This window comes from Rhizobium sp. Leaf321 (assembly GCF_001423215.1).
GTDB classification, from domain to species: domain Bacteria; phylum Pseudomonadota; class Alphaproteobacteria; order Rhizobiales; family Rhizobiaceae; genus Neorhizobium; species Neorhizobium soli.
The window spans coordinates 1-216,735 of sequence record NZ_LMOF01000003.1; the positions used below are offsets into that span (position 1 = coordinate 1).

Consider the following 216,735-nt stretch of genomic DNA (forward strand, 5'->3'; position numbering starts at 1 on the left):
AGTCCGTCGCTAGCAGCGCCGCCGCCCTCGTTCAGTGAGCGGGTTATAGATCCGAGGCCCAGAACAAGTCAACAGGCCTAGTCGCAAAAACTTCAAGAAAAATGCAAGCCGTTGAATTAACGCAATAATTCGCCTTTTAAAGCGTAAGGAGGCTTTCAGGGCCCGGTTTCCCGAACTCCAATCCGTCTGTCGCTCCCCTTGCGGACCACGGATCGCTGGTTCCGGCTTCCTCACCTCCTGCGACTCATCTCCATCCCGGCAATCGCCTTGTGCCGACGCGGAAAAACATGGCATAGCCACAGCTCGGATTGATATCATCGAGGCCTTGCAAGCCGCCTCTATATAGAGAGAGCCATGACCGTGCGCGTATTAGACGAAGCCTTCATTGCGGAACTGCCAAACTACTATCGCGGCAAGGTGCGCGATAATTACGATCTGCCTGACGGTTCGCGCATCATCATCTCGACCGACCGGATCAGTGCTTTCGATCGGATCCTGACGGCAATCCCGGATAAGGGGCACGTGCTGACGCAGACTGCCCGCTACTGGTTCGATGCAACGGCCGATATCTGCCCCAACCACGTCATCTCCTATCCGGACCCGAATGTCGTCATCGGCAAGCGGCTGGATATCCTGCCCGTCGAGATCGTCGTGCGCGGCTACCTCGCCGGCACGACCGGCACATCGCTTCTGACACTCTATAAGAAGGGTCAGCGCCGCATGTATGGTCTCGAGCTGCCCGACGGGCTGAGGGACAACCAGGTCCTGCCGTATCCGGTGATCACCCCCACCAGCAAGGCATTCGACGGCGGTCATGACGAACCGCTGACGCCGGATGATATCATTGCGCAGGGACTGCTGACGGCCCAACAGTGGGAAACGCTGTCGCGCTATGCGCTGGCATTGTTTGCCCGCGGCCAGGAGCTTGCGGCAAAACGCGGCCTCATACTGGTTGATACGAAATACGAGTTCGGCACCGACACGGATGGTACAATCATTCTCGCCGACGAAATCCACACGCCCGACAGCAGTCGTTACTGGATTGCCGACAGCTATGACGACGCCTTTTCAACCGGCGGCCGTCCAAAAAGCTTCGACAAGGATTTCATCCGCTCTTGGGTGGTCGAACGCTGCGATCCCTACAAGGACGATATTCCGGAAATCCCGGCCGATCTGATCGAGGAAACGGCCAAGGTTTACCGAACCGCGTATGAAACGATCACGGGCGCGCGTTTCGTGCCCGATGAGAGCGGCGAGACGGTGCTGGCGCGCATTCGCAAGAACCTCGAGCCGTATTTCGGTACTTGATCAGCAGCAGTCTCCGGGCGGTATCGGCGGCACACACTTGAGGACATCGTGCGAAGACCAAGGCGCAAGGCGGAAGAGACAAAAGCGGATATCCTGACGGCCGCCGAAGCGCTGCTCAGGAAGAAGGGTTTTGCCGGCTTTTCGATCGCCGACCTTGCCGCCGAATTGCAGATGTCGCCCGCCAATGTCTTCAAGCACTTTCAATCTAAGACGGTGCTTGCGGATGCAATCTGCGACCGGCACACCACCCGGATGATCGGTCGCTTCGACGCGAAGGACGATTCCGTCCCGGCGCCGGCGCGGCTGGGACTTGTTGCGCGCCGCCTGATGGACGCGCATCTTGCCGATATCAGGGATAATCCGCTGTTTTTCGAAATGCTGGCCATGATGGCAAGTACCGACCTGCCCAGCGGCCGGCATTATCGAAAGCTCATCGAGGATCTCTTCGAAAGCGTCGTTCGCCACGGCTTCGAAACCGGGGTCTACAAGTCCGCACCGGAAAGTACCATCGGGCGGAGCGTTGCCCCTTGCTTTGCAGGGGTCCTCCACCATGTCTTTCTTATACATGCCGACGAGGCGGAGCTGCATGCCCGCTGCGACGGACTTGTCGAACTCGTGAATGCTGCACTGCAAAGCCCGCTTGCAAAGTGACGATAAGTGAATTACGTCACTTCGAGGCTGGGCTGTGGCGGTTCCGCTCCTTGCCATGCTTCCTCCCGCTTCTTGTGGGTTAACCTGTCCCTCCCGAGGAAATCCGGTTCTTCGGAATGCGCAACGACCGGCCCTGGATCCAACGATGACCCGTCGCAAACTGCTTCTCCCCCTCCTTTTCACGGTCTTGCTCGCCTCCTGCAGCGATTCCGATCAGCAGACCGCAAACGCTCCAGCCGGCGGCGCACCTCAGAAGCCGCCGCAGGCCGTCAGTGTCGTCGTCATGCAAAAGGCCGAGCGGCCGATTACCTCGATTTTGCCGGGCCGCGCCGTTGCATTCCAGACGACCCAGATCAGGCCGCGTGTGACCGGCGCCATTCGTGAGATCAGCTTCAAGGAAGGAAGCGAAGTCAAGGCGGGCGACATCCTCTATCAGATCGAGGACAATCTTTACGAGGCGACCGTCGCGCAGGCGAGAGCGAGCCTTTCCAAGGCCGAGGTCAGCATCCCGGCCGCGCAGGCAAACCTCACCCGCTACGAGCGGCTGGTCAACAGCGGCGCGACGCAGATCGAATATGAAAATGCGAAGGTCACCCTGCTGCAGGCCCAGGCCGATGTGGCGCAGGCGCAGGCCGCTCTGCAATCGGCCGAGATCGATCTCGACCTGACCAAGATCAGGGCGCCCTTCGATGGCGTCACGACCATCTCCAATGTCAGCCTCGGCAATATCGTCACCGCCAACCAGACCGACGCGCTGTCGACACTGCGCAAGCTCGATCCGATCTATATCGATCTCATCGATTCCAGCACCAATCTCCTGGAGCTTCGTGCAGCCTTTGCGTCCGGCCGGGTCACCGGCGATCCGCGCAACGCCGAGATCCGATTGCGGTTGGAGGACGGCAAGGCTTACGAACCTGCCGGCAAGCTCGACATGTCGGAAATGGCTGTCAGCGAAACCACCGGCACGTTTCAGATCCGTGCCGTGTTCCCCAACCCGGACAATATCGTTCTGCCCGGCATGTATGTGCGTGCGACGGTGACGCTTGGCAACGAAAACGGCTATCTGATCCCGCAGCGTGCCGCGACCCGCAATGCCCGTGGTGAACTGACGGCGAAATTCGTTGGCGCGGACAACAAGGTGGAAACGCGGACCTTCACGGTCAGCACCACATCCGGCAACAACTGGCTGGTCACCGACGGCATCGCGGACGGCGATCGCCTGATCGTCGACGGGTTCCAGTGGATTGCCGACGCCGCCGCCGTCCAGCCTGTCGAAGTCACGGTCAACGAGCAGGGATTTACAGTCGAGAAGCCGAAGGTTGATGCGCCGAAGCCGTAGAGGTTGAGGTCCGCATCCCGCAACAACGCGAAGAACGCCGCCCCGAATACGGCAAGGAACAAGTGAATGGCCCATTACTTCATCCGGCGGCCCGTCTTCGCCTGGGTTATTGCGATCGTGATCATGCTCGGTGGTGCGCTTGCCATCACCACGCTGTCGATCTCGCAATATCCGGATATCGCCCCGACCACGGTGCGCATTTCTGCCAGCTATAACGGCGCCAGCGCCGAAACCGTCGAGAAATCGGTCACAACGATCATCGAAGACGGCATGACCGGACTCGACGATCTCACCTACATGAACTCGTCGTCGTCAACGGGACGCGCGACCGTCACGCTGACATTCGGCAACTCGATCATGCCTGATATCGCCCAGGTTCAGGTGCAGAACAAGTTGCAGCTGGTACAGTCGCAGCTGCCTGACGTCGTGCAGCAGTCCGGCATCGAAGTCTCCCGCTCCACCTCCAGTATCCTGATGGTCGGCGCGCTTGTGTCATCGGACGGCAAGCGCAGTTCGGTCGATCTTGGCGACGTGTTCTCGACCCAGATCGAAGATCAGGTGAAGCGCCTGGAAGGCGTCGGCAGCATCAATATCTTCGGCTCAGGCTATGCAATGCGCGTCTGGCTCGATCCCTTCAAGCTGCAGAAATACCAGTTGACGTCGGCCGATGTCACATCCGCGATCGAAGCGCAAAATACCCAGGTGTCCGTTGGTTCGCTCGGGGCGCAGCCCGTGTCGGAAGGCCAGCAGCTGACCGTCACCATGACCGCCCAGAGCCAGCTGACCACCGTCGACGACTTCGAGCGGATCATCCTCAAAGTCGGCCAGGACGGCGCCACGGTCAGGATATCGGATATTGGCCGGGTCGAGATCGGCCAGGAAAGCTATGGTGGCAGCTCCCGCTTTAACGGCAAGCCGGCGGCGGGCTTTGCGGTCAACCTCGCGACGGGCGCCAATGCGCTTGATACCGCCGAAAGGGTAAAAACTGCCCTCAACCGGGTCGAGCCGACGCTTCCCGAAAATGTCAGCATCACCTACCCCTACGACACGACGCCGTTCGTCGAGCTGTCGATCGAAAAGGTCATTCACACGCTGATCGAAGCGATCGTTCTGGTGTTCGTGGTGCTTCTGGTCTTCCTTCAGAACCTGCGGGCAACGCTGATCCCCATGGTCGCCGTTCCGGTGGTGTTGCTCGGGACATTCGGCATCCTGGCGCTGACGGGCTATTCGATCAACACTCTCACCATGTTCGCCATGGTGCTGGCGATCGGCCTTCTCGTGGATGACGCGATCGTCGTCGTCGAGAACGTCGAGCGCATCATGGACGAGGAAGGTTTGTCTCCTCTCGAGGCGACCGAAAAGTCCATGCACGAAATTACCGGTGCCATCATCGGCATCGCGCTGGTTCTGACGGCCGTGTTTATCCCGATGGCCTTCTTCGGTGGGTCGACAGGCATCATTTATCGCCAGTTCTCGATCACGATCGTTTCCGCGATGCTGCTTTCGGCCGTGGTTGCGATCGTGCTGACGCCGGCGCTCTGCGCGACGATCCTGAAGCCGGTCAATCACGAGAAGAAGAACAAGGGTATCGGCGCCTGGTTCAACCGCGGCTTCGACAAGACGACAAACGGCTATGTCGGATCGATCGGTTATCTTCTGAAGCGGCCGCTGCGCGTCATGCTTCTTTTCGCACTGATTGTCGGCGGTTGCGGTCTGTTGTTTTCAAGGCTCCCCAGTTCCTTCCTTCCGCAGGAAGACCAGGGCGTTCTGATGGTGCTTGTCCAGACTCCCAACGGTTCGACGACCGCCAGAACCGAGGAAGTGGTCAAGCAGATCGAGTCCTTCTTCCTCAACGACGAGAAGGACAGCGTCGCTTCGGTGTTCGGTGCGATGGGCTTCAGCTTCAACGGCACCGGCCAGAACAATGCGATGATCTTTGCCAAGCTCAAGGATTTCGACGTTCGCACCGAGCCGCAGCAGGAAGCGGCCGCCGTTGTGCAGCGGGCTCAGCGCCATTTCTTCGGACTGCGTGACGCGCAGGTGTTCGCGCTTCTGCCACCAGCAATCCAGGGCCTCGGCAATTCCAGCGGCTTTTCGATGTACCTTGTCGACAGCGGCAACAACGGCAATCCCGCTTTGACGAGCGCATCGCAGCAGCTGATGCAGATCGCGGGCAGCAACCGCAATATCGGCTCGCTGCGCAGCAACTCGCAGAGAACCGAAACGCAGCTGCAGATCCTGCTCGACCAGGAGAAGCTGGGTGCGATGGGTGTCGACCTCGCTTCGGTCAATTCGATGCTCACCACCATCTTTGCCGGTCGCGACGTCAATGACTTCACGCTCGAGAACAAGCTGAAGCCCGTCTATGTGCAGGGTGATGCGCCTTACCGCATGCAGCCGGAAGACCTCAAATACTGGTTTGCCCGCAACACCGGCGGCGAGATGGTCCCGTTTTCGTCCTTCAGCACCGTCCAGTGGAACACGGGCACGCCGCAGCTTGCGCGGTTCAACGGCGTCAGTGCCATATCGCTTGACGGCGCGACCGGCGCCGGCGTCAGCACCGGTCAGTCCATGGACGAGATGGAGAAGCTGACTGCGGCATTGCCGGGTGGCTACTCCGTGGCCTGGCAGGGCATCTCCTATCAGGAACGGTTGTCTGGCTCCCAGGCTCCCATGCTTTACGGCCTGTCCGTTCTGATCGTATTCCTCTGCCTTGCGGCACTTTATGAAAGCTGGTCGATTCCGTTCTCGGTCATTCTCGCGGTTCCGATCGGTGTCCTTGGCGCATTGGCTGCAGCCTATCTCCTTGGCCAGTCGAACGACGTCTACTTCAAGGTCGGACTTTTGACGACGATCGGATTGGCGGCGAAGAACGCCATCCTGATCGTCGAATTCGCCAAGGATCGTCAGGAGACAGGTATGGGCGTGCTCGAAGCGACCCTCGAGGCCGCAAGATTGCGCCTTCGTCCGATCATCATGACGTCGCTCGCATTCATTCTCGGCGTGGTACCACTTGCGATCGCAACGGGTGCCGGCTCTGCCGCTCAGAACGCCATCGGCATCGGCGTGCTGGGTGGTATGCTTTCTGCAACACTGCTCGGAATTTTCTTCGTTCCGTCCTTCTTTGTTGTTGTGCGCCGGTTATCAAAGCGTGAAAAACAAGTGAAGACAGTGTGAATCTGTTAACGGATTGCCAGCATCGAATCGCCGCTCGTCTGAGCGGGAGGCTGTGCAGTGATTTGCTCCGCTGTTCGCGGGGCCCCTTTCTTAAGCGTTTCGGGACAAAGATATGACATCCATTCGCGTAGCCGCCCCTCTCGTCATGCTCCTCCTTTCCGGCTGCGTGGTCGGACCGAACCATCAGGCGCCGGAAGTGTCCCTTCCTTCGAAGTTTGCCGAGGGTGCGCAGACGAGCAATGGCGACGTTTCCATGAAGGCTTGGTGGACGGCGTTTTCCGACACGCGCCTGAACGGCTACATGCAGACGGGCCTGTCGCAGAACCTCAGCGTTCTTCAGGCCCTGGAACGCATCAATCAGGCCCAGGCGTCCGTCGTCAGTGCCGGCGCCGGCGGTCTTCCGTCGCTCGATATCGATGCGCAGGGTGAGCGCAGCGGCACGAAGGACATCGGCGGGCGGCTCGGTCCAACATCGACCGCACCGCAATCATCCGCCGTCGGTGGAGCCAGCGCGTCCTGGTTCCTGGATCTGTTCGGTCTCTACCGCCGCAGCAAGGAATCGGCTCTTGCCAGTCTCGACGCCGCCTATGCAAGCGTCGACGTTGCGCGCCTGAGCCTGCTTTCGCAGGTTGCCGCAGCCTATATCGATGTGCGCTACTATCAGGAGCGTATCGCGATCACCAAAAAGAACCTCGGTTCTCGCCGTGAAACGCTTGATCTCACCAAGCTTCAGCTGGAAGCCGGTGCTGCCTCCAGACTGGATGTTGTTCAGGCCGAAGGTCTTGTAAACTCGACACTGTCAGAGCTGCCAGGTCTCGAGACCCAGTATCGCACCGCGGCGCATCGCATCGCGACGCTTCTCGGCATGCCAGCGTCCACACTGCTTCCTGAACTGCAGCGCGGTGCCCGCCAGCCGGTCGCCCGCTACAGCACCAAGACCGGCATTCCCGCCGACCTGATCCGCAATCGACCTGACATTCGTGCGTCCGAACGGCAGCTTGCCGCAGCCGTTGCGCAGATCGGCGTTGCCGAAGCACAGCTCTATCCGGCGATTACGCTCGGTGGCTCCATTTCGCCATCCTACACCCGCGTTGCCGGAAGCGGCGAAAGTGGCATCCTGTCCTGGTCCTTCGGTCCGGCCTTGTCTCTTCCGATCTTCGACGGCGGCGCCCTGCGTGCCAACGTCAAGTCGTCCGAATCGTCAGCCCGCGAAGCCTATCTGTCGTGGAAGCAGACGGTTCTCGATGCCGTCGAGGAAGTCGAGAACGCGCTTGCCGCCGTTGCCCGCGATGGCCGCACCGTGGCAGCGCTCCGTGCGACCGTGAAATCCTACGAGGAAGCTCTGCAGCTCGCGACCGCCAGCTATCGTGATGGCGCCTCCTCGCTGCTCGACGTTCTCGACGCACAGCGCGAAGTTTCCACCGCCCAGGCAAGCCTGGCCCAGGCCGTACAGCAGATGGCGCAGGACTATGTCTCGCTCAACGTCGCACTCGGTGGCGGTTATGCCTTCGGATCACCGACGGCGCAGGTGGCCTCTGCCAAGCTGGTTCTGAAAAACTAAACAGCGAAACAGGATGGACCGGCCGGTTCGCCGGCCCTTTTCTTCTCGCGGGATCGCCAGACAACAAAAAACCTCCGAAGCCTGCGGCTCGGAGGTTTTTTTTATGCTCGAATGAAGCCTGATGCTTCGATCAGTTCTTGGCGCGCTCGACGTAGGAATTGTCTTCCGTGGCAATGACGACGCGGGTGCCGGTATCAACATGCGGCGGAACGGCCGTGCGGATGCCGTTCGACAGGATCGCCGGCTTGTAGGAGGACGATGCTGTCTGTCCCTTCGTGACCGGCTCTGTCTCGACGATCTCAAGCGTGACGTGACGCGGCAGCTGCAGCGCGAGCGCGATGCCTTCATGCATAGACAGGACGCAGGTCATGCCTTCCTGCAGATACGCCTTCTGGTCGCCCATCGTATCCACGTCCACGACGATCTGATCGTAGTTTTCCGGGTTCATGAAGTGGAAGCCTTCGCCGTCTTCATAGAGGAACTGGAAGTTGACGTCTTCGACGAAGGCGCGCTCGACCTGTTCCGTGGTGCGCCAGCGTTCCGACACCTTCACGCCGTCAACGATGCGACGCATGTTGACCTGGGTCACCGGAGTGCCCTTGCCGGGGTGGAAGTTCTCGGCGGTGAGAACCACATAGAGCTTGCCGTCGACGTCGATGACGTTACCCTTGCGGACGGAAGATGCGATGACCTTGACCATTTGAATTCCTTGTTGGCGTGCCGGCTTGTAACTGCCGGGAATGCGTCGTAGAGGACCGGGCGATAACCGGCCTGAAGGACGGATGATCTGTTTTCCGGGCAACTACCGCAAAAACGCGCAAAGTGGAAGCCTTGCGGGCAAGAACCCGCGAAGAAAGCCGAAATGAGCCTGTTTCACTCCGAAGCCCGATCTGCCCCGTGGTGGACACCGGAAAGTCACGCCGACCGGCGTCCTTTCCTGATGGGCCGCAACGCGCTTCAAACGGCGCTGCGGGGTTTCTTCGGCAAAGCGGATTTTATCGAGGTCGACACAGCGACCTTGCAGGTATCGCCCGGCAACGAAACCCACCTTCATGCTTTCGCGACGCAAGCGCTGACGATCGACGGCCGCGCAACGCCACTCTACCTGCACACTTCGCCGGAATTTGCTGCAAAGAAGCTGCTTGCGGCCGGCGAGAAGCGCATATTCACCTTCGCGCATGTCTATCGCAACCGGGAGCGCGGACCGCTGCACCACCCGGAATTCACCATGCTGGAATGGTACCGGGTTGACGAAACCTACGAGCAGCTGATGGCCGATTGCGCCAACATGCTGAAACTCGCCGCCGAGACCACGGGAACGAAACGGTTCGCGTTTCGCGGCATGCAAACCGACCCCTTTGCCGAACCTGAAATCGTGACGCTGGCGGAAGCCTTCCTCCGCTACGCCGGGATCGATCTGCTTTCCTCCGTCGAAACCGATGGCACGACAGATCGCGAAGCGCTGGCCGCTGAACTGACCCGCACCGGCCTTCGGGTTTCGGAGGACGATACCTGGGCGGATCTGTTCAGCAAGGTTCTCGTCGAAAAGATCGAACCGCATCTCGGTCAGGGCCGCGCGACGATCCTCTGCGAATATCCGATCTCCGAAGCGGCCCTTGCCCGACCCTCGGCCCGCGATCCCCGCGTTGCCGAACGCTTCGAGCTCTACGCATGCGGCGTGGAACTGGCGAACGCTTTCGGCGAACTGACTGATGCGGCCGAACAGCGCCGCCGGTTCGAGCACGACATGGCGGAGAAAGCGCGCATCTACGGCGAGACCTATCCGATCGACGAGGATTTCCTGTCAGCGCTTTCGATCATGCCGCAGGCAAGCGGCGCAGCGCTGGGCTTTGATCGCCTGGCGATGCTCGCAACCGGCGCGACCCGTATCGACCAGGTCCTGTGGGCGCCCGTCGCCGAGGTTCTGCCGTGAGCGTGGCGCGTACCTTGAAAACGCCCGAGGAACTGGCCGATGCAGGTCTGATTGCGCAAGACCGTCTCGACGGCATCCGTGCCGTCGCCGGCAGTTACGCGATCGCGCTGACGCCGACGGTCCTCTCGCTGATCGACCCGACCGATGACGCCGATCCGATTGCACGACAGTTCGTGCCCGACGCAGCCGAGCTTGTCAGCACACCGGACGAACGGGCCGATCCGATCGGCGACGCGGCGCATAGTCCGGTCAAAGGCATCGTCCACCGCTACCCGGACCGCGTCCTTCTGAAGGCCGTGCACATCTGTCCTGTTTATTGCCGTTTCTGCTTTCGCCGTGAAATGGTTGGCCCGCAGGGCGATGGAACGCTTTCGCCGGACGAACTAACGGCCGCGCTCGACTACATCCGCACTCATGAGGAAATCTGGGAAGTCATCCTGACCGGCGGCGATCCGCTTGTCCTGTCTCCGCGACGGCTTTCCGTGATCATGGCTGGATTGGCTGAAATCGAGCATGTCAAAATCGTGCGCTTTCATACGCGCGTGCCGGCGGTCGAGCCCGAGCGGGTGGATGCGCCGATGATTGCGGCGCTGAAGGAAAGCGGCAAGACAATCTATGTGGCGCTCCACGCCAACCATCCCCGCGAAATGACTGAGGACGCGCGGGCTGCCTGCGCAAGGCTGATTGACGCCGGCTTTGCGATGGTCAGCCAGACGGTCCTGCTCAAAGGCATCAACGACGACCCGAAAGTGCTCGGCGACCTGATGAAGGCTTTCGTCGAAACGCGCATTAAACCCTATTACCTGCACCATCCGGACCTGGCGCCAGGCACAGGCCATTTCCGGCTCGATATCGCCGAGGGCCAGCGAATCGTTTCGGCTCTGCGCGGCACCATTTCCGGACTTTGCCAGCCGACTTACGTGCTTGATATTCCAGGCGGCCACGGCAAGGCGGTGATCGGCGAAAGCGCTGCGCGTGCTGAAGGTGGCTGCTATTCGGTGAGCGATTTTCGAGGTAACGAACACACCTATCCGCCGGCGTGAATTTCGTCCGGTTTCGATGATTCACGTGAAATACCGGCGGCTTAACGCCCGCAGGAAGCATTCTCCGACATCGCTTTCAGAAGCGTTGTCATCTGCGGCCTGTCGACCGTGCGAACCGGCTGGATGTTGAGGATCTCGTCTTCCGGCCACCAGTCACCGGCTGCCCAATAGGCCCAGCCCAGCCACGCATCCGGGTTGCTCTCGACGACCTTGACCATATCGACCAATGCCGACTGGCATTCCGGCTGGCGCGGAACGGCAAATTCACCCAGCAGGCCGCGCCGGTTGTTCTGCTTCAACCAGGTGCCGACGTCGGAGAGCGCCTTGACCGCATCGGCGGCACGCGAGCATTCGTCATTCTTGCCGGAGAAATCCTCATCAAGATACTGGTGCACCTCGAAAACGTAATTGTTCTGCGGGTCGACGATCGCCGACATCGCGGCAGCGTTGGTGGTGCCGTAATCGCCGGCAGACCAGCTATGGGCGCCGGTCCAGGCCGTGCCGGGAACAAGGATCAGACTGGCGGACCCGGCCTGCCGGATGGCCGCGATCGCACCGTTGGCGGCGGACACCCAGTCTTCGGCTGCAATACCATGCGGTTCGTTCATCAGACCGAACGCAATGTCTGCCTCTGTGCCAAACCGTACCGAAAGCCTGCGCCAAAAGTCGGCGAACGCGCTTTGCGGAACGTTGTCCGTCCCGATCAGATCACCCTTGTAGCGAGCGTAGTTGTGCGGATCGAGAATAACGACCATCCCGGCTTTGCGTACAAGCTCGACAGTAGCCGCAAGCCGCTTTGCCTCAGCCCGATCGAACGACGCATAGAGCTTGGGCTGCAGCCTTTCCCATAGAAATGGCAGCCGAACGGCCGTGAACCCCTTGCTTGCAAAATAGCGGATCGTTTCGGCGGAAGGGTAAGTGTAGCCTTTACCGTAGGCATCGCCAACCTTGCCGAATTCGGCACCGGCGAGATTGATGCCCCGCATACAGGTCGTGGCAGCGGAAACCGGCTGCGTCGCGAGACTGGCCGCACCGATCAAGGCGATTCCCCTCAAGGCAATGCTTCTGAGGTTTCTACCCAACCAGGCCTTACCCTGAGACCGCCCCGCATATCTAGCCACCAGCATTCCTCCCGTATCTTACAAAATCCGACGAAATAAATATTCGAAAATATTGAATGACAAATGCGCGGCGGACCAAGCACCGCGACGGTGATCAACGCGTGAAAGGCGCAAAAGGACCGGAATTTTTGACGTCCTTGCCTAAGCTGCTGTTTGTAAGGGTGGAACGTTCCATTGCTTTGAGCCGGAACGGAAAAACGCCTCCGTATTTCTGTTGTTTCCTACGCCATCGGATATGGTCCGCCGGCGTGGTTATGTCTACAAGGATTTCCGCCAAGTGCAGACCAAGGGGTTATCGATGAAAAGCTATGTACTGACCGTCACCTGCCGTTCCACGCGCGGCATTGTTGCTGCGCTTTCCGGCTTTCTGGCGGAACAGGGCTGCAACATCATCGACAGCTCGCAGTTCGACGATCTGGATACCGGACGCTTCTTCATGCGCGTCTCGTTCATTTCCGAAGAAGGCGTCGGTCGCCCGGCAATTGCCGAAGGCCTCGAGCCGATCGCCGAAAAGTTCGAGATGGAATGGGACATCTTCGATACCGAAGAACGCATGAAGGTGCTTTTGATGGTGTCGCGATTCGGCCATTGCCTCAACGACCTTCTCTACCGCTGGAAGATCGGCGCGCTGCCGATCGATATCGTCGGCGTCGTCTCCAACCACTTCGAATACCAGAAGCAGGTGGTCAACAACGATATCCCCTTCCACCACATCAAGGTGACGAAGGAAAACAAGCCGCAGGCCGAGGCCCAGTTGCTTGATGTCGTCGAGGCAAGCGGGGCCGAACTGGTGGTGCTCGCACGCTACATGCAGGTCCTGTCGGATCAGCTGTGCCAGAAAATGTCGGGCAAGATCATCAACATCCACCACTCCTTCCTGCCGAGTTTCAAGGGTGCAAACCCTTACAAGCAGGCGTATCAGCGCGGCGTGAAGCTGATTGGGGCGACAGCCCATTACGTCACTGCCGATCTCGACGAAGGCCCGATCATCGAGCAGGACACGGTGCGCATTACCCACGCGCAATCGCCCGACGATTATGTCTCGCTTGGCCGTGATGTGGAAAGCCAGGTTCTGGCCCGCGCGATCCATGCGCATATTCACCACCGCACCTTCATCAACGGCAATCGCACGGTGGTCTTCCCGCCGAGCCCCGGCTCCTACGCCTCCGAGCGTATGGGGTAATCCATCCGAGTCATCTAATGCTTTGATCCGACTGTCGGTTTACCGACGGTCGGCGCAGCGCCGGATAACAACGTGTCACAATAACTTTAGCCGGTCTCATCTTGTCGCAGACGAGGCCCGCACCTATTTCCTGGCTTGTCAAAGGACAGGCCATCGCGAATGAAATTTCACATTTCCGCCGCGATACTGTCATCAGACAGAAAAATATTTCCTTTAAAAGGATTTTCGTTGATCGCATTCTGCGAGTCACCTAAAGTCCACTTTCGATCGACGGACGTTATCCGTCGGCATTTTACGCAACGCCATGAGGGAGAGTGACATGATTAAACCTGCTTACGTCGCCGCCTACGGTCGGTTCGCGTATAAGATGCTAGGCACGGAGCGTAGCTCCCTTCCGTGCTGTCGAATGTAGACCTTTCAGTTCTTTCGTTCCTGAAAATCCATTCGCCAATGCTGCGCTTTAGGCAGCAAATGCGGGAGCATGCTATGCAAAAGCAAGTCATAGAATTCGGCGGCGAGCCCGTCGGTATCGTTATCCCGGATGAAGACCGGTTGAAATTCATTGCCGTGAAGTTTCACGTCATCGATCTCGATGAGCAGCGTTTCAATTCGCCCGACGAAGTGAAACTGGCCATCCGTGACCTGGTGCGTGCACGCGCCCAGGCACCGACGGCGCTTGCCTGATCAAACCTGATCGTCGAGACAGAAAAGCCGCCCTTGAGGCGGCTTTTCTATTGAAGGCATCACGGATCAGAACGCCGTGAACGTCATCGTCGTCAGCGACCGCTCGATACCGGGGATCGAGGCAATCTTCTCGTTGACGAAGCGGCCGATTTCATCGTCGCCGCTGATATAGACTTTCAGAAGCAGGTCCCAGTCACCGCTGGTGGAATAGAGTTCGGAAGCCAGCTCGGTCTTATAGATCGCATCGGCGACCTCGTAGGTCTTGCCGGGCTTGCAGCGAAGCTGGACGAATATCGGTTTCATCAGGGTCTTCCCGTCGGTCGGTCAAAACAATAACAAGTCTCACGGACTATTGGCCGATAGCGCCCATGATCGCAAGTGACCGGTCGCCATCCGCTTCGATCTCCCGCGAGATCCAGTCGCGAAAGACGGCAAGCGGCGGGTAGGTTGCGCGGTCGGGTGGATAGGCGAGATAATATTGTCCCGTCCCCATCGATCCCCCGGCAACCGCCTCCACCAGCAGCCCCTGTTGCAGTTCGCGCTCGATCAGAAAGCGCGGAAGCAGCGCCGTGCCAAGGCCCGCCACGGCCGCCTCGACCATGGTCGCGAACTGATCAAACAACATGCCATGCAGTGCGTCGAACTCGGTTGCCGCTGTGCGGAACCACGTCTCCCAGGCATCCGGCCGGCTGTTGAGGTGAAGCAGCGGCGCATGCACCAGATCACCCGGTGCCTGGATGGCATGCTTCCTTAGGAAAGCCGGGCTGCAGGCCGGGATCACCTCCTCGTCCATCAGGAATGTCAGGGCAGCACCCGGCCAGCGCGCCGAGCCGAAATGGATCGCCGCATCCAGCGTATCGAACCGGAAGTCGAACGGCTCCAGCCGGGTGGTCAGGTTGACGACGACGCCGGGGTGAAGATCGAGAAACCTGCCGATCCTTGGAGTGAGCCAGCGCGCTCCAAAAAACGGCAGGATGCCGAGATTGAGGGTTCCACCGGACGGATTGGCCCGAAGGTTCAGCGATGCATTGGAAATCCGCCGCAGCGCTTCACGCACCTCGCGCGCATAGGCGTCGCCGGCAAGCGTCAGCCGAATCGTTTGCCGCTCGCGCAGGAACAGCGCCACGCCCAGTTGTTTCTCCAGCGCGGAGATCTGGCGGCTGACGGCGCTCTGCGTCAGGCCGAGTTCGTTTGCCGCCGCGGTGACGCTGCCACTGCGAGCAGCCGCCTCGAAGGCGGCGAGAAGCGAAAACGATGGAAGAAACCGTCTTGGCGGGAGCATTGTCATTCCTCCCGCGAATGACCTGTTGAGATTATGTCGATATTCATCGGGAAACGGGTTCTGTAAAGTCTGCAAAACATAAAGTGCGAGAACTTTCGATGCTCGACGACCAGCGCTCCCACGGCCTCTGGGAAAGAACTGCTCCTGCGGCTCCTTCCACTCTTCCTCTGAGAGGATCAACGTCGTCGGACGTGGTGATCGTCGGCGGCGGCTATACCGGCCTGTCCGCGGCGCTGCATCTGGCGGAACGCGGTGTCGACGTCGTCCTGTTGGAAGCCGCCGAGATCGGCTTTGGCGGTGCCGGCCGCAATGTCGGGCTGATCAACGCCGGCATGTGGGTCATGCCCGACGACTTTCCGAAGGAACTCGGCGATCACTACGGCGAGCGGGCGCTCGACCTGCTCGGCAACGGCCCTTATCTCGTTCGCGAACTGATCGAGAAGCATGACATTGCCTGCGAGCTCGAAACCAATGGCACGCTTCACTGCGCTGTCGGCGACAAGGGACTGCGGGAACTGGAGGAACGCGCGCGCCAGTGGCAAAAGCGCGGCGCCCCGGTTACCCTGCTGGATGCGGCAGAGACCGAACGCCGGATCGGCACAAGCGCCTATTCAGGCGCGCTTCTCGACATGCGCGCCGGCACGCTTCAGCCGCTCGCCTATGCCCGCGGCCTTGCCCATGCGGCGATCAAGGCCGGCGCGAAAATCCACACCGGCAGCGCCGTCATCGAAACGTCCGAGGCAGATGGCAAGAAAATCGTCAAGACTGCTGAAGGCGAGGTTCACGCCGACTGGATCATCGTATCGACGGATGCCTACAGCACCGGCCCATGGGCGCAGATACGGCGCGAACAGGTGCACCTGCCCTATTTCAACCTGGCAACAAAGCCGCTGTCCGCCAACCTGCGCGGATCGGTGCTGCCGAACTGCGAAGGCTGCTGGGATACGAAGGAAGTCCTGTCTTCCTTCCGGATGGACAAGGCCGGCCGCCTCGTCTTCGGTTCCGTCGGCGCATTGCGGGGCACGGGCATCGACATTCACACGTCCTGGGCACGGCGGTCGCTGAAGCGGCTTTTCCCGCAGCTTGGCGATGTCGAATTCGAGGCCGAATGGCACGGCAAGATCGGCATGACCGACAACGCCCTGCCGCGTTTCCACAAGTTTGGCCGCAACGTCATCGGATTTTCCGGCTATAATGGTCGCGGCATCTCGCCGGGCACCAATTTCGGCAAGGTTCTTGCCCGCCATATCCTTGGCGAGATCACCGAGGACGACCTGCCGCTGCCGCTGACCGGCATCACGGAACCGGGCTTTCGCACCTTCAAGGAAGCCTATTACGAGGCCGGCGCCCAGATCGCACATTTCACGGGCGAACGCTTCTGACCAGAACGAATATCGGCGGACCTGTTGTCAAACCGGCCCCGATTTGTAGATTGACCCCAAATTTCGATATCCGGAGACCGACATGACGCTCGCCAAACTCGACCTCGTCGCCGAAGTGGACAAGATCTTTGCTGATCTCGGCGTCACAGCCGACCAGTACAAGGGCGGGACGCTCACCGTCCGCTCGCCGATCACGGGCACGGAAATCGTTAAGCTGCCGGAAGTGACAGCGGACGATGCCACGAAGGCGATCGACGCCGCGCATCAGGCCTTCCTCGAATGGCGCCTCGTGCCGGCACCCAAGCGTGGCGAACTGATCCGGCTGCTGGGCGAGGAACTGCGTGCCGCCAAGTCTTCCCTCGGTCGCCTCGTGTCGATCGAAGTCGGCAAGGTCACATCCGAAGGCCTTGGCGAAGTCCAGGAAATGATCGACATCTGCGATTTCGCAGTCGGCCTGTCGCGCCAGCTCTACGGCCTGACGATCGCAACCGAGCGCTCCGAGCACCGGATGATGGAAACCTGGCATCCGCTCGGTCCCGTCGGTATCATCTCCGCCTTCAACTTCCCTGTCGCCGTCTGGTCGTGGAATGCAGCGCTTGCCCTCGTCTGCGGCAATTCCACCATCTGGAAGCCTTCTGAAAAGACCCCGCTGACCGCGCTCGCCACCCACGCGATCTTCGAAAAGGCACTGTCGCGCTATGTCGCCGACGGTGGAAAAGCCCCACAAAACCTCTCGACCCTGCTGATCGGCGGCCGCGACATCGGCGAAATCCTCGTCGATCACGACAAGGTACCGCTGGTTTCTGCGACAGGCTCGACCCGCATGGGACGCGAAGTCGGTCCGCGGCTGGCGCAGCGCTTTGCCCGCTCCATTCTCGAACTCGGCGGCAACAACGCCGCGATCGTCAGCCCGACGGCCGATCTCGATCTGACCCTGCGCGGTGTCGCCTTCTCCGCCATGGGCACCGCCGGACAGCGCTGCACGACGCTGCGCCGCCTCTTCGTCCATGACAGCGTCTATGATGCGCTCGTTCCGCGCCTTGCCAAGGCCTACCAGTCGGTCACCATCGGTTCTCCGCTGCAGGACGGCAATCTGGTCGGCCCGCTGATCGATCAGGCCGCTTTCGACAAGATGCAGGCGGCACTTGAGGCTGCCAAGTCCGCCGGCGGCACGGTCGTTGGCGGTGAGCGCGTGCTGGATGGCGAAGCGGCTGATGCCTATTACGTGCGCCCGGCGATCGTTGAAATGCCTGATCAGACCGGCCCGGTCAGAGACGAAACCTTCGCGCCAATCCTCTACGTCATCCGATATCAGGACTTCGACGAAGCGATTGCCCTGCATAACGACGTGCCGCAGGGCCTGTCGTCCTCGATCTTCACCAACGACATCAGGGAAGCCGAAGCATTCGTATCGGCGCGCGGTTCCGATTGCGGCATTGCCAATGTGAATATCGGTCCCTCGGGCGCGGAAATCGGCGGCGCTTTCGGCGGCGAGAAGGAAACCGGCGGCGGCCGCGAATCGGGCTCCGACGCATGGCGCGCCTACATGCGCCGCGCCACCAACACCGTGAACTATGGCCGCACCCTGCCGCTCGCGCAGGGCGTCAAGTTCGATATCGACTGATGCTCGCATGGTGGCGCAATTGAACCTTCTCACCGATATCGAAGGCGTGGCCGTTGGCCACGCGACCGATCTGCAGCTTGGCTCGGGCGTCACCGCGATCATCTTCGACGAGCCGGCGGTCGCTTCCGGCTCGGTTCTCGGCGGTGCACCGGGTGGGCGCGAGACCGCCCTTCTCGAACCGTCCATGACGGTGCAGACAGTCGATGCCTTTGTTCTCTCGGGCGGCTCGGCCTTCGGGCTGGATGCAGCAGGCGGCGTGCAGGCGGGCCTGCGCCAGATCGGACGCGGCTTTCCCGTCGGGTCTGCCAAGGTGCCGATCGTGCCGCAGGCGATTCTGATGGATCTTTTGAACGGCGGCGACAAGGACTGGGGCCTCCATTCTCCCTATCGTGACATGGGCTACGACGCCTTCTGCGCCGCCCAGAAAGGCGCGTTCGCGCTCGGCACAGTCGGGGCCGGAACCGGCGCCACGACCGCCACCGTCAAGGGCGGCATCGGTTCGGCAAGCGCAAAGACGTCGTCCGGGCACACGATTGCCGTCCTCATGGCCGTCAATGCCATGGGCGCCGCAACGGTCGGTGATACCAAGCACTTCTGGTCGGCGCCGTTCGAGCAGGATGACGAGTTCGGTGGCCTTGGCCTTCCCGCGACATTCACAGCCGACCACATGGCCCTGCGGATGAAGGGCGTGGCGTTGAAGGCAACGACGATCGGCGTGGTCGTCACCGATGCAGTTCTGACCAAGGCGCAGGCGCACAGGCTGTCGATCATGGCGCATGACGGACTGGCACGCGCCGTCTTGCCAGCACATCTGCCGGGAGATGGCGACACGATCTTTTCGGCAGCCACCGGAAAAATCCCGATGGAAGACATGGGGGCCTTCGCCGAACTCTGCCATCTCGCAACCCTGGTCACGGCAAGAGCCGTTGCTAGGGGTGTATTCGAGGCGACCGCGCTGCCAAACGCTAACGCCCAACCATCCTGGCGAGACCGGTTCGGCGGCTAAAAGTCTCCGAGTGCCGCTTCCAGCCGAGACCAGTCCTTCTCTTCAGGCATCCCCAGCCGTAGATCGTCCGGACGCTCGCTAAAGCGGCGAGTGATGATCCCGTGTTCGCCGAGATGCTGGAAGAGACCTTGAGCACGCCTGTCACGTATAAAACGAAACAATGACGTGCCGCCGAAGACCGGAATGCCGGCAGCGGACAGAGCTGCGTCCAGCCTCCCAGCATCTGCGCCGAGCCTGGTTCGCATAGCGGCCTGCCAATCGGCATCGGCCAGCGCTTCGGATGCCACATGCAAAGCCGGACCGGAGACCGCCCAGGGCCCGAGCCTCTCCTCGATCTTCACGGTGATATCGGGATGGCCGATCGCAAATCCCAGCCGCAGGCCGGCCATGCCGTAGAACTTGCCGAAGGAGCGCAGCACTATCAGCCCGCCCTCGCCGACATCGCCGGCAACGCTCTGCGCCTCCGACACATCCATGAAGGCTTCGTCGACGACGAGCAGGCCGCCTTTCGCGCGCATGATTTCGGCCAGCGCCAGAGTGTCACTCCTCGACACGATCCGGCCGGTCGGATTGTTCGGGTTGACGATGACGGCGAGACTGGCGGTCGCGAGATGGTCGAGATCATCCGTCTCGAGAACCTCAAAGCCCGCCATTGTCGCGGCACGCGCATGTTCCGCATAGGTGGGCGACAGAATGGCAGCCTTTCCGTTCCCTCCGACAAGGCCGGCGATGATTGGCAGCAGGATCTGCGTCCCCGGCCCGGCCACGATATGAGCGGCTGACGGAGCCCTATACGCCGCAGCCGCAAGCGTCTTCAGCCTCTCGAGCGATGAAGGCTCCGGCAGACGCGCAAAAACATTGCCGGGGATCGGCGTATGCGGATAGGAATGCGGGTTGATGCCGGTCGACAGATCGATCCACGGCTCGGGCGCGTGAGGAAACAGCGCGCGCGCCATGGCAAGGTTGCCGCCATGTTGTATCGGACTGCCCAACTCAGAGATCGCCAACGTCATGTTCCTTCTCGCATTCTTCGCCCTGATCACCGAGCGCATCGTCGGCTATCCGGACTGGCTGTTCAAACGCATCGGCCATCCTGTCACCTGGATCGGCGCGCTGATATCGGCACTCGACGGTCGATGGAACCGCGAGGGCGATGATTTCGCCAGCCGCAAACGCATGGGTATTCTCGCCCTCATCGTCCTCATCAGCTGCACCGTCGCCGCCGCGCTGGCGATTGCGGCCGTTCTCATGCTTGTGCCCTTCGGGCCGATCCTTCTCGTTCTTGCCGCAGCCAGCCTGCCCGCCCAGAAAAGCCTCGAAACCCATGTTGAAGCCGTGGCAACCGCGTTGCGCTACAACGGGCTCGACGCCGGACGCAAGGCCGTCTCGATGATTGTCGGCCGCGATCCGGAAAAGCTCGATGACGCCGCGGTGTGCCGTGCCGCGATCGAGAGCCTGGCCGAGAATTTTTCGGACGGCGTTGTCGCCCCTGCCTTCTGGCTCGGCATCGGGGGCCTCGCCGGCGGCGCGGCCTACAAGGCTGCCAATACCGCCGACAGCATGATTGGCCATCGGTCGCCGCGTCATGAAGCATTCGGCTGGGCCGCGGCCCGGTTCGATGACCTGATCAATCTGCCGGCCTCGCGGCTGACGGCAGCGCTGTTCGTCATGGCCGCTGTGTTCGTCAAGGACGCCTCGCCCCGCGATGCCATAAGTGCAATCCGCCGTGACGCCAAGCATCACAGTTCGCCGAACGCCGGCTGGCCGGAAGCGGCGATGGCGGGTGCGCTTGGCATTGCGCTGGCGGGTCCCCGCAGTTACGGCGGCCAGATGATCGAAGCCCGCTATATGGGAGAGGGTAACCGGACCAACCTGAATTTCGACGATATCACCCGCGCCCTCAAGCTTGCCCGCGTGGCGGATGCGCTGCTGATCGGCCTGTTTGGCCTCCTGGCGCTGCTCATCTGGCAATTTTGAGCAGTCCGTCGATATCGAGATGCTGCTCCATATGCGCGGCAAGGCGGTCGAGAATGGCATCGACATTCGCTTCGTAATTCAAGCCCGACACCGTGCCGCCGAGACGCGACAGCCAGGCCGAACGCTGCCGGTCGTCGCAGAACAGCCCGTGCACATAGGTGCCGACCACCCGGCCATCCCTAGACGACGCACCTTCCGCATGGCCGGCAATGCTCGAAAACGGCCGTGAACAGTCGCCTCCAGTGGTATGACCCGTATGCATTTCATAGCCGGCGAAAGATATTCCGTCGGAGCTGACGCCCGTCACCGCCTCCAGCCGCTTCGACACCGACAGCACGGTTTCGACATCGAGAAGCCCCAGCCCTTCCGCCGAACCGGGAGGACCTTCCGATCCCTCCGGATCCGATATCCGTCTGCCGAGCATCTGATACCCGCCGCAGAGGCCGAGAACACGCCCGCCGCGCCTGTGATGAGCTGCGATATCGGTATCGAAGCCGGCCTCCCTAAGCGCCGCCAGATCCGAGATCGTGGCCTTCGAGCCGACCAGAAGCACGAGATCGCAGTCCCCGGGAATGGCCTCGCCGCGGCGAACCCTGATAAGTTCGACCTCCGGCTCCGCTTCCAGTGGATCGAGATCGTCGAAATTGGAAATATGCGGCAGGATCGGCACTGCGATGCGCACCTTTGCACCGGGCTTGCGCGCAAACGACTGGGTCAGGCCGAGCGCATCTTCTGCCGGCAGGAGAGCGGCATCGGCGAAATGCGGCAAGAGGCCGATCGACTGCCAACCGGTAAATGAACCGATCATCCGCATGCCCTCGGCAAACAAGGCCGGATCGCCGCGAAAGCGGTTGACGATAAAGCCGTGGATCATGGCCGCGTCAGAGGCATCGATGACGAGTTTGGTGCCGGCGAGGCTCGCGATCACACCGCCCCGGTCGATATCGCCGATCAGAACCACCGGCACATCGGCAGCGCGGGAAAAACCCATATTGGCGATGTCGTTCTGACGAAGGTTGATTTCGGACGCGCTACCCGCGCCTTCGACCAGAACGAGGTCTGCCCTGGCTTTCAGGATCTCGAAGCTCTCAAGCACCCGCGAAAGCAGCCTCGGCTTCAGAAGCTGGTATTCTGCAGCCTTGGCATTGCCCTCGACCCTGCCCTGCACCACCACCTGGGCCCCGACTTCGCTCTGGGGCTTCAACAGAACCGGGTTCATATGGACGCTGAGCGGCACGCCGGCAGCCCGTGCCTGCAAGGCCTGCGCCCGGCCGATTTCTCCGCCATCGGCGGTGACCGCTGCATTGTTGGACATGTTCTGCGGCTTGAAGGGGAGAACACTTAAGCCACGCAGCGTGAAGACCCGGGCAAGCCCGGCAACGACCAGCGACTTGCCCACATCCGAGCCGGTCCCCTGAAACATGAGAGCGCGAGCCACCACGCGTCAGAACTCGATGCCGGCCTGGGCTTTGACGCCGGCCTTGAAGTGATGCTTGACGAGCGTCATCTCGGTCACCAGATCCGCCGCCTCGATCAGAGCCGGCTTCGCGTTACGTCCGGTGACGACCACGTGCAGATCCTCCCGGCGCGCCTGTAACTGGGCGACGACCTTGTCGAGATCGAGATAATCGTAACGCAGCGCGATATTGAGTTCGTCGAGAATGACGAGGCCGATCGTTTCGTCCGCCATCAGTTCGAGTGCCATCCCCCAGGCCTTCTCGGCAGCGGCGATGTCGCGCTTGAGATCCTGGGTTTCCCAGGTAAAGCCCTCGCCCATCGTGTGCCAGGCAATGCGGTCGCCGAACACAGCAAGCGCCGGCTGCTCGCCGGTCGACCATGCGCCTTTGATGAACTGCACGATGCCGACGCGGCGGTTGTGGCCAAGCGTGCGCAGTGCCAGCCCGAAGGCCGCCGTCGACTTGCCCTTGCCGGAACCGGTATGGACCATGAGGAGACCCTTCTCGACGGTCTTTTCCGCGACTTCGGCATCCTGAACCGCCTTGCGGTTCTCCATTTTGGCGCGGTGGCGCTGCTCGGTGGTCTGATCGATTTCCTTCAACGGACTGCAAGCTCCTTGGACGTGGTCGAAATGTCCTCACCAGCACGAAAACGCTCGCGAATGACGCCGGAAAGCGCTCCGAGAATGGCCCAGAAGACGAGGTTCGTCGCGTAGACGGCATTGACGAACCGCGCATGCAGTTCGATCGGCACCGCGGTTTCATGGGTCGGCGGCAGTGGTGCGCCGATGATGTGCGGAGCAACCAGCAGGACGACCGCCAGAGCCGCAAGAAGGGCGGAACGGGTATAGGCAAGCAGCCCGAGGGCCAGGGCGGTGCAGACTGCCGTCGCGATCCACCAAATCTGCCTCGGTCCGAGTTCGGCGACGGGCATGCCGGGAAGTTCCGGCGGCAGGCCGAGGCCGGGTGCAAGGCTGACGGTGAGGAAGCCGGCAATGCCGAACATCAACCCGCCGCGCCATCCGCCGAACCCGCCGAGTGCTTCGGCGATTGCGATAGCAACCAGCGCAAAACCGATTGCAGAAAGCGCATTGGCCGCAGCCGTGTAGGTAAAGCGCTCGATCCCGTCGGCAGGCGACCATGCCTCTTCGGCATAATCATGCCCGGCAGTATCAGGAGCAGCAGCATGGCTATGCCCTTCGCCGTTGCCGCCGGCGTGTTCATACGTCTCTGCCGCAAGGATAAGCGGCACGACGGAAAAGCTTTGCATCACGGTCATCAGGAGCCCGGACAAAAGCCCTGCGATCACCGCCGTGAGGACGATGTTACGAAACAGCGACATTGGGGAAATTCCTCTTAGTGGCAGGGGAAGGCCAGCGAGTGGCGCGTATCGTGGGCTGCGTTGTGCACGGCCTCGATATGCGAGAAGCCGACAAAACCGACGATGAACAGGCCGAGTATGGCCGTCATGCCAAGAGGAATGATTTTCGATGCGGAAACGCTGGCTGCACCGGCAGCAGAGTTCGTAACCATGGACGTCGTCTTTCTGCCCTCCACCCGAGGGCTTTCACTGTGCCTATCGTCTCCGGCAGGTCTCCTGGCTCGCGGATCGAACGCCTCTGACCCGCCTTCCCGGATTCCTCCAGTGGCATGTTGAGCAGAGACTTTCCGCTTACAGTTGCGGGGGCAGCCGCGGGTTTGACGCCAAGATGTCGTCGCACCGCATTCCCTTCGATGAGCCCTCTCGGGCACCAAAGACAGGGTCACTATAGACGGTTTCCCCAGACGGGCAATCGCCTTTGCGACATTGACACTGCCCTGCGACAAGGCTTAGGTGACTGCGATACGGTCCCTTGCCGGCAACGGTAGGGGCTAAGAGAGAATGCGGTGCGAACCCGGGATCGTCTTTAAGATTCCATGGTTCAATGCCGCGGCTGCCCCCGCAACTGTAAGCGGCGAGCCATCCTGCCACTATGGCCACTGGAGAAATCCGGGAAGGCAGGCGGATGGTGACGACCCGCGAGCCAGGAGACCTGCCGTTCGAAAACGTGCCTTTCCGGGCGGGGTGCTCCGGTAAAGCTTCTTTCACTCTGCAGGATTGGCTTGCCTTCCTGTCGTGCACCCCGATGTTATTGGCTTGGGCGGTAGTGCGACACGATGGTGATTGACGAACGAAAAGACGAGCGCGATGCGTCCGCAGACGGCCTTGCCGGCGAGCCGGATGTGACGATTTTCGTCTGCACCAATTGTCGCGAGGCATCCGACAGCGAAGCGCGCCCGGGCATCGGCCTGATGGCAGCACTTCGCGAGGCAGCTGCCGGCAAGCCGCTTTCGGTTAAACCCGTGACCTGTCTCGCCAACTGCGAGAAAAGCCCAAGTGCTGCCTTCAGACATCGCTCCGGCTGGTCCTATGTCTTTGGTCATCTGTCGCTCGACAATGTCGAGGACATCGTGACCGGCGCGATGATGCTGGCTGATGACGAGCGCGGTTTACTTCCCCTTCGCGGCCGCCCCATGTGCCTTCGCGGCAAGGGCATGACGGCCCGCATTCCCCCATTCCAGCACCACGAGGACCTGCCTTCATGAGCGTTTCATTCGACCGCGTTCCCTGCACCGTGATCACCGGGTTTCTCGGTGCCGGCAAGACAACGCTGATCCGTCACCTGATCGAAAACCTCAAGGGCAAGCGGCTCGCGATCATCGTCAACGAGTTCGGCGATGTCGGCATCGATGGCGACGTGTTGAAGAGCTGCGGCATCGAAAGCTGCCCTGATGACAACATTATCGAACTTGCCAACGGCTGCATCTGCTGCACCGTCGCCGACGACTTCGTTCCGGCGATCGACCAGATCCTGGCCCGCGAGCCCCGCGTCGATCAAATCCTGATCGAAACCTCGGGCCTTGCCCTGCCGAAGCCGCTCGTCCAGGCCTTCCAGTGGCCGGATGTGAAGGCCCGCGTCACCGTCGATGCCGTCATTGCCGTGGTGGATGGTCTGGCGCTCGCCCAAGGCCGCGTTGCCGACGATCACGAGGCACTGGAAGCGCAGCGCAGCCAGGATAGCTCGATCGACCACGACGACCCGGTCGAGGAAGTGTTCGAAGACCAGATCGCCTGCGCCGACATGATCGTACTGACCAAGACGGACCTTCTCGACCAGGCTTCGCTTGCCGCCGCTAAGGGCCGCGTCCAGGCGCATCTGCCGCGCGCGGTCAAGATCGTGCCGGCCGCAAACGGCGCCGTCGATCCGAGCGTGCTGATCGGTCTCGGTCTTGCCGTCGAGGACGATATCGAAAACCGCAAGACGCATCACGATGACCAGCTGGATCACGATCACGACGATTTCGACAGTTTCGTCATAGATATTCCAGCCGTTGCCGATGCGGACGAACTCGCTGCCCGCATTTCCGCCACGGCGGAAGCGGAAAACGTGCTGCGCATCAAGGGTTTTGTCGACGTTGCCAACAAGCCGATGCGCCTTCAGGTGCAGGCGGTCGGTTCACGCGTGAACCACTATTTCGACCGCGCCTGGGGTGCAGGCGAGACCCGACAGAGCCGCCTCGTCGTGATCGGCGAAAAGGGCATGGACCGTGCGGCGATCGAAAAGATGCTGGCGGCATAAGAGGTCTGTAGAAGGAAAAGGATGCATATTCTCGCCACCACTTCGTCGTCGCTTGACGACCTGATCGAGCCGGTCGACCTCAACCAGTCGCCGGCAGATGTGGTGGTGCTGTCTTTTTCCGGCAGCGACTTGAACGGCATTGCAGCGGGTTGGAGCGATGGCAAGGCGAGCCTCTGCCTCACCAATATTTCCGACCTGCGCCATCCGATGTCCGTCGACCTGTGGCTCGAAAAGACCGCTGCCCATGCGCGCTTCATCCTCGTGCGCATTCTAGGCGGCTATGATCGCTGGGCCTATGGCGCCGATCAGCTGTCGCGGCTGGCGAAGCGCAAGAAGATCCCGCTCGCGATGCTGCCGGGGGAATGCAGCATCAGCGACGACCGCCTGGCCGCTGCCTCGACCGTGCCCGATGCGATGCTGATGGACGTTCTCGCCTTCTTCCGCGAAGGCGGCCCGGACAATATGCAGCTTCTGGGGCGCCGCCTGGATGCGCTCGCAAGCGGGGACACGCAAAGCCTGCCGACCGCGACGCCGATGCCGAAGCGCGGCTTCTACAAGCCCGGCCACGGCATCTCGACCGCCGATGAGCTTACTGCTGGTTTCCCGCCCGATGCGCAGCGGCTGCCGATTCTGTTCTATCGCTCCACCTTGCTTGCCAATGATGCAGCACCGATCGACGCGATGTACGAGGCGCTGGCCGCCCGCGGGTTCGCACCGATGCCGATGTTTGTCGGCGGCTTGAAAGATGCCGACACCATCGGCTTTGTCGAACAAGCGATCGCAGAGCTCGATCCGGCGGCCATTCTCACCACGACAGCCTTTGCAAGTGCGACCGACGCCAACGGCGAGACGATTTTCGACCGCTCAGGGATTCCCGTCTTCCAGCTGGTGACTGCAACGACACGGCGCGACGGATGGGTGGAAGGCCGCCGCGGCCTCAACCCTTCCGATCTCGCCATGCATGTCGTGCTGCCGGAACTGGACGGCCGCATTCTTGCCGGCGCGATCTCGTTCAAGGCCGGCGACAAGACGGCCGATCTCATCAACCAGCCCGAACCGGACCGTATCGAACACGTCGCAGACCGGATCGCCGCCTTCCTGGCGATGAAGACCGTGTCCCGGGCCGAGCGAAAGCTCGTGATCCTGATGCCGGATTATCCGAGTGCGCCGGGCCGCACCGGTTATGCCGTCGGTCTCGATGTGCCGCAAAGCGTTCTGACGATCCTCAGCACGCTATTGACAGCCGGCTATTCTATTTCGGATATCCCGCAAACCCCGCGCGCGCTACTGGATCTCCTTGCCGCCAGGACGGCGCAATATCCGCTGGCAACCTACAGCCCTTCAGCTGGCATTGATTCCGCCTGGGGCGAACCCGCGATGGACGCGGATCTGGAAGACGGCGCCTACCGTTTCCGTGCCGCGCAATTTGGGAACGTCACGGTGGCGCTTGCCCCGGAACGTGGTCGCGATGCCGACCGGCGCACTGACTATCACAGCCCCGACCTGCCGCCGCGCCACGCCCTGAATGCCTTCGGTCAATGGATGCGTGATGGCGTTGGCGCCCATGCGATCGTTCATGTCGGCGCCCATGGCACGCTGGAATGGCTGCCGGGAAAGACAGTGGCGCTGTCGAAAGACTGCTTTCCGGAGCTTGTGACCGGCGGCCTGCCGGTCATCTATCCCTTCATCGTCTCCAATCCCGGCGAGGCGGCGGTTGCCAAGCGGCGCATTTCCGCAGTCACCATCGGTCACCTGCCGCCGGTTCTGGCCGGTGCAGGCCTTTCGGTTGAGCAGACGAAACTCGAGCTGCTGGTTGACGAATACGCGCAGGCCGACGGGCTGGACCGGCGCCGACGCGACCGGCTGGCGAAACTGATCGTCGAGACCGCGAGCGACTGCGGATTGGCATCCGAGGCCGGGATCACAGGGGATGACGACCCCGATACCGCGCTCAGCCGAATCGACGCGTTTCTCTGCGACCTCAAGGACTTCGCCATCAAGGACGGCCAGCACGTGTTCGGCGAAATCGCCGCCGGCGATGACGATCCGCTGCGCATCGCCAGTGCCGGCACCGAAATGCAGGCACTGCTCGATGCTCTCGATGGCCAGCATATCCGCCCCGGACCATCGGGCGCGCCGGCACGTGGCCGCCGGGACGTGATGCCAACCGGCCGCAATCTCTACGCCAGCGATCCGCGCACCCTGCCGACCCCGACCGCGTTCGAACTCGGCAAGCGTGCCGCCGACGAGATATTGCGCCGATACCTGCAGGACCATGGCGACTGGCCGAAAAGCCTCGTCTTCGACCTCTGGGGCAGCGCTTCGCTTCGAAGCGGCGGCGAGGAAGTGGCGCAGGTTCTGGCCTTGATGGGTGCCAGACCCGTGCAGGACGCAGCGACCGGCCGTGTCACCGGCATCGAGGTTCTGGCGCCGGCCACGCTTGGACGCCCGCGCATCGACGTGAGCCTTCGGATTTCAGGCCTGTTCCGCGACATGTTTCCGGCACTGATCGCGCTTCTTGATGCCGCCATGCGGGCGATTGCCGCGCGCGAGGAAGCACCGGGCGACAATCCGCTGGCAGAGGATGCGCAGACGCTCGGCCATGTGCCCCCGCGCATCTTCGGCTCGGCCCCCGGTACCTACGGTTCCGGCATCGAGGAAAAGCTTGCCGACGGCAGCTGGGGCGAACGCGAGGAACTCGGCCGTCTCTATCTCGACGCCACCAGCCACGCATTCGGCGGTGCCGATGGCGATGGCGTCCACGTTCCCGGCGGGTTCGCCGAGCGGATCGGCAGCGCCGACCTGCTTGTCCATACCGGCGACGATCCCGGCCGCGATCTTCTCGACGGGTCCGCCGACGTTGCCTTCATCGGCGGCTTTTCAGCAGCTGTGGCGGCACTTGGCGGCAAGGCGGATGTGATCGCGCTCGATACGACCGATCCGCAAAAGCCGAAAGCACGCTCCATTTCCGAGGCCGTGACCCGCGTCGTGCGCGCGCGCGCCGTCAACCCGCGCTTCATCGCCGGCCAGATGCGCCACGGTCCCCGCGGTGCAGCCGAACTGGTCGAAACCGTCGACCGGCTGATCGGCTTTGCCGAGACCACCCACGCAGTTCCGCAATCGCTGATCGACGCGACCTATGACGCCTATCTGGGTGACGAGAAAGTCCGCGACTTCCTGCTGTCGCAGAACCCCGAAGGCGCTCGCTACATGGGCCTGCGGTTCCGCGCGGCACTCGATCGCGGCCTCTGGCACCCGCGCCGCAATGCGGTGGATGCCGAGTTGGAAATGCTGGCAGACGACTGCGAAAGGCTGGTCGCATGAAGGCATTTGCACGCGACCGAGCCGATCCGGATCTGAGACGCGGCGCCTGCCCTGCCCTGTCTGCGCCGATGATGACCGGCGACGGCCTGCTTGCGCGCGTGCCGCTGACCGCTGCAATTGCGCCGGAACAACTGGCCGATCTCTGCCGTCTGGCAATGCGTCACGGCAACGGCATGATCGACATTTCAGCCCGCGGTAACCTGCAGATCCGGGGCCTGAGCGAAGCCTCTGCGCCACAGCTCGAGGCCGAGGTGCGATCGCTGGACCTGCCGCTGCGCGATGGCCTTGCCGTCGAAGTGCCGCCGCTTGCCGGTGAGGACGCCACCGAGATCGCCGATCCGCGCCCGCTGGCAGACGCAATCAGAGACCGCGCCCGCGACATCCAAGGCCTTGCGCCAAAGACATCTGTCATCGTCGATGGTACGGGTCGCCTGACACTGTCCGGGCTGATCGCTGATATAAGGCTGGTCGCCGTGGAGGCGGATAGCGAAATCCTCTGGAAGATCCTGCTCGGCGGCACCGAAGCTTCCGGGCGTGTTTTCAACGTTTTACGTGAAACAGAGGCCATCGAGGCGACCGTCTCTCTTCTCGAAAAGCTCGCTTCGCTTGGAAGCGATGCCCGCGGTCGTGACCTCGCTTCAGGTCTACCTGCCAACGATTTTACTGCCGCAACCATCTCCCCTTTCACGCTGCATGCCCTTTCAAACGGCACGTTCGCGACCGGCCTAGGCCCGGCATTCGGCCAGACCCATGCCGGAAACATGATTGCCCTCTGCACGGAAGCCACACGCCTGGACATCCGCACCGTCAAACCGGCGCTCGATCATTCGCTCCTGTTCTTCGGCAGCGAGACCGCGTGCCGCACATTGACGGCATTTGCCGCAGACACCGGTTTCGTGACGTCGGCTGCCGATCCGCGCGGTCATATCGCTGCCTGCACCGGACGCCCGGCCTGCCGTTCCGGCACCATTGCCACCCACGAGATCGCCACGCGCGCTGCCACAGAATGCGCCGATCTGCTGGACGGCTCGTTCAAGCTGCATGTGAGCGGCTGCCCTAAGGGCTGCGCCCATCCGCAAGCAACGGCACTGACGCTGTGCGGTATGCCGGATCACGTTTCGCTGCTTGCCTCGGCGAAAGCGAGCGGCCAACCCTTTGCTTCCATCGCGTTTGCCGATACCAACGCCACGCTTCGCCGCCTTGCCGCTCTCGTTCGATCGGAACGGCGCTCGGGGGAAAATTCCGCTGCCTGCCTTGCCCGGATCGGTCCGGACCGGCTTTGCCAGGCGGCCATACCAGGATGACCATGACCAGTTACGACTATATCCACGAAGGCGATGCGATCTATCTGAAGTCCTTTGCGATCATACGCGAGGAAGCCGACCTTTCCGCATTTTCGGAAGAGCAGGCGGATGTCGCAGTCCGCATGATCCACGCCTGCGGCCTGGTCGAGGCGGCCGAACATTTCCGCTTCTCCGACGACTTCGTTTCTGCAGCCCGCAATGCGCTGCTGGCCGGCAAGCCGATCTATTGCGACGCATTCATGGTGGCACAGGGGGTAACCCGGGCAAGGCTTCCGGCCGACAACGAGGTGATCTGCACGTTGCGCGACAGCCGCACGATTGAACTCGCCAAAACGATCGGCAACACGAGATCGGCAGCGGCACTGGATCTGTGGGACGCGATGGAAGGTTCGGTGGTCGCCATCGGCAATGCGCCGACGGCCCTGTTTCACCTGCTGGAACTGCTGGATGCCGGTGCACCACGCCCCGCCGCGATCATCGGCATGCCGGTCGGCTTCGTCGGTGCAGCCGAATCCAAGGAAGCCCTGATGGAATCGACGCATGGCATTCCCTATGCCGTGGTGCGCGGCCGCATGGGCGGCTCGGCCATGACGGCGGCCGCCGTCAACGCGCTGGCGAGGACAGGCCTTTGAACCCCAAAAGTATAAAGGGTAGACTGATCGGCGTCGGCACCGGGCCCGGTGATCCGGAACTGATGACGCTGAAGGCCGTGCGTGCCATCAATGAAGCGGATGTGCTGGCGTTCTTCTGCAAGAAGGGATCCTCCGGTAACGGCCGCACCATTGTCGACGCGCATATCCGGCCGGGCACGATCGAGCTGCCGCTGGTCTATCCGGTCACGGTCGAGACCCACAAGGACGAGGCGGACTACAAGACACCGATCAACGATTTCTTCGATCGTTCGGCCGAGGACGTCGCAGCTTATCTCGATGCCGGAAAGACCGTTGCCGTTCTGAGCGAAGGAGACCCGCTGTTTTACGGGTCCTACATGCATCTGCATGTCCGGCTGAAGGATCGCTACGAGGTGGACGTGATTGCCGGCGTCACCGCAATGTCCGGCTGCTGGTCGATGACGGGCCTGCCACTGGTGCAGGGAGACGATATCCTGAGCGTGCTTCCCGGCACGCTGTCTGAAGAAAAACTAATCGAGCGTCTCTCCGATACCGATGGCGCCGTGATCATGAAGGTCGGGCGCAACCTGCCGAAGATCCGCCGGGCGCTGGCCGCAGTCGGCAAGCTTTCAGGCGCGCTCTATGTCGAACGCGGCACCATGGCCAACGGCGCCTCGGAGCGGCTGGAAACGCGTGACGAAAGCCCGGCGCCCTATTTCTCCCTCGTGCTCGTTCCCGGATGGACCAATCGTCCAGGCCCCGATCATGGAGCGGCAGAATGACGGGCTCGCTGACGGTCGTCGGCCTTGGGCCCGGCAATCCGGACCAGATCACCCCGGAAGCGCTTTCGGCGGTTGCGTCGGCGACCGATTTCTTCGGCTACTTCCCCTATATCGACAGGCTGAACCTGCGACCGGACCAACGCCGCCATGCCTCCGACAATCGCGAGGAACTGGCACGCGCCAAGGCGGCAATCGACATGGCAGCGAGAGGCGGCAAGGTCTGCGTCGTCTCGGGTGGAGATCCCGGCGTCTTCGCGATGGCGGCAGCCGTCTGTGAAGCGATCGACGAGGGTCCTGCAGAATGGCGCGATATCGATCTGTCCATCGTACCGGGGGTCACCGCCATGCTAGCGGTTGCCGCCAAGGCGGGTGCGCCTCTCGGCCATGATTTCTGCGCCATTTCGCTGTCGAACAACCTGAAACCCTGGGCCATCATCGAAAAGCGTCTCGTCGCCGCGGCAACGGCCGGCTTCGTCATGGCCTTCTACAATCCAATCAGCAAGGCGCGGCCGCATCAGCTGGACGAAGCCTTCGATATCCTGCGCGCCAACCTGCCGGGCACGTTGCCGGTCATCTTCGGTCGCGCCGCCGGCAGACCTGATGAGGCGATCCGGATCGTGCCTTTGGCAGACGCGAAGGGCGACATGGCCGACATGGCGACCTGCGTCATCGTCGGCACGGCCGAGACCAAGCTGATCGAAAGAACCGGCAACCGGCCGATCGTCTATTCGCCGCGGTTCCTGCGGGAGAGCGCCCAGTGACGGACCCGGTCGACCAGCGCATCCACGCTTGTGGCAGACGGCACATCCGGCAACTCGGGCCGGTCGATCAGGATGACGTCTATGCCAAGCCGCCGTGCGGCGCTGATCTTGGCCACGCTGGCGCGACCGCCGCTGTTCTTCGAGACGATCAGGTCGATGCCGTGCTCCTCGAGCAGCCGGATCTCGTCACCCTCGGAAAACGGCCCACGGGCAGTGATATAGGTCACATCCGGCAGGTCCAGCGGCGGATCGACCGGATCGACGCTGCGCACCAGGTATCGATGCTGTTTTCTCACTTCGAAAGGCAGAAGTTCCTGCCGGCCGAGCGTCAGGAAAACCTTGCGCGGGGCGATATCAAGCGCGGCAACCGCGGCCTCGATACTGCCGACCTCCTGCCACCGATCGCCGTCCTGACGCAACCAGGCGGGCCGTCGCAAAGCCAGGATCTCTACACCCGAGGACGCCGCGGCCTCGGCCGCATTGCGGGAAATCTGCGCCGCGAACGGATGCGTCGCGTCGATCAGCAGATCCACGCCCTTCTCACGGATGAAGGCATCGAGGCCGACAGCACCGCCGAACCCGCCGATCCGCACGGGCACTGGCTGTTCCGCCGGCGCCTTGGTGCGGCCTGCAAGCGAAACAAGGATCTGGTATTCCGGGTCGGTTGCCAACCGGCCGGCCAAGGCCTTCGCCTCGGTCGTCCCGCCCAGAATGAGGATGGAGTAAGTCAAGTTGCCTCCTGAATCAGAAGTGAGAGCTTTAAACCAAAGCCGCTGGCTGTCCATCGTCGGCATCGGCGAGGATGGCGTGAAGGGTCTCGGCGGCAATGCCCGCGACGCGATCGCCGCCGCCGCATTTGTGTTCGGCGGAAAGCGGCATCTGGAGCTCGCCTCATCCCTCATCACAGGCGAATCACGGCCATGGTCGACGCCCTTCGATCCAGCGATGCGCGATGTCGTCGCTCTGCGTGGAAAGAGGGTCTGCGTACTCGCCTCCGGCGATCCCTTCTGCTTCGGCGTGGGTGCAACCCTGTCACGCCATGTGCCGGCCGACGAATTCGTCTCCTATCCGTCCTCGTCCGCATTTTCGCTCGCAGCGTCCCGTCTCGGCTGGCCGCTGCAGGAGATCGAGACGGTCTCGCTTCATGGTCGTCCGCTGGATCTCATCCGCCCGCTCCTGCATCCAGGCCGGCGCGTGATCGCGCTGACATCGGATGAACGGGGGCCTGCGGAACTGGCGGCGCTCCTGACGGAGAGCGGCTTCGGGAAATCGCAGCTGACTGTGCTCGAAGCGCTTGGCGGCCAAGCGGAGCGCATTCGCAAGGTGCAGGCGGACGAATTTGCATTGCAGGATATCCATGTGCTGAACGTTGTCGCGATCGACGTTGCTGCAAATGTACCGGCTCGCGTGCTGCCTCATGGCTTCGGCCTTGATGATGCCCTGTTCGAGCATGACGGTCAGATCACCAAACGGGAGATCCGCGCCTTGACGCTATCGGCTCTTTCGCCCCGGCGCGGCGAACTGCTCTGGGATATCGGCGCCGGATCCGGCTCGATCGGCATCGAATGGATGCTGGCCGATCCGTCGATGAAGGCGATTGCCATAGAAGCGCATCCCGAGCGAGCCGCCCGCATCAAGCGCAATGCCGCACGCTTCGGCGTGCCGGGCCTCGTCGTCGTCGAGGGCGAAGCACCGTCGGCGCTCAATGGCCTCCCCCCACCGGATGCGATCTTTATCGGCGGCGGCGGCAGCGAACCTGGTGTCTTCGAGACGGCCGCTGCAGCGCTGAAATCCGGCGGCAGGCTCGTTGCCAACGCCGTGACGCTGGAGATGGAAGCGGTGCTGCTGACCGCAAAAGCCACGCTCGGCGGAAGCCTCATCCGCATGGATGTCTCGCGCGCCTCGCCCGTCGGGGCGATGCAGGGCTGGAAACCCGCCATGCCGGTCACGCAGTGGACTTGGACAAAAGGAACAGAACCATGATCGTCGCCGGTTTGGGTTGCCGCAAGGGCACCACGCGCGCAGACCTTTTGTCCGCGCTCGATGCGGCCTGCACTGAGGCCGGTATCATCAGGGGATCTATTGGGGCACTCGCCACCGGAGAGATCAAGCGGCAGGAACCGGGCATTCTGCAGCTGGCCGAAACGCTGGGAATTCCCCTCCACATCGTCAGCGACCAAGCCTTGCTGGACGCCGAGCCACGGACCAAGACCGTTTCCCGCCACAGCTTGGCCCAGACGCCGTCATCCAGCCTGTCCGAGGGTGCGGCGCTCGCGGCTGCGGGAGAATGGTCCGAAATCATCGTGCCCCGGCTGATATCCCAGGGCGCCACCTGCGCCTTGGCGCAAACGAAAGACTATCCATGACCGTCCACTTCATCGGCGCCGGCCCCGGTGCCGCGGATCTCATCACCGTCCGTGGCCGCGATATCCTCAGCCGCTCGCCCGTCTGCCTCTATGCAGGCTCGATCATGCCGAAGGAACTGCTGGACTATTGCCCGGCCGATGCACGGATAATCGATACCGGCTCCCTGTCGCTTGACGATATCGAGGCCGAATATGTTGCCGCTCACCAGGCCGGCAAGGATATAGCCCGCCTGCATTCAGGCGATCTTTCGGTCTGGAGCGCCGTGGCCGAACAGATCCGCCGGCTGGAGAAGCACGGCATCGATTACACGCTGACCCCTGGCGTTCCATCGTTTGCCGCCGCCGCCGCTGCGTTGCGGCGGGAGCTGACAATTCCGGAGGTCGCGCAAAGCCTCATCCTCACACGCGTATCCGGTCGCGCCTCGAAAATGCCTGAGGGAGAAACGCTGAAAGCCTTTGGCGCGACAGGTGCAACGCTTGCTATCCATCTCGCTATCCATGCACTCGACAGGATCGTCGAGGAACTGACACCGCTTTACGGCCCCGAATGCCCGGTCGCGATCGTCGTGCGCGCCTCCTGGCCGGAAGAGCGCATCATCACCGGTACTCTTGCCGATATCGTCGCCAAGCTCGCCGCAGAGCCGGCAGAACGCACCGCGCTGATCTTCGTCGGCAAAGGGCTGGGAGCGACGGATTTCGTCGAAAGCCAGCTATACAATGCAGACTATGTAAGGCGCTTCCGCCCCGGCTGGGATCAGCTCTCCGGCGCCAAGGACCCGGAATGATCGGACGGCGTGAATTCCGTTCGTCCGGCAAGCTGCCCGTGCCGGTCGAAGACCAGGATCTCCAGCGCGATCTTAGGGTCGCCGAGCGACTTTGCGGCGGTCTTCCAGGCAAGTGCTGCAATGCGGTCACCGAGCTTCAGACCACGCGCGCCGGCCATCTCGAACGCCTGCGCGACGGTGTTTGCAGCGATGATCCGCGCAACGAGATCGGCATCGGCGCCGGCGTCTTCCGCAACCTTGGCAAGCGCTTCGAGATCGGCGAGCCCGCGCTTGGAATGCACGTCGAGCATGCCTTGGGCGAGCTTGGTCATCTTGGCGACGCCGCCGGCAACCGTCACCTTCGGCACCGGATGGCTGCGGATATATTTCAGCATGCCGCCGACGAAATCGCCCATGTCGATCAGCGCGACGTCGGAAAGGTCATGATAGGCCTGCGCCGCCTTTTCGGACGTATTGCCGGTGGCACCGGAAATGTGATCGAGGCCGGCCGCGCGGGCCACGTCGATTCCGCGCCAGATGGAATGGATCCAGGCCGAGCACGAATACGGAATGACGATCCCGGTCGTGCCGAGGATCGATATACCGCCGACGATGCCGAGCCGGCCGTTGAGCGTTTTCTCGGCGATTTTTTCGCCGTCGGGCACCGAAATCTCCACCTCGAAATCGGCGCCCTCGCCGGCAACCTCTGTTATCGCCTGCGCAATCATCTGCCGTGGCACCGGGTTGATCGAGGGTTCGCCGGGTGGCAGCGGCAGACCGGGCCGCGTCACCGTACCGACGCCGGGTCCGGCCTTGAAGGTGATGCCGCTTGCGGGCGCGCCGCGCCGCACCGTGCTCATGATCAACGCGCCATGGGTGACATCTGGGTCGTCACCGGCATCCTTGATGATGCCGGCCTTCGCGAACCCCTCGCCCACCTCTTCGATGGCCAGCGCAAAACCCGGCCGCTGACCGCCGGGCAGGGTCACCTCCACCATCGCCGGAAATTCGCCTGTCATCAGCGCCAGACAGGCAGCCTTCGTGGCGGCCGCAGCGCAGGTTCCCGTGGTCCAGCCACGTCGCAGGGTCTTGCTGTCAATATCGATGCCGGCTTCCATGGCCGTTTCTATAGCCCGGCCTTCACCGGCCGGCAAAAGGTTTGCACTCCATGCCCATGAATGAGTTGATCGAAACCATCGTCGAAGCACCGGAATTTGCGCCCGGCCATGTCTGGCTGGCCGGCTCCGGCCCCGGTCATCCGCGCTATCTGACGCTGGAAGTCGCCGATGCGCTGCAAAGGGCCGACGTGATCGTGCATGACGCGCTGGTCTCCGACGCCGTGCTGGCATTGGCGAAAACACGCGACATGATCTTCGTCGGCAAGCGCGGCGGCAAACCTTCGGTCGCGCAGGACGACATCACCGCGAGGCTGATGGAACTCGCGAGAACAGGCAAACGCGTGTTGCGTCTGAAGGGCGGAGACCCGTTTATCTTCGGCCGGGGCGGCGAAGAGGCCGAAGCGTTGGTGAAAGCCGATATCCCCTTCCGGATTCTTCCCGGCATGACCTCTGCCCTTGCCGCACTCGCCTGCGCCAATATTCCGGCCACGATGCGCGGCATCAGCCGCTCGATCACGCTCGCAACCGGACATGCCGCCGGCACGCCTGGCGATCTCGACTGGAAAGCTTTGGCGAAGACGGGCGAGCCCATCGTCGTCTATATGGGTGTGAGCACGATCGGCACGATCGCGCGGCTGCTGATGGAGGGCGGATTGGCAGGCGATACGCCCGTCGCGGTTCTGATGGCGGCAACCACACCCTTGGAGCGCTCGATGATTGCGACGCTTGCGACCGTTGAAGCAGAAGTGCAGCGCCAGGATTTCCAGGCGCCGGCGCTGATCGTGATCGGCCGGATCGTCGATATGCAGGCGGTCCTTTCGGGACCTGCACCATGACGGCCCGCGCCCTGATCATCGGTGCACCGCGGTCGGGCTCCGGCAAGACCAGCGTCACCATCGGCCTTTTGCGTGCCTTCCAGCGGCGGGGCATCAAGGTGCGCGGCATCAAGACCGGGCCTGATTATATCGATCCCGGTTTCCACGAAGCGGCAACCCGCCTGCCCGGGCTCAATCTCGACAGCTGGGCCATGGCCCCCGATCTTCTTCGGCATCTCGCCCGCGGCCAGGCAGAGGATGCGGACCTGATCCTGATCGAAAGCGCCATGGGTCTTTTCGACGGCATTCTGGGCGAACCCGGTCGCTCGGGCGCAGCGTCCGATCTCGCGCGCCTGTTCGGCCTGCCGGTTCTGCTGGTGCTCGACGTGTCGGGACAGAGCCAGACGGCGGCGGCCGTCGCCTGCGGTTTCATGCATTATGATCCGACCGTGAAAATGGCGGCCTGCGTGCTCAACCGTGCCGGAAGCGAGCGTCACAGGAAACTCTCCGGCGACGCGATCTCCGCGATCGGGCTTACCGTTGTCGGCACGATTTTGCGCGATCCGACCCTGACCCTGCCCGAACGCCATCTGGGCCTCGTGCAGGCAAGCGAACATCCGCAGATGGACGCCCATATCGACCGGCTGGCCGATGCGATGGAACAGTCGCTGGATCTCGACGCGATTTTCGAGGCAGCACGTCCATTCGATATCCCGTCCGGTACGACCGAAAAGGCATTACCGCCACCCGGCCAGCGGATAGCACTTGCCGAAGATGCCGCCTTTACCTTTCTCTACCCGCATATCAAGCGGGAATGGCAGTCGATGGGGGCCGAGATCGTCCGCTTCTCGCCGCTTGCCGATGAAGCGCCTCCGGCCGACTGCGACGTCTGCTGGCTGCCGGGCGGTTATCCCGAACTGCATGCGGGACGGCTTGCAGCGGCTGACAGGTTCAAGAAGGGGTTGAAGGCATTCTCGCAGACCAAGCCGGTTCACGGCGAATGCGGTGGCTACATGGTGCTTGGCGAACGGCTGGAGGATGCCGACGGCGCAAGCCACGCCATGACCGGCCTGCTTTCCCATTCCACGAGCTTTTCCAAGCGCAAGATGAACCTTGGCTACCGCCAGGCGCGTCTTCTGAGAGAAAGTGCCATTGGTAAAATAGGCGACGTGGTGCGGGGCCACGAATTCCATTATGCTCGGGTGATCGATGCCGGAACCGACCAACCTCTCGCTATGATTGCAGATGGTCGAGGCGACGAAATAGGTCCGTCGGGCGGTTTCCGGGGAAGGGTGACCGGCACGTTTTTCCATGCGATAGCGCGCGATTAGCAGGATTTGCATCCCTTTCGAAAGGCGCCTAATTTTCGCAACCCATGGGGGGTTGCTAAATGTGTCGCATCGAAGGCACTTAATGTCGTAGCGAAGGCTCACCCACGCGGCAACGCGACCGTAATCTCCATCACGCCTCAACGGGCCTTCGATCGCTAAGCAGACTATTTCCCGAGGCATAGAGCTCGCACGGTAAGAGCCGGGGACTGCATCAGAAAGGAAGTTATGTCGGCCGCAACCGAACCATTTCCCACGATCGACGGAATAATGCGCAAACCGCTGTGGAAGAGGAAACCCGGCGAGACAGCGCAGACTACGAACGCAGAAAACTGCATCGAATAAAAGGGAACAGGGAAATGAACGACATTACGAAATACCTTGCCGGCCGGGTCACCACCGGTGGCATGAACCGCCGCGAATTCATGGGCCGCGCCATGGCAGCGGGCGTGACGCTGGCTGCAGCAAGCCAGCTCTACGCAACCAGCGCCTCCGCACAGGCCCCCAAGAAGGGCGGCAACCTGAAGCTCGGCCTCGAGGGCGGTGCCGCGACCGACAGCATCGATCCCGCCAAGGCGACCTCGCAGGTGATGTTCACCGCGGTCCGCACCTGGGGCGACACGCTGGTCGAAACCCATCCGGAAACCCGCGCACCGGTTCCATCGCTTGCCGAATCATGGTCGCCATCGCCGGACGCCAAGACCTGGACCTTCAAGATCCGCAAGGGCGTGCAGTTCCACGACGGCAAGGAGATGACCACCGACGACGTCGTCGCGACCCTGAAGCGCCATAGCGATAGCAAGACCGAATCCGGTGCAGCCGGCGTTCTGAAATCCATCAAGTCGATCGAAAACAAGAGCGGCGATCTGGTCGTGACGCTCGACAGCGGCAACGCCGACCTTCCCGCGATCTTCACCGACTACCATCTCGTCATCCAGCCGAACGGCGGTGTCGACGCGCCGAATGCCGGCATCGGCACCGGTGCCTACAAGGTCAAGAGCTTCGAGCCCGGCGTTCGCATGACCTTCGAGAAGAACACCAGCGACTGGCGTTCCGACCGCGGTTATGTCGAAACGGTCGAAATCATCACCATGAACGACGCAACCGCCCGTATCGCGGCCTTGTCGTCCGGCCAGGTGCAGTTCATCAACCGCGTCGATCCAAAGACCGTGCCGCTTCTGACGCGCGCCCCGACGGTGCAGCTTCTGACCACGTCCGGTGGCGGCCACTACGTTTTCATCATGCATTGCGACAAGGCGCCATTCGACAACAACGATCTGCGCATGGCCCTGAAACTGTCCATCGACCGCGAGGAAATGGTCAAGCGCATCCTCGGTGGCTACGGCAAGGTCGGCAACGACTTCCCGATCAACGACACCTATGCGCTCTTCCCCGAGGGCATCGAGCAACGCTCCTACGATCCGGACAAGGCGAAGTTCCACTTCAAGAAGTCAGGCCATAGCGGCTCGGTGCTTCTGCGCACGTCGGAAGTTGCCTTCCCGGGCGCTGTCGATGCGTCGGTTCTCTTCCAGCAGAGCGCGAAAAAGGCCGGTATCGATATCGAGATCAAGCGCGAGCCGGGTGACGGCTACTGGTCGAACGTCTGGAACGTACAGCCATTCTCGGCCTCGTACTGGGGCAGCCGCGCCACGCAGGACCAGTTCTATTCCGGCGCCTATCTGTCTTCCGCTGACTGGAACGACACCCGCTTCAAGAACGAAAAGTTCGACAAGCTGCTGATCACCGCGCGCGGCGAGCTGGATGAAGCCAAACGCCGTGAAATGTACCGCGACATGGCGGTGCTGGTGCGCGATGAAGGCGGCACGATCCTGCCGATGTTCAACGACTTCGTGAATGCGGCGTCGAAGAAGCTTCAGGGTTACGTCAAGGACATCGGCAACGACATGTCGAACGGCTATGTCGCGACCCGCGTATGGCTCGACGCCTGATACCCGACAGGGGCTGTAGAGCTCCGCCGATGAATATGGACCGCAGGAAAACCTGCGGTCTGAACCCTTCATTTCGGATACGGGATCGCGCCACATGTCCAATTCCACAGAGGCTGGCGGCTCGCCGGCCCGCAGCTTGAGAGAGCGCTTTCCGCTGCTGAGCATTATCGCCCAGCGCATGGTGCTTTCGCTGATCCTGCTTCTGGCAGTGTCGGCCCTGATTTTCGGCGGCGTCGAAGCGCTGCCCGGCGATTTCGCCTCCACCTATCTCGGCCAGTCGGCGACACCGGAAGCTGTTGCCAACATCACCGCCGAACTCGGCCTCGACCGGCCCCTTGTCACCCGCTATTTCGACTGGCTGGGCGGCGTCCTGCAGGGTGATTTCGGCACATCCTGGGCAAGCCGCAATTCTGTCTCCGAACAGGTCGGCAACCGGTTGGGCAATTCGCTTTTCCTCGCTGCCTTTGCGGCCGTCATCGCCGTGCCGCTGGCAATCTGTCTCGGCATGCTCTCGGTGCATTTCCGGGATCGTATTCCCGACAAGATCATCAACGTGATCTCGCTTGCGGCCATCTCGCTTCCGGAATTCTTCGTCGGCTACCTGCTGATCCTCTATTTCGCCGTCAATTTCGGCATCGCCACCTTTCCGGCCACCGTTTATCAGGGCATGGGCTTTCTGGAGCGCCTCCAGACGATCGCCCTGCCGACCGCGACACTCGTTCTCGTCGTGCTCGCCCATATGATGCGCATGACGCGGGCGGCGATCCTCTCCGTCATGTCGTCGGCCTATATGGAAACCGCAGAGCTCAAGGGCCTGTCCGGCTGGCGCGCGATCGTCAAGCATGCGGCGCCCAATGCGCTCGCCCCAATCATCAATGTCGTCGCCTTGAACCTCGCCTACCTCGTCGTTGGCGTCGTGGTGGTCGAGGTCGTGTTCGTCTATCCCGGCATGGGTCAGTACATGGTCGATGCGGTGACCGTGCGCGACATGCCGGTCGTCCAGGCCTGCGGCCTCATCTTTGCAGCCGTCTACATCCTCCTCAACATGGTGGCAGACATTCTTGCGATCATCGCCAACCCCCGTCTGAGGCATCCACGATGAGATTGAGAGAAATCCCCATCACCGCCTGGGTCGGCCTGTTCGGCATTGCGCTCGCACTGTTCTGCGCCCTGTTCGCGCCCTGGATTTCCCCTTACGGCGAGACCGAAGTCGTCGGCAATGTCTGGCAGGAGGCCGATGCGCAATTCTTCTTCGGCCTCGACAATCTCGGCCGCGATATCCTCTCGCGACTGATCTTCGGTGCGCGCACGACGCTGATTGTGGCCCTTGCAGCAACCGTGATCTCCTTTTCGCTCGGGATCATCCTGAGCTTTACCGCTGCGGTTTCAGGTGGCCTCGTCGATACGGTGTTTTCCCGCTTCAATGACCTGATGATGTCGATCCCGACGCTGATCTTTGCGCTCGTGGTGCTGGCCGTGCTGCCGCAACACCTGATCGTGCTGATCCTGGTGATGGCGATCCTCGATTCCACCCGCGTGTATCGCCTTGGCCGGGCCGTGGCGCTGGATGTGGCCGTGATGGAATTCGTGGAAGCGGCGAAGCTCCGCGGTGAAGGCAAGATCTGGATCATCTTTCGCGAAATTCTGCCCAATACGCTCTCGCCGCTGCTGGCCGAATTCGGCCTGCGTTTCGCCTTTGCGATCCTATTTCTCTCCACCCTCTCCTTCCTTGGGCTCGGCATCCAGCCGCCGACCGCCGACTGGGGCGGCATGGTGAAGGACAACAAGGACGGCATCATCTTCGGCATTCCCGCAGCCCTAGTGCCTGGAACCGCGATTGCGGCCCTCGCCGTCTGCGTCAACCTCGTGGTCGACTGGCTCCTGAAGCGAACCTCCAGCCTGAAGGGAGGCCGCGGCGATGCATGAAGCTCAATCTCATCTCCTCTCCGTCCGCAACCTCAAGATCGAGGCGACAAGCTATCCGCCCGGCGAGCCGCCAAAGCGGATCACCATCGTCGACGACGTCTCGTTCGATCTCGCCAAGGGCAAGGTTTTAGGCCTGATCGGCGAATCCGGTGCCGGCAAGTCAACGATCGGGCTCGCGGCGCTCGGCTACGGCCGCGGCGGCGCCGAAATCACCGGCGGCGAAGTGAAACTTGACGGCACCGACATCCTGCAACTGGGGAAGGGTGGCATCCGCAAGCTGCGCGGCGCCCGCGTCTGCTATGTCGCGCAATCGGCAGCTGCCGCATTCAACCCCGCCCACAAGCTCGGCGACCAGGTTATCGAGGCGACTGTCAAGCATCGCCTCATGAGCAAGGAAGATGCTCGCGAGCGCGCTCTCTACCTGTTCCAGGTTCTTGGCCTGCCAAACCCCGAAACTTTCGGCGATCGCTTTCCGCACCAGGTTTCCGGCGGCCAGTTGCAACGCGCCATGACGGCGATGGCGCTTTGCTCCAAACCCGACCTGATCGTGTTCGACGAACCGACGACCGCGCTCGACGTGACGACCCAGATCGACGTTCTCGCGGCGATCAAGCACGCGATCGAGGAAACCGATACGGCAGCGCTCTACATCACCCACGATCTGGCCGTCGTCGCGCAGATCTCCGACGACATCATGGTGCTGCGCCACGGCAAGATGGTCGAATACGGTCCCGTGCAGCAGATCATCGAGGCACCGAGACAGGATTACACCCGGGCTCTGGTCAATGTGCGCCAGGCCGCCCGCGAGGAAGCAGTTGACCAGACCGAAGCGGTTCTCAGGGTCGATCATGTCAGCGCCCAGTATTCGAACGGGTTCAAGGTGCTGCACGATGTTTCCCTGCATCTGTGCAAGGGCCAGACGCTTGCGGTCGTCGGCGAATCCGGCTCGGGCAAGTCGACGCTGGCGCGCGTCATCACCGGCCTGTTGGCGCCCAGCAGCGGCGCGATCACCTTCGAGGGCCGGCCGCTGACGCCGTTGCTGAAAAGCCGGCCGAGAGACGACCTGCGCCGCATCCAGCTGATCTACCAGATGGCCGATACGGCCATGAACCCGCGCCAGACGGTGCGCGATATCATCGGCCGGCCACTGACCTTCTATGATGGCTTGCGTGGGGCAGCCAAGACCGCCCGCGTCAAGGAACTGCTAGACCAGATCGAGATGGGCACCGGCTTTATCGATCGCTATCCGGCTGAGCTTTCCGGCGGCCAGAAGCAGCGCGTGGCAATTGCCCGCGCCCTTGCCGCAAGGCCCGAGCTCATCTTGTGCGACGAACCCACATCGGCGCTCGATCCGCTGGTGGCCGAAGGGATCCTGAAGCTGCTGATGAAGCTGCAGGAAGAACAGCAGCTGTCTTATCTGTTCATCACCCACGACATCGCCATCGTGAAGGCAATCGCCGACTCGGTCGCCGTCATGCATCGCGGCAAACTCGTCCGCTTCGGCCCGAAATCTCAGGCGCTGTCGCCTCCGTTCGACGACTATACCGACCTTCTCCTCAAATCCGTGCCCGAGATGCAGCTCGGCTGGCTGGAGAAGGTCTTGACGACACGGCGGATGGAAAGCGCGGGAAATTGAAGATCGATATTTGAGAGCGCATGACCATGACTGACCGTTCCTTCACCGTCATCGAGAACCAGTGGATCAGGCTAAAGGACGGAACCCGTCTTGCCGCCCGCATCTGGATGCCTGACAATGCAGACGCCGATCCGGTGCCGGCCGTGTTTGAGTTTCTGCCCTATCGCAAACGGGATGGAACCAGCCCGCGCGACGAATCCACCTATCCGGTGTTTGCGGCAGCAGGCATCGCCGGCGTTCGCGTCGATATTCGCGGCTCCGGGGAATCCGACGGCGTCATCGACGGTGAATATACCGAGCTGGAGCTTGCCAATGCCTGCGAGCTGATCGCCTGGATCGCAGAACAGCCCTGGTCGAACGGCAAAGTCGGCATGATGGGCATTTCCTGGGGCGGCTTCAACTGCCTGCAGGTGGCAGCGCTTCGACCACCGGCGCTCAAGGCCGTGATCTCGATCGCCTCGACCACCGACCGCTACAATGACGACATCCATTACAAGAATGGCTGCCACCTGTCGGCCCAGCTGTCTTGGGCCGCCACCATGCTCGCCTATCAGTCGCGCTCGCCCGATCCCGACATCGTCGGCGATCGCTGGCTTGAGATGTGGATGGAACGGCTGGAAAACGAGCCGTTCTTCCTGGAGGAATGGCTTTCCCACCAGCGCCGCGATGGCTTCTGGAAACAAGGCTCCATCTGCGAAGATTATGCGGCTATCGAAATTCCGGCTCTCGTCATTGCCGGCTGGGCCGACGGTTATCGCAACACTCCGCTGCTGGCCGTCGAAGGCCTGGGCGACAAGGCGAAGGCGCTGCTCGGCCCCTGGGTGCACAAATATCCGCATTTCGCCTGGCCGAAACCGCGCGCCGATTTTCATGGCGAGGCAATCGCCTTCTGGAACCGCTGGCTGCGGGGCGAGGAGAACGGCATAGAAATCCTGCCCCAGGTTCGAGCCTATATTCTCGACGGCCCGAAACCGGCGGTACGGCGCGATGTCGATCCGGGCTTCTGGGTCTCCAAGCAGCACTGGAGCGCACCGGAAAGCGAGTGCTTCTACGTCGACCAGTTCGGCTCGCTGCTGGAGGGGATGCCGATCCCGCATGCACCGGCGCACGAGATCTATCTGAAGTCACCGCTCGACACCGGAACCGCAGCCGGCGAGTGGTTTACGTTGAAGCCGGATGCCGAACTCGCCGGCGACCAGCGCATCGACGATGCCGGATCGTTGGCCTTCCAGACAGCGCCGCTTGACGAGGCCAAAACCTTTCTCGGACGCCCGAGCATCACCTTGACGCTCAGCGCCGATGCCGAGCTTGCCAATCTTTGCGCCCGGATCGTGGATGTTCATCCAGACGGGACTGCGACCCGCGTCTCCTTCGGCGTGATCAACCTTGCCCATCGCGACGGCAATGAAGATCCGCAACCGCTTATTCCCAGGCAGCCGGTCGAGATCCGCCTCGATCTTGACGTCTGCGGTTACCGGTTTGGCGAGGGTCACCGAATCCGGCTATCGCTCTCGACCGCCTACTGGCCGATGATCCTGCCGCCGCCGGTCGATCCCGGCCTGACGATCGATATCGCCTCGCTCGGTCTTGCCATGCCGATTCTCGGCGATCACGAGATGTTCGAGATGAAGCAGCCGGCAAACCCGGATCCGCTGCCGAAATATATCGAGCACGCGCCCTCCACTACCCGCCGCAGCGTCACCCGCGACCTTGCTGAAAACCAGACGCGTTACGAAGTGGCTGAAGACACAGGCCTTTTCGAACATCCGGGCACCGGCCTTTCCACACGGCAGTTGCGCGAGGAGACCTGGTCGATCGACCCGACCGATCCGCTGTCGATGACGGGCACTTCGGTCTGGACCTGCGACATGAGGCGCGACCGGTGGTCCGTCCGTACCGTCTCCACGGCAAAACTCGCCTGCACGGCAACCGACTGGCTGATCAGCGCTTCGGTCCTCGCCTATGACGGAGAGAAGAAGATCTTTGAAAAGACCTTCGAGAAGGCCATTCACCGCGATCACATGTAGGCGTCGCCCGCCGTGGCTGGCGGCCTACGCCGATGTGATTTGACGCCGGGCCGGTATCCCTGAGACAGTCCATGCGAACAGGAGGAGCTCTCATGGCAGTCTTCGCAAATCGTCTGGCGGCGGCAATGTTTTGCGCCGTCGTGATGGCGTTTCCGGCATCAGCGCTGCGTGCGCAGGAGGCGGCCGTTGCCATTCCTGCACCGACGATCGACGAAGCCGCGAAGGGCAATGTCGAGAAGGCCATCTTCGCCGGCGGCTGCTTCTGGGGCGTTCAGGGCGTCTTCCAGCATGTGAAGGGCGTGAGCAACGCCGTTTCCGGCTATTCCGGCGGCGACCAGAAAACTGCTACCTATGAGACGGTCAGCTCGGGCAGATCGGGCCATGCGGAGGCCGTCGAGATCACCTTCGATCCGAAGCAGGTAAGCTACGGCAAACTGCTGCAGATCTTCTTTTCCGTCGCCCACAATCCGACCCAGCTGAACTACCAGGGTCCTGACCGCGGCCCGCAGTACCGATCCGCGATCTTCACCACGAGCGACGAGCAGAAGAAGGTGGCCGAGGCCTATATAGCCCAGCTTGATGCGACGAAACTCTATCCAGCCGCTATCGTCACGAAAATCTCCAGGCTTTCCGCCTTTTATCCGGCCGAGAAGTATCACCAGGACTTTCTGACGCTGAACCCCAGCTATCCCTATATCGTCTATAACGACATGCCGAAGATCGATAATCTGAAGGCGATCTTCCCGACTGCCTTCCGCGCCGATCCGGTTCTGGTGTCCAAGGCTAAGAGCTAGGTCAGTCGCTAACTGCCATCCGCCGCACAGCCTCGCAAAGCGCCTCGAAACCGCTGCGCGCGCCAGCACTCATGTGGCGGGCACGCAGCCAGGCATGCACCATCTGCGGCTCCTCGCGGAACGTCGCCTCGACGCCCGCCTCTCGCAACCGTCGCGCATAGAGTTCGCCATCGTCTCGCAATGGATCGAAATGCGCAACGGTGATATAGGCCGGCGGCAGGCCGGATAGGTCGCGGGCCAGAAGCGGATGCGCGACGGGTTCAATTTCTGGCGCCTTGAGGACTGCCCGGTAATAAGCGACATCGGCCGTGGTAAGCCCCGGCGCATAGGCCATCTCACGGTAAGAGCCAGACACAAGATCGCCGCCAAGTGCTGGATAGATCAGTACCTGGCCGGCAATCCCCGAAAGTCTTTCGTCCCGCGCCCGTAACGCAAGCCCCGCCGCAAGATTGCCGCCGGCGCTGTCGCCGATCAGCACGACCTTTCGGCCCTCCCCTAAAAGCTGCTTCATCACACCGAAACAATCGTCCGTCTGGGCCGGCCAGACATGTTCGGGCGTAAGCCGGTAATCGACCGAGACCAGTTCCGCCTGCGCGAAATCGGCAATCTCCGCACAGATCGCGTGGTGGCTATCCAGCGACCCGACGACGAACCCGCCGCCATGCAGGTAAAGAAGAACGGTTTCGCTGCTGATCGTCGCGGGTCGGTAACGCCGGATCGGCACGACCAGCATCTCGTCCTGAAACGTCAGACCTTGCGGCAGCGGCTGGTCGAAGCGGGCGCAGAGTGCATCATACCAGTCCCGCTGCTGTGCAATCGGCGCATCCACAGCATCGGCGGGGTAGAAGCGATCGCAGATATCGAGAAATTCGAGGATCCCCGGCTCTTCCGGAAACGGCCCGGACTTCTGGTCACTGTCTGACATCGGCAAGGCACTCCCAAGGAATGCGGGATACTATGCGCAACCGTCGACACAGGGCAACAACGGCAGTGCGATCACCCACCTACTCGGCGCTGATTTTCGCCTTGACGAACACGTCGTAGCGGGTGCTTTTCCCCAATATCTGATGGGACGGTTTGCGCACGCCCGGCATCGGCTCGGCGCGCAGCGGCCATTTCAGCACGACCCGGTTTTGGGCAGCCTCCAGCGCGACCTGCATGAGCTGCACAGAATCCGCATCGGTCCCGACGATATCCCTGATCAGCCGCATCTCTTTCTTCACCAGCGCCGTCTTGTCGCGCGGCGGATGCATGGGATCGATCAGGATCACCTGCGGCTTCATCTGCGGAAGGAGAACACAGGAATCCCCATGCACCAGCGTCATCCGGGACACGGTTTCCGCATGACGCCCGCCTTCGGCCCTCGCCCGTTCGAGCCCTTCCAGAAGCAGCGCATGCATCGTTTCGGATCGCTCGATCAGCGTGACGCGCGCGCCGAGCGATGCCAGCAGAAACGCATCGCGGCCAAGACCCGCCGTCGCATCGACAACATCAGGGATCGTGCCGCTCGAAAACCCGACGGCCTTCGGCAGGTCCTGTTTGCGGCCCTCGCCGGAACGGAAACGGTGACCGACTGCGCCGCCGACAAAATCGACGATCAGCGGCGTTTTCTCGAGGTTTTGTGCCAATGTCCGATCTCAGAAGGGCGTTGGAGCGGTGAACGTGACGTCCGAACCGTCAGGATGACGGAAGCTTAGTTCTTCGGCATGGAGAAGCAAACGGTTCGCAGCAAGAAGCGCATCGCCATCCGCGTAGAACGCGTCGCCGAGGATGACGTGGCCGAGCGCTTTCATATGCACGCGCAGCTGATGGGTGCGGCCCGTCAGCGGATACAGCCGCAGCCGCGTCCTTTTCTCGCCATATCCCATCACCTGCCAGCGCGTCTGGGCAGGCTTGCCGTGATCGGTGTCGACGCGGTGGCGCGGCTTGTTGTCTGGATCGATCGCCAACGGCAGATTGACCACGCCTTCCGCCTGCTCAACCCTTCCCCAGACCTCGGCCACATAGGATTTCCGCGTGGTGCGCCCTTCAAACTGCGCTGCGACAAGCGCATGCCCCCGGCGGTTGAGCGACATCACCACGACACCGGATGTATCCTTGTCCAGACGGTGCACGATCAGCGCCTCCGGATACTCTTTCTGCACCCGCGTCAAAAGACTGTCCGACAGCGCCGGATGCCGCCCAGGCACCGACAGCAGACCGCTCGGCTTGTTGAACACAAGCAGATGCGCATCGCGGTGCAGCAGCGAAAGATAGGGATTCTGCGGCGGGTTATAGATCGGATCGGCATCTGAAAGCGCGTTCATGGCGACCCTCTACCAATGATTTCCTCGGCGTGAAAGACCCACAACAGCGCTCGGCAGCAGGCCGGTGGCGAAAACCGGGCTGAAACACTTGCAAATCCCGGTATGGTTCTGAACTGTCTGTCCCGACACCTCACGCAAGACCGCATCGACATCCCCATGGCCACGAAGACGACCCTCAACGCGAAGAACCTGGAAGCGCTCGGCTCGCAACGACTTGCCGAGCTGCTGATCGAGATCAGCATGGGCAGCGCCGCAAACAAGCGCAAGCTTCGCATGGAACTGGCCGGCAGCCACAGCAGTGAAGAAGTGGCGCGCGAAGTTCGCAAGCGGCTCGGCAGCATCGCGCGCGCCCGGACATTCATCAGCTGGCGTCGGGTAAAATCGACGAAGGCCGACCTCGAAACCCAGCGCAAGACGATCGTCGAGACCGTGGCGCCGGACGATCCCAGTGAGGGCTTCGAGCTGATCTGGCAGTTCCTTGCCCTCGGTGAGCCGATCTTCGACAGAACGGACGATGCGAGCGGCGCGCTGCTTGCAAGTTTCCATCAAGCCTGCAGCGATGCCGGCGTCATCGCCAGCGCCTCGGGCATCGACCCCGATATTCTTGCCGACAGGGTTCTGGCGGCGGTTCAGAACAATGGACACGGTCAATTCGACCCGTTCACTCCAGCCATGGCCCCGGCCCTCGGCACTCAAGGCCTCGACCGCCTGAAATCGCTGCTTGTGCAGTGGTTGAACGAGCCCGACGAAAGCGCCCGGGAAAGCATCGGCACCACCTCACCGAGGCACGACCGGCATGATGAGACGACAGTGCGTATCGCGCTTCAGGCAATCGCCGATGCCACGGGAGATGTGGATGCCTACATTGCCGAGCAGCCGGAGGAAACCCGCCGGATACCGGCAATCGCTGCCGAAATAGCCCGCCGCCTCCTCTCCGCAGGGCGCGCCGATGAAGCGCTGCAGGCACTCGATGGCGCCGAGATAACCGGTTCGCCCGACCGCGAGATGGAGTGGCAGCTTGCCCGCGCCGAGACGCTGGAAACCCTGGGACGCACCGAGGAAGCCCAGGCCGATCGCTGGCGATGGTTCGAACAGTCGCTCAGCGACATTCACCTGCGCGCATTCTTGAAACGCCTGCCGGATTTCGACGATATGGACGCCGAGGAAAGGGCGTTTGCCTATGCCCGGACATTCCCCGATGTTCACCAGGCGCTCGCCTTCTTCCTGCGCTGGCCGGCATTGGGCCAGGCGGCGAAACTGGTGATCAACAGGCCGGCAGAACTGAATGGCGATCTCTACGAGTTGATGACATCAACTGCCGAGATGCTCGCACCCCATCATCCGCTCGCCGCAACGCTGATCCTGCGCAGCATGATCGACTTCTCGCTCGATCATGGAAAAGCCAGCCGCTACAAGCACGCAGCCCGTCACCTCGCCACAGCGCAAGCCCTCGCGCCCCATATCCTCGATCCCGGCACGCTCATATCCCACGAGGCCTATGTCGCAGCGCTAAAGCGCCTGCACGGGAGCAAGCGTGGCTTCTTGAACCATGTGGCGTGAGGACTTGGTAGCGTTAGGCGAATCTGCCTTGTCCGGCACCCAATACGGCGCCGGACAAGGGTAGCGGCTGCAACTCGGCCGGCGAGATCACGCGGCTTTCGTCAGGTCTCCATGAGGATCCAGCACGTATTTGACCGCGGCCCCCTGGTCGAAGCTTTCATAGCCTTGCGCTGCCTCATCAAGCGAGATGATCTTCGCGTTGACGATGTCGGCGATCGGCAGCCGGTCGTGAAGGATGGCTTGCATGAGCTGACGATTGTATTTCAGCACCGGCGTCTGGCCCGTGTGGAAGGACTGGGCCTTCGCCCAGCCGAGACCCAGCCGAAGCGACAGACTGCCCTTTTTGGCGGCGTCATCCACCGCACCGGGATCTTCCGTCACGTAAAGGCCGGGAATGCCGATCGAGCCCGCCGCGCGAGTGATCTCCATCATCTGGTTCAAGACGATAGCAGGCTGCTCGCCACCCGAATGCCCACGAGCTTCGAAACCGACGGCATCGATGGCGCTATCGACCTCGTCTGTGCCAACCACCTCGGCGATCATGTCCCCGAGCCGGTCGCTTTTCGACAGATCGATCGGCTCGAAACCGACCTTTGCGGCGTGGGCAAGACGATCCTTGTTGAAGTCTCCGATCATCACGACCGCTGCACCGAGAATGCGCGCTGACGCCGCAGCCGCAAGACCGACCGGACCGGCGCCCGCGACATAGACCGTCGACCCGACCCCGACGCCTGCCTTGACCGCCCCATGAAAACCAGTCGGCAGGATATCCGACAGCATCGTCAGATCGCGGACCTTCGACATCGCCCGGTCGCGATCCGGGAATTTCAAAAGATTGAAATCGGCATAGGGAACAGTGACATAACGCGCCTGGCCGCCGATCCAGCCGCCCATATCGACATAACCATAGGCGCCGCCCGCGCGCGACGGATTGACGGTGAGGCAGACGCCCGTATCCTGCGACTTGCAGCAGCGGCAGCGGCCACAGGCGACGTTGAAGGGCACGGAAACGATATCACCGATCTCCAGCATCTCGACATCGACGCCCTTTTCGATGACCTCGCCGGTGATTTCGTGGCCAAGCACGAGACCAGGCAAGGCCGTCGTGCGACCGCGCACCATATGCTGGTCGGACCCGCAGATATTGGTCGAAATCACTTTCAGGATAACGCCATGCTCGATCCGGCGCCCATCCGGCGCCTCGAGCTTGGCGTCGTCGATATCCCTTACCTCGACCTTGCCCGGCCGCAAATAGACTACACCTCTGTTCCTGCTCATGCCCATTCCTCCTCTGGGTTAGACGGAAAGCCAATGCTGCTCGCCGGCAGTTCGCCAAAAGCGGCACTTCCGCCGCATTCCCTGATCTCTTCCTCCTCGAAAAGATCAGGCGAGCAAAACAATGTACCTCAACCCCAGCAGCAGACCACCATCATTCCCATTCGACTGCCGCGACAACGACATGCGGAGATGCAATGGCGACGAGTGGCGATTTGGCGAGGAAGACTTCCGAATAGCGCACAGGTCAGAGCGCCCGAAGAACAGACAAGACGTCATTCAGGAACGCCGCTCCGACGTGGAAACGCTGTGACTGCGTTAAGGCAGATGGAGGTGTGTTGGGCGGGCTAGTGACCTGGCGCGAAGTGTCAAAAATCACTATGCATTTTCTATATTCTAGTCCTGCTCCCCGTCTCGAATCCCTATGCGTATCCGATCCATAAAGACGGAGACCCACGCCAACCTGCGCCTGGGCATCGACCCGAAAAAGGTGCGACATGATGTTCGACTACAGATTGTTCGGAGCTTCGAAGATCCTTTTCGAGGCTTGTCTTGCCCACATGCAGTGGTGTCAGGAGCGGCTTCAGTGCGTTTCGTGATGTTCGCCCGCTTTGTTCGCAACGCCGTCTTTCCCCGCCGGAACGCAAGGATGGCATGTTGTGGCTCCAACGTTATCTTCGGAATTGTTTGCGCACTTGGCTCGGTCATGTTCGTGGCGAAGGTCATCACCAACATTGCATCCGTCAACTGAAATGTCGGAAACAACAGGGCAAGCCCGTCGTGCTGCGTCATCGTGTTGGGCACGATGACGCAGCACGACTTCCGAACAAGGGCAAACCCCGCAGCTGGTGGTGCAGCTCGTTCAGAGACGAACCAGGCTTCGGAATTTAACGGAGGAGAGAAAATGTTGGTCCACGATTTTCTCCTGGCGGAGAACGTCTTCGTTGGGTTGAGTTCATCGTCAAAACAACACCTCCTGCGGCAGATATCTGAGAAGGCTGGCGAAGCGACCTCGGTTCCTTACCGTATAATCGCCAAAGCACTATCCGACCGCGAGGTCCTGGGCTCTACGGGTATCGGGGGCGGTGTGGCCCTTCCGCATGCTGCAGTCGCTGGACTGGAATCCGTATTTTGCCTTGTGGTTCTTCTGGCGCACCCGATCGACTTCGAGGCCGTGGACGGCGAGCCCGTCGACATCGTCATTCTGCTTCTGACACCCGCTTCCGCACGGACGGAAGCCCTCAATGTCCTGTCATGCGTCGCCAGGCGCTTTAGAGAGGGCGACGCTGTTCGAGGGCTACGGGCGGCCAGGACCGGTGACCAGGTTTATGCAATCCTGACAGCGTGATGCCATCCTTGCACACGGAAAGCTGACGAGTTCGTCCGACCCATCGACATCTGGAAGATCGGCGATCAGTTCGACGTCGGTCTCGTCTCAACGGGAAATCACCATGACGTTCTTTCGGGGGCCAGGGCCTTTTTCTATCACAGCGATGCTGACGCCGTTCTCAGCCACCAGCGTCGATATCGCAGTCTTCGAGGCTGAAGTCCGCCACCAAGTCGCGGCGGGAATCGACGGTATCGTCGTCCACGATGTCATCGGGGAGAGCTGCGCGCTTGAGCAGAGGGAACAGGACCTGCTTTTGAGAACGGCCGTCCGCTGTGCGGATAGCCAACTGACTGTCATCGCCGCGACAGGATCGAACTGTACGGCGAAGACGATTGAACGTTCGCTGAGGGCGCAGGAACTGGGGGCAAAGGCCTTGCTGCTGACGGTGCCCTATTACACGAAGCCAACCCTGAAAGGCGTAGTCGATCATTTCCGACAGATCGACGCTGCGGTCCGGCTTCCCATCCTGATCGACGACGATCCGTCAAGGACGGCGCGAGATTTCGGGGAAGAGATGCTTGTCGAGCTTGCTGACCTCGCTCAGGTCGTCGGTATTTGCCACGGCCCCGCACGTCTTGCCCACTTCGCCAATATCAGGGCCTCGTTGCGCAACCGGTTCAAGCACTTGTCCCGGGACGACCACTCCCTGTCTTCCTTCCTCGCACTTGGTGGATCGGGCGTGATATCTGCGCTGAACAACATCCGCCCAGCACCGGTAACGTCACCGAACTGGTCCGTTGATGCAAGGTCCACACCGCAACTGGATACGTGTGATGTCGCGGGGCTGAAGGTTGCCGTCTCGTTGGATCGCCCCTTTCCCACCGACGTTCGGTTGCCGTTGATGCCGCTCGAGCGGGACGAAGAAATCGTCCTTCGCACCGTATGCGCGGAGTTCTTGAGGAGCGACCGTTGACCACGCCCCAGCCTGAAAACTACGCCGTCTATATTTCTTTGTCGCGAAGCCACATCGATTTCGACATGCCCTCAGACTTATTTTTCTTTTGCCGCTTTTGAATGCGTCTTGAGCAAAAGGAGAAACAAATGATGATCGAAAAACAGTCCGCGAATGAGAAGATTCCCCTCCCGGGCAACACAGCTTTCGCTGGACCAAGATTCCTGATTGGCAGAAATCGTCGGGGTGGTTGGATCGTAAACGACCGCCTCGGGCTGGTCGGTGGCATCTTCGTCAACGAAGCAGCCGCCCGTCATTTTGCGATTGAAGAGTCTGACAGGCACTACGAGCTTATAGCAGTACTGGACGACGCGGCGATCGAGCTTGAGTTCCGCAAAGCAGATTTCTCAAACGCAACAGCATCCCATCAGTCCTCCGAAATCTGCAACCGAAGTGTTGCAAGCGCTCGTTCGGCCTCAACGATATCCTTCAGTAGAAGCCTCTTGTGACGGTGGTCCAGCCCGCCGCCTGCCAACACAGCGTCCACAAACTCAAGGATATCGGCCGCTTCGACAACGACCTTTGTCGCTCCCCTTTGTACCGCTTCGTTAGCAAGGCGTCCCTCGACCGGAGGCATTATACGCTCTGCTGCCACAAAGACGCTTCCGTCCAGAAGATAAGACGCCAGTCTCGGGTCCGGTAACAGTCTGATCAGAGCCTGGATCTCGTCGGCGGAAAAAGGGCTGCGAGCAATCAGTCGCGAGTGAAGCGAGGCGTAGCTCATCCCCAAGGCGGCCGCCGCTTCCTCAACCGACATCTGCTTCTCCACCACGAGAAGCGTGTAGACGATGTGGGCAAAATCTTCGCCGCGGTTCATGAGGTCCCTCCTGAGTGTTGGATCGTCACACAGAGGCCCTGAGGCTGCAAGGCCGTCAAAACGGCGCACGCGTTTTGATCGCGAGAGCCCGTCTGAGATTCTATCTGCGCCGAGGCCGGCGTGACCCCCGTCGGCTGGGATGGTCCTGTGAAGTACCGTGCCGACCACATCATCATGGAATGACTATGCTTTTCTGGATCATCATGTCCATCACAGTCTTTGTGACAACCGTAGCGGCCATTGTCCTCGGCATATCACTTGCCGAAACAGGAAGACTTCACTTCGGTGCCTCCGTAGTTCTCTGGGCCGTCATCGGAGTTTTCATCCCCATGTGGCTGATCATCCGTCACGGACGAAAATGACGTCATGGCACCACCGGTCGCTCTTCTCCGCCAGTTAATCAACCAGGGCCGGGAGCGATGCTCTTGGCGTCGAGAGTGATCACCGCTGCAACGGTAAACGCCGCGATGGTGGCAAACAGGAATGCTCCAACGAAAATAGCGATGGCTTTCAGCGCGCCGACGCCAAGGTCGTGCCTGAACCAGCGGACCTGCGCCTGCGCGTACCAGATGGTGGCAACCGCCATTGCGACGACGCCGGCAAGGTTTCCTTGCTCCTGCGGCATGCTGAAGAAATCGAGGCCCAGCACGAGAAAGAAGGCGAAGGGTGCTGCGACATAGCACTGGCTGAAGAAGGGCGGGCGGAGAGAATTTCGGGTGATCCTGACCCTTTTCGATCGCAGCAGCGTCACCGCCATGCAGAGCGGAAAGATACCGAAGATCACCCCTCTTGCGATCATAAGATTGGAGCCCGATCCGAGCTCGCGGGCAGCTTCCGTCGGATCGTAGACCGATGGCAGTGCTCCGGACAGCGCCTGTGAGAGAAGCAGCGTAATGAGCAGGAACAGGGGCGGGCTAAGCGTGTCCTGATACTGTTCTTCCGGCTCGTCGGCGAGTTCGATGTCTGCGTAGCGCATCATGCTGAGTGGCCTGACGACGGCACGCCACATAGTAACGGGATAAAAGACCAGCCACGACACGAGCTCGTAGAGGAGCTCTTCGAGCGACTTCAGCAGTTTCATGAAGTCCACGTGCCAGTCCTTCCCGTTGATGCCTGCGTGGGGTTGCACCCTCTTACCAGCGTCGGCACCAGACGTCACTGTGCAGTGCCCTGTCTCTGCGCGCAGGCGGGCAGCTGCCACCGTGTAGGATTTGGCCGAACAGGCTTCCCATGCCATTTCAGCTAATGTAGGTTTTTGAAATAGACACCGGGAGGTCGTCGCATGAACCCGAGCAACTTCGTCAAGGCGCTAAGCCGTGCCAGAGACTTTGCTCGTAGATCGAACGGGAGGAGCCAGTCGATGAAGATTATGAAAAGCCTGATATTCGGGGTCGCCATGATGGCAGCCGTGCCCTCCGTCGCCGACGAGATGCGGCGCGAGACGGTTCGTTTTGCTACGGGATCCTCGAGTTCAACCATCAAATCGTCGGTCAAAGGCTACCAGACGGTTCAGTACGCGCTGTCGGTTACGGCGGGCCAGAAGATGAGCGTCCAGCTCGATTCCCGCAATACCAGCCTCTACTTCAATGTGACCGCTCCGGGCGCCGATGCGGCTCTCTACAACAGCTCGATCGATGGAAACGGCACCAGCATCACGATCCCGTCCAGCGGCAAGTACCTCATCGACGTCTATCTGATGCGCAATGCAGCAAGGCGCGACGAGACCGCGAGCTACGATCTCACGCTCTACGTCGAGTAGTCATCCGAACCGCGTGCGACACCGTCGTCCGGAAATGTCGAGGTTCGAACGATGATCTCAACCGATCGCGATTTCCCGTTCTACAACGGCAAGCCCGTCGAAATTGATGGACCAAGCTGGCTCCTTGTCATGGTATCGTTGGCGGCCGCTTTGCTTGTGCTCTCCCTCGTTCCCCTTCGCACCTTCCCCTACAATCTCATTCCGGCGCTGCTGTTCGTCGCAGTCCCCGTGTTGGCGCTTAGCAAGGTAGCCGGGCCACACTGGAAGTGCCTGTTCCGTCCTGTCGGATTTCGATCCGTGGGGCTGATGGTGCTCTTCGGGTTTGCTACGCTCCTGGGATCCATGGCGATGGGCTTGGTCCTGCAACAGTTTTTCGAACTTTACTCCAATCCCGTCGCGGATGCGATCGCCGTGATGTCGGCAACCGAGGTGAGCGCCACGCTTCTGGTGACCGGCATCCAGTTGGTAGGGGAAGAGCTTTTCGGAATACTGCCTTTCCTCGCTGTTTTGTGGCTGTGCGTGCAGCGTTTGCACCTGTCACGAAGGTTGGGGATCGTTATCGCCGTTGTCGTTTCGTCTCTGCTCTTCGGCGCGGCGCATCTGCCGACCTATGACTGGCACTTTGCACAGTCTCTCATCGGCATCGGTTTTGCCCGCCTGATATTCACGCTCGCCTATATCGTCACGAGAAATCTCTGGGTCTCCGCGGGCGCCCATATCATCAACGACTGGACTGGATTTGTCTTCATGTTGGAGTTCGGCCACGTGCCGATCAATGCAGTGGAGTGAACCCCGAAGGCCAGTCGCCATTGAAAATCCAACTCATGGCCTTCGCGCCGCAACGTTCGAACGAAAGGACTTGGAATGCGCCTCGTAACGAAATCTCTCATGGGCATCGTCCTGCTGTCGGCCCTCCCCGCTTCTGCAAACGACGTTCATCAGACGAAGTGTAAGGGCAACAGCGGAGCATGCATCCAGGAAGCTCAGCGAGTCTGCGGTGGCGAATACCACGTTCTCTTCAGTGAGAGCCACGCCGGAGGGCTCCTGGGCGACAGCGTTCCAGGACCGGTGACGTGGTACTCCATGAGCTACGAATGTCCGAACTCCCGTGGCGACAAGCCGGACTTCCCGTTCCGCGGCAACACGTATTCACCGCCGCCGGAACGCGATATCGAAACGAAGTCGCGGCAGAGGGTCTCCATCGGAAGCATGGGTAAATTCTGCCAGGGAGAGGCATCTGCCACGTTCGGCCGCAGGCCTCAGGAAATCCTTACTCTCCCGGTGGAGCGCACGGGGGGCGGGTTCACTGTCTACGGCCAGTTCCCACCCGAGGGATCGCGGGTCACCACGTTCGAGTGCCGCTTCGATTCGTCCGGTGCATTCAGACGCGTTGTTCGGGACTAATTACGGTTTCGCAACGACGCGCAACCTTCCTCGCGGTCGCGAGGTGCGGGTCTCCCACGAGAGCGGTCGCTGATCGTCGCCCGTCACCGACACGTAGTCATCTCAATGTGAAGATGCTGCTCTCCGGTGATCGAGGCGCCGGCTCCAGAAATCTCGCTGAAATTAAGCAGCGTGGTCCACTCCACTCGCGTGAGTGTCGCATGTTGATGGTCCCTGCGCGAGCTGGAACATGCCGACGAGACCGCGTAGGCGTTGCGCCTCGTTCATGAGCAGTGCGCTTGCCGCATTGTTTTCCTCGACCATCGCGGCATTTTGCTGTGTTCCGTGATCGAGCATGTTGACGGCCGTGTTGATCTCGTTGAGGCCGACGGATTGTTCGCGAGCCGAAAGGGCAATCGCTTCGACTTGCGTGGTGATCGCTTCCACGCGGCCGGTGATTTCGGTCAGTCCTTCGCCGGTCTCACGGACGCAGCGAACGCCGTCTAGAACCTCGCGGTCAGACGTCTGGATCAGTTGCTTAATTTCTCGTGCGGCTTCCGCCGACCGTCCTGCCAGAGCGCGGACCTCCTGGGCAACCACCGCAAATCCTCGTCCTGCCTCCCCCGCTCTTGCCGCCTCGACCCCGGCGTTGAGAGCCAGAAGATTGGTCTGGAAGGCGATCTCGTCGATCACGCCGATGATTCCGCCGATTTTGGTCGACGAGATCTCGATGCGTGCCATGGCTTTCAACGCATTTGAAACGAGCACAGCTGTGCTTTCACTCGCGGCATTGGTTTCGCTGGCAATACGATGGGCGTCTTGCGATCGGCGCGACGCGTTGCCGACATTGGCAGTGATCTGTTCGAGCGCTGCCGCGGTCTCTTCGAGCGATGCGGCCTGCTGCTCGGTACGGCGGGACAGATCGTCAGCGCTCGAGGCGATCTCGCGGCTTCCCCCCTCGATGGAAATGCTTGCATGGGCGATCGAGCTCATGACATCGGCCAACTGGGCGACTGTTGCATTGAGATCGCGGCGTAGATTTTCGAAGTCCGGCGCAAATGGCTCGGTCAGTTCGAAAGCGAGATCGCCGCTTGCCAAACGCCGCAGCCCTTCGGCGAGACCTCCGGTTGCATGGCTCAATCGTGCCCTTGCCTCGGTCTCTGCTTCCCGTTGCAGGCGGACGCGTTCACCTTCCGCGTTGGCCCGTACGGTCGCTGCTTCTTCTTCCAAACGACGGTTGGCGATCGCCGCCTCCCGAAACGTGTGCAGCGCGCCGGCCATGGCACCGAATTCGCTGCGAGATCCAAACGACGGGATCGCAAGATCCGTCTGTCCCTCGGCGAGTTTACCCATGGCACCGGTCATCGCCGCGACTGGCCGCGTAATGGACCGGCCGATAATCCAGACGCCGCCACCAAGCCCGACGATCGCCAGCAGAACCAGGCCGGCGACGACGGTAAGGTTGCGAGACGCGACTCTTTCATTTTCCACGAGGATAGTCTCGCGCTCCGTTTCGTAAGCTGTGCTGACAGCCTGCACCTGCGGCTCTAACGCAAGGTAGGCAGCTGCAACATCCTTGCGGGTCTCTGCTTCCCCAATGCTGGCTTCGGCGTAAAAGCGAAATGCCGATCGGTAAATTTCCAGGCCATCGAGCACCCGGCTGCGCTGCGCGCCTGGGCGGAAGGCGTTTTTCACAAGCGTCGCGAATGTCTCAGCCTCCTCTGTGTGTTTTTGCAGATATGAGGCATCGCCACGCAGTATGAAGTCTTTCTCATGACGCCGCAGCATCAACATGCTGGCGCGAATAGCGGTATCGTCGACGGAGTCCAGACGTCCCTCGATCGAATGAACCGCCGAGCGCATGGCGCCCTGCAAGCCATTGTCCTGATCGAGACCAAGGTCCTGATTGTTCTTCACAAGCGTATCAAACGCTGCTTCGTAGGCGGTCAGGCCAATGCTCAGTTGGTCGAGTTGGGCTGCGAGATCAGGAGTGGCGGAACGACGAAGGCTCGCCAGCACGCTACGACCTTCGGAAACGGCTGCCTTGAACTTTTCCGTGCTGGCCATCTCTTTTTCGAGCAGGAATGCCTGCTGGAACATGTAGCTGGCGCTCACGCTGGCCGACAGGCTTGCAACGTCGGCTTTGCTCTCGGCAAGCGCATCTGCAGCGGCACGATATCCGTGCTCGACGTGGCGCTGACCGATAAAGATGGCGCAGATCGTGATGATACCGACGAGCGCCATCGCCGCCAGGAGCATGACGCGCTGCGAGATTCGAAGATTGGCGAAGAGCAAAGGCTTAGACCTCAAAGGCAAGAAAACAGCGGCATCAATGCCCTTCGGCTCTTAAGCAAATGTCTACGGAGTGTGAATTTACTGTGACATAACCGCGTGCGTGCCGGTGCGGCGCAGCTCACTTGCCCCCTCGGCTAGATTGCGGAAGAGGGCTTCAGCACACTGAAGCTGTAATCATTGTGGAGTGCGATAACACCCTCGTATTCAAGGGCATAGAGAGCGTTGAGTAGCTCGTGCCTGGAAAACTTCACTGTCGTCGGCGTGTTTGCGATCGTGCGAAACCGAATCTGCGACGGCGGCCTCAGCCGCAATCGTCGCAATAGATCCGATAAAGCATGCACAACTTCGAGATGGGTTCTCAACGACCGGGTCTCCAGGTAACACTCTCGATCAACGCAACACGCGCCGAAGCGACAATGCTGTCTCCAGCTATCCCTGGTCTATTTCAGTTTTGTGACGCGGCTTAAGGAATAAGATGGCCTTGGCCAAGCAGTCGTCTGCGTAATCCTGCGTGGGAGTTACCTGATGGGCTTAAGAGTCCTGATGGCTGCATTGAGTGCGATCCTGACACGAGGTCAGCCCGATCCAGTTTGACACCAGGCCGGGCAGTCGTCAGGATCAATTTGCCCTGAACGACATTCGCACACCGTCGTCATCGGAACCGAACTTTCATCCGAAAAAGGAATCATCCTCATGGGCAAGAAACTGAACAAGGTCTACGAGGCGCTCGTCAGTGGCGCAGCCGACGGTCTAACCGGCAAAGAACTCTATGCTCATGTCGTAGACGAATGCCCGAAGACATCGAGCAAACGCATTGTCAAAGCCTCCCTGTTTGCGTTGTCCGACCCGGACATCAAGGAGAGGGGTCTGCTGGAAGCAATCTACGCTCTTGCTATCGACTATCGCCTGTCCTCGCTGGGGGTCGATGAAGAAACTCAGGAGACAGATGACGAAAACAGTCCGGCTCCATTTGTTTCACAGGAACTGAGAAACAGGCTCGAAAGCACGGTCTCGATTATTCCGGCCATTCGAGAGGACGCGACATTACCGGAACCGTCTAAAGGCATCCATTGAGTGCAGATAGGCACCGCTCAATCCGACGCACTCAGCGTCCATCGGGCACGTCCGTCACAGCAATTTCCAAGGGCTTGATGGCCTTCAGTACGAATTCGATAGCGAGAATATCGACCTCGTTCTACTGCCCTACCCAGTCGGAACTGGCTATGCCTCGAACCTGACTGTCATCCACACGTCACATATTCGTGGAATCTGATCTTGACGATCGGAGGGCGATTACGTGCCGCATCTATGCCTCAACGCGATATCGAAGCACTTCGACCAGTTCACAGCGCTGGATAGCGTCTCGCTCGCGATTCCCGACGGAGCGTTTCTCGCCTTGCTTGGACCTTCAGGCTGCGGCAAGACCACTCTTCTGCGCCTGATCGCCGGGCTTGAGCATCCCGATCAAGGAGAGATCCATTTCGACGATCAGTTAGTCGCCGGTGATGCCGTCTTTGTCCCACCGGAAAAGCGTCGCGTTGGAATGGTCTTTCAGTCGTATGCGCTATGGCCGACGATGACCGTACGAAAAAATATCGAGTTCGGCTTGAAAGTCGCCGGGCTCACGGTTCAGGAGCGAAACCAACGCATCGATGAGGTTCTGGACGTCGTCGGGCTTCGGGGGCTGGATGGCCGCCGGCCGCACGAACTGTCGGGTGGACAGCGGCAAAGGGTAGCGCTTGCTCGCTCGCTCGCAACCAGACCGCAACTCATCCTGCTCGATGAACCGCTTGCCAATCTCGATTCTCACTTGCGTGAGGCCATGCTCGCGGAATTCCGCCGTATCCATAGTCTGACCGGCGCCACATTCGTATTCGTCACCCATGATCAGGACGAGGCGATGGCGGTTGCGACGCATGTCGCCGTCCTGGACCGGGGCCGGCTACAGCAGCTCGGTACGCCGGAAGAGCTTTACCGCCAGCCGTCTTCGAGCATGGTTGCCCGTTTCATCGGTCGGGGACGGACGCTGCCGGTGCAAGTGGTTGAGTCCGGAGCGGGTCGAACGAAGGTCATGCTCGGCCAGCAGCTCCTCGACATGCCGGGCGAGGCCCCGACAGGCTATGGCTGGCTGTGCTGTCACGCCTCCGATTTCAAGCGCGTGCCTGAGGGCGGCCACCTGAAGGTCGAGCTCCTGGGTCAGGTCTTTCAGAACGGCGTCTTCCTCAGCCACTGTCTGCCGACTGAGATTGACGGCGACGTCGTCAGCCTGCCGCTCGAGGAGCGGTTAGCGCCCGGCACATCGATCGAACTCGTCCTTACGGGCGGCTGGGTGATCGGCGACGGCGGAACAGGCCAAACCTGGGCCGGCCGTGTCACTGGTCGATCGTCAACCTGTCGTTCTGCCGTCATCTCTGTGAGCTAGGCGAAACAGCACCTGCCGAACCGGTGGCCGTCTCCCCATCGCCCGGGCGGGGCCGCGTTCAAAACAATCTGCCCTATCAACGAGGTTCTCATGTTCTTCCGCACGCTCGTCGCCACAACCATTCTTGCCGGCCTCGCCTTCCAGGCCGCGGCCGCAGACACGATCACCGTTTACACCTCGCAGCCGCAGGATCAGATGACCAAGGTCATCGAGGCGTTCAACGCCGACCATCCAGAGATCAAGGTTGAACTCTTCCGTTCCGGCACGACCGAGGTCATGGCCAAGCTGCAGGCTGAATATGCCGCTGGCAACAGCCCGGCCGACGTCATCCTGATCGCTGATACCGTCGCGATGACGCAGTTGAAGAACGACGACCGCCTTCTGGCCTTTACCGACGCTCCGGTTGCGGGCATAAACCCGGCCTTCATCGATGCCGACAAGACCTTTTTCGGCACCAAGGTGATCACCACAGGGATCATCTACAACACGAACCTCGTGAAGACCGCCCCGAAGAGCTGGAACGACCTGCTTGCCGCCGATGCGGCCAAGAGCCTTATCATGCCAAGCCCGCTCTATTCCGGTGCGGCCGTCATCCATGTCGGCACGGTAACGCAGCAGCCTGAATTCGGCTGGGCGTATTACGAAAAGCTGGCCGAGGCCGGCGCCGTTGCCGGCCAGGGCAATGGCACGGTTGTCGAAGCCGTTGCGCGCGGCGAAAAGGCCTACGGCATCATCATCGAATACATGGCCCTCAACGCCAAGAAGAAGGGTTCACCCGTCGACTTCGTCTTTCCCGCAGAAGGTGTAAGCTCGATCACCCAGCCAGTCGCCGTGCTCAAGGGGTCCGATCAGGTCGAGGCAGCCAAGACCTTCGTCGCCTGGCAGCTCTCCAAGGCAGCCCAGGTACAGGCCGCCGCCCAGGGCTATTTCCCGATCCTGCCCGGTGTCGCGCAGCCGGAAGGGTACCCGGCGCTTACCACACTGAAGATCCTGCCCGCCGATAGCGATGCCATGCTCAAGGCCGACAAGGAAACCAAGGAAAAGTTCGCGGAACTGTTTGGCGGTTGACCCTATGATCCGCAGACCCGTTATGGGCCGGCCGCATCGTTTGGGAGGCGAGCATCTGCTCGTCTCCCTTCTCGTTTTATACGTGTCCTTCACGACGCTATGGCCGCTCGCGCGGCTCTTTTCCGCCGCCTTCCAACCCGGCGAGGACGGCACGCCGCTCGGGCTGATGCTGACCACGCTCGCCAGTCGCTCGGCACTCAGGGCGCTCTCGGGAACGCTGCAGACCGCGCTTCTGTCCGTTGCCGTGTCGACTGTCATCGGCGTGGCGCTCGCCTTTGCAGTCAGCCTTTTGAAACTCCGCACCCGCGCCGCACTGACCTTTCTCATCCTGATCCCGCTGATCGTGCCGTCGCAAACCATGGCGCTTGCCTGGATTGAACTGTTTGGCGCGCAGTCGCCGATCCTGAAACCGCTCGGCCTTGCGCCACCGCCGGGCTCCACCAACCCGCTTTATTCAACTGGCGGGATCGCGCTTGTGATGGGCATCGAACACATGCCGCTGGTTTTCATTGCTGTCCGGGCGGCGCTGCGGGCACTGCCGGCCGACCTTGTCGAGGCCGCGCGCATCCTCGGTATTTCGCCAGGCAGGATCGGCCTCGGAATCGTCTTACCCATCGTCATGCCTTCGGTGCTGGCTGGAAGCTTGATCGCGTTCACCGCGGCGATTGGCAATTTCGGCGTGCCGGCACTTCTTGGCATTCCGGGCCGCATCTCGGTCCTGACAACGTTGATCTACCAACGGCTGAACGGCTTCGGCCCGGCCGCCGCCGGCCAAGTGGCGACACTGGCGCTGATGCTCGCTGCCATGGCGGCGCTTGCCATCGTCCTGCGCAACATCGTCACGACCCGCATCGCCGTGCCGCTTCCGGCCGGGACACCCTTCGTGCCTACCCGCCGCGCGCCTGTAATCGAGTTCCTGCTGTGGATCGTGGTGCTCATCCTGTCGCTCGTGCCGCTCGCGGCGCTGACCATGACTGCGCTCTTGCCGGCCATCGGGGTGGCCTTCGGACCCGACACGATAAGCCTCGACCAGTTCCGCGCCGTGCTCGACAATCCGACCGTGCGAAGGGCTTTTGCCAATTCGCTGCTGCTCGCCGTGATCACGGCCGCAATTTCGATGCTGGTGGCCGTACCGCTGGCCTTTCTTTCTCAACGCCGTACAAATCCTGTGCTCCGGCTGCTTGATTTCGTCATCGAGGGGCCCTGGGTCGTTCCCGGCACTGTTGTCGCGCTCGGCATGATCCTCGCGTTCCTCAAGCCGCTGCCGCTGATCGGGCTGTCGCTCTACGGGACCATGGCGATCCTCGTCATCGCCTATCTCTCGCGCTTCCTGCCGCTGGTGCTCCGGCCCGTGGCCGCCGCCGCGCAATCAGCCGACCCCGCACTGGACGAGGCGGCTCGCATTACCGGCGCCGGTCTTAATCGCCGCATCCTGTCCATCTTCTTGCCCGGCGTGCTACCGGCCGCGGCTGCCGGGGCGATTCTGGTCGTGATGACGGCGCTCAACGAGCTGACGCTTTCGACACTGCTCTGGTCGTCGGGAAAGGAAACCATAGGTGTGATGATTTTTGCCCTGCAGTATGAAGGAAACTCGACTGGCGCAGCGGCAGTCGCAGTTCTCTCAACCCTCCTCGTGTTGAGCCTTGCCGGGGGAGCGACATTGATTGGCTCAAGCATCCCGAAGGGCACCCTGCCCTGGTTGGAGTGATTGAAGTACGGGGGTTTAAGCTTAGTTCCTAGCTCCGAAAATGCGGGGTAAAGGCGTGCCCTACCTTCAAAAAGCTAGGGAAAGAGATGACGGAACTTGACGTGCTATTGATCTGTTGTGAGTGTCCAATCGGAAATTAACGGAGCATTTCGTTGGCGACAGGCCTGATAGCACTACTCGACGATATCGCTGCAATAGCGAAGCTGGCTGCTACGTCGCTGGACGATGTTGCGGCCCAGACTGCAAAAGCAAGCGTCAAGGCTGCAGGCGTTGTTATCGACGACACGGCTGTAACCCCGACCTATGTCGTTGGGCTATCACCGGCCCGGGAGCTGCCGATAATTTTGCGCATCGCTCTGGGCTCGCTGCGCAACAAGCTGGTCTTCCTCCTGCCCATCTGCCTCCTGCTCGGCTACTTCGCCAACTGGCTGATCACCCCGCTGTTGATGATCGGCGGCCTGTACCTGTGCTTCGAAGGCGCTGAGAAAATATACGGTCTGCTGGCCCCCCACGCGCACGATGTGGGTGACTCGTCGACACCGGTTGACCCGGTCGCGCTCGAAGAACAGAAGGTCGCTGGGGCTATCCGCACGGACTTCATCCTATCCGCAGAAATCATGGCCCTGACGCTTGCCGATGTTGCGGATTCCAGCATCTATACCCAGGCTATGGTGCTCGCTGCCGTAGGAGTGCTGATAACGGTTGCCGTCTATGGCGTCGTGGCTTTCATCGTAAAGGCCGATGACATCGGATTGCACATGGCAAAGGCGGGATCTGGCACGGCACGGGTGATCGGCCGCAGCCTGGTCAAGGGTGTGCCGGTGTTTCTACAGATCCTGGCGGCCGTGGGCACTGCGGCCATGCTCTGGGTCGGCGGCAGTATCGTCGTCCACGGGCTGGATGGGCTCGGACTGTCAACACCCGAGCATGTCATAGAAGGGGTATCCCATTTCATGACGACTACCATCGGGGTTGCTCCGGCTGTGGTCGGGTGGCTTACGACATCCTCGCTTCAGGCTTTGCTGGGCATCATCCTTGGCGCCATCGTCGTCATTGGCGTAACGGCCGTGCATGCGGTGCTCCCCTCGCGTCGCTCGGCGTAACGTCCGGTAACCCCTTCGGAAAGATCGAACGGGTGGCTCGCCCGCGGACTCACCGGACTGAGTGCAGGACGTTGAGGATCAGCTCTATCGGTGTCCAGCCTGATAGCAGGAGCCGTCGCGATGCCGCTGGCCGTTTCGAGGTACGAAAAAGCCCGGGTTTTCTGGTCTGTAAGGTTTCGAACGTCGGCTTACGGACAGCCTCTCTCGCATCCCTATTGTATTCTTAAGGGCGCTGATTGCCGCCTTTCTGGCGTTGAGTTGAAGAACTGGTTCTGAGGGCAGAGAGCCGTGGCGGTTGAACCACGCAGCGCTCATCAGTCTTTCACCACTCCAAGCTGGCCTCATACCGACAGATCGTGGAGATCGCTCCCTATGGCCTCACCCACATCAAAGTCTGAAAAGCGCACGTTCAGCCCGCCGCGCTCCGGCGTACAGGCGGTCGGTCCAATGAGATAGCGATCTGCGGAAGGGAACGGCGCCAGGCGGAGAAGCGGCCATACCTTGCCGTCCGACGAGGCCTGTATCCTTGCCGCTCCGTTTTTGAGCGTGATCCGTATGATGAAGTCTTCCAATCCTTGAAACGGCTGCGAGACGGACCAGTCCGAGCTTCCGTTGGTGACAACCGTTGACAGAAAGCGCTCGCCGTCCGTAAACTCGACACCGGTCTTGATCCAGCGTGTCTCGTCAATCCGCAACATCAAACCCGCCTGGTCCTACAGGGATCGGAACTCCCTGGACCCGGACCCGCGCTGTGAATCCTTCGCTGACCGAAACTCCAAGAAAATGTCCACTATCCCGCTCGAACCCGTAATGCGTCGTCTGCCAGAAGTCTGTCTTCTGGTCGGTCGTCATGGTAAGACGATCGGCCGAGACCTCCCAGTTCGCAGGCTCGTTGACCTAGGTTCCGTTCTCGAGATGGGTTCTCATCTATGCAGCCACTCCTTCGCCATCATCGCCATACGCATATCAGTCCTTGGCAAACACCGTAGCGGACTCTGAGGTGGAGACCATCGTGTTGTAGTCAGAGACAAGCCATTCGAGATCGTCGCCCGCGCCTTTGCGAGCGTCGCCTTTGGCCATTTCGAGTTTTTCGTCGAAATTGCGAAGCTTGGACAGGAGCGACGCCGGGCTGGACTCAAACACGTGGAATGAGTTGGGATGCTGGAGAGCGTAGTCGTCGAACTCCCGGACAGCCTGAGCGTAGTCGGCAAGCACTGATCTGAATGCAGGCATGGCGACCACGGGCTTTTCGTTTGTCGGCATCACGTCCATCACGGCCTCTGCCCGGAACATGACGTTTCGCACATGCCAGCGCGATTTCTTGCCCTCGGCCTTTTCGAGCGCGAGTAGCGATGCGCGGTCGAGCTTGACCTTTTCGGTCCTCATTGCGGCGTCCACTGTCTTCCGGCGTTCTTCATAGACGGGCGATAGGGCAGCAATGTCCTTATGGAACGCCTTACCGTCTGCCATCTTGTCCGACTTATAGTCCTGGCGCTCGTAATACTTGTTCGCCCGCTCGATGACGGGAGCCAGTTGCTGGTAGGTCTCGACATAGGCTGTCATGGCAGCGTCAAGCTCCGGCAGCTTTGGCTCTTCCTGAGCGGAAGCCAAGGCTTTGCCCGCCAACTCTCTCACGTCGTATAGAGAGTACATGCCATAGATGATGCGCTCCTTGCCGGTCGGGCCCGTCTTCATGTCGACCCAACTGTCGTAACGCTGTAGCGACTCGGACGCGCGCAGGGTTTGGTTGAGAAACTCGACGTACGTGTTCATCTTGCCCATCGCCGCGTCAGATACGGTGGCATCGGGTGGCGACTGGGCCTGTACGTGGGATGTCCCCAAAAGATATGGGACCGAACCCTGAAGGATCAGGACCAGAACCGAGGCGGTAACCGCCTTTGCGAGCGTCTTCATCGGATGCATTTCCCCATCGATCAGACAGCTATTTGTCGCGCTGGATCGCCAGATCAAGGCCAGGCTTGGATCGCGTCCATTCGCAGGACTGCGGCTTTGGTCAATGAGCTGCCAACCTTCACGCCGCTGCTGTATCCGGCTCTGATACTCAAGCCTCTCAGCATGCCGCAGCACGAGACGGAGAGACGCAACAAAATGGTCGCGTGTTGACTACCTCGTCAATTTTCACTATTCTGTATCTGTTCATTATGCTGAACTTTTGAAGATAGAGGTTATCGTGAGCGGTCGTGGTGTCGAGCGTGTTTTGGATATGATCGAGTGGTTTGCGGCTTCACCGGAGGGCGCGAGCCTTTCAGAGATCGCGGCTGCACTTGCCATGCCCAAGTCGAGCGCGCTTCTCATGCTGCAATCGCTGGCCGAGCGCGGCTACATCCACCGACTGGGCAGCGGTGAGTACCAACTCATCAGGCTCCCGGGTGAGATCTCTGCAGACGGTCCAAACTACGGGGCGCTGATTGCGCTTGTGTCACCTTATCTCTTGAATGCCGTCCAAGAGACGGGGGAGAGCGGGTTCATCGCCGTGCTGGAAGGTCCATCGATCCGCTATCTCAACAAAGTGCTACCCAAGCGAGAGATCCTTTACGATCGCGACATCGTGCCGACGCGTCCAGCACACAAGGTTGCGAGCGGCGTCGTTCTCTTGGCATCGGGCAGCGATGCGGATGTGGAAGCCTATGCGGAAGCGTCGTCCCTGTCCGAGGATGATCAGTCGAAACTTCAAGAAGCTATCGCCAGTTCGCGCGCATCAGGTTTTTACGTCAATGCGATGGGTGTCGTTGAAGGTGCTGCCGGTGCTGCCGCGCCGATCATTGCTGCAAATGGCAAAGCCATAGCTGCTTTCAACATATCCGGCCCGCAAGGGCGCTTCATTCAAAATTCCGACCGCATCAGTCACGTGGTCAGGGAAACTGCAGTCGCGATTACCGAGGAGTTGGCGCGCCGCAGTCGTCGTTTATCCAAAGGGAGGTAAGGAATGAAATTTGTAACACTTTCGGCCGTGGCCGGGCTTTTGGCCGGCATTGCCGGTTTCGCGCAGGCTCAGGATGCCCCAGCCGGTTATCCCGCTGATTACTCGAAGATCATCGAAGGTTCGCGCTCCGAAAAGGGCCTCATGATCTATTCCAACATGGCCGACAACAACTGGCACCCGCTCATCAAGGGCTTCAACGCGAAGTATCCTTGGGTGAAGATCGAGACTGTCGATCTGGGATCGGGCACTGTCCATTCGCGCTGGGAAGCCGAAAAAGGCTCGAGCGCCCGCACCGCCGACGTACTGGTCTCTGGCGCCAACGACCGTTGGGCATCCTACGGCAAAGACGGCCTGATGGAGGATTACAAGAGCCCCGAGATCGCCAAGCTCCCGGAATTCGCCCACCCCTATCCCGGCGTGAACGTGCTTTCCACCGATCCGCTGGTCATCACGTACAATGCCGCTCTTCTGCCGGAAGATCAGCGCCCGAAAGGTTTCGCCTCACTGGTTGAAGACGCCGTTGCCGATCCGGATACGTTCAAGGAAAAGATTACCACCTACGATGCGGCCCGCAACAGCTTCGGCCTTACCGCATGGTGGGCCTATATGGACAAGAAAGGTGAAGCCGGCTGGGCCGGACTTCGCAAGATCGGTCCGATGATCCGCGGCGAAACCTCGGGCGGTCCGATGAACGAGAAGATCGCCACCGGCGAATATCTGATGGGCATTGCCGTTTCCGGCATCACCATCTTTCCGCGCTTGGAACAGCCGGGTGGCGAAATCCTCGGCTTTGCCTTTCCGGACGACGGCACGATCATGATGCTGCGCGGCATGGGTATTCCGAAGGGCGCAGCTAACCCGAACTCGGCAAAACTCTTCGTCGATTATGCGCTGAGCCAGGATGGCCAGACTCAGGTCGGCAAGGGCGGTCTCGTGCCTTATCGCGAGGACGTTCCAGAGGACCAGGTTCGCTACACGTTTCAGAAGATAAGCGAAATCGTCGGCAAGGATAATGTGATCACGGCCGGTTTCGACCAGCGCTTGATTACGGAAGCCGGTCCTTTCGTCGCAAAGTGGAACGCTGCGATCGCCGGCAAGTAAGCCGAGCCAAAGGGCCGACTGGTCGTCGGCCCTTCCATCAACCCTGACAGGAAATATCGATGACGGATATCAGCCACCCCGGCACGGCCGGACGGGGGATAGACCGATCGCGTGCGATCTACTGGGGCGTTGCGGCGCTGACGACGATCCTCGTATTCGGTCCGATCACCCCGATTGTCTTCCAGGCCTTCCTCGACAAGCCGCTCTACGACGATACGGCTGTCATGACGGTCGGCAATTTCAGCCGCCTGTTTAGCGAACCGGGCATAGCCGGCGTCTTCTTCAACACCCTTTATTTCGGTGCGTTGACGATGGTCGTCGCGCAGGTCTTCGGTGCTGTCATGGCGGTGCTCGTCGGTCGTACCAACCTGCCGGGTCGCAAGTGGCTGGGCGAGATCTTTATCTGGCCGCTGTTCGTCTCGAACCTCGTCATCGCCTTCGGCTGGTTCACCATGTACGGACCGTCAGGCTTCATGACGCTGGCGGCGAAAACCTATCTCGGCGGCGCGCCTTGGAACCTCTACAGTGTCACTGGCATGGGTATCGTCGCTGGCCTCAGCCAGGCGCCGCTCACCTATCTCATGTGTCTCGCCGCCGTCACAAAGGCCGACCCGCTGCTCGAAGATGCGGCGCGCTCGACCGGAGCTGGTCCCTTCCGAGCCCTGTTTTCGGTCACCATCCCAATGATCCGTCCCGCGATCATCTATTCGGCCGTGCTCAACTTCGTCGTTGGCATCGAGATGTTGGCCATCCCGCTGCTGTTCGGCGGTCCGTCTGGAATTCAGACTGTCACGACCTTCCTCTATAACGCCGGCATCAACGCTGCGGTACGACCAGAATATGGAATCGTGGGCGCCGCTGCCGTCATCCTACTGGTCGTCGTTGCCTTGCTTGTCTGGTTACAGGGCTTTCTGATGAAAGGCGCTGGCCGCTTCGTCACCGTGCGCGGCAAGGCAAGCCGTCCCTCGACGCTCGATCTCGGTGCCTGGCGCTGGCCGGCGTTCCTGTTCGTCTTCGCATTCGCATTCCTGACGATCATTTCAATCTTCGGAGGCATTTTTCTGCGCTCGGCGGTGAGCTTCCTCACACCGCTCATACCAGTCTGGAAGGTGATGACGACCGCCAATTTCGAGCAGGTTCTTGGCTCGGCCACCTACGTGCGCTCGATCGTCAATTCCGTTCTGGTCGCGACGATCGGTGCTGCGATCGGCACATTCTTCATTCTGGTCATCGCGTTGGTCGCCCGCCGGTCGGATTTCAAGCATAGCCGGGCGCTAGAATATATCGCGCTTTTCCCGCGCGCGCTTCCCGGCATCATCGCTGGCCTCGGGTTCTTCTACGCAGTTATCTGGCTGCCCGGAGCAGACGTCATCCGCGGCACGATCGCGGTGCTGATCCTTGCTTTCATGATCCGCTATATTCCGGTCGGCTTTGGTGCCATCGCGCCGGCGCTTGCTCAGGTCGGTGAGGAACTCGACCGCGGTGCGCGCATTTCCGGCGCCGACTGGTGGACGACCGTGACACGCATCATTGTGCCGATCCTCAAGCCCGCGCTGTTCAGCTGCTATGCGTTGCTGTTCATCCACTTCTTCAAGGAATACGTGACGGCGGCCTTCCTCTATCAACCGGGGTCCGAAATCATCGGCACCACCATGCTGCAGCTTGTCGCTCAAGGTGACAACGGCCCGGTCTCCGCCCTCGCAACCATACAAGTCGTCATTACCGCCGCGTTCGTGATCATCGCTCGCCGCGTCATGGGAGCCAAAATCTATGGCTGATCTCGTCCTTCAGAACCTGACCATCAAGTACGGCGCCGTCACGGCTGTCGACAACCTCAACATCCATGTTCAATCCGGAGAGTTTCTGACGTTGCTCGGGCCGTCCGGCTGCGGCAAGTCGACCTCGCTGTTCGCGGTCGCCGGTCTCAACCATGCTACGTCAGGAACGATCCGCATCGGCGACCGAATCCTGTTCGATGGCAACGCCAAAAACACGGTGCCGCCGGAGAAGCGCAATATCGGTCTGGTATTCCAGTCCTACGCGCTGTGGCCACACAAGACCGTTGCCGAGAACCTCGCTTTTCCTCTGACGCTCCGAAAGATTGGAAGAGCAGAGCGTGACGAGCGCATCCGGGAATCGCTCGGCCTCGTGGAAATGCTTCCCTATGCGGACCGCTTTCCGTTCGAACTTTCCGGTGGCCAGCAGCAGCGCGTCGCACTTGCTCGAGCCCTCGTCTACCGCCCGCCGCTTCTGCTCCTCGACGAGCCGCTTTCCAACCTCGATGCCAAACTGCGCGAGCGTGCCCGCGTCTGGCTCCGAGAGCTGCAGGAACGATTGAAGGTCACCACCATCTACGTCACCCACGACCAGGCAGAGGCACTGGCCGTTTCCGACCGGATTGCGGTGATGAGCATGGGACGGATGCGCCAGCTCGGCACGCCGCGCGAAATCTACGAGCGACCAGCCGACAGCTTTGTCGCGGACTTTATTGGCTCGTCTAACTTTTTCGACGGAACGATGGTCGAGAACGGTGCCGACAAAGCCCGCATCCGCTTGGCCGATGGCAGCGAGCTCGTCACGCCCCCCGGTGCCGCCGGCAAGGACGGTTCCGTCGTCGTTGCCATCCGCCCTGAAAAGATCGAGCTCACGAACGAGACTGGCCCGAACACGATGCGGGTGTCGATCGATCAGCGGACCTATCTCGGCTCGGTCTGGCAATATGCGGTCCGGTCGGGCCCGATCGAGTTCCGGGTTCAGACGCCTTCAGAGCTGAAGCAGGATTCGATCCTCGTGCGCATTCCTCAGGAACATTGCGCCGTCTTCCCCGACAAGCCCGGCGCGAATTGAGGTTTTCATGGCAGAGACGAAAACAACCGTCCGGTTTCAGCCGGAACAAAAGGGCCCGCTGCACGGTATCCGGGTCATTGACCTCAGCCGCGTGGTTGCCGGAAACATGCTGTCGCTGCAGCTCGGCGATTTCGGCGCCGACGTCGTCAAGGTGGAGCCGCCACAGGGTGATGCGCTGCGCGAATGGCGCGACCATGGCCATTCGCTTCACTGGAAAACCTATGGCCGAAACAAGCGCTCGATCGCGCTCAACCTGCGGCAGCCGCAGGCGCTGAGAACCCTGAAGAAGCTGCTGGAAACGGCGGATGTTTTCATCGAGAACTTTCGGCCGGGCACGCTGGAGGAAATGGGGCTTTCGCCGCAAAGCCTCCTGGAAATCAACCCGGGGCTTATCATCGTGCGGATCTCGGGCTTTGGCCAGACCGGCCCCTATGCCAAGCTGCCCGGCTTCGGCACGTTGGTCGAGGCGATGAGCGGCTTTGCCTCGCGCACCGGTTTTCCGGATCGCGAACCGGTACTGCCACCTCTGGCGCTGGCGGACATGATCTCAGGACTGACGGGTGCCAATGCCGTAATGATGGCGCTGTTTGCCCGCGAACGCGGTGACGCCGAGGGTCAGGTGATCGATCTTTCCCTGCTGGAGCCGATCTTCGCCTCGCTTGGGCCGGAAGCATCGATCTATAGCGTCACTGGCAAGGTCAAGCAGCGCTCCGGCTCAGGCTCCAATACGGTCTCACCGCGCAACGTCTATCTGTGCAGCGACGGCAAATATGTGGCGCTTTCGGGATCGACCCAGGTCATCGCGATGCGGATTTTCGACATTGTCGGCCGCCCGGAGATGAAGGACGATCCGCGGTTTTCGACCAATGTCGAACGTGTCCGCCATCGCGAGCTGGTGGATGAAGCACTCGGCGCGTGGTTCGTCACCCGCACCCGCGACGATGCGTTGAAAGCCATGCGTGCCGCTGGCGCAACCGTTGGTCCGGTCTATGACATTGCCGATATCAGCACAGACCCGCATTTTGCCGAGCGGCAAATCGTCGTGGATGTGGAAGATGCCGATCTCGGCAGCATTCCGCAACACAACATTTTTCCGCGCTTCTCGACGACTCCAGGGGGCTTTCGTCATCCGGCACCGGGCATCGGAGAACAGACCGAAGAAATCCTTGCCGAGATCGGCATGACCTTGGCTGACCTGGAGGACAAGGCATGATCTCGTCACTCCTCTACGTACCGGGCAACGCGCCCCGTTTTCTGGAAAAGGCCGGTCAGCGCGGGGCCGATGCCGTTATCGTCGATCTTGAAGATGCCTTACCCGAGGCAGCCAAGACCGAAGCCCGAGATGGATTGGCGAGATGGGTACCGGCGATCAAGAAGGCCGGCGGCCGGGTGTTCGTGCGCGTCAACCACTCCGAGCGGCTGATCGAGGACGCGATCGCCGCGACGCAAGCCGGTGCCGACGGACTTTACGTCCCGAAGGTCTGCAGCCCCGATGTTCTCGTCCGTTTGGCGAAGAGCCTCGAAAACCACGAAAAGGATCGCTCGCCGATCGCCTTCGTGCCGCTGATAGAGGACATGCAGGGCCTGTTCGAGGTTCGGTCCATTGCCAAGGGGCCGCGCGTCATGGCCCTTGCCTGCGGCGGCGAGGATCTTGCGACCGCCATGGATGCGAAGCCGACGCCGGAGGTGCTGCGTTATCCCAAGCTCATGATCCATTACGCGGCCAAGGAGGCCGGCGTGCTGTCTCTCGGGCTTCTCAGAACCATCGCGGATTTCGCCGACAAGGAGGCCCTTCGCGCCGCCGTACTGGAGGCGCGTGACTTCGGTTTTGACGGGGCAAGCTGCATTCACCCTTCCGTCGTTCCTATCCTCAACGAAGGTTTCGCGCCAAGTCCGCAGGAGGTCGCCTGGGCGCTGAAAGTCGTTGCCGCTAACGAGAGAGAGGCGACCGCTGGACGAGGCGCCTTCATGCTGGACGGCAAGTTTATCGACGCGCCGATCGTCACGCGCGCCGAAAATCTAATTCGCAAATCGCAGAAAGGAAGCGCTAGCTGATGATCCATGACATCATCCAAGGGGTCGAGCACGGCATGCGTGGCCGACGCATCCTTGTGAGCCACAACCAGATCGCTGAAAAGGCGATAAGACTGTTGAATGCGCATGATATCGACGTGTTCTTCTCGCCACCCTACGATCCGTCCGATGTGGTGGCCAAGCGCGCCGCCGATCTCAAGATTGACGGACTGATGGTGCGCCAAGGCCGCATCGACGAAGCGGTGATTTCCGCTTCTCCCAATCTCAAGGTCATCGCCAAGCATGGCGTCGGTGTCGACAATGTCGATATCGCCGCAGCCGCCAAGCTCGGCATCCCCGTGCTTCGGGCGATGGGCTCGAATTCGCGTGCCGTCGCCGAGCACACGATCGCGCTGGTGCTCAGTCTGATCAAGGAAATACTGCCGCTCGATCGCGCCGTGAAAAGCGGTGAATGGCCGAAGCCGACATTTATCGGCAAGGATTTCCTAGGCGCCACAATAGGTCTTGTCGGTTACGGCGGGATCGGTCGCGAGACGGCACGCATGGCCGAATCTCTTGGCATGGAAGTCGTGGTCTATGACCCCTTCGCGCCGGACGCAGCAGAAGCCGATGGTTTCGCAACTTCAGACGATATCGACGCCATGCTGCCGGCGCTCGACATTCTCAGCATTCACTGCCCGCTGACCGCGGCAACACGCGATCTGATCGACGCGAGGAGGCTCGCGATGATGAAGAATTCCGCGGTTCTGGTGAACACCGCACGCGGCGGTATTGTCAACGAAGCGGCACTTGCAGAGGCTCTCGGCGCTGGGACTGTCGCAGGGGCAGCTCTCGACAGTTTCGCCACCGAGCCGCCGGCGGCCGACAACCCGCTTTGGGCCTTCAACACGCTGATTGCAACGCCACACATTGGCGGTGTCACATACGGCTCCGCCGATGCGATGGCAATCATCGCCGCGCATCACATTATCAGCGTTCTCGACGGCAATGCGCCGGACGAACGCTCGATTGCACGTCCAACCGAACTCTCTGCCTGAGGTATTCATGACGTACGGATTTCGCATCAAACTGAACTGGAATCGCATCGAGCCGGCTCTTGTCCAGTCCTTCCGAAGCCTTCCCGTTGCCAATGTAAGCGATTCTATGTCGCGCATCTGTGCGCTCGGCACAGGAATGCGGCCGATGCATAAGTCGGGCAACCTTGTAGGTCCGGCGCTGACCGTCCGGACCCGGCCGGGTGACAACCTGATGCTGCACAAGGCAATCGACATGGCTCAGCCAGGCGACGTAATCGTCGTTGATGCTGCCGCGGATTTGGCCAATTCGTTGATGGGCGAGCTGATGCTTGCCCATGCCATCCGGCGCGGCGTGGCCGGCTTCGTGCTGAACGGCGCCATCCGCGACGCCGAAGCCTTTTTGGAACGGAACATTCCAACTTTCGCCGTCGGCGTGACCCATCGAGGCCCCTATCGCACCGGCCCTGGAGAAATCGGTCTTCCGATTGCGATCAACGGCACCGTCATCGAACCGGGCGACCTAATCCTTGGCGATCTCGACGGCGTCGTCAGCGTGCCGAAGGTCGATGCGCATGATATTTTGACGGCCACGATCAAGAAGCACGACGCCGAAACCAAGCAGATGGCCGAGACCGAAGCTGGTACAGTCAACCGCGACTGGGTTGACAAGGTACTGAAGGAAGCCGGCTGCGAGTATATCGAGTGATGTGACGGAGCCATGGAGACAAGCGCGCCGGTCCGTGCCGGTCGGCCGCCGGAAAATCCCGCCCTCACTTTCCAACTATCGGCGCTTCTTGCGCCATGGCGCGTCCTTCTGCCAGTCGCCGGCCATGATGCTCCCGTATGGGATGACCTCGTCGACAATTTCGGCAAGGCCGTAATGTTCGATCTGCGACCGGACATTGGCGGCGTTCTTGTAGGCGCTCGCCAGCTCCGAAATATCGGGCGTGCCGGAGAAGAAGCGGGCGTCGAGGCCCGACGTCTCCCTCTCCATGACAGCCGCGATGTTATTCGGGCTGAGACCCCGGTTATCGGCGCCGAATTCCTCGCCGAGGCGACGTATATGCGCCGTACGCGAGAAATTGCGGCCGGCGCCATGCGGCGAAAAGCCGAGGCCATGGGGCGCATTCGAGCCGCGCACGATCAGGATCGGTTCGGCCATGTTGAGCGGGATGATCGTCAGATCGGTCGCGTCGTCCGCCCAGTTGTCGAAAGCTGGCGTGGCACCCTTACCATGGTAGAACAAACCGTCGGACTTGCGGAATACGAAGTTATGCTCGTTCCAAAAACGGTCGCTCACCTTCGCCGCCAGCTTTTCTGCCGTCATGTCATGGATGGCGTAGTGGTTTTCCTTCGTCCACTGGCGGATCGTCTGCAATGCCGACCAGTACATTTCCCCCTCTTCGCTCTCGGCCGGAATCCAGGCATTCTCCCGATGCGTTTCGGGCGAAAGCACTTCCCTGAACCGGTTGGCGATCTTCATGCCGCGATCATACAGTCGTGCGCCGGGAGCGCGCGATCCGTGATGCGTAACGAGCGCCGTCTCGCCGGTTGATTTCATCTGGCCGACATAGGCGAAATGATTGCCGTCGCCCTGCGTGGCGAATTGATCGATGCCCACACTGAGGATCTCCCTCAGCAAAGGGTTTGCCTGGAACGCCGACAATGTCGCCTCGGAAGGCTTAATCTGGGCGCCACGCGGACGTCCGCCGGGACCGAAATGGGTCACCGCGTGGACGGCATCAAGCAAGGCCTTAGGCTCGATACCCGGGAAGATCGAGATCGCCATCGAGCAGCAGATATCGGCCGAATGCATACCAGGGTGGATCGCTTCCGACGCCACCACGCCGCCAACCGGTATCGTGCCGACCGGGCCGGCGGGACAGGCGTCGGGCATGATCGCGGCTGCACGCACGACCGGCGTTCGGCAAAGCTCGCGCATCGTCGCACTCACCTTCTCGATATTGTCCTGTTCGAACGCGTTTTCGGCACGGATGTTCATATGGATCAGCACGTCATTTTGCGCCTTAAGCGGCAGGGTCGGCCCCGGCTGATAACCGCGGGCAACCGCCAGCGCATCGGTCGTAGAACCGCCATCGCTCAGCACCCGGTTGGCCGCTTCCAGCGCATCTCGAAACCACTTGCCCTGGCTCATGCCTGCATCGATCAAATCCTGTCCGCTCATTACCTCTGTCATTGTCTTCTCTGCGTTTGCAGTCCTTCTGGTTCACTTCAATTTCGTCACGCCACCTAGCCGACAAGCATTTGCAGGAGATCGCTCACCGCACGCATTCCATGGTCATGGCGCGATGCGGCCCCTGTAGTCTCCGGCGGCATTCGCCCAGGATCTTCTCGTCAGCCCGGCGACGAGTTTTGGCAGGACAGTTGTCTGAGCTACGCGTTACCTCACGGTAACCGGGATGAATCGAACACCCGACCTTCCCGCCGAAGATCGGCGGGCTGCTCTTTCCATGTAGTCCTGCCGGCATTCGCCGGGCATTTCGTTCTTTCAATTCCGCCGGCAACAAGGGTGGCAGGACAGTATTCTCTGAGCTACGCACTCCCTTCGGGAACGCGGGATGATTTGAACATCCGACACACCGACCGGAAACCGGGCGGCTGCTCTACCTGTAGTCCTGCCGGCATTTGCCGGGTCGTAGTCGCAGCGGCGACAAGGGTGGACGAAACCGGATGGTCCCGCTCATGCCAGAGAGCGTGTGCCAAGGAGGAGTCGAACCTGCCAGACCATCCAACGGTGCTGTAGTTTCGTCCGGCATTCGCCGCTGCAATTCACGTCAGACTGACAATCATCCGGAAACGTCCCGCCGGTCCTCCACGATGGGAGATGACGGCGGAGCAGGCTTCGACCCTGCAACTCCATTCGCGGAGCACCAATATCGTTTCCGGGCATTTGCCTCAGTCATCATGGCGACCAGTATTCGAGGAAACATCCGCTACCATTTGAGGTCGTGACTTCCCCTGCAGGGTTTGAACCTGCCGCGGCTAATGTAGTTTCCTTTGCATTCGCCATGTCATTCGTCCGTGACGACGAGGTGTGAAGAAACGTCCTGCTCTATCCGCTGAGCTACGGGTCCACAAATTGGAGGACCCGGCGGGACTCGAACCCGCGACCTGGAGGGTGACAGCCTGTAGTTTCTCCGGCATTCGTCACGGTCTCCGCGCCGTTCACAGCGGCGCAGAGGTATTGCTTTTTGCGTCAGAGTTCGATCGCCTCGATGGTTTTCACCCAGCTGTCTGCTCCCTTCGGATTGGCCGCGAAGGACGTGATGACCTCATAGACGGCGTCCGAGAAGCCGCCGATGTTGAGCACGTCGTCGCGCGTCGGTGCCTGCGTTGTCGCATACGCTCTCCGATCTCGATCCGCAGGCGCTGATGCTGCTTTAGTTCATAATGTCCTTCACCAGTTCAACATGGCAGATTTGATCGTAGGAGGCGGAGCTGGCCTTACGCTGAAACAGCGGGTTCTCGCCATCGCAGAGGGACGCGTTGGCTTCAGTTACCACGCTAACAACATGATCCTGAGGAACCGGCTGAATGGTACGCGGCCCGTGGCGTCTGCCCCTACGAAACGCTAAGGTGTTGACATAAATGGGTTTTATTGTAATGTAGCGCCAGTCGCACGTAGCCTGCCTCGGTTTTAGGCAAGCTACGGCGACACCAACATGAGCGCCCATTGTGGCGCTCTTTTTCGTTTCAGGAGCTCATCGTGCAGAACATTCCAACTTCACCGACACAGGCTGGTCGTTCAGCTATTTCGTTGGCGCCGGTATCAATTTTGATGGATAGCCCTCGCCTGCCAAGGCCGGCACCGTCGAAGCTCCCGAAGTCGTCGTCTCCAGATGGTCCGACACCCGGGCTTATCATGATCGGGCTAGATGATCGCGGAAAACCGCATGCGTCGTGGTTCGGCTCGTCAGACATTGCAAAGGCCGAAGCTGCGGCCGATCTCATGGACATGGCGCTGATTGAGGTGAACGGGGATGAGTTGGTCGCGATCGCGGCCAAACTTCCACAAGGCAAGCTGTTTGAAAGCGGCAAGGCGTTTGTGCCGTTCGTTGAGCGTGAGACCTATGATCGACTTGCTGCCCACCTTGATGCTGATTACATCGCTGCCTCTGCCGCACGAGTGGAAGCTGCGGCCGCTGCTGCTGGCGCTGGTGCCGCCGATTACGCAAAAGTGAGCAAGGGAGAGACCAAGGGGCGTCAGCCGAGCGATTGGTCGAAGCTGATGGTCGGCGACATCGTGCTTGCCTCCGAGGGCCTTGATGATGGCTGGTGGGAAGCCAAGATCGAGGAAATTCTACCGGAAGACCGATTTCGCCTGCGGTGGCGCGAATGGCCGGAGCTGGAGGAATTCACCCGTGGCATCGTGGACCTTGGGCTGCTCCACCCGAAGCACGTCGATGCGTGAGGGTGGCGATATGCTTGCCGCTTCAACAAGCTTGCCTGTGCTGGCCAGCAGCAGCCCCACCCATTGCGAAGGTGGGGCTGAGGCAGGTATCGGTGCCGCGAAGCCGTGTGCGGCCTCAACGACGAGTTCAGTCGTGGCCCGGTCGTGCTGACTGCCGGTGTGGCTGCCCTACCGGCTGACGCATTGGCCGAACTTCTTCGTGCGGTGCGAAGCTTTGACGCCTTGGGGGCCGGCAACGACCTTCATGGCGAACACGATATCGGAAAGGTGGAGATCGACGGCGAAGCCTACTCTGGAAGGTCGACTGCTACGATCCCGACCTCCTCTGTGGATCACCCGACCCGGCAGATCCTGCTGCCACGACACGAGTGATGACGATCATGAAGAGCGAGGAATAGTAATGCTCCTCGGGGTGCAACCGCTATACCGAAGGCCGTAGCATCGCTGCGGCTTTCTTCATTTGGGGTGACGGCTTTCGGTTTGCGCCCCGCCCGCAACGGGAGGGGGCTCCTGCGAACTGTGCTCATCGAATAACCGCCCCACATGCGCCTGCAGAGCCTTCGCTAGTCCTTCGAGGGTGTCGACGGTGACGTTCTCCTCACGCGCTCGACGCGACCGACGTATGATCGGTTGATGCCGGACTCAAGTGCAAGCCGCTCCTGCGATAGCCGCTAAGATCCACTTCACCCTTAGCGCTAAGGATCTTGATCTCCGGATCATGCTTCAGTACCGTTGTCGCGCAGCGGGGAGTGGCCGGTCGGTGTGCTGGTGGACCCACGCTCGAATGTGCAGGGACACAGTCCGAGGCCCCGCAGGATCAAGCTCGCTCACGGGAACCTTAAAGCGATCGGCAAGCCGAGCAGTAGGATATAGCAAGCCTTGAACAAATGACGCCGAACAGCGACACCGATTTCAATCAGGTGTATCTGCAGTTGTAGGCATAGTAGGGGCAATGTGGTGGAAATCGGCGAAACTGTTTTTAAAGATCGCGTCAGAGAACGCGACCTCGACAACTTCCTCGTGGAAGAACTCCATGCGTCAGAGGACTTTAGGGAGTGGTTGCTTTCGAATGTCGCGCACGCGTTCTTACCTCCGTCTCCTGCGGAAATTCGTGTAAGAAAATCTCCTCCTCGGGCCCAAGATAGCCGACAGACAGATGTACAGGTTGGGTGGTTCGATGCTGAGGACAATCTGATTGCCTGTCTTCTTCTTGAAAGCAAGATAACAGCGGACTTCCAAATCGGGCAGGCGGAAGCCTACGCGTTGGAGCTAGGGAGCTATCGAGCGAAGCTTGGTACTCACTGCGCGGCCGCACTGCTTTTAGCTCCTGCAACGAGAATAGCCTCGCTTACTGGCGTGCAGCATTTCGATGCTTCGGTACCCGTTGAGGATATTACAAAGTTTCTAGCTGCGAGGGCAGCTCAGCCAGATCTACCAACAGAACTAGTGCGCCGACTTGAGGCGAGATGTGATCTACTGGACGCAATCTGCGGTAAAAAGCTAGGTGCCGCATGGCAGCCGATCACAGTGCCAGCAAAACGGGCCTTCTCGGAGCATTACACTGAATTAGCGAATAAAATACTGCCAAAGCTAAAGGTGCGTCAGTCTCACGACGGTCCGAAGGCTCTTACTAAGGTTTTCGAGGGTGTGCATCTTCCGAGTGATTTTCCTTCCACAAGGGTGAAGCACGAGTTCGGATCCAAAGTCGCAACCAAGTATGCAAACATTCAACTCAGCGGCTATGCTACCTACAGGACGTCGCTGATGGAGAGTGGGCTTCTTGAAGGCACAGGATTTACGGTCGAGGCAACAGACAAAGCTTTGTTCGTACGCATCGCGACTCCGGGCGTCGACCCCACGGCGCAGTTCGAAACACAAAGGGAGAATGTCGAAGAAGGTATACGCGCCGTCGGTAAGCTGGTCGATTGGCTGGAAGGCAAGGCCGAGAGCCTTCAGGCACTACTCTCTCCGGTATCGACAGCTACTAAAGGCAACCGCTCAAAGATAAGCGGAGAGCACGAACTGGGAACGGCGCTACTTGAGATTTACAGGCAGTGCGAAAAACTCGGTTACCGCCCAAGCGGGCTGCTGGACCTAGCAAGAGATCTGGGTGCAGTACAGGCGGTCAAACGCCTGATCGCCAACCCAATCTCCGAGGGGTATGGCAGACTGGCGGCCTTAGGTCGGCTCGATCTGACTGTGGAGGCGCTTGCCCTTCAACCCCGTTGGGAAGGGATTTTTACCGAAGCTGAACTTACCATTTGCAGGCGAAGACTGCGTTAGCAGCGGTCGATGCGGAAGGTGGGCGATGGCAGGTATCGGTATTGTAACATGGCTATCGGATTTGACGACGACTTTGCGCGAGTCCGACTGGGCTGCATAATTATGGATGGAGAATGCAGCTCGGCTAGCAGCGTAGCTGTTACTCATCGGGAGAATTTACGTCATCCTCGTCAACTGCTGTCGCCGCAGTAGTCTGCCTGTAAAGCGTTACATCCTTCCCGAATATGCCGCCTTTTGAGTTTCTGATTGGTTCTCCGGCCATAATCAGAATGGCCTCCATGTGGTCGAGGATGACCTCACGGGTCGGTGCTGCCGGGGTGTGATCATCTACCAGCTTCAACTGCTTCGTCATCGGGCTTTCGATAACGGGCAAAATTCCGAACCAAGAGAACCGCGTCCATCGCTCGGCAAGGTTATTGAGCGAATGTGATCGCAGACGATTGTAGAGGCGCCGCTCCCCCTTTCCAGCTTGACCGACATAAATGAGACGAAAATTGTCGTCATAGAGTGCATAAATCCCGCGCTGCCGGCTGAAGTCGACTTTGCCTCGACGTTTTTGTCTAACACCCACACCTAGAAGTTCGCCAGACCTAGGCCATGGCCCATCGGTTGCGACGATACTTCTTCTCCAAAAGAGCCCGTAATTATGTATTAGCATAGGTACCTCTAGGGATGCCCCGGCTCCACGACAGAGGCTGGTTTCGGCGTCTTCGCAGTGCAGTTTCGAGAGACAAACGCCCCGAAACGAACTCCACATACCCTAGGTACCACCCGCTAAAGTACACACGTCTGCATAAAGCTTCTTGAGGTGGTGATTAGACATATCAAGAAGCGGTTCATACATGAATGAGTTGATGTGTATATTTTCTGGGGTCATCAAGCACACCTGCTTGAGCGTCTTCAATGCCTGTTTCTCATTGACCAGCGCTACTTGAGCCTTTTTGAGCAACTCAAACGTCTGATTGTTCGTGATTGAGCCGACATACGCTTGATCGTTTATGACACTGATCATGTACATTTCGGCCTTCAGCCGTATTGCAATAGCTAGAATTATCTTTGTCTCAAGCTCAATTTTATCATCCACCAAGCTGCAGGCAGCATTTGCCTGATCGAAAATCAAGTTGAAGACCGTTCGATCGGGCATCGGCAACGAAAAAACGCTAGCGAATTTTAGCACTTACTTAAAGGATCCCTCCAGATCCGCAACCGTCAGCGCATCGGATCCGGGCTTTACATGCAGGTAACGTGTAAGATCCGCCTCGAGCGCGTCCAATCCAGCAAACTCAGCGATGTTTCGAACGAACGGGATCATTGCCAGCAAAAAATCATCGTGCGCTCCGCTGGGAAGCTTCTCCTTCCAGTGCTTGAATGGATTATTTTGGTACTTCTCCTGACGAATGAAAAGCCCATCATCGTTGCGGAGAGTGTGGAACTTGTTATCGCGCCCGAGGTCGAGCCGACCAGACACTGTTCTGTAAAAATCGTAGTTATGGGTAAGAATTATTTGCTTAAAAAACGGTATTTCAGTTATATCTCGCAGATACTCTACAATTGCGTATTTGTTCTTGTAATCAAAGGAATCAGCGATATCGTCGAAAATGAAAACGGTTTCGACTTGGTCTTCTCTTCGCGCGATCACTTCGAAAATTATATTTAGAAGATATAGCGCCCTCTTCTCCCCATTACTCAGAATTCGTATCAGGTCTCCCTCCGCTACAGGAACCTCCTCTCCGTTGGCTCCCTTAAAACGAAATCTTATGCTGGGTGCGTCTGCCTTCAATATAACGTCGTGCTGGTTCTCCATCGTCACAAGGAAGGGGACAGAGAAGCGACTGTTGAATTCCTCAAGGACTTCCACCCACCGCGTCGCCTCCTGCTGCGCTTGATGGACAATCGCCTCAAGCTCTTCCCGGCCTCGATCGAAAGTGTCTAGTGCCTCGTTAAGGGCATCAACGCTCGATGAAAGATAAGCCACCCACAACCGCTGCTTGAGGCGCTCCGGGTTGGCTAACTCTGGAATTAGATCTTCATGCTGCGTCAGATAAGATCGGAATTCTCGTAGATCGGCGTTCTTTGTAAGAAGCTTATCAATGCGTTCGAACTGAGCCGTAAGCTCCTTGTCATTCAGAATTTCATCTTTTTCGTCCTGTATAACGCGCTCTAGATCTGCCTCCGACTTTATTTCTTTTCTAACATCTTTGTTGTTTACATAGACAGAGTGATCGGCTTTGAAAAAGCCTTGAGGCTTTTGGCGACATCGGACGCATTATTGTGGTTGAACGCACCTTTTCGGAAGAATGTAGATTTGCTGACTAATTGGTCATATACTTCCATGTATCGATATATGTCTGCCTTGAAGCTATCTGACTTTAGCTGTTCCGCGACTTTCGGCGAGAATATCATCGCGTAATTTAAATTCGCCAGATGTGCGTATTCAGCCTTCTCAGCCTCTGGTTTTAGTCTCCGGATTGCCGTGAAAAAATCTTTGGGGTCGCTAGTAACATCGGTCGCCAACGCTTCTTCGACGCCATCTTTCAGCCCTGAGGGAGCCTTCAGCGCCGAAAGAAGAAGGTGTTTCTTTTCATCGATCTCACGTCGAACTACGTCATACCGCTCCCGCAAAGCCCCGTTCGCAAGGAGGGTAGACATGCGGTTCGACCTGTAAGCCTCGTTGTACGGTTCTACAACAAACACACTGTCTGCGGCCAAGTCGGCGCCATTGCCATCAACAACAACCCGCTTAGTCTGCCGGTCCTTGTGCACCCGGTCGGAAGACGGCTTGCCTTCCGAAATGTCTTTGAATGTCAACGCGAGCGAGGTTTTCATCACGCCATTCGGAGCATAAACAATGTTCTGCCGGCGCTTGGAGAAGTCAAAGGTGTGCTGCAGCGCATTGATGCCGTAGCAGTGCTGTAAGTCGATGTTGATTTTGTCCATCTGCCGAACTGTCCTCCCGAGTCGCGACCTCATACTATCCACGCTTCGCCTAGGCGCAATGAGCAAGTAATCCAGCCTATGCCGAGATTATCAAAGGAGCACGTTGGCCAACCCGCGGGGCGCTAATCTTTAGTGGGCGTGGGGTAAAGCTGACGATGGCCGCGCGGCCGTACATCATGTGCGGTCGCCAGTACCTTCCAACCCAAACTTTCGTGGGCTCGGATCTGAGGTACATGAGGGTGGCGATAGCCGTTAGGGGTGCCGTAAGAAACGATTGCGCGCCCAGTATGACCCGCCGGATTTGGCGGTATAGTTCCACGTCCACCGTGATGTGGAATGCATAGGTGCGTCAGGCTGGCCAGCATATGCGGCGCGATGTGTGCGTAGTCGGTGTCCCCTGTCAACAGGACGGCTTCTTTTCCCTGCTCGTATCGCAATTGATAGCCACTATTGTTGCGATCCGACGGATCAAGGGAAGTACCCCGCTCAAAGCGGAATCCGCCTATGACCAAAGGACCGTCGACAAAAGTTAGTCGTCGTCCAAGCATTTTTTGAAATAAAGCAGTATTCGGCCCTACTGGCTGATCCGGCGCGAACCAGTCGTTCCCGTGCCAGACAGAATGGCGGCGACCGAGATCAAAATGGTCAAAATCCCAATGCGAAAGGAAGATGAACCCTTTTCCGAGATCGGGAGGGCAAAAGCTCCGGTCCATCGACCGTTTGTTAAACCAAAGAGGACTGCCGGCATCGAAGAGCCCAATCGGGATGCCTTGGCGGCGAATGATGGCTGCGCTAGCCTGCCCGACGTCCAAGACCATTATCTCTATGTCGCCTGTCGTTGCTTGGCCCGAAGTGGAGCTGCCATCCAGAACGAAGCGGTTAGCAAGGCTTTGCAACTGGATAGTCGCGTGCTGCCCACCACTAGCCCTACTCGCTGTATGTAAGCGTAAGGCAAGTTCGGGGTCATCGCCCGTTGCCGCTCCGTCAGAGGTAGGCCGCCCAATGCGGCGAATGCGCTCAACGGAGCGCTTTGGACCGCGCCGGTAACCATCACTGGGGAGCATCTCCCATGCCAAAGGAGCGCCCCCTTCGTCGTTAAGGAAAATCTCGATCCAGTCACCCTTCGCAATTTCGCCCAGTTGATGTTGATCGTGCCAAACACGCTCGGTTGACATCGCTCGAAGTAAGCCCAGTGCTTCGGGATCATTTGTTGCTGATTCCGACTCGTCGAAACGATCCGCAGCTACGCCATCCAGCAGCATATTTGCGCGGCTGTAGTTGTTGCCATCGGCGGCCTCTACCCAATCTTCCAATAGTGCGTAGTAGCGCTCCCGCCGTGACCTCTCATCTAGCTTCTTCCCTACCATCAAGCTCATTCTCTCGTCGTGGGGGCGTTCACAAGAGTATACTTAGGACAAGCTGCGCCCCAGCGCCACATGGAGGGTGATATAGCACGACGCCGGTCAGCCGCAGCTCAGTAAAGTCGCAGCGGGGTATACCACGGTGTGACACACCGACCGATACAGGTCGCGCCGTCACATCTGGGTTGACGACGACTATTTGTGACAAGGTAGCCTCGGGGCTAAACCTTGAGGTTACATATGGCACGCATCGGTTACGCCCGCGTTAGTACCACCGACCAAGATCTAGAAGGTCAGGTTAATCGGCTTCGGCGCGAGGGCTGCGAAATTATCCGGTCAGAGAAGGTATCCGGCGGCAGCCGCGAGGGTCGGAACGAACTAGCTACCGTCATCGAATTTTTGCGTAAGGACGACGAGCTCATGGTCACCCGGCTTGATCGGCTCGGGCGCGACACACGCGACGTTCTCAATATCGTTCATGACTGCCAGCAACGCGGTGCATTCGTGACAATCCTCGACCCGCTCGTTTCTACGCGCGGCGAGATGGGACACGTCATTTTCACCGTGCTCGGCATGGTGGCGCAAATGGAGCGGCGGTTCATAAAGGAACGGCAACGAGAGGGCATTGAGCGAGCGAAATCGATGGGCATCTACAATGGTGGCAAGGCTCGACTCAATTACGACCGCATCAGGCAACTCGATATTGAGGGGGTGGGGCCTTCGGAAATTGCCAAAGCTGTCGGCTGCTCCCGCATGCAGGTATATCGCATTCTGGGGGACAGGACTGGAAGTGGTCGCGAGTAGTGCGACGTCCATCACCTGTAGGCGAACGCATCAAAGCTAGCCTATGAATTAGCTTGTAACGTGGATACGTTTTTAGACTGCTAGGGACGGATGGTTGCCGATGTCTCTCGTGGTGCAGGATTATTGTGACTGGATGCCCGAAGCCGATGCCAAGGGGAGTGTAGCAAGCGACGCAGTAGAGCGAGCACGATCATTTTGTGCGGCGTGAAGTGTAGCCTGCCGCTCCACGGCTGTCCGTTGCACTGGGGTAAAATTTAGTTCGTCAAGCATCTCGTCCACCATTTCCCTCGGCTCTGGGACCGGGATAAATGCGCGTTTGCTCCCCCACGCGAACATTCCGTTTGGGGCAATGGCCTGAACAGCAAGTTCGAGTCGGGAGAGATCGCTCCAGAATTCAGGTGGCACGATAACATAGGATGCGTGGCAATGCCGTCTCACGAAAGCAATGCGTAGGTGTTTCGCTACCAGGGCATCGGGGCTATCGTCCCGCTTTTGTCGCCACATGCGCCCCGTATTGTATGCGTGGGAGAATTTGTGACTTCGTCCTTCTGAACCGCTCACATGCCGACTGTAGATGCGCCCGTAGAAGCCGTTCTTATCGCCTTTGGTGATGCCAATGTAGCGGATGTCCCCAAGATGATCGTGCAACGCGTAGATGCCGTGGTCGCGGGTTAGCCCATCGAGGCGCGATGGCTGACCACTGACCAGTTTTCCTAACACTTCCTCCGCATTCAACATTTTGCCCCCAAATCCGATAGATCAGCGAACCTTTGCCAGCATCTGCCCTCGCACGTCCTTCCCGTCAACTTGCTTTTCGGCCATCAGGAACAAACCTTTGCCGCCGCTGGCCTTCTCCCAGAGTGCCCCAACGGCGCGCTTCTCGTCGGTGTCGGCTGCGTCAGTCAGATGTGCGCCCTTGTATTCTACCAAGAGTATGCGGCCATCGGTCAGTTCGGCCACGAAGTCCGGGTAGAACTTGCCCGATGCGGTGGGAAGCCAGAACGCGGCGGGATGCTTCGGCACGTTTCTGATCCAGTGCTTCACCTGGGTCAAACTGTCGAGTAGCTTCGCGCAGTTCAGTTCCTCGCCATCTTCGGCACCATCGAAGGCTGCGACCTGATCCCAGCCTGTGAAGTGCTTCGAGAATCGATAGGAGCCGCGATAGGTGCGGACCCCGGCGAACATGTTGTCAGTGAAAACGAAGCCGTTGTCGAAGGAGATTTCGGGCTTGGCCTCCGGCGCGAACAGCAAGCGTTGATAGACGCCCTCCCGCTCCTTGGCGCGGATTTCGGCGATACGCTCCTTGACCTTGCGAGCGAGCGGATACTTGCATTGCATCAGCGCCGACAACGGGATGTCTCGCGGCCCGGTCAGGTAGTTCACAAGGTCAGTCAGCCAGCGAACGAGTTCACCTTGGCCGATGAATTTATCTCGCACCTGACGGTCAAGGAAAAGTACGAGCATCTGTTCGCTCCAGCCTTCGACGGGGATGTCGAGCAGAAGCTGGGCGCTCTGTTCAGCATGTTTCACGAACAGCCGCTGTTGGTCGATGTCGATTTCGAATGTGTCCGCCGTCGCCTGAATGGCGAAGTCCTTGGCCTCCAGCTTCGGCGAATGGTCAGCGAGCGACCAGTCGTGATACTCCATAAGGATGTCAGTGTCGGCCAGCTCAAGCTCGCCCTGCACCCAAGCCATGAGCGCCGGGACGGTGAAGGTCTCGCCCCGCTCGGCAGGCGAGGCTTCATGCAGGTGCTCCGCCTCGTAGCTGGCGATCTGTTCGGAGAAGCCGCCCGCTTCCGCCTTAGGCAATGCCGCGATCAACTTCTGTTTCTCGGCGGGGCTGAGGAATCCGGTGATTTTCACCACAGCCCTACCATCCTCTCCGGCTGTGACGCGAACCTTGGACGGCGCGGCGGCTTCCAGTTCCTTAACGGCTGCGGGATGGGCGTTGAGTGATACGGCAACGCTCGGCTGCGGACGGCGAGCGTGGCCGAACAGACCTTCATTGAGGTCAAGCTGCTCTGGTAGGACGTTATCCTCGGCTTCGCCCTGCTCGAAGCCCATCGCGACGAGCCGATCACGCAGGGCATAAGCGGCCTCCGAGAACGATTTCGATGTCAGGTTGGCATAGGCACGGTTTAGCGAGGGAACCGACCGTCGCTTGGCGTAGGGCATACGCAGCACACGCCCGAGAAGCTGCTCGGCATCGGTGGCGCTGCGGATGTTGGCGACCGAGCAGAACACGTAGGCGAAGGAGCAGTCCCAGCCCTCTTTCAGCGCCTCGACCGTGATGATGAAATCTATCTCGCAACCGGGGTCAAACAGGTTGATGCCGTCAAGGTCACGTTGGTCGCCAGTGGCAACGGCGATGCGATGCTCCTCGATACCCTCCACATCAATCAGGTGCTGCCGTAACACGGCGACGGTAACTTCCTCATCTTTGTTCTGAGCCTGAAACAGGACGATGGGGCGAACATAGTCACGCTCCCGGCTGGCATCCTCTGCAAGTTCCGCCCGCTTCGAGATTGCGCCGGTAACAGCAGCCTGCCATGTCTGATGCTCGGCGAGCATGACGGGCAGCTTGATCATTTCCTCGTCTTTAAGTTCCTGAGCTGACACCGAATACAGGATGTTGGAGTTAGTGCGCGGGGTTGCGGTGAACTCGATGATGGCGGTCGGGTTTACGCGACTCTGCATTTTCCTCGACAGTCCAGTTACAGCCTTGTGCGCCTCGTCAACGATCATCAGCGGTTGGTGCAGGTGTAGCAGATTGGCGAAGGAGAACTTGATCGTACCTGCGCCCCTGCCATCTTCGATCAACTCCAGCCCCGGCATCCGGTCGGGTACGCCGGTGAAATGCGGTTCCAGCATCTCGTGATGGGCGTAGACCTTGCGGCCCTCGGTGTCCTTGACGCGCAGCGTCTGGATCGTGGCAACCACGACGCAGCAGTTCGAGCGCAGGTCATGCGGCAGGAGTTGGGTAAAATCGCCGATGTCGAACACGCGAACGCGACCGGCGAAGGCATCGTCCAACGCAGCGCGGTAGGGGTGGCGGGGGTTTTTGAGCGCATCCACCGTTTGCTTGCGGATAGTGGTCGTTGGCACCAGCCACAGTACCAGTGGGAAGTCGCGCTCGATCCACGTCTCCTTGGCGATGTTGGCGGCGTGAGCGGCGAGCAAGGTTTTGCCGCCGCCGGTGGGCAGCCGTAGGCAGACATAGGGCGTCTCTCCCAAACCGTTCAAAGCCTTGTATGAGCCTGCGAAGCCTTTCAGCCGTTTCGCCATTTCGGGTTCGGTGACGATGGCCTCATAGGCCGCGCCGGGGCCAACGACGCGGGCGTTTTCGAGGAACCTCCGTAGCGTTTTCAGGGTCTCTTTTTGATAGTCCTTGAGTTCCATCACGCCCGCGCCTTCACATCATAGGGGGTCTGCTTGAAAGTGATCTGCTCGCGCACCAGCGAGGCATCTGCCAGTGCGGATCGTTCGCCATAGATGGTGACGGGGCCGATGAAGCCTTCGGGCAGCGCGGCGCGGATCACCGCCAGCGTCCTGCGGGTCAGCACATTGCCACCGCTGGCCGTCTTGTCACCCAAGATGCCGTTGTAGAGTAGAGCGTAGGCGCGGCCATGATGGATGCCGAGCACCGGAGACAGATTGTCCGGGTTCGACCATGGCGACCGGACTTCCGAGAACCACACATGAGCGGCGAGCACGGGAAACTCGATGTCGGGGCGTATCTGCCCCGTTTCATCGAACACCGAAGCCCCGAGCCGATAGAAGCGGAAGCCGCCGCCGCCTTTCCAGTCTACGGCTTTACTAATACCAGTTTGATCCCCGTCCACTACGCGAACTAAACGAGGCCGACAGTGGGTTTCAGCTTGCACACCTATTTCCAATCCGATGTACCTGCGATCCATTTTGTGCGCAGCGGCAGCGGTAGTTCCCGAGCCGAGAAAACTATCGAGGACCAAGTCACCGGGGTCGGAGAACATTTCAAAGACACGCTTCACCAATGCCTCAGGTTTTTTGCCTTTTGGAAATGAAACTCCGCCTTCCTTGTGGAGGTTGTTGGACAAGAGGTCATCCCACATCTCTGACACGCGCTCAGCAGTAACACGCAAGCCATCTATGGTGCGCACTTTCTTCTCATAGATCGCCACCTGCTCACCTTTGTAAAAGAATTGGGTGGTTTGTCCCGGCCTCTCAAAGCAGAAAAACTTAGAACCATCCATTTCCGAGGCCCTCAGAGCGTCTTTTGCCTCATCCGCGATGTCTTTTTCTTTAACCCTTGCTGTGCGCACCACGCTCTTGCAATGCGAGATTACAAAATCATGAATTTTGTTTTCATAGTTGACGTTAAATTTCTTCTTTAATTCTTTTATGGATTCACCAAATTGGTTCTCGATAGCTTGCGATAGAGGTATGGTCTTCCACTCAGTGTATGGTTGATCAACATTATGGATAAAGTTGCTGTATCGATCGTCCCGGCCGCGAGCGCGATACACCTTGTTACTCTTCCACCGAGACTTATTTTTAGAATAGATGAGCACGTAGCTGCAGATGCTCACAATCCCCGGATTTATCGATTTGGGACCCGAGACGGAACTCTGTTTAAAAGTGCACAAGCCGACGCGATTCTTTCGACCGAAAATCTCGTCCATTAGTACCGTGCAGTAGGCGATCTCTTCAGCGTCAAGGTGGATGGCGATTGTACCCGTCTCGTGTAGTAGCTCACGCAAGTGATGAAGTCGGCCATGCATGAGACCAAGCCAAATCGAGTGCTCAAGGTTGTCATCATAGTGCTCGAAGGCCTGCCCAGTGTTGAAGGGCGGGTCGATATAGATGCATTGCACCTGACCGGCATAGAACGGCAGAAGTGCCTTCAAGGCATCGAGGTTGTCACCCTGGATGAGCATGTTGCCGGTGTCGCGGTCGCCGAAGCCGAGCTCGGGAACTTCCTCCAGCAAGCGGTAGGGCACCGTTTCGGCAGCCCTGATGTCATCATCCCTCGTCAACCATCGCAGTGTCGGCATTCAATAAGCACAGCTCCAATTCGTTGGAACAACGCCTACCTGATTTGAACTGCTCTTCAAAGTTCAATCCAGCAAATCAGGTGTATCGAAAGCTGTTCTGTCCACGGTGGAATCTATCCAGCTAGCTTCCGTTATGGCCGGACAAGTCTCGCAGTTGACGCTCGAGGAATAGGCAGCGCTACGCATCTGCTCCTTCATCCGTCTGGAATTTGCGCCCTTCCTGGACACCGCTGGAAAGGTCGCTGGAGCAGGTGAAGGAAACCAAATTCAGGCGTTGACCTCCTCGTAAAGCAACCCCGCTGCGTCGTCTTCATGTTGATGAACGGCAATGCTTCGAAACAAGCGAAAATCGTAATGTGGGGTGAATCGAGGGCTGAGCTACTGAAACAAACGATTGTTTGTAAAATTTCAACGACTTACAAATTTTAATGGCGGAGAGGGTGGGATTCGAACCCACGATACGGTTGCCCGTATGCCGCATTTCGAGTGCGGTGCTTTCGACCACTCAGCCACCTCTCCGCTTTGCTGGTCGGCGCATTTGATGCGCGGCTGTCTCATAGCGGCGAAAAATCGGGCTGGCAAGGGGTGAAATGCAAGTCTTCATATCCTTTCGTCTTGACAGTTTTTGGGGGCTCGCGTAAGGCCGGACGCGTCGAAGTCTGGAAAAATGTCCAGATCAGACCTTGCGCGCCAAGGCGTGCAGAAAATCACCGGCAGGTCCGTTCTGGAAGATTGTTCTTTCGCAGCCCTGCTATAGCCCGACTGAGAAAAAGACGGCCGTCCTTTCGGGGATAGAGCCGGAACGAACATGAAAGGATAACCAATGTTCGCAGTCATCAAGACCGGCGGTAAACAGTACCGCGTGGCCGCCAACGACGTGCTCACCATCGAAAAGCTGGAAGCAGAAGCTGGCGCAATCGTAGAATTCAACGAAATCCTGGTCATCGGCGTCGGCGCGGATGCCAAGTTCGGCGCTCCCTTCGTTTCGGGTGCGACGGTCAAGGCTGAAGTTGTAGAGCATAACCGTGGCAAGAAGGTTCTGTCCTTCAAGAAGCGTCGCCGCCAGAATTCCAAGCGTATTCGCGGTCATCGCCAGCATCACACGGTCGTCCGCATCACGGACATCCTCGGCTAATCCAGGTTTTCGAAAGTTAAAGGAGAACACCAATGGCACATAAAAAAGCTGGCGGCTCGTCGCGTAACGGTCGCGATTCTCAGTCCAAGCGCCTTGGCGTGAAGAAGTTCGGTGGCGAAGTCGTCATTCCGGGCAACATTATCGTGCGTCAGCGCGGCACGCAGTGGCATCCGGGCGCCAATGTCGGCATCGGCACAGACCACACGATCTTCGCACTGACGGCAGGCAACGTGAATTACCGTACGCGCGCTAATGGCCGCGTATACGTGTCCGTTATGCCGAAAGCCGAAGCCGCAGAATAAAGCCGGCAAGCGTGAAGCAACCGGCGTCTCATCGACCCGGTTGAACGTTTGAAGGTTCAGTCAAAGAAAAGGGGAGATGGGGCGCTACCCATCTTCCCTTTTTCTTTTATCCCTCAAAGGAGACTGAACCATGCAAGGCGAATTAGTAAGGGCTGGCCAATTACGGCCGCCGGAAACCAGACCAGAGGAACGGCTCAGGCCGGACCGGCTGAGAAGCGATTGCCCCGTCTTACTGTCGCAGAGCCTTGTTCTGCGCGCACCGCACGAAGACGATATCGACGCACTTGCCCATCTCGCCAACAATGCGAACATTGCGACCATGGTGTCGCGCATGCCGCATCCCTACACGTCTAAAGACGCGGCCGATTTCGTGCGACGCACGAATGCGGGCGAGATTGGCAAATGCGTTTATGCCGTGACCCGAGCTGACAACGGCCAGTTTCTCGGCTGCTGCGCACTCGAACCCCAGATCGACGAACGAACCCTCGAAATCGGCTACTGGCTGGGCGAACCCCACTGGAACAAGGGCTATGCTACGGAAGCAGCCCACGCGCTGATCGACATGGCATTCCGCACCCGCAGCCATATCGAGCACATCGATGCCCGTTGCCGGGTCACCAACATCGCGTCGAAGCGGGTGATCCAGAAATGTGGCTTCCAGTTCCAGGGCACAGGCATGATCGAATGCCTGGCCGTGGGCGGAATGGTCCCCGTCGAATGGTTCCGGCTGGACCGCAAGACATGGATGTCGCTGAGAAGCTGGGGAGAGCTGAGATGAGTGCCGTCGTTCTCGAAAAGGCAAAAGCGGTCCGCACCCAGCCTGGCCCCTGCCCTGAAATCGTCACGCAGCGCCTGACGCTTCGCCCGCACCGCCTGTCGGATGCGTCAGCGATTGCCGAAACGCTTTCCGATTTCAAGGTCAGCCGCATGCTGTCGCGTGTTCCGCAGCCTTATGACCGTCAGGATGCGCTCGACTGGCTGGTGCCGCAAACTTCGGGCATCCTGCCGAACTGGCAGCTGGCGATCACCACCGGCGACGATGTGCATATCGGCGTTGTCGGCCTGGAACTCAGGCACGGCCGCTGGCATCTCGGTTACTGGCTGAACCGCCTCTATTGGGATCGCGGCTATATGAGCGAGGCAGCGTCGGGGGTCCTCGACCGCTTCTTCCGCCGCATGCCGGACACTGTCGTCCATTCGGGCGCGTTTGCCGACAATCTCGGTTCGCTCAATGTGCAGACAAAGCTCGGCTTCCGCATCACAGGCGCAAGCGATGTGTTCAACCGCGCCCGCAATGTCATGGTGCCGCATATCGAGACGGAGCTTGCCCCGGAGGATTTCCGGCTTCTGGCCCCCGCTCCCCGGCATGATCGCGCCTGATCATGCCTTGATCACGATCGGCCCCGGCGGATGCCTTGTCCGCCGGGGCCGTTTTCAGCGCATTCTGTCGATAGGCTTTGACCTAAAGCCTGTCGGACGGTATCGAAAACCTTAAGTACGTCCCGCCGGAGAGCGGGAGCGACCAAGAACAGGACTACCAGACCGATGAAATTTCTCGACGAAGCAAAAGTCTATATCCGCTCCGGTGACGGCGGCGCGGGCGCAGTTTCGTTCCGACGGGAAAAGTTCGTCGAATTCGGTGGACCTGATGGTGGCGATGGCGGCCGTGGTGGCGACGTGTGGGTCGAAGCCGTCAATGGCCTCAACACGCTGATCGATTTCCGTTTCCAGCAGCATTACAAGGCAAAGGTCGGCATCCACGGCATGGGCCGCAACCGCACCGGCGCCAATGGCGACAGTGTCACGCTCAAGGTTCCGGTCGGCACGCAGATCTTCGAGGAAGACAACGAAACGCTGATCATCGACATGACCAAGGAGGGTCAGCGGTTCAGGCTTGCCAAGGGCGGCAATGGCGGCTTCGGCAACACGCATTTCAAGAACGCCACCAACCAGGCACCGAACTGGGCAAACCCTGGCCTTGAGGGCGAGGAAGCCACCATCTGGCTGCGGCTGAAGCTGATTGCCGATGCAGGACTTGTCGGCCTTCCGAATGCCGGAAAATCCACCTTCCTGGCCTCGGTTACCCGCGCCCGCCCGAAGATCGCAAACTATCCCTTCACCACGCTGCACCCGAACCTCGGTGTCGCCACGATCGACGGCCGCGAGTTTGTTCTCGCCGATATTCCGGGCCTGATCGAAGGCGCTCATGAAGGCGTTGGCATCGGCGATCGCTTTCTTGGCCATGTGGAACGCACCCGCGTTCTGCTGCACCTCGTGTCTTCCATCGAGGAAGAAGTCGGCAAGGCCTACAAGACGGTCAAGACCGAGCTTCAGGCCTATGGTGGCGGTCTGACCGACAAGCGCGAAATCGTTGCGCTGTCGCAGATCGATGTGCTCGACGAGAAGGAACTGAAGAAGAAGGCCAAGGAGCTTGAGAAAGCCTGCGGCCAAAAACCTTTCCTGATCTCCGCCATCACCGGCACGGGCATGACCGATGTTCTGCGCGCGCTCCGCGATGTCATCGTCGCGGCAAGCGTCGGCGAAGACACGGCCCTGCCGAACCGCTCCGTTCCTGTTCAGGAGTTCGACGAGGACGTCGACGAATGACGCCCGGCCACGAGATCGGTCACAAGCAAGTCTCTTCCGGGCAAGCCGGCGGTCGCAAGCCGCTCGGCGACCATCGCCGGATCGTCATCAAGATCGGCTCGGCCCTCTTGGTCGATCGCAAGACCGGCCTGAAATCTCCGTGGCTCGACGCGATCTGCGCCGATATCGCCGCGCTTCGGGCGAAGGGTATCGATGTTCTCGTCGTCTCCTCCGGCGCGATCGCCCTCGGCCGTACCGTGCTGAACCTTCCCCACGGCGCCCTCAAACTGGAGGAAAGCCAGGCAGCGGCAGCCGTCGGCCAGATCGCGCTTGCCCGCGCCTGGTCGGAAAGCCTGTCGCGGGACGGGATCGTCGCGGGACAGATCCTGCTGACGCTGGGCGATACGGAAGAGCGTCGCCGCTATCTCAACGCCCGTGCCACGATCAACCAGCTTCTGAAGATCGGCGCGGTTCCGATCATCAACGAAAACGACACCGTCGCAACGTCCGAAATCCGCTACGGCGACAACGACCGGCTTGCCGCGCGCGTCGCCACCATGACTGGCGCCGACCTTCTGGTTCTGCTGTCGGATATCGACGGTCTTTACACGGCACCGCCGCATCTCGATCCGGATGCGCAGTTTCTGGATATCATCAATGTCATCACACCCGAGATCGAGGCGATGGCCGGCGGTGCGGCATCTGAACTGTCGCGCGGCGGCATGCGCACCAAGATCGACGCCGGCAAGATCGCGACGACTGCGGGCTGCGCCATGATCATCGCATCGGGCAAGCCGGATCATCCGCTGCGCGCCATCGAACACGGCGCGCGATCCTCCTGGTTTGCCCCATCTGGCACACCGGTGACGGCAAGAAAGACCTGGATTGCCGGACAGTTGCAGGCGGCTGGCGAACTCGTCGTCGACGAAGGCGCCGAACAGGCGTTGGGTTCGGGCAAAAGTCTGCTGCCCGCCGGCGTGCGCCGCATCGAGGGCAATTTCCACCGGGGTGATACGGTCGCGATCATCGGCGCGGAAGGCCGCGAGATTGCCCGCGGTCTTGTCAGCTACGATGCCGACGAGGCACGCCAGATCACCGGCCGCAAATCGGCGGAAATTGAAGCCATTCTGGGCTATGCCGGCCGTGCCGCCATGGTCCATCGCGACGACCTTGTTATGACAGGCGCGATCAGGCGCACGACCACCCGCAAGGAGGATGCCGTTCATGTTGGATAAGGTCCAGATGACCGACGTTGCCGCAATCATGGATGCGATCGGCGTCAACGCAAAGGCTGCAGCCAGTGCATTGGCAACGGCATCGACCGAGCAGAAAAACGATGCGCTCAATGCCATGGCCGATCTGGTTCTCGCCAACAGCGTCGCAATCCTGAGCGCCAATGCCGAGGATCTCCGCAACATCGAGGGCAAGGGGCTCCTCCCCTCCTTCATCGACCGGCTGACCCTCACCGAAAAGTCGATCGCCGGCATGGCGGAGGCGCTTCGCGAAATCGCCGCGATCAAGGATCCGGTCGGTGAAGTGATCGCCGAATGGGATCGCCCGAACGGGCTCCATATCGAACGTGTCCGCACGCCGCTTGGCGTGATCGGCGTCATCTACGAGAGCCGGCCGAACGTGACGGCCGACGCCGGCGCGCTCTGCCTCAAGGCCGGCAATGCGGTGATCCTGCGCGGCGGCTCGGATTCGATCCATTCATCGCAGGCAATCCATCACTGCCTGGTGGCGGGCCTCAAGCAGGCGGGTCTACCCGAACATGCGATCCAGCTCGTGCCGACGACCGATCGGGCGGCCGTCGGCGCCATGCTGTCGGGCCTCTCCGGCGCTATCGACGTCATCGTTCCCCGCGGCGGAAAAAGCCTGGTCGCCCGCGTCCAGTCCGAAGCCCGCGTGCCGGTCTTTGCGCATCTGGAAGGTCTCTGCCACATCTACGTCGATGCCTCCGCGGATTTGGAAATGGCAAAGGCGATCGTCGTCAATGCCAAGATGCGCCGCACCGGCGTCTGCGGTGCGGCCGAAACACTGCTGGTCGACAGCGCCGCGATCGGGACCCACCTGATGCCGGTGCTGGAAGCGCTGACGCAGGCCGGCTGCGAAATCCGCGCTTCGGCGGCCGTGCTCAAGGTTCACCCGGGCTTCAAGCCGGCGAACGAGGAAGACTGGCACACGGAATATCTCGATGCCGTCATTTCGGTGGCGATCGTCGATGGCATCTCGGGTGCGATCCGCCACATCAACACCTATTCATCAAGCCACACCGAAGCGGTGATTGCGCAAGATCCGGCCGTGGTCGCGCGCTTCTTCAACGAGATCGATTCAGCGATCCTCCTGCACAACGCGTCGACCCAGTTTGCCGATGGCGGCGAGTTCGGCATGGGCGGAGAGATCGGCATTTCCACGGGCAAGATGCATGCGCGCGGCCCTGTTGGCGTCGAACAGCTGACCTCGTTCAAATACAGGGTGCACGGCACCGGCCAGATCCGGCCCTGACGTGACGGAAGAGCGGATCGAAAGACGCCATCTCGCCATGCCGCATGTGGAACGGGGCATGGCCGTCGGGCTTTTCGGCGGCTCGTTCAACCCACCGCATGAAGGCCACCTTCTGGTCGCCGAGATTGCGCTTCGGCGCCTTGGGCTCGATCAGCTGTGGTGGATGGTGACACCCGGCAATCCGCTGAAAAGCCGGTCTGAACTCGCATCCCTCCCCGATCGCATCGCCATGAGCGAGCGGCTGATTCAGGATCCACGCATCAAGGTCACCGCGTTCGAAAAAGCGCTCGGCGGCGCCTATACCGCCGATACGCTGTCCTTCGTCAAGGCGCGCAATCCGCATATCCATTTCATCTGGATCATGGGTGCAGACAGTCTCAGGACCTTTCACCACTGGCAGAAGTGGCAGGAGATCGTCTCCACCTTCCCGATCGCCGTCATAGACCGGCCGGGTGCAACGCTTTCCTTCCTGTCATCAAAGATGGCCCGGACATTCCAGCATGCCCGTGTTGACGAGACGGATGCCGGCACGCTGTGGAAGCGCCGCCCGCCCGCCTGGACCTTTATACACGGTCCCCGCTCAGCCTTGAGTTCGACGGCAATCCGGGCATCGGGAAAGACTTCCGATTCCTGAAGTGGAACATTCCGATCACTTGAAAGATAAAGCATTCGATGCCACCTTCGGTATGCGGCCGGTCATCAGACGGGATTCGCGCGAAGAGGATGTTGCTGTTACCGGACGAAAGGAACGACCCTGACAACAGTACACGCGAAGGGAAGGACGGCCTCCGTCATTCCGCAGAGCCTGGAACGTGGCGATGATGCCGCCGCCCATGCCCTCGATCAGGTCCTCACGAGCCTCGAGGACTCCAAAGCAGAAGATATCGTCACCATCAATATTGCCGGAAAATCCGCTCTCGGAGACTACATGGTCGTCGTCTCCGGACGATCGAGCCGGCATGTCATGGCGATCTGCGATCACCTCATCACCGACCTGAAAGCAGAGGGCCTCGGCGGGGCCCGTGTCGAAGGCATGGAGACGGGTGATTGGGTGCTGATTGACACTGGTGATATCATCATCCATGTGTTCCGCCCCGAAATCCGCGAGTTCTACAACATCGAAAAGATGTGGGCCGCTCCGGATGTCGAGGAAGGCACAGTGCTTCACTAACAGGCCGGGACGTTCCTGAGCCGACAAGATGCGACGATTGCATGCTAACGGCGGCGCGTTGACGACGTGCCGGCGCAGTGGCAGCCGAGAGCTCTGAAAACAACGGATCAGGACATGCGCATCAGCCTTTTCGCCGTGGGACGGCTCAAAGCCGGACCCGAGAAAGATCTTGCGTCCCGTTACCTCGACCGTTTCTCCAAGGCCGGGCCCGCAATCGGGCTCGAACTTGCCAGGATGATCGAAGTGCCGGAAAGTCGCGCCTCCAATGCAGAAACGCGAAAGCGCGAGGAGGCGGCCGCACTTGAGAAGGCCCTTCCCGAGGGCGCCATCCTCGTTCTGCTCGATGAACGCGGCAAGGCGCTCGATAGCGAAGCCTTTGCCGGTCTGATCGACAAGTACAAGGACGGCGGCAAGCGCGACATGATGCTTGCCATCGGCGGCGCCGACGGGCTGGACCCGGATCTTCGGGCACGCGCTGATGTCGTCCTCAATCTCGGCTCTATGACATGGCCGCATCAGCTGGTCCGCATTCTCATTGCCGAACAGCTGTATCGCGCCGTCACCATCCTTTCAGGCCATCCCTACCACCGCGTTTAGACTTCGTTTACCTTCCGGGCCGATGTTGCGAAACACGATGTTGTTTATGGCTGGCCCCGGCGAATCAGCCTAGCCTTCGCAGGTCCGCTGCAGATTCGAGAACGCAATGACAATCAGGAGAGCCATAGCCCTGGGCCTTGCGCTGCCAGCGATGGCATCGGCGCTTGCCTTCGCGCCTCTCCGTCTGCCGCCCTTTCACTGGATTGCCTTGGCACAGGAAGCGGCACCGCCTGCGGCCCAGCCCTCCCCGCCCGCGACCGAAGCCTTGGCGGATCCGACCGCCGATCTTCAGAAGAGACGCAATGAGACCCGCGGCGAGCTGGAAGTGCTGGCCAAAAGCATGAGCCTTTCGTCGGAAAAGGTCGCTCAGATCGAGCACAGCATTTCCGGCATCAAGAAGACGTCTGCGGATATGCGCCAGGCCCTGATCGATTCAGCCGCACGCCGCAAGGACCTGCAGTCGAAGATACAGGTCAGCGAAGACAAGCTCGCTTCGCTGAAAGTGCAGGAAGACAAGATCCGCGTTGCCCTGAGGGGGCGTCGCTCCATTCTCGCCGAAGTGCTGGGTGCTTTGGAACGCATGGGCCGTAGCCCGCCGCCAGCGCTGCTGGTGTCGCCCGATGACGCGCTCGGCTCCGTCAGAAGCGCGATCCTGCTCGGCGCCGTCGTGCCCGGCATGCGGGCGGAGGCCGAAAGGCTGGTCACGGATCTTCAAAATCTCGCGAGCCTGCAAGCCGAAGCGGCACGGGAAAAGGAAACCGTCTCGCAAACCATCACGGCAGGCGTCGAGGAAGAGCGGCGCATGAACCTGCTGCTGGCTGAAAACGCCAAGCTGAATGCCGAGAACGAAAGACAGCTGGCCGCAGAACGCGCGCGTTCTCAGGAACTTGTTGGCCGCGCCACCTCGCTTCAGGATCTTATTCAGGGGCTTGAAGGACAGATCGCATCCGTGCGCGAAGGCATGGATCTGGCCCGTGCCGAGGAAGAGCGCCGTCGGCAGATGTCCGAAGAAGAACGCGAAAAAGCCCGGCAATTGGCGGAAAGCGGTGTGCCCGACAAAAACCGCATTGCGCCCGCATACGCGTTTTCAAGCCTCAGGCAAAAACTGGAGCTTCCGGTTGCCGGCGAAATATTGCGTGCGTTCGGCGATGCAGACGGAACGGGACACCCGGCACGCGGTATGACCGTGGCCTCTAACCCCGGCGCAGTGGTGACAGCACCGGCCGATGGGCTGGTCGTGTTTGCCGGTGCATTCCGGAGCTATGGCCAGATGATCATCCTGAACGCCGGCGACGGCTATCATGTTGTTCTGGCAGGAATGGACATGGTCAACGCGCGGCAGGGCAAGTTTGTCTTTGCTGGCGAACCGATCGCTGCCATGGGTGAGAAAAGAGTAGCAAGTGCGACTGCGTTGGCGCTGGAAACGGATCGCCCGACGCTTTACATTGAATTCCGAAAAGACGGCACTCCGGTTGATTCTAAACCGTGGTGGGCCAGCAAAGAAACTGGAAGGGCGCGAAATGATTCGTAGGGCTTCTCTTGTCATCGTCGGAGCACTGTTGGGTGCGACCGCGATGAGCGTCATTTATTCAGCCGGTGTCCCGGCCCAGGCCGCCGGGGCTTCCACCTATAAGGAACTGTCGATCTTCGGCGACGTGTTCGAGCGGGTCCGCGCCCAGTATGTGACGCCACCGGATGAAAACAAGCTGGTCGAAAATGCCATCAACGGCATGCTGAGCTCGCTGGATCCGCATTCGAGCTTCATGAATTCCAAAGATGCCGAAGACATGCGCACCCAGACGCGCGGTGAGTTCGGCGGTCTTGGCATCGAAGTGACAATGGAGAACGAGCTCGTCAAGGTCATCACGCCGATCGACGACACGCCGGCATCCAAGGCTGGCATTCTTGCCGGCGACTTCATTACTGAAATCGATGGCCAGGCTGTTCGCGGCCTGAAGCTGGAAGACGCTGTCGAAAAGATGCGCGGCGCCGTCAATACGCCGATCAAGCTGACGGTCATCCGACAGGGTGCCGACAAGCCACTCGACATCACCGTCATGCGCGACATCATTGCCGTGCGCGCCGTGAAATCCCGCGTCGAAGGCGGCGACATCGGATATGTGCGCGTCATCTCCTTTACCGAGAAGACCTATGACGATCTCGAAAAGGCGATCAAGAAGATCAAGGCCGACGTGCCTGCGGACAAGCTGAAGGGCTTCGTGCTTGACCTGCGCCTCAACCCGGGCGGTCTGCTGGATCAGGCGATCAACGTCTCCGACGCCTTCCTGGAACGCGGCGAAGTGGTTTCCACCCGCGGCCGCAATGCGGATGAGACACGCCGCTTCAATGCCGGCCCTGGCGACCTGACCGATGGCAAGCCGGTGGTTGTGCTTGTCAACGGCGGCTCGGCTTCCGCATCTGAAATCGTCGCCGGCGCCCTGCAGGATCTGAAGCGCGCGACCGTTGTCGGGACCCGCTCGTTCGGCAAGGGCTCCGTCCAGACGATCATTCCGCTTGGCGAATCCGGTGCGCTGCGCCTGACGACGGCGCTCTATTACACGCCATCGGGCAAGTCGATCCAGGGAACGGGCATCACGCCTGACATCAAGGTCGAACAGCCGCTGCCGCCGGAACTGCAGGGCAAGGTCCGCGCCGAAGGCGAATCCAGCCTCAAGGGCCATATCCAGGGTGCGGCTGAGACCGACGAAGGTTCCGGTTCGGCTGCCTATGTGCCGCCGGAAACCAAGGACGACCTGCAGCTGAACTATGCCATGGACCTGCTGCATGGGACAAAGACAGACCCGTCCTTCCCGGCTAGCCCTGACAAGGCTGCGGCCGCCGTCAAGAACTAATCAGGCAAACCGGTCAGGCGGCTGTTTCATCACAGCCGCCTGACCGCATTCATTTCGGCAGCGCAGACGCGGGCATATCCCTTGGGCAGCGATCTCCATGCACCGCTCGGTCAAAACCGGCCGCCGAAGCGACGAACGGCGCGTCGCCTGTCGGCCGTTGCCGTTTTAGGAAGCATCGGCGTGATTGCCGTCGTCGGCTTGTCGATCTATGCGATGCGAAACGACCCTCAGCTTGAGCGCATCGCCTCGAGCGAGCCCCCCTCCTCCACGGCGATCGCCCCCAAGACACCTGCCGATGATGCAGTTTCTCCCGAAAATGCCAACCCCAACGGCATGCCCCGGTCCAATCCGAATTCCGGCGCGACCATTGAGCAGAACCGGATGGCGGACGGCTCGGTCGTGACAAAATACACGCCGCGCGCAAGGGATGGAAACGGTCCCGTCCTTATCAATGCCCAGAGAATTGGCCAGGACCCGCGATTTGCGGCAGAGCCGAATACGTCTCTTCTGGAAGACACGGAATACGGCAAACTGCCGATCCTCGGCGAGGATGGCCTGCGACCGATGGATCAGTATGCACGACCCTGGTCCGGCGCCCGCGGCACAAGGATCGCGATCGTGGTCGGTGGCCTCGGCCTCAGCCAGACGGGCACCCAGCGCGCAATCCAGCAACTGCCGCCAGGCGTAACGCTAGGCCTTGCTGCAAGCGGCAACAGCCTGCAGCGCTGGATGCAGGAAGCGCGCCGCGCGGGCCACGAAATCATCATCCAGGTCCCGTTCGAGCCTTACGACTATCCGGCCAACGACCCTGGACCCGGCACACTTCTCGTCAAGGATCCTGCCGCAAAGAACCTTGAGCGACTGCACGTGGCGATGGGCGAGATCACCAACTATACGGGGATCATGAACTACCAGGGCGGCCGCTATCTCTCCGACGTCAAGGCGCTTGAGCCTGTCCTGCGCGACATGGCCTCCCGCGGCCTGCTGTTCCTCGATGACGGCACCTCGGCCCAGTCGAAGACGGAGGTGCTGGCAAAGGCGATGCAACTGCCGCACGCCTTCGGTGACCTGACCCTGGACGGTCAGCTTCAATCCGACGCGATCCTCAAGAAACTTGACGAACTGGAGCGGATAGCCCAACGCAAGGGAACGGCAATCGGCATCGCCTCCGCCTTCGACGAGAGCATCGCGGCGATCCGCAAATGGGCCGACGAAGCCTCGCAACGCGGTGTAGAAATCGTCGGTGTATCGACGCTTGCCCGCGAGAGCGTGGCACCTTGAAGCAAGGGGGAATGATATGGCCAAGGATCACAAGAAACCGGTGAAAGCGGACGATCTTCCCTATCGTCCCTGCGTCGGGGTCATGGTGCTCAACAGCGAGGGCCTCGTTTGGGCCGGACGCCGCATTGCTGCCGGCAACAGCGAATTCGACGGGTCTCCGCAACTGTGGCAGATGCCGCAGGGCGGGATCGACAAGGGCGAAGATCCCCTGCCCGCCGCCTATCGTGAACTGTACGAAGAAACGGGCATGCGTTCCGTCGCGCTGCTTGCCGAAGCCGGCGAGTGGATCAATTACGATCTTCCGGAACACCTGATCGGTATCGGACTGAAGGGAAAGTATCGCGGACAGACGCAGCGCTGGTTTGCCTTCCGCTTTGACGGCGATGAAAGCGAGATCGCCATCAACCCGCCGCCGGGCGGCCATACGGCTGAATTCGATGCCTGGGAATGGAAGCCGATGCAGGATCTGCCCGGCCTGATCGTGCCGTTCAAGCGCGCGGTCTATGACAGGGTCGTCGCCGAATTTGCCCACCTCGCGCCGGCAGGCTGATTGCACGTCCGGTTAGCGCTGGTCGGATAAAGCAAAGCCCGGTGAAAGCATCTTCCACCGGGCTCGAGCGATAGAGTGTCGATGATTTGAGCTTTACTCAGCGGAGTCGGCTGATTCCGCGTTGAGCTGGCCGTATCTCTCTTCGCCGATCTTCGAGAGAAGTTCGAGCTGCGTTTCCAGGAAGTCGATATGACCTTCCTCATCCATCAGCAGCTGTTCGAAAAGCTTCATGGAGACATAGTCGCCGGCGGCGTGACAGATATCACGCGACGCCTTGTAGGCGGTGCGGGCATCGTATTCGCCAGCCAGATCGGCTTCGAGAACTTCCTTGACGTTCTGGCCGATGCGAAGCGGTGCCAGCGTCTGAAGGTTCGGATGACCCTCGAGAAAGATGATGCGGTCGATCAGGCGATCGGCATGCTGCATCTCTTCGATGGATTCGGCCCTCTCCTTCTTGGCAAGCTTGGTAAAACCCCAATCATGCAGGAGACGATAGTGCAGCCAGTATTGGTTCACAGCGCCAAGTTCGAGGAAGAGTGCCTCGTTAAGCCGCTCGATGACCTGTAAGTCGCCTTTCAATGTCCGCTCTCCTGTTTTCTTCGTGGAGTTGTTTCAAGCGCGACATATAGACGATCACGTCAGCTTCCGTCGAGTGCCGCTGGGCGTGATATTCCTCAGTGGTCTTTATGATCAGATCGACGACATTGGGAAAGCAACCGCAGCAACGGCCGCGTTTTTCCATCGCATGGTAGACCTTGACGGGAACGATCAGCTGCCAACAGTCCTCAGTGAGGAGTTGGATGATCGTATCCTTGATCTCCCTTTCGGTGATGTAATTGCAACTGCAAACCAGCATTTTGGATCGACCTGGAGAACATTGACCTCGATACAGACTTTTTGCAAAAGAGGACAAGCGATGTCAAGAAAGAATCCAGCCCGGTAATTGACATATCATAACCCCTTTATCAACGATCCGTGATCGGAGGCAGTGATGCCTAACCGGCTGCTGTGTCGCTGCGATATCTCTGAAAAGGCTCGGACGTCACTCGATCGAAACAACGCGCCGCCATAGGTTCCGTCCGCGGCAGAAGCAGAATCGCTCCACACGCCCGGAAAAGATGCGAGTGTCCCTTTGACGTCGAAACCCATCTGACGGAGTCTGTGGGAGGCATTGCCGAGCAAGCCCTGCTCTCCGCCACCGTAATCCGCACAGCCCGTGATATCCAGAGAGAGCCCGTTGCGCCCTTCTAGCGTCACCAGTGGCGTATATCGGTCGCACCAGTCGGAGAGCGCCATCAGAAGCGCCGCGTCGGCATCATCGTCTTCGTCCATCACGTCGAGCTCCGGAAAGATCGCTCGCGCTTCTGAAACGCCCTGCCCCAGCTTCAGGTTAAGGCGTTCGGCGGCCGCGTCGAGCACTGTCAGGCACATCCTGTCGGCGTGGCGCCCGGCAAAGACGATCGGTGGATGGTCGTGATGGCGGTAAGACCGCCAGTCCATACCCCAGCGGCGGCGCGCGATTCTGTCGGTTGACAGACGCGGGAACACGAGTGTCAGAATACGCCTCTGTCGATGCGCCAGAGGGGATCGAAAACAGGCGGTCATGCGGGTTCCAATCCAGACCAGACGCGAGCATCACGAGCAAGCTCGCCGACCGCTTTCCGTTTCCGAGATCGGCTTGCGCAGGGCAAAAGTCTCTCCCGCGCCCAGGCACCTTTGGCCATGGCGTTAACTCCATCGATAATGTTCGCTTTATGTTCTTATGGATTCCAGACACGTGGCAAAGAGTCAACAGCTCCCGATCAGGAATCTTTTCCTCTAAAAGCTATCGCAATGATTCTTTTCTCGAAATAGCTGCTTCAGGTATTATATGTGCCTGAGTTGGAAGGAGATCCCATGGCCCGCATTGACCAGACCGATGATTGGCAGGATCGCCATGCGCCGACGATCAGCACGTTCGAGTCGCTGGCATTAGAAGCCTACAGCCACCTTCCGGACGAATTCCGCAAACTCACGACGAACCTCACCATTGAGGTCGAAGAATTTCCGGACGACGACGTTTTCGAAGACATGGCGCTGGAAACGCCGTTCGACCTTCTGGGCCTGTTCGAAGGACGTGGCATTTCGGAACGGTTTACGGTCGAAACCGGCGAACTGCCCAATCGCATCCGGCTCTATCGCCGGCCTATCCTCGATTACTGGGCGGAGAATGAGGAAACGCTGGGCGATATCATCACCCACGTCCTTATCCACGAGATCGGCCATCACTTCGGCCTGAGTGACGACGACATGGAGCGCATCGAGGCGAGCGCCGAGGAAGCAAGCCAGCGCTGATCCAGCGCTGGCAGACACACCTCGGCCTAGCTTTTTACTGCTCGCCGAGCTTCATGTCGGGGCTGTATTCCTTGCCTTCTACGGTCTTCATCACGGCCTGGCCGCAATGCATCTCGCCCGTCTTGCCGTTGAAGGCGTAGCTTGGCGAACCGGAGAGTTCCCAGCCCTTGTTCAGCGCCGCCGTCACCCGGTGACAAAAGGCGGCATCGTCAGGACCGGTGATGAAACGATATACTTTCATGGCTTTCTCTTTCTGTTGGCGATGACCGCCGCGCTGGCGACGAGCTTTTCCGCATCTTCGAGATGCAGACGCTCGACCATGCGACCGTCGAGGTTGATGACGTTGAGCGTTTCGGCTCCCGGCTGGCGGAAGGCCTCGATGATGGCGCGCGCCTCTTCAAGCGCATCATCATCAGGACCGAAATGACGGTTGGCCGCGTCGATCTGCGCCGGATGGATCAGCATCTTGCCTGAAAATCCCATGGCGCGGCCCTGGGCGCACTCGGCTTCGAACGCGACTTCGTCCTTGAAATCGTTAAACACGCTGTCGATCACATCGACACCATAGGCCCTGCCTGCCAGCACGACCTGCATCAACCAGGGTATGAGATTGGCCCGCCCCGGTTGCGGCAAAACACCCGTTGCCTTGCGAAGATCGTTGAGCCCCACGACGAGGCATTTGATCCGTCCGCCCACGCTCGAGATTTCGGCGGCGTTGAGGACGCCGAGCGGCGTTTCGATCATCGCCCAGATAGAGACCCTCTCCGGCACGCCCGCCTGAGAAAGGCGCGCGGCGATCACCCGGACGTCGTCCGCATGCTCAACCTTGGGAATGACCACCGCATCCGGCAGAAGTTCGACGATGAGCTCGAGATCCGCAGGACCGAATTCGCTTGTGAGCGGATTGATCCGGATAGCCGTCTCGAGACCATCGGAATTCAGCTCGGCAAAGCTTCTGCGGAGGTTATCCCGCGCTTCCGCTTTCTGCGCGAATGCCACGGAATCCTCCAGATCGAAAATCACGCCGTCGCAGTCGAGCTGCGGGATTTTCGAAAGCGCACGGGTGTTGCTCGCGGGAACGCTCAGGAGCGAGCGCCGGATCAGAGCGGCCATCGCTTCGGGACCATGTAATCATTGGGAAAAGTCATAACGTGGTTGTGACAAGCTTTTTGGCCCTCGGCAAGACAGGAGGTCGTGAAACCACTTGTAAGCGGGGCCGGCCGGTCCCACATTTCAGACGTTGAAAGGTATGATCCATGCAAAACATTCGTGCATTTTTCGTCGTCGCCTCAGCTATTGCGGTGCTTGCCATGGCGGCGCTCTTTACAGCGTATCTGACCGTCGCATTTGCCGGCATTCTCGTCCTTCTTTCAATTGGTAGGGCGATCTCGACCAGGTTGAACCCTGTACCCGTGCGAGCGAAATCGTTCGGACCAAAGCCGGCCAGCCGCGATATCCGTGTGTGGAACGACGGCCGCGGTACCATCATCGACCTCTAGCGTCATCATGTTCGCTCCGCCTGCGCGCTCTGGCGCAGCGGAGTACCGGTTGAAGGCATAATGCCCTTCAAATCGGCGGCAAATTGCTTTATTTGGCCTTCACGACAACTCCCTTGGAGGCAGATCATGGACAAGTTCACGCAACTCACAGGCGTCGCAGCGCCGCTTCCGGTCGTCAACATCGACACCGACATGATCATTCCCAAGGACTACCTGAAGACGATCAAGCGAACCGGTCTCGGCAAGGGACTGTTTGCAGAATCCCGCTACAATCAGGATGGGTCAGAAAACCCGGATTTCATCTTGAACAAGCCGGCCTATCGCAATTCCAAGATCCTGGTGGCTGGCGACAATTTCGGCTGCGGCTCGTCGCGTGAGCACGCGCCTTGGGCACTTCTCGATTTCGGCATCCGTTGCGTGATCTCGACCAGCTTTGCCGATATTTTCTACAATAACTGTTTCAAGAACGGCATCCTGCCGATCATCGTGTCTCCAGAAGATCTCGAAAAGCTGCTCGACGATGCGGATCGCGGCTCCAATGCCGTCATTTCGATCGATCTCGAAGCGCAGAAGATCACAGGTCCGGATGGCGGCTCGCTGCATTTTGACATCGATCCCGGCCGACGCCAGATCCTCTTGGAAGGTCTCGACGATATTGCTTCGACATTAAAGAGCGACGCCGTAATCTCGAGTTTCGAGGACAAGAACAGCACGGAACGCCCCTGGCTCTGAGGGTCATCAGATGGTCACGCATATCTCCTTGGGATCAACCTTCGAAGCGCGGATCGGCTATTCCCGCGCAGTTGTTGACCGTGACATGGTCTATGTCTCGGGCACGACGGGCTATGACTATGCCCTGATGGTGATGCCTGACGATGTCGCTGACCAGACCCGCAACGCGCTCGCCACTATCGCAAAAGCGCTTGGCGAAGCCGGCAGCAGCCTGAAGGACGTGGTCCGCGTGCGCTATTATCTCGTCGACATGGCCGACTACGATGCCGTGGTCGAGGTCGTCGGATCGGTATTTGCCCAGATTCGGCCGGCAGCGACCATGATCGTCTGCGGCCTCACCACCCCTGAAATGAAAATCGAGATCGAAGTGACCGCACGCATCGGTGCCGGCGCTTCCTGAAACAGCTGCCCAACCGCCGCCTGAACAATCAAGGACATCTGCACAATGGCAAAACACCTTTTCCTGCTTCCCGGTGATGGCATCGGTCCAGAGGCCATGGGCGAAGTGCGCAAGATCATCGCCCATATGAACGACGCCATGAGTGCCGATTTCGTCACCGACGAAGGTCTGGTCGGCGGCTGCGCCTATGATGCGCATGGCGCCGCCATTTCCGACGCGGATATGGAAAAAGCGATGGCGGCCGATGCCGTCCTGTTCGGCGCCGTCGGCGGTCCGAAATGGGATAGTGTGCCCTATGAGGTGCGCCCGGAAGCCGGCCTGCTGCGTCTGCGCAAGGATATGGAGCTTTTCGCAAATCTGCGCCCGGCCATCTGCTATCCGGCGCTTGCCGCCGCCTCTTCGCTGAAACCCGAACTGGTGGACGGGCTCGACATCCTGATCATCCGCGAACTCACAGGCGGCGTCTATTTCGGTGAGCCGAAGGAAATCATCGATCTCGGCAACGGCCAGAAGCGCGGCATCGATACCCAGATCTACGACACCTACGAGATCGAACGCATCGCAGGCGTTGCTTTCGAACTGGCGCGCACCCGCAAGAATGCCGTGTGCTCGATGGAAAAGCGCAACGTGATGAAATCCGGCGTGCTGTGGAACCAGGTCGTCACCGAAATCCACAAGGCCAAGTATTCCGATGTGAAGCTGGACCACATGCTGGCCGATGCCGGCGGCATGCAGCTGGTTCGCGCGCCGAAACAGTTCGACGTCATCGTCACCGACAACCTGTTCGGCGACATGCTGTCTGATGTTGCGGCCATGCTGACGGGTTCGCTCGGCATGCTGCCGTCCGCGTCCCTCGGCGCACCCGATGGCAAGACCGGCAAGCGCAAGGCGCTGTACGAGCCGGTCCATGGTTCGGCACCGGATATTGCCGGCAAGGGCATTGCCAACCCGATCGCCATGATCGCGTCCTTTGCCATGTGTCTTCGCTATTCCTTCAACATGATCACTGAAGCCGACAACCTGGAAAAGGCGATCGCCAAAGTTCTCGACCAGGGCATCCGCACCGGCGACATCATGGCCGACGGCTGCCGCCAAGTCGGCACCGGCGACATGGGCGACGCCATCCTCAAGGAATTTGCCGGCCTCTCGGCCTGAGGCATCCCGCGAGGGGACCACTGCCCTGAAACGAAAAAGGGCCCGGCATTTCCGCCGGGCCCTTCTTTTTTGCTGACTGATCAGTCGTTAAGATCGATATTGCGCCGGTCCTTCACGAAGACCGCTCCGATGATGATCGTGAGAACGGCAAAGCCGACCGGGTACCAGAGGCCGGCATAGATATCCCCGGTCGAGGCAACGATCGCGAAGGAGGTGGCCGGCAGCAGCCCGCCGAACCAGCCGTTGCCGATGTGATACGGCAGCGACATGGCGGTATAGCGGATGCGTGTCGGGAAAAACTCCACCAGCGCCGCGGCGATCGGGCCGTAGACGATCGTCACATAGACGACCATGACCCAGAGAATGGCGATGACCGTCAAAGCCTGGGCATTGCCGAACACCGCGAAGAAGCCATCCACACGCACCTTGGCAGCATCGTTGGCGGCAGGGTAGCCGGCTGCCACGCTGGCCGGGCCGAGACGCTGGGCGAAGGTTTCGGTCTTGCCGTCCGGCAACGTCACATTGGCAACGGGAACGTCCGTGCCCGCCACGCTGACCGTGGTTGGCGCACCGGCGGCTGCTGGCACCAGCCTGTAGGTAAACGCCTGCTGCGACAGCGTGCGTCTCGCGACGTCGCAGGGCTGCGTGAAGGTCCTGATACCAACCGGGTCGAACAGGGATCCGCATGTCGCCGGATCCGCCGAAACCTGGATCTGGACGTTTTTGATCGCTGCCGCGTAGGTCGGATTGGCGGTATTGGTCAATGCGTGGAACAGCGGGAAGTACGTGACCGCTGCGAGCGCGCAGCCTGCCAGAATGACCCATTTGCGGCCCACGCGGTCAGACAGCGCACCGAAGACGAGGAAAAATGGTGTGCCGAGAAGAAGCGACCAGGCAATCAGTACGTTCGCCGTCAGAAGGTCGACTTTCAGGATGCTCTGCAGGAAGAACAGCGCGTAGAACTGGCCAGTATACCAGACGACGGCCTGGCCGACGACAAGACCGAACAGTGCGATCAGGACGATCTTGCCGTTCTTCCAGGTGCCGAAGGCTTCCGTCAGCGGTGCCTTCGAACGGGTGCCTTCTTCCTTCATCTTCTGGAAGACGGGGGACTCGTTCATCTGCAAGCGGATGTAGATGGAGACCGCAAGCAGCAGTGCCGATCCGAGGAACGGAATGCGCCAGCCGCCCAGCAGACCGAATATGACCGGATAGCTGGTGGCGAAGGCTTCTTCACCCATGTTGACGCGCAGCGTCACGATGACGGCGAGCGACAGCAACAGGCCAAGCGTCGCCGTCGTCTGAATCCAGGCCGTGTAAAATCCGCGGCGACCGGGGGGCGCGTGCTCGGCCACATAGACAGCAGCACCACCGTATTCGCCACCGAGCGCCAGGCCCTGCAACATGCGCAGCGCGATGAGAAGGATGGGCGCCGTTGCACCAATCTGCTCGTAGCTTGGCAGAAGACCGACAAAGAATGTCGATAGGCCCATGATCACGATCGTGACCAGGAAGGTATATTTGCGTCCGACAAGATCGCCGAGCCGTCCAAAGACCAGTGCGCCGAAGGGGCGGACGAGAAAGCCTGCAGCAAAGGCCAGCAGTGCAAAGATGGCCTGCGTGGCGGGCGGAAACGCCGAAAAGAACTGCCGGCCGATGATGACGGCAAGCGTTCCGTAGAGATAGAAATCATACCATTCGAAAATGGTACCCAACGACGAGGCGAAGATGACCTTCTTTTCCTCGCGCGTCATGGGGCTAGCCTTCGTCCGGGCTGCCGTTGCGACGTGTGCCATTGTCGTCCTCCCAACAAGATGAACTCCGTGCCTTCCTGTCCGGCCATTCTCCTCCTCGGCCAGACAGGTTAGCGCAATCGTTGCAGAGTGACAGAATTTGGCACGCCGGATGAGACATGCTTTCGGCTTATGACTTTCGTCTAATGACGTAGCCCGGAGTGGTCAGGAGCGAAGCGCCTGGGCGGGCGACTGGCGATAGGCAAGAAGTGCCGGCACGGCCGAAAGGACCGCTGCAAAGCCCAGCAGAAAAAGTGCCAGACGTACGTCGTCTCTCGTGAACCCGACCGGCAGGATGACCCCGCTTTTCGCGGTAAACAGATGGGCGCCGAACTGCGCTGCCAGTAGCCCGCAGACGAAGCCGAGCCCGATGCCGAGCGCAACCAGGAGAAGCAGCTCCAGCCAAACGATGAGGAACACGGCGCCGCGTGGTGCCCCGAACGCGCGCAGCGCGCCGATCTGCCGGCGCCGTTGCCCCACATGGATGACCGTCACCAGCACCAGTGCCGCCGCGACAAGCGCCTGCGATCCCGCAGCGACCGCGCTCAACACCATTTTCGCATCGCCAAGCGTCGCATAAAGGCCGGTCAGCACCTCGCCGGGAAAGACCGCCACCGTGCCATTGCCGCGATAGGCCTGACGCAGGCGATAGGCATCGGCAATCGACTTCGGTTTGACCAGAATCGCTGGAAGGCCGGGGGTATCAGCGCCGAAATCCTCAACGAGCGGCGCATCCGGATCGATGCCGCCGTGATGATGGTCTTCGTCATGGGTGGTAGAGGCGACAGCTGCCGCAGGCTCCGTGCTTGCGTCCTCGTGCTCATGCTCAGCGCCTAAACCATGAACGTGCCATACGGCCTGGATCGGCACGAGAATGGCGCGGTCCCATGGCGTGCCGGTCGGTTTCAGCTTGCCCACGACCTTGTATGCGATGTCCGTATGGGTTGGACCACCGGTTTCGGCTGTTCCATGCATCGGCTTGACGACGGCGCCGACCGGAAGAATAACGGAAGCGCCGAGAACCGCTTCGCCTTCCGCGGCAAACATACGCCCCTCGCCAAAGCCCGGCGTCGTGCTGGTCACAAGCGTCGTCGTCGTTCCCACGATCGGATAGCCGGCAAAGGAATCGCCAAAACCAACGGGAGCTGCCCAGGCGACGCGCGGATCGGCTGCAAGTTTCGAAAGTAGCTCTCCATCGACCAGCGGCAGCGGCGCGGGCTGGAGAAAGATCGAGGAGAGGATCAGCTGCGTTTCGCTGCCGGAGGCGCCGATCACGAGATCGAACTTGTCGGCGGCACGCGCACTGCCGAGACGCAGCGACCGTTCCTGCAGGGTCACGGCAACCCCGAGCGCCGTAGCTAAGGCAACCAGAAGCACCACGACGGCGCAGCCCAGCCAGAGACGCCGCAGGTCGGCGACAATAAAACGGATCATACCGGCACCTTCCCGACAACATCATCGCCGACGATGCACCCGCTCCTGAGCACGATGCGCCGGTCGAGGCGTTCGATCATGCGTTGGTCGTGCGTCGCCACAACGAGCGTGCTGCCGGCACCGGCCGCGACCGACAGAAGCAGATCCCCGACCGCCTCGCCGTTTTCGACATCGAGGCTTGCCGTCGGCTCGTCGGCAATTATGATACCCGGCTTGCGCAGCAGCGCCCGGGCGATCGCCACCCGCTGCATCTCGCCGCGCGACATGATCTCGACGGACTGACCGGGTCGCTTCAACCCCACGGTCTCGATCAGCTCATGCGCTCTTTTCACCAGATTCGGGGTCGAGACCCGCGAAAGCCGTGCCGGCAGCAGCACGTTATCCAGCGCGGAGAGGCCCGCAAACAGATGGAAATCCTGCATTACGAGGCCCACATTTTCGGCCCGCCAACGGTCTCGCCGGCCTTCCGACAGTCTGGCAATATCCTGCCCACCCCAGATGACCTCACCGGTGCGAACACGCTCGAGCCCCGCAATGATATTGAGAAGCGTGCTCTTGCCGGATCCCGAACCGCCCGTCAGCGCAACGCGGCTGCCGGCGGCGATCTCGAGAGCATCGATGGAAAGAACCGGTGTCGCCAGACCGGGAAACGAGACGGCGAGAGATTGCACCTTCAGAGGCATCATGTCGTCAGACCGTACCGTATTCCGCCTGTCGGATCCGCAGCAGGCTCACGAAGCCGGTGTCCGGATCGGTCCACGAGCCCATCTCGAGCGTGCCGCGCACCTCGATCGTCTGGCTTGGCTGGGTGAATGTCTGCTTCTCATCGAGATAGACAACGACGATATTGTCTGGCCAGTCCGCATCGGTGGAGCAGAACGGGCAGATCGACATCGGCACTTCGGTCAGAACGAAGAACGAGGCTTCCGCCTTCAGCGGTGGCGCCATGAAACCGCGCATGGCGATCTCCTGGCCGTTCAGCCGCTTGACCTTGTCGGAAAATTCCAGTCCGAGAACGCTGACCTTGCCGTAGAGTTCGTCGAAGGAAAGCCCGTTTCCTGCGCGGGCGGTTGCGCCTGATATCAGCAGCGGCAGGCCGGCAATGATGCCAAGCGAGGTCTTGAGCATCTGGCGACGGTCGACCATCTCGAGCGCTCCCATAATCACTTTCCCTTGACGAGCGCCGTCATCATCCTGCAGCTGAGGCATATCTTCAAGTCCCGCGATATCTGAAGTAGATAGGGGCACGCCTCAGGACATGCCCCTCTTTGGTCGTTCAGGCCCAATAGGTCTGATCAGTTGGTCTGCTTGGCGCCCAGCGCGAAAGTTTCCGCGAGAACCTTGTAGACGTCGCTCTGCTCCATATAGCCGCGGAAGCCTTCCGAACCCGGGCCGGCAGCCTGAAGCACGACGTCGTCAACCGCATGGACGCCACTGTCGGCGCTTTTCGGAATGATGCCGGTCACGAGAACGGCACCAGGGACATCCTTGTAGGCTTCGTTGGCGACATATTCCTTCTTTTCGTTCTGGATGGCCGGAACGAAGGGATTGTCGAGCTTCGGACGGAATGTCTCGTAATGATCAGGGCCGTTATTGGCGTTCAGGAACAGGCGCTTGGTAACATCGACCTTGTCAGGATAACCGTCCTTGTTCTCGTCCATATAGTTCGGGAAGCCTGCCTCGGCATAGGTCCCGACCTTTTCACGCATGTCGTCGCCCGGCTTTTCATCGTTGACCGTACCGATGATCGAAACACCGTGGGTATGATCGCCGGTGACGATGATCAGCGTGTCGGGGTTCTTGTCGGCAAATTCGCGGGCTGCGGCGATCGCCTTGTCGAATTCGATCGTATCGACGACCGCACGGTCCCAGTCCAGCGGATGGGACATCTTGTCGATGTTTGCAGCTTCGACCATCAGGAAGAAGCCGTCCGGGTTCTTCAACAGCGTGTCGAGCGCGACCTTGGTCATGTCGACGAGGCCCGGCTGATCCGGGAACTTCGCCGTCGTGCCCTTTTTCAGGAATTCGCGGTCAAGCGTCGTGTCCATGTTGCCGGTGTGGAACAGGCCGAGGATCTTGCCGGTATTGGTGCCAGATGCCGTTGCCAGTTCAGCCTTGCTGGTCGCAAGCATGTAGCCGGCGTCCTTGAACAGGGCGATATAGTCCTTGTCGTCCTTGCGCTTGGATCCAGGCGTCGCCTGGGGCAGGAAGTAGGCGGAACCGCCGCCCAGCAGGACGTCGGGCTTGACGTCGAACAGCATGCCGTTGATTTCCGCCTTGTCGCCGCGCTTGCGGGTATGGGCGACGACGGCTGCGGGTGTTGCGTCCTGAACTTCTGCGGTCGTGACGATGCCGATCGACTTCTTCGTCTGGCGGCGGACCGCTTCCGCGTATGTTTCAACCTTCGGATCGTCCATCGAGTCAGGCGTGCGATCGGCATAGACGCCGATCGCGTTCACGGCTGTCTTGTGGCCGGTCATATAGGCCGACATCGTGTTGGCGCTGTCGGTGGCGACAGCGTCCGTCGCGGACGTCCCGACAAAGGCTGCCGGCGGGATGTCGTCCATTGCGAGACGACCGTTCGCCTTGCCCTCGGTCATGCCCTTGGCCATGATGCGGGCAGCGGTGCGATGCGCCACGGAAAGACCGTCACCGATCAGGAAGATCACGTTCTTGGCCTTTGGCTGCGCCGCGGTGCCATAAACGTTCCAGGTCACGCTCTTGGTTTCCGGACCAGCAGAGACTTCAACCTTGTAGTCGCCGGCATTCGCGATCGTCAGTGCGCGCAGCACGACGGCGGAACCGAGAACCTTGTCCTTGTTTTTCTCTTCTGCAACGAACTCGATATCCTTGCCGAACACAGACTTGTAGTCCTGGCCGTTGACGGTGATCTTGACGTCCTCAGGCTTTACGACCGAGCTGAACTCGACCTTGAAATCGAATGGTGAGCCGGTCAGGATCGTCGCCCGATCAAGCGGAAAGACGTTCGCGGCGTGGGCGGCTTGCATGCCGCCGGAAAGAATTGTGGTGGCTGCAAAGGCAGCAAGAAGCATACGCATGGAAAACCCCCGTCGTTGCGTCGCATAGAGGTTCGGGCATAGCCCCATGCGATGACAGTGCAATGACAGAAACGTGATAACGGCGCCGATGTCCGATCGCATCAACCTTGACTCTGTGGCAAAATCTTTTATGAGCAGCGTTGGAAAAGGAGTGTCCATGCTTCGCCGCGACTTTCGCTTTGCTGCGTGCTATGACCTGGCAGTATCTGCCGGGCGGCTGGATGTTGCCCTTTCGGTTTCCGACAAAACCACGGCCAAAACGACGACGAAAATTATCGTCTGACGTCTCTGGCCACCGCTCTCTCCCCGGTACGGCCGGGGACAAGGAACACCGCGTCGCGCGCGACACGGGCTTCCCCCTCAGAAAACCGAGGAGAGACAGAAAGAGAGCAAAGAAATGGGTTTCAAGATCGCAGTCGCCGGTGCAACCGGCAATGTCGGCAGGGAAATGCTGAACATTCTGGCGGAACGTGGTTTTCCGGCTGATGAAGTCGTCGCACTCGCCTCCGCCCGCAGCCAGGGCACGGAAGTCTCCTTCGGTGACAAGACGCTCAAGGTGTCCAACCTCGAGAACTACGATTTCTCCGATACCGACATCTGCCTGATGTCCGCCGGCGGCGATGCCTCCAAGAAGTGGTCGCCGAAGATCGGTGCGCAGGGCTGCGTCGTCATCGACAACTCGTCCGCCTGGCGCTACGATTCGGAAGTGCCGCTGATCGTTCCGGAAGTGAACCCCGACGCCATCGTCGGTTTCTCCAAGAAGAACATCATTGCCAATCCGAACTGCTCGACGGCCCAGCTCGTCGTCGCGCTGAAGCCGCTGCATGACTTTGCCAAGATCAAGCGCGTCGTCGTTTCCACCTACCAGTCGGTGTCCGGTGCCGGCAAGGAAGGCATGGACGAACTCTTCACCCAGACGCGCGCCGTGTTCGTGGCTGATCCGGTCGAATCGAAGAAGTTCACCAAGCGTATTGCCTTCAACGTCATCCCGCATATCGATAGCTTCATGGAAGACGGCTACACGAAGGAAGAGTGGAAGGTTCTGGCCGAGACCAAGAAGATGCTCGACCCGAAGATCCGTGTCACCTGCACGGCCGTTCGCGTTCCGGTCTTCATCGGCCACTCCGAATCCGTCAACATCGAGTTCGAAAACGAGATCACGGCCGATCAGGCCCGCGATATCCTGCGCGAAGCGCCGGGTTGCCTCGTGATCGACAAGCACGAAGACGGTGGCTACATCACGCCTCTCGAATGCGCCGGTGAAGATGCGACCTACATTTCGCGTATCCGCGAAGACGCAACCGTCGAAAACGGACTCAACATCTGGGTCGTCTCCGACAACCTGCGCAAGGGTGCCGCGCTGAACGCGATCCAGATCGCCGAACTTCTGGTCAATCGCGGTCTGATCAAGCCACGCAAGGTTGCTGCTTGATAAGTAACGTACTTTATTAAGCAAATCCGCTTAGAAAGCCCCGTCAGAAATGACGGGGTTTTTTCGATTCGTCTCTCTTCACGAACTATTCATGGGAAGATGAATTGCGATTATCCGCCACTGGGGTCATAAGGCCGAATATAGCGCAATTCTTCCGGAAGCTTTCGGCCAAGCAATCCGGACTTTCGACGGGTTTGACCGCATGATGAAGACTATTCTGGCAGGATTGATCGCAGCAGCAACGCTTGCAACCGCAGCCCCGGCCTTTGCCGCCGCCTGCGGCAATGATGGAGCCGGTTTCGACCGCTGGGTCGCCGATTTCAAGCAGCAGGCACCGTCCAAGGGTATCAGCCCTGCAGTTCTCGACCGCGCCTTTGCTAACGTCGTCTACAACCGCCCGACCATTCGCGCCGACCGCGGCCAGAAAAGCTTCAAGCTTTCCTTCGACGAGTTCATGAAGAAGCGCGGTGGCGCAACGATCATCTCGCGCGGCAAGTCCATGAAGAAATCCAACGCAGCGCTGTTTGCGTCGATTGAGCGCCGCTACGGCGTTCCGGCCGGCCCGATCCTGGCAATCTGGGGCATGGAAACCGGTTTCGGCAATTACATGGGCGACCAGCATACGCTGTCGGCCGTCGCGACGCTTTCCTATGACTGCCGCCGCTCGGCCTACTTTACCGAACAGCTTTACGCTGCCCTGCAGCTCGTTGCCCGCGGTGATCTCAGCACCACTGCAAAGGGTGCAGCGCATGGCGAAATCGGCCAGACGCAGTTCCTGCCGCTCAACGTCATCCGCTACGGCGCTGATGGTGATGGCGACGGCCATATCGACATGGTCCGTTCGCGCGCCGATGCGCTGGCATCGACCGCCAACTTCCTCAAGGGTCATGGCTGGCGTACAGGCGCCGGTTACCAGCAGGGCGAGCCGAATTTCGTCGCCATCCAAGGCTGGAACGCGGCAACCGTCTACCAGCAGGCGATCGCATACATGGGCGCCCAGATCGACGGCGGCTGAGCCGTTACACGGTTGAAATGATCAGGCCGGGCTCTGCTCGGCCTCGATCGCCGGTACACTGATGTCTGGCCGGGTGAAATCGCCCTTCTCGTTCATCACCCACAACTCGCCGGTCGAGATATCGAACCAGGCGCCGTGAATGTCGAGTTCTCCCTTTTCCGTGAGATTGCGGACGAAGGGGAAGGTCTGCAGATTGGCGATCGAATTGCGGATCGACACCCGTTCGAGCGCTGTCTGACGCTCGCTCTGGGTCATCAGGTCGTTGCTCTGGATCTGCGTGGCCGCAGGCCTGACCAAACCCATCCACTTGCCGATGAAATCCCCCTCCGACAGCGGCTTCATGGAAGCGTCGAGCGCTGCCTGGATACCGCCGCAGCGGCCGTGGCCCATGACGACGATATTGCGGATCTCGAGCACCTGCACCGCGTATTCGACCGCAGCCGATGTCCCGTGAAACTGGCTGTCGGGCTCGTAGCGCGGTACCATGTTGGCGACGTTGCGGACCACGAAGAGTTCTCCCGGACCGCAGTCGAAGATCGTCTCGGGCGCCGCGCGACTGTCGCAACAAGCAACCAGGAGCGTATGCGGCTTCTGGCCGGTATCGGCGAGCGCGCGGTAGCGCTCCCGCTCGTCGCTGTAGCGACCACTCATGAAGTTACGGTAGCCCGAAAGCAGTTTTTCTGGAAATTCGCTCATGGCTCACGATTATCGTGCAGCCAGACGAGAATCAACGGCCATTGTGTGGATGCGCATGCTCTTTGAGCTTACGGCTTGCGCCTCTTAAGGGGATGCACGAGCCGGCGCATCTGGACCATCGCCATCGGCGTCGAGAGGCTGGCGGCATCCATTTCCAGGGTCAGCTCGTTGGCCCCGCGCTTTACCGAACGCGCCAGCACTTCGAACACGCTGGCAGTCGTTGTCTGCAGGGCTTTCTCTTCATCCATGCCGGACATGACGCGGGCGAGAAAAACCGCCGAGAGCAGGTCTCCGAGCCCGTTCGGGGCGTGGTCGATCAGCCGGTGTTCAGCCAGCAGCGCATGATTGCCGGTGAGATAGAGATTGCCTGTACTGCCTGTCATCATCGGCACCGCCGAGGTCACCAGCATCCGCGGCGGCCCAAGCGCGATCGCTGCCTCCATGATCGCATTGTTATCATCGAGCGGTGCACCCGAGAGCCAGGCAAGCTCGTATCGGTTCGGCGTGGCGATGGTGGCAAGCGGCAGAAGCTCGTCGCGGATTGCTTCGGCTGTCGGCTGCGGGATATAGAGCCCGCCGAGATCGCCCATCACGGGATCGCAGACATAGATAAGGTCCGGGTTGTTTTTCCGCAGCGCCTCGATCAGTCGTGCCACGGCGCGCGGCTGCGCGGCAGTTCCGAAATACCCGGTCAGCACCGCCTTCACTTCGCCGAGCCATGGCGCCCGGATGAGATCGTCTATAGCCTTGTCGAAATCCGATTCGGGAAACGTCAGGCGCGTCGAAGGACCGTGCCCGGGATGCCAGGGCAGAACGACGGTCGGCATGGCCCAGACGGGATATCCCAGGGTCTCGAGCGCGAAGACGGCGGCCCGGTTACCGACCGAGCCACGGATCACATGGCTGGAAATGACGATGACCGCGCCTGAATTACCCTGCATGATGCTTGCTTTCGACGTTATCGAACCGTTGATCGGATCTCTGTGTCGACATGTCAACAAGACGTGACACGCCTATGACAAATTCCAGCCGCAAGCACCGGTGAGACACCGCGGCAAAGCATAATGACATTGGCTGCGTTTTATCGCACGTTGAGAAAAAATTTAGGGAGAGACAGATGGCAGGCCGGCAAAACCCGAAGCGGGACAAGCAGATCGAGAAGGCGGGCAAGATTGCGGCCGCTTCCGGCATGGAGGACCATCTCGATCCCTTCCTGATCTTCAGCCGCGCCAGCAGTGACGATCTCGAAAACTACACGCCAGAAATGCTTGCCCTGTGCGCGGGACATGCCGCAAGACGGCTGAAAGCCTGGACGCGAATCAAGGCCGACATCACAATCGAAACCCTTGATGGCGTCGAGCCCGATGGAATGCCCGTTTCGATCATTACGGTGATCGATCGCAACATGCCCTTCCTGTTCGATTCGGTCATGGGTGAGGTGACGACGGCCTATCGCGACCTCACGATGGCCGTCCATCCGATCCTCGTCATCGAACCCGGCAAGCAGCCGACGCTTCACTCGAGCGAGCGACCCGGCGACCCGGCCCATCACATCAGCCTGATCCAGATCCATGTGCCCCAGCTCAACGACGAGCAAGCCGACGGGCTGGTCGAGCGAATCCGCTTTGTTCTTAACCAGGTGCACCAGGCCATCACCGGCTGGTCCGCGATGCTCGGCGTTCTCAAAGACGCCCAGGCCCAACTCGTCAACGCGAAAAAAGGCAAGAAGGCCGATGCCGACGAGGCGTATGCTTTTCTTGACTGGCTAAGGAACGACAATTTCACCTTCCTCGGAATGCGCGAATACACCTATTCGGGCAAGGGCGCCGATGCCAAGGTGGAGCGCGGCAAGGGCAGGGGCCTCGGCATCCTGTCCGATCCGGATGTGCTCGTGCTGCGACAGGGCAAGGATCAGGTCACGACCACGCCCGAGATCCTCGAATTTCTCGACGGCCCGGATTTCCTCATCGTCGCCAAGGCCAACGTCAAATCCGTCGTGCACCGTCGCGCCTATATGGATTACGTCGGGGTGAAGCGCTTCGACGAAAAGGGCAATGTGGTCGGCGAACTGCGCATCGTCGGCCTTTTCACCTCCACGGCCTATACCCAGTCCGTCCGCGACGTGCCGCTGCTGCGCGCAAAGATCGCCCGCATCGAGAAGAATTTCGGGTTCGATCCGGAAAGCCATTCGGGCCGCATGCTCGAAAACACGCTGGAATCCTACCCGCGCGACGACCTTTTTCAGATCGATCTCGATGTTCTCTCGAGCTTCTGCGAACAGATCATGGAGCTGAGCGAGCGGCCGCGCGTGCGCGTGCTGCCGCGTATCGACCATTTCGACCGTTTCGTCTCTGTTATCGTCTATGTGCCGCGCGAGGATTATAATTCGATCGTCCGCGAAAAGGTCGGCGCGTATCTCTGCGAAATCTTCGACGGCCACGTCTCGGCCTATTACCCGGCGTTTCCGGAAGCCCGCGTTGCCCGCGTCCACATGATCATCGGCCGCAGCGGCGGCAAGACGCCGCGCGTCGCGCAGGCAAAGCTCGAGGAGGCTGTGCGCCTTATCGCGACGCCGTGGGAAGACAGGTTCGCATTGCTTGCGGAAGACGGCCCCCGCCTTTCCGTCACCCGCGCTTTCCAGGAAGCGTTCTCTCCGGAAGAAACCTTTGCCGACCTGCCCGATATTGCCGCCTGCGCTGCCGGCGAGACCATCCGCATCGACTTCTACCGGCGCCCCGGTGACGATGCGAACACCGTTTCGCTAAAGATCTTCCACCGCGACCAGCATCTTTCCCTGTCGCGCCGCGTGCCGCTTCTCGAAAATCTCGGCTTTCACGTGGTCAGCGAGCAGACATTCGAAATCCACGCCGGCCCCCAGGCGGACCGGATCGTGCTGCACGACATGGAACTGCAGCTCGAAGGCGCCCGTGAGATCGATCTCGCGCGCGAAGGACAGCGGCTCGAAGACGCATTCCTCAGGGCGTTTGAGGGGCTGATCGACAATGACGGCTTCAACCGCCTCGTTCTGCTTGCCGGTCTTTCCGCCCGCGAAGTGACCGTGCTGCGCGCCTATGCCCGCTATCTGCGCCAGGCCGGCATCGTCTACTCGCAGACCTACATCGCCGATACGCTCAACAAGTATCCGGAAATTTCCGCCTCCGTCTTCCGCCTGTTCCGCGACGGGTTCGATCCGAAGATTGCCGAAAAAGCCCGCATCAGGAAGCTGACCGAGCTGCACGAGACGATCGAGCAGGCGCTCGGCAACGTACCGAACCTCGACGAGGACCGCACGCTGCGCCGCTTCGTCAACGCGATCGACGCAACGCTTCGCACCAACTACTTCCAGGTGGACGAAAACGGCGGCGCAAAGCCGATGCTGGCGTTCAAGCTCGATCCTGACATGCTCGACGGCCTGCCGGAACCACGTCCATTCCGCGAGATCTTCGTCTACGGCACCGAAGTCGAGGGCGTTCACCTGCGCTTCGGCAAGGTCGCACGAGGCGGCATCCGCTGGTCGGACCGCGGCGAGGATTATCGCACCGAAGTGCTGGGCCTTGTGAAGGCGCAGCAGGTCAAGAATGCCGTTATCGTTCCCGTCGGCGCAAAGGGCGGCTTCTTCCCGAAGATGCTTCCCTCCGCCGCTTCGCGCGACGCCTTCTTCAACGCCGGCAAGGAAGCCTACAAGACCTATATCCGCACGCTACTGTCGGTCACGGACAACATCATCGACGGAGAGGTGGTCCCGCCCGAAAACACGCTGCGCATCGACGAGGACGACCCTTACTTTGTCGTCGCCGCCGATAAGGGAACGGCAACCTTCTCCGACACCGCCAACGGACTGGCGCAGGAAGCCGGCTTCTGGCTGGATGATGCCTTCGCATCGGGCGGCTCTGCCGGCTACGACCACAAAAAGATGGGCATCACCGCCCGCGGCGCCTGGGAAGCGGTCAAGCGGCATTTCCGCGAAAAGGACATCGACATCCAGACGACGCCGTTCTCCGTCGCCGGCGTCGGTGACATGTCGGGCGACGTGTTCGGCAACGGCATGCTTCTGTCGGAAAAGATCCGCCTGATCGCCGCCTTCGACCACCGCGACATCTTTATCGATCCGGATCCGGATATCGAAAAATCCTTCGCCGAGCGCAGCCGCATGTTCGCCCTTGCCCGCTCCAGCTGGCAGGATTACGACCGCTCGACACTCTCTGAAGGTGCGATGATCATTTCGCGCACCGAAAAATCCGTGAAGCTGACCAAACAGGCGGCAGGGGCGATCGGGCTCGACAAGATGACGGCCTCGCCCTTCGAGATTCTGACGGCGATCCTGAAAAGCAAGGTGGATCTTCTCTGGTTCGGCGGCATCGGCACCTATATCAAGGCCGCGTCCGAAACCGATACCGAAGTGGGCGACCGCGCCAATGATCCGATCCGCATCACGGCCGCGGAAGTCGGTGCCAGCGTCATCGGCGAGGGTGCCAATCTTGGCGTCACCCAGAAGGGCCGCATCGCCTATTCGCTTGCCGGCGGGCGCTGCAATTCCGACGCGATCGACAATTCCGCGGGCGTCAATTCGTCCGACGTCGAGGTCAATATCAAGATCGCGCTCAATCCGGCCATGCAGGACGGCAGGCTGACTCGCGCCAAGCGCAACACGCTGCTCGCCTCCATGACGGAAGACGTGGGTCATCTCGTCTTGCGCAACAACTACCTGCAACCGCTGGCGATTTCGCTCGTCGAGCGCAAGGGTGCCGCCAATCGCGAGCAGCTAGCCCGCCTGATGTCGGTCCTCGAAAGCGAAGGGCGGCTGAACCGCAAGGTCGAAACGCTGCCCGACGATGTCGAACTTGCCGAGCGCTATGCCAGCGGCCGGCCGCTGACACGACCGGAGATCGGCGTGCTCGTCTCCTACTCGAAGATCGTCCTGTTCGACGCCCTGATCGACAGCACCATCCCCGACGACCCGTATTTCGCATCCGTGCTGAAAGCCTATTTCCCGGCGAAGATGCAGAAGGCTTATGCCGCCGATATTGCCGGCCACCGCCTGCACCGCGAGATCGTCGCGACGGCGCTTGCAAACGAAGCCATCAACCGCGGCGGGCCGGGCTTTATCCACATGATGAGCGACATGACGGGCGCCACCGCGGCCAATGTCGTCAAGGCACTCTTCCTCGTTCGCGATGGCTTCGACCTGGAAAACATCTGGGCCGAAATCGACCAGCTGGATGGCAAGATCTCGGGCAGGGTTCAGAATGATCTCTATGCCCAGGTTACCCGCATCATCGGCATCGGCACCTATCTCGCACTCCAGACGCAGATCGGCACGACGGAGCTGACTGAAGCTATCGCCAGGCTCAGGGCCGCCATCAAGGGGCTGCGCGCCACCGTGACCGACGATATCATCGCCGAAACGGGCCCGCTTGCCGCAGAACTTGAGGCCGAAGGTGCGCCGTCCGGTCTCGTGAAAGAAATACGCCTGCTATCGGCCCTCGTCATCGTGCCGGAGATCATGCGGATTGCCGACCGGACCGGCGAAAGCATGGCGCGCGCCATCGAGAGCTATTTCGCCGTCACCGAAACGTTCCGCGTCAACCGGCTGATCGTGGCCGGCGAGCGGATTGGCACAAGCGATCATTACGAAAGCCTGGCGCTTTCGCGCAGCCTTCAACAGCTCGCCTCGGCCCGCCGTGACATCGTCATTGCCGTCCTGACCGAGCACCGCAAGGACAAGAAGCCGGTGGAGGCCTGGATCGCTGGCGATCGACTGCGCGTCAACCGCATCGGCGCCGAACTGATGAGCCTCAGCGAAAGCGGCGATCTGACGCTCTCGAAGATTTCCGTCGCCGCCGGTCTGCTTGGAGATCTGGCACACGCACGGTCGACTTGAGGGCAGGGGCTCCGGGGAAAAGAAGATGGCCGAGACAAGACTTGACGAGGCGCCGGCCAAACCAGGCCGGCGCGGCATCTGGGGCTGGATGCTGTTCGACTGGGCGGCACAGCCGTTCTTTACCGTCGTCATCACCTTCATCTTCGGCCCGTATTTCGTCGCGCGCCTCACCGACGACCCGATCTCCGCCCAGACCACCTGGAGCAACATGGCGACGGCATCCTCCGTCGTCATCGCCATCCTGTCTCCGATCCTGGGATCGATCGCCGATCAGTCGGGGGCCAGAAAGCCATGGATCGCAAGCTTTGCACTGATCAAGGTCGCAAGCCTCGTCATGCTCTGGCAGGCCGCCCCCGGCTCGCCACTCTCCCTGCCGGTGACCTGCATCATCCTTGCCTCGATCGCGGCGGAGTTTTCCATCGTCTTCAACGATTCCATGATGCCGCGCCTCGTATCCAAGGCCGATATCGGCAAGGTTTCGAACATCGCCTGGGGTCTGGGTTATCTCGGCGGCATGACCGTGCTGATCGCGGTCGTCGCGCTGCTTGCAGCCAATCCGGAAACGGGCCTGACGCTGATTGGCATTCCGCCGCTGTTCGGTCTGGATCCGGCGCTCGGCGAGGACGCCCGCATCACCGGCCCGATCGCGGCGATCTGGTATCTTCTGTTCATCCTGCCGATGTTCTTCTTCACGCCGGATGCCCCGAAAGGCCTGCCTCTCGCAAAGGCCGTCGGCTCCGGCTTCCGTGAACTTGCAGGCACCTTGCGTGAACTCAAGCAACGCCCGGGCATCATCCGTTTCCTGATTGCCCGCATGCTCTACCAGGATGGCGTCAACGGCCTGATCATTCTGGGCGGCACGTTTGCGGCGGGCATGTTCAGCTGGGCGACCATCGAGATCGGCATCTACGGCATCATCCTGAATGTCTTGGCGATTTTCGGCTGTATCGCCGCCGGGGTCCTCGACCGCGTGCTCGGATCAAAGACGGTGGTGGTTACAAGTCTCGTCCTGCTGCTGATCGCAACACTCGGCATCGTTTCCACCAGCCCGGGCGAGGTCTTCTTCGGCCTGATGCCGCTTTCCATGGAGGACTCAGGTGGAATGTTCGGCACCGCGGCGGAAAAGGCCTATATCCTGTTCGGGCTTCTGATCGGTGCCGCCTTCGGCCCGGTCCAGGCCTCGTCGCGGTCATACCTTGCCCGCAGCATCGATGTCTCGGAGGCCGGCCGCTATTTCGGGATCTACGCGCTGTCGGGACGCGCCACGAGCTTCCTCGCCACGCTGTCGTTTTCCATCGTCACCTATGCAACGGGCTCGGCCCATCTCGGCATGGCGACGCTGACAGTCTTTCTCGGCACCGGCCTGATCCTGCTTCTGACCGTGCCCTATCCGGCCGATAGACCGGCCGGATAGAAGCTTTTCGGCTTGGATTAGTGCCGGAAGTGACGCATGCCGGTAAACACCATCGCCACACCATGCTCGTCGGCGGCCGCAATCACTTCCGCATCGCGCATCGACCCGCCGGGCTGGATGACAGCGGTTGCGCCGGCAGCAATCGCCGAAAGCAGACCATCGGCAAACGGGAAGAAGGCTTCAGATGCGACCGCAGAGCCCTTTGTCATCGGCTCGGCCCAGCCCATGGCCTTTGCCGCATCTTCAGCCTTGAGGCCGGCGATGCGGGCGGAATCGATCCGGCTCATCTGGCCGGCGCCGATGCCTGCCGTCTGGCCGTCCTTGGCATAGACGATGGCGTTGGACTTGACGTGCTTTGCCACCTTGTAGGCAAACTTCATGTCTTCAAGCTCGGTCGGCGTCGGTGCGCGCTTGGTCACGACCTTCAGATCGACATCCTCGATGACACCGTTGTCGCGGCTTTGCACCAGAAGGCCGCCGGCAACGGTCTTTGCCGTAATGCCGCGCGAACGCGGGTCCGGCAGACCGCCGGTCACCAGCAGGCGCAGGTTCTTCTTGGAAGCGATGATCGCCTTTGCCTCGTCGGAAACCTCGGGCGCGATGATCACTTCGGTAAAAAGCTTGACGATCTCTTCCGCTGTCTCGGCATCGAGCAACTGGTTGAGCGCAATGATGCCGCCGAAGGCAGAGGTGCTGTCGCAGGCAAGCGCCCGCAGATAGGCGTCCTTCAGCGTCGAGCCGGTGGCAACGCCGCAAGGGTTGGCGTGCTTGATGATGGCGCAGGCGGGGCCCTGATTGGCCGCAAATTCGCCAATCAACTCGAAGGCGCCATCGGTATCGTTGATGTTATTGTAGGAAAGCTGCTTGCCCTGCAGCAGCACCGCCGTGGCAACGCCGGGACGGTTCTCACCAGTCACGTAGAAGCCGGCGCTTTGGTGCGGGTTCTCGCCGTAGCGCATGGCGTCCTTCAGCACGCCGCCGATCGTCCGGTAGCTCGGCGTCTCTATCTCGAGCGCTTCGGCAAACCAGTTGGAGATCGCCGTGTCATAGGCTGCGGTGCGGGCATAGGCCTTGGCGGCCAGCTTCTGACGGAACGCATAGTCCGTCTCGCCGCCATTGGCCTGCAGCGCCTCGATCAGGGCAGTGTAATCAGAGGGATCGGTGACGATCGTGACATAGGCATGGTTCTTGGCAGACGCACGGATCATCGCTGGGCCGCCGATATCGATATTCTCGACGGTCGTCGGATAGTCGCCGCCTGCCGCGCGCACTTCCTCGAACGGATAAAGATTGATGACAGAGAGATCGATGCTCTCGATGCCGTGTTTCTGCATCGCCGCGATATGTTCCTCGTCGTCGCGGATGGCGAGAAGGCCACCATGCACGGTCGGATGCAGCGTCTTGACGCGACCGTCCATGATCTCAGGAAAGCCCGTGACTTCGGAGACGTCGGTGACGGCAAGACCCGCGGCGGCGATCGCCTTGTGCGTGCCACCGGTGGACAAGAGCTTCACACCCTGCACGGTCAGCGCTTTCGCGAGCTCGATGATGCCGGCCTTGTCGGACACGGAAAGGAGCGCTGTGCGGATCTTGACGCGGTCTGGCGCTGGAATTTTCTTGGATGCGACGGCCATCGGTCTCTCCTGAAAGAGGGTGCCCCAAAGGGCTGAAAGGGATTGGCCGCCGGTTAGCACAGCTACCCCTTCAGGGAAACCCTATTCCAACCAGGCTAGTCGGCGCGACGCAGCATCCAGCGGATTTCGGTCACCTCGGGCAGGATGAATTCGATCGCCAGCTGCTGGCTCGGGCGAGGGCCGGAAACATCCGCAAAGAAGATGTCCTCGTCGATCATGACATCGAGACCCGGCGCCGAAAACAGCCATTTCTCGCCGTCACTCGCCTGCATGACCACGCTTTCCGGGTCGCGCCGCACCAGACGGATGGCCGGGTGAATATGGAAGCGAACCACCGCCACCAGTCTCTCGTCGCTTGCCTCTTCACCATCAGGCACGAACAGCCGGTCATGGCCCTTGATCTTGTTGCCTGTCGTATTGAGGCCGATCTCGCGGTGGTAGAGATAGCCGAACTCCTTGAGATACCCGTCATGGGTCGCCCGCAGCCAGTCGTTGCCATGCGCATCGTCACGTCGGTCGATCGTGACGTCCGAAACGCCGGGAAGGAGGATGGGGCCGGCAAGCTTCGACTTGGCGATCCGGCTCGATGACGTCTCCGACAGCGTCAGCGTCGAATGCGCCGCCGTCGAGCGCGCCATCTTGCGGTGGCCGCGCCCGGAAAATTTCGGTGAGCCCGAGTTGACGATAAACCTGTTGCGGCCAGACGAGAGCTCGAAGGCGAGGCAACCGGCATGCGCCGTGCGCGAGAATTCCGGCTCCGACCAGCCCGTATCGACGATCAGCGTCGTGTCCTCGGCCGTCAGCCGGTGATAGTTCATATGCGGGAGCGCCTTGAACGGCTTGCCGCCGCTTTCGTCATACCGCAGGACCGACATCAGTTCGCTTGCCGGTGTCGCCGTCGCACCGTTGAACAGCGCCAGATCACCATCCTGGTGCCGGAAGAAGCGTAGCGCCGGATAGATGCGGTCGATCGTCGGGATCAGCTTTTGCGGCAGATCGTGGCCGAGATTGATATAGGTCTGCCGCAGCGGCAGAAGATCGAGCAGCGCATCCAGCATCGAGCGCGGATTGCGCGAGAGATGGCCGCCATCGGCCAGGATCTGGAATTCCAGTTCACGGTCGAGCCGCGCACCTTCGCGGCGGATGAAGGCCGCGCGTGTAGGCATGGAAACCGATGCCATGGCGAGTGCGATACGAATGCGAAGCCGGGTCTCGTCGGCGGGAATGCAGCCGGCGATCTTGCGCAGGTAGCGAACCTGAAACGCCAGGCTCTTCATGAAGCGACGATAGAAGCCGGCCTCCGCGCCCTGCAAGAGGACGGTCGAGTGGGACAGCCACGCGACCACCCGCTCGGCCACCACGCTCGGTTCCCAGCCGATGCCCCTCTGGCGACGGCCATGCAGCGTGATCCAGTCCGCCACCACGTCACGGGCGTGGTCGCAGGCTTCTTCTGTCTTGTTGGCACGAACATGCCGCAGCCAGGCAAACGAATGCAGCCGCTCGGCAAAAGCCTTGGACGGAAGCTCGACCTGAAACGGCGAATGACCGAAGGTTTCGAGAACGCGCCCGGCCAGCGGATAGCGCCCCTCGAGAATTTCCTCGGCAATGAACGGATCGATCGATCGCAGATCGGTTGGCGCCACGATCAGCCTGTCCGGCACCGGCAGCGGTGTCAGAGCAAGGCGCATGCCGGCGGACCGGCGACACATGCGTCGCCAGATCTCCCGCATGCCGAAGGCAAGAATCCTTCGGCGATCGGCAAGCCGCATCGTCACTTGAGATATTCTCCGCAGGGCCGGATGCTCTTCCCGAGCGCCCGGAATCGATTATGGATCAACCGAAACTATGTAAGGTTATAGTGAATAAAGACTTACCTGACGCGGAGCACGCTCGCGAAGAAGCCATCCATGCCACCGGCAAAGGTCTCATCCCCCGGCAGCATGGCCGGCGTGGTGCGGAATTCACCGAGATCTGAAATCGCGGATTCCAGACCCGGCCAATCGCTGGCGCTGACCGGCTGGCGTTCCAGTGTCGGCGTATCCGCCAGAACCTTCGCCACCAGCTTTTCGCCCTCCAGCGGATCAAGCGAGCAGTTCGAAAACACGATGAGCCCGCCCGGTTTTACCAGCGTCACCGCGTGACGCAGCATCCGTTCCTGCAGCACGGCAAGCTTGCCGATATCCTCGGGTCCCTTGGTCCAGAGCACATCGGGATGGCGGCGGGTGGTGCCGGTGGAAGAGCAGGGTGCATCAAGCAGCACGCCATCGAGCAATTCCTCCGGCTTGAATTCGAACAGATCGCCGCTCGAGAGCTCCGCCTCAAGACCGAGCCGTGCCAGGTTTTCCTTCAGCCGCGCCAGCCGGTTGGCGGATTGCTCGACGGCAATCACGTGCGCGCCGGCAACGACCAGCTGCGCCGTCTTGCCGCCGGGGGCGGCACACAGATCCGCGATGCGCTTGCCCGTGAGGTCACCGAACAACTGTGCCGGAATGGATGCGGCAACGTCCTGCACCCACCATTCACCGTCCTCGAAGCCCTCGAGACCGGTCACCGATCCCTGGAAAGCCTGGAGGCGGATGCTGCCTGTTGGCAACAGCTTGCCGCCGAGCTTTTCCGCCCAGCCCTTGGCATCGCTTTTCACTGTCAGATCAATCGCGGCCGGCGTCAGCTGCGCTTCGGCAATCTTGTCGGCCTCGGTCTCGCCGTAGGCGGCAACCAGACGCTTGCGGAACCAGTCCGGTACCGGCGACACCGAAGCGGTGGCCGCGAGGATCTCTTCCTTTTCGCGCACCATGCGGCGCAGAACGGCATTCACCAGCTTGGCAAAGCGACGGTTGCGCGGATCGCGATTGGCCTGCTCGACGGCCAAGTCGACCGCCGCATGCGAGGGGACGTCGAGATGCAGGATCTGCGCGGCCGCAACCACCAGAACATGGTGCAGCGATTTTGCCCCATGCGGCAGCGGCGTATCGATCATCGAGGAGATCGCTGCTTCGAGCCGGGTCAGATGGCGAAGGGCGGTGGTCAGGATGGCACGCGTCAGCGCCCGGTCGGCATCGCCCAATGCCTTGTAGGCCGGGTTGCCGTGGGACAGGTCGAGCATCCCGTCGAGCGAAATTTTCTTGTCGATGGCCGCCGACAAAAGCTTTGCGGCCGTCATGCGGACTTCGAGCCCAGGCTTTCCCGGTCCGGCTTCACGGCGTGAGCCTGGCGCATGGGATGTCGGGTTTTCCCGCGCGCCAGTTGATCTGGAAGGCTTGTTGTTTTTCTTGTCGTTCAAGACCATGGACCCTTGGGCGGTTCGTTCGAACTGCGGCCCCACCGGCTGTCGGAGCCGGAATTCGGAACGGAGCGCGCGCTTCGCTGCGGTCTAGCAGCCGAAGACTGCCCCGTCGAGCCACCGCCGCCGATGTCCCCCCGGAACTCACCAGCCATCTGCTGAAGTGCTGCGATCCGGTTGTCCGTATTCGGATGGGTCGAAAACAGGTTATCCATCCGCTCGCCCGAAAGCGGGTTGATAATGAACATATGCGCCGTCGCCGGGTTGCGCTCCGCTTCGTAATTCGGAACCTGCCGCGCCGTGCCGGCAATCTTGGAGAGCGCGGAAGCAAGCGCCAGCGGTTTGCCGCAGATCTCGGCGCCGCGACGGTCGGCCGAATATTCGCGCGTCCTGCTGATCGCCATCTGCACCAGCATCGCCGCAAACGGCGCAACGACCATGGCGACGATCACGCCGATAAAACCGAACGGATTGCTGTTGTTGCCGCGATTGCCGCCAAACAGAAACGCAAAATTGCCAAGCATGGAAATCGCGCCGGCAAGGGTCGCGGTGATTGTCATGATCAGCGTGTCGCGGTTTTGCACATGCGCGAGCTCATGCGCCATGACGCCGGCCACTTCGTCATGGGTCAGGCTTTGCAACAGACCGGTGGAGGCGGCAACGGCAGCGTTTTCAGGATTGCGGCCGGTCGCAAACGCATTCGGCTGCGGGTTGTCGTAGATATAGACCTTCGGCATGGGCAGCCCCGCATTGGCCGCGAGAGATTGCACCATCAGGTAAAATTCCGGCGCCGAACGGGCATCGACCTCCTGCGCATGATAGGCCGACAGCACCATCTTGTCGGAATTCCAGTAGGAAAACAGGTTCAGGCCGGCCGCGATCACCAGCGCGATCATCATTCCGCCCTTGCCGCCGATCAGAAAGCCAATGCCCATGAACAAGGCCGTCATGAAGGCCAGAAGCATGGCGGTGCGCATCACATTCATCGTCATATCTCCCGTTGCCAATTCCACCGCCCAGGCTTTTCGAAACCCTGAGAACGCCCTATAATGTGGTGAATTCGCTCAGACTTTCAATAAACCATCCGGTGAATGAAATGCAGACGCCCGACAACGACAACAGCGAAACGCAGATCGAGACCGCAGCGCCGAGCAAACCGCTGTCGCCGGCTGCCCAGCGCGCGCTGAAGGAAGCCGAAGAGCGCAGGCAGGCAGCAGCAAAGACGGACACGCCGGAAGAATTCGGCGGCCGCGGCGGCGCCGATCCCGCCCGCTTCGGCGACTGGGAAATCAACGGCCGCGCCATCGATTTCTGAGCAGCAGAGTATTAAGCAAATATTCCTATTGACTTCGACCAGAGATCGGAATTTATTCCTTTCATGGTCAGATATCTCGCGCTCATTGCTGTTTTCCTGGGTGCCCCTGCGGGTGACGCTGCGGCGCGCGAGGAAATTTCGGGACCGGTGACTGCCGAGATTCTGCGGGTCATCGATGGCGATACGATTCTGGTCGAGGCGCGGCCCTGGCCGCAGCAGACGGTGGAAGTCTATGTCCGCATCCGCGGCATCGATGCGCCGGAACTCAAGTCGAAATGCAGTTCCGTCCGACAGGCCGGTGGCGACGCGCGACAGGCGCTGGAAGCACTGACGCAGGCGTCCGGCACGATCCAGCTCGTCAACATTTCCGGAGACAAGTATTTTGGCCGCATCGTTGCCGACGTCGTGCTGCCCGATGGCCGCAGCGCCGGCTCGGACCTGCTTCTCGCAGGACTGGTTCAACCCTATGACGGCGGTCGCAAGATGGTGCAGGTCTGCGATGACTGAGCCTGTATTGACCACGTAAATGAGAATGCGCGGAAATTCCATTGCCGGCTAAGGGTAGAAATCCGTGGGATGCCATCGCTGACACCCCACGGGAGTTGTCGGGTCAATCCGACCTGTTCTGCCGGTTCGCGATCAGATCGTCCACCACGCCTGGATCGGCGAGGGTCGACGTATCTCCCAGCGCCCCGAAATCGTCCTCGGCAATCTTGCGGAGAATGCGTCGCATGATCTTGCCGGATCGGGTCTTGGGCAGGCCGGGCGAGAACTGGATCTTGTCCGGTGCCGCGATCGGGCCGATCTCCTGGCGAACATGCTTGACCAGTTGCTGGCGAAGCTCTTCCGTGCCCTCGTTGCCGGCCATCAGCGTCACGTAGCAGTAGATGCCCTGGCCCTTGATGTTGTGCGGATAGCCAACGACGGCCGCCTCCGACACGAGATTGTGCGACACCAGCGCCGATTCCACTTCCGCCGTGCCGAGACGATGGCCGGAGACGTTAAGCACGTCGTCGACGCGGCCCGTGATCCAGTAATAGCCGTCCTCGTCGCGCCGGCAGCCGTCGCCGGTGAAGTACTTGCCCTTGTAGGTGGTGAAATACGCCTCGACGAAACGGTCGTGATCGCCGTAAAGCGTGCGCATCTGCCCTGGCCAGCTGTCGATGATGCAGAGATTGCCGTCGGCAGCCCCTTCCAGAACATTGCCTTCATTGTCCACCAGCTGCGGCTGCACGCCGAAGAACGGTTTCGTCGCCGAACCTGGCTTGAGCGCCGTGGCGCCCGGCAGCGGCGTGATCATGTGGCCGCCGGTTTCCGTCTGCCACCAGGTATCGACGATCGGGCAGCGCTTGTTGCCGACCACTTCGTGATACCAGTTCCAAGCCTCCGGATTGATCGGCTCGCCGACTGTTCCGAGCAACCGCAGGCTTGCCCGCGACGACCGCGTCACGAACTCGTCGCCGGCCCCCATCAGCGAACGGATCGCGGTCGGCGCCGTGTAGAAGATGTTGACCTTGTGCTTGTCGACGATTTCCCAGAACCGGCCCTGGTCCGGGAAATTCGGCACGCCTTCGAACATCAGAGTCGTCGCGCAGTTCGCCAGCGGTCCGTAGACCAGGTAGGAATGCCCGGTCACCCAGCCCACATCGGCCGTGCACCAGTAGATATCCCCGTCATGGTAATCGAACGTGTATTCATGCGTCATGGCCGCATAGACGAGATAGCCGCCGGTCGTGTGAAGAACGCCTTTCGGCTTGCCGGTGGAACCGGACGTGTAGAGGATGAACAGCGGGTCTTCCGCCTTCATCTTCACCGGCTCGCAATGCTCTTTCACGGTGGCGATTTCCTGGTGATACCAGAGGTCGCGGCCGGGCGCCCAGTTCGTCTTGCCGCCGGTGCGGCGCACCACCAGAACCTTGTTGACCGTGACATACTGCTTGGCCGCGATGCGAATGGCGGTATCGGTATTTTCCTTGAGCGGCACCGGCTTTCCGCCGCGCACGCCTTCATCGCAGGTGATCACGAATGTCGACTGGCAGTCGATGATGCGGCCGGCCAGCGCTTCCGGCGAAAATCCGCCGAACACGACCGAATGAACCGCGCCGATCCGGGCGCAGGCCAGCATCGCATAGGCTGCCTCCGGGATCATCGGCATGTAGATCGTCACCCGGTCGCCCTTCTTGACGCCGTGCTTCTTCAGCACGTTCGCCATGCGGCAGACCTGATCGTAGAGCTGGTTGTAGGTGATCTTCTTGTCGATATACGGGTTGTCACCTTCCCAGATGATCGCAGTGCGCTCGCCATGCGTCTTCAGGTGCCGATCGATGCAATTGTAGGAAACGTTGGTCTGGCCATCCTCGAACCACTTGATCGAGACCTTGCCCTTGAACGACGTGTTTTTTACCTTGGTGAAAGGCTTGAACCAGTCGATCCGCTTGCCATGCTTGCCCCAGAACTTGTCGGGGTTTTCAATGCTTTCCTCATACCACTTGTCATACTTGTCCTTGTCGATGAGCGCCTTTGCCTTGGTGGCTTTCTCGACCGGATAAATTTTTTCGGACATGTGCTCCTCCCTGCTTTCACCCATATCTAACACTTGGAACATGGGCCGCAATTAGACAAAGGGTAAGGTGCTGGACGATTTGCAATTCCGACGCAAATCGAATATAGGGCAATAAATTCCCGGAAATTGTGGTTGATACCCACGCCCGCGACACCGGCGCGGACGGACAGAGGAACTATATCTATGGCTCAAACACTGCTCATGCCGAAAGCGACAGCCGTCTGGCTCGTCGACAACACCGCGCTTTCGTTCGACCAGATCGCCCAGTTCTGCAAACTTCACCCGCTTGAGGTGAAGGCGATTGCAGACGGCGAAGCAGCGCAGGGTATCAAGGGCCTCGACCCGATCGCCACCGGCCAGCTGTCGCGCGACGAAATCGAACGCGCTGAAAAGGATATCAACTACAAGCTCAAGCTTTCCGAGCCGAAAGTTCGCGTTCCTGAATCCAAGCGCCGCGGCCCGCGTTACACGCCGGTCTCGAAGCGCCAGGATCGCCCCAACGCCATTCTCTGGCTGGTGCGCAATCACGCGGAACTGAAGGACGCGCAGATTTCGCGCCTCGTCGGCACCACCAAGTCGACCATCGAGCAGATCCGCGAGCGCACCCACTGGAACGCCGCAAACCTGGCGCCGATGGACCCGGTCACGCTCGGCCTCTGCAGCCAGATCGATCTCGACCTTGAAGTCGAAAAGGCCTCGAAGGGTCGTCCGCTGCCCACCGCTGCCGAACTCGGTGCATCCCTGCAGCCGGCTGCAGAAGCCGAAAACATCGGCTTCGGCGGTTTCCGCAGCGAACGCGAAGAAGAGAAGGAAAAGGAAATCGATGCGAACGCCGTGTTCGCCAAGCTTTCCTCCCTCAAGTCGACCCGCAAGGACGACGACGAAGAAGACGACGGCCGCTTCTAAGCCGCGATCTTCGAGATACGATTTTACGAAAGCCCTGGGCCACAGCCCGGGGCTTTTTATTTGGGCGCTCAGTCGCCAGCCTAGGTGTCGCCTGTGCGCGATACAGCCCGCATGCCCCCTCCATAGCCTTTCGCGGTGAGCGCGGCTGTCACCGCATCCAGTGCGCCCGGATCCTCGATCGTTGCCGGCATGGTCCAGGGCATCCCGTCCGCGATTTTCTGCATCGTGCCCCGCAGGATTTTGCCCGAGCGTGTTTTGGGCAGTTTCGGCACAATCATGACCGTCTTGAACGCCGCAACCGGGCCGATCTCCGAGCGCACCATTTCTGCGACTTCCGACGAGATCTTATCCGTTTCCCGTGAAACATTGTGCTTCAGGACAAGGAAGCCGCAGGGGATCTGCCCCTTCACCGTATCGCTGATGCCGATCACGGCGCATTCCGCCACATCAGGATGTTTCGCACAGACCTCTTCCATCGAGCCGGTCGAAAGGCGATGCCCGGCGCAGTTGATGATGTCATCCGTGCGCGCCATCACGAAGACGTAGCCGTCCTCGTCGATCACGCCTGCATCTGCGGTCGTATAGTACCCAGGGAAGGTGCTGAGACAGGTCTCGCGGAAACGCTCATCTGCGCTCCAGAAGGTCGGCAGGCATCCGGGCGGCAGCGGCAGCCGGATGGCGAGGTTGCCGAGCGTCCCCGCCGGCACCGGCAGTCCGGAATCATCAAGAACATCGATGGCGTAGCCGGGCATCGGTCGTGTGGGAGATCCGTGCTTGAACGGCATCAGCCCCAGCCCCATCGGATTGGCAGCAATCGGCCAGCCGGTCTCGGTCTGCCACCAGTGGTCTATCACAGGCACTTTCAGCTTCTGTTCCGCCCATTTCAGCGTTTCCGGATCCGCCCTTTCGCCGGCCAGAAAAAGAGCGCGCAGACCATTGAGATCGTAACGCGCCATGAGCTCGCCGTCCGGGTCTTCGCGGCGGATAGCGCGGAACGCCGTTGGCGCCGTGAAGAACACCTTGACGTCATGGTCGGCGATGACGCGCCAGAAAGTCCCTGCATCCGGCGTTCCCACCGGCTTTCCTTCAAAGATGACGCTGGTATTGCCCGCAAGCAGCGGCGCGTAAACGATATAGGAGTGACCGACCACCCAGCCGATATCGGACGCGGTCCAGAACACCTCGCCCGGCTTGATCCCAAAAATATTCGGCATGCTCCAGGCGAGCGCCACCATGTACCCGCCGTTGTCGCGCACCACGCCCTTCGGCTTTCCCGTCGTACCGGATGTGTAGAGGATGTAGAGCGGATCGGTTGATTTGACTGCCACGCAGTCGATATCCCTCCCACGCGCCTTGCCGACCAGATCGGCAAAGTCGAGCTCACCCTTTTCGGGCCTGAGCTGCGCTATGAGTTCCGGCCGCTGCACGATGAGACAATGCTCGGGCTTGACGGTCGCGAGGTCGATCGCCTTGTCGAGCAACGGCTTGTAGGCGACGACCCGACCGGGCTCCAGTCCGCAGCTCGCCGAGATCACCAGTTTTGCCTGTGAGTCGTTCAGCCGGGCTGCCAGTTCCTGTGCCGCGAAACCGCCGAACACCACGGAATGCACAGCGCCGATCCGCGCGCAGGCGAGCATCGAAAAGATCGCTTCCGGCACCATCGGCATGTAGATGACGACCCGGTCGCCGTAACCGACGCCGAGATCGCGCATCACAGTCGCAATCGCCTTCACCTCCGCCAGAACCTCGGCATAGGTGAAGGACCGCTGTGCACCGGTCATCGCACTATCGTGGATGAAGGAAAGCCGATCGCCGTTACCCGCCGCAACATGGCGGTCGAGGCAATTGTAGCAGGTGTTGGTCTCACCCCCCACGAACCACCGGCCATAGACACCGGCATCGGCGTCAAAAACCGCGTCCGGTTCTTTGAACCAGTCGATCGCCTCTGACGCGGACTTCCAGAAGGCCTCTGGGTTGTTTTCCCAGCTGCTGTAAACGTCGAAATATTGGCTTTGCATCTGTACCTCCCAACACAACCGCATAGCCTGATCGGGCGAGTGTAGGGGAGGGACGATCGGGCGGGAAGCCCGACCAACGGGTTAGACTTCAGCGCGCGCCGAAGATTGCCGAACCGACTCGCACGCTGGTGGCGCCAAATTCCACCGCCGTCTCGAAATCGCCGGACATGCCCATGGAAAGCTTGTCCACGCCGCATTCTTTGGCAAGCTTGGCCAGCAGCGCGAAATGCGGTCCCGGATTTTCATCCGCGGGCGGAATGCACATCAGCCCTTCGACGGCGAGCCCCAGTTCGTTTCGGCAAAGCGCGACGAACGCCACCGTCTCTTTCGGCTCGATGCCTGCCTTTTGCGGTTCAAGCCCGGTATTCACCTGCACATAGAGCTTCGGCGACTTGCCCTGCTTAGCCATTTCGTCTGCCAGGGCTCGTGCAATCTTCTCGCGGTCCACCGTCTCGATCACGTCGAACAGAGCCACCGCATCGGCCGCCTTGTTGGATTGCAGCGGACCGATCAGATGCAGCGTGATGCCCGGCGTCTCCGCCTTGAGCTCCGGCCACTTGCCCTGGCTCTCCTGCACCCGGTTTTCACCGAACACACGCTGGCCCGACGCGATGACCGGCCTAATGTCACCGGCATCGAATGTCTTGGAGACAGCGACGAGCGAGACAGAGCCCGCGGAGCGATTGGCCGTCTCTTCCGCCTTGCCGATCCTTGTCCTGACTTCCTGGAGCCGTTGTTCGACGCTCATTGTCCGTCACCTTTCGCTATTCTTGTGATGCAAGCGATTAAAGCCCATATGAGGCTCTGCCAAGGGCATGTCCCATCAAAGTTTGGCACGTGTCAGGCCTCAAAAACTTGACGCTTGCGGCCATTCATGGTGAAGGTCTGCCCGACTCCTATATCCTGATTTCCCGGAATATCATCCAGATGGCGACTGAACGTTACAACCCGCGCGATGCCGAGCCCCGTTGGCAGCAGACCTGGAACGAGGCGAAGGTTTTCGAAACCGACAATGCCGATCCGCGGGAAAAGTATTACGTCCTCGAGATGTTCCCCTATCCATCCGGCCGCATTCACATGGGCCACGTGCGCAATTATGCGATGGGTGACGTTGTCGCCCGCTACAAGCGCGCCCGCGGCTTCAACGTTCTGCACCCGATGGGCTGGGACGCGTTCGGCATGCCGGCAGAAAACGCCGCGCGTGACAACAAGACCCACCCGAAGGCCTGGACCTACCAGAACATCGAATCCATGAAAAAGCAGCTGAAGGCGATGGGCCTTTCGCTGGACTGGTCGCGCGAGTTCGCCACCTGCGACGTGGAATATTACCAGCAGCAGCAGCACCTCTTCCTCGACATGATGGAAAAGGGCCTGGTCTATCGCAAGCAATCCAAGGTCAACTGGGATCCGGTCGACCAGACGGTTCTGGCTAACGAGCAGGTGATCGACGGTCGCGGCTGGCGTTCGGGCGCTCTGGTTGAGCAGCGCGAGCTCGTGCAGTGGTTCTTCAAGATCACCGATTTCAGTCAGGATCTGCTCGACGAGCTGGATAACCTGGACCAGTGGCCTGAAAAGGTCCGCCTGATGCAGAAAAACTGGATCGGCCGCTCGGAAGGCATGAGCCTGCGCTGGGAAATCGTCACGGACACCGCACCTGTCGGCGTCGACAAGGACGTGACGGTCTATACGACCCGTCCCGATACGCTGTTCGGCGCATCGTTCCTGGCCATCGCTGCAGACCATCCGCTGGCGAAGGCCGCGGCTGCGAACAACCCTGAGATCGAAGCCTTCGCCGAGGAATGCCGGCGTCAGGGCACGTCCCTTGCTGCGCTGGAAACGGCCGAGAAAAAGGGCATCGACACCGGCGTCCGCGTCAAGCATCCGCTCGATCCCTCGTGGGAACTGCCGGTCTATGTCGCGAACTTCGTGCTGATGGAATACGGCACGGGCGCAATCTTCGGCTGCCCGGCCGGCGACCAGCGCGACCTGGATTTTGCCCGCAAATACAATCTTCCAGTCGTTGCCGTGGTGATGCCCAGGGATGGTGATGCCGCCACGTTTGAGATCGGCGATACCGCTTTCGTCGACGACGGCGTGATGATCAATTCCCGCTTCCTGGACGGCAAGTCCACGGACGAAGCGTTTCAGATCATTGCCGACAAGCTGTCCGAACAGACGCTGGGCAATGCACCGCAGGGCGAGCGCAAGGTGAACTTCCGCCTGCGCGACTGGGGTATTTCCCGCCAGCGCTACTGGGGTTGCCCAATCCCTGTCATCCATTGCGAAGTCTGCGGCGTCGTGCCGGTGCCGAAGAAGGACCTGCCGGTGCAGTTGCCCGACGACGTCACCTTCGACCTGCCGGGCAACCCGCTCGATCGCCACCCGACCTGGCGCCATGTCAGCTGCCCGAAATGCGGCCACGATGCCCGTCGCGAGACGGATACGATGGATACGTTTGTCGATTCCAGCTGGTATTTCACACGCTTCACAGCCCCTTGGCTGAACGAGCCGACAAACCCGGCCGTTGCCGATCACTGGCTGCCGGTCGATCAGTATATCGGCGGCATCGAGCACGCCATCCTGCATCTGCTCTATTCGCGCTTCTTCACCCGGGCCATGCGCGAGACCGGCCATGTGGCCGTGAAGGAACCGTTCAAGGGCCTGTTCACGCAAGGCATGGTCGTGCATGAAACCTACCGTCTCGGCGAGTCCGGCCAAAACGGTGAATGGGTCGCCCCCGCCGATATCCGTATCGAGGAAATCGACGGCAAGCGTACCGCGACGCTGCTGACAAGCGGCGCCGGCGTCACCATCGGCTCGATCGAAAAAATGTCGAAGTCGAAAAAGAATGTCGTCGATCCCGATGACATCATCGCATCCTACGGCGCCGATACGGCCCGCTTCTTCGTTCTGTCCGATAGTCCGCCGGATCGCGACGTGATCTGGTCGGAAGCGGGTGTCGAAGGTGCCTACCGCTTTACCCAGCGCCTGTGGCGCTTGATCTCGGAAGCTGCCGAAAACCTGAAGACGGTCGATCCGACTCCGGCTAAGGATGGCGATGGACTGGCAATCTCGCAGCTGGCCCACAAGACGCTGCAGGCCGTTCAGGGCGATCTCGACAAGCTGTCCTTCAACAAGGCCGTCGCCCGCATCTACGAACTGGTCAACGCGCTGGCAGCGCCGCTGACCGATGTTGCAGCCGGCAAGGGCGACGCCGCCTACCGTGCCGCTGTTCGCAACGCCTCGGAAATCCTGATCCAGATCGTCGCGCCAATGACGCCGCATCTGGCCGAGGAATGCTGGGCCGTGCTCGGCAATGGCGAGATGGTATCAACAACTGCCTGGCCAAAGTTCGACAAGGCTCTCGTGGTTGAAAACGACGTCACGATGCCGGTCCAGATCAACGGCAAGAAGCGCGCCGAATTGACAATCGCGCGCGACGCGGATCAAACTGCCGTCGAGGCTGCAGCCCTCGCACTCGACGTGGTAAAAGCCGCTCTCGGTGGCAAGCCACCGAAGAAGATCATCGTCGTCCCACAGAGGATCGTGAACATTGTTGCCTGATCGTTCATTCCGCCGCTTTGGCATCGCACTTGGCATCGCCGGCCTTGCCCTTCTGGCGGGATGCCAGGCACGGCCTCTCTATTCCGAACAGGAAGGCACCGGTCAGAAGCTCGCATCCGTGGAGTTTGCGGATCCGAAGACCCGTATCGAGCAGGTGATCCGCAACAATCTCGTCTTCCTCACCGGTCATGGTGCAGGCGAGACGGCGCATCCGCTCTACGAAGTGAAGATGACGGCCACGAGCTCCGCCTCGAGCATTCTCGACCTTACCAGCGACGATGACACCGTGTCTGTCAGCAACATTCCTGTTGCCGGCCGCGTTCAGGTGGATGTCACCTATACGCTGACCCGGATCAGCGACAGCAAGATCCTGAAAACGGCCAAGCGCGAAGTCGTCGCCTTGATCGATGTCCCGGGACAGAGCTTTGCAAAACTGCGGGCAATACGCGACGCTGAAAACCGTGCTGCTCGCGAGACAGCCGAGTTCCTGCGTGGTGAAATCGCCATTGCCCTTGCCCGCGAGCCCCAGTCGCCTACCGTATGGCAGAAATAAAATCCCACGAGTTCGACCGGTTTCTTGACAAGTCGGTCGGCCTCTACAAGATCTTCGTCATCTATGGGCCCGATCGCGGGCTCGTTTCCGAGCGGGCTGCGCAGATCGCAGCCAAGACCGGTGTCGCGCAGGACGACCCATTCGCGATGCTCAAGCTGGATGTATCCGATCTCCAGGGCGATCCCGGCCGTCTTCTCGATGAGGTCAACTCACTCGGCCTTTTCGGAGGCGCCAAGCTCGTCTGGCTCCGTGGCGCAATGAACGAGAAGCCGCTGCTGGATGCCATGCAGGTGCTCGCCAAGGATGAGCCTCCCGCCAATATCTTAATCATCGAGGCTGGTGACCTGAAGAAGGGCAGCGGCCTTCGCAAGGTGGTGGAGCCGGTCCGCTCCATCGCCGTCATTCCCTGCTATGCGGACGATGCACGCGCGCTTGCTGGCCTGATCGATACGGAACTGTCGGCCGAAGGCCTCACCATCAGCGGCGCTGCCCGCCAGCGCCTGATGGAGCTTCTCGGCGGCGATCGAATCGCATCCCGCAATGAGGTGAAGAAGCTGGCGCTCTATTGTCGCGGTGCGGGGACTGTTAGCGAAGATCACGTCGATGAAATCATCGGCGATGCGAGCAGCGTCTCCGCGGACGAGGCCGTCGACGCCATTCTCTCCGGGGACGTGGCGTCTCTTCAGCGCGCTTTTCAGAAGGTGTTGGTATCCAAGACGCCGATCTTTCTGATCCTGCAATCCTGCCTCAGACAGTTCCAGTTACTGGATGTTATGCGGGCGGAAATGGACGACAAGAAGCTGCAGGCCGCACAGGTCATGATGACGCTCGGTCGGCATATCCATTTCAAGCGCAAGCCGATTATCGAAAAGGCGTTGCGATCCTGGACCGCGCCGGCACTTGCCCGGGAAACCGAGCGCCTGCAGGCGGCCGTCCTTCAGTCCCGGCAAAGACAAAGTCTCGAGCCCAGCATCGCCTTCCACAGCCTGATGGCAATCGCGATACAGTCGTCGCGATATCGCTGAAGACGATCTGGGAAGGCGCTAACCGCGCCGCTCCAGCAAACGGCAGACCTCTTCAAGCTGCTCGAGATTGCGGTAGTTGATCCGAACCTGGCCGCTGCCCCCGCGGTGATTGATCTTCACATCCAATCCGAGAGCATCGGTCAACGTGCGCTCCAAGGCCAGCGTATCAGAATCTTTTTCGACCGACTTGGTTTCAAGCTGGGGCATGCCCTGGGACTTGATATCGTTTTGCGCAAGCCGCTCTGCATCGCGCACCGACATGCCTTTGGACACGATCGTGCGCGCTAGGGACGAGGGATCAGACGTGGTGATCAAGGCACGCGCGTGACCAGCTGAAAGGCTTCCGGCAGACAGCATGTCGCGAACCGGGTCCGGCAATTTCAGAAGGCGAAGGCTGTTTGCGACGTGACTGCGGCTCTTGCCGATGATTTCCCCCAGATCGTTCTGGGTATAGCCATGTTCGGCAATCAACTGCTCGTAACCGAGCGCCTCTTCGAGCGGATTGAGGTCGGACCGCTGAACGTTTTCAACGATTGCGATTTCAAGTGCGGTCCGATCGTCTACGTCGCGGACGATGACCGGGATCTCAGTCAGTCCCGCCAGTTGCGCTGCACGCCACCGCCGCTCACCGGCAATGATCTCAAGGCGACCGTCGACTGTCCGAACAACGACCGGCTGGACAATGCCATGCTGCCTGATCGAGCTGGCGAGATCCTGCAGCTCGGCCTCATCGAAATGGCGCCTGGGGTTTTTGGGACTGCGCGAAACATGCTCGATCGGCACCATGCGGTCTGGATTGACGTTTTTCGCAGGTGTATTGACCTGCACAGGTTGATCCATCTCACCGATAAGCGCAGCAAGCCCGCGGCCCAGCCGCCTTTTCGAGGGATCTTCGTTCATCCTGTCACCTGTTATTTCGTGTAATCAAAGAAGGGTTTCAAGCCGCCTTGCGCCGACGTTCCCGCTGGATCACCTCGGAGGCGAGCTGAAGGTAGGCCTGGCTCCCGGCGCATTTCAGATCGTAAAGAATAGCCGGCTTACCATATGAAGGCGCTTCGGATACCCGAACGTTGCGCGGAATCAGCGTGTGGTACACCTTATCACCGAGATATGTCCTGACGTCGCTGACGACCTGTTGGGCCAGATTGTTACGCGCATCGAACATCGTCAGAACGATGCCCTGGATATCAAGCAGCGGATTGACCGTCCGGCGGACCTGGTCAACCGTTTCGAGGAGCTGGCTCAAACCCTCGAGCGCAAAGAACTCGCACTGCAGAGGTACGAGCACCGAATGCGCTGCGGCCATCGCATTCATCGTCAGCAGATTGAAAGAGGGTGGGCAGTCGACGAGGATATAAGAGTATGCACGCGCTACATCAGTATCCAGCGCCCGCTTTAACCGGAAAGCGCGGTCCGTGGCCTGCGAAATCTCCATCTCGAAACCAAGAAGATCCATGGTGGAGGGAACGATGGACAGGTTCGGAACGGCAGTCGGAACGGCAGTTTCGCTAATATCGCTTTCGCCCATCAGCACGTCATAAGACGAATGAACGCGATCCTTGCGGTTAATACCGAGGCCAGTGCTGGCGTTTCCCTGCGGATCAAGGTCGATGATGAGGACATTTTCGCCGATTGCGGCGAGCGCCGTTGCCAGGTTGATTGCTGTCGTCGTCTTACCGACGCCGCCTTTTTGATTAGCGATGGTAATAATACGGTTCTTTTCGAACATATCGCACCTGACTTTACGGGTCCTTGCGTCGGAGGTTTCTGATCTCAAGAATAACCGAGTCCTGCTCGACAACGCTTTGGTGTTCTAGCAGATCGAAATCCCAGCGACTACGGGCTTCGCTGACTTCACGGCGATAATCCCGGCCTTTGTGGAAGAAGCCTCTGGCTTCCGTTTCGACCATCCAATCGGAGGAATAGGATAGAAGTTGGTTGAGATCAGCCAGAGCGCGAGCGGAAACGCGCTGGCATCCAGGCAAGTCATGTGTCGCCTGCTCTATCCGGAGCGGATGAACCGAACCCCGAGCTCCGGTTTCGTTCAGGGCGACGCGGAGGAAAGCAGCCTTTTTATGGTTGCTTTCGACCAAGTGAACCCAACCATCTTCAAGCTCGGCGAGCAATATCGCGGTCACGACGCCCGGAAAGCCACCGCCCGAGCCAAGATCGATCCATTTCGATGGCTCCGGGGATAGTTGAAAGATTTGCGCGCTATCGGCGATATGGCGCTGCCAAATCTCGTTCAGGGTCGAGGGAGCGACAAGGTTGATTGTTTTCGCCCACTTGGAGAAGAGCGTGGCAAAGTGCTCAAGCCTCTCCTGCGTTTCACGTGAAACACTTCTGCCGTTCAACATCATGCCGAGACTCGTTTTACGCGATCCGAGACCGCGGCTTCTTTTTTTACAAGCGCAAGAATAAGTGCCAACGCTGCCGGCGTCATACCGTCAACTTTTGCGGCCTGCGCCATATTGCTGGGCTGATGCTTCGCGAGCTTTATTCGTAGCTCGTTTGAGAGACCGGGCACTGTAGAATAATCGAAGGACAGGGGGATGGTTTTTGACTCATCGCGGATCGTTGAGCCAATATCTGCAGCCTGTCTATTCATGTAGACAGAGTAGGTGGATTCGATCTCGAGAGCTTCCGCTACCTTTGGATTGACCCCACGGAGTTCTCCCCAGACACCGGCCAGATCAGCCATCGACTGGTTGGGGTAGGCGAGCAGTTCGTACGCCGTACGCCGCTGGCCGTCTTGATTGAGGGACAATCCGTGCGCTGCACCCTGTTTAGGCGTCAGCGAGAGCGATTTCAGCATCGCACGGGTTTCGTCGACTGCTTTGGAGTAGGCCGCGAACTTCGCTGCACGATCAGTGCCCACGCAGCCCAGTTCAATGCCCTTTTGAGTCAGCCTGATATCGGCATTGTCGGCTCGTAGCGAAAGGCGGTATTCTGCACGTGATGTAAACATCCGATAAGGTTCCGTCACGCCCTTCGACGTGAGGTCATCGACCATGACACCGATATAGGATTCGGCACGACTGGACGGCTCCGGCTGGCCGCCCGAAGCCGTGATCGCTGCTGAAAGGCCGGCGACCATCCCTTGCGCCGCAGCTTCCTCGTAACCCGTCGTGCCGTTGATCTGGCCAGCCAGGAACAGCCCTGGCAATTTCTTGACTTCCAGCGTGGGTGTCAATTCCCGCGGGTCAACATAGTCGTATTCGATTGCATAGCCGGGCTGAATTATCTCGACCCGCTCAAGGCCCGGGATAGTGCGAATGAAAGCTTCCTGGACTGATGCGGGCAGGGACGTGGATATTCCGTTTGGATAAACAGTTGGATCATCAAGCCCTTCGGGCTCTAGGAAGATCTGGTGCCCGTCGCGCTCACCGAACCGCACGATCTTGTCTTCGATCGACGGACAATAACGTGGGCCCACGCCCTCGATCTGGCCGGAATACATTGCGGACAGGTGGATGTTGTCGGAGATGATCCGATGGGTCGCCTCGTTCGTGCGGGTCACTCCACAGCTGATCTGCGGCGTTACGATTTTATCGGTCATGAACGAGAATGGAACTGGCTGCTCATCGGCTTCCTGCTTGTCGAGCTTGTCCCAGGCGATGGTCCGCCCATCAAGCCGTGCCGGTGTGCCGGTTTTCAGGCGCCCCAGGGCGACGCCAAGGCCGAGAAGCGTCGCTGACAGCCCGAGCGATGGCTCCTCACCCACCCGACCGGCCGGTATCTTTTCCTGCCCGATATGAATAAGCCCGCGCAGGAACGTACCGGTCGTGAGTACAGCCGTTCCGCATCCGAATCGACGGCCATCCCTCATGATGACAGCTGACACTCGACCAGTGTCCGTGATGAGGTCGAATGCGTCACCCTCGATGACAGTGAGGTTCAGGTGATTGAAGATTTCCTTCTGCATCGCTTCACGGTAAAGGCGCCGGTCGGCCTGCGTACGGGGACCACGAACGGCGGGACCCTTTTTCCGGTTGAGCAAACGGAACTGGATTCCGGAAACGTCTGCGACGCGGCCCATCAGACCGTCAAGCGCATCGACCTCGCGCACGAGGTGACCTTTGCCCAGCCCGCCAATCGCGGGATTGCAAGACATGACACCAATCGTTTCGCGTTTGTGTGTGATCAGGGCCGTCCTCGCGCCCATCCGCGCTGCAGCGCTCGCGGCCTCGCAACCCGCGTGACCACCACCAATGACGATGACATCGAAATTTTGGTCCATATTCATTGTCCCACGTCAGCCGAGTGTTTCACGTGAATCATTTTCCGATACAGAACTGCGAGAAGATCACATCCAGCAACTGCTCCACATCGACGCGGCCCGTAATGCGCCCCAAGGCGGATGCGGCTGCTCGAAGGCTTTCGGCTCTCAAGTCAAGTTCCGTGCCGTTTAACGCCTCTGCGATAAAATTGGAAGCATCTTTCAGTGCGTCGACTTGCCGAGCTCTGTTCGGTACCAGCGAACCGGCCCACAGCGCTGTGATCTTTCGGAGGATGGTCTCCCTGAGGAGCTCGAGCCCGTCGCCAGTTTTTGTTGAGATGCAAAGGTCAAAGTCGTCCGAAGGTGCGTGAGCATCCAGCTTCGTTCCGACAGTCAGAACGTTAGCCTGACTGAACTCATGGTTTTGTAACGCCGGCGAATCGATCTCGTTGAGAGCGAGGATCATGTCGGCTTGCTCGATCGCAACACGGGCCCGACGGATTCCTTCGACTTCGACAATATCGTCGCTTTCCCGCAGGCCAGCCGTATCAAAGAACCGGACGAGATAACCCGACATGTCGAGATCGACGTGCAGGATATCCCTGGTCGTTCCCGCGCGTTCCGTCACAATCGCCACATCCCGGTTCGCAAGCGCGTTCAAAAGGCTGCTTTTGCCCGCATTCGGAGGCCCGGCGATGACAATCTTGTAGCCATCCCGGATGATCTCGCCAGACTTTGCCGTTTCCAGATGCTGCAGAAGTTCCAGAGAAATCTGGCCCACCTCGCTCCAGACCCGCTCCGATACGGAACCCGGCACGTCGTCCTCGTCAGCGAAATCCAGCTCGGCCTCGATCAGAGCACGCGACCGCGTCAGCCGCTCAGCCCAGTCGATATAGAGCGCTGACTGGCCCCCGAAGCTTTGCTCGACTGCAAGCCGGCGCTGCATTTCCGTTTCGGCAGAGATGAGATCCGCAAGACCTTCAATCTCGACCAGATCCAGCTTTCCGTTCTCAAAAGCTCGCCTTGAAAACTCTCCCGCCTCGGCCAACCTCAGTCCGTCGATTTGCTCGAGCTCCAGGACGAGAGCTGAAACAACGGCGCGGCTGCCATGCACATGCAGTTCGACGCAGTCTTCTCCCGTAAACGAGTTTGGCCCCGGGAAGCCGACCACCAGTCCCTGATCGATGATCGCGCCGTTTCGGCCGCGAATTGTTCTGAGCGATGCTTTACGGTCTGTCGCTAAACGACCAGCAAGCGTCTCAGCCGCGGTGAAGGCTTGGTTGCCGCTTAGCCTGATAACGGCGAGACCTGCGGGCAGTGCTCCACTCGAAAGGGCAAAGATCGTATCAGGGTTCATGGTGCGGCTTTCGGACTGTGTCCCAGAAACTCGAAAGCGCCCGTCTTTACGACGGGCGCCTCTCGGTAGTAGTGAATCCGGCTAAGGATCAGGTGTTCATCGAGTCGAAGAAGTCGCTGTTGCTCTTGGTCTGCTTCAGCTTGTCGATCAGGAACTCGATTGCATCGGTCGTTCCCATCGGCGCGAGAATGCGACGGAGAACAAAGATCTTCTGCAGGTCCTGGCGCTGGACGAGGAGGTCTTCCTTGCGCGTGCCGGATTTCAGAATATCCATGGCCGGGAAGATGCGCTTGTCGGCAACCTTTCGGTCGAGCACGATTTCCGAGTTGCCCGTACCCTTGAACTCTTCAAAGATGACTTCGTCCATACGGCTGCCCGTATCGATCAGCGCCGTAGCGATGATGGTCAGCGATCCGCCTTCTTCAATATTACGGGCGGCACCGAAGAAGCGCTTCGGGCGCTGCAGGGCGTTGGCATCCACACCACCGGTCAGAACCTTGCCGGATGACGGAACGACCGTGTTGTAGGCGCGGCCAAGACGGGTGATGGAGTCGAGCAGAATGACGACATCGCGGCCGTGTTCGACGAGGCGCTTCGCCTTCTCGATGACCATTTCAGCCACCTGAACGTGGCGGATGGCGGGTTCGTCGAAGGTCGAGGAAACAACTTCGCCCTTCACTGAGCGCTGCATGTCCGTCACTTCTTCCGGCCGCTCGTCGATCAGGAGAACGATGAGATAGCACTCGGGGTGGTTTGCCGTAATCGAATGCGCGATGTTCTGCAACAGAACGGTCTTACCCGTGCGCGGCGGCGCGACGATCAGGCCGCGCTGGCCCTTGCCGAGCGGTGCGACGAGATCGATCACACGCGCCGAATTGTCCTTCGACGTCGGGACGTCGAGTTCCATCTTGAAGCGCTCATTCGGGTAGAGCGGCGTCAGATTGTCGAAATGCACCTTGTGGCGAATTTTTTCCGGGTCATCGAAGTTGATCGTGTTGACCTTCAGCAGCGCGAAATAGCGCTCGCCTTCCTTCGGCCCGCGGATCGGTCCCTCGACGGTGTCGCCGGTCTTCAGCGAGAAGCGGCGAATCTGCGAGGGAGAGATGTAGATATCATCGGGGCCAGGCAGGTAATTGGCATTGGCCGAACGGAGAAATCCGAAGCCATCCTGCAGAACTTCAACGACACCTTCGCCGATGATCTCGACATCCTGGCTGGCCAGGATCTTGAGAATCGCAAACATCAATTCCTGCTTGCGCATGGTGCTGGCGTTTTCCACCTCCAGCGATTCGGCGAATGTCAGCAAATCGGTCGGCGATTTGCTCTTGAGTTCTTGAAGCTTCATTTCAGCCATGAAGAGGGGACCATATTCAGAATTTTTTGGGGAAACAGGCGTGTCGGTGAAATTCGCTACCGCGGAAGACACCGGGGTAGGACAGACGATTACACACATGCCACGAGATGAGATGGCGGGGAAAATAGCTGTTCACGAGCACGCCTGCAAGGGGGAGGGGCAGGCGGAGTTAAGAAAAAGCTCAAGACACCATCAAAATGGCTTAACGATGACCATGATTACGATGGCGATCATCAAAACCGTCGGGATCTCGTTCATCAACCGCCAGTAGCGGGCGGTTTTGCGCGGCCCGTCTATGGCAAAAGCCCGAACTGCAGCACTGAACCGCATATGCGCCATGGTGAGCAGCAGGACAAACAGGATCTTGGCATGAAGCCAGCCGCCCTGGAAACCGTAGACCGCCCAGGCGAGATAAAGCCCGAGCGCCCAGCTGATCATCATCGCCGGGTTCATGATGATTTTCAGGAGCCGCCCCTCCATCACTTTGAAGGTTTCCGACTGGGCAGAACCCGGCTCGGCTTCCGTGTGATAGATGAAAAGCCTGGGCAGGTAGAGCAGCCCGGCCATCCAGGAAATCACGGCGATGACGTGAAACGCCTTGATGTAGAGCAGAAAATCATCCGGCCGCAGCCAGTAGATAAAAAACAGCACGACGACGAAAACCGAAAGCGCCGTCGCCGCCCGGAACGCGACACGCCGCCCATTTCCGGCACCGGTGCGGTCGTCCCGCGTCATACGCCCGATCCTCTGACCCGTTTCACAAGATGCGCAACGGTCTGCGGATCCGCCTGCGGTGTGATGCCGTGGCCGAGATTGAAGATCAGCGGTCCCTGTCCAAGCCCCTGGAGGATAGCATCGATCCCGTCGTCTAGGGACTTTCCGCCCGCCACCACGCGCATTGGATCGAGATTGCCCTGAACAGGTCCGTCCTTCTGCAGCTCCTGCGCAAACGACATCGGCACCGACCAATCGAGCCCGATTGCATCTGCGCCCGTCCGGGCCCGGTAGTGTTTGAGGTTCATGCCTGCACCCTTGGCGAAAGCAATCACCTTCGCGTCAGGTCGCGCTGCCTTGATGATATCGATGATCCGCCGCACGGGCTTGATCGAAAATTCCTCGAATTCCGTCTCCCCGAGCACGCCGGCCCAGGAATCGAAGATCTGCACGACATCTGCGCCCGCATCGATCTGACCGATCAGATATTCGGCAGACATTTCCGCCAGCAGAGCCAGCAGTTTTTCGAAGGCCTCGGGGTAGCGGTAGGCGAACAGACGTGCCGGCGCTTGGTCCGGTGTTCCCTGACCGGCGATCATATAGGTCGCAACGGTCCAGGGAGCCCCGCAGAAGCCGATCAGGGCAGTTTCAGGGGGTAGCTCGAGCCGAAGCCTCCGAACCGTCTCCAGCACCGGTGCAAGGTGGGAAAGCATCGTGCTGCCATCGAGCGCTGCAATCCCTGCTTCGTCGATCGGATCCATCCTTGGACCCTCTCCCTGCACGAAGCGAACATTGCGCTTCAAGGCATCGGGAATGACGAGGATATCGGAAAACAGGATGGCTGCGTCGAACTGGTAGCGCCGGATAGGCTGAAGCGTCACTTCGACAGCCAGATCCGGCGTATAACAGAGATCGAGAAACGAACCGGCTGCCGCACGGACTTCCCGGTACTCGGGCAGATATCGACCTGCCTGCCTCATAAGCCATATCGGCGGTGGGGTGATCGTCTTGCCGTTCAGCACCTCAACGATCTTCCTGGTCGGACCGGCCAATGGGTTCTCCAAATAAAGAAAATAAGATTCTTAAGATCTTCTATTTCTTAGAGTCGGTGAGTAGCAAGGATTAAAACTCCTGCACAGAAAACGCGACGATCTGCCGCTCCGTATCGCTGAAAAGGAAAACTTCCGGGCATTCTTGGCAGAGCTTCTGGATAACCATATTTCGATCAGAGATATCAATTGCTTGTGCCGGGCGCTTGGTGAAGCTCTCTTGTGGATATCTTGTGAATCAATCGATAGGTTCATCCGGTTATCCCCGCTTTGAACAGGGGGCCTGAAACGGCTTCCTCGAAATACGTGATTGTGGACAACTCGGAGGTTATCCCAGGGGTCGGGCCCGTCCCTCCAAACGCGGTCACTCTCTCCCCGGTTATCAACAGAGGACGAAGAACAAGGTGGAGAACAGAAAAAACTTCTTCCATCTCCACCTCATATCTGACTCCACGGGCGAAACCCTGATCTCGACAGGACGCGCGGCGACAGCCCAGTTTCAGACCTCGCTCGCCGTCGAGCACGTCTATCCGCTGGTGCGAAACCGCAAGCAGCTTCTGGCCGTGCTGGAGGCGATCGATCGCGAACCGGGGATCGTCCTTTATACGATCGTTGATCGCGTGCTTGCGAAACTGCTGGACGAGCGCTGCCGTCAGATGGGAACCCCATGCGTCAACGTGCTGGAACCGGTTATGGCGACATTCCAGACCTATCTCGGAGCACCGTCGAAATACCGCGTCGGCGCGCAGCATGCGCTCAACGCGGAGTATTTCGCCCGCATTGAAGCGCTGAACTTCACCATGGATCATGACGATGGCCAGATGCCCGAAGGGTACGACGAGGCCGATGTCGTACTGGTCGGGATCAGCCGCACTTCGAAGACGCCGACCAGCATCTATCTCGCCAACCGCGGTATAAAGACTGCCAATATCCCGATCGTGCCGGGCGTCGACCTTCCGCACGCACTTCTGTCTGCAACCCGCCCCCTGATCGTCGGGCTGGTCGCGACGACGGACCGCATTTCACAGGTGCGCGAACACCGCGAACTCGGAACCACGCAAAATTTCGATCGCGGTCATTATACGGATCGGGCAACGATCAACGAGGAACTGAAATATGCACGAGCGCTCTGCTCGCGCCACGGCTGGCCGGTCATCGACGTCACCCGCCGGTCGATCGAGGAGACGGCGGCGGCCATCGTTGCGCTCCGCCCGAAGCTACGGTAATTCGGCACTAATTCCATCCGGAGATCTGCCGTGACAATGTCTCACTCAAGGCCACTCATATTGGCCTCATCCAGCAAGTTCAGACGCATGTTGATGGAAAATGCGGGGCTGAGTTTCGAAAGCCGGGCCGCCGATATCGATGAACGTCAGATCGAGGCGGGACTGGTGGGCGCCAGCCCAGATATCGTCGCGCTGACCTTGGCAAAGGCCAAGGCGCTCGATGTCAGCAGACACTATCCTTCCGCCATCGTCATCGGGTCGGATCAGACCATGTCGCTCGATCATCGCGTTTATCACAAGCCGAAATCACGGGAAGAGGCGCGCGAAAGCCTGCTCTCTCTGTCGGACAGGACGCATAGGCTGAACAGCGCCGTCGCTCTTATGCGCGATGGCGAAACCCTTTGGGAGCATGTTGCACACGCCGATCTTACCGTCAGACCGCTCAGCGAGATATTCGTGGATCGCTATCTGGATAGGGTGGGCGAAACGGTGTTCGGAAGCGTCGGCGCCTACCAGTTGGAAGGTGAGGGCATTCAGCTCTTCTCGCGGATCAAGGGAGATTACTTCACCATTCTCGGCCTCCCCATGCTGCCGCTTCTCGACACCTTGCGCGCGATCGGAGCGATCGATGGCTGATTCACGTGAAACACTTTTGGTTAACGCTTTCGTAACGGGGTGGCCGATCAAGCACTCGCGTTCGCCGATCATCCACGGTCATTGGCTGGATAAGTTCGGTATTGCTGGCCGCTACACACGTGAAGCGGTGGCACCTGGGGATTTTCCAGCTTTCATCAGCAAGCTTAAAGGCGGATCATCGGGCTATCGCGGCGGCAATGTCACGATTCCCCACAAGGAAATGGCTTTTGCGCTCGCTGATCGTCCAGATGCGATTGCCGAAGAACTCGGTGCCGCCAATACGCTGTGGATGGAGGACGGTGTTCTTCACGCCTCGAACTCCGATGTCTACGGCTTTACCGCCAACCTCGACGAACAGTCGCCCGGTTGGGGAAATGTCGATCGCGCCGTCATTCTCGGTGCCGGCGGTGCCAGCCGTGCTATCATTCAAGCCGTCAGGGATCAGGGCGTCGGAGAAATCCACGTCGTCAACCGGACCGTGGCGCGTGCGCAAGAACTTGCCGACCGGTTCGGACAAAACGTGCACGCGCATGCGATGGAAGCACTGGGCGAGGTCATGTCCGGCGCAGGTCTCTTTGTGAATACAACATCGCTCGGCATGGACGGCGCGCCGATACCGCAGTTCGACTTCTCGACCATGCTCACGAACGCAGTCGTTACCGATATCGTTTATATCCCGCTGCAAACGGACATTCTGAAACAGGCGGAGGAGCAGGGCTTCGTGACCGTGGATGGTCTCGGCATGCTTCTGCATCAGGCCGTGCCGGGTTTCGAGAAATGGTTCGGCCTCCGCCCTGTCGTCGATCGGGCGCTGCGGGATCTCGTCATCGCAGATATGGATATGCACGGATGATCGTTATCGGCCTCACCGGCTCCATCGGCATGGGAAAATCCACCACCGCAGAAATGTTTGCGCAAGAGGGTATCCCGGTCAACGATGCCGACCAGGTGGTCCACGATCTCTATCACGGTGAAGCGGTCGATCCGATCGCGGAGGCGTTCCCGAATGCGGTCAGAGACGGTGTCGTCGACCGACAGGAACTGTCGCGCCAGCTTTCGGTAGCACCTGAAAAATTCAAACTGCTGGAATCCATCGTCCACCCGCTGGTGCGCAAACGCGAAGCAGAATTTCTCGATAAACACAAAAGCGCCGGCGCAGCGCTCGTCGTGCTCGACATTCCCTTGCTGTTTGAGACCGGCGGCAAAAAAAGGGTCGATTTTGTCGTCGTCGTCAGCTGCGATCCACAGGTGCAGCGCCAGAGGGTACTTGCGCGGCCCGGCATGACAGAGGAGAAGTTGTCGATGATCTTGGCCCGGCAGGTTCCGGATGCCGAAAAGCGGGCGCGTGCCGATTTCGTCATCGACACCGGCGCCGGACTGGAGACAGCCAGATCAAGCGTGCGCGAGATCATCGGCAAGCTCAAAGCCGGCAGCAGGAACGGAATTACCCATGCGTGAAATCATCTTCGATACCGAAACCACAGGCCTTGAATCCAAGGCCGACCGGATTATCGAAATCGGCGGCATAGAGCTCATCAACAACTTCCCGACGGGGAGAACGTTGCACCTCTATATCAACCCGGGCGATCGCAAGGTTCATCCGGATGCGCTGGCTGTCCATGGCATTACCGATGAGTCGCTGAAAGACAAGCCGCTGTTCGCCCAGGTGGCGCAACAGATCATCGACTTCTTCGATGGCGCCCGATGGATCGCCCACAATGCCAATTTCGATATCGGCTTTATCAATGCCGAATTTGAACGCATAGGCCTGCCGCCGGTCCCACCGGAAAACGTGGTCGATACGCTTTCGATGGCCCGCCGAAAGCATCCGATGGGTCCTAACTCCCTCGACGCATTGTGCCGTCGCTACGGCATCGACAATGGCCATCGAACCAAGCACGGCGCGCTGCTCGACTCCGAACTCCTGGCGGAAGTCTATATCGAAATGACCGGCGGCCGGCAGGCGGCTCTTGGTCTGGTCGGTGCTGATCAGCCGAGAAATGTCATCGAGATCGAGGATGTGGTGGTCACCGCGATCGCCGCACGGCCACGCCATCTGCCGCCGCGCATTAGCGAAGACGACATCGCCGCCCATGCCGCGATGGTGAGTGGACTGAAGGATAAGGCCGTCTGGCTGAAATATGCAGCCGACTGATTTCTGCTGAAGTCCAAACATGAAAAAAGCCCGGCTGTGACCGGGCTTTTTATATTCTATCCGTTGCTCGCTCAGCTGTTGAGCGGCTGAACCTGCGACTTGGTCTGTTCTTCGGCCATACGCTGCGAGAACATCTGACCGAAATCGATCGGATCGATCATCAGCGGCGGGAAGCCACCGTTGCGAGTCACGTCGGAAATGATCTGGCGTGCGAACGGGAAGAGAAGACGCGGGCATTCGATAAACAGAAGCGGCAGCATGTGCTCCTGCGGGAAACCGGTGACGCGGAAAACGCCGCCGTATACCAGCTCAGCCGCAAACACGATCTTGTCGTCTTCGCGGGCTTCGGCACTCAGCGATAGAACGACGTCGAAGTCGTTTTCCGAAAGCGGATTGGCGTTGACGTTGACGCTGATATTGATCGCTGGAGCCTTGTCGCGCGACTGCAGCGAGCGTGGCGCGCCGGGATTTTCGAACGAAAGATCCTTGGTGTACTGCGCCAGGATATTGAGCGAGGGGGCGGAAGCCTGTTCGTTATCGTCTGCCATAAAAATTCCTCAAGGCTGGAAAGGGTGGCTGAAAAGCGTTGGGGGCACTTAACATTTCGCTCCGGGGCTTACAACCCTGCGAGATCTTAGCCTTAAGGTTCGATCCGCTTATCCTTGTCCGCCCAAGGCGAGGACGGGTTCGGTTCGCGGCGATAATCGTCGTCATCGAGATCGACCACCGGGCCGGATCCAACCGGATGAACAGGCGCAGGACCGGGGCCAGGGCCGGGACCGGCGCGAAAACCGCCCGGGCTTCTGCGATCGCCCGAATTCACGACGACCACGCGGCTGCCGATGGCCGACCAGATCAGCTTGCGGATAAAGGGCACAAGCAGCGCGAGACCAATGATGTCGGTCAGAAACCCCGGCAGCATCAGCAGGATGCCAGCCACCACGACCATCGCTCCGCTCACCAGTTCGGCTGCAGGCATCCGACCTTCGCGCCCTTCTGTCGAAAGCCGCCGCAGCATAGTCATCCCCTGGCCGCGGATCATCAATGCGCCCAGGAGGCCCGTTCCGAGGACGAGGCCAAGCGTTCCCCAAAGTCCGATCGCTCTTCCGACCAAAACAAAACCAGCGATTTCGGCCAGCGGCCAAGCCAGGAGAACAACCGGAAGGAATGGTAAGCGCATAATCATTGCCTGTATCTAATTGGCGGATATGGGTTCATCTCACGCCGTTGCTATTTGAAGATGGGCGGTAGGAGACTATATGAAAAGCTGCATAGAACTTTTAAACGACAATTGCGGGATAAAATGGGCTCGAACGACTTGATAACACTGTTTTTCCTCGTCGCAGCAGTGCTGATATTCCTGCAATTGCGCAGCGTCCTCGGCCGGCGCACGGGACATGAGAAGCCGCCGACTGAGACAGTCAGCCCTCGCGATGTTGCCCGCGGTCCCGTCGAGGACGATAGCAAGGTAGTGACGCTTCCTCGCCGCGACAATGTCGATGAGGAACAACGCAATGCCGATATCGATGCCGTCGCAAAGCCTGATACGCCGCTCAACGCATCGCTTCGTGCCCTCGTGAAGGAAGATCCGTCGTTCCGCCCGAAGGAATTCCTCAACGGCGTGCGGATGGCGTACGAAATGATCGTCATGGCTTTTGCCGACGGTGATCGGAAGACCTTGAAGGGGCTTCTCTCCAATGAGGTCTATGACGGCTTCGAAGCGGCGATCGCCGAGCGCGAGGCCAAGGGCGAGGTGATCAAGTCCACATTTGTCGGCATCGACAAATGCGACATGACACAGGTTTCGATCAAGGACGGCGAATCCCAGGTTACCGTCCGCATTGTCAGCCAGTTGATCTCCGCAACCTTCGACAAGGCCGGCACGCTGATCGACGGCGATCAGGAAACCGTAGCCGACGTCATTGACATCTGGACCTTTGCCCGCGACATCGGCTCCCGCGACCCGAACTGGAAGCTGGTCGCCACCGAATCCGAACAATGATTTCCGCGTCTCCGACCCTCTCTGACTTCCGCCTCGAGAGGGTCGACTTCGCGGATCTCCCCGGTTGGGCTGCCGACGATCCGAGCCCGCTGTATGAGGCGATGCGCGCTTGCGCGGCCCATATCCGCAACGTTAAGCCCTATCGCAAGGGTTCTCTCGGCCTTGAGGCCATGGAACTGGCGGACCTCTTCGAGCAGGCCGCACCATTTGCCGATGCCTCTGCAGCTCGCACCTTCTTCGAACAACGCTGCACACCCTTCCGGATCCTGAAGCACAATGACGAACAAGGATTCGTCACCGCCTTCTACGAACCGGAAGTCGACGTCTCCGATGTGAGCGAAGGTCTTTTCACCCATCCCTTCTATTTCCGGCCTGACGATCTCGTCGATCTCGACGAAAGCAATCGCCCTGCGGATCTCGACTCCGGCTACATGTTCGGCCGTCAGACGCAGGATGGTATCGTCGCTTATCCGGATCGCGGTGAAATCGATCGCGGCTGTCTCGACGGCCGGGGGCTGGAGATAGCCTTCGCACGGTCGCGGATCGACGTCTTCTTTGCCCATGTTCAGGGCGCAGCTCGGCTGGTCTACCCCGATGGCCGCGTCCGTCGCATCACCTACGCGGCAAAGGCTGGCCATCCGTTTTCGCCGATCGGCAAGCTTCTGATCGATCGTGGCGAAATCGCTCGCGAAGACATTTCCATGCAGAGCATTCGGACGTGGCTTGCCGAAGCTCTGGTGTTGAATCCGGCTAAGGTTGATGAAGTCTTATGGCACAACAAGTCCTACATCTTCTTCCGTGAGGCCGATGTCAGCGATCCTGACCTCGGTCCTATCGCTGCCGCCAAGGTGCCGCTGATCGCGGGACGCTCGCTCGCCGTGGATCGCTCCATTCACACATTCGGCTACCCCTTTTTCATCCATGCGGAACGGCTGACACATCTCGACGACGGCAAGCCGTTCGCTCGGCTGATGCTGGCGCTCGATACGGGTTCAGCCATTGTTGGGCCTGCAAGGGGCGATATCTTCACCGGTTCCGGCTATCACGCAGGCGAGCTTGCCGGCACGGTGCGAAACGATGCGGATTTCTATATCCTCGTCCCAAACGCGGCCGCCGGCCGTTATGCCGGGTAGGATATGGCGCATGAAGGATCGAAAACTCAGTTCAGATGAACGCATCCTTTGGGGCAAGGTAGCGAAATCCGCCCGTGCTCTGCCTGGGCGCATGAAAGAGATCGCTGCCTTCGAAGAGGAAATGGCGGCACGACTGGCGGCAGAGGATGAAGTCTCCAAGCCCCCGGTACCGCCAACCCAGCGTGTCAGCGATGCCTTCGCGGCAGTCGCGCCGAAGGTAAAAAAGCCTGCCGGCATTCATCATCCGCTGGAAAAACCCACCCGGAAGAAGCTCGCCAAGGGTCGCTTGGCGATCGATGCTCGGCTCGATCTCCATGGTCTCTACCAGGACGCCGCCCACGATCTGCTGCTCGATTTTCTTTACAGTGCCCATGATCGCGGTCTGCGCCATGTTCTTGTCATCACCGGCAAGGGCCGCTCGGTGGGCGGCGAGGGGGTTCTGCGCCGTGCGGTGCCGCTGTGGTTCTCGAAGGCCGAATTTCGTTTCCTGATCTCGTCCTACGAATGGGCAGCCCAAAACCATGGTGGCGAGGGCGCCATGTACGTGCGGCTTTCAAAGAGCCGTGCGGATTATCGGGGATCGGTCCTGTGACGCCCTTTGGTGAAGCGCTTCGACAGCTGCGCTCCAAAAAGGGAGTTACCCAGAGGCAACTGGCAGAGGCGATCGGGGTTACGCCTGCCTATCTGTCGGCCTTGGAACATGGCAAACGGGGCCGGCCCACATTCGAGCTGCTCCAGCGTATCACCGGCTATTTCAACATCATCTGGGATGAAGCAGAAGAATTGTTTCGGGTCGCAGAAGCCTCGCGCCCGAAAGTGGTCCTCGACACGACAGGCCTGGCGCCTGCATACACCGCATTTGCCAACGCCTTGGCGGCACGGATTCGCTCTTTGCCGCCGGACGTGCTAGAGGAAATGCGAAGACTTCTGCAAAAGGCTTGAATTGCCCTGGAAATCTCTGCGCATCCACGCCTTTCCAGGCATTTCGCGAGGCCCCAACCTTTAGAAACCGCCCTGAATTCCCTATATTCAAGGCGGAGACTCCGGTGATTCGCTCGCCGGTATTTTAACCAACTGGAAGAGACTGAATGACCGACACACCCGTCAGCGATCACGGCGCGAGTGCCGAATACGGTGCCGATTCCATCAAGGTTCTAAAGGGCCTGGATGCGGTGCGAAAGCGCCCAGGCATGTATATCGGCGACACAGACGACGGCTCGGGTCTGCATCACATGGTCTACGAAGTCGTCGACAACGCGATCGACGAAGCCTTGGCAGGCCATGCCGATATCGTCACGGTCACGCTCAATGCGGATGGCTCGGTCAGCGTCACCGACAACGGTCGCGGCATTCCGACGGATATCCATACCGGCGAAGGCGTCTCGGCAGCCGAGGTCATCATGACCCAGCTCCACGCCGGCGGTAAGTTCGACCAGAATTCCTACAAGGTCTCCGGCGGACTGCACGGCGTTGGCGTCTCGGTCGTCAATGCACTTTCGGTCTGGCTCAAGCTGAAGATCCGTCGCTCAGGCAAGGTTCACGAGATATCGTTCACGCACGGCGTCGCCGACGCGCCGCTGAAGGTCATCGGGGATTATGAAGGTCGCTCCGGCACGGAAGTTACCTTCCTCGCCAGCACCGAAACCTTCACTATGACCGAGTTCGATTACGGCACACTCGAGCACCGCCTTCGCGAACTCGCCTTCCTCAACTCCGGGGTTCGAATCCGGCTCACGGATCGGCGCAAGCCGGACGTGAAGGAAGAGGAAATGCTGTATGACGGCGGCCTCGAGGCTTTCGTCAAATATCTCGACCGTTCCAAGAAGCCGCTCGTCGAAAAGCCTGTCGCCATCAAGGGCGAGAAGGATGGCATGACGGTTGAAGTCGCGATGTGGTGGAATGACAGCTACCACGAGAACGTTCTCTGCTTCACCAACAACATTCCGCAGCGCGATGGAGGCACTCATATGGCGGGCTTCCGTGGTGCGCTGACTCGCCAGATCACGTCCTATGCGGACTCGTCCGGCATCATGAAAAAGGAAAAGGTTTCGCTCACGGGTGACGACTGCCGAGAAGGCCTGACCGCAGTTCTTTCCGTGAAGGTGCCGGATCCGAAGTTCTCGTCGCAGACCAAGGACAAACTCGTGTCCTCGGAAGTGCGCCCGGTTGTCGAAAGCCTCGTCAACGAAGCGCTGAGCTCCTGGCTTGAAGAACATCCGGCTGAAGCGAAGATCCTGGTCGGCAAGGTGGTGGAAGCTGCCGTTGCCCGCGAAGCGGCCCGCAAGGCTCGTGAACTCACCCGCCGCAAGGGCGTGCTCGATATCGCCTCGCTTCCCGGCAAGCTCGCCGATTGCTCCGAACGCGATCCGGCCAAGTCCGAAGTCTTCCTCGTCGAGGGTGACTCCGCCGGCGGTTCCGCCAAACAGGGCCGTTCGCGTGATACCCAGGCGATCCTACCGCTCCGCGGCAAGATCCTGAACGTCGAGCGCGCCCGTTTCGACAAGATGCTGTCCAGCCAGGAAATCGGCACGCTGATTACCGCTCTGGGCACATCGATCGGCAAGGATGAGTTCAACGCTGACAAGCTGCGCTATCACAAGATCATCATCATGACCGATGCCGACGTCGACGGCGCCCATATCAGAACCCTGCTGCTGACCTTCTTCTTCCGTCAGATGCCGGAACTGATCGAGCGTGGCCACATCTACATTGCCCAGCCGCCGCTCTATAAGGTGACGCGCGGCAAGTCGATCCAGTACCTGAAGAACGAGCAGGCTCTGGAAGAGTATCTGATCGGCATGGGGCTGGAAGATACGACCCTGACCCTCGGCTCCGGTGAAGTCCGTGCCGGCCAGGATATGCGCGAAGTCATCCAGGATGCATTGCGCATCCGCTCGATCATCGAGGGACTGCATTCTCGCTACAACCGCTCGATCATCGAGCAGGCAGCCATTGCCGGCGCGCTTCATCCAGATCTGACGGACAATCCCGAACGGGCCCAGCAGACGGCTAACGAAGTCGCCAAGCGTCTCGATATGATCGCCGAGGAAACCGAGCGTGGCTGGTCGGGTCACGTCACCGACGAAGGCGGCATGCGCTTCGAGCGGATGGTTCGTGGCGTCAAGGAAGTCGCCGTGATCGATGTGGCCCTGATCGGCTCTGCCGATGCCCGCCATATCGACCAGATGTCGTCGCGTCTGCAGGAGATCTACAGCACGTCGCCAGTCCTCGCTCGCAAGGATAGCGAGCAGGATATTTCAGGTCCACGCGCCCTTCTCGACACGATCTTTGCGGCGGGACGCAAGGGCCTGTCCATGCAGCGCTATAAGGGACTTGGTGAAATGAATGCCGAGCAGCTGTGGGAAACAACGCTTGATCCCAACGTTCGCTCGCTGCTTCAGGTCAAGGTTCCCGATGCGACGGATGCAGACGGCCTGTTCTCGCGTTTGATGGGCGACGAGGTTGAGCCCCGGCGCGAGTTCATTCAAGAGAACGCGCTGAACGTCGCCAACCTCGATATCTAGCAATCTTTCGTCGTGCAAAAACGGCGGCCTCTCGGCCGCCGTTTTTGTTTGTCCATTAGAAATCTGTTTCACGTGAATCTTACCTGTGGATGGAGGATTCACGTGAAACATTATTCTTCGCCGGCAAACCTTCCCTCGAAAGCGACTTCCGAAACGGGCTTGCGCTGGCTGGGAACTTCACGCTCGCGCAAATCTTCCGGCAGTGCATCTTTAGCGGCCATCCGCCCGATCGCCGCGGCAGCCTCGACCCTGAAACCTTCCGGAAGTCCAAGTTCGCCAACAGCCTTTTCCTTGTCGAACCCTTCCATGCCATGTGCATGATACCCAAGCTTCATCGCCTGGCAGATGATTGAGAACCACGCGGCGCCCGTGTCGAAAGAATGCGTATAGCCCTCGCGACGTTCGCCATCCTTGGAAACGCGATAGGTTTTCGACACGAAGAAGACCAGCGCACCCGCGTTTTCTGCCCAGCGCCGATTGCCCGGAACGAGTAGATCCGCAAGTCTGGTGAAATCCTCGGTGCCTTGTAGCGCGTAGATAAAGCGCCAAGGCTGGCTGTTGCCGGAAGAGGGTGCCCAATGCGCGGCATCCAGAATGGTCAGCATCGTTTCCCGATCGATGGCTTCCTTCTCGAAGGCCCGCGGCGACCAGCGATCGAGAAAGAAAGCGTCGATTGGAAATTCCGAGGTCCGGCTGTTGCTGGTCGTCATAGTGTCCTCACAAGTTTGGGTCTTACCCAATCTAGGCAGTTAGGGCTGCTTTGCAATGAACCGCAGATGGCACAAAGAGGGGTGACAATCGCGCCTCTTTTTTGCATAAACACTTGTCTGACAACTGGAGGAATAAGACCTTGAAATTGATGCGTGTAGGACCTGTGGGCCAGGAGAAGCCGGCATTGCTCGATCAGGATGGCAAGATCCGTGATCTGTCTGGCCATGTCGCGGATATCGGCGGGGAGGCGATTTCGCCCGAGGGTTTGACGAAGATTGCCGCGATCGACGCGTCGACATTGCCGGAACTGTCTGCCGATCGGATCGGCGCCTGCGTGGCGGGCACCGGCAAGTTCATCTGCATCGGCCTCAACTATTCCGACCATGCGGCCGAAACCGGCGCCACCGTGCCGCCGGAACCGATCATCTTCATGAAGGCCACCTCCGCCATCGTCGGACCCAACGACGACGTCGTCATTCCGCGCACATCGGAAAAGACCGACTGGGAAGTCGAACTCGGTGTCGTCATCGGCAAGACCGCTAAATACGTGTCGGAAGCCGAGGCGCTGGATTACGTCGCCGGCTACTGCCTGACCAACGACGTCTCCGAGCGCGCCTTCCAGACAGAACGCGCGGGCCAGTGGACCAAGGGCAAGTCCTGCGACACGTTCGGACCGATTGGCCCATGGCTTGTCACCAAGGACGAGGTCGCGGATCCGCAGAACCTTGGAATGTGGCTGACGGTCAACGGCGAAAAGATGCAGAACGGCTCATCCAAGACGATGGTTTACGGCGTCGCCTTCCTCGTCTCCTATCTCAGCCAGTTCATGTCGCTGCATCCGGGAGACGTCATCTCCACGGGTACGCCCCCGGGCGTCGGCCTTGGCCTCAAGCCCCCGCGCTTCCTGAAAGCCGGCGACGTTGTCGAACTCGGCATCGATGGTCTCGGCACCCAGAAACAGACATTCGTCGCCGATATCTGATCGATCGCTGGCATCGGCAAGGCGTGCTGCAGCGAGGGAAGGGCGGTGGTAAACCGCCGCCCTTCCATAACTCCCTCCACAAGTGCTAGCCTTGCTGCATTCCGATGGCGGAACGTTTTGCCCGCCACCGCTTTGACGGATATCGGACCAGGGATGAGGAGAGCCCGATTTCATGTTCTACCAGCTCTATGAGTTGAACCATGCCGCCATGGCGCCGTTCCGGGCCGCCGCGGATGCCATGCGCTTCATGTCCGACAATCCGATGAACCCGTTCGCCCAGACAGCACTTGGCCGCTCCATGTCGGCCAGTCTCGAAGTGTTCGAGCGGATGACGCGACGCTATGGAAAGCCGAGCTTCAATCTTCCGGAAACGGTGGTCGACGGTAAGCCGGTCATGGTCACCGAAGAGATCGTCTGGGCAAAGCCCTTTTGCAATCTCCTGCATTTTCGCCGCGATCTGCCCGCCGCGCGCCCGGCCGACCAGAAGATCCTGCTCGTCGCGCCGATGTCCGGTCACTATGCCACCTTGCTGCGTGGCACGGTCGAGGCGTTGCTTCCGCATGCGGATCTCTACATCACCGACTGGATCGATGCCCGCATGGTTCCGGTCACCGAGGGCAGCTTCGATCTCGACGATTACATCGACTACCTGATCGAGATGCTGCATCAGATCGGTCCCGGCACCCATGTGGTCGGCGTCTGCCAGCCATCGGTGCCTGTGCTTGCCGCCGTTGCGGTGATGGAGACCCGCGGTGATCGGATGGCGCCCGCCTCGATGACGCTGATGGGTGGACCGATCGATACCCGCAGCAATCCGACAGCCGTCAACAAACTCGCCGGAGATCACCCACTCGAATGGTTTCGCGACAATGTCATCATGAGCGTACCGTTTCCGCAGCCGGGCTTCATGCGGCGCGTCTATCCGGGCTTCCTGCAGCTGTCAGGCTTCATGTCGATGAACCTTGACCGCCACGTCACCGCTCACAAGGAGTTCTACGAGCACCTCGTCAAGAACGATGGCGAGCCTGCCGAAAAACACCGCGAATTCTACGACGAATATCTCGCGGTGATGGATCTGACGGAAGAATTCTATCTGCAGACCGTCGATGCCGTCTTTATCCGTCATTCCTTGCCGAAGGGCGAGATGATGCATCGCGCGATGCCTGTTGATACGAAGGCGATCCGCTCCGTCGCTCTTTTGACGGTAGAAGGCGAAAACGACGATATTTCCGGCGTCGGCCAGACAAAGGCGGCGCACACGATTTGTCCGAATATCCCGGATGACAAGCGCCAGCATTACATGCAGCCCGATGTCGGGCATTACGGCGTCTTCAACGGCTCGCGTTTCCGCAGCGAAATCGCCCCCCGCATTATCGAATTCACCCGCAAGCATGCCATGGCCGATACCAAAGCTGCCAAGCCAGCATCCCGGAAGCGCAGTACCAAGGGTGATTCGCCGACCTGAGAGCAGATCCGGTTCGATGCCGGTAGCTGGATTTCTCCAAGGTATTTCAGCATGTTCTTGGATTTAGCGACCTGTCTTCTTGAAGGCGGGTCTGAGGCTCACCAAATCGGATATCATCGGGCTGGCATCAGGCCACTCCGCATTGAATTGAAGGGTGTAACCCATGAACCAGTCTGCATTGATTCGTCCGGAATGGACGCCGGCCACCATTGGTTTAATGGTGCTCGGTTTCGTGGTCTTCTGGCCGCTTGGCTTGGCCATGCTTGCCTATATCATCTTCGGGGATCGGCTTCGCGGCTTCAAGCGCGATGCCAATAATCGCGCCGACGAATGGGCCGGCAAGACCAGCCAATGGTTTTCCAGAAGCCGCGCCGCTGGCTACAACACGCATTTCTCGACAGGCAACGTTGCCTTCGACGATTGGCGCAAGGCCGAACTCAACCGCATGGATGAAGAACGCCGCAAGCTCGACGAGATGCGCGATGAGTTCGACAACTATTCCCGCGAGCTTCGCCGTGCCAAGGATCAGGAAGAGTTCGATCGTTTCATGCGCGAGCGCCGTAACAGCAACGCTTCCGGTCAGAACCCGGTCGTCGACGTCTGATCGGTCAAACGGATCTTCTGAAAACGTAACGAGCCGGCGTCCTTGCGACGCCGGCTTTTTCATGAGAACGGTGCTCTCGAATCGGCTAGAAAGGCTACATGTTCGCGCTCCTCAAAAAGCCCCTTCGCGCCCGCTCGAAACCGCTCGAAACCGTAAAGCGCACGCTTGAAGTCGGAAACCGCGCTTTGCCGCTGACGATCAAGGAAAACAGTCGCGCCACTCGTATCACGCTGCGCATCGAGCCCGGCGGCCGCGCGCTTAATCTCACTGTGCCGGCAGGCCTTCGGAAAAGCGAGATCGAGGAATTTCTCGAGCGCCATCAGGGTTGGCTGCTCACGAAGCTCTCGAAATTCTCCACCGACAATCCCATCCGCTCAGGCGGCTTCGTGCCGATTCGCGGCGTTCAGCACCGCATCGACCATACCGGAACGCTTCGCGGCCTGACGGAAATCGCCATGGTCGATGGCGTGCCGGTGGTAAGGGTAAGCGGGCTGGAGGATCATCTCGGCCGTCGGGTCGCGACATTTCTGAAAAAAGAAGCACGTCGAGATATGGAGTTGCTGGCCTTTCGCCATGCCGCGTCGATCCGCAAGCCGGTCGCATCAGTCACGCTGAAAGACACGAGAAGCCGGTGGGGATCCTGTTCCTGGGATGGAAACCTGAGCTTTTCCTGGCGCATCGTCATGGCGCCGCCGCTGGTGATCGATTACCTCGCAGCCCACGAAGTGGCGCATCTGAAGGAAATGAACCACGGGCCAAAGTTCTGGGCTCTCTGCCACCAGCTTTGCCCGAGGATGGAAGAGGCGCGCAAATGGCTGAAGCAGAATGGCTCGCAGCTTCACGCGCTGGATTTCAGCTGAAGCCCGGCTAAAACAAACGGAAACTGGACGAAGAGATCAAGGTGTAGCTGTGCGAGCCGGGAACTGACGCGGAGTCGGCGCGACCATTACCATGTCGCCGGCTGTGTCGGTCTTGGCACCCGCCGGGCGCCGTTTCGGCAGAGGCCCGCTATTGGGCAAGGCTTCAGTCGAAAGAATGGCGGCACTTGCCGCATCCATGCCAGCGCCGGCCTGGTAGGCCTGCATCATGCTGGGCGAATGGGAAACAGGCTGCACTGTTGCGACAGCGGCGGAAGATGTGTCGGCAACCGTTGTGACAGAGGCAACGCCCGGCAAGGGCTGCTGCGTTGCTGCGGACGCAACGGCAACGGGGCTTGGTGTCTGTTCACGAACAGGCTCGGCCCGTGCGATCATGCTCATCGCTCCCGGCGTTGGTACGATCGTCCCTTCAGCCATCATGACATAGGCCCCGGCAGGCTTCGGCTCTGGCGTCTGCAGGTTGCCGTCCTCGTCGCGCTTTTCGTAAAACACGTTGCCGCCGGCATCAGCCACGTAATGCATGTTCTTGTAGGGGAAGCGCAGGCCCTTCGTGTGGAAGAACATCGCTTCCTTCACATCGGGGTGGCGCTTGCCCTTCAGCACGGCTTCCGCTGCTTCATTCAGCTGCGGCGCAGTGTTTTCGTCCATCTTGCGGGTCATCACACCCGGCGCGAACTGCTTTTCCTGCCCCACGACACCACAGATCGTCTCAGGGTAAAGACCTGAGGTCAGGCGGTTCATGATGACGCTGCCGACAGCCATGAAACCATCGGGGCTGCTGCGCCTTGATTCGAAATACATCGCGCGCTTGAGGCATTCGCGGTCGCTGGACGAATAGGTGTAGACCTGCTTTGCCGAACCCACATTGACCTGGGCAGTCCTTGTCTTCGAAGCCTTGGAATCGAGCGACGCAGTCGTCTGAGTGCAGGCTGAAAGAGCGCTCACCGCGGCAAGGCACATTGCAGCGCGCACAAAGTTCGCACCTCTTGCCGCCATGACTACCCCCTGCGAAAACATTTCAAGAAACAATTTGCTGTGGAATAAGTTACTGGCAAAACCCTAATAAATCAAACCTGAATCGAGAACGTCTATTTTCCCGGAAAAACCTGCTCTTTTGACCGAGGTTCTGGTTGTGATTATGTCGGCGAGCATGTCCTTTCGCGTGCAGGATCGTGGTGGAGAACCGAATCACGCCCCGGATGATTGCCTGAGGTCTTGAGAAGAGGAGTCCGTGCCGAACTGTCACGCCACCAAACCGCTGAAGGGCTCGACTCCGGGCGCGTTTCGTGCCAATCCGCGCACATGAAACCGGATATCAAGATCTGCGGCCTCAAGACTGAAGAAGCGGTCGATCGCGCGGTAATGCGCGGCGCAACCCATATCGGCTTTATCTTCTTCCCTAAGAGCCCGCGTAACATCGCGCCCGAGATCGCCGGCGACCTGGCGGACCGGGTGCGTGGTAAAGCTAAGATCGTTGCGGTCACGGTGGACGCCGATGACGAGGAACTGGACGATATCGTCTCGCTGCTTCGCCCGGACATGCTTCAGCTCCACGGTCACGAGAGCCCGGAACGGATTTTGCACGTCAAGGCGATTTACGGTCTGCCTGTTATGAAGGCATTTTCTGTCAAGTCCGCGGATGATCTTGCAGGGGTCGATGCCTATATAGGTGTGGCTGACCGTTTTCTGTTCGACGCGAAGGCACCGGCGGGCTCCGATCTTCCAGGCGGCAACGGCATTTCCTTCGACTGGAAGGCCATGGCGTCGCTTGACCAGAGCGTGGATTACATGCTTTCCGGGGGCCTGAACAAGGATAATGTCGCGACTGCGCTCTCATCGACGCGGGCAAGCGGCATAGATGTATCGTCCGGTGTCGAAAGCGCGCCAGGCGCCAAGGATCTGGGCATGATCGATGCGTTCTTCGATGCGGCAGACGCCGCTACGAAACGCTGAAGGAGTTGAAAGTGAACGAGACCCCAAAACTGAATTCGTTCCGTTCCGGTCCCGACGAGGACGGCCTCTTCGGTATTTTCGGCGGCCGCTTTGTCGCGGAAACCCTGATGCCCCTGATCCTGGATCTGCAGGGCGAATGGGAAAAGGCGAAGACCGATCCCGCATTTCAAAAGCAGCTTACCGATCTCGGCAAACACTATGTCGGCCGGCCCAGCCCGCTCTATTTCGCCGAGCGCATGACGGCAGAACTCGGCGGCGCCAAGATCTATTTCAAGCGCGACGAGCTCAATCATACTGGCTCCCACAAGATCAACAACTGCATTGGCCAGATCCTGCTTGCCAAGCGCATGGGCAAGACGCGCATCATCGCTGAAACCGGTGCCGGCCAGCATGGCGTCGCTTCGGCCACGGTCGCTGCCCGCTTCGGCCTTCCCTGCGTCGTCTACATGGGCGCGACAGATGTCGAGCGCCAGGCACCCAATGTCTTCCGCATGAAGCTTTTGGGCGCCGAGGTGATCCCGGTCACGTCAGGCCACGGCACGCTCAAGGATGCCATGAACGAGGCATTGCGCGACTGGGTCACCAATGTCGATGACACCTATTACATGATCGGCACCGCTGCCGGTCCGCATCCCTATCCGGAAATGGTCCGCGACTTCCAGTCGGTCATCGGTCGCGAAACCAAGGAACAGATGCTGGAAGCCGAGGGACGTCTGCCCGACATGCTGGTAGCAGCCGTTGGCGGTGGATCGAATGCGATCGGCCTATTCCATCCGTTCCTCGATGATGCCAGCGTCAGGATCGTCGGCGTCGAAGCCGGCGGCAAGGGCCTCAACGGCGAGGAGCATTGCGCCTCGCTGACGGCAGGATCGCCTGGCGTTCTGCATGGCAACCGCACCTATCTGCTGCAGGATGGCGACGGCCAGATCAAGGAAGGTCATTCGATCTCGGCCGGTCTCGATTATCCCGGCATCGGCCCGGAGCATTCCTGGCTGAAAGACATGGGACGTGTCGAATACGTCCCGATCATGGATACCGAAGCGCTCGAAGCCTTCCAGTTCCTGACGCGCACCGAGGGCATCATCCCCGCACTCGAACCCTCGCACGCACTGGCCGAAGTCATGAAGCGCGCACCAAAGATGTCCAAGGACGAAATCATCGTCATGAACCTGTGCGGTCGCGGCGACAAGGACATCTTCACTGTCGGCAAAATCCTTGGAATGGGGCTCTGAACATGACCGCACGGATGGACAAGCGTTTTGCCGATCTGAAGGCTGAAGGCCGCCCGGCACTGATCACCTATTTCATGGGCGGCGATCCCGATTTTGCCACGTCGCTGGCCATCATGAAGGCCCTGCCGGATGCCGGCGCCGACGTGATCGAACTCGGCATGCCCTTTTCCGACCCGATGGCCGATGGTCCGGCAATCCAGATGGCGGGGCAGCGCGCGCTGAAAGGCGGCCAGACACTTGCCAAGACGTTGGATCTCGCTCGCGAATTCCGCAAGAGCGATGCCGCAACGCCGATCGTCATGATGGGCTACTACAATCCGATCTATATCTACGGCGTCGACAGGTTCGTCGATGACGCGTTGGAAGCCGGTATCGACGGTCTGATCATCGTCGACCTGCCGCCGGAAATGGATGACGAACTCTGCATTCCGGCAATCGACAAGGGGCTGAACTTCATCCGGCTGACCACGCCGACCACGGACGAAAAGCGCCTGCCGACGGTTCTGCACAACACGTCCGGGTTCGTCTATTACGTCTCGATGAACGGCATTACCGGATCCGCTCTGCCGGATCTGTCGCTGATATCGGGCGCTGTCTCCCGCATCAAGGGTCATACCGACCTGCCGGTCTGCGTCGGCTTCGGCGTGAAGACCGCCGACCATGCGCAAGCCATCGGCGCTGCGGCTGACGGTGTCGTCGTCGGCAGTGCGATCGTCGCGCAGGTTGCCGGCAGTCTCACCAAGGATGGCGCTGCGACGCAGGATACTGTATCTGCCGTTTCCACCTTCGTCCGCGGCCTGGCCACCGGCGTGCGTTCCGCCCGCCTTGTTGCCGCCGAATAACTGGCCCAGATAAGGCCTGAACGTCCAAACTCGGAGTACGCCCAGTGAACTGGATCACCAATTACGTCCGGCCGCGCATCAACTCCATGCTCGGCCGTCCCGATCGGGACGTTCCGGAAAATCTCTGGATCAAATGCCCGGAAACCGGGGAAATGGTCTTCCACAAGGATCTCGAAGAGAACAAGTGGGTCATTCCCGCCTCGGGCTTCCACATGAAGATGCCGGCCAAGGCGCGTCTGAGAGACATGTTCGACGACGGCGAGTTCGAATCGCTGGTACAGCCGAAGGTCGCCCAGGATCCGCTCAAGTTTCGCGACTCCAAGAAATATGCTGACCGCTTGAAGGACAGCCGTATCAAGACCGATCAGGAGGACACGATCCTCGCCGGTCTCGGTTCCGTCCATGGCGTTAAACTCGTCGCCGTCGTGCACGAATTCAACTTCATCGGCGGTTCGCTCGGCATGGCGGCCGGCGAAGCGATCGTCAAGGCGGCCGAGCGCGCCTTGAAGGAAAAGTGCCCGCTGGTGATCTTCCCGGCTTCTGGCGGCGCCCGCATGCAGGAAGGCATCCTGTCGCTGATGCAGCTGCCCCGCACCACGGTTGCCGTCGACATGCTGAAGGAAGCAGGCCTTCCCTATATCTGTGTGCTGACCAACCCGACCACCGGCGGCGTGACCGCTTCCTATGCCATGCTGGGTGATGTCCATATCGCCGAACCGGGCGCCGAGATCGGCTTTGCCGGCAAGCGCGTGATCGAACAGACCCTGCGCGAAAAGCTGCCGGAAGGCTTCCAGACAGCAGAATACCTGCTTGAGCACGGCATGGTGGATATGGTCGTCAAGCGCCACGATATCCCGGCAACGCTGGCGCGGATCCTGAAGATGCTGATGAGACAGCCTGATCAGGAATTCCTTCCTGCCCCTGTCGCCGTCAGCGCCTGAACACCGGTTCTGACCTAACGTGATCGGAGCCGGAGCTTCGGGATGACGACGATGAACCAGCCCGTGGCAAGTGCGGCCGAGCAGGAAATCGAGCGGCTGATGACCCTTCACCCGAAGGGTTTCGATCTGTCGCTCGAGCGCATTACCCGCCTCCTTGAGGTGCTCGGCAATCCACATCTGAAACTGCCGCCGGTCATTCATGTGGCCGGCACCAACGGGAAGGGGTCCTGCACCGCCTTCTGCCGCGCGCTTCTCGAAGCGGGTGGCTACTCCGTGCATGTCCACACCTCACCGCATCTTGTGCACTGGCACGAACGGTTTCGCATCGGCGTCAAGGGCGGCCGCGGCCAGCTTGTCGACGATGCGCTTCTGGCGGATGCGCTTCGCCGCGTCGGCGATGCCAATGCCGGCCAGATGATCACCGTGTTCGAAATCCTGACGGCAGCAACCTTCCTGATCTTCTCCGAACAGCCGGCCGATGCCGTGGTGCTGGAAGTGGGCCTGGGCGGTCGCTTCGATGCAACCAACGTCATCGCCGACCCCGCCGTCTCGGTGATCATGCCGATCGCGCTCGATCATCAGGCCTATCTCGGCGACAAAGTCGAACTGATTGCAGCGGAAAAAGCCGGCATCATGAAACGCCGCCGCCCGGTCGTCGTCGGCGCCCAGGAATTTGATGCGGCCCGCGAGGTTCTGGTTGCGACAGCCGAACGGTTGGGCTGTCCGCTCTCCATCTATGGCCAGGATTTCTCCGCCCATGAGGAATTCGGCCGGCTGATCTACCAGGACGAAGACGGCCTGCAGGACCTGCCGCTGCCGCGCCTTCCGGGCCGCCACCAGTTCGCCAACGCCGCTGCTGCCATCCGCGCCGTCAAGGCCGCCGGTTTCACGGTAACGGATGCGACCATGGAAAAGGCGATGGGCATGGTTGAATGGCCGGCCCGCCTGCAAAAGCTGGTCGAAGGGAAACTGCTCGAATTCGCGCCCCCGGGTTCGGAAATCTGGCTGGACGGCGGGCACAACCCGGCCGGAGGCGAAGTGATTGCCGAAGCCATGGCCGCCTTCGAGGAACGCCAGCCCCGGCCGCTCTACCTCGTCACCGGCATGATCAATACAAAGGATCCCGTCGGCTATTTCCGGGCCTTTGCGGATCTCGGCGAACACGTCTTTACCGTCCGCATCCGCGATAGCGAGGCAGGCCTTGATCCAGTTGTGCTGGCCAATGCTGCGTTCGACGCTGGTCTGGTGGCCGAGCCCGCGGGTTCCACCATCGAAGCCTTGCAGGAAATCACCCGCCGCCAGCTGCCCGGCAGTCCGCCGCCCCGTATCCTGATCGGCGGCTCGCTCTATTTCGCCGGCAATGTACTCGCCGACAATGGCACGCCACCGGTCTGATGACGGACAGGATCTATCAACAGCAGATAACAAAAAACCCGGCTGATCGATCAGCCGGGTTTTTGGATTCACGTGAAACAGAAGCTTAAGCGGCGCTGGAGATCCAGGCGGCAAGCGCCGTCTTTGGCGCAGCGCCAACCTTGATGTCGGCCACTTCGCCGCCCTTGAACATGGCAAGGGTCGGGATCGAGCGCACACCGAACTGGGCAGCCAGTTCCGGGTTCTCATCGATGTTCAGCTTGACGACCTTCACCTTGCCGGCGAGTTCCGTCGAAATCTCTTCGAGGCTCGGAGCGATCATCTTGCACGGGCCGCACCATTCGGCCCAGAAATCGACGACGACCGGCTCTACGGCGTCCAGAACTTCAGCCTGAAAATTGTTTGTATCGACTTTCACGGTAGCCATTGGGCTCTCCTTCGATTCTTGTTGACCCAGATGTGAGATCGGCACTCACTATTTTCAATGTCCGTCATGTCACTTTGTCTTAAGTTCTGCAAGCGAACGGGACATCAGCTCCACACCCAGCGGGATTACCTTTGCCGTCTCGGTGTAGACGAGCACGCAGTCGATCGCTTTGCCCGGATAAAGAGGCGTGAGGATTTCGCGGTAGATGGCGAGCTGTGCCCTGTGGGTCAATGGCACGTCTTCCGCAGTGCTCGGCGGAAAGCGGTTCGTCTTGTAATCGAGGATGATGACGCGGTCCTCCATCTCGACCAGCCGGTCGATCCGACCCGAGATAGCGTAGTCCTCACCCTCCAGCGTCAGCGTCCCCATGATCGACACTTCCGATTGGCTGCGCGCCGAAAATACCGGCGCGAGCTCGGGGAGAGACAGAACCGACATGACGCTCTCGACCAGCTTCTGTCGCTCAGCCGGCGGCCAGAAGCGGGCGGCGCGCTCGGCGTAGCGCCGGGCGGCCGCTTCGCGTTCGCTGTCCGGAAAGTCGGTCAGCATCTGCAGCATGCGATGCACCAGCTTGCCCTTTTGCAGCGCCAGGCTGCCGGTCGCCTTGTCGCCGAACAGGGGCGATGTGACGATCAGATCATCATCGTCGTCGTCGATCATGGTGCCGGCGCCGGACGGGCTAAGCGGCCGCGGCAGGATCTTGCGGGGCGGCAGCGGCCGTGAAAGCGCCGTGGGCAGGGTAGGGGCGGAAGCTTCTCTTTCCGAGCCGCCGGCAGCTGTATGGTCCGCTTTGGCAGCAGCCTTGCCCGGTGCCGCGGGCAGGCGCCAGGACAGGCCGCTCCACTCGCCCTCGGGGCCTGAGAACGTGGCTGGGCTGCAATGCTGCCCACTCGTCGACAAGGCACGCGCGATCATCGCCTGCCAGCTGTCAGGGTTATCCCGGCTGCCGCGATAGCCGCAAATCACCAGATGATCGGCAGCGCGGGTCATGCCCACATAGAGAAGTCGCCGGTACTCTTCTTCGGCAGAGGTCTTCAGCCGTTCGTCGTCCGCCGCCGTCAGCGGGTTGGACAGCGTCTTGCCCGCAAGCCAGGCCGGAACATCGCCATGGACGGTCTTCAGCAGCCGGAATTTCGGCACATGCGATGGAATGAAGGATTTCGAGTTGCTGTCGACCAGAAACACGACCGGCGCTTCCAGGCCCTTGGAGGCATGCACAGTCATGATCCGCACCTCGTTGCGGCCACCATCCTGTTCGCGCTTCACTTCGGGGCTTTCGAGCTCCAGCGTGGATACGAAAGCCTGCAGGCCGGGCAGGCCGGATGTCTCGTGATCGAGCGCGAAGGTCAGCAATTCGTCGAGAATATCGCCCGCCTCGGTGCCGAGCCGCCCGAGAAAGTTCCGCCGTCCGCCGTGCTGTCCGAGAATACGGGCATAGAGATCATGCGGGCTGAGCAGGCGCGACAGCGTCAGCAGATGCTGCAGGCGCTCGGCTGCATCACGAAACCGCAGCGGCTGTTTTTCGGCAAGACGCTTGAGCTGCGTCCAGGCGCTGTCATCTTCGGGTCTGAGCGCCGCAACCTCGAACACATCCTCCTCTGACAGATCGAACAACGGGCTTTTGAGCAGCGCCGCCAGCGACAGGTCGTCCTGCGGCAGAAGCAGAAAGCGGCCAAGCGCCAGCAGATCCTGCACCGCGATATGGCTCGTCAGCTTCAACCGGTCGGCGCCTGCTACGGGAATGTTGTCGCGACGTTTCAGCGCCCGCGTCAGCGCGTTAACGAAGGCGTCGCGCTTTCTCACGAGAACGAGAATGTCGCCAGGCTCGATCGGCCGTTCCACGCCCTTTTCGATGATCGTCTCGCGGCCGATCATCTCGCCGATCCGGGCGGCGATGCGAGAGGCGAGAATGGCAGCCGGTGCCTTGTCCGGGGTCGAATCGAACGGCGCCGTCCAGTCGTCTTCCTGTTCGGACACTTCGGGCGCCACCACGTCCCACAGATCGACCGCGCCGGGATGACCCATGCGGTTGGAACGGTGCTGCACCGGATCGCCGATCGCGGACAGGCCCTTGGCATTTTCCTCGATCGAGAACACCTGATCGACGGCAGAAAGAATGTCGGCTGTCGACCGGAAGGACAGCGGCAGGCGGATCGCATGGAACGGCTGGCCGCTGGCCGCCACCTGCTTTTGCGTCGCGTTGCGTTCCTCGGCGAACCGCTCAGGGCGCGCGCCCTGGAACGAATAGATCGACTGTTTCTCGTCGCCGACGGCAAACATCGTGCGGCGCGTATCGCGCGCGCTGTTGCCTGAATAGAAATCTTCCGCCAGCGACTTGATCACGGTCCACTGGATCGGGCTGGTATCCTGCGCCTCGTCGACCAGAATGTGATCGATGCCCTGGTCGAGCTTGTAATGCACCCAGGCGCCGACACCGTCGCGAGTGAGAAGATCGGCGGTACGAGCGATCAGATCCTCGAAATCGAGAAGGCTGCGGCCCCGTTTCAGGTCCTCGTAGTCGTCGGTCAGGCGTGCGGCGAGTGTCAGCGCCGCCTTGGTGGCCGCAAACAGGCGAAACAGCCGCAACCGGTTCCGGCAGCTCAGAACATGCTCTCGCGCCGCATCGATCGCGCCGGCAAGCTCCGGTGCGATCTTGGTCATGGCGCTGGCGATCAGGCTGCGATCTGCCTTCACCGTGCCCTTAGCCGTCAGGAAGATGGAGTCGAGATAAGCGGCACGCTTGAAGACATCCGTCTCCTTGGCGACCAGACGCAAACCATAGGCCACCTCATGGACGGTCGAGCCGCCCTTCTGATCGGCAAGCGACAGATAGAGATCGAGCGTGATGCCGGAAAGCTGGGGCAGCGGCCAATAGGTGGCGGCAATGCTGTCTTCGCTAGCGGCTGGGTCGAGCCCGAGAACCCGTTTCAGTTCCGGGCCGATGCCGCCGTTCTTTTCCGCCTGCGCGGTGAACTTGCGGATCGCGGTTCGTCTGGCAACGATATCGGAGAGCAGCGCTTCCAGCCCGAACTCGTCGCCGAGATCAAGCACGTGGGCAAAGGCTTCCGCCAGATCTGGATCGTCTTCAGCGGATGTCGCCGTCAGCAGCGAACGCCGCGCCTCGGAGAGGAGCGCGGTTGCAGCGCGGTCGTCAAGCACGGAAAAATGGCCCGCAACATTGGCCTCCAGCGGAAACTGGTGCAGCAAAGCTTCGCAGAAGGCATGGATCGTCTGGATCTTCAGACCACCCGGCGTTTCCAGCGCCTTGGCAAACAGCCGCCGCGCCTCGGCGATCTTCATGGAATCCGGCTCATGACCTTCGATAGCCGCGATCCGCGTGCGCAACTCTTCGTCGGAAAGAACCGTCCACTCGGACAGCCGCTGGAAGACGCGGTTCGACATTTCCGATGCCGCGGCCTTGGTATAGGTGAGGCAGAGGATGGCGGAGGGACGGCATCCGGCAAGTAGAAGCCGGATCACCCGCTGGGTCAGCACATGCGTCTTGCCGGAGCCGGCATTGGCCGACACCCAGGCGGAACTGGCCGGGTCCGAGGCACGCGATTGCTGAACCGTCGTCCAGTCGATCCAATGAAGCGGGTCGTCTCCATCCGGCAGGTCCGAAGCCGGGTTATCCGGAAGGTCGGTGAAAAGATCACTCATCGGCGTCTGCCTCTCCATCGTCATCGGCGGTCGACCACTCGGCAACGCGGGCGAGGTGATCGTATTCGCCGCCGAAATCGCCCTGGGCAAACGGCACCAGCCGCGAGGCGAACCCCGCATCGCCCTGACGCAGCTTGATGACGAACTTGGTCAACTGGTCGATCGATTCCTGCGCCAGATCGATCGCCGATTTCGGCTGGCGTTTGGCATTCGCGGTTGCGCCCTCGTTGTTGATCCGGTCTTCCTTGAACCGGTCGCCGGGTCGAAGCCGGACATAAAGAAGATCGCCGGGCCGCTGGATGCCCATCGTCTTGAAGGCGCCTGCCTGCAGCGCCGCTGCCTCCAAGGCAAGTTGCGGATCGAGCAGCGACCTCGCCTGCAATATTGAGGGGTTGAGGCCGGTCTTATAGTCAATGATATCGGCCTCGCCGGAGCGCTTGATGTCGATCCGGTCGGCAATGCCGGTAACGCGAATGCCAGCGCTCTCGACGTCGAAACCGGCACCGGCTTCCGTCACGCTGCTGCGCACTTCCGGTGCGCGCCGTTCTTCCCAGTCGAGAAAGGCCCGCGCCACCTCGACAAAGCGCGGCCGCCAGACCCGGTCTATATGCGGCGGGAGCTGTTCGGCGTCGAACAGCTCCCGCGTGATGCGCTGCATTGCTTCACGTGAAACCGGTGTGCCGGGCTTGTGTCCTTCGCGCGTATAGTGATCGATGATGGCGTGGTAGAGCGTGCCGCGCTGTGCCGCACCCGGATCTTCGTTGAACGGCGCCAGCGGATCGAGTTTGAGGATACGCCGTGCATAGATCGAATAGGGGTCGCGACGCAGCCGTCCGACTTCGCTGAACGAATATTTGACCGGCTGCAGCTCCGCCGGCGGTTTGGGGGCAGGGCGCCTGGCCTGCTGCTGGTTGTCGCCACGATCGATCAGTGATGCCCAATGCAGGATATCCTTGCCGCGCGCCTTCAATTCGTCGGCAAAACTTTTGCCGCCCAGCGCCAGCAGTCTCTGCAGCCAGCGGGAGGCGACCGTCGGTGTCGATCCCTGTCGTGTGGAGCGGGAAAAGATCAGGTTGCGGGTGCCGCAGGCCATTTCGAAATCGTGCGCCAGCTGGCCGATGCGACGTTCGGGCGGTTCCAGCCCCATATCGGTCTTCATCGAGCGCGACAGGAACGGATTGTTGACCGTCTGTCCCGGCCAGGAGCCTTCGTTGAGACCGCCGAGGATCATCGTATCGACGCTTTGCAGCCGCGCTTCCAGCGTGCCGAAGATAAACACCCGCGGATGCGCAAGCGATCGCGGCTTCACCGCTTCGCCTGTCGTCAGCGCCATGACGATGTCGATCCACTGCGGCCCGTCGGCCTCGATCTGGCCTTCCGTCTCGATCACTTCGCCCAGCAGACCCGAGAGACGTTCGCCCGGCTCGCCCGACCAGAGTACCGAGAGATCACCGCGCTCGTCGATGCAAAGGGCTTCGAGCGCACGCCCGGTGCGGGTCGCCCAATCGGACAGCGTCAGTCTTGCCGTCAACCCGCGTCCATCGGGACGGCGGCGGATAAACGCGCTGACCAGCGGTTCCACCGCCGCCGATATCCGCTTTGCGATATCCTTTGCCTGAGCAACCGCACCTTCAGGCAACGAGCTGCGCCAATGCGGCATGTGGCGATCTTCAAGGATTGCGGTCAGCTGTGCATCGAGAAGCGGCTCGAGAGCGGCGATATCCATGTCGCCGACGCCACCGCGCAGCGCCAGCACTTCCAGCGCATCGATCGCGGCGCGCAATTCGGCAGGCGGAAGGCCAAGCCGTATCAGTGGGTGTTTCAACAGGCCGACGATCGCCACCGGATCGCCTGGCCGAAGCGTCGCTTCCAGCAGAAGCTGGGTCAACGTGCCCTGCGGCGTGCCCGAAAGCGCCGAACCGGCCGAATCATCGGCGAGGATGCCGAAACGGGCAAGCTCTGCGGTGACGCGGCGGCCAAGCGCGCGGTCGGGCGTGATTAGCGCTGCCTGTGCTTCGCCACCGTTGCGTCCAGGTTTCTCCAGCGCGAGCCGCAAGGCGATGGCAATTGCCACCGCTTCCTCGCGCTCGTTAGCGGCTTCGATCAGCGCGACATCGGCAAAGGCCGCGCGCAGCTTTTCCGGATCGGCCTCCTGGCGCCATGTACTCCAGCGATCGGTCGCCTTGGCGGGCACCAGCGCCTGCGAGATCGCCTCAGCGCGGAAGGCGAGATCGGCCTGCGTCTCGCCGATGACAGTGACATCCTCACGTGTCGCACCGATCTTCTTCAACAGGCGGGACAAACCGAACTGCGGATGGCTGCGGCTCGAAGGGTCGGGCTTGCCGTCGAAGGTTTCCTCGCCCACCATGTCCCACTGGTCCTGCGGCATCGTCATGTCGAGGCCCGGCAGGACAACCGTGCCTTCGGCAAGCCTGGAGATCGCCGCGATCAGCTCGGCCGCTGCCGGAACAGAGCCTGTGGATCCTGCAACAATCACGGGCCCCTTGTGCTCCCGCTCGGTAATCCGACGCGCCTCTCCGCGCAGGATTGAAGCACGATGCTTTGCCGGCGAAGAGCGTTTCAACTCCTCAAGTCGCGTCGGCCAGAAACCGCTGGCGATCTTCAGGAATTCGGCGGTGAGCTGCCACCAGAGCGCATGTTCGCCGGTCTGGAGATTGTCGAGATCCTTCCAGTCGCGTTCCTCGGTCTCGATCGCATCGAGCAGTTCCGCCAGCGCCCGGGCAAGCCAGATCGCATCCGCCGGACTTGCGGGCGCGACAAGCGGCGATTCCGAATGCACGTCCAACACGATCTTCGGCAACTGGTTGCGCCAGGCAAGGATCAGCCGGCCGAGTTCGAGAAGTCGCGCCGTGCCGCCGATCGGCAGGGCCAGATCCATTTCCTCGGGTGCCACGAGATCGAAGAAGCCCTGATCGTCGTCGGTCTCGCCAAGCGGCCGGATGACCGGCAGGATCGCGGCGCGACCGCCGAGAAGATCGACGAATTCCGAGCGCAGCACACGCGCCGAACGGCGGGTCGGCACAAAAATTGTGACGTCAGCCAGCGACAGCGGATTTTGGGGATCGTAGCGAAACGTCTCGTTCAGCCGCCCGTCGCAGAGTGCTGCGGCTAGCGTCTTCAGGAAAGGCGCACCTGACGGGATGGAGAAGAGGCGGTTCGGCGATGCATCCGACATCGGATCAGGCCCCTGCTTTGTGGCGGGCAATCACGGCTTCGGCTTCAGGCAGCGCTTCCGGCGTGCCGACGGTGATCCATTCGCCATCCATCACGAGGCCGAACAGCCGGTCGTTCTTGATGGCGCGGTCGAAATAGATGTTGAGGTTGAAGGCATCATCAGGCGCGTCGTCGAGAAGCGACGTGTGCATGACGATCGCACCCGCATAGACGACCGGGTTGTCTTGCCCTTCGGTGTAGCGCGACAGTCTTCCGTCGGAGGAAAGCTGGAAATCCTTCTTGCCGTTGTGTCCGGTGGTGCACTCCAGCGGCACGCAAAGCAGCGCCATATCCATGCGCTCAGCATCGAAAAATTCGGCCAAACGCTCAAGGTTTGTGGGCTCGCCTGACTTTTCACCGATCCAGAACAGGTCGGCGTTCATGACGAAGACAAAGCCTCGTTGAAGCAGGGACAGACCCTGCTTCAAGCCACCACCCGAGTTCATCAGCTGCGCCCGCTCGTCGGACACGATGATTTCAAGGCGCGGATAGGCGGCGAGATGCGCTTCCATCCGGTCGGCGAAGTGATGGACGTTGACGACCGCATGCGTTACCCCGACGTCGGCCAGGGCATCGAGCCCGTAATCGATCATCGGCTTTCCGGCAACGGGCACCAGTGGCTTCGGCATCGTATCGGTGATCGGGCGAAGCCGGGTACCGAGCCCTGCCGCCAGCACCATAGCCTGCGTGATCGGGGTGTTGGTCATGTCCATGCAACCGTATTTATGATTCGGGAAGCTCTATACCAGCCCTGTGGCACCAATCGCGCAAGGGCGCGAGTGCTTCATGCGCGAGTGCCGTCGAAAGATGGCGCAATGTTCGCGGCATATGCTTCATATAGTGCGGCTTGCCGTCGCGTTCCCGCAGCCGAACCCAGAGACCGGCGAGCTTGCAGTTACGCTGTGCCGCCATGATCGCCCAGGATTTCAGGAAACCCGCTTCGTCAAATCCGCCCAGTGCGCGGCGCAGCGTCAGGTAGTCGATCATCATCTGATCGGCCAGAACCTTGGGAATATCGACGCGGGCGTCCTGGACCAGCGACGCGAGGTCGTAAGCCGTCGGGCCGATCATCGCATCCTGAAAATCGATCAGGCCCACCTGATGCACGCCGGAGGCTTGGCTACGCCAGATGATGTTCGGAGAATGGAAATCGCGCAGCAGCAGGTTCTTCTCTGCAGAGCCGAGCTCTGCGATCAGCCCGTCCCAGATCGAGAGATACTCTTCTCGCTCGTCCTCTCCAGCCTGTCCGCCCCGCTTCCACGGTAGATACCAGTCGAGCAGAAGCCGCGCTTCCATCTTCATCGCAACCGGATCGAAATCCGGAATGTGATGCGTGCTGGACCCGGCGACGGGAAGATCCTGGAGGATCTCATGGCCATGCAGATAGGCCAGCGCCACGACGCTTTCGCGGTAACGTTCGCCGATCGGCTGCCCGTCCTCGTCGAGCACACCGTCCTGGCCGAGATTTTCGATGAGGAGAATGCCCTGGTCGTAATCGACCTCGAGCACTTCAGGCGCGCAAAGGCCGATGCCGCGCAGGTATTCGGAGATCGCCACGAACGGATAGGCATCCTCGGCGATATGCGCCACTTTCGGATACGGCTTGCCGTCGAGAACCGGCGGACCCTCGGGCCGCTTCGGCCAGTCCATCAGGATCAGTGTCTCGCCTGATTCGCTCAGAACCGTTTCATAGGCCCGCATCGAGGCATCGCCGGTCAGAAAGCGGCGTCGGCCATTGGCATGACCGTGAGTGCACAGAAACTCGCGGATGGCGATCACTCGGCGAATGCGGGCAAGGGCTGCTTCCGGTGCCGTGATCGTCGCGCGTCGGCCAACCGTCTCGTGCTCGAGCGTCAGCGTGATGCGGTCGAGAGGCAGGAGATCGCCGCCCATTTCCGGCCATTCGACAAGGCAGATGCCGGAGGAAAGCGCTTCGTCGAAACCGAGTTCGTCGAGCTCGGATGGGTCGGCCAGCCGGTAGAGATCGAAATGCGCCACGGGAATGAGCAGGTCATAGATCTGGACCAGCGTGAAAGTAGGGCTCGGGACTTCCAGATCGTTTTGGTCCGCCATGGCCCGAAGGAAGGCCCGGGCCAGAGTCGATTTGCCGGCGCCAAGATCGCCCGAAAGCGCCAGGCAGTCGCCGGCCTTCAGCGCCAGCACCAGATCCTCGCCGAAGAGAATTGTCTCGGCCTCGTCGGCCAGTGTCACGACAATGCTATCGCCAGGCGCAGCGATCATTCGGCAGCGACCGAACGGGCCCGCGATCCGACCGGAATGCGGCAGGTGACAACCGTTCCCTGTCCGGCCCGGCTGTCGATCGAGACGTCGCCGTTGTGGAGGGTAACGAAGCTTTCGACGATCGAAAGGCCAAGGCCAGCACCGCTGCGCTTGCCGCCCTTGGCGTTCGCCTTGAACCGGTCGAACACCGTTTTCAGCATGTCAGGAGGAATGCCGGGGCCTCTGTCAGTTACCGAGAAGAACACGTTGCCCTCGTCGCGCCAGCAATTCAGCGAGATCGCGGACCCCTCGGGCGCAAAATTGGTGGCGTTCATCAGAAGCTTGATCAGGATCTGCTTCAGCCGCTGCTCGTCGGCAAACACGGTTCCGAGTGCCGTCGGCGCGATGATTTCCAGCGTCACCGTATTTTCGTGGAGCCGGTCGGCGATCTGCATCGCCACGTCGTCCAAAAGCTCGTCCACGGCCAGCTGCGAATAGTTCAGCTGCATGATGCCGGCATCGACGGTCGCAAGATCAAGGATATCGTTGACGATGGTGAGAAGCACCGACGAGGACGTGGAGATGTGGTCGATATATTCGGCCTGTCGCTCGTTCAATTCGCCCATGCCGGGCGTCTTCAGGAGATCCGTGAAGCCAATGATGTTGGTCAGCGGCGACCGCAACTCGTAGGAAACGTGCTGGACGAAATCGTTCTTCAGCTCGTCTGCCTTCTGCAGCGCCTCGTTCTTTTCCTTGAGTGCCCGCTCGGCACGCGCGCTGGCCGTCATGTCGACGAAGGTGAACATCGTCTGGGCATTCGGCAAAGGCGTCGCGGCATAGTCGAGGATGAGGCCTGAATAGAGCTCGAACGTTCCCTGAATCGAGGCCCGTTCGTCATCGAAATTGGTCAGCATCTGCCCGAAATGACGCCAGCCGTCCGGCTCGTCATAGGATGGCGCGCAGGCTTTCTCGATCGCCTTGATATGGGTGCCCGGCTTGGTCTCGTCGGCGGTCACGCCCCAGAGCGCACGGAAAGCGGGGTTGGACAGTGTGATTCGGCCGTCCGGGCCGAACACGGCCACGCCTTCTGCAAGGTGGTCGATCGTTTCGCCCTGAACCTTGACCAGCGTGTTGTAACGGGTTTCGAGATCGACCTGTTCGGTGAGGTTCTCGAACACCCAGGTGGCGCCGCCGCGAGGGTGCGCGGTGGCGATGACGCGCAGCGTCTGGCCGTTCGGCAGATGCCAGGTATCGGTCTTGGTATCGAGCGCCTGGTAGATCGACAGCGCCGATTCCTTCCAGTTGCGCCAGCTGAGCTCTTCCGGCAGCTTGCCGTTGGCGCGCAGCTTGTCGAGCAGTTCGGAATTATCCGGCCGCGATTCGAGGAAGGGCAGGGAAAGGCCCCACAGCTGGACGAAAGCCTGGTTGTAGAATTGCAGCCGCCGTTCGCCGTCGAAGATCGCGACGGGTGTCGCGAGATGGTCCAGCGTTTCGGCGTGGCTGTTGAGCGTCCGCTTCAGCTCTTCGCGCACCGATTCGGCTTCCGACACATCGATCGCAATGCCGACGGAACCGTTCGTTGCTACGACATCGACAACGTCGAACACGGTACGATTGCCGCGCACGACAGTAGAGATGCGGTCGTGGAAAGGCGAGTTGGCTGTTGCGACGGCGCGGATTTTCTCACGCGCGATCGTGCCCAGGAATTCGCGGCTTTCGTCAACGGCCTGCGTCGGAACCTTGGCTTCGACGGCATCGCTATAGGCGTGGTTGACCCAGGCAAGCCTGCCCTGTGCGTCGCGCTGCCAGACCGGCTGTTCGATCGTGTCGAGCAGCGAGTGGAAAAGCGAGATGGAGTGGGTCAGCCGTTCGCGTTCGATCTTCAGTTCGGCAAGCTCGGCGCGCAGGTTGTTGAGCGCGATAAAGCGGACAAACGCCTTTCCGCCCGAAACGCGGCCCTGCACCTCAAGGATTTCGTCGCGGTTGGTTTCAAGAACCAGATCGAAGCTGCGGGCTTCGCCGCGCAGAGCGTCGATCGCCTTTTCCAGCTCGATTGCCGAAGAAGAGCGCAGCCAGCGTCCAAAAGCGAGAAAATCGCGATCCTGCTGCGGCGCACCGGTTTCAGCCGGCAACTGGCCCAGGAACTCAGGTTTGGAGTAGCCGCTTTCCCATACCACGATGCGGCGGTTCTTGTCGGCGATCAGCGCCTCGTACTTGGAAATCCGCTGCTGCGCATCCGACAGCGCGCTGCGCATATCCTGGGTTTCGGCTTCCATGTTGCCGCGCTGGCGAACCAGCCAGACGGCCGACAGCAGGGCAGCCCCCAGCGCGCCAAGCACCAGCGACGACCAGATCACCTGGGTCGACGAGAACATGTGCGGGCCGACCGTGCCGGCCTCCTGTGCATGCGCCATCCCAGCCACGCCTGAGAGCACCGTCCCCGCCAGGAACGCTGCAGCCGGACGTGCCAAGCTCACCGGCGCAAGCCGGGCAAGGTCTTTCTTCCACCGCCCATTTGCCGCCTCTTTGCAGGCGTCCAGGCCGCAGCTCATCGCCACGCCACAAATGAGATCGGCCTGCTTTCGCAGGCTCGTTTTTCTTACCGACATGACCGGTCTGTCTCCGTCCAATTGCCGCTTATCGACAAGACATACCACATCGCACCTTGCCCGAAGCCGGAGGCCCGAACGAGTACGAATCAAGAGCTGTAACAATACCTGCCGCGGCAGAGAGCGGGAAGGCGCGGGGCCAAAAAAGAAGCCGCAGCCTTTGTCAAGGCTGCGGCCACAAGATGTTGTGGATTGTTCGGCTACGGATCAGTAGCGGTAGTGTTCAGCCTTGAACGGACCCTGCGACGAGACGCCGATATAAGCAGCCTGTTCGTCAGAAAGTTTGGTCAGCGTCACGCCGAGCCTTCCGAGGTGAAGACGGGCAACTTTTTCGTCGAGGTGCTTGGGCAGGATATAGACCTCGTTCTTGTACTCGCCCTGCTTCGTGAACAGCTCGATCTGGGCCAGCGTCTGGTTGGTGAACGAGGCGGACATGACGAAGGACGGATGGCCGGTAGCATTTCCGAGGTTGAGCAGGCGACCCTCCGACAGAAGGATCATCCGGTTGCCCTTCGGGAACTCGATCATGTCGACCTGCGGCTTCACGTTGGTCCACTTCAGGTTCTTCAACGCCGCAACCTGGATCTCGTTATCGAAATGGCCGATATTGCCGACGATCGCCATATCCTTCATCTCGCGCATATGCTCGATGCGGATGACGTCCTTGTTGCCGGTAGTGGTGATGAAGATATCGGCCGAGGCGACGACGTCTTCTAGCACGACGACTTCAAACCCGTCCATGGCAGCCTGCAGGGCGCAGATCGGATCGACTTCAGTGACCTTGACGCGAGCACCGGCGCCCTGGAGCGAAGCAGCCGAACCCTTGCCGACATCGCCGTAACCGCAGACGACGGCGACCTTGCCGGCCATCATCACGTCGGTGCCGCGGCGAATGCCGTCGACCAGCGATTCCTTGCAGCCGTACTTGTTGTCGAACTTCGACTTGGTGACGGAGTCGTTGACGTTGATGGCCGGGAAGGGCAGGAGGCCCTTCTTGGAAAGATCATAGAGGCGGTGAACGCCTGTTGTGGTCTCTTCGGTCACACCCTTGATCGCATCGCGCTGCTTGGTGAACCAGCCTGGCGAAGCGGCAAGACGCTTCTTGATCTGCGCGAACAGGATCTCTTCTTCTTCCGATGTGGGCACGGAAAGAACGTCCTCACCGGCTTCGGCGCGGGCGCCGAGCAGGATGTACATGGTGGCGTCGCCACCATCATCGAGGATCATGTTGGAGAAGCCGCCATCGGTCCACTGAAAGATCTTGTCGGTGTATTCCCAGTACTCGGTGAGCGATTCACCCTTCACGGCAAATACCGGGATGCCGGACGCTGCAATTGCAGCAGCGGCATGATCCTGGGTCGAGAAGATGTTGCAGGAGGCCCAGCGAATGTCGGCGCCGAGTTCCTTCAGCGTCTCGATCAGAACCGCCGTCTGGATCGTCATGTGCAGCGAACCGGAGATGCGGGCGCCCTTGAGCGGCTGCGATGCACCGAATTCCTCGCGGCACGACATCAGGCCCGGCATTTCGGTTTCGGCGATGTCGAGCTCCTTGCGGCCGTAGGCAGCAAGTTCGATATCCGCGACGATGTAATCCTTGTCAGTGCTCATAAAGCTCTCCGCGTGGTGTGTCGAAGGCAGGGGAACGGATTTCCGTTCATCCGGGCGTCGACGAAAAATCTCGCCAGCGGTGTAACAGGCTTGGGGCTGACTTGCAACTAACACATAAAGACGTCTTTATATGTTTATGTCCGTTCGGTTGCTATGGTTATCAAGCTTCTTCGCCGAACTTGTTGGCAACGAGCGCCTCCAGAGCGTCGAGCGCTTCAACAGCCTGCGGGCCGCTTGCGGAAACCTCGATCGAACAGCCGGTGCTGGCGGCCAGCATCATCAGGCCCATGATGGAATTGCCGCCGACTGTCGATCCATCCCTTGAAACCCTCACATCGGCTTCGAAACTTTCCACCATCTGCACGAACTTGGCCGATGCTCGCGCGTGGAGGCCACGCTTGTTGACGATTGTGAAATGCCGTGGGGCAAGGGGAGACATGCGTTTGCAGTGCTTTCTTATTTTCCGCTGAGCACGCGGCTTGCGACGTTGATATATTTGCGGCCGGCCTCGGAGGACTCGACCAGCGAGCGCTCCATGTTGTTGTCGCTTCGGACGCCGGCAAGCTTGATCAGCATCGGCAGGTTCATGCCGGCGATAACCTCCGTCTTGCCGCTTTCCATCACCGAGATCGAAAGGTTCGACGGCGTACCGCCGAACATGTCGGTGAGGATGATAACGCCGTATCCGTCATCGGCCTTGGCGACCGCATCGACGATATCCTGCCTCCGCTGGTCCATATCGTCTTCGGGGCCGATGCAAATGGTTTCGATGAATTTCTGAGGTCCGACGACGTGCTCGACGGCCTGTCGAAATTCCTCAGCCAGCTTGCCATGAGTGACAAGCACAATTCCGATCATGAAAACTGCCCCCTGCTATGGAAACTTGCGGCCAATATCGCAACGCAATACAGGCGTCCAGCGGTGGGGAGCCATCTTCGCCATGTCCGCATCAAGTTCAAGTTAAAAAATCGCGAGCCTGATTGGGTCAGAAGGGTCGCTCCCCTCGAAATGCCGGGAAAAGGCCGGAAAGCGCGGAAAGTGGCTCCGGAAAGAGCGACCATAATCTAACCAGTGGAATGTCTCCGAGACCCGAAAGCGCGAAGCGTTCGTTGTCCGGCGGATACCGTTCGTCGTTCGGAGACGACAGGACGCGCACGGCAAGATCGAGGGCAGCTGACGGGGCGGAGTCTACTTCGATAATGCCACTGCCGCGCAATTCGATGAGGCCGGCGATCGTCTGCGGCCGGTGTGCGACGAGGCGATCATTCTCGCGCGAGACGAACACCTGATCGTCGGCCACCAGCGCCGAAAAGACGCCCTGGCGTCTGGCGGCACTTAGACAGGCAAACGCCAGCATGGATTTGCCGCTGCCGGAAGGACCGGTGAAGAGGATGCCGCGGGTCCCGACGACGATCGCCGTGGCATGGATATTGACCCGTTGCGTATCGCTCATGGCTCTTCGCCCGAAGGAAGCGACAGCGTGAAGCGCGCGCCCTTAAGCGTCTCCGTCTGCGGATCGACAAGGTTTTCCGCCTGCAGGGAGCCGCCATGCGCCACGGCGATCTGACGGCTGATCGACAGTCCCAGGCCCGAATTCTGGCCGAAGCTCTCGCCATCGGGGCGATCGGTGTAGAACCGCTCGAAGATGCGATCGATGTTCTCGGCCTGAATGCCCGGACCGTTGTCATCCACGGTGACGACCACCTTGTCCTTGACCCGGGCGAGGCGGATGGCAATGCGACCGCCTTTTTCCGGCACGAAGGAGCGGGCATTTTCGATAAGGTTGGTGATGATCTGGCCAAGCCGCAGATCGTGGCCGTTGACGAGGTAATTCGGTTTCTGCCCGCCCTTCGCGTCGATGACCAGATCGATCTCAACCGGTTTGCGGCCGGTGCGGATCTGTCTGGAAATATCCACGAGGTTGCTCAGCAGCGTATCCATGCCGACAGGTGCCGAATCGGTCCGGGCAAGTTCCGCATCGAGCCTCGATGCATCGGAGATATCACTGATGAGACGGTCGAGGCGGCGCACATCGTGGAAGATGATATCCGTCAGTTTCTGTTTGGAGGCCTCGGATTTGGCAAGCGGCAGCGTCTCGACGGCGCTGCGCAAGGACGTCAGCGGGTTCTTCAGCTCGTGGCTCACGTCGGCTGCGAAGCTTTCGATCGCGTCGATGCGGTCGTAGAGCGCATTGGTCATGTCGCGAACAGCGATCGAGAGGTTGCCGATCTCGTCCTGACGATAGGAGAAATCCGGAATCTCTTCACGCTGCTTGGCACCGCGACGGACGCGAACAGCAGCAGCAGCAAGCCGGCGCAACGGATTGGCGATGGTGGACGACAGGAGCAGCGACAGCAGAATGTTGACGAGGGTCGCGACGCCGAAGACGCGCATGATCGCCAGCCGCTCCGCATGCACGATCTTGTCGATGTCGCCGGCCTGGGTCGAGAGAAGCAGAACGCCGAGCACCGCGCGGAACCTCTGGACCGGGACGGCGACGGAGACGATCAGTTCGCCGCGATCGGTAATGCGCACCACGGCGCCGCGAACGCCAGTCAGCGCGTTCATCACTTCCGGATAGATCGAGCCATCGCCACCCGGCGCTTCCTTGTAGGTCGGCAGGTTGCCGGGCTGCAGCATGCGGTTGAACAAGCCGGCAACCCATTCGCTCCAGGTCTGCGACTGATCTTCAACCGGCGGCAGATCAAAGCGCAGCACCTGGCCGCGCGAATAGAGGTGGCGCGAGTCCAGCAGCAGGTTTGCGTCTGCATCGAACAGTCGGGCGCGGGTGCGGGTCGGCGAGATCAGCCGCCGCAGCACGGGCGCGACCCGCTCGGGGTCGATCGGGAAATCGAGGTCCTCGTCGTTCGGCACCGGCGTGATGCTCTGGCCGGCCTGCAGTTCGAGAAGCTTCTGCGGATCGATGGTGATCGAATTGGTATCGACGGAGGCGGATGCGGAGATCGCGCCGGCAATGATTTCGCCCTGCGTCAGCAGGCTCTCGACGCGGGCATCGATCAACCCCTCGCGAAACTGGTTGAGATAGAGGATGCCGGCGACGAGAACGACGGTCGCCGCGATGTTGAAGAACAGAATACGGCGGGTGAGGCTGGAAAACACCGCGTGGCCGAACACCCGGCGAATGAGCGTGAACGGTCGCGACCAGAAGCGCCGTGAGGCGCGGCGTATTCCGGCACTCGCGGGTCTGGTCGTTCCGGTTTCATGCAATCGGTCTGCCACGTGCAGTCCTTCCAGAGAGCTTACAGTCTAAGCCCTGTGCCGCGGTGGCTTCAAGTTACGCATCCGCACGATCGAATTTTTAGAGGCTCCCGGGTCTCGGAGCTGGCAACCGTTACGCAGCCTCGCGGAATCGGTAGCCAACGCCGTACAGCGTCTCGATCATGTCGAAATCCGTGTCAACCATCTTGAACTTCTTGCGCAGGCGTTTGATGTGGCTGTCGATGGTGCGGTCGTCCACATAGACCTGTTCGTCATAGGCGGCATCCATCAGCGCGTCACGGCTTTTTACGACGCCCGGACGCTGCGCCAGCGAATGCAGGATCAGGAATTCCGTGACTGTCAGGGTTACCGCTTCGCCCTTCCAGGTGCAGGTGTGGCGTTCCTGGTCCATCGCCAGCTGGCCGCGTTCCAGTGTGCGGGCCGCCAACTGGTCCGGGGTCGGCTTGACGCCACCACTTGCCTGCTGGGCTTCGCGTGCGCTGGAACGGCGCAGGATCGCCTTCACGCGCTCGACCAGCAATCGCTGCGAGAACGGCTTGGTGATGAAATCGTCTGCGCCCATCTTGAGCCCGAACAGCTCGTCGATCTCTTCATCCTTGGAGGTGAGGAAGATCACAGGCAGATCGGATTTCTGTCGCAGGCGTCGCAACAGCTCCATTCCGTCCATGCGCGGCATTTTGATATCGAAGATGGCCAGGTGCGGGGGGCGGGCGATCAGCCCGTCGAGCGCGGAGGCGCCATCGGTATAGGTTTCGACCTTATACCCTTCGGCTTCCAGTGCAATCGACACTGAAGTCAGGATATTGCGGTCGTCATCTACGAGCGCGATTGTCTGCATTCTCTCCGTCTCCATCGTCATATAGGCGCATCTCCTGGATGTCCCCAGCCAGAATTGGCGAAAGCCATGCGCTTCTTCAGTATAAAGGTGGAACAAATTGTGGCAACGCCAAGAGGCGCACGGTCGGTAGGGACCTTTGTCCCAATGAGCCAAACACAGTCTGCAGGTCGTGAAAGACCCCCAGAAACGGCGAACAGAAAACCCTCGTAAACCGATTTAATCGAGAATAAAATTTTTTAAATCGATTAAATAACTGATATTATTACGCTATTTCAGAATTATCTTGCCCTTTTTAAAAACCCGCTCTAGGTTCCGCGCAGGTTCAATCCACAAAAAGGAGCGCGCGTATGGAGCAGTTTGGACTTCACAACCCATCGAACGGGCTCGCAGACATCGGTCTCGGCAATGCATCGCGTGTGAATTACAATCTCAGCGAAGTCGAGCTTTACGAAGAAGCGATTCGCCGGGGCGAAGCCGATCTGACGATCGACGGCGCGTTGAGGGCTCGCACCGGACAGCATACCGGCCGGTCGCCCAAGGACAAATTCGTCGTCCGCGACGCGGGTACCGAAGACAAGATCTGGTGGGACAACAACAAGCCGATGTCGCCCGAGCACTTTGCCGTGCTGAAGGCTGACATGCTGGCCCATGCCAGCGGCAAAACCCTGTTTGTCCAGGATCTGATCGGCGGCGCCGATGAAGCAAACGCGCTTCCGACCCGCGTCGTCACAGAGCTTGCCTGGCATGCGCTGTTCATCCGCAACCTCCTCATCCGCCCCAAGCGCGATACGCTGGAAGGTTTCGAGCAGAAGCTGACGATCATCAATCTGCCGAGCTTCAAGGCCGATCCGGCCCGTCACGGCTGCCGCTCCGAAACCGTGATCGCCTGCGATCTGGAAAACGGTCTCGTGCTGATCGGCGGCACGTCGTATGCCGGCGAAAACAAGAAGTCGGTCTTTACCGTTCTCAACTATCTCCTGCCGGCCAAGGGCGGGATGCCGATGCATTGCTCCGCCAATGTTGGCAGCGAGGGCGATACCGCCGTGTTCTTCGGTCTCTCGGGCACCGGCAAGACCACGCTTTCCGCCGACCCGACCCGCACGCTGATCGGTGACGACGAGCATGGCTGGGGCGAAAACGGCGTCTTCAACTTCGAAGGCGGCTGTTACGCCAAGGCGATCAAGCTTTCCGCTGAAGCCGAACCCGAAATCTACGCGGCAACCCGCCGTTTCGGCACGGTCCTGGAAAACGTCGTTCTCGACGACAACCGCGTTCCCGATTTCGACGACAATTCGCTGACGGAAAACACCCGCAGTGCCTATCCGCTGCATTTCATTCCGAACGCATCGGAAACCGGTCTCGCGCCGCATCCGAAGACGATCATCATGCTGACGGCAGATGCTTTCGGCGTGATGCCGCCGATTGCCAGGCTGACCCCGGAACAGGCCATGTACCACTTCCTGTCCGGTTACACCGCCAAGGTGGCCGGTACGGAAAAGGGTGTGACGGAACCGGAAGCCACGTTCTCGACCTGCTTCGGCGCACCGTTCATGCCGCGTCATCCGGCTGAATACGGCAACCTCCTGAAGGACCTGATCGCCAAGCACGGCGTCGATTGCTGGCTGGTCAACACAGGCTGGACAGGCGGCGCATACGGCACCGGTCGTCGTATGCCGATCAAGGCCACCCGCGCGCTTCTGGCCGCAGCCCTGAACGGCAGCCTCAAGGATGCCGAGTTCCGCACGGATGCCAATTTTGGCTTTGCCGTTCCGGTCGCCGTCGATGGCGTCGAAACGTCCATTCTCGATCCGCGTTCGACCTGGTCCGATGGACAGGCCTACGACAACCAGGCAGCCAAGCTGGTCTCGATGTTCATCAAGAGCTTCGAGAAGTTCGAAGACCACGTCGACAGCAAGGTCCGCGACGCAGCACCTGGTCTGAAGATCGCCGCCGAGTAAGTCTTGGGTCCCAGCTGGACCACAAGGATTCACGTGGAACATTATAGCCGCCGGCTCCCTCTGAGCCGGCGGTTTTCTTTTGCTCCGGTTTGTGGGAAATACGGCCATGGCCAGCAATCCTCTCGAGATCAACACCCGCATCACCATCGCCGGATGGGAGCTCACCGAGCAGTTCGTGCTGGCGGGGGGGCCGGGCGGCCAGAACGTCAACAAGGTCTCGACGGCGGTCCAGCTGTTCTTCGATCTCGTCAATTCCCCGTCGCTGCCCGAACGGATCAAGGAAGCCGCGATCAAGCTTGCCGGCCGGAAGGTATCCAAGGACGGCGTGCTGATGATCGAGGCCAACCGGTTTCGAAGCCAGGAGCGCAACCGCGAGGATGCGCGCGACCGGCTGAAGGAACTGATCCTGAAGGCAGCCGAGCCGCCACCGCCACCGCGCCGGAAGACCAAGCCGACCAAGGGCTCCGTGGAGCGGCGACTCAAGGCGAAATCCGGCCGCTCCGATGTCAAGAAGATGCGCGGCAAGCCGAACGGCGACTGACCACGAAGGGCCACGGGGGAATCATATGGCGACTTTGGCAAACGGTATCCGGCATCTGCCGGGCTCTCTGAACCGCGCCGCCCAGGAACATCTGGTCGAGGTCATCCGCGCCATCGTCGCCGAGGCACCGCTCTACGTCCCGGCCATGCCCGGCACGGGCAAACCGATGTCGGTTCGGATGACGAATTGCGGCGAGCTCGGCTGGGTGACGGACAAGGAGCGCGGCTACCGGTACCAGGAGACCCATCCGCAGACGGGCAGACCGTGGCCCGCCATTCCGTCAGAACTGATGGACCTCTGGGAAAACCTCTCCGGCTATGACAAGCCGCCGGAGGCATGCCTTGTCAATTTCTATTCAGACGACGCGAAAATGGGCATGCATCAGGACAAGGACGAATCAGACCTGAACGCGCCGGTCCTTTCCATCTCGCTCGGCAATACCTGCCTGTTTCGGGTCGGTGGGGTCGATCGCAAGGATCCGACAGGCTCCTTCAAGCTCTCGAGCGGCGATATCGTGGTGCTGGGCGGGGAAGGGCGGCTTGCGTTTCACGGGGTGGACCGGATCTATCCCGGCACGTCGACGCTTCTCAAAAATGGGGGCCGCATCAATCTGACACTGCGAAGGGTCAATAGCTGACGATCGAAGATCCATCGTGTAATGGGTATCGATCGACAGCCTACAGTTTTCTCAAAGCCACCGTCTCGATGAAGTGGTCGCGACCCTTGCGCAGAATGATATCGGCGCGGGGCCGGGTCGGGATGATGTTCTGGCGCAGGTTCTTGAGGTTGATGTTTTCCCAAAGCCCTTCTGCGACGGCCATCGCCTCCGCTTCGCTGATCGCCGCATACTTGTTGAAGAAGGATGTCGGCTCACGAAAGGCCGTCTGCCGCAGTTTCATGAACCGCTGGACATACCACTGATGGATCTGCTCCTCGTCGGCGTCGATATAGATCGAGAAGTCGAAGAAGTCAGACACGATCGGCACGATCTTGCCGTCAACAGGCAATGCGCGCGACTGCAGCACATTGATGCCTTCGAAGATTAGGATGTCGGGACGGTCGACCAGCGTATATTCGCCGGGCAGCACGTCATAGGTCAGATGCGAGTAGCGCGGCGCCTTGACGTTTTTCTCGCCGGCCTTGATCGCCGAAAGAAACCGCAGGATCTGGCCGATATCGTAGCTCTCCGGAAAACCCTTGCGCTGCATCAGGTTTTCACGTTGGAGAACCGCGTTGGGATAAAGAAATCCGTCGGTCGTGATGAGATCGACCTTCGGACTTGCCGGCCAGCGCGCAAGCAGTTCCTTCAGCACGCGTGCGGTGGTCGACTTGCCGACCGCGACCGAGCCGGCAACGCCGATGATGAACGGGGTCTTTGACACATCCGGAAGGGTCAAAAAGCGGTTGCGCTGCCGGTAAAGCCGTTGCGAGGCCTCGACATGGGTCGAAAGAAGGCGCGACAGCGACAGATAGATGCGCCGGACCTCGTCGATGTTGATCGGATCGTCCAGCGAGCGCAGCCGGGCGATTTCCTCGGCCTTCAGCGTCAGTGGCGTGTCGGCCCGAAACTTCGCCCATTCCTCGGCGGTGAAGTGGTGGTAGGGCGAGTAGTATTCCGCGTTCACACCGCTCTCCGGGATATCCACATCATGCTTTTCAGGCGTCGAAACGATGTTCATGAAGGAGCTCGGCTCGCCTTTTCCTGCAGGCCTGTCTGGCCTGTCCTGCGCTGAAGTTCGGCGAGCACATCCTGCAACGGGATGTCGGCAATGTTCAATACGACCATAAGATGATAGAGAAGGTCCGCACTTTCAGACACGAGATCGTGCCGGTCCTGCGCCACCGCGGCGATCACGGTTTCCACCGCCTCTTCGCCTAGCTTCTTGGCAGCCTTGGTCTGCCCGGCCGCCACGAGCTTGGCGGTCCAGGATTCCTCAGGCGGGGCTTTCGCGCGCTGCGCAACGATCCTCTCGAGATCGCCGAGGGTGAATTCACTCAAAACCGTCTCCTCCCGTCCCGAATATCAGTCGAGCCGCATGGCAATGCCATGGTCGGCCATATAGCGCTTTGCCTCGCCAATCGAATAGGTCCCGAAGTGGAAAATCGAGGCGGCGAGAACGGCGGTCGCATGGCCCTCTTTCACGCCCGCAACGAGATCGTCCAGCGTGCCGACGCCGCCCGAGGCGATGACGGGAACGCGAACCGAATCGGCAATCGTGCGGGTCAGCGCCAGATCGTAGCCGATCTTCGTGCCGTCGCGGTCCATCGAGGTCACGAGCAACTCGCCGGCGCCGCGCTCGACCATCTTTCGCGCAAACTCGACAGCATCGATCCCGGTCGCAGTGCGTCCGCCATGGGTGAAGATCTCCCAGCGATCGCTCTCGCCTGATGCGGACACCCGCTTGGCATCGATCGACACGACGATGCACTGGTTGCCGAACTTGTTGGCAGCTTCGTAGACGAAATCCGGATTGTTCACTGCAGCGGAGTTGATCGAGACCTTGTCGGCCCCGGCCAGCAACAGCTTGCGGATATCGGCAATGGCGCGAACGCCGCCGCCAACGGTAAGCGGCATGAAGCAGTGTTCGGCGGTGCGGGCCACGACATCGAAGATCGTGTCGCGATTATCGGACGAGGCGGTGATGTCGAGGAAGCAGAGCTCGTCGGCACCGGCAGCGTCATAGGCTTTTGCGGCCTCGACCGGATCGCCGGCATCGATCAGGTCCACGAAATTGACGCCCTTCACGACACGGCCGTCCTTCACGTCGAGGCAGGGAATGACACGGGCTTTGAGCGTCATGCGGCTTCTCCTCTCGCGGCGCGAATCAGCGAAAGCGCTTCGTCAGGATCGATCCGGCCGTCATAGAGCGCTCGCCCGGAAATCGCGCCTTCGAGACGGGCCGCATCCGGCTGCAGCATGCGGTGGATATCGTCCATCGAGGCAAGCCCGCCCGACGCGATGACGGGAATGGAAACTGCATCCGCCAGTTCCAGCGTCGAGGCCCAGTTGATGCCGGCGAGGATCCCGTCGCGGTCGATGTCGGTATAGATGATTGCCGAAACACCAGCGCCTTCAAATTTCTTGGCAAGCTCGATCACGCCCAGCTCGGACGCTTCCGCCCAGCCTTCCACCGCCACTTTGCCACCCTTGGCATCGATGCCGACGGCGACCTGGCCCGGAAACTTCTCGCATGCCTCGATGACGAGAGCAGGATCTCGAACCGCGACGGTCCCGAGAATGACACGCGCCAATCCGCGGCTAAGCCATGCCTCGATATGCTCGAGCGTCCGGATGCCGCCGCCGAGCTGGACCGGGTTCTTCGTTGCCTTCAGGATCGCATCGACGGCCGCGCCGTTGACGCTTTCGCCGGCAAAGGCGCCGTTGAGGTCCACCACATGCAACCACTCGAAACCCTGGTCCTCAAAGGCCTTGGCCTGGTCGGCCGGGTCCGGATTGTAGACGGTCGCCTGTTCCATGTCGCCAAGCTTGAGGCGCACGCACTGGCCGTCCTTGAGGTCGATAGCCGGGAAAAGAATCATGTTAGGGCTTCCAGCGCAGGAAGTTGGAAATCAGGGCGAGGCCGAGTGTCTGGCTCTTTTCCGGATGGAATTGCGCCCCCACCATGTTGTCGCGTCCAACGAAGGCCGTCATCGCGCCACCGTATTCCGTCGTGGCGATGACGTCGGAAGGGTTTGCGGCGGCGAGATGGTAGGAGTGCACGAAATAGGCGTGCAGTCCGTCCGGCCCGGTCGGAATTCCCTCGAACAGAGGATGCGGGTTGGCAAGTTCCAGCGTGTTCCAGCCGATCTGGGGGATCTTCAGGCTGGGATCGGACGGCGTCATTTCGACAACATCGCCCTTGATCCAGCCGAAGCCCTCGCTGGTGGTCTTTTCGAGCCCGCGCGAGGACATCAGCTGCATGCCGACGCAGACCCCGAGGAAAGGGCGTGCGTTTGTCTCGACGGCCTCGATCAGTGCCTCGTGCATGCCGGAAACGGCATCGAGCCCGGCCCGGCAATCGGCATAGGCGCCGACGCCAGGAAGAACGACGCGGTCAGCCGAGGCGACGGCATCAGGCTTGTCGGTGAGGTCGATTTCAGCGTCGATGCCGGCCTCGCGAGCGGCGCGTTCGAAAGCCTTGGTAGCGGATCGGAGATTGCCCGATCCATAGTCGATGATTGCGACGCGCATCAGCGTCCTCCGTGATCGAAAAGTCCGGCGCCGGAACTCTGCCATCCGGCAGCGGCGGGGGAAGGGGTGTTCGTCTGTGGCGCCCATTCGGAAAGAGTAGGCATTGCGCTCGGTTCAGGCTGCGGCAGATTGGAGAAATACATCTCCTCGGCCGTGCTCCTGTCCTGCGCAAACACAACGGTTTCGAGGGTGTAGCCTCGGCGCTGCAGCGACTGCGAGTAGAGATGCCGGCCTTCCAGCGCAACGATCAGGTTCATCGCAAAGCCGAGCAGCCAGCCGCCGATCGCAAAGCCCGGCATCGTCGAAAGAACGCCGCTGCCGATCTGGATCGCAAGGGCAATCGCGCCTGCAATCCACATCCGGTGCCAGAACAGCCAGATCCAGGAGAGAAGAAATGCCGGCCATGAAAATCCGTCCGGCATGATGACGGTGGAACGGTGCTCCCTGTCGGGGCGATTTTTCGGCGTCAGAACGAGATAGCTTCTCAAGGATGAAACTCCTGGAAGCGTCAGGCAAGCGTACCCTTGGTCGAAGGAACGCGATTGGCCTGCCGCGGATCGATTTCGGTCGCGATGCGCAACACGCGCGCCACGGATTTGAAGCAGGTCTCGGCGATATGATGGTTGTTGGCGCCGTAATGGTTGAGGATATGCAGCGTAATCCCGGCATTCTGCGCCAGCGCGTTGAAGAATTCCCGCACCAGTTCCGTATCGAACGTGCCGATCTTCGGGGCCGAGAACGAGACGTTCCAGACCAGGAAAGGCCGGCCCGATACGTCGACCGCAGCCTTCGTCATCGTTTCGTCCATGGCGAGATCGAGCGAGGCATAGCGGGCAATGCCGCGCCGGTCGCCGAGCGCCTTGGAAATGGCCTGGCCAATCGCGATGCCGGTATCTTCCACCGTATGGTGATCGTCGACATGCAGGTCGCCCTTCACGTCGATCTCCATGTCGATCAACGAATGGCGCGAAAGCTGGTCCAGCATATGGTCGAAAAACCCGACGCCCGTCGAAATCTTTGACGTGCCGGTGCCGTCGAGATTGACGGAAACCGAAACGGAAGTCTCGTTGGTCTTGCGGGAAACGCTTCCCGTGCGTGCGGCTGTCGTATCGACCATCATGTCACCCATGCTTATTCTGCGCGCTCCATATCAGGCGCAAGATCAAATATCCAGCAAAAGCGCGGTCGAAGCAGGGCCGTCACGCTGCGCCGTTTCGACAAGATTGTATTCGGCGGATGCCCACTTACATAGGGCACAACGGAGCCGCCATGAACGTCGCTGGGGCTCGCAATCGAAGGCGCCCTCCAGGGGCTTTTAGAGGTATATGGAATGACAACGATTATTACGGTCCGAAAGGGCGGCAAGGTGGTGATGGCCGGTGACGGTCAGGTGAGCCTGGGCCAGACGGTGATGAAGGGCAATGCCCGCAAGGTGCGCCGAATTGGTAAGACCGGCGATGTGATCGCCGGGTTCGCCGGCGCCACTGCGGATGCCTTCACGCTTCTCGATCGCCTCGAAAAGAAGCTCGAGCAGTATCCCGGCCAGCTGATGCGCGCCGCCGTCGAACTTGCCAAGGACTGGCGCACCGACAAGTATCTGCGCAATCTCGAGGCGATGATGCTGGTTGCCGACAAGTCGATCACGCTCGCCGTCACCGGCAACGGCGATGTGCTGGAGCCCGAACACGGCACGATCGCCATCGGCTCCGGCGGAAACTACGCCTATGCGGCTGCCCGCGCGCTGATGGACACGGACATGTCGGCCGAAGAGGTTGCCCGCAAGGGGCTCGATATCGCGGCCGATATCTGCGTCTACACCAATCACAATCTCGTCGTCGAAACGCTCGACGCCGAATAACGCCATCCAAGCCAGAGGATCTCTCACGGGCCGGGCCTGACAGGACGGTTGACGAGGGACGCCAAGAGGAACTCATGACCAATTTTTCTCCCCGGGAAATCGTTTCCGAGCTCGACCGCCACATCATTGGCCAGCATGACGCCAAGCGCGCCGTTGCCATTGCGCTTCGAAACCGTTGGCGCCGTCATCAGCTGGACGAAAGCCTGCGTGACGAAGTCATGCCGAAGAACATCCTGATGATCGGGCCGACCGGCGTCGGCAAGACGGAGATCTCTCGTCGCCTTGCAAAGCTAGCCGGCGCTCCCTTCATTAAGGTGGAAGCCACCAAGTTCACCGAGGTCGGCTATGTCGGGCGTGACGTCGAACAGATCATCCGCGATCTCGTCGAGATCGGCATCGGCCTGATCCGTGAGAAAAAACGCACCGAAGTGCAGGCGAAGGCGCAGGCAAGTGCCGAGGAGCGCGTGCTCGATGCGCTCGTCGGATCGACGGCCTCTCCTGCCACCCGCGACAGTTTCCGCAAGCGCCTGCGCAGCGGCGAGCTTGACGAGAAGGAAATCGAGATCGAGGTGGCCGACACCAGCTCGGGCATGCCCGGCTTCGACATTCCCGGCATGCCGGGCGGCAATATCGGCGTTCTCAACCTCTCCGACATGTTCGGTAAGGCGATGGGTGGGCGCACCAAGAAGGTCAAAACCACCGTTGCCAAGTCCTACGGCGAACTGGTGCGCGACGAATCCGACAAGCTGATCGACAACGAGGTGATCCAGCGTGAAGCGGTGCGTTCGGTCGAGAATGACGGCATCGTGTTCCTCGACGAGATCGACAAGATCGCTGCCCGCGACGGCGGCATGGGTGCCGGTGTTTCACGTGAAGGCGTGCAGCGCGACCTGCTGCCGCTCGTCGAAGGCACCACGGTCTCGACCAAATACGGACCGGTAAAGACGGATCATATCCTGTTTATCGCCTCCGGCGCCTTCCATGTGTCGAAGCCATCGGACCTTTTGCCGGAACTCCAGGGCCGTCTGCCGATCCGCGTCGAGCTGAAGCCGCTGACCAAGGAAGACTTCCGCCGCATCCTGACGGAAACCGAGGCAAGCCTGATCCGGCAGTACAAGGCGCTGATGGGCACCGAAGATCTGGCGCTCGACTTTACCGATGATGCGCTCGACGCGCTGGCCGACGTCGCGGTGCATCTGAATTCCACCGTCGAAAATATCGGTGCCCGCCGGTTGCAGACGGTGATGGAGCGCGTGCTGGACGAGATTTCGTTCACCGCGCCCGATCAGGGCGGCACGGCGATCACGATCGATGCCGAATATGTCCGCAAGCATGTCGGCGATCTCGCCAACGATACCGACCTGTCGCGTTACATCCTCTGACCTTGAATTCGTGGCAGCCGGGCAACGACCGGCTGCTGCTCGCCTTGGCAGTGACGCTATTTTGAATGCCACTCTCTCGACATTACAGCATCTCTTCACGTAAGGGTGACGCGCTTTCGTGATGCGCCGTTCTCCACCGCCTGACTGTTTCGGCGTCTGGAGCGTTATCGGTGCAGACCGTAATTGGGACACGACAATTTTGAAACGCCTCCTGCTTGCATTTCTGATGACCGTCGCATGGACGGCCGCTTCCACGACCTACGCGGCCGCGGTGACCATCGTGCCGGAAGGCAACCGCAATACGGTGCAGCCGAAAGTGCCGGGTGCCTCCGTGCGCCGAACCCGCGCCGGCCGCACCACGTTCGACGACAAGTATGAAAAGATCCGCGATCTGCTCGCAACCGACAAGAAACTGATCGGCAAGATCAGATCTGCGGCAGCGGCCTACGGCTTCGATCCGATCCATATCGTCGGCGCGATCGTTGGCGAGCACACCTATAATGTCGATGCCTATGACCGGTTGCAGACCTATTACATCAAGGCCGCCGCCTATGCCGGCAACAGTTTCCGCTTCGGCTACGACGACGAATCGATCAAGGATTTTCTCGACCGCCCGCAATTTGCAAAATGCAGCACGGGGCTCGACTCCTACCGTCTCTGGACCTGCCGGGAAAATGTCTGGGAAGACGCTTTCCGGGGACGCAAGGTCGATGGCAAGGCGTTTCCGGACAATCGTTTCAGCGCGGTCTTCTTCCAGCCCTTCTATGCCGGCCAGACCTTCGGCCTCGGCCAGCTCAATCCGCTGACGGCGATGATGTTTTCAGACACCGTCGCCCGCGTTTCCGGTTACCCGAAGCTGGACGAGAACAAGGCATCGGAAGTCTATGACGCGATCATGGACCCGGACAAATCGCTCGCCTACATGGCGGCGAACATCCGCCGTTCGATCGACGACTACAAGACGATTGCGAATGTCGATATCTCCCGCAATCCCGGCATCACAGCCACTCTCTATAACACCGGCGGCTCGGCACAACGGGCGGCAGCCTTGAGGGCGCGCGGCGGTTTGCCGGAAGAGAATTATTACGGCTGGCTGGTCAACGACAAGATCGCCGAGTTGAAATCGCTCTTCTGAGTTCTGATATGTTCTTCATCTCTTAAAGATGAGGACCCTTCATATGGACATGCGCCCCGAACCTTTCGTGCCACCGGCACCGGAGCCGCGCACCGTCCCGCCGTCGCGGCTGGAAGTCATCCGCACCGTGATGCGCAATCCGCTCGAACTGTGGGGAAAGCCGTCCTACACGCTTCCCTGGATCGAGACGAAGTTCCTCAAGGAACGCACCCTCATCGTCAACGATCCGGGCCTTATCCGGCACATTCTTGTCGATAATTCCGCCAATTACGAGATGTCGGAGATCCGTCAGCTCATCCTGCGGCCGATCCTGCGTGACGGATTGCTGACGGCGGAAGGGCCCGTGTGGAAGCGCTCGCGCAAGGCGATGGCACCGGTGTTCACGCCGCGCCACTCCCGCGGTTTTGCCGGCCAGATGCTGGCGAAGTCGGAGGAGTATGTCGAGAAGTATGCGGCCGACCATCCTTCGGGCGCGGTCCACGACATCTCGGTCGACATGACGGAACTTGCGTTCGCCATCCTTTCCGAGACACTGTTTTCCGGCGAGATCGTCACCGAGAGCGAGAAATTTTCCGATGACGTCGACAGCCTGCTGCATCGCATGGGCCGTGTCGATCCGATGGATCTTCTGCGCGCCCCTCCTTGGGTACCGCGCGTGACGCGGATCGGTGGCCAGCGCGTGCTGGACAAGTTCCGCAAGGTCGTCGCCGATACCATGATCCAGCGCCAGAAGCGGATCCGCGAGACGCCGGATGCCGTACCGCAGGATTTTCTAACATTGCTGCTGCAGCTCGAAGGGCCCGACGGCCTGACGATGGCCGAAATCGAAGACAATATCCTGACCTTCATCGGCGCCGGCCACGAAACGACGGCGAGGGCGCTCGCCTGGACGCTGTATTGCGTCGGCCAGTCGCCGCATGTGCGCGATGCGATGGAAACGGAGATCGATCAGGTCTTGAGCGAAGGGGCCGAACCGGTCGACTGGCTGGAGAGAATGCCCTGGGTGAGAGCCGCTTTCGAGGAAGCGCTGCGGCTCTATCCGCCGGCGCCCTCCATCAACCGCGCGGCAATCCGTGGCGATCGCTGGACCAGCCCGACGGGCGAGACCGTGACCATCGATGCGGGCGTGACGGTTCTCGTCATGCCATGGACACTGCATCGGCATGAACTCTACTGGGAAAAGCCGCGCGCCTTTATGCCCGAACGCTTCCTTCCGGAAAACCGTGGCAACATCAATCGCTTCCAGTACCTGCCGTTCGGAGCGGGCCCGCGCACTTGCATCGGTGCCGTCTTTGCCATGCAGGAGGCGGTGATCGCGCTTGCCGTGTTGATGAAGAGCTACCGGTTCGATGTGGTGCCGGGCACCAAAGTCTGGCCGGTGCAGAAGCTCACCACCCAGCCGCAGGACGGAATACCCATGAAGGTGGTCCGTCGGCGCTCCACGTGAAACACCTCTTGAGGGTGGTCCATATCGGCCCATGATTTCATGGTCGATGGCATCGTCGGCGATTGACAGACAAAGTCTTGCGGGCAATCTGCATGTCACCAAAAAATCATACGGGAGGCGCGGCATGACTCGCATCGAAAAAAACGGACTGCAGATCGATCAAAAGCTGCACGACTTTCTGGTTACCGAAGCGCTTCCCGAGACCGGTATTGATGCCGACCATTTCTTCGCCGAGTTTTCCGCGATCGTTCACGACCTTGCGCCGAAGAACCGGGCGCTTCTGTCCAGGCGCGATGCGTTTCAGCTCGAGATCGACGAGTGGTACCGCAAGCACGGTGCACCGAACGACCTGGCTGCCTACGAGGAATTCCTGCGCGAGATCGGCTATCTCCTTCCCGAAGGACCCGATTTTAAGGTCTCGACGGAAAACGTCGATCCGGAAATTGCCGGCATCGCCGGCCCGCAGCTCGTCGTCCCCGTGATGAATGCACGCTATGCACTAAACGCCGCCAATGCCCGCTGGGGTTCGCTCTATGATGCGCTTTATGGCACGGACGCCATCCCGGAAGTGGATGGTGCCGATAAGGGCAAGGGCTACAATCCGGTCCGCGGCAAACAGGTGATTGCCTGGGTGCGCGACTTCCTCGATCAGTCGGCTCCGCTTTCCGGCGCCAGCTGGAAGGATGCAGCCTCCTTCAAGGTGGAAGATGCCGCCCTGTTCGTGACGCTGTCGAACGGCGAGGTGACAGGCCTGACCGATCCGACGCAGTTTGCCGGCTATCTGGGCGAACCGAACCGGATCCTGCTTGTGCGCAACAACCTGCATGTCGAAATCGTCATCGATCCGGCAACCGCGATCGGCAAGGACGATCCGGCCCATATTTCTGATGTGCGAATCGAATCGGCGATCACCACAATCATGGACTGCGAAGATTCGGTCGCCGCTGTCGACGCTGAGGATAAGGTTGCCGTCTATCGCAACTGGCTCGGCCTGATGAAGGGCGATCTCGCGGAAGAGGTTGCCAAGGGTGGCAAGAACTTCCTGCGCACGCTCAACCCGGATTTTGACTATACGGCGCCCAATGGCGCAACCGTCGAAGTCAAAGCCCGCTCGCTGATGCTGATCCGCAATGTCGGCCACCTCATGACCAACCCGGCCATTCTCGACCGCGACGGCCATGAAGTGCCCGAAGGCATCATGGATGCTGTCGTCACGGCGCTGATCGCCATCCACGACATCGGTCGCAAGGATGGCGGCATCACCGGCCGCCGCAAGAATTCGAAGCTCGGCTCCATGTATGTGGTCAAGCCGAAGATGCACGGGCCGGAAGAAGTGGCCTTCGCAGCCGAGATCTTCACGCGCGTCGAACAGGCGCTCGGTCTCGCCGACAATGCCATGAAGATGGGTATCATGGACGAGGAACGCCGCACCACGATCAACCTCAAGGAGGCGATCCGCGCCGCAAAGGAGCGCGTCGTGTTTATCAACACCGGCTTCCTCGACCGCACCGGCGACGAGATCCACACCTCGATGGAAGCCGGCCCGATGATCCGCAAGGGCGACATGAAGCAGGCGGCTTGGATTGCGGCCTATGAGAACTGGAATGTCGATATCGGTCTCGCCTGCGGGCTGTCCGGCCATGCACAGATCGGCAAGGGCATGTGGGCGATGCCGGATCTGATGGCGGCGATGCTGGAGCAGAAGATCGGTCACCCGAAAGCGGGCGCCAACACCGCCTGGGTCCCGTCACCGACGGCCGCCACTTTGCATGCCACCCACTATCACACAGTCGATGTCGCCGAAGTCCAGAAGGGGCTGAAGACTCGCACCCGTGCCAAACTCTCCGATATCCTGTCGGTGCCTGTCGCCTCGCGGCCGAACTGGACGCCGGAAGAAATCCAGCGCGAACTCGACAACAATGCGCAGGGCATTCTCGGCTACGTCGTGCGCTGGATCGACCAGGGCGTCGGCTGCTCCAAGGTGCCGGATATCAACGACATCGCGCTGATGGAAGACCGGGCGACCCTGCGCATCTCGTCGCAGCATATGGCCAACTGGCTGCACCACAAGCTCGTCACCGAAGAGCAGATCGTCGAGACGCTGAAGCGGATGGCGGCAGTGGTCGATGGCCAGAACGAAGGCGATCCGCTCTATAAGCCGATGGCAGCTAACTTCGACGCCTCGGTCGCCTTTCAGGCAGCGCTCGAACTGGTGCTCAAGGGTCGCGAACAGCCGAACGGCTATACCGAACCGGTTCTGCACCGCCGCCGGCTGGAACTCAAGGCAAAGGCCGGTTAATCCGGCCCGTCGCTCAGACAACAAAAAAGCCGCCGGGAAATCCTCGGCGGCTTTTGCATTTGCAGGCGTTGAACCGTTACTGAATCACGACGACCTTGGTGTTGCGGCCCGGACGGACGCGGCTGTAGAGGTCGATCACGTCCTGGTTCATCAGACGGATGCAGCCCGACGAAGCGGCGGTGCCGATCGAGGCCCATTCCGGCGTGCCGTGCAGGCGAAACAGCGTGTCCTGGCCCTTTTCGTTGAACAGGTACATGGCGCGTGCACCAAGCGGGTTCGACAGACCGGGGCCCATGCCGTTTTCGACATAACGGGCGATGTCCGGCTTGCGCACTGCCATTTCCTTCGGCGGATGCCAGTTCGGCCATTCCTGCTTCCAGGCAACATAGGCTGTGCCCGACCATGCGAAGCCCTGCTTTCCGACGCCGATACCATAGCGCATCGCACGACCACCCGGCAGGATGAAATAGAGATGACGTTCGCGGGTATTGACGATGACCGTGCCCGGGCGTTCGTTCGTCTCGTAATTGACGACCTGGCGAACGAACTGAGGCTTCACCCGGTTGATCGGGATCGCCGGCAGGGTGTAACCTGCATCGGTGATCGAGCCATACGAATCGGTAAAGATCTGCGCCGTCTCGATACGGACCGGAGCATCGGCCTGGGCGACCGTCCGGGGTGTGTCGGACGTGGTGGAGCAGCCGGCCAGGGCAGAGGTTGCCAACAGGCCGAGTGCGAGCATGCTGTTGCGAAAGCGCATGGATGTCTCTTGATGTACGAATCGATTGAAATTGGCGCTCAGGCGCCTTCGGACCCGTTATTTTCCATAGCGCAGCGCTTGGCAAGCGATAGCAGTGAGCCAGGGGATCGCGCTTCCACGAATGCAAAAGGCAATGTCCTTTTTGCAACATCCGTACCCCCCCGGAGGGGCTGTGACAGGTCAAGTGCATGACGATATTGAATATTGCCAATAATAACCCGCTGGTCGACGGCCGTCAGTCGTCGCGGGCCATGATGGTCCGCCGCGGCATGCAGATCCTGCTCCATGACATGCGGCACGCCATTCTTCCGGAAATGGCGCTTTCCAACGGTCGCCGCGCCGATCTCATAACGGTATCGGAAAAGGGCGAGATCTGGATCATCGAGATCAAGACCTCCATCGAAGACTTCCGGGTCGATCGCAAATGGCCAGATTACCGCGCCTCCTGCGACCGGCTGTTCTTCGCCACCCACAAAGACGTTCCGCTCGAGATCTTTCCGGAAGATTGCGGCCTGTTCCTGTCCGATGGCTACGGCGCGCACCAGATGCGCGAAGCGCCGGAACACAGGCTGGCGCCCGCATCGCGCAAATCGATCATGCTGAATTTCTCCCGCGTTGCCGCGCGAAGGCTGATGCTGGCCGAATGGGCGACCGGCAAAAGCTTCGACGACATCTGACCGGCGAGACTTACTTCGGTGCGCGCTTGGCAAGTATCCGCTGCAGCGTGCGCCGGTGCATGTTCAGCCGCCTTGCGGTTTCCGAAACATTGCGCTCGCAGGCCTCGTAGACGCGCTGGATATGTTCCCAGCGCACCCGATCGGCAGACATCGGGTTCTCGGGCACATCCGCCTTTTCGCCCGGGCGCTGCATCAAGGCGTTGAACACATCGTCCGCATCCGCAGGCTTGGACAGATAGTCGAGCGCTCCAAGCTTAACAGCCGTCACCGCGGTCGCGATATTGCCGTAGCCGGTCAGCACCACGATCTTGGTGTCCGAACCGGACTTCTGGATGGCTTCGATCACGTCGAGACCGTTGCCGTCACCCAGCCGCAAATCGACCACGGCATATTTCGGCGGCCGGGCTTCGGCCTTGGCGATCCCTTCGGCGACCGATTCCGCTGCATCCACGATAAAGCCGCGGCTTTCCATGGCGCGCGCCAGACGCCGCAGGAACGGGCCATCGTCATCGACGAGCAGCAAGAAAGGATCGTCTCCGAGCTGGGCATCGTCGAGGGCGGGCATGTTTTCAGAATTCGTATCCATCGTCTGTCTCCACGGACAACGGTCCGTTGCTGCACTTCAATATGGGTCGCGTTGGCAAAGCGGCCACTCATTTTATCGCCGGCCGGTCCATCAGGCTGCGCGGCCATTCGATCCGGATCCGGGCGCCTGCCTTGCCGGCATCGCGGTTGCCGAACTTGAGCGATGCCCCCGATCGCTCCAGCAGCGTCTTGGCGATGAAGAGCCCGAGCCCGAGCCCACCCGCGCTTTCGTCTTCGCGAGACCGCGTGGTCATATAGGGCTCGCCGATATGGGCGAGTATATCCGGCGCATAACCGGGACCATCATCCTCGATCGTGATGGCAACCCGCGACGCCGTGTGTTCGGTGGTCACCGTGACCTTGTCCCTCGCATAATCGACGGCATTTTCGACAAGGTTGCCGAGACCATAGAGGATTGCCGGGTTGCGGTTGCCGACCGGCTCGCCGGCAATGTCGCTCTTTTCGATGATCTCGACATCGATGCCGAATTGCCGATGCGGCGCGATCACTTCCTCGATCAGCGACGACAGCGGCAGGCGGCGCATATGCTCCTCGCTTTCCGTCGACAGCGATGTGAGCCGGCGCAGGATGTCGCGGCAGCGCTCGCTCTGACTGCGCAGCAAAAGCACGTCTTCGCGAAACCGGTCGTCTTCGCGCAGGTCGCGCAGCATTTCCTTGGCAACGACGCTGATTGTGGCAAGCGGCGTTCCAAGCTCATGGGCCGCCGCGGCCGCCAGCCCGTCAAGCTGCGACAGGTGCTTTTCCCGCTCCAGCACCAGTTCGGTCGCGGCCAGCGCATCCGCCAGAAGCGCCGCCTCGCTCGAGACGCGGTAGGCATAAAAGGCGGCAAACATCATCATCGAGGCGATCGCGCACCAGACGCCGATCTGCATCACCGGCTGCGTCTCCAGCGTCTGGCCCGCATACCAGGGCACATCGAAGGGCGAAAAGGCGATGGTGGTGGTGCAGATCAGGGCAAACACGATCAGCATGATCGAATGGCGCAAGGGTTGCGAGGCAAACGAAATGATCACCGGCACGCAGATCAGCGGCGCAAAGGGATTGGCAAGGCCACCGGTGATAAATAGGAGCGAAGCCATCTGCAGCAGATCAAAGCCCAGAAGCGCAATGACGGACCGCGGGCCCAACCGATGCGTGGCCGGAAACCAGGCCGAAAGGGTGAGGTTCGCCACGGCAAGCGCCGCGATCAGGATTGCCGCTTCCATCAGGGGCAGCGGGAACTGCAGCACGAAGGCGACGATCACCACCGTCGCCGTCTGTCCGGCAACCGCAAGCCAGCGCAGCCGCACCAGCGTCTGCAGGCGCATCCGCCGGCTGGATCGGCTGCGCACCGCATCGGAAAGAGCGATCACGTCGTTCTCGCTGGTCGCCATCTCGTCGCCGGACATGTCTCTGGTCGCCATCTCTTCTATGTCCCGCTTTCCGCTTCGACTGTCACGACGCTTTTCATAGCGCGCCGCATCTCGTGGTCGCAGGCGGCATTCTGTCACGTCTGCCTATCATGTCCCGCGCGGTTTCGCCCGCGCCGTCGGCAGAGCCTCTGCCGGATCTTCCGGCCACGGATGTTTCGGATAGCGTCCTCGCATGTCGGCGCGCACATCCTTCCACGATCCTGACCAGAAACCGGGGAGGTCTCTTGTCGTCTGGATCGGCCGGTGCGCGGGCGATGTCAGTTCGAGCAGCAGCGGCAGGCGCCCGCCCGCTACAGCCGGATGGGTCTTCAGCCCGAACAGTTCCTGAACCCGGATCGACAGGGTCGGCTCGTCTCCATCGTAGCGGATCGGATGCCGCTGTCCGGTCGGCGCCTCGAAATGCGTCGGCGCCAAGCGTCCCATATCCTGCAGGATGTCGTAGGGAACAAGCGAGCGCAGCCCTTCTGAAAGACTGCCGGGCTGGATCGCGTCGATGCCGGAGGCCTGGCCCTGAAACGGAACGAACCATTCGGCAAGCTGATCAAGGAGTGCTGCGTCATCCATGTCAGGCCAGGGCGCACCGATCGTCCGGTAAAGGAAACCCAGCCTCTCGCGCAGCTGCGCGCCGTCCTTGGAAAACGGCAGGACCTGAAGCCCAAGCTCCCGCACACCCTCGGCAAGTGCCAAGGCAGCGGCTTCGCCCGTTTTGCGGGGCAGGGGCTTTTCCTCGAACACGATGGCGCCAAGCCGCGTCACCTTGCGGGCCCGCAGCTTCAGGCTCTGGCGGTCGAACACCGTCTCGTCCTGGCGCACGATCAGATCGTCGAGCTCGGCCTCGATCTCGGCACGACTGGTTTCGGCCGCCGCAAGGATCCGCGCCTTGACGGCCCGCCCGGAAAGATCGGCAATGACAAGCATCGTTGCACCCGCAAGCCGCTCGGTTTCCGGCAGTTCCGCCCCCCGGCCGTTTGCCATCACGAACCGCCCGCGCCCGCCGCGCTGGATCGCCACCCGGTCCGGATAGGCATGCAGCAGAAGCTGGCCGGCTGTTGCTGGCAAACCGGGTTGCGTCTTGCGGGGCAGGCCTGAGGCGATCCGGTCCGCAAGCCGCCTTGCGGCGTCGGCACGCTCACCTTTCTCATTGCGGAACCGTCTCAGTCTTTCATCGAGGTCCACATCCGATCCGCCAAGCCCCTGTTCGGTCAGGAGCACTGCCAGCAGGCAAGCCTGACGGCCATGGCCGTCGTCTGCCGCCGAAATCGTCATCGCCGCAAGCCGCGGCGGCAGCGCCATGTCGCGCATGGTCTTGCCGCGCGCTGTCAGCCGACCCTGCTCATCGAAGGCCCCGAGCTGGGTGAGAAGGCTTTTCGCTTCCTTGAAGGCGGCCGCAGGCGGCGGATCGAGAAACGCCAGCGATGCCGGATCCTCCACGCCCCAATGGGCAAGGTCGAGGACGAGGCTAGAGAGATCGCTCGCAAGGATCTGCGGTGGCGTGAATGCCGGCAGGGCCGCCGTCTGGCCGGGATGCCACAGACGAATGGCGATACCCGGTTCGGTTCGCCCGGCGCGTCCGGCCCGCTGATCCGCCGAGGCGCGCGAAGCCCGCACGGTTTCCAGTCTGGTAATGCCGGTCGAAGGCTCGAACACCGGCAGCCGCTGCAAACCGCTGTCGATCACGAGGCGCACCCCGTCGATGGTGATCGAGGTCTCGGCGATCGAGGTCGCGAGCACGATCTTGCGCTGTCCGGCAGGGCAGGGCCGGATCGCCAGATCCTGATCGCGCTGAGAAAGATTGCCGTAGAGCGGCACGACCAGCGTTTCCGGGCCGAAGCGACCCTGCAGCCGCTCAGCCGTGCGCAGGATTTCCCCTTGGCCCGGCAGAAAGACAAGGATGGAGCCGGTTTCCGATCGGTGCGCTTCAATGATCGCGCGCGAGACCGTATCCTCGATCCGCTCGCCCGCCGGCCTGTCTTGATGGCGGATCTCGATCGGGTGGCCTCGTCCCTCGCTGACTATAACGGGCGGATCGGAAAGCAGCCCGGCGACCCGCTCGACATCGAGCGTCGCCGACATCACGAGGATGCGAAGGTCTTCCCGCAGCGCCGATTGGACATCGAGCGCAAGCGCCAGCCCGAAATCCGCATCGAGCGAGCGTTCGTGGAATTCGTCGAAGATGACAGCGGAGACGCCAGCAAGTTCGGGATCGTCGAGGACCATGCGTGCAAACACGCCTTCGGTGACTACCTCGATCCGGGTTGCCGAAGACACCCGGTTGTCGAGCCGCATCCGGTAACCGACGCGACCGCCCACCTCTTCTCTTATAAGAGACGCCATGCGTGCTGCTGCGGCGCGCGCCGCAAGCCGCCGCGGTTCAAGCAGGATGATCTTGCCCCCGCACCACGGTTCAAAGAGAAGTACCAGCGGAACCAGTGTCGTCTTGCCGGCGCCGGGTGGCGCGGAGATGACGGCCCGGTTGCCGTTGCCGAGCGCCGACAGGATCTGAGGAAGCACATCCGAGACCGGAAGCTTCGGCAGTCCCGCGATGAGGGCCGCACCTGACGATGCAGAAGGTAATGACGCAGACATTCCTGAACTCGCTTTTGACCGCTCTCTATATAGAGACAGATACGCGCCACGAAAGCGGACGCTTAGCCTGCGAAGCCCCTATAGGCACCAGAGGCGGCCGGGCCGGGCCGGACCTCTTCTAGCTACCCGTCCTTAAGAATGGATAGCCCCTTCGACAAAGACAGGCCATCGAGGAAGCGTTGCCTGCTTTGTCATCACTGCCCAAACTCTAAGCCGTATCAGAGGCTTCCGCTGACTTGTGAAAGAAAAATGACATTTTTGAAAAACCCCTGTTGACTTGGTCTGGGCCTCGGATCTATAACCCGCTCACTGAACGAGGGCGGCGGCGCTG

The 216,735-nt window shown here is 60.4% G+C and carries 194 protein-coding genes, 1 tRNA gene, 3 pseudogenes and 2 riboswitches; of the genes and pseudogenes, 112 read left to right on the forward strand and 86 right to left on the reverse strand.

Annotated elements, in window-relative coordinates; all coding sequences use genetic code 11:
• The first annotated feature begins 360 nt into the window (after nucleotides 1-360).
• The 5 genes from ASF70_RS01635 to ASF70_RS01655 all read left to right on the forward strand — a co-directional run bounded on the left by ASF70_RS01635 (nucleotide 361) and on the right by ASF70_RS01655 (nucleotide 8,036).
• Nucleotides 361-1,308, forward strand: coding sequence for a phosphoribosylaminoimidazolesuccinocarboxamide synthase (locus ASF70_RS01635; RefSeq protein WP_062463670.1), 948 nt, complete (start codon nucleotides 361-363; stop codon nucleotides 1,306-1,308).
• Between the two features lie 48 nt (nucleotides 1,309-1,356).
• Complete coding sequence (locus tag ASF70_RS01640) at nucleotides 1,357-1,959, forward strand: TetR family transcriptional regulator (RefSeq protein ID WP_062463649.1); 603 nt, start codon at nucleotides 1,357-1,359, stop codon at nucleotides 1,957-1,959.
• A gap of 145 nt (nucleotides 1,960-2,104) precedes the next feature.
• Nucleotides 2,105-3,298: an efflux RND transporter periplasmic adaptor subunit gene (locus ASF70_RS01645; protein ID WP_062463646.1), complete on the forward strand. Its 1,194-nt coding sequence runs from the start codon at nucleotides 2,105-2,107 to the stop codon at nucleotides 3,296-3,298.
• A 66-nt stretch (nucleotides 3,299-3,364) separates the two neighbouring features.
• Nucleotides 3,365-6,475 carry an efflux RND transporter permease subunit gene (locus ASF70_RS01650; protein WP_062463643.1) on the forward strand — a complete coding sequence of 1,037 codons (3,111 nt, stop codon included), beginning with the start codon at nucleotides 3,365-3,367 and terminating at the stop codon, nucleotides 6,473-6,475.
• A 112-nt stretch (nucleotides 6,476-6,587) separates the two neighbouring features.
• Nucleotides 6,588-8,036, forward strand: a complete 1,449-nt coding sequence (locus ASF70_RS01655) for an efflux transporter outer membrane subunit (protein ID WP_062463641.1) — start codon at nucleotides 6,588-6,590, stop codon at nucleotides 8,034-8,036.
• Between the two features lie 130 nt (nucleotides 8,037-8,166).
• Here ASF70_RS01655 and efp read toward each other — a convergent pair whose 3' ends face one another.
• On the reverse strand, nucleotides 8,167-8,736 hold the full coding sequence (efp, locus tag ASF70_RS01660; protein WP_062463637.1) for an elongation factor P: 570 nt from the start codon (nucleotides 8,734-8,736) through the stop codon (nucleotides 8,167-8,169).
• A gap of 162 nt (nucleotides 8,737-8,898) precedes the next feature.
• Between efp and epmA the strand changes: the two genes are divergently transcribed.
• Both epmA and ASF70_RS01670 read left to right on the forward strand, forming a co-directional pair.
• Nucleotides 8,899-9,969 (forward strand): EF-P lysine aminoacylase EpmA, encoded by a 1,071-nt coding sequence (gene epmA, locus ASF70_RS01665; protein WP_062576899.1) that lies wholly within the window; start codon nucleotides 8,899-8,901, stop codon nucleotides 9,967-9,969.
• Nucleotides 9,966-11,012, forward strand: coding sequence for a lysine-2,3-aminomutase-like protein (locus ASF70_RS01670; RefSeq protein ID WP_062576901.1), 1,047 nt, complete (start codon nucleotides 9,966-9,968; stop codon nucleotides 11,010-11,012). The genes epmA and ASF70_RS01670 overlap by 4 nt, the downstream gene beginning before the upstream one ends.
• A 41-nt stretch (nucleotides 11,013-11,053) precedes the next feature.
• Here the strand turns inward: ASF70_RS01670 and ASF70_RS01675 are convergent, their stop codons facing one another.
• Nucleotides 11,054-12,067 (reverse strand): glycoside hydrolase family 5 protein, encoded by a 1,014-nt coding sequence (locus ASF70_RS01675; protein ID WP_244473920.1) that lies wholly within the window; start codon nucleotides 12,065-12,067, stop codon nucleotides 11,054-11,056.
• Between the two features lie 364 nt (nucleotides 12,068-12,431).
• On the opposite strand from ASF70_RS01675, the gene purU reads away from it, so the two are divergent.
• Together purU and ASF70_RS01685 are read left to right on the forward strand one after the other, a co-directional pair.
• Nucleotides 12,432-13,316 (forward strand): formyltetrahydrofolate deformylase, encoded by an 885-nt coding sequence (gene purU, locus ASF70_RS01680; RefSeq protein WP_062577168.1) that lies wholly within the window; start codon nucleotides 12,432-12,434, stop codon nucleotides 13,314-13,316.
• A gap of 486 nt (nucleotides 13,317-13,802) precedes the next feature.
• The gene (locus ASF70_RS01685; protein WP_062576904.1) at nucleotides 13,803-14,000 is read left to right on the forward strand and encodes a hypothetical protein; all 198 of its coding nucleotides are present in this window, start codon (nucleotides 13,803-13,805) and stop codon (nucleotides 13,998-14,000) included.
• Nucleotides 14,001-14,066: 66 nt separating this feature from the next.
• Here ASF70_RS01685 and ASF70_RS01690 read toward each other — a convergent pair whose 3' ends face one another.
• Together ASF70_RS01690 and ASF70_RS01695 are read right to left on the reverse strand one after the other, a co-directional pair.
• Complete coding sequence (locus ASF70_RS01690; RefSeq protein WP_062463623.1) at nucleotides 14,067-14,303, reverse strand: Lrp/AsnC ligand binding domain-containing protein; 237 nt, start codon at nucleotides 14,301-14,303, stop codon at nucleotides 14,067-14,069.
• Between the two features lie 46 nt (nucleotides 14,304-14,349).
• On the reverse strand, nucleotides 14,350-15,288 hold the full coding sequence (locus ASF70_RS01695; RefSeq protein ID WP_082471699.1) for a LysR family transcriptional regulator: 939 nt from the start codon (nucleotides 15,286-15,288) through the stop codon (nucleotides 14,350-14,352).
• A 92-nt stretch (nucleotides 15,289-15,380) separates the two neighbouring features.
• Here ASF70_RS01695 and ASF70_RS01700 point away from each other — a divergent pair, with 92 nt between their 5' ends.
• The 3 genes from ASF70_RS01700 (at nucleotide 15,381) to ASF70_RS01710 (ending at nucleotide 19,294) form a co-directional block, all read left to right on the forward strand.
• Nucleotides 15,381-16,664, forward strand: a complete 1,284-nt coding sequence (locus tag ASF70_RS01700) for an FAD-binding oxidoreductase (protein ID WP_062576908.1) — start codon at nucleotides 15,381-15,383, stop codon at nucleotides 16,662-16,664.
• A gap of 82 nt (nucleotides 16,665-16,746) precedes the next feature.
• A complete protein-coding gene (locus ASF70_RS01705; RefSeq protein WP_062576910.1) occupies nucleotides 16,747-18,288 on the forward strand; it encodes an aldehyde dehydrogenase family protein in 1,542 nt (513 codons plus the stop codon).
• A 7-nt stretch (nucleotides 18,289-18,295) separates the two neighbouring features.
• Entirely contained in the window at nucleotides 18,296-19,294 is a 999-nt protein-coding gene (locus ASF70_RS01710) for a P1 family peptidase (RefSeq protein ID WP_062576912.1), read from the forward strand.
• On the opposite strand, the gene cobD is transcribed toward ASF70_RS01710, so the two are convergent.
• The gene (cobD, locus tag ASF70_RS01715; RefSeq protein WP_062576913.1) at nucleotides 19,291-20,307 is read right to left on the reverse strand and encodes a threonine-phosphate decarboxylase CobD; all 1,017 of its coding nucleotides are present in this window, start codon (nucleotides 20,305-20,307) and stop codon (nucleotides 19,291-19,293) included. The genes ASF70_RS01710 and cobD overlap by 4 nt on opposite strands.
• Between cobD and cbiB the strand changes: the two genes are divergently transcribed.
• Nucleotides 20,306-21,271: an adenosylcobinamide-phosphate synthase CbiB gene (gene cbiB / locus ASF70_RS01720; RefSeq protein ID WP_062576915.1), complete on the forward strand. Its 966-nt coding sequence runs from the start codon at nucleotides 20,306-20,308 to the stop codon at nucleotides 21,269-21,271. The genes cobD and cbiB overlap by 2 nt on opposite strands.
• Here the strand turns inward: cbiB and ASF70_RS01725 are convergent.
• Genes ASF70_RS01725 through ASF70_RS01740 form a run of 4 tightly spaced genes read right to left on the reverse strand, consistent with a single transcriptional unit; the run spans nucleotide 21,255 to nucleotide 24,261 of the window.
• The gene (locus tag ASF70_RS01725; RefSeq protein WP_062576917.1) at nucleotides 21,255-22,712 is read right to left on the reverse strand and encodes a cobyric acid synthase; all 1,458 of its coding nucleotides are present in this window, start codon (nucleotides 22,710-22,712) and stop codon (nucleotides 21,255-21,257) included. The two genes, cbiB and ASF70_RS01725, sit on opposite strands and share 17 nt — an antisense overlap.
• Before the next feature lie 3 nt (nucleotides 22,713-22,715).
• Nucleotides 22,716-23,330: a cob(I)yrinic acid a,c-diamide adenosyltransferase gene (gene cobO, locus ASF70_RS01730; RefSeq protein ID WP_062576919.1), complete on the reverse strand. Its 615-nt coding sequence runs from the start codon at nucleotides 23,328-23,330 to the stop codon at nucleotides 22,716-22,718.
• Nucleotides 23,327-24,070 carry a CbtA family protein gene (locus ASF70_RS01735; RefSeq protein ID WP_062576921.1) on the reverse strand — a complete coding sequence of 248 codons (744 nt, stop codon included), beginning with the start codon at nucleotides 24,068-24,070 and terminating at the stop codon, nucleotides 23,327-23,329. Before ASF70_RS01735 ends, cobO begins: the two co-directional genes overlap by 4 nt.
• 14 nt (nucleotides 24,071-24,084) lie before the next feature.
• Entirely contained in the window at nucleotides 24,085-24,261 is a 177-nt protein-coding gene (locus ASF70_RS01740; protein ID WP_062576923.1) for a CbtB-domain containing protein, read from the reverse strand.
• A 36-nt stretch (nucleotides 24,262-24,297) separates the two neighbouring features.
• A riboswitch (cobalamin riboswitch) is annotated at nucleotides 24,298-24,499 on the reverse strand.
• Nucleotides 24,500-24,557: 58 nt separating this feature from the next.
• Nucleotides 24,558-24,784: riboswitch (cobalamin riboswitch) on the forward strand.
• A gap of 101 nt (nucleotides 24,785-24,885) precedes the next feature.
• Between ASF70_RS01740 and ASF70_RS01745 the strand changes: the two genes are divergently transcribed.
• The 7 genes from ASF70_RS01745 to ASF70_RS01775 are packed head-to-tail and all read left to right on the forward strand — an operon-like array spanning nucleotide 24,886 to nucleotide 33,130.
• On the forward strand, nucleotides 24,886-25,314 hold the full coding sequence (locus tag ASF70_RS01745) for a DUF1636 family protein (protein ID WP_062576925.1): 429 nt from the start codon (nucleotides 24,886-24,888) through the stop codon (nucleotides 25,312-25,314).
• The gene (gene cobW, locus ASF70_RS01750) at nucleotides 25,311-26,348 is read left to right on the forward strand and encodes a cobalamin biosynthesis protein CobW (protein WP_062576927.1); all 1,038 of its coding nucleotides are present in this window, start codon (nucleotides 25,311-25,313) and stop codon (nucleotides 26,346-26,348) included. The genes ASF70_RS01745 and cobW overlap by 4 nt, the downstream gene beginning before the upstream one ends.
• A gap of 21 nt (nucleotides 26,349-26,369) precedes the next feature.
• Nucleotides 26,370-29,672, forward strand: coding sequence for a cobaltochelatase subunit CobN (gene cobN / locus ASF70_RS01755; RefSeq protein ID WP_062576929.1), 3,303 nt, complete (start codon nucleotides 26,370-26,372; stop codon nucleotides 29,670-29,672).
• Entirely contained in the window at nucleotides 29,669-30,976 is a 1,308-nt protein-coding gene (gene cobG, locus ASF70_RS01760) for a precorrin-3B synthase (RefSeq protein WP_062576931.1), read from the forward strand. The genes cobN and cobG overlap by 4 nt, the downstream gene beginning before the upstream one ends.
• A 2-nt stretch (nucleotides 30,977-30,978) precedes the next feature.
• Nucleotides 30,979-31,608, forward strand: a complete 630-nt coding sequence (locus ASF70_RS01765) for a precorrin-8X methylmutase (RefSeq protein WP_062576932.1) — start codon at nucleotides 30,979-30,981, stop codon at nucleotides 31,606-31,608.
• A complete protein-coding gene (locus ASF70_RS01770; RefSeq protein ID WP_062576934.1) occupies nucleotides 31,605-32,369 on the forward strand; it encodes a precorrin-2 C(20)-methyltransferase in 765 nt (254 codons plus the stop codon). Before ASF70_RS01765 ends, ASF70_RS01770 begins: the two co-directional genes overlap by 4 nt.
• Nucleotides 32,366-33,130, forward strand: coding sequence for a precorrin-3B C(17)-methyltransferase (locus tag ASF70_RS01775; protein WP_062576935.1), 765 nt, complete (start codon nucleotides 32,366-32,368; stop codon nucleotides 33,128-33,130). The genes ASF70_RS01770 and ASF70_RS01775 overlap by 4 nt, the downstream gene beginning before the upstream one ends.
• On the opposite strand, the gene ASF70_RS01780 is transcribed toward ASF70_RS01775, so the two are convergent.
• Nucleotides 33,094-33,861 carry a cobalt-precorrin-6A reductase gene (locus tag ASF70_RS01780; protein ID WP_062576937.1) on the reverse strand — a complete coding sequence of 256 codons (768 nt, stop codon included), beginning with the start codon at nucleotides 33,859-33,861 and terminating at the stop codon, nucleotides 33,094-33,096. The genes ASF70_RS01775 and ASF70_RS01780 overlap by 37 nt on opposite strands.
• 19 nt (nucleotides 33,862-33,880) lie before the next feature.
• Here ASF70_RS01780 and cbiE point away from each other — a divergent pair, with 19 nt between their 5' ends.
• Genes cbiE through cobM form a run of 3 tightly spaced genes read left to right on the forward strand, consistent with a single transcriptional unit; the run spans nucleotide 33,881 to nucleotide 36,281 of the window.
• Complete coding sequence (cbiE, locus tag ASF70_RS01785; RefSeq protein ID WP_244473921.1) at nucleotides 33,881-35,113, forward strand: precorrin-6y C5,15-methyltransferase (decarboxylating) subunit CbiE; 1,233 nt, start codon at nucleotides 33,881-33,883, stop codon at nucleotides 35,111-35,113.
• The gene (locus ASF70_RS01790) at nucleotides 35,110-35,496 is read left to right on the forward strand and encodes a cobalamin biosynthesis protein (protein WP_062463559.1); all 387 of its coding nucleotides are present in this window, start codon (nucleotides 35,110-35,112) and stop codon (nucleotides 35,494-35,496) included. The genes cbiE and ASF70_RS01790 overlap by 4 nt, the downstream gene beginning before the upstream one ends.
• Complete coding sequence (gene cobM, locus ASF70_RS01795) at nucleotides 35,493-36,281, forward strand: precorrin-4 C(11)-methyltransferase (RefSeq protein ID WP_062576941.1); 789 nt, start codon at nucleotides 35,493-35,495, stop codon at nucleotides 36,279-36,281. The genes ASF70_RS01790 and cobM overlap by 4 nt, the downstream gene beginning before the upstream one ends.
• Here the strand turns inward: cobM and ASF70_RS01800 are convergent.
• The gene (locus tag ASF70_RS01800) at nucleotides 36,251-37,366 is read right to left on the reverse strand and encodes a cobalt-precorrin-5B (C(1))-methyltransferase (RefSeq protein ID WP_062577173.1); all 1,116 of its coding nucleotides are present in this window, start codon (nucleotides 37,364-37,366) and stop codon (nucleotides 36,251-36,253) included. The genes cobM and ASF70_RS01800 overlap by 31 nt on opposite strands.
• Before the next feature lie 62 nt (nucleotides 37,367-37,428).
• Here ASF70_RS01800 and cobA point away from each other — a divergent pair, with 62 nt between their 5' ends.
• The 8 genes from cobA (at nucleotide 37,429) to msrA (ending at nucleotide 47,853) form a co-directional block, all read left to right on the forward strand.
• On the forward strand, nucleotides 37,429-38,214 hold the full coding sequence (gene cobA, locus ASF70_RS01805; protein WP_062576943.1) for a uroporphyrinogen-III C-methyltransferase: 786 nt from the start codon (nucleotides 37,429-37,431) through the stop codon (nucleotides 38,212-38,214).
• Nucleotides 38,211-39,524, forward strand: a complete 1,314-nt coding sequence (locus tag ASF70_RS01810; protein ID WP_062576945.1) for a cobyrinate a,c-diamide synthase — start codon at nucleotides 38,211-38,213, stop codon at nucleotides 39,522-39,524. Before cobA ends, ASF70_RS01810 begins: the two co-directional genes overlap by 4 nt.
• A 356-nt stretch (nucleotides 39,525-39,880) precedes the next feature.
• Nucleotides 39,881-41,470: an ABC transporter substrate-binding protein gene (locus ASF70_RS01815; protein WP_062576947.1), complete on the forward strand. Its 1,590-nt coding sequence runs from the start codon at nucleotides 39,881-39,883 to the stop codon at nucleotides 41,468-41,470.
• A 94-nt stretch (nucleotides 41,471-41,564) separates the two neighbouring features.
• On the forward strand, nucleotides 41,565-42,572 hold the full coding sequence (locus ASF70_RS01820) for an ABC transporter permease (RefSeq protein WP_062576949.1): 1,008 nt from the start codon (nucleotides 41,565-41,567) through the stop codon (nucleotides 42,570-42,572).
• The gene (locus tag ASF70_RS01825; RefSeq protein WP_062463545.1) at nucleotides 42,569-43,396 is read left to right on the forward strand and encodes an ABC transporter permease; all 828 of its coding nucleotides are present in this window, start codon (nucleotides 42,569-42,571) and stop codon (nucleotides 43,394-43,396) included. The genes ASF70_RS01820 and ASF70_RS01825 overlap by 4 nt, the downstream gene beginning before the upstream one ends.
• Nucleotides 43,389-45,032 (forward strand): ABC transporter ATP-binding protein, encoded by a 1,644-nt coding sequence (locus tag ASF70_RS01830; protein WP_062576951.1) that lies wholly within the window; start codon nucleotides 43,389-43,391, stop codon nucleotides 45,030-45,032. The genes ASF70_RS01825 and ASF70_RS01830 overlap by 8 nt, the downstream gene beginning before the upstream one ends.
• Before the next feature lie 20 nt (nucleotides 45,033-45,052).
• Nucleotides 45,053-47,059, forward strand: a complete 2,007-nt coding sequence (locus tag ASF70_RS01835) for a CocE/NonD family hydrolase (protein WP_200943488.1) — start codon at nucleotides 45,053-45,055, stop codon at nucleotides 47,057-47,059.
• 92 nt (nucleotides 47,060-47,151) lie between these two features.
• Nucleotides 47,152-47,853 carry a peptide-methionine (S)-S-oxide reductase MsrA gene (gene msrA, locus ASF70_RS01840; RefSeq protein WP_062576953.1) on the forward strand — a complete coding sequence of 234 codons (702 nt, stop codon included), beginning with the start codon at nucleotides 47,152-47,154 and terminating at the stop codon, nucleotides 47,851-47,853.
• 1 nt (nucleotide 47,854) lies between these two features.
• Here the strand turns inward: msrA and ASF70_RS01845 are convergent, their stop codons facing one another.
• From ASF70_RS01845 to ASF70_RS01855, 3 genes are all read right to left on the reverse strand, one after another.
• Nucleotides 47,855-48,778, reverse strand: a complete 924-nt coding sequence (locus ASF70_RS01845; protein ID WP_062576955.1) for an alpha/beta hydrolase — start codon at nucleotides 48,776-48,778, stop codon at nucleotides 47,855-47,857.
• 79 nt (nucleotides 48,779-48,857) lie between these two features.
• Complete coding sequence (locus ASF70_RS01850; RefSeq protein WP_062576957.1) at nucleotides 48,858-49,481, reverse strand: class I SAM-dependent methyltransferase; 624 nt, start codon at nucleotides 49,479-49,481, stop codon at nucleotides 48,858-48,860.
• Between the two features lie 9 nt (nucleotides 49,482-49,490).
• Nucleotides 49,491-50,159, reverse strand: coding sequence for a pseudouridine synthase (locus ASF70_RS01855; protein ID WP_062576958.1), 669 nt, complete (start codon nucleotides 50,157-50,159; stop codon nucleotides 49,491-49,493).
• A gap of 156 nt (nucleotides 50,160-50,315) precedes the next feature.
• Here ASF70_RS01855 and ASF70_RS01860 point away from each other — a divergent pair, with 156 nt between their 5' ends.
• Nucleotides 50,316-51,719 (forward strand): DUF6880 family protein, encoded by a 1,404-nt coding sequence (locus ASF70_RS01860; RefSeq protein WP_062577177.1) that lies wholly within the window; start codon nucleotides 50,316-50,318, stop codon nucleotides 51,717-51,719.
• Nucleotides 51,720-51,806: 87 nt separating this feature from the next.
• Here ASF70_RS01860 and fdhA read toward each other — a convergent pair whose 3' ends face one another.
• On the reverse strand, nucleotides 51,807-52,997 hold the full coding sequence (fdhA, locus tag ASF70_RS01865; protein ID WP_062463529.1) for a formaldehyde dehydrogenase, glutathione-independent: 1,191 nt from the start codon (nucleotides 52,995-52,997) through the stop codon (nucleotides 51,807-51,809).
• Between the two features lie 901 nt (nucleotides 52,998-53,898).
• Here fdhA and ASF70_RS01870 point away from each other — a divergent pair.
• The gene (locus ASF70_RS01870; RefSeq protein ID WP_062576960.1) at nucleotides 53,899-54,342 is read left to right on the forward strand and encodes a PTS sugar transporter subunit IIA; all 444 of its coding nucleotides are present in this window, start codon (nucleotides 53,899-53,901) and stop codon (nucleotides 54,340-54,342) included.
• A 103-nt stretch (nucleotides 54,343-54,445) separates the two neighbouring features.
• Nucleotides 54,446-55,297: a dihydrodipicolinate synthase family protein gene (locus ASF70_RS01875; RefSeq protein WP_062576962.1), complete on the forward strand. Its 852-nt coding sequence runs from the start codon at nucleotides 54,446-54,448 to the stop codon at nucleotides 55,295-55,297.
• 77 nt (nucleotides 55,298-55,374) lie between these two features.
• On the opposite strand, the gene ASF70_RS23840 is transcribed toward ASF70_RS01875, so the two are convergent.
• The 3 genes from ASF70_RS23840 to ASF70_RS01890 form a co-directional block, all read right to left on the reverse strand.
• Nucleotides 55,375-55,620 carry a hypothetical protein gene (locus ASF70_RS23840; RefSeq protein ID WP_156461718.1) on the reverse strand — a complete coding sequence of 82 codons (246 nt, stop codon included), beginning with the start codon at nucleotides 55,618-55,620 and terminating at the stop codon, nucleotides 55,375-55,377.
• Nucleotides 55,621-55,703: 83 nt separating this feature from the next.
• Nucleotides 55,704-56,153 carry a phage regulatory CII family protein gene (locus ASF70_RS01885; protein ID WP_062576966.1) on the reverse strand — a complete coding sequence of 150 codons (450 nt, stop codon included), beginning with the start codon at nucleotides 56,151-56,153 and terminating at the stop codon, nucleotides 55,704-55,706.
• Between the two features lie 400 nt (nucleotides 56,154-56,553).
• A complete protein-coding gene (locus ASF70_RS01890) occupies nucleotides 56,554-57,243 on the reverse strand; it encodes a hypothetical protein (protein WP_062576967.1) in 690 nt (229 codons plus the stop codon).
• A 270-nt stretch (nucleotides 57,244-57,513) separates the two neighbouring features.
• On the opposite strand from ASF70_RS01890, the gene ASF70_RS01895 reads away from it, so the two are divergent.
• The 3 genes from ASF70_RS01895 to ASF70_RS01905 all read left to right on the forward strand — a co-directional run bounded on the left by ASF70_RS01895 (nucleotide 57,514) and on the right by ASF70_RS01905 (nucleotide 59,316).
• Nucleotides 57,514-57,912, forward strand: a complete 399-nt coding sequence (locus ASF70_RS01895; RefSeq protein WP_062576969.1) for a hypothetical protein — start codon at nucleotides 57,514-57,516, stop codon at nucleotides 57,910-57,912.
• A gap of 51 nt (nucleotides 57,913-57,963) precedes the next feature.
• A complete protein-coding gene (locus tag ASF70_RS01900) occupies nucleotides 57,964-58,701 on the forward strand; it encodes a type II CAAX endopeptidase family protein (RefSeq protein ID WP_200943490.1) in 738 nt (245 codons plus the stop codon).
• A gap of 75 nt (nucleotides 58,702-58,776) precedes the next feature.
• A complete protein-coding gene (locus tag ASF70_RS01905) occupies nucleotides 58,777-59,316 on the forward strand; it encodes a hypothetical protein (RefSeq protein ID WP_062576971.1) in 540 nt (179 codons plus the stop codon).
• A gap of 162 nt (nucleotides 59,317-59,478) precedes the next feature.
• Here ASF70_RS01905 and ASF70_RS01910 read toward each other — a convergent pair whose 3' ends face one another.
• The gene (locus ASF70_RS01910; protein WP_062577181.1) at nucleotides 59,479-61,554 is read right to left on the reverse strand and encodes a HAMP domain-containing methyl-accepting chemotaxis protein; all 2,076 of its coding nucleotides are present in this window, start codon (nucleotides 61,552-61,554) and stop codon (nucleotides 59,479-59,481) included.
• Nucleotides 61,555-62,283: 729 nt separating this feature from the next.
• On the opposite strand from ASF70_RS01910, the gene ASF70_RS01915 reads away from it, so the two are divergent.
• The 5 genes from ASF70_RS01915 to ASF70_RS01935 all read left to right on the forward strand — a co-directional run bounded on the left by ASF70_RS01915 (nucleotide 62,284) and on the right by ASF70_RS01935 (nucleotide 67,891).
• Nucleotides 62,284-62,664 carry a hypothetical protein gene (locus ASF70_RS01915; RefSeq protein WP_200943492.1) on the forward strand — a complete coding sequence of 127 codons (381 nt, stop codon included), beginning with the start codon at nucleotides 62,284-62,286 and terminating at the stop codon, nucleotides 62,662-62,664.
• Nucleotides 62,665-62,887: 223 nt separating this feature from the next.
• On the forward strand, nucleotides 62,888-64,012 hold the full coding sequence (locus tag ASF70_RS01920; RefSeq protein WP_082471702.1) for an ABC transporter ATP-binding protein: 1,125 nt from the start codon (nucleotides 62,888-62,890) through the stop codon (nucleotides 64,010-64,012).
• A gap of 90 nt (nucleotides 64,013-64,102) precedes the next feature.
• Nucleotides 64,103-65,080, forward strand: coding sequence for an ABC transporter substrate-binding protein (locus ASF70_RS01925; RefSeq protein WP_062459092.1), 978 nt, complete (start codon nucleotides 64,103-64,105; stop codon nucleotides 65,078-65,080).
• A 4-nt stretch (nucleotides 65,081-65,084) separates the two neighbouring features.
• Complete coding sequence (locus tag ASF70_RS01930; RefSeq protein WP_062576972.1) at nucleotides 65,085-66,788, forward strand: iron ABC transporter permease; 1,704 nt, start codon at nucleotides 65,085-65,087, stop codon at nucleotides 66,786-66,788.
• A 152-nt stretch (nucleotides 66,789-66,940) separates the two neighbouring features.
• Nucleotides 66,941-67,891: a DUF808 domain-containing protein gene (locus ASF70_RS01935; RefSeq protein WP_062576974.1), complete on the forward strand. Its 951-nt coding sequence runs from the start codon at nucleotides 66,941-66,943 to the stop codon at nucleotides 67,889-67,891.
• A gap of 341 nt (nucleotides 67,892-68,232) precedes the next feature.
• On the opposite strand, the pseudogene ASF70_RS01940 reads toward ASF70_RS01935, so the two are convergent.
• Together ASF70_RS01940 and ASF70_RS01945 are read right to left on the reverse strand one after the other, a co-directional pair.
• Nucleotides 68,233-68,818, reverse strand: a pseudogene (locus ASF70_RS01940) (DUF1349 domain-containing protein).
• Between the two features lie 39 nt (nucleotides 68,819-68,857).
• Nucleotides 68,858-69,805: a YiiG family protein gene (locus ASF70_RS01945; protein WP_082471704.1), complete on the reverse strand. Its 948-nt coding sequence runs from the start codon at nucleotides 69,803-69,805 to the stop codon at nucleotides 68,858-68,860.
• Nucleotides 69,806-70,082: 277 nt separating this feature from the next.
• Between ASF70_RS01945 and ASF70_RS01955 the strand changes: the two genes are divergently transcribed.
• Genes ASF70_RS01955 through ASF70_RS01990 form a run of 8 tightly spaced genes read left to right on the forward strand, consistent with a single transcriptional unit; the run spans nucleotide 70,083 to nucleotide 78,539 of the window.
• The gene (locus tag ASF70_RS01955) at nucleotides 70,083-70,835 is read left to right on the forward strand and encodes a helix-turn-helix domain-containing protein (protein ID WP_082471705.1); all 753 of its coding nucleotides are present in this window, start codon (nucleotides 70,083-70,085) and stop codon (nucleotides 70,833-70,835) included.
• Nucleotides 70,836-70,838: 3 nt separating this feature from the next.
• Nucleotides 70,839-71,936, forward strand: coding sequence for an extracellular solute-binding protein (locus ASF70_RS01960; RefSeq protein WP_062576979.1), 1,098 nt, complete (start codon nucleotides 70,839-70,841; stop codon nucleotides 71,934-71,936).
• A gap of 59 nt (nucleotides 71,937-71,995) precedes the next feature.
• Nucleotides 71,996-73,714, forward strand: a complete 1,719-nt coding sequence (locus ASF70_RS01965; protein WP_062576981.1) for an iron ABC transporter permease — start codon at nucleotides 71,996-71,998, stop codon at nucleotides 73,712-73,714.
• Entirely contained in the window at nucleotides 73,707-74,783 is a 1,077-nt protein-coding gene (locus ASF70_RS01970; RefSeq protein WP_062576983.1) for an ABC transporter ATP-binding protein, read from the forward strand. Before ASF70_RS01965 ends, ASF70_RS01970 begins: the two co-directional genes overlap by 8 nt.
• 7 nt (nucleotides 74,784-74,790) lie before the next feature.
• Nucleotides 74,791-75,996 (forward strand): CoA transferase, encoded by a 1,206-nt coding sequence (locus tag ASF70_RS01975; RefSeq protein WP_062576985.1) that lies wholly within the window; start codon nucleotides 74,791-74,793, stop codon nucleotides 75,994-75,996.
• Entirely contained in the window at nucleotides 75,993-76,838 is an 846-nt protein-coding gene (locus ASF70_RS01980; protein WP_062576987.1) for a CoA ester lyase, read from the forward strand. The genes ASF70_RS01975 and ASF70_RS01980 overlap by 4 nt, the downstream gene beginning before the upstream one ends.
• Nucleotides 76,838-77,854 (forward strand): hydroxyacid dehydrogenase, encoded by a 1,017-nt coding sequence (locus ASF70_RS01985; protein WP_244473922.1) that lies wholly within the window; start codon nucleotides 76,838-76,840, stop codon nucleotides 77,852-77,854. The genes ASF70_RS01980 and ASF70_RS01985 overlap by 1 nt, the downstream gene beginning before the upstream one ends.
• 7 nt (nucleotides 77,855-77,861) lie before the next feature.
• Nucleotides 77,862-78,539 carry an RraA family protein gene (locus tag ASF70_RS01990; RefSeq protein WP_062576988.1) on the forward strand — a complete coding sequence of 226 codons (678 nt, stop codon included), beginning with the start codon at nucleotides 77,862-77,864 and terminating at the stop codon, nucleotides 78,537-78,539.
• Nucleotides 78,540-78,614: 75 nt separating this feature from the next.
• Here the strand turns inward: ASF70_RS01990 and ASF70_RS01995 are convergent, their stop codons facing one another.
• The gene (locus tag ASF70_RS01995) at nucleotides 78,615-80,018 is read right to left on the reverse strand and encodes an RtcB family protein (protein WP_062576991.1); all 1,404 of its coding nucleotides are present in this window, start codon (nucleotides 80,016-80,018) and stop codon (nucleotides 78,615-78,617) included.
• A 1,542-nt stretch (nucleotides 80,019-81,560) separates the two neighbouring features.
• On the opposite strand from ASF70_RS01995, the gene ASF70_RS02005 reads away from it, so the two are divergent.
• Both ASF70_RS02005 and ASF70_RS02010 read left to right on the forward strand, forming a co-directional pair.
• Nucleotides 81,561-82,265, forward strand: a complete 705-nt coding sequence (locus ASF70_RS02005) for a hypothetical protein (protein WP_156461719.1) — start codon at nucleotides 81,561-81,563, stop codon at nucleotides 82,263-82,265.
• A 204-nt stretch (nucleotides 82,266-82,469) separates the two neighbouring features.
• Nucleotides 82,470-82,663 (forward strand): annotated as a pseudogene (locus ASF70_RS02010) (DUF3768 domain-containing protein).
• Between the two features lie 58 nt (nucleotides 82,664-82,721).
• Here the strand turns inward: ASF70_RS02010 and ASF70_RS24480 are convergent.
• Nucleotides 82,722-82,933, reverse strand: a pseudogene (locus tag ASF70_RS24480) (helix-turn-helix transcriptional regulator); the annotation flags it as partial.
• A gap of 289 nt (nucleotides 82,934-83,222) precedes the next feature.
• Between ASF70_RS24480 and ASF70_RS02015 the strand changes: the two are divergent.
• A complete protein-coding gene (locus ASF70_RS02015; protein WP_156461720.1) occupies nucleotides 83,223-84,548 on the forward strand; it encodes a hypothetical protein in 1,326 nt (441 codons plus the stop codon).
• Between the two features lie 139 nt (nucleotides 84,549-84,687).
• Here ASF70_RS02015 and ASF70_RS02020 read toward each other — a convergent pair whose 3' ends face one another.
• The 5 genes from ASF70_RS02020 to ASF70_RS02040 all read right to left on the reverse strand — a co-directional run bounded on the left by ASF70_RS02020 (nucleotide 84,688) and on the right by ASF70_RS02040 (nucleotide 88,861).
• A complete protein-coding gene (locus ASF70_RS02020; RefSeq protein ID WP_062577001.1) occupies nucleotides 84,688-84,900 on the reverse strand; it encodes a hypothetical protein in 213 nt (70 codons plus the stop codon).
• Nucleotides 84,901-85,308: 408 nt separating this feature from the next.
• Nucleotides 85,309-85,668: a hypothetical protein gene (locus ASF70_RS02025; protein ID WP_162237939.1), complete on the reverse strand. Its 360-nt coding sequence runs from the start codon at nucleotides 85,666-85,668 to the stop codon at nucleotides 85,309-85,311.
• A gap of 57 nt (nucleotides 85,669-85,725) precedes the next feature.
• Entirely contained in the window at nucleotides 85,726-86,523 is a 798-nt protein-coding gene (locus ASF70_RS02030) for a hypothetical protein (RefSeq protein WP_156461721.1), read from the reverse strand.
• Nucleotides 86,524-86,753: 230 nt separating this feature from the next.
• A complete protein-coding gene (locus ASF70_RS02035) occupies nucleotides 86,754-87,485 on the reverse strand; it encodes a hypothetical protein (protein ID WP_062577008.1) in 732 nt (243 codons plus the stop codon).
• A gap of 122 nt (nucleotides 87,486-87,607) precedes the next feature.
• On the reverse strand, nucleotides 87,608-88,861 hold the full coding sequence (locus ASF70_RS02040; protein ID WP_062577010.1) for a hypothetical protein: 1,254 nt from the start codon (nucleotides 88,859-88,861) through the stop codon (nucleotides 87,608-87,610).
• Nucleotides 88,862-89,086: 225 nt separating this feature from the next.
• Here ASF70_RS02040 and ASF70_RS02045 point away from each other — a divergent pair, with 225 nt between their 5' ends.
• Complete coding sequence (locus ASF70_RS02045; protein WP_062577011.1) at nucleotides 89,087-89,650, forward strand: recombinase family protein; 564 nt, start codon at nucleotides 89,087-89,089, stop codon at nucleotides 89,648-89,650.
• Nucleotides 89,651-89,770: 120 nt separating this feature from the next.
• On the opposite strand, the gene ASF70_RS02050 is transcribed toward ASF70_RS02045, so the two are convergent.
• The 4 genes from ASF70_RS02050 to ASF70_RS02065 all read right to left on the reverse strand — a co-directional run bounded on the left by ASF70_RS02050 (nucleotide 89,771) and on the right by ASF70_RS02065 (nucleotide 95,202).
• Nucleotides 89,771-90,388, reverse strand: a complete 618-nt coding sequence (locus ASF70_RS02050) for a hypothetical protein (protein WP_062577013.1) — start codon at nucleotides 90,386-90,388, stop codon at nucleotides 89,771-89,773.
• 21 nt (nucleotides 90,389-90,409) lie between these two features.
• Complete coding sequence (locus ASF70_RS02055; RefSeq protein ID WP_062577015.1) at nucleotides 90,410-93,049, reverse strand: DEAD/DEAH box helicase family protein; 2,640 nt, start codon at nucleotides 93,047-93,049, stop codon at nucleotides 90,410-90,412.
• Nucleotides 93,049-94,683, reverse strand: coding sequence for a site-specific DNA-methyltransferase (locus tag ASF70_RS02060; protein ID WP_062577017.1), 1,635 nt, complete (start codon nucleotides 94,681-94,683; stop codon nucleotides 93,049-93,051). The genes ASF70_RS02055 and ASF70_RS02060 overlap by 1 nt, the downstream gene beginning before the upstream one ends.
• A gap of 429 nt (nucleotides 94,684-95,112) precedes the next feature.
• Nucleotides 95,113-95,202, reverse strand: a tRNA-Ser gene (locus ASF70_RS02065).
• 304 nt (nucleotides 95,203-95,506) lie between these two features.
• Here ASF70_RS02065 and rplU point away from each other — a divergent pair.
• The 14 genes from rplU to ASF70_RS02135 all read left to right on the forward strand — a co-directional run bounded on the left by rplU (nucleotide 95,507) and on the right by ASF70_RS02135 (nucleotide 107,662).
• Entirely contained in the window at nucleotides 95,507-95,818 is a 312-nt protein-coding gene (rplU, locus tag ASF70_RS02070) for a 50S ribosomal protein L21 (RefSeq protein ID WP_062462732.1), read from the forward strand.
• A 32-nt stretch (nucleotides 95,819-95,850) separates the two neighbouring features.
• Nucleotides 95,851-96,120 (forward strand): 50S ribosomal protein L27, encoded by a 270-nt coding sequence (gene rpmA, locus ASF70_RS02075; protein WP_062462735.1) that lies wholly within the window; start codon nucleotides 95,851-95,853, stop codon nucleotides 96,118-96,120.
• A 130-nt stretch (nucleotides 96,121-96,250) separates the two neighbouring features.
• Entirely contained in the window at nucleotides 96,251-96,898 is a 648-nt protein-coding gene (locus ASF70_RS02080; protein WP_062577019.1) for a GNAT family protein, read from the forward strand.
• Complete coding sequence (locus tag ASF70_RS02085) at nucleotides 96,895-97,500, forward strand: GNAT family N-acetyltransferase (protein WP_062577021.1); 606 nt, start codon at nucleotides 96,895-96,897, stop codon at nucleotides 97,498-97,500. The genes ASF70_RS02080 and ASF70_RS02085 overlap by 4 nt, the downstream gene beginning before the upstream one ends.
• A gap of 165 nt (nucleotides 97,501-97,665) precedes the next feature.
• Complete coding sequence (gene obgE, locus ASF70_RS02090) at nucleotides 97,666-98,727, forward strand: GTPase ObgE (RefSeq protein WP_062577023.1); 1,062 nt, start codon at nucleotides 97,666-97,668, stop codon at nucleotides 98,725-98,727.
• Nucleotides 98,724-99,941, forward strand: coding sequence for a glutamate 5-kinase (gene proB / locus ASF70_RS02095; protein WP_062577026.1), 1,218 nt, complete (start codon nucleotides 98,724-98,726; stop codon nucleotides 99,939-99,941). Before obgE ends, proB begins: the two co-directional genes overlap by 4 nt.
• Entirely contained in the window at nucleotides 99,931-101,211 is a 1,281-nt protein-coding gene (locus ASF70_RS02100; protein ID WP_062577028.1) for a glutamate-5-semialdehyde dehydrogenase, read from the forward strand. The genes proB and ASF70_RS02100 overlap by 11 nt, the downstream gene beginning before the upstream one ends.
• Before the next feature lie 37 nt (nucleotides 101,212-101,248).
• A complete protein-coding gene (locus tag ASF70_RS02105) occupies nucleotides 101,249-101,845 on the forward strand; it encodes a nicotinate-nucleotide adenylyltransferase (RefSeq protein ID WP_113110014.1) in 597 nt (198 codons plus the stop codon).
• Nucleotides 101,846-101,965: 120 nt separating this feature from the next.
• Nucleotides 101,966-102,382 (forward strand): ribosome silencing factor, encoded by a 417-nt coding sequence (rsfS, locus tag ASF70_RS02110; RefSeq protein ID WP_062577032.1) that lies wholly within the window; start codon nucleotides 101,966-101,968, stop codon nucleotides 102,380-102,382.
• Nucleotides 102,383-102,496: 114 nt separating this feature from the next.
• Entirely contained in the window at nucleotides 102,497-102,979 is a 483-nt protein-coding gene (gene rlmH, locus ASF70_RS02115) for a 23S rRNA (pseudouridine(1915)-N(3))-methyltransferase RlmH (protein ID WP_062577033.1), read from the forward strand.
• Between the two features lie 151 nt (nucleotides 102,980-103,130).
• The gene (locus tag ASF70_RS02120; RefSeq protein ID WP_156461725.1) at nucleotides 103,131-104,510 is read left to right on the forward strand and encodes a murein hydrolase activator EnvC; all 1,380 of its coding nucleotides are present in this window, start codon (nucleotides 103,131-103,133) and stop codon (nucleotides 104,508-104,510) included.
• Nucleotides 104,500-105,831: a S41 family peptidase gene (locus ASF70_RS02125; protein ID WP_062462763.1), complete on the forward strand. Its 1,332-nt coding sequence runs from the start codon at nucleotides 104,500-104,502 to the stop codon at nucleotides 105,829-105,831. The genes ASF70_RS02120 and ASF70_RS02125 overlap by 11 nt, the downstream gene beginning before the upstream one ends.
• 81 nt (nucleotides 105,832-105,912) lie before the next feature.
• The gene (locus ASF70_RS02130; RefSeq protein ID WP_062577038.1) at nucleotides 105,913-107,112 is read left to right on the forward strand and encodes a divergent polysaccharide deacetylase family protein; all 1,200 of its coding nucleotides are present in this window, start codon (nucleotides 105,913-105,915) and stop codon (nucleotides 107,110-107,112) included.
• Nucleotides 107,113-107,128: 16 nt separating this feature from the next.
• Nucleotides 107,129-107,662: an RNA pyrophosphohydrolase gene (locus ASF70_RS02135; protein WP_062577041.1), complete on the forward strand. Its 534-nt coding sequence runs from the start codon at nucleotides 107,129-107,131 to the stop codon at nucleotides 107,660-107,662.
• A gap of 93 nt (nucleotides 107,663-107,755) precedes the next feature.
• On the opposite strand, the gene bfr is transcribed toward ASF70_RS02135, so the two are convergent.
• The 3 genes from bfr to ASF70_RS02150 form a co-directional block, all read right to left on the reverse strand.
• The gene (bfr, locus tag ASF70_RS02140) at nucleotides 107,756-108,241 is read right to left on the reverse strand and encodes a bacterioferritin (protein WP_062462773.1); all 486 of its coding nucleotides are present in this window, start codon (nucleotides 108,239-108,241) and stop codon (nucleotides 107,756-107,758) included.
• Entirely contained in the window at nucleotides 108,207-108,518 is a 312-nt protein-coding gene (locus ASF70_RS24485; protein ID WP_062462776.1) for a (2Fe-2S)-binding protein, read from the reverse strand. The genes bfr and ASF70_RS24485 overlap by 35 nt, the downstream gene beginning before the upstream one ends.
• Before the next feature lie 95 nt (nucleotides 108,519-108,613).
• Nucleotides 108,614-109,081: a hypothetical protein gene (locus ASF70_RS02150; RefSeq protein WP_156461723.1), complete on the reverse strand. Its 468-nt coding sequence runs from the start codon at nucleotides 109,079-109,081 to the stop codon at nucleotides 108,614-108,616.
• A gap of 477 nt (nucleotides 109,082-109,558) precedes the next feature.
• Here ASF70_RS02150 and ASF70_RS02155 point away from each other — a divergent pair, with 477 nt between their 5' ends.
• A complete protein-coding gene (locus ASF70_RS02155; RefSeq protein ID WP_062462782.1) occupies nucleotides 109,559-109,996 on the forward strand; it encodes a metallopeptidase family protein in 438 nt (145 codons plus the stop codon).
• Nucleotides 109,997-110,030: 34 nt separating this feature from the next.
• Here the strand turns inward: ASF70_RS02155 and ASF70_RS02160 are convergent, their stop codons facing one another.
• Nucleotides 110,031-110,237 carry a DUF1737 domain-containing protein gene (locus ASF70_RS02160; RefSeq protein WP_062462785.1) on the reverse strand — a complete coding sequence of 69 codons (207 nt, stop codon included), beginning with the start codon at nucleotides 110,235-110,237 and terminating at the stop codon, nucleotides 110,031-110,033.
• Entirely contained in the window at nucleotides 110,234-111,109 is an 876-nt protein-coding gene (locus tag ASF70_RS02165) for a CoA ester lyase (protein WP_062577044.1), read from the reverse strand. Before ASF70_RS02165 ends, ASF70_RS02160 begins: the two co-directional genes overlap by 4 nt.
• A 143-nt stretch (nucleotides 111,110-111,252) precedes the next feature.
• Here ASF70_RS02165 and ASF70_RS02170 point away from each other — a divergent pair, with 143 nt between their 5' ends.
• The 4 genes from ASF70_RS02170 (at nucleotide 111,253) to leuB (ending at nucleotide 113,782) form a co-directional block, all read left to right on the forward strand.
• Complete coding sequence (locus ASF70_RS02170) at nucleotides 111,253-111,495, forward strand: hypothetical protein (RefSeq protein WP_062577046.1); 243 nt, start codon at nucleotides 111,253-111,255, stop codon at nucleotides 111,493-111,495.
• Between the two features lie 126 nt (nucleotides 111,496-111,621).
• A complete protein-coding gene (gene leuD, locus ASF70_RS02175) occupies nucleotides 111,622-112,227 on the forward strand; it encodes a 3-isopropylmalate dehydratase small subunit (protein WP_062462796.1) in 606 nt (201 codons plus the stop codon).
• A gap of 10 nt (nucleotides 112,228-112,237) precedes the next feature.
• Nucleotides 112,238-112,627, forward strand: a complete 390-nt coding sequence (locus ASF70_RS02180) for a RidA family protein (RefSeq protein WP_062577049.1) — start codon at nucleotides 112,238-112,240, stop codon at nucleotides 112,625-112,627.
• 45 nt (nucleotides 112,628-112,672) lie between these two features.
• Nucleotides 112,673-113,782, forward strand: coding sequence for a 3-isopropylmalate dehydrogenase (leuB, locus tag ASF70_RS02185; RefSeq protein ID WP_062577051.1), 1,110 nt, complete (start codon nucleotides 112,673-112,675; stop codon nucleotides 113,780-113,782).
• Nucleotides 113,783-113,862: 80 nt separating this feature from the next.
• Here the strand turns inward: leuB and ASF70_RS02190 are convergent, their stop codons facing one another.
• The 5 genes from ASF70_RS02190 to ASF70_RS02210 all read right to left on the reverse strand — a co-directional run bounded on the left by ASF70_RS02190 (nucleotide 113,863) and on the right by ASF70_RS02210 (nucleotide 120,068).
• A complete protein-coding gene (locus ASF70_RS02190) occupies nucleotides 113,863-115,578 on the reverse strand; it encodes an MFS transporter (protein ID WP_062577054.1) in 1,716 nt (571 codons plus the stop codon).
• 162 nt (nucleotides 115,579-115,740) lie between these two features.
• The gene (locus tag ASF70_RS02195; RefSeq protein WP_062577057.1) at nucleotides 115,741-117,009 is read right to left on the reverse strand and encodes an ABC transporter permease; all 1,269 of its coding nucleotides are present in this window, start codon (nucleotides 117,007-117,009) and stop codon (nucleotides 115,741-115,743) included.
• Complete coding sequence (locus tag ASF70_RS02200) at nucleotides 117,006-117,695, reverse strand: ABC transporter ATP-binding protein (RefSeq protein ID WP_062577058.1); 690 nt, start codon at nucleotides 117,693-117,695, stop codon at nucleotides 117,006-117,008. The genes ASF70_RS02195 and ASF70_RS02200 overlap by 4 nt, the downstream gene beginning before the upstream one ends.
• A 4-nt stretch (nucleotides 117,696-117,699) precedes the next feature.
• Nucleotides 117,700-118,170, reverse strand: coding sequence for a hypothetical protein (locus ASF70_RS02205; protein WP_244473923.1), 471 nt, complete (start codon nucleotides 118,168-118,170; stop codon nucleotides 117,700-117,702).
• Between the two features lie 134 nt (nucleotides 118,171-118,304).
• Nucleotides 118,305-120,068, reverse strand: a complete 1,764-nt coding sequence (locus ASF70_RS02210) for an alkaline phosphatase (RefSeq protein ID WP_062577060.1) — start codon at nucleotides 120,066-120,068, stop codon at nucleotides 118,305-118,307.
• An 88-nt stretch (nucleotides 120,069-120,156) separates the two neighbouring features.
• On the opposite strand from ASF70_RS02210, the gene ASF70_RS24390 reads away from it, so the two are divergent.
• The 3 genes from ASF70_RS24390 (at nucleotide 120,157) to ASF70_RS02220 (ending at nucleotide 122,515) form a co-directional block, all read left to right on the forward strand.
• Nucleotides 120,157-120,351 (forward strand): hypothetical protein, encoded by a 195-nt coding sequence (locus tag ASF70_RS24390; protein WP_156461724.1) that lies wholly within the window; start codon nucleotides 120,157-120,159, stop codon nucleotides 120,349-120,351.
• Between the two features lie 114 nt (nucleotides 120,352-120,465).
• A complete protein-coding gene (locus ASF70_RS02215; RefSeq protein WP_062577062.1) occupies nucleotides 120,466-121,500 on the forward strand; it encodes an aspartate-semialdehyde dehydrogenase in 1,035 nt (344 codons plus the stop codon).
• A gap of 202 nt (nucleotides 121,501-121,702) precedes the next feature.
• The gene (locus ASF70_RS02220) at nucleotides 121,703-122,515 is read left to right on the forward strand and encodes a lytic murein transglycosylase (RefSeq protein ID WP_062462825.1); all 813 of its coding nucleotides are present in this window, start codon (nucleotides 121,703-121,705) and stop codon (nucleotides 122,513-122,515) included.
• A gap of 21 nt (nucleotides 122,516-122,536) precedes the next feature.
• On the opposite strand, the gene ASF70_RS02225 is transcribed toward ASF70_RS02220, so the two are convergent.
• Both ASF70_RS02225 and pdxY read right to left on the reverse strand, forming a co-directional pair.
• The gene (locus ASF70_RS02225; protein ID WP_062462828.1) at nucleotides 122,537-123,211 is read right to left on the reverse strand and encodes a carbonic anhydrase; all 675 of its coding nucleotides are present in this window, start codon (nucleotides 123,209-123,211) and stop codon (nucleotides 122,537-122,539) included.
• 68 nt (nucleotides 123,212-123,279) lie between these two features.
• On the reverse strand, nucleotides 123,280-124,155 hold the full coding sequence (gene pdxY / locus ASF70_RS02230; protein ID WP_062577192.1) for a pyridoxal kinase PdxY: 876 nt from the start codon (nucleotides 124,153-124,155) through the stop codon (nucleotides 123,280-123,282).
• 173 nt (nucleotides 124,156-124,328) lie between these two features.
• Here pdxY and ASF70_RS02235 point away from each other — a divergent pair, with 173 nt between their 5' ends.
• A complete protein-coding gene (locus ASF70_RS02235) occupies nucleotides 124,329-129,092 on the forward strand; it encodes an NAD-glutamate dehydrogenase (RefSeq protein ID WP_062577064.1) in 4,764 nt (1,587 codons plus the stop codon).
• Nucleotides 129,093-129,117: 25 nt separating this feature from the next.
• Nucleotides 129,118-130,506, forward strand: a complete 1,389-nt coding sequence (locus ASF70_RS02240) for an MFS transporter (protein WP_062577066.1) — start codon at nucleotides 129,118-129,120, stop codon at nucleotides 130,504-130,506.
• Between the two features lie 17 nt (nucleotides 130,507-130,523).
• Here the strand turns inward: ASF70_RS02240 and purH are convergent, their stop codons facing one another.
• From purH to htpX, 4 genes are all read right to left on the reverse strand, one after another.
• Nucleotides 130,524-132,140 carry a bifunctional phosphoribosylaminoimidazolecarboxamide formyltransferase/IMP cyclohydrolase gene (purH, locus tag ASF70_RS02245; RefSeq protein WP_062577068.1) on the reverse strand — a complete coding sequence of 539 codons (1,617 nt, stop codon included), beginning with the start codon at nucleotides 132,138-132,140 and terminating at the stop codon, nucleotides 130,524-130,526.
• A 95-nt stretch (nucleotides 132,141-132,235) separates the two neighbouring features.
• A complete protein-coding gene (locus ASF70_RS02250; protein WP_062577070.1) occupies nucleotides 132,236-133,909 on the reverse strand; it encodes a heparinase II/III family protein in 1,674 nt (557 codons plus the stop codon).
• 101 nt (nucleotides 133,910-134,010) lie between these two features.
• Nucleotides 134,011-135,426, reverse strand: a complete 1,416-nt coding sequence (locus ASF70_RS02255) for a transcription antitermination factor NusB (protein WP_062577072.1) — start codon at nucleotides 135,424-135,426, stop codon at nucleotides 134,011-134,013.
• Nucleotides 135,417-136,406, reverse strand: coding sequence for a zinc metalloprotease HtpX (gene htpX / locus ASF70_RS02260; RefSeq protein ID WP_062577194.1), 990 nt, complete (start codon nucleotides 136,404-136,406; stop codon nucleotides 135,417-135,419). Before htpX ends, ASF70_RS02255 begins: the two co-directional genes overlap by 10 nt.
• 110 nt (nucleotides 136,407-136,516) lie before the next feature.
• Between htpX and ASF70_RS02265 the strand changes: the two genes are divergently transcribed.
• Nucleotides 136,517-136,735: a DUF1674 domain-containing protein gene (locus tag ASF70_RS02265; RefSeq protein ID WP_062462846.1), complete on the forward strand. Its 219-nt coding sequence runs from the start codon at nucleotides 136,517-136,519 to the stop codon at nucleotides 136,733-136,735.
• A gap of 63 nt (nucleotides 136,736-136,798) precedes the next feature.
• The gene (locus ASF70_RS02270; protein ID WP_062577073.1) at nucleotides 136,799-137,242 is read left to right on the forward strand and encodes a thermonuclease family protein; all 444 of its coding nucleotides are present in this window, start codon (nucleotides 136,799-136,801) and stop codon (nucleotides 137,240-137,242) included.
• Nucleotides 137,243-137,345: 103 nt separating this feature from the next.
• On the opposite strand, the gene acs is transcribed toward ASF70_RS02270, so the two are convergent.
• The gene (gene acs / locus ASF70_RS02275) at nucleotides 137,346-139,298 is read right to left on the reverse strand and encodes an acetate--CoA ligase (RefSeq protein WP_062577075.1); all 1,953 of its coding nucleotides are present in this window, start codon (nucleotides 139,296-139,298) and stop codon (nucleotides 137,346-137,348) included.
• Nucleotides 139,299-139,481: 183 nt separating this feature from the next.
• Between acs and ASF70_RS02280 the strand changes: the two genes are divergently transcribed.
• Nucleotides 139,482-140,204 (forward strand): DUF1013 domain-containing protein, encoded by a 723-nt coding sequence (locus ASF70_RS02280; RefSeq protein ID WP_062462856.1) that lies wholly within the window; start codon nucleotides 139,482-139,484, stop codon nucleotides 140,202-140,204.
• Between the two features lie 80 nt (nucleotides 140,205-140,284).
• Here ASF70_RS02280 and ASF70_RS02285 read toward each other — a convergent pair whose 3' ends face one another.
• Entirely contained in the window at nucleotides 140,285-142,222 is a 1,938-nt protein-coding gene (locus tag ASF70_RS02285; RefSeq protein WP_062577076.1) for a propionyl-CoA synthetase, read from the reverse strand.
• Between the two features lie 88 nt (nucleotides 142,223-142,310).
• Nucleotides 142,311-142,970 carry a YggS family pyridoxal phosphate-dependent enzyme gene (locus tag ASF70_RS02290; RefSeq protein ID WP_062577078.1) on the reverse strand — a complete coding sequence of 220 codons (660 nt, stop codon included), beginning with the start codon at nucleotides 142,968-142,970 and terminating at the stop codon, nucleotides 142,311-142,313.
• Nucleotides 142,971-143,149: 179 nt separating this feature from the next.
• Between ASF70_RS02290 and leuS the strand changes: the two genes are divergently transcribed.
• The 3 genes from leuS to holA are packed head-to-tail and all read left to right on the forward strand — an operon-like array spanning nucleotide 143,150 to nucleotide 147,364.
• Nucleotides 143,150-145,786 (forward strand): leucine--tRNA ligase, encoded by a 2,637-nt coding sequence (gene leuS, locus ASF70_RS02295; RefSeq protein WP_062577195.1) that lies wholly within the window; start codon nucleotides 143,150-143,152, stop codon nucleotides 145,784-145,786.
• Nucleotides 145,776-146,339, forward strand: coding sequence for a hypothetical protein (locus tag ASF70_RS02300; protein ID WP_062577080.1), 564 nt, complete (start codon nucleotides 145,776-145,778; stop codon nucleotides 146,337-146,339). The genes leuS and ASF70_RS02300 overlap by 11 nt, the downstream gene beginning before the upstream one ends.
• The gene (gene holA, locus ASF70_RS02305; RefSeq protein ID WP_062577081.1) at nucleotides 146,327-147,364 is read left to right on the forward strand and encodes a DNA polymerase III subunit delta; all 1,038 of its coding nucleotides are present in this window, start codon (nucleotides 146,327-146,329) and stop codon (nucleotides 147,362-147,364) included. Before ASF70_RS02300 ends, holA begins: the two co-directional genes overlap by 13 nt.
• Nucleotides 147,365-147,382: 18 nt before the next feature.
• Here the strand turns inward: holA and ASF70_RS02310 are convergent, their stop codons facing one another.
• The 8 genes from ASF70_RS02310 to hemE all read right to left on the reverse strand — a co-directional run bounded on the left by ASF70_RS02310 (nucleotide 147,383) and on the right by hemE (nucleotide 156,060).
• A complete protein-coding gene (locus ASF70_RS02310; protein ID WP_062462870.1) occupies nucleotides 147,383-148,264 on the reverse strand; it encodes a ParB/RepB/Spo0J family partition protein in 882 nt (293 codons plus the stop codon).
• 37 nt (nucleotides 148,265-148,301) lie between these two features.
• On the reverse strand, nucleotides 148,302-149,093 hold the full coding sequence (locus ASF70_RS02315; RefSeq protein ID WP_062577083.1) for a ParA family protein: 792 nt from the start codon (nucleotides 149,091-149,093) through the stop codon (nucleotides 148,302-148,304).
• Nucleotides 149,094-149,106: 13 nt separating this feature from the next.
• Nucleotides 149,107-149,724, reverse strand: a complete 618-nt coding sequence (rsmG, locus tag ASF70_RS02320) for a 16S rRNA (guanine(527)-N(7))-methyltransferase RsmG (RefSeq protein WP_062577085.1) — start codon at nucleotides 149,722-149,724, stop codon at nucleotides 149,107-149,109.
• Entirely contained in the window at nucleotides 149,721-151,604 is a 1,884-nt protein-coding gene (mnmG, locus tag ASF70_RS02325) for a tRNA uridine-5-carboxymethylaminomethyl(34) synthesis enzyme MnmG (RefSeq protein WP_062577197.1), read from the reverse strand. Before mnmG ends, rsmG begins: the two co-directional genes overlap by 4 nt.
• Nucleotides 151,605-151,641: 37 nt before the next feature.
• Nucleotides 151,642-152,940: a tRNA uridine-5-carboxymethylaminomethyl(34) synthesis GTPase MnmE gene (gene mnmE, locus ASF70_RS02330; protein WP_062577087.1), complete on the reverse strand. Its 1,299-nt coding sequence runs from the start codon at nucleotides 152,938-152,940 to the stop codon at nucleotides 151,642-151,644.
• An 88-nt stretch (nucleotides 152,941-153,028) separates the two neighbouring features.
• Nucleotides 153,029-154,294 carry a transcription termination factor Rho gene (gene rho / locus ASF70_RS02335; RefSeq protein WP_092665173.1) on the reverse strand — a complete coding sequence of 422 codons (1,266 nt, stop codon included), beginning with the start codon at nucleotides 154,292-154,294 and terminating at the stop codon, nucleotides 153,029-153,031.
• Between the two features lie 192 nt (nucleotides 154,295-154,486).
• The gene (hemJ, locus tag ASF70_RS02340; protein WP_062577089.1) at nucleotides 154,487-155,029 is read right to left on the reverse strand and encodes a protoporphyrinogen oxidase HemJ; all 543 of its coding nucleotides are present in this window, start codon (nucleotides 155,027-155,029) and stop codon (nucleotides 154,487-154,489) included.
• Complete coding sequence (gene hemE, locus ASF70_RS02345) at nucleotides 155,026-156,060, reverse strand: uroporphyrinogen decarboxylase (RefSeq protein WP_062577091.1); 1,035 nt, start codon at nucleotides 156,058-156,060, stop codon at nucleotides 155,026-155,028. Before hemE ends, hemJ begins: the two co-directional genes overlap by 4 nt.
• Nucleotides 156,061-156,461: 401 nt before the next feature.
• On the opposite strand from hemE, the gene ASF70_RS02350 reads away from it, so the two are divergent.
• Genes ASF70_RS02350 through dnaQ form a run of 5 tightly spaced genes read left to right on the forward strand, consistent with a single transcriptional unit; the run spans nucleotide 156,462 to nucleotide 160,074 of the window.
• A complete protein-coding gene (locus ASF70_RS02350) occupies nucleotides 156,462-157,283 on the forward strand; it encodes a pyruvate, water dikinase regulatory protein (protein ID WP_062577094.1) in 822 nt (273 codons plus the stop codon).
• Between the two features lie 36 nt (nucleotides 157,284-157,319).
• Nucleotides 157,320-157,919, forward strand: a complete 600-nt coding sequence (locus ASF70_RS02355) for a Maf-like protein (RefSeq protein WP_062577095.1) — start codon at nucleotides 157,320-157,322, stop codon at nucleotides 157,917-157,919.
• Complete coding sequence (locus ASF70_RS02360; protein WP_062577097.1) at nucleotides 157,912-158,772, forward strand: shikimate dehydrogenase; 861 nt, start codon at nucleotides 157,912-157,914, stop codon at nucleotides 158,770-158,772. The genes ASF70_RS02355 and ASF70_RS02360 overlap by 8 nt, the downstream gene beginning before the upstream one ends.
• Nucleotides 158,769-159,377, forward strand: coding sequence for a dephospho-CoA kinase (gene coaE / locus ASF70_RS02365; RefSeq protein WP_062577100.1), 609 nt, complete (start codon nucleotides 158,769-158,771; stop codon nucleotides 159,375-159,377). Before ASF70_RS02360 ends, coaE begins: the two co-directional genes overlap by 4 nt.
• Nucleotides 159,370-160,074, forward strand: a complete 705-nt coding sequence (dnaQ, locus tag ASF70_RS02370; RefSeq protein WP_062577102.1) for a DNA polymerase III subunit epsilon — start codon at nucleotides 159,370-159,372, stop codon at nucleotides 160,072-160,074. Before coaE ends, dnaQ begins: the two co-directional genes overlap by 8 nt.
• 71 nt (nucleotides 160,075-160,145) lie before the next feature.
• Here the strand turns inward: dnaQ and secB are convergent, their stop codons facing one another.
• Both secB and ASF70_RS02380 read right to left on the reverse strand, forming a co-directional pair.
• Nucleotides 160,146-160,622 (reverse strand): protein-export chaperone SecB, encoded by a 477-nt coding sequence (secB, locus tag ASF70_RS02375; RefSeq protein WP_062577105.1) that lies wholly within the window; start codon nucleotides 160,620-160,622, stop codon nucleotides 160,146-160,148.
• A gap of 92 nt (nucleotides 160,623-160,714) precedes the next feature.
• Complete coding sequence (locus ASF70_RS02380; protein ID WP_062577198.1) at nucleotides 160,715-161,254, reverse strand: FxsA family protein; 540 nt, start codon at nucleotides 161,252-161,254, stop codon at nucleotides 160,715-160,717.
• A gap of 123 nt (nucleotides 161,255-161,377) precedes the next feature.
• On the opposite strand from ASF70_RS02380, the gene ASF70_RS02385 reads away from it, so the two are divergent.
• The 5 genes from ASF70_RS02385 to gyrB all read left to right on the forward strand — a co-directional run bounded on the left by ASF70_RS02385 (nucleotide 161,378) and on the right by gyrB (nucleotide 166,733).
• Nucleotides 161,378-162,076 carry a Tim44/TimA family putative adaptor protein gene (locus ASF70_RS02385; protein WP_062462907.1) on the forward strand — a complete coding sequence of 233 codons (699 nt, stop codon included), beginning with the start codon at nucleotides 161,378-161,380 and terminating at the stop codon, nucleotides 162,074-162,076.
• Nucleotides 162,073-163,209 carry a murein transglycosylase A gene (locus tag ASF70_RS02390; protein ID WP_062577106.1) on the forward strand — a complete coding sequence of 379 codons (1,137 nt, stop codon included), beginning with the start codon at nucleotides 162,073-162,075 and terminating at the stop codon, nucleotides 163,207-163,209. The genes ASF70_RS02385 and ASF70_RS02390 overlap by 4 nt, the downstream gene beginning before the upstream one ends.
• Nucleotides 163,210-163,219: 10 nt before the next feature.
• Nucleotides 163,220-163,801, forward strand: coding sequence for a Smr/MutS family protein (locus ASF70_RS02395; RefSeq protein ID WP_082471708.1), 582 nt, complete (start codon nucleotides 163,220-163,222; stop codon nucleotides 163,799-163,801).
• A complete protein-coding gene (locus ASF70_RS02400) occupies nucleotides 163,798-164,151 on the forward strand; it encodes a helix-turn-helix transcriptional regulator (protein WP_062577108.1) in 354 nt (117 codons plus the stop codon). The genes ASF70_RS02395 and ASF70_RS02400 overlap by 4 nt, the downstream gene beginning before the upstream one ends.
• 146 nt (nucleotides 164,152-164,297) lie before the next feature.
• Nucleotides 164,298-166,733, forward strand: coding sequence for a DNA topoisomerase (ATP-hydrolyzing) subunit B (gene gyrB, locus ASF70_RS02405; RefSeq protein ID WP_062577110.1), 2,436 nt, complete (start codon nucleotides 164,298-164,300; stop codon nucleotides 166,731-166,733).
• Between the two features lie 110 nt (nucleotides 166,734-166,843).
• On the opposite strand, the gene ASF70_RS02410 is transcribed toward gyrB, so the two are convergent.
• Nucleotides 166,844-167,443, reverse strand: a complete 600-nt coding sequence (locus ASF70_RS02410; protein ID WP_062462923.1) for a nitroreductase family protein — start codon at nucleotides 167,441-167,443, stop codon at nucleotides 166,844-166,846.
• A 140-nt stretch (nucleotides 167,444-167,583) separates the two neighbouring features.
• On the opposite strand from ASF70_RS02410, the gene ASF70_RS02415 reads away from it, so the two are divergent.
• The 4 genes from ASF70_RS02415 (at nucleotide 167,584) to ASF70_RS02430 (ending at nucleotide 171,355) form a co-directional block, all read left to right on the forward strand.
• Nucleotides 167,584-168,426 (forward strand): fumarylacetoacetate hydrolase family protein, encoded by an 843-nt coding sequence (locus tag ASF70_RS02415; protein WP_062577112.1) that lies wholly within the window; start codon nucleotides 167,584-167,586, stop codon nucleotides 168,424-168,426.
• A 172-nt stretch (nucleotides 168,427-168,598) separates the two neighbouring features.
• Entirely contained in the window at nucleotides 168,599-169,891 is a 1,293-nt protein-coding gene (phaZ, locus tag ASF70_RS02420; RefSeq protein ID WP_062577114.1) for a polyhydroxyalkanoate depolymerase, read from the forward strand.
• A 163-nt stretch (nucleotides 169,892-170,054) separates the two neighbouring features.
• Entirely contained in the window at nucleotides 170,055-170,495 is a 441-nt protein-coding gene (locus ASF70_RS02425) for a DUF2852 domain-containing protein (protein ID WP_062577116.1), read from the forward strand.
• Nucleotides 170,496-170,593: 98 nt separating this feature from the next.
• A complete protein-coding gene (locus ASF70_RS02430) occupies nucleotides 170,594-171,355 on the forward strand; it encodes a SprT family zinc-dependent metalloprotease (RefSeq protein ID WP_062577118.1) in 762 nt (253 codons plus the stop codon).
• Nucleotides 171,356-171,391: 36 nt separating this feature from the next.
• Here ASF70_RS02430 and ASF70_RS02435 read toward each other — a convergent pair whose 3' ends face one another.
• Nucleotides 171,392-172,369: a cell wall hydrolase gene (locus ASF70_RS02435; protein WP_062577120.1), complete on the reverse strand. Its 978-nt coding sequence runs from the start codon at nucleotides 172,367-172,369 to the stop codon at nucleotides 171,392-171,394.
• A gap of 306 nt (nucleotides 172,370-172,675) precedes the next feature.
• Here ASF70_RS02435 and ASF70_RS02440 point away from each other — a divergent pair, with 306 nt between their 5' ends.
• From ASF70_RS02440 to ASF70_RS02460, 5 genes are read left to right on the forward strand one after another with little or no spacing between them, the layout of a single operon-like run.
• Nucleotides 172,676-173,326, forward strand: coding sequence for a phosphoribosylanthranilate isomerase (locus ASF70_RS02440; protein ID WP_062577122.1), 651 nt, complete (start codon nucleotides 172,676-172,678; stop codon nucleotides 173,324-173,326).
• 11 nt (nucleotides 173,327-173,337) lie between these two features.
• Complete coding sequence (trpB, locus tag ASF70_RS02445; protein WP_062577199.1) at nucleotides 173,338-174,558, forward strand: tryptophan synthase subunit beta; 1,221 nt, start codon at nucleotides 173,338-173,340, stop codon at nucleotides 174,556-174,558.
• Nucleotides 174,559-174,560: 2 nt separating this feature from the next.
• Nucleotides 174,561-175,400 (forward strand): tryptophan synthase subunit alpha, encoded by an 840-nt coding sequence (trpA, locus tag ASF70_RS02450; protein WP_062577124.1) that lies wholly within the window; start codon nucleotides 174,561-174,563, stop codon nucleotides 175,398-175,400.
• Nucleotides 175,401-175,444: 44 nt separating this feature from the next.
• Nucleotides 175,445-176,341, forward strand: a complete 897-nt coding sequence (accD, locus tag ASF70_RS02455; protein WP_062462950.1) for an acetyl-CoA carboxylase, carboxyltransferase subunit beta — start codon at nucleotides 175,445-175,447, stop codon at nucleotides 176,339-176,341.
• A gap of 42 nt (nucleotides 176,342-176,383) precedes the next feature.
• Complete coding sequence (locus ASF70_RS02460) at nucleotides 176,384-177,736, forward strand: folylpolyglutamate synthase/dihydrofolate synthase family protein (protein WP_062577126.1); 1,353 nt, start codon at nucleotides 176,384-176,386, stop codon at nucleotides 177,734-177,736.
• Between the two features lie 85 nt (nucleotides 177,737-177,821).
• On the opposite strand, the gene trxA is transcribed toward ASF70_RS02460, so the two are convergent.
• From trxA to ASF70_RS02520, 12 genes are all read right to left on the reverse strand, one after another.
• Complete coding sequence (gene trxA, locus ASF70_RS02465) at nucleotides 177,822-178,142, reverse strand: thioredoxin (protein ID WP_062462956.1); 321 nt, start codon at nucleotides 178,140-178,142, stop codon at nucleotides 177,822-177,824.
• Between the two features lie 69 nt (nucleotides 178,143-178,211).
• The gene (gene addA, locus ASF70_RS02470; RefSeq protein ID WP_062577128.1) at nucleotides 178,212-181,802 is read right to left on the reverse strand and encodes a double-strand break repair helicase AddA; all 3,591 of its coding nucleotides are present in this window, start codon (nucleotides 181,800-181,802) and stop codon (nucleotides 178,212-178,214) included.
• Nucleotides 181,795-184,998 (reverse strand): double-strand break repair protein AddB, encoded by a 3,204-nt coding sequence (addB, locus tag ASF70_RS02475; protein ID WP_062577129.1) that lies wholly within the window; start codon nucleotides 184,996-184,998, stop codon nucleotides 181,795-181,797. The genes addA and addB overlap by 8 nt, the downstream gene beginning before the upstream one ends.
• Nucleotides 184,999-185,002: 4 nt before the next feature.
• Nucleotides 185,003-185,743 (reverse strand): nucleotidyltransferase family protein, encoded by a 741-nt coding sequence (locus ASF70_RS02480; protein ID WP_062577201.1) that lies wholly within the window; start codon nucleotides 185,741-185,743, stop codon nucleotides 185,003-185,005.
• Nucleotides 185,744-185,759: 16 nt separating this feature from the next.
• Nucleotides 185,760-187,277, reverse strand: a complete 1,518-nt coding sequence (gene tsaE / locus ASF70_RS02485) for a tRNA (adenosine(37)-N6)-threonylcarbamoyltransferase complex ATPase subunit type 1 TsaE (RefSeq protein WP_062577131.1) — start codon at nucleotides 187,275-187,277, stop codon at nucleotides 185,760-185,762.
• On the reverse strand, nucleotides 187,274-189,865 hold the full coding sequence (locus tag ASF70_RS02490; RefSeq protein ID WP_062577133.1) for an ATP-binding protein: 2,592 nt from the start codon (nucleotides 189,863-189,865) through the stop codon (nucleotides 187,274-187,276). Before ASF70_RS02490 ends, tsaE begins: the two co-directional genes overlap by 4 nt.
• A gap of 207 nt (nucleotides 189,866-190,072) precedes the next feature.
• Nucleotides 190,073-191,473, reverse strand: coding sequence for an adenosylhomocysteinase (gene ahcY / locus ASF70_RS02495; protein ID WP_062462971.1), 1,401 nt, complete (start codon nucleotides 191,471-191,473; stop codon nucleotides 190,073-190,075).
• Nucleotides 191,474-191,633: 160 nt separating this feature from the next.
• On the reverse strand, nucleotides 191,634-191,912 hold the full coding sequence (locus ASF70_RS02500) for an HPr family phosphocarrier protein (protein WP_062577136.1): 279 nt from the start codon (nucleotides 191,910-191,912) through the stop codon (nucleotides 191,634-191,636).
• Nucleotides 191,913-191,929: 17 nt separating this feature from the next.
• Nucleotides 191,930-192,331, reverse strand: a complete 402-nt coding sequence (locus ASF70_RS02505; RefSeq protein ID WP_062462977.1) for a PTS sugar transporter subunit IIA — start codon at nucleotides 192,329-192,331, stop codon at nucleotides 191,930-191,932.
• Between the two features lie 127 nt (nucleotides 192,332-192,458).
• Nucleotides 192,459-192,926: a serine kinase gene (locus ASF70_RS02510; protein WP_062577137.1), complete on the reverse strand. Its 468-nt coding sequence runs from the start codon at nucleotides 192,924-192,926 to the stop codon at nucleotides 192,459-192,461.
• A complete protein-coding gene (locus ASF70_RS02515) occupies nucleotides 192,923-194,662 on the reverse strand; it encodes a sensor histidine kinase (RefSeq protein ID WP_092665282.1) in 1,740 nt (579 codons plus the stop codon). Before ASF70_RS02515 ends, ASF70_RS02510 begins: the two co-directional genes overlap by 4 nt.
• Nucleotides 194,663-194,825: 163 nt before the next feature.
• The gene (locus tag ASF70_RS02520) at nucleotides 194,826-195,551 is read right to left on the reverse strand and encodes a response regulator transcription factor (RefSeq protein ID WP_092665285.1); all 726 of its coding nucleotides are present in this window, start codon (nucleotides 195,549-195,551) and stop codon (nucleotides 194,826-194,828) included.
• Between the two features lie 347 nt (nucleotides 195,552-195,898).
• On the opposite strand from ASF70_RS02520, the gene ASF70_RS02525 reads away from it, so the two are divergent.
• The 3 genes from ASF70_RS02525 to ASF70_RS02535 all read left to right on the forward strand — a co-directional run bounded on the left by ASF70_RS02525 (nucleotide 195,899) and on the right by ASF70_RS02535 (nucleotide 198,687).
• Nucleotides 195,899-197,509 (forward strand): phosphoenolpyruvate carboxykinase, encoded by a 1,611-nt coding sequence (locus ASF70_RS02525; RefSeq protein ID WP_062577141.1) that lies wholly within the window; start codon nucleotides 195,899-195,901, stop codon nucleotides 197,507-197,509.
• 106 nt (nucleotides 197,510-197,615) lie between these two features.
• On the forward strand, nucleotides 197,616-198,050 hold the full coding sequence (arfB, locus tag ASF70_RS02530) for an alternative ribosome rescue aminoacyl-tRNA hydrolase ArfB (RefSeq protein WP_062577144.1): 435 nt from the start codon (nucleotides 197,616-197,618) through the stop codon (nucleotides 198,048-198,050).
• 25 nt (nucleotides 198,051-198,075) lie between these two features.
• Nucleotides 198,076-198,687, forward strand: a complete 612-nt coding sequence (locus ASF70_RS02535; RefSeq protein ID WP_062577146.1) for an alpha-ketoglutarate-dependent dioxygenase AlkB — start codon at nucleotides 198,076-198,078, stop codon at nucleotides 198,685-198,687.
• Between the two features lie 40 nt (nucleotides 198,688-198,727).
• Here ASF70_RS02535 and coaA read toward each other — a convergent pair whose 3' ends face one another.
• The 7 genes from coaA to hisB are packed head-to-tail and all read right to left on the reverse strand — an operon-like array spanning nucleotide 198,728 to nucleotide 203,359.
• A complete protein-coding gene (gene coaA, locus ASF70_RS02540) occupies nucleotides 198,728-199,729 on the reverse strand; it encodes a type I pantothenate kinase (protein WP_062577147.1) in 1,002 nt (333 codons plus the stop codon).
• Nucleotides 199,726-200,049, reverse strand: a complete 324-nt coding sequence (locus ASF70_RS02545) for a phosphoribosyl-ATP diphosphatase (protein ID WP_062577150.1) — start codon at nucleotides 200,047-200,049, stop codon at nucleotides 199,726-199,728. Before ASF70_RS02545 ends, coaA begins: the two co-directional genes overlap by 4 nt.
• A gap of 24 nt (nucleotides 200,050-200,073) precedes the next feature.
• Nucleotides 200,074-200,850 (reverse strand): imidazole glycerol phosphate synthase subunit HisF, encoded by a 777-nt coding sequence (hisF, locus tag ASF70_RS02550; RefSeq protein WP_062577152.1) that lies wholly within the window; start codon nucleotides 200,848-200,850, stop codon nucleotides 200,074-200,076.
• Complete coding sequence (gene hisA / locus ASF70_RS02555) at nucleotides 200,847-201,590, reverse strand: 1-(5-phosphoribosyl)-5-[(5-phosphoribosylamino)methylideneamino]imidazole-4-carboxamide isomerase (RefSeq protein ID WP_062463004.1); 744 nt, start codon at nucleotides 201,588-201,590, stop codon at nucleotides 200,847-200,849. The genes hisF and hisA overlap by 4 nt, the downstream gene beginning before the upstream one ends.
• A 1-nt stretch (nucleotide 201,591) precedes the next feature.
• Complete coding sequence (gene hisH / locus ASF70_RS02560) at nucleotides 201,592-202,242, reverse strand: imidazole glycerol phosphate synthase subunit HisH (RefSeq protein ID WP_062577155.1); 651 nt, start codon at nucleotides 202,240-202,242, stop codon at nucleotides 201,592-201,594.
• A complete protein-coding gene (locus tag ASF70_RS02565; protein ID WP_062577157.1) occupies nucleotides 202,242-202,730 on the reverse strand; it encodes a DUF2628 domain-containing protein in 489 nt (162 codons plus the stop codon). The genes hisH and ASF70_RS02565 overlap by 1 nt, the downstream gene beginning before the upstream one ends.
• Before the next feature lie 20 nt (nucleotides 202,731-202,750).
• Entirely contained in the window at nucleotides 202,751-203,359 is a 609-nt protein-coding gene (hisB, locus tag ASF70_RS02570) for an imidazoleglycerol-phosphate dehydratase HisB (protein WP_062577203.1), read from the reverse strand.
• Nucleotides 203,360-203,572: 213 nt separating this feature from the next.
• On the opposite strand from hisB, the gene hslV reads away from it, so the two are divergent.
• The 5 genes from hslV to ASF70_RS02595 all read left to right on the forward strand — a co-directional run bounded on the left by hslV (nucleotide 203,573) and on the right by ASF70_RS02595 (nucleotide 210,363).
• Complete coding sequence (gene hslV, locus ASF70_RS02575) at nucleotides 203,573-204,100, forward strand: ATP-dependent protease subunit HslV (RefSeq protein ID WP_062463013.1); 528 nt, start codon at nucleotides 203,573-203,575, stop codon at nucleotides 204,098-204,100.
• A 74-nt stretch (nucleotides 204,101-204,174) separates the two neighbouring features.
• On the forward strand, nucleotides 204,175-205,482 hold the full coding sequence (hslU, locus tag ASF70_RS02580) for an ATP-dependent protease ATPase subunit HslU (RefSeq protein ID WP_062577159.1): 1,308 nt from the start codon (nucleotides 204,175-204,177) through the stop codon (nucleotides 205,480-205,482).
• A gap of 199 nt (nucleotides 205,483-205,681) precedes the next feature.
• Entirely contained in the window at nucleotides 205,682-206,617 is a 936-nt protein-coding gene (locus tag ASF70_RS02585; RefSeq protein WP_062463019.1) for a DUF1402 family protein, read from the forward strand.
• Between the two features lie 43 nt (nucleotides 206,618-206,660).
• On the forward strand, nucleotides 206,661-208,064 hold the full coding sequence (locus tag ASF70_RS02590; protein WP_062577161.1) for a cytochrome P450: 1,404 nt from the start codon (nucleotides 206,661-206,663) through the stop codon (nucleotides 208,062-208,064).
• 124 nt (nucleotides 208,065-208,188) lie between these two features.
• On the forward strand, nucleotides 208,189-210,363 hold the full coding sequence (locus tag ASF70_RS02595; protein ID WP_062577205.1) for a malate synthase G: 2,175 nt from the start codon (nucleotides 208,189-208,191) through the stop codon (nucleotides 210,361-210,363).
• 76 nt (nucleotides 210,364-210,439) lie between these two features.
• Here the strand turns inward: ASF70_RS02595 and ASF70_RS02600 are convergent, their stop codons facing one another.
• A complete protein-coding gene (locus ASF70_RS02600; RefSeq protein WP_062577163.1) occupies nucleotides 210,440-211,123 on the reverse strand; it encodes a L,D-transpeptidase in 684 nt (227 codons plus the stop codon).
• Nucleotides 211,124-211,311: 188 nt separating this feature from the next.
• On the opposite strand from ASF70_RS02600, the gene ASF70_RS02605 reads away from it, so the two are divergent.
• Entirely contained in the window at nucleotides 211,312-211,800 is a 489-nt protein-coding gene (locus tag ASF70_RS02605) for an MmcB family DNA repair protein (protein WP_062577164.1), read from the forward strand.
• Between the two features lie 10 nt (nucleotides 211,801-211,810).
• On the opposite strand, the gene ASF70_RS02610 is transcribed toward ASF70_RS02605, so the two are convergent.
• The 3 genes from ASF70_RS02610 to hrpB all read right to left on the reverse strand — a co-directional run bounded on the left by ASF70_RS02610 (nucleotide 211,811) and on the right by hrpB (nucleotide 216,404).
• Entirely contained in the window at nucleotides 211,811-212,365 is a 555-nt protein-coding gene (locus ASF70_RS02610) for an ActR/PrrA/RegA family redox response regulator transcription factor (RefSeq protein WP_174197349.1), read from the reverse strand.
• Nucleotides 212,366-212,453: 88 nt separating this feature from the next.
• On the reverse strand, nucleotides 212,454-213,779 hold the full coding sequence (locus ASF70_RS02615; RefSeq protein WP_062577207.1) for an ActS/PrrB/RegB family redox-sensitive histidine kinase: 1,326 nt from the start codon (nucleotides 213,777-213,779) through the stop codon (nucleotides 212,454-212,456).
• Between the two features lie 126 nt (nucleotides 213,780-213,905).
• Nucleotides 213,906-216,404 (reverse strand): ATP-dependent helicase HrpB, encoded by a 2,499-nt coding sequence (gene hrpB, locus ASF70_RS02620; RefSeq protein WP_062577166.1) that lies wholly within the window; start codon nucleotides 216,402-216,404, stop codon nucleotides 213,906-213,908.
• Between the last annotated feature and the right edge of the window lie 331 nt (nucleotides 216,405-216,735).

Bases quoted from the DNA above. Each gene is read 5' to 3' on its own strand.
- ASF70_RS01855 (WP_062576958.1), bottom strand. From the start codon at position 50,159: ATGAACGCGCTTTCAGATGCCGATCCGATCTATAACCCGCCGCAGAAT.
- ASF70_RS01820 (WP_062576949.1), top strand. From the start codon at position 41,565: ATGTCCAATTCCACAGAGGCTGGCGGCTCGCCGGCCCGCAGCTTGAGA.
- cobD (WP_062576913.1), bottom strand. From the start codon at position 20,307: ATGACGTTGGCGATCTCTGAGTTGGGCAGTCCGATACAACATGGCGGC.
- ASF70_RS02100 (WP_062577028.1), top strand. From the start codon at position 99,931: ATGTTGGATAAGGTCCAGATGACCGACGTTGCCGCAATCATGGATGCG.
- ASF70_RS02615 (WP_062577207.1), bottom strand. From the start codon at position 213,779: ATGGCGACCAGCGAGAACGACGTGATCGCTCTTTCCGATGCGGTGCGC.
- ASF70_RS01965 (WP_062576981.1), top strand. From the start codon at position 71,996: ATGACGGATATCAGCCACCCCGGCACGGCCGGACGGGGGATAGACCGA.
- rlmH (WP_062577033.1), top strand. From the start codon at position 102,497: ATGCGCATCAGCCTTTTCGCCGTGGGACGGCTCAAAGCCGGACCCGAG.
- ASF70_RS01885 (WP_062576966.1), bottom strand. From the start codon at position 56,153: ATGAACCGCGGCGAAGATTTTGCCCACATCGTCTACACGCTTCTCGTG.
- ASF70_RS24390 (WP_156461724.1), top strand. From the start codon at position 120,157: ATGTCCGATCGCATCAACCTTGACTCTGTGGCAAAATCTTTTATGAGC.
- rpmA (WP_062462735.1), top strand. From the start codon at position 95,851: ATGGCACATAAAAAAGCTGGCGGCTCGTCGCGTAACGGTCGCGATTCT.
- ASF70_RS01655 (WP_062463641.1), top strand. From the start codon at position 6,588: ATGACATCCATTCGCGTAGCCGCCCCTCTCGTCATGCTCCTCCTTTCC.
- ASF70_RS01710 (WP_062576912.1), top strand. From the start codon at position 18,296: ATGGTGGCGCAATTGAACCTTCTCACCGATATCGAAGGCGTGGCCGTT.
- ASF70_RS02105 (WP_113110014.1), top strand. From the start codon at position 101,249: ATGCCGCATGTGGAACGGGGCATGGCCGTCGGGCTTTTCGGCGGCTCG.
- ASF70_RS02255 (WP_062577072.1), bottom strand. From the start codon at position 135,426: ATGGTCTTGAACGACAAGAAAAACAACAAGCCTTCCAGATCAACTGGC.
- cobG (WP_062576931.1), top strand. From the start codon at position 29,669: ATGAAGGCATTTGCACGCGACCGAGCCGATCCGGATCTGAGACGCGGC.
- ASF70_RS02125 (WP_062462763.1), top strand. From the start codon at position 104,500: ATGATTCGTAGGGCTTCTCTTGTCATCGTCGGAGCACTGTTGGGTGCG.
- ASF70_RS01685 (WP_062576904.1), top strand. From the start codon at position 13,803: ATGCAAAAGCAAGTCATAGAATTCGGCGGCGAGCCCGTCGGTATCGTT.
- epmA (WP_062576899.1), top strand. From the start codon at position 8,899: ATGAGCCTGTTTCACTCCGAAGCCCGATCTGCCCCGTGGTGGACACCG.
- phaZ (WP_062577114.1), top strand. From the start codon at position 168,599: ATGTTCTACCAGCTCTATGAGTTGAACCATGCCGCCATGGCGCCGTTC.
- ASF70_RS24485 (WP_062462776.1), bottom strand. From the start codon at position 108,518: ATGCTGGTTTGCAGTTGCAATTACATCACCGAAAGGGAGATCAAGGAT.
- ahcY (WP_062462971.1), bottom strand. From the start codon at position 191,473: ATGAGCACTGACAAGGATTACATCGTCGCGGATATCGAACTTGCTGCC.
- ASF70_RS02040 (WP_062577010.1), bottom strand. From the start codon at position 88,861: ATGAGCTTGATGGTAGGGAAGAAGCTAGATGAGAGGTCACGGCGGGAG.
- hslV (WP_062463013.1), top strand. From the start codon at position 203,573: ATGACAACGATTATTACGGTCCGAAAGGGCGGCAAGGTGGTGATGGCC.
- ASF70_RS01905 (WP_062576971.1), top strand. From the start codon at position 58,777: ATGCGCCTCGTAACGAAATCTCTCATGGGCATCGTCCTGCTGTCGGCC.
- ASF70_RS02250 (WP_062577070.1), bottom strand. From the start codon at position 133,909: ATGCGGCTTGCCGATCGCCGAAGGATTCTTGCCTTCGGCATGCGGGAG.
- ASF70_RS02315 (WP_062577083.1), bottom strand. From the start codon at position 149,093: ATGTTCGAAAAGAACCGTATTATTACCATCGCTAATCAAAAAGGCGGC.
- ASF70_RS02385 (WP_062462907.1), top strand. From the start codon at position 161,378: ATGGGCTCGAACGACTTGATAACACTGTTTTTCCTCGTCGCAGCAGTG.
- ASF70_RS02240 (WP_062577066.1), top strand. From the start codon at position 129,118: ATGGCCGAGACAAGACTTGACGAGGCGCCGGCCAAACCAGGCCGGCGC.
- ASF70_RS01875 (WP_062576962.1), top strand. From the start codon at position 54,446: ATGACGTTCTTTCGGGGGCCAGGGCCTTTTTCTATCACAGCGATGCTG.
- ASF70_RS02430 (WP_062577118.1), top strand. From the start codon at position 170,594: ATGTTCGCGCTCCTCAAAAAGCCCCTTCGCGCCCGCTCGAAACCGCTC.
- ASF70_RS02205 (WP_244473923.1), bottom strand. From the start codon at position 118,170: ATGGGAGCGCTCGAGATGGTCGACCGTCGCCAGATGCTCAAGACCTCG.
- ASF70_RS02435 (WP_062577120.1), bottom strand. From the start codon at position 172,369: ATGGCGGCAAGAGGTGCGAACTTTGTGCGCGCTGCAATGTGCCTTGCC.
- ASF70_RS01915 (WP_200943492.1), top strand. From the start codon at position 62,284: ATGGGCAAGAAACTGAACAAGGTCTACGAGGCGCTCGTCAGTGGCGCA.
- hslU (WP_062577159.1), top strand. From the start codon at position 204,175: ATGACCAATTTTTCTCCCCGGGAAATCGTTTCCGAGCTCGACCGCCAC.
- efp (WP_062463637.1), bottom strand. From the start codon at position 8,736: ATGGTCAAGGTCATCGCATCTTCCGTCCGCAAGGGTAACGTCATCGAC.
- ASF70_RS02165 (WP_062577044.1), bottom strand. From the start codon at position 111,109: ATGGCCGCTCTGATCCGGCGCTCGCTCCTGAGCGTTCCCGCGAGCAAC.
- ASF70_RS02180 (WP_062577049.1), top strand. From the start codon at position 112,238: ATGGTCACGCATATCTCCTTGGGATCAACCTTCGAAGCGCGGATCGGC.
- cobA (WP_062576943.1), top strand. From the start codon at position 37,429: ATGCCCATGAATGAGTTGATCGAAACCATCGTCGAAGCACCGGAATTT.
- ASF70_RS02440 (WP_062577122.1), top strand. From the start codon at position 172,676: ATGAAACCGGATATCAAGATCTGCGGCCTCAAGACTGAAGAAGCGGTC.
- cobN (WP_062576929.1), top strand. From the start codon at position 26,370: ATGCATATTCTCGCCACCACTTCGTCGTCGCTTGACGACCTGATCGAG.
- ASF70_RS02520 (WP_092665285.1), bottom strand. From the start codon at position 195,551: ATGCAGACAATCGCGCTCGTAGATGACGACCGCAATATCCTGACTTCA.
- ASF70_RS02610 (WP_174197349.1), bottom strand. From the start codon at position 212,365: ATGCCCGCCCTCGACGATGCCCAGCTCGGAGACGATCCTTTCTTGCTG.
- mnmG (WP_062577197.1), bottom strand. From the start codon at position 151,604: ATGGACCAAAATTTCGATGTCATCGTCATTGGTGGTGGTCACGCGGGT.
- ASF70_RS02190 (WP_062577054.1), bottom strand. From the start codon at position 115,578: ATGGCACACGTCGCAACGGCAGCCCGGACGAAGGCTAGCCCCATGACG.
- ASF70_RS02135 (WP_062577041.1), top strand. From the start codon at position 107,129: ATGGCCAAGGATCACAAGAAACCGGTGAAAGCGGACGATCTTCCCTAT.
- ASF70_RS02265 (WP_062462846.1), top strand. From the start codon at position 136,517: ATGCAGACGCCCGACAACGACAACAGCGAAACGCAGATCGAGACCGCA.
- ASF70_RS02310 (WP_062462870.1), bottom strand. From the start codon at position 148,264: ATGAACGAAGATCCCTCGAAAAGGCGGCTGGGCCGCGGGCTTGCTGCG.
- ASF70_RS01895 (WP_062576969.1), top strand. From the start codon at position 57,514: ATGAAGATTATGAAAAGCCTGATATTCGGGGTCGCCATGATGGCAGCC.
- ASF70_RS01700 (WP_062576908.1), top strand. From the start codon at position 15,381: ATGCTCGACGACCAGCGCTCCCACGGCCTCTGGGAAAGAACTGCTCCT.
- ASF70_RS02505 (WP_062462977.1), bottom strand. From the start codon at position 192,331: ATGATCGGAATTGTGCTTGTCACTCATGGCAAGCTGGCTGAGGAATTT.
- coaE (WP_062577100.1), top strand. From the start codon at position 158,769: ATGATCGTTATCGGCCTCACCGGCTCCATCGGCATGGGAAAATCCACC.
- ASF70_RS02120 (WP_156461725.1), top strand. From the start codon at position 103,131: ATGGCATCGGCGCTTGCCTTCGCGCCTCTCCGTCTGCCGCCCTTTCAC.
- hemJ (WP_062577089.1), bottom strand. From the start codon at position 155,029: ATGACGCGGGACGACCGCACCGGTGCCGGAAATGGGCGGCGTGTCGCG.
- ASF70_RS01910 (WP_062577181.1), bottom strand. From the start codon at position 61,554: ATGCTCCTGGCGGCGATGGCGCTCGTCGGTATCATCACGATCTGCGCC.
- ASF70_RS01860 (WP_062577177.1), top strand. From the start codon at position 50,316: ATGGCCACGAAGACGACCCTCAACGCGAAGAACCTGGAAGCGCTCGGC.
- ASF70_RS02525 (WP_062577141.1), top strand. From the start codon at position 195,899: ATGGAGCAGTTTGGACTTCACAACCCATCGAACGGGCTCGCAGACATC.
- rho (WP_092665173.1), bottom strand. From the start codon at position 154,294: ATGGCTGAAATGAAGCTTCAAGAACTCAAGAGCAAATCGCCGACCGAT.
- hrpB (WP_062577166.1), bottom strand. From the start codon at position 216,404: ATGTCTGCGTCATTACCTTCTGCATCGTCAGGTGCGGCCCTCATCGCG.
- ASF70_RS02360 (WP_062577097.1), top strand. From the start codon at position 157,912: ATGGCTGATTCACGTGAAACACTTTTGGTTAACGCTTTCGTAACGGGG.
- ASF70_RS02500 (WP_062577136.1), bottom strand. From the start codon at position 191,912: ATGTCTCCCCTTGCCCCACGGCATTTCACAATCGTCAACAAGCGTGGC.
- hisB (WP_062577203.1), bottom strand. From the start codon at position 203,359: ATGGTCGATACGACAGCCGCACGCACGGGAAGCGTTTCCCGCAAGACC.
- ASF70_RS01945 (WP_082471704.1), bottom strand. From the start codon at position 69,805: ATGAAGACGCTCGCAAAGGCGGTTACCGCCTCGGTTCTGGTCCTGATC.
- ASF70_RS02170 (WP_062577046.1), top strand. From the start codon at position 111,253: ATGCAAAACATTCGTGCATTTTTCGTCGTCGCCTCAGCTATTGCGGTG.
- ASF70_RS02155 (WP_062462782.1), top strand. From the start codon at position 109,559: ATGGCCCGCATTGACCAGACCGATGATTGGCAGGATCGCCATGCGCCG.
- ASF70_RS02390 (WP_062577106.1), top strand. From the start codon at position 162,073: ATGATTTCCGCGTCTCCGACCCTCTCTGACTTCCGCCTCGAGAGGGTC.
- ASF70_RS01995 (WP_062576991.1), bottom strand. From the start codon at position 80,018: ATGAGCGGACAGGATTTGATCGATGCAGGCATGAGCCAGGGCAAGTGG.
- leuB (WP_062577051.1), top strand. From the start codon at position 112,673: ATGGCAAAACACCTTTTCCTGCTTCCCGGTGATGGCATCGGTCCAGAG.
- ASF70_RS01645 (WP_062463646.1), top strand. From the start codon at position 2,105: ATGACCCGTCGCAAACTGCTTCTCCCCCTCCTTTTCACGGTCTTGCTC.
- ASF70_RS02490 (WP_062577133.1), bottom strand. From the start codon at position 189,865: ATGTCGGTAAGAAAAACGAGCCTGCGAAAGCAGGCCGATCTCATTTGT.
- ASF70_RS02510 (WP_062577137.1), bottom strand. From the start codon at position 192,926: ATGAGCGATACGCAACGGGTCAATATCCATGCCACGGCGATCGTCGTC.
- ASF70_RS02225 (WP_062462828.1), bottom strand. From the start codon at position 123,211: ATGAGCGAATTTCCAGAAAAACTGCTTTCGGGCTACCGTAACTTCATG.
- ASF70_RS02590 (WP_062577161.1), top strand. From the start codon at position 206,661: ATGGACATGCGCCCCGAACCTTTCGTGCCACCGGCACCGGAGCCGCGC.
- ASF70_RS02200 (WP_062577058.1), bottom strand. From the start codon at position 117,695: ATGATGCCTCTGAAGGTGCAATCTCTCGCCGTCTCGTTTCCCGGTCTG.
- gyrB (WP_062577110.1), top strand. From the start codon at position 164,298: ATGACCGACACACCCGTCAGCGATCACGGCGCGAGTGCCGAATACGGT.
- ASF70_RS02085 (WP_062577021.1), top strand. From the start codon at position 96,895: ATGAGTGCCGTCGTTCTCGAAAAGGCAAAAGCGGTCCGCACCCAGCCT.
- ASF70_RS02535 (WP_062577146.1), top strand. From the start codon at position 198,076: ATGGCGACTTTGGCAAACGGTATCCGGCATCTGCCGGGCTCTCTGAAC.
- mnmE (WP_062577087.1), bottom strand. From the start codon at position 152,940: ATGAACCCTGATACGATCTTTGCCCTTTCGAGTGGAGCACTGCCCGCA.
- ASF70_RS02060 (WP_062577017.1), bottom strand. From the start codon at position 94,683: ATGCCGACACTGCGATGGTTGACGAGGGATGATGACATCAGGGCTGCC.
- proB (WP_062577026.1), top strand. From the start codon at position 98,724: ATGACGCCCGGCCACGAGATCGGTCACAAGCAAGTCTCTTCCGGGCAA.
- htpX (WP_062577194.1), bottom strand. From the start codon at position 136,406: ATGAATGTGATGCGCACCGCCATGCTTCTGGCCTTCATGACGGCCTTG.
- ASF70_RS01735 (WP_062576921.1), bottom strand. From the start codon at position 24,070: ATGTCGCTGTTTCGTAACATCGTCCTCACGGCGGTGATCGCAGGGCTT.
- ASF70_RS01845 (WP_062576955.1), bottom strand. From the start codon at position 48,778: ATGTCAGACAGTGACCAGAAGTCCGGGCCGTTTCCGGAAGAGCCGGGG.
- ASF70_RS01835 (WP_200943488.1), top strand. From the start codon at position 45,053: ATGACCATGACTGACCGTTCCTTCACCGTCATCGAGAACCAGTGGATC.
- ASF70_RS02210 (WP_062577060.1), bottom strand. From the start codon at position 120,068: ATGCGTATGCTTCTTGCTGCCTTTGCAGCCACCACAATTCTTTCCGGC.
- ASF70_RS02380 (WP_062577198.1), bottom strand. From the start codon at position 161,254: ATGCGCTTACCATTCCTTCCGGTTGTTCTCCTGGCTTGGCCGCTGGCC.
- ASF70_RS01705 (WP_062576910.1), top strand. From the start codon at position 16,747: ATGACGCTCGCCAAACTCGACCTCGTCGCCGAAGTGGACAAGATCTTT.
- ASF70_RS01985 (WP_244473922.1), top strand. From the start codon at position 76,838: ATGATCCATGACATCATCCAAGGGGTCGAGCACGGCATGCGTGGCCGA.
- ASF70_RS02600 (WP_062577163.1), bottom strand. From the start codon at position 211,123: ATGCGCTTTCGCAACAGCATGCTCGCACTCGGCCTGTTGGCAACCTCT.
- addB (WP_062577129.1), bottom strand. From the start codon at position 184,998: ATGTCGGATGCATCGCCGAACCGCCTCTTCTCCATCCCGTCAGGTGCG.
- ASF70_RS02195 (WP_062577057.1), bottom strand. From the start codon at position 117,009: ATGATCCGTTTTATTGTCGCCGACCTGCGGCGTCTCTGGCTGGGCTGC.
- ASF70_RS01790 (WP_062463559.1), top strand. From the start codon at position 35,110: ATGATCGTCGCCGGTTTGGGTTGCCGCAAGGGCACCACGCGCGCAGAC.
- ASF70_RS02035 (WP_062577008.1), bottom strand. From the start codon at position 87,485: ATGGACAAAATCAACATCGACTTACAGCACTGCTACGGCATCAATGCG.
- ASF70_RS02480 (WP_062577201.1), bottom strand. From the start codon at position 185,743: ATGACCAACACCCCGATCACGCAGGCTATGGTGCTGGCGGCAGGGCTC.
- ASF70_RS01990 (WP_062576988.1), top strand. From the start codon at position 77,862: ATGACGTACGGATTTCGCATCAAACTGAACTGGAATCGCATCGAGCCG.
- ASF70_RS01810 (WP_062576945.1), top strand. From the start codon at position 38,211: ATGACGGCCCGCGCCCTGATCATCGGTGCACCGCGGTCGGGCTCCGGC.
- ASF70_RS01925 (WP_062459092.1), top strand. From the start codon at position 64,103: ATGTTCTTCCGCACGCTCGTCGCCACAACCATTCTTGCCGGCCTCGCC.
- ASF70_RS02215 (WP_062577062.1), top strand. From the start codon at position 120,466: ATGGGTTTCAAGATCGCAGTCGCCGGTGCAACCGGCAATGTCGGCAGG.
- hisA (WP_062463004.1), bottom strand. From the start codon at position 201,590: ATGATTCTTTTCCCGGCTATCGACCTCAAGGACGGCCAGTGCGTGCGC.
- ASF70_RS01690 (WP_062463623.1), bottom strand. From the start codon at position 14,303: ATGAAACCGATATTCGTCCAGCTTCGCTGCAAGCCCGGCAAGACCTAC.
- ASF70_RS01815 (WP_062576947.1), top strand. From the start codon at position 39,881: ATGAACGACATTACGAAATACCTTGCCGGCCGGGTCACCACCGGTGGC.
- holA (WP_062577081.1), top strand. From the start codon at position 146,327: ATGGCAGAAATAAAATCCCACGAGTTCGACCGGTTTCTTGACAAGTCG.
- tsaE (WP_062577131.1), bottom strand. From the start codon at position 187,277: ATGATCGCTGCGCCTGGCGATAGCATTGTCGTGACACTGGCCGACGAG.
- ASF70_RS02280 (WP_062462856.1), top strand. From the start codon at position 139,482: ATGGCTCAAACACTGCTCATGCCGAAAGCGACAGCCGTCTGGCTCGTC.
- trpA (WP_062577124.1), top strand. From the start codon at position 174,561: ATGACCGCACGGATGGACAAGCGTTTTGCCGATCTGAAGGCTGAAGGC.
- ASF70_RS01825 (WP_062463545.1), top strand. From the start codon at position 42,569: ATGAGATTGAGAGAAATCCCCATCACCGCCTGGGTCGGCCTGTTCGGC.
- ASF70_RS01650 (WP_062463643.1), top strand. From the start codon at position 3,365: ATGGCCCATTACTTCATCCGGCGGCCCGTCTTCGCCTGGGTTATTGCG.
- obgE (WP_062577023.1), top strand. From the start codon at position 97,666: ATGAAATTTCTCGACGAAGCAAAAGTCTATATCCGCTCCGGTGACGGC.
- hisF (WP_062577152.1), bottom strand. From the start codon at position 200,850: ATGACGCTCAAAGCCCGTGTCATTCCCTGCCTCGACGTGAAGGACGGC.
- msrA (WP_062576953.1), top strand. From the start codon at position 47,152: ATGGCAGTCTTCGCAAATCGTCTGGCGGCGGCAATGTTTTGCGCCGTC.
- dnaQ (WP_062577102.1), top strand. From the start codon at position 159,370: ATGCGTGAAATCATCTTCGATACCGAAACCACAGGCCTTGAATCCAAG.
- purU (WP_062577168.1), top strand. From the start codon at position 12,432: ATGAAAAGCTATGTACTGACCGTCACCTGCCGTTCCACGCGCGGCATT.
- coaA (WP_062577147.1), bottom strand. From the start codon at position 199,729: ATGAACATCGTTTCGACGCCTGAAAAGCATGATGTGGATATCCCGGAG.
- ASF70_RS01765 (WP_062576932.1), top strand. From the start codon at position 30,979: ATGACCAGTTACGACTATATCCACGAAGGCGATGCGATCTATCTGAAG.
- ASF70_RS02605 (WP_062577164.1), top strand. From the start codon at position 211,312: ATGACGATATTGAATATTGCCAATAATAACCCGCTGGTCGACGGCCGT.
- arfB (WP_062577144.1), top strand. From the start codon at position 197,616: ATGGCCAGCAATCCTCTCGAGATCAACACCCGCATCACCATCGCCGGA.
- ASF70_RS01695 (WP_082471699.1), bottom strand. From the start codon at position 15,288: ATGACAATGCTCCCGCCAAGACGGTTTCTTCCATCGTTTTCGCTTCTC.
- leuD (WP_062462796.1), top strand. From the start codon at position 111,622: ATGGACAAGTTCACGCAACTCACAGGCGTCGCAGCGCCGCTTCCGGTC.
- cobM (WP_062576941.1), top strand. From the start codon at position 35,493: ATGACCGTCCACTTCATCGGCGCCGGCCCCGGTGCCGCGGATCTCATC.
- ASF70_RS02270 (WP_062577073.1), top strand. From the start codon at position 136,799: ATGGTCAGATATCTCGCGCTCATTGCTGTTTTCCTGGGTGCCCCTGCG.
- ASF70_RS02425 (WP_062577116.1), top strand. From the start codon at position 170,055: ATGAACCAGTCTGCATTGATTCGTCCGGAATGGACGCCGGCCACCATT.
- cobW (WP_062576927.1), top strand. From the start codon at position 25,311: ATGAGCGTTTCATTCGACCGCGTTCCCTGCACCGTGATCACCGGGTTT.
- ASF70_RS02460 (WP_062577126.1), top strand. From the start codon at position 176,384: ATGACGACGATGAACCAGCCCGTGGCAAGTGCGGCCGAGCAGGAAATC.
- ASF70_RS01740 (WP_062576923.1), bottom strand. From the start codon at position 24,261: ATGGTTACGAACTCTGCTGCCGGTGCAGCCAGCGTTTCCGCATCGAAA.
- ASF70_RS02290 (WP_062577078.1), bottom strand. From the start codon at position 142,970: ATGAGCGTCGAACAACGGCTCCAGGAAGTCAGGACAAGGATCGGCAAG.
- ASF70_RS01870 (WP_062576960.1), top strand. From the start codon at position 53,899: ATGTTGGTCCACGATTTTCTCCTGGCGGAGAACGTCTTCGTTGGGTTG.
- purH (WP_062577068.1), bottom strand. From the start codon at position 132,140: ATGGCCGTCGCATCCAAGAAAATTCCAGCGCCAGACCGCGTCAAGATC.
- ASF70_RS01930 (WP_062576972.1), top strand. From the start codon at position 65,085: ATGATCCGCAGACCCGTTATGGGCCGGCCGCATCGTTTGGGAGGCGAG.
- rsmG (WP_062577085.1), bottom strand. From the start codon at position 149,724: ATGATGTTGAACGGCAGAAGTGTTTCACGTGAAACGCAGGAGAGGCTT.
- ASF70_RS02235 (WP_062577064.1), top strand. From the start codon at position 124,329: ATGGCAGGCCGGCAAAACCCGAAGCGGGACAAGCAGATCGAGAAGGCG.
- ASF70_RS02395 (WP_082471708.1), top strand. From the start codon at position 163,220: ATGAAGGATCGAAAACTCAGTTCAGATGAACGCATCCTTTGGGGCAAG.
- ASF70_RS02160 (WP_062462785.1), bottom strand. From the start codon at position 110,237: ATGAAAGTATATCGTTTCATCACCGGTCCTGACGATGCCGCCTTTTGT.
- ASF70_RS01980 (WP_062576987.1), top strand. From the start codon at position 75,993: ATGATCTCGTCACTCCTCTACGTACCGGGCAACGCGCCCCGTTTTCTG.
- ASF70_RS02355 (WP_062577095.1), top strand. From the start codon at position 157,320: ATGTCTCACTCAAGGCCACTCATATTGGCCTCATCCAGCAAGTTCAGA.
- rplU (WP_062462732.1), top strand. From the start codon at position 95,507: ATGTTCGCAGTCATCAAGACCGGCGGTAAACAGTACCGCGTGGCCGCC.
- fdhA (WP_062463529.1), bottom strand. From the start codon at position 52,997: ATGAGCAGGAACAGAGGTGTAGTCTATTTGCGGCCGGGCAAGGTCGAG.
- hisH (WP_062577155.1), bottom strand. From the start codon at position 202,242: ATGCGCGTCGCAATCATCGACTATGGATCGGGCAATCTCCGATCCGCT.
- ASF70_RS02020 (WP_062577001.1), bottom strand. From the start codon at position 84,900: ATGACGAAGCAGTTGAAGCTGGTAGATGATCACACCCCGGCAGCACCG.
- ASF70_RS01830 (WP_062576951.1), top strand. From the start codon at position 43,389: ATGCATGAAGCTCAATCTCATCTCCTCTCCGTCCGCAACCTCAAGATC.
- ASF70_RS02055 (WP_062577015.1), bottom strand. From the start codon at position 93,049: ATGGAACTCAAGGACTATCAAAAAGAGACCCTGAAAACGCTACGGAGG.
- cbiB (WP_062576915.1), top strand. From the start codon at position 20,306: ATGTTCCTTCTCGCATTCTTCGCCCTGATCACCGAGCGCATCGTCGGC.
- addA (WP_062577128.1), bottom strand. From the start codon at position 181,802: ATGAGTGATCTTTTCACCGACCTTCCGGATAACCCGGCTTCGGACCTG.
- ASF70_RS02045 (WP_062577011.1), top strand. From the start codon at position 89,087: ATGGCACGCATCGGTTACGCCCGCGTTAGTACCACCGACCAAGATCTA.
- ASF70_RS02220 (WP_062462825.1), top strand. From the start codon at position 121,703: ATGATGAAGACTATTCTGGCAGGATTGATCGCAGCAGCAACGCTTGCA.
- ASF70_RS01900 (WP_200943490.1), top strand. From the start codon at position 57,964: ATGATCTCAACCGATCGCGATTTCCCGTTCTACAACGGCAAGCCCGTC.
- ASF70_RS02080 (WP_062577019.1), top strand. From the start codon at position 96,251: ATGCAAGGCGAATTAGTAAGGGCTGGCCAATTACGGCCGCCGGAAACC.
- ASF70_RS02050 (WP_062577013.1), bottom strand. From the start codon at position 90,388: ATGTTGAATGCGGAGGAAGTGTTAGGAAAACTGGTCAGTGGTCAGCCA.
- trxA (WP_062462956.1), bottom strand. From the start codon at position 178,142: ATGGCTACCGTGAAAGTCGATACAAACAATTTTCAGGCTGAAGTTCTG.
- ASF70_RS01775 (WP_062576935.1), top strand. From the start codon at position 32,366: ATGACGGGCTCGCTGACGGTCGTCGGCCTTGGGCCCGGCAATCCGGAC.
- ASF70_RS02595 (WP_062577205.1), top strand. From the start codon at position 208,189: ATGACTCGCATCGAAAAAAACGGACTGCAGATCGATCAAAAGCTGCAC.
- ASF70_RS01745 (WP_062576925.1), top strand. From the start codon at position 24,886: ATGGTGATTGACGAACGAAAAGACGAGCGCGATGCGTCCGCAGACGGC.
- secB (WP_062577105.1), bottom strand. From the start codon at position 160,622: ATGGCAGACGATAACGAACAGGCTTCCGCCCCCTCGCTCAATATCCTG.
- ASF70_RS01975 (WP_062576985.1), top strand. From the start codon at position 74,791: ATGGCAGAGACGAAAACAACCGTCCGGTTTCAGCCGGAACAAAAGGGC.
- leuS (WP_062577195.1), top strand. From the start codon at position 143,150: ATGGCGACTGAACGTTACAACCCGCGCGATGCCGAGCCCCGTTGGCAG.
- acs (WP_062577075.1), bottom strand. From the start codon at position 139,298: ATGTCCGAAAAAATTTATCCGGTCGAGAAAGCCACCAAGGCAAAGGCG.
- ASF70_RS01960 (WP_062576979.1), top strand. From the start codon at position 70,839: ATGAAATTTGTAACACTTTCGGCCGTGGCCGGGCTTTTGGCCGGCATT.
- ASF70_RS02410 (WP_062462923.1), bottom strand. From the start codon at position 167,443: ATGACGACCAGCAACAGCCGGACCTCGGAATTTCCAATCGACGCTTTC.
- ASF70_RS02285 (WP_062577076.1), bottom strand. From the start codon at position 142,222: ATGCAAAGCCAATATTTCGACGTTTACAGCAGCTGGGAAAACAACCCA.
- ASF70_RS01970 (WP_062576983.1), top strand. From the start codon at position 73,707: ATGGCTGATCTCGTCCTTCAGAACCTGACCATCAAGTACGGCGCCGTC.